The organism is Acidovorax soli, assembly GCF_014207955.1.
GTDB classification, from domain to species: Bacteria; Pseudomonadota; Gammaproteobacteria; order Burkholderiales; family Burkholderiaceae_C; genus Acidovorax; species Acidovorax soli_A.
In genome coordinates, this window is the sequence record NZ_JACHLK010000001.1 from 451,667 (window position 1) to 674,307 (window position 222,641).

The 222,641-nt window shown below is 68.5% G+C and carries 209 protein-coding genes and 2 riboswitches (2 of these 211 running past the window's edge); of the genes, 101 read left to right on the forward strand and 108 right to left on the reverse strand.

The features are described from left to right. Both HNP48_RS02130 and HNP48_RS02135 read right to left on the reverse strand, forming a co-directional pair. Positions 1-115, reverse strand: partial view of an amino acid ABC transporter permease gene (locus HNP48_RS02130; RefSeq protein WP_260420051.1) — the start only. The gene continues 554 nt to the left of window position 1, outside the view; only the first 115 of its 669 coding nucleotides appear in the window; its start codon is at positions 113-115; its stop codon lies off the left edge, out of view. Further along, complete coding sequence (locus tag HNP48_RS02135) at positions 112-888, reverse strand: amino acid ABC transporter ATP-binding protein (protein WP_311773793.1); 777 nt, start codon at positions 886-888, stop codon at positions 112-114. The genes HNP48_RS02130 and HNP48_RS02135 overlap by 4 nt, the downstream gene beginning before the upstream one ends. A 161-nt stretch (positions 889-1,049) precedes the next feature. Between HNP48_RS02135 and HNP48_RS02140 the strand changes: the two genes are divergently transcribed. Further along, on the forward strand, positions 1,050-2,198 hold the full coding sequence (locus tag HNP48_RS02140; RefSeq protein WP_184855192.1) for a GlxA family transcriptional regulator: 1,149 nt from the start codon (positions 1,050-1,052) through the stop codon (positions 2,196-2,198). Positions 2,199-2,270: 72 nt separating this feature from the next. Here the strand turns inward: HNP48_RS02140 and HNP48_RS02145 are convergent, their stop codons facing one another. Next, on the reverse strand, positions 2,271-3,152 hold the full coding sequence (locus HNP48_RS02145; protein WP_221480047.1) for an ABC transporter substrate-binding protein: 882 nt from the start codon (positions 3,150-3,152) through the stop codon (positions 2,271-2,273). A gap of 176 nt (positions 3,153-3,328) precedes the next feature. Between HNP48_RS02145 and HNP48_RS02150 the strand changes: the two genes are divergently transcribed. The 3 genes from HNP48_RS02150 (at position 3,329) to gstA (ending at position 5,344) form a co-directional block, all read left to right on the forward strand. Next, positions 3,329-3,772: a GNAT family N-acetyltransferase gene (locus HNP48_RS02150; RefSeq protein WP_184855193.1), complete on the forward strand. Its 444-nt coding sequence runs from the start codon at positions 3,329-3,331 to the stop codon at positions 3,770-3,772. 94 nt (positions 3,773-3,866) lie between these two features. Further along, a complete protein-coding gene (locus tag HNP48_RS02155; RefSeq protein WP_184855194.1) occupies positions 3,867-4,637 on the forward strand; it encodes a class II aldolase/adducin family protein in 771 nt (256 codons plus the stop codon). A 98-nt stretch (positions 4,638-4,735) separates the two neighbouring features. Continuing rightward, on the forward strand, positions 4,736-5,344 hold the full coding sequence (gstA, locus tag HNP48_RS02160) for a glutathione transferase GstA (protein ID WP_184855195.1): 609 nt from the start codon (positions 4,736-4,738) through the stop codon (positions 5,342-5,344). 24 nt (positions 5,345-5,368) lie between these two features. Here the strand turns inward: gstA and HNP48_RS02165 are convergent, their stop codons facing one another. The 4 genes from HNP48_RS02165 to HNP48_RS02180 all read right to left on the reverse strand — a co-directional run bounded on the left by HNP48_RS02165 (position 5,369) and on the right by HNP48_RS02180 (position 9,451). Further along, positions 5,369-6,241: an ABC transporter permease subunit gene (locus HNP48_RS02165; RefSeq protein ID WP_221480048.1), complete on the reverse strand. Its 873-nt coding sequence runs from the start codon at positions 6,239-6,241 to the stop codon at positions 5,369-5,371. Between the two features lie 4 nt (positions 6,242-6,245). Beyond that, positions 6,246-7,064 (reverse strand): taurine ABC transporter ATP-binding protein, encoded by an 819-nt coding sequence (locus tag HNP48_RS02170; protein WP_409362526.1) that lies wholly within the window; start codon positions 7,062-7,064, stop codon positions 6,246-6,248. Next, positions 7,054-8,070, reverse strand: a complete 1,017-nt coding sequence (tauA, locus tag HNP48_RS02175; RefSeq protein WP_184855197.1) for a taurine ABC transporter substrate-binding protein — start codon at positions 8,068-8,070, stop codon at positions 7,054-7,056. The genes HNP48_RS02170 and tauA overlap by 11 nt, the downstream gene beginning before the upstream one ends. 145 nt (positions 8,071-8,215) lie before the next feature. Next, positions 8,216-9,451 carry a YbfB/YjiJ family MFS transporter gene (locus HNP48_RS02180; RefSeq protein ID WP_409362527.1) on the reverse strand — a complete coding sequence of 412 codons (1,236 nt, stop codon included), beginning with the start codon at positions 9,449-9,451 and terminating at the stop codon, positions 8,216-8,218. A gap of 173 nt (positions 9,452-9,624) precedes the next feature. Between HNP48_RS02180 and HNP48_RS02185 the strand changes: the two genes are divergently transcribed. Continuing rightward, a complete protein-coding gene (locus HNP48_RS02185; RefSeq protein ID WP_184855199.1) occupies positions 9,625-10,749 on the forward strand; it encodes an alkene reductase in 1,125 nt (374 codons plus the stop codon). 7 nt (positions 10,750-10,756) lie between these two features. On the opposite strand, the gene HNP48_RS02190 is transcribed toward HNP48_RS02185, so the two are convergent. From HNP48_RS02190 to HNP48_RS02200, 3 genes are all read right to left on the reverse strand, one after another. Next, positions 10,757-11,335, reverse strand: a complete 579-nt coding sequence (locus tag HNP48_RS02190) for a hemerythrin domain-containing protein (protein WP_184855200.1) — start codon at positions 11,333-11,335, stop codon at positions 10,757-10,759. A 152-nt stretch (positions 11,336-11,487) separates the two neighbouring features. Continuing rightward, entirely contained in the window at positions 11,488-13,161 is a 1,674-nt protein-coding gene (locus HNP48_RS02195; protein WP_184855201.1) for a methyl-accepting chemotaxis protein, read from the reverse strand. Positions 13,162-13,307: 146 nt separating this feature from the next. Then, the gene (locus HNP48_RS02200) at positions 13,308-15,560 is read right to left on the reverse strand and encodes a heavy metal translocating P-type ATPase (protein WP_184855202.1); all 2,253 of its coding nucleotides are present in this window, start codon (positions 15,558-15,560) and stop codon (positions 13,308-13,310) included. Between the two features lie 169 nt (positions 15,561-15,729). On the opposite strand from HNP48_RS02200, the gene HNP48_RS02205 reads away from it, so the two are divergent. Further along, entirely contained in the window at positions 15,730-15,945 is a 216-nt protein-coding gene (locus HNP48_RS02205) for a heavy-metal-associated domain-containing protein (RefSeq protein WP_184855203.1), read from the forward strand. Further along, the gene (gene cueR, locus HNP48_RS02210) at positions 15,942-16,370 is read left to right on the forward strand and encodes a Cu(I)-responsive transcriptional regulator (protein WP_184855204.1); all 429 of its coding nucleotides are present in this window, start codon (positions 15,942-15,944) and stop codon (positions 16,368-16,370) included. The genes HNP48_RS02205 and cueR overlap by 4 nt, the downstream gene beginning before the upstream one ends. Here the strand turns inward: cueR and HNP48_RS02215 are convergent. After that, complete coding sequence (locus tag HNP48_RS02215; protein WP_184855205.1) at positions 16,367-17,092, reverse strand: TetR/AcrR family transcriptional regulator; 726 nt, start codon at positions 17,090-17,092, stop codon at positions 16,367-16,369. The two genes, cueR and HNP48_RS02215, sit on opposite strands and share 4 nt — an antisense overlap. A gap of 149 nt (positions 17,093-17,241) precedes the next feature. Here HNP48_RS02215 and HNP48_RS02220 point away from each other — a divergent pair, with 149 nt between their 5' ends. From HNP48_RS02220 to HNP48_RS02260, 9 genes are all read left to right on the forward strand, one after another. Next, positions 17,242-18,108 (forward strand): ABC transporter ATP-binding protein, encoded by an 867-nt coding sequence (locus tag HNP48_RS02220; RefSeq protein ID WP_184855206.1) that lies wholly within the window; start codon positions 17,242-17,244, stop codon positions 18,106-18,108. A 2-nt stretch (positions 18,109-18,110) separates the two neighbouring features. After that, a complete protein-coding gene (locus tag HNP48_RS02225) occupies positions 18,111-18,995 on the forward strand; it encodes a branched-chain amino acid ABC transporter permease (protein WP_184855657.1) in 885 nt (294 codons plus the stop codon). Between the two features lie 12 nt (positions 18,996-19,007). After that, entirely contained in the window at positions 19,008-20,045 is a 1,038-nt protein-coding gene (locus HNP48_RS02230; protein ID WP_184855207.1) for a branched-chain amino acid ABC transporter permease, read from the forward strand. A 43-nt stretch (positions 20,046-20,088) separates the two neighbouring features. After that, complete coding sequence (locus tag HNP48_RS02235) at positions 20,089-21,282, forward strand: ABC transporter substrate-binding protein (RefSeq protein ID WP_184855208.1); 1,194 nt, start codon at positions 20,089-20,091, stop codon at positions 21,280-21,282. A 7-nt stretch (positions 21,283-21,289) separates the two neighbouring features. Further along, positions 21,290-22,108, forward strand: coding sequence for an ABC transporter ATP-binding protein (locus HNP48_RS02240; protein ID WP_184855209.1), 819 nt, complete (start codon positions 21,290-21,292; stop codon positions 22,106-22,108). Then, positions 22,105-23,904, forward strand: coding sequence for a long-chain fatty acid--CoA ligase (locus HNP48_RS02245; protein WP_184855210.1), 1,800 nt, complete (start codon positions 22,105-22,107; stop codon positions 23,902-23,904). The genes HNP48_RS02240 and HNP48_RS02245 overlap by 4 nt, the downstream gene beginning before the upstream one ends. A gap of 16 nt (positions 23,905-23,920) precedes the next feature. Further along, positions 23,921-24,715, forward strand: a complete 795-nt coding sequence (locus HNP48_RS02250) for an enoyl-CoA hydratase/isomerase family protein (RefSeq protein WP_184855211.1) — start codon at positions 23,921-23,923, stop codon at positions 24,713-24,715. Between the two features lie 31 nt (positions 24,716-24,746). Next, entirely contained in the window at positions 24,747-25,937 is a 1,191-nt protein-coding gene (locus HNP48_RS02255; RefSeq protein ID WP_184855212.1) for an acetyl-CoA C-acyltransferase family protein, read from the forward strand. 201 nt (positions 25,938-26,138) lie between these two features. Beyond that, positions 26,139-27,038: a DMT family transporter gene (locus HNP48_RS02260; protein ID WP_184855213.1), complete on the forward strand. Its 900-nt coding sequence runs from the start codon at positions 26,139-26,141 to the stop codon at positions 27,036-27,038. Between the two features lie 12 nt (positions 27,039-27,050). Here HNP48_RS02260 and HNP48_RS02265 read toward each other — a convergent pair whose 3' ends face one another. Both HNP48_RS02265 and HNP48_RS02270 read right to left on the reverse strand, forming a co-directional pair. After that, positions 27,051-27,926, reverse strand: coding sequence for a LysR substrate-binding domain-containing protein (locus HNP48_RS02265; protein WP_184855214.1), 876 nt, complete (start codon positions 27,924-27,926; stop codon positions 27,051-27,053). 25 nt (positions 27,927-27,951) lie between these two features. After that, a complete protein-coding gene (locus tag HNP48_RS02270; RefSeq protein WP_184855215.1) occupies positions 27,952-28,977 on the reverse strand; it encodes a recombination-associated protein RdgC in 1,026 nt (341 codons plus the stop codon). 313 nt (positions 28,978-29,290) lie between these two features. Between HNP48_RS02270 and HNP48_RS02275 the strand changes: the two genes are divergently transcribed. Next, positions 29,291-29,830 (forward strand): Spy/CpxP family protein refolding chaperone, encoded by a 540-nt coding sequence (locus tag HNP48_RS02275; RefSeq protein WP_184855216.1) that lies wholly within the window; start codon positions 29,291-29,293, stop codon positions 29,828-29,830. 167 nt (positions 29,831-29,997) lie between these two features. Further along, positions 29,998-30,594: an acyloxyacyl hydrolase gene (locus HNP48_RS02280; protein WP_260420052.1), complete on the forward strand. Its 597-nt coding sequence runs from the start codon at positions 29,998-30,000 to the stop codon at positions 30,592-30,594. 976 nt (positions 30,595-31,570) lie between these two features. On the opposite strand, the gene HNP48_RS02285 is transcribed toward HNP48_RS02280, so the two are convergent. Continuing rightward, on the reverse strand, positions 31,571-36,445 hold the full coding sequence (locus HNP48_RS02285; RefSeq protein ID WP_184855217.1) for an EAL domain-containing protein: 4,875 nt from the start codon (positions 36,443-36,445) through the stop codon (positions 31,571-31,573). Between the two features lie 312 nt (positions 36,446-36,757). Between HNP48_RS02285 and HNP48_RS02290 the strand changes: the two genes are divergently transcribed. Together HNP48_RS02290 and HNP48_RS02295 are read left to right on the forward strand one after the other, a co-directional pair. Further along, positions 36,758-37,210, forward strand: a complete 453-nt coding sequence (locus tag HNP48_RS02290) for a MerR family DNA-binding transcriptional regulator (protein WP_184855218.1) — start codon at positions 36,758-36,760, stop codon at positions 37,208-37,210. Continuing rightward, positions 37,207-37,659 carry a PaaI family thioesterase gene (locus tag HNP48_RS02295; protein WP_184855219.1) on the forward strand — a complete coding sequence of 151 codons (453 nt, stop codon included), beginning with the start codon at positions 37,207-37,209 and terminating at the stop codon, positions 37,657-37,659. Before HNP48_RS02290 ends, HNP48_RS02295 begins: the two co-directional genes overlap by 4 nt. Before the next feature lies 1 nt (position 37,660). Here the strand turns inward: HNP48_RS02295 and HNP48_RS02300 are convergent, their stop codons facing one another. Continuing rightward, positions 37,661-38,770, reverse strand: a complete 1,110-nt coding sequence (locus HNP48_RS02300; protein ID WP_184855220.1) for a 3-deoxy-7-phosphoheptulonate synthase — start codon at positions 38,768-38,770, stop codon at positions 37,661-37,663. Positions 38,771-38,891: 121 nt separating this feature from the next. On the opposite strand from HNP48_RS02300, the gene HNP48_RS02305 reads away from it, so the two are divergent. Next, positions 38,892-39,251, forward strand: a complete 360-nt coding sequence (locus HNP48_RS02305) for a VOC family protein (protein WP_184855221.1) — start codon at positions 38,892-38,894, stop codon at positions 39,249-39,251. Positions 39,252-39,255: 4 nt separating this feature from the next. Here HNP48_RS02305 and HNP48_RS02310 read toward each other — a convergent pair whose 3' ends face one another. From HNP48_RS02310 to HNP48_RS02325, 4 genes are all read right to left on the reverse strand, one after another. Continuing rightward, positions 39,256-39,762 (reverse strand): C40 family peptidase, encoded by a 507-nt coding sequence (locus HNP48_RS02310; protein ID WP_184855222.1) that lies wholly within the window; start codon positions 39,760-39,762, stop codon positions 39,256-39,258. Between the two features lie 103 nt (positions 39,763-39,865). Beyond that, positions 39,866-41,554, reverse strand: coding sequence for a 2-isopropylmalate synthase (leuA, locus tag HNP48_RS02315; RefSeq protein ID WP_184855223.1), 1,689 nt, complete (start codon positions 41,552-41,554; stop codon positions 39,866-39,868). A 297-nt stretch (positions 41,555-41,851) separates the two neighbouring features. Next, positions 41,852-42,550 (reverse strand): MOSC domain-containing protein, encoded by a 699-nt coding sequence (locus tag HNP48_RS02320; RefSeq protein WP_184855224.1) that lies wholly within the window; start codon positions 42,548-42,550, stop codon positions 41,852-41,854. Continuing rightward, positions 42,547-43,251, reverse strand: a complete 705-nt coding sequence (locus HNP48_RS02325) for a glutamine amidotransferase (protein ID WP_184855225.1) — start codon at positions 43,249-43,251, stop codon at positions 42,547-42,549. Before HNP48_RS02325 ends, HNP48_RS02320 begins: the two co-directional genes overlap by 4 nt. Before the next feature lie 40 nt (positions 43,252-43,291). On the opposite strand from HNP48_RS02325, the gene HNP48_RS02330 reads away from it, so the two are divergent. Both HNP48_RS02330 and HNP48_RS02335 read left to right on the forward strand, forming a co-directional pair. Beyond that, positions 43,292-44,602, forward strand: a complete 1,311-nt coding sequence (locus HNP48_RS02330; RefSeq protein WP_184855226.1) for an aminotransferase class I/II-fold pyridoxal phosphate-dependent enzyme — start codon at positions 43,292-43,294, stop codon at positions 44,600-44,602. Positions 44,603-44,651: 49 nt separating this feature from the next. Next, positions 44,652-45,017 carry a YciI family protein gene (locus HNP48_RS02335; RefSeq protein WP_184855227.1) on the forward strand — a complete coding sequence of 122 codons (366 nt, stop codon included), beginning with the start codon at positions 44,652-44,654 and terminating at the stop codon, positions 45,015-45,017. Between the two features lie 167 nt (positions 45,018-45,184). Here HNP48_RS02335 and HNP48_RS02340 read toward each other — a convergent pair whose 3' ends face one another. Together HNP48_RS02340 and HNP48_RS02345 are read right to left on the reverse strand one after the other, a co-directional pair. Then, a complete protein-coding gene (locus HNP48_RS02340; RefSeq protein ID WP_184855228.1) occupies positions 45,185-49,102 on the reverse strand; it encodes a WG repeat-containing protein in 3,918 nt (1,305 codons plus the stop codon). 176 nt (positions 49,103-49,278) lie between these two features. Then, positions 49,279-50,163, reverse strand: a complete 885-nt coding sequence (locus HNP48_RS02345; protein ID WP_184855229.1) for a LysR family transcriptional regulator — start codon at positions 50,161-50,163, stop codon at positions 49,279-49,281. A gap of 125 nt (positions 50,164-50,288) precedes the next feature. On the opposite strand from HNP48_RS02345, the gene HNP48_RS02350 reads away from it, so the two are divergent. The 6 genes from HNP48_RS02350 (at position 50,289) to HNP48_RS02375 (ending at position 55,173) form a co-directional block, all read left to right on the forward strand. Continuing rightward, the gene (locus tag HNP48_RS02350; protein ID WP_184855230.1) at positions 50,289-51,620 is read left to right on the forward strand and encodes a M20 family metallopeptidase; all 1,332 of its coding nucleotides are present in this window, start codon (positions 50,289-50,291) and stop codon (positions 51,618-51,620) included. 200 nt (positions 51,621-51,820) lie between these two features. After that, the gene (locus tag HNP48_RS02355) at positions 51,821-52,237 is read left to right on the forward strand and encodes a YciI family protein (protein WP_184855231.1); all 417 of its coding nucleotides are present in this window, start codon (positions 51,821-51,823) and stop codon (positions 52,235-52,237) included. Between the two features lie 24 nt (positions 52,238-52,261). Next, positions 52,262-52,795 carry an SRPBCC family protein gene (locus HNP48_RS02360; protein WP_184855232.1) on the forward strand — a complete coding sequence of 178 codons (534 nt, stop codon included), beginning with the start codon at positions 52,262-52,264 and terminating at the stop codon, positions 52,793-52,795. Positions 52,796-52,884: 89 nt separating this feature from the next. Then, positions 52,885-53,295, forward strand: a complete 411-nt coding sequence (locus HNP48_RS02365; protein ID WP_184855233.1) for a VOC family protein — start codon at positions 52,885-52,887, stop codon at positions 53,293-53,295. Positions 53,296-53,300: 5 nt separating this feature from the next. Beyond that, complete coding sequence (locus HNP48_RS02370; protein ID WP_184855659.1) at positions 53,301-54,593, forward strand: RNA polymerase sigma factor; 1,293 nt, start codon at positions 53,301-53,303, stop codon at positions 54,591-54,593. A 49-nt stretch (positions 54,594-54,642) separates the two neighbouring features. After that, a complete protein-coding gene (locus tag HNP48_RS02375) occupies positions 54,643-55,173 on the forward strand; it encodes a GFA family protein (RefSeq protein WP_184855234.1) in 531 nt (176 codons plus the stop codon). Here the strand turns inward: HNP48_RS02375 and HNP48_RS02380 are convergent. From HNP48_RS02380 to HNP48_RS02390, 3 genes are all read right to left on the reverse strand, one after another. After that, the gene (locus HNP48_RS02380) at positions 55,140-55,646 is read right to left on the reverse strand and encodes a reverse transcriptase-like protein (protein WP_184855235.1); all 507 of its coding nucleotides are present in this window, start codon (positions 55,644-55,646) and stop codon (positions 55,140-55,142) included. The genes HNP48_RS02375 and HNP48_RS02380 overlap by 34 nt on opposite strands. A 19-nt stretch (positions 55,647-55,665) precedes the next feature. Further along, positions 55,666-55,923: a DUF3297 family protein gene (locus tag HNP48_RS02385; protein WP_184855236.1), complete on the reverse strand. Its 258-nt coding sequence runs from the start codon at positions 55,921-55,923 to the stop codon at positions 55,666-55,668. Positions 55,924-56,017: 94 nt separating this feature from the next. Further along, complete coding sequence (locus tag HNP48_RS02390) at positions 56,018-56,650, reverse strand: PolC-type DNA polymerase III (RefSeq protein ID WP_184855237.1); 633 nt, start codon at positions 56,648-56,650, stop codon at positions 56,018-56,020. A 103-nt stretch (positions 56,651-56,753) separates the two neighbouring features. Here HNP48_RS02390 and HNP48_RS02395 point away from each other — a divergent pair, with 103 nt between their 5' ends. After that, entirely contained in the window at positions 56,754-58,163 is a 1,410-nt protein-coding gene (locus tag HNP48_RS02395) for a serine hydrolase (protein WP_184855238.1), read from the forward strand. 171 nt (positions 58,164-58,334) lie between these two features. On the opposite strand, the gene HNP48_RS02400 is transcribed toward HNP48_RS02395, so the two are convergent. The 6 genes from HNP48_RS02400 to dinG form a co-directional block, all read right to left on the reverse strand. Continuing rightward, positions 58,335-59,105: a hypothetical protein gene (locus tag HNP48_RS02400; RefSeq protein ID WP_184855239.1), complete on the reverse strand. Its 771-nt coding sequence runs from the start codon at positions 59,103-59,105 to the stop codon at positions 58,335-58,337. A 109-nt stretch (positions 59,106-59,214) separates the two neighbouring features. Next, positions 59,215-60,399, reverse strand: coding sequence for a PHB depolymerase family esterase (locus tag HNP48_RS02405; RefSeq protein ID WP_184855240.1), 1,185 nt, complete (start codon positions 60,397-60,399; stop codon positions 59,215-59,217). 184 nt (positions 60,400-60,583) lie between these two features. Beyond that, complete coding sequence (locus tag HNP48_RS02410) at positions 60,584-61,012, reverse strand: CopG family transcriptional regulator (protein WP_184855241.1); 429 nt, start codon at positions 61,010-61,012, stop codon at positions 60,584-60,586. A gap of 133 nt (positions 61,013-61,145) precedes the next feature. Continuing rightward, the gene (locus HNP48_RS02415) at positions 61,146-61,385 is read right to left on the reverse strand and encodes a hypothetical protein (protein WP_184855242.1); all 240 of its coding nucleotides are present in this window, start codon (positions 61,383-61,385) and stop codon (positions 61,146-61,148) included. A 58-nt stretch (positions 61,386-61,443) separates the two neighbouring features. Then, the gene (locus tag HNP48_RS02420) at positions 61,444-61,947 is read right to left on the reverse strand and encodes a pyridoxamine 5'-phosphate oxidase family protein (RefSeq protein WP_184855243.1); all 504 of its coding nucleotides are present in this window, start codon (positions 61,945-61,947) and stop codon (positions 61,444-61,446) included. Between the two features lie 120 nt (positions 61,948-62,067). After that, positions 62,068-64,233, reverse strand: a complete 2,166-nt coding sequence (gene dinG, locus HNP48_RS02425; RefSeq protein WP_184855244.1) for an ATP-dependent DNA helicase DinG — start codon at positions 64,231-64,233, stop codon at positions 62,068-62,070. A 128-nt stretch (positions 64,234-64,361) separates the two neighbouring features. Between dinG and HNP48_RS02430 the strand changes: the two genes are divergently transcribed. The 5 genes from HNP48_RS02430 (at position 64,362) to HNP48_RS02450 (ending at position 67,492) form a co-directional block, all read left to right on the forward strand. Then, a complete protein-coding gene (locus tag HNP48_RS02430) occupies positions 64,362-64,634 on the forward strand; it encodes a hypothetical protein (RefSeq protein ID WP_184855245.1) in 273 nt (90 codons plus the stop codon). A gap of 135 nt (positions 64,635-64,769) precedes the next feature. Further along, positions 64,770-64,869: riboswitch (cyclic di-GMP riboswitch) on the forward strand. A 199-nt stretch (positions 64,870-65,068) separates the two neighbouring features. Continuing rightward, entirely contained in the window at positions 65,069-66,031 is a 963-nt protein-coding gene (locus HNP48_RS02435; protein ID WP_184855246.1) for a hypothetical protein, read from the forward strand. Continuing rightward, complete coding sequence (locus tag HNP48_RS02440; RefSeq protein WP_260420053.1) at positions 66,025-66,615, forward strand: ATP/GTP-binding protein; 591 nt, start codon at positions 66,025-66,027, stop codon at positions 66,613-66,615. The genes HNP48_RS02435 and HNP48_RS02440 overlap by 7 nt, the downstream gene beginning before the upstream one ends. After that, positions 66,605-67,075: a roadblock/LC7 domain-containing protein gene (locus tag HNP48_RS02445; RefSeq protein WP_184855247.1), complete on the forward strand. Its 471-nt coding sequence runs from the start codon at positions 66,605-66,607 to the stop codon at positions 67,073-67,075. Before HNP48_RS02440 ends, HNP48_RS02445 begins: the two co-directional genes overlap by 11 nt. 54 nt (positions 67,076-67,129) lie before the next feature. Further along, complete coding sequence (locus tag HNP48_RS02450; RefSeq protein ID WP_184855248.1) at positions 67,130-67,492, forward strand: hypothetical protein; 363 nt, start codon at positions 67,130-67,132, stop codon at positions 67,490-67,492. 278 nt (positions 67,493-67,770) lie between these two features. Here the strand turns inward: HNP48_RS02450 and HNP48_RS02455 are convergent, their stop codons facing one another. The 5 genes from HNP48_RS02455 to HNP48_RS02475 form a co-directional block, all read right to left on the reverse strand. Beyond that, the gene (locus HNP48_RS02455; protein ID WP_260420054.1) at positions 67,771-68,466 is read right to left on the reverse strand and encodes an HAD family phosphatase; all 696 of its coding nucleotides are present in this window, start codon (positions 68,464-68,466) and stop codon (positions 67,771-67,773) included. Further along, positions 68,466-70,337 (reverse strand): radical SAM protein, encoded by a 1,872-nt coding sequence (locus HNP48_RS02460; protein WP_184855250.1) that lies wholly within the window; start codon positions 70,335-70,337, stop codon positions 68,466-68,468. Before HNP48_RS02460 ends, HNP48_RS02455 begins: the two co-directional genes overlap by 1 nt. A 140-nt stretch (positions 70,338-70,477) precedes the next feature. Continuing rightward, positions 70,478-71,047 carry a gamma carbonic anhydrase family protein gene (locus tag HNP48_RS02465; protein WP_184855251.1) on the reverse strand — a complete coding sequence of 190 codons (570 nt, stop codon included), beginning with the start codon at positions 71,045-71,047 and terminating at the stop codon, positions 70,478-70,480. Positions 71,048-71,095: 48 nt separating this feature from the next. Continuing rightward, positions 71,096-71,725, reverse strand: coding sequence for an alpha/beta fold hydrolase (locus tag HNP48_RS02470; protein WP_184855252.1), 630 nt, complete (start codon positions 71,723-71,725; stop codon positions 71,096-71,098). Between the two features lie 25 nt (positions 71,726-71,750). Further along, on the reverse strand, positions 71,751-72,392 hold the full coding sequence (locus HNP48_RS02475) for a TetR/AcrR family transcriptional regulator (RefSeq protein ID WP_184855253.1): 642 nt from the start codon (positions 72,390-72,392) through the stop codon (positions 71,751-71,753). 134 nt (positions 72,393-72,526) lie between these two features. Here HNP48_RS02475 and HNP48_RS02480 point away from each other — a divergent pair, with 134 nt between their 5' ends. Next, positions 72,527-73,561, forward strand: coding sequence for an MBL fold metallo-hydrolase (locus HNP48_RS02480; protein ID WP_260420055.1), 1,035 nt, complete (start codon positions 72,527-72,529; stop codon positions 73,559-73,561). Positions 73,562-73,618: 57 nt separating this feature from the next. Here the strand turns inward: HNP48_RS02480 and HNP48_RS02485 are convergent, their stop codons facing one another. Next, positions 73,619-75,064, reverse strand: a complete 1,446-nt coding sequence (locus tag HNP48_RS02485; RefSeq protein WP_311773794.1) for a PLP-dependent aminotransferase family protein — start codon at positions 75,062-75,064, stop codon at positions 73,619-73,621. Positions 75,065-75,144: 80 nt separating this feature from the next. Here HNP48_RS02485 and HNP48_RS02490 point away from each other — a divergent pair, with 80 nt between their 5' ends. Beyond that, on the forward strand, positions 75,145-75,627 hold the full coding sequence (locus HNP48_RS02490) for an OsmC family protein (RefSeq protein ID WP_184855256.1): 483 nt from the start codon (positions 75,145-75,147) through the stop codon (positions 75,625-75,627). Between the two features lies 1 nt (position 75,628). Continuing rightward, complete coding sequence (locus HNP48_RS02495) at positions 75,629-76,267, forward strand: FMN-binding negative transcriptional regulator (protein ID WP_184855257.1); 639 nt, start codon at positions 75,629-75,631, stop codon at positions 76,265-76,267. Positions 76,268-76,443: 176 nt separating this feature from the next. On the opposite strand, the gene HNP48_RS02500 is transcribed toward HNP48_RS02495, so the two are convergent. The 4 genes from HNP48_RS02500 to HNP48_RS02510 form a co-directional block, all read right to left on the reverse strand. Next, complete coding sequence (locus HNP48_RS02500; RefSeq protein WP_184855258.1) at positions 76,444-77,835, reverse strand: homoserine dehydrogenase; 1,392 nt, start codon at positions 77,833-77,835, stop codon at positions 76,444-76,446. A 133-nt stretch (positions 77,836-77,968) separates the two neighbouring features. Next, positions 77,969-78,097 carry a hypothetical protein gene (locus HNP48_RS35245; protein ID WP_260420056.1) on the reverse strand — a complete coding sequence of 43 codons (129 nt, stop codon included), beginning with the start codon at positions 78,095-78,097 and terminating at the stop codon, positions 77,969-77,971. Between the two features lie 48 nt (positions 78,098-78,145). Continuing rightward, a complete protein-coding gene (locus HNP48_RS02505; protein ID WP_260420057.1) occupies positions 78,146-79,255 on the reverse strand; it encodes a Fic family protein in 1,110 nt (369 codons plus the stop codon). Between the two features lie 106 nt (positions 79,256-79,361). Beyond that, positions 79,362-79,628, reverse strand: a complete 267-nt coding sequence (locus HNP48_RS02510) for an ATP-binding protein (RefSeq protein ID WP_184855259.1) — start codon at positions 79,626-79,628, stop codon at positions 79,362-79,364. A 57-nt stretch (positions 79,629-79,685) separates the two neighbouring features. Between HNP48_RS02510 and HNP48_RS02515 the strand changes: the two genes are divergently transcribed. Beyond that, complete coding sequence (locus tag HNP48_RS02515; RefSeq protein WP_184855260.1) at positions 79,686-79,979, forward strand: acylphosphatase; 294 nt, start codon at positions 79,686-79,688, stop codon at positions 79,977-79,979. A gap of 3 nt (positions 79,980-79,982) precedes the next feature. Here HNP48_RS02515 and HNP48_RS02520 read toward each other — a convergent pair whose 3' ends face one another. The 3 genes from HNP48_RS02520 to HNP48_RS02530 form a co-directional block, all read right to left on the reverse strand. Beyond that, positions 79,983-80,762 (reverse strand): DUF72 domain-containing protein, encoded by a 780-nt coding sequence (locus tag HNP48_RS02520; protein WP_184855261.1) that lies wholly within the window; start codon positions 80,760-80,762, stop codon positions 79,983-79,985. A gap of 66 nt (positions 80,763-80,828) precedes the next feature. Beyond that, the gene (locus HNP48_RS02525; RefSeq protein ID WP_184855262.1) at positions 80,829-82,133 is read right to left on the reverse strand and encodes an ATP-binding protein; all 1,305 of its coding nucleotides are present in this window, start codon (positions 82,131-82,133) and stop codon (positions 80,829-80,831) included. Next, positions 82,130-82,906, reverse strand: a complete 777-nt coding sequence (locus HNP48_RS02530; protein WP_184855263.1) for a response regulator — start codon at positions 82,904-82,906, stop codon at positions 82,130-82,132. Before HNP48_RS02530 ends, HNP48_RS02525 begins: the two co-directional genes overlap by 4 nt. Before the next feature lie 179 nt (positions 82,907-83,085). On the opposite strand from HNP48_RS02530, the gene HNP48_RS02535 reads away from it, so the two are divergent. The 3 genes from HNP48_RS02535 (at position 83,086) to HNP48_RS02545 (ending at position 86,745) form a co-directional block, all read left to right on the forward strand. Next, positions 83,086-83,571: a DUF2147 domain-containing protein gene (locus tag HNP48_RS02535; RefSeq protein ID WP_184855264.1), complete on the forward strand. Its 486-nt coding sequence runs from the start codon at positions 83,086-83,088 to the stop codon at positions 83,569-83,571. Positions 83,572-83,658: 87 nt separating this feature from the next. Next, the gene (locus HNP48_RS02540) at positions 83,659-84,963 is read left to right on the forward strand and encodes a serine hydrolase (protein ID WP_184855265.1); all 1,305 of its coding nucleotides are present in this window, start codon (positions 83,659-83,661) and stop codon (positions 84,961-84,963) included. Positions 84,964-85,047: 84 nt separating this feature from the next. Next, on the forward strand, positions 85,048-86,745 hold the full coding sequence (locus HNP48_RS02545) for an AMP-binding protein (protein WP_184855266.1): 1,698 nt from the start codon (positions 85,048-85,050) through the stop codon (positions 86,743-86,745). A gap of 27 nt (positions 86,746-86,772) precedes the next feature. On the opposite strand, the gene HNP48_RS02550 is transcribed toward HNP48_RS02545, so the two are convergent. The 6 genes from HNP48_RS02550 to HNP48_RS02575 all read right to left on the reverse strand — a co-directional run bounded on the left by HNP48_RS02550 (position 86,773) and on the right by HNP48_RS02575 (position 92,339). Continuing rightward, complete coding sequence (locus HNP48_RS02550; RefSeq protein WP_184855267.1) at positions 86,773-87,834, reverse strand: hypothetical protein; 1,062 nt, start codon at positions 87,832-87,834, stop codon at positions 86,773-86,775. After that, positions 87,831-88,412 carry a hypothetical protein gene (locus HNP48_RS02555; protein ID WP_184855268.1) on the reverse strand — a complete coding sequence of 194 codons (582 nt, stop codon included), beginning with the start codon at positions 88,410-88,412 and terminating at the stop codon, positions 87,831-87,833. The genes HNP48_RS02550 and HNP48_RS02555 overlap by 4 nt, the downstream gene beginning before the upstream one ends. Positions 88,413-88,510: 98 nt before the next feature. Then, positions 88,511-88,948: an OsmC family protein gene (locus HNP48_RS02560; protein ID WP_184855269.1), complete on the reverse strand. Its 438-nt coding sequence runs from the start codon at positions 88,946-88,948 to the stop codon at positions 88,511-88,513. Positions 88,949-89,136: 188 nt separating this feature from the next. Further along, a complete protein-coding gene (locus HNP48_RS02565; protein ID WP_184855270.1) occupies positions 89,137-90,252 on the reverse strand; it encodes a hypothetical protein in 1,116 nt (371 codons plus the stop codon). A gap of 163 nt (positions 90,253-90,415) precedes the next feature. Continuing rightward, on the reverse strand, positions 90,416-91,255 hold the full coding sequence (locus HNP48_RS02570) for a DUF2846 domain-containing protein (RefSeq protein ID WP_184855271.1): 840 nt from the start codon (positions 91,253-91,255) through the stop codon (positions 90,416-90,418). Positions 91,256-91,436: 181 nt separating this feature from the next. Further along, a complete protein-coding gene (locus HNP48_RS02575; RefSeq protein WP_260420058.1) occupies positions 91,437-92,339 on the reverse strand; it encodes an AraC family transcriptional regulator in 903 nt (300 codons plus the stop codon). Positions 92,340-92,408: 69 nt separating this feature from the next. Here HNP48_RS02575 and HNP48_RS02580 point away from each other — a divergent pair, with 69 nt between their 5' ends. Together HNP48_RS02580 and HNP48_RS02585 are read left to right on the forward strand one after the other, a co-directional pair. Continuing rightward, positions 92,409-92,804 (forward strand): cupin domain-containing protein, encoded by a 396-nt coding sequence (locus tag HNP48_RS02580; protein WP_184855272.1) that lies wholly within the window; start codon positions 92,409-92,411, stop codon positions 92,802-92,804. Between the two features lie 243 nt (positions 92,805-93,047). Then, positions 93,048-93,542, forward strand: coding sequence for a hypothetical protein (locus HNP48_RS02585; protein WP_184855273.1), 495 nt, complete (start codon positions 93,048-93,050; stop codon positions 93,540-93,542). Between the two features lie 196 nt (positions 93,543-93,738). Here HNP48_RS02585 and HNP48_RS02590 read toward each other — a convergent pair whose 3' ends face one another. From HNP48_RS02590 to HNP48_RS02630, 9 genes are all read right to left on the reverse strand, one after another. Then, positions 93,739-94,854: a suppressor of fused domain protein gene (locus HNP48_RS02590; protein WP_184855274.1), complete on the reverse strand. Its 1,116-nt coding sequence runs from the start codon at positions 94,852-94,854 to the stop codon at positions 93,739-93,741. An 80-nt stretch (positions 94,855-94,934) separates the two neighbouring features. After that, complete coding sequence (locus tag HNP48_RS02595) at positions 94,935-95,684, reverse strand: M48 family metallopeptidase (protein WP_184855275.1); 750 nt, start codon at positions 95,682-95,684, stop codon at positions 94,935-94,937. A gap of 2 nt (positions 95,685-95,686) precedes the next feature. After that, positions 95,687-98,998, reverse strand: coding sequence for a type I restriction endonuclease subunit R (locus HNP48_RS02600; RefSeq protein WP_184855276.1), 3,312 nt, complete (start codon positions 98,996-98,998; stop codon positions 95,687-95,689). Further along, complete coding sequence (locus HNP48_RS02605; protein ID WP_260420079.1) at positions 98,995-100,272, reverse strand: restriction endonuclease subunit S; 1,278 nt, start codon at positions 100,270-100,272, stop codon at positions 98,995-98,997. Before HNP48_RS02605 ends, HNP48_RS02600 begins: the two co-directional genes overlap by 4 nt. Beyond that, on the reverse strand, positions 100,262-101,431 hold the full coding sequence (locus tag HNP48_RS02610; protein ID WP_221480050.1) for a virulence RhuM family protein: 1,170 nt from the start codon (positions 101,429-101,431) through the stop codon (positions 100,262-100,264). Before HNP48_RS02610 ends, HNP48_RS02605 begins: the two co-directional genes overlap by 11 nt. Next, positions 101,424-102,950, reverse strand: a complete 1,527-nt coding sequence (locus tag HNP48_RS02615; protein WP_184855278.1) for a type I restriction-modification system subunit M — start codon at positions 102,948-102,950, stop codon at positions 101,424-101,426. The genes HNP48_RS02610 and HNP48_RS02615 overlap by 8 nt, the downstream gene beginning before the upstream one ends. Beyond that, on the reverse strand, positions 102,947-103,567 hold the full coding sequence (locus HNP48_RS02620; protein ID WP_184855279.1) for a restriction endonuclease subunit S: 621 nt from the start codon (positions 103,565-103,567) through the stop codon (positions 102,947-102,949). Before HNP48_RS02620 ends, HNP48_RS02615 begins: the two co-directional genes overlap by 4 nt. 137 nt (positions 103,568-103,704) lie before the next feature. Beyond that, complete coding sequence (locus tag HNP48_RS02625; protein ID WP_311773795.1) at positions 103,705-104,070, reverse strand: nucleotide pyrophosphohydrolase; 366 nt, start codon at positions 104,068-104,070, stop codon at positions 103,705-103,707. Positions 104,071-104,233: 163 nt separating this feature from the next. After that, positions 104,234-104,524 (reverse strand): hypothetical protein, encoded by a 291-nt coding sequence (locus HNP48_RS02630; protein ID WP_184855281.1) that lies wholly within the window; start codon positions 104,522-104,524, stop codon positions 104,234-104,236. 108 nt (positions 104,525-104,632) lie between these two features. Here HNP48_RS02630 and HNP48_RS02635 point away from each other — a divergent pair, with 108 nt between their 5' ends. Beyond that, positions 104,633-105,598, forward strand: a complete 966-nt coding sequence (locus HNP48_RS02635; RefSeq protein WP_184855282.1) for a GlxA family transcriptional regulator — start codon at positions 104,633-104,635, stop codon at positions 105,596-105,598. Between the two features lie 231 nt (positions 105,599-105,829). Here the strand turns inward: HNP48_RS02635 and gyrB are convergent, their stop codons facing one another. The 3 genes from gyrB to dnaA all read right to left on the reverse strand — a co-directional run bounded on the left by gyrB (position 105,830) and on the right by dnaA (position 111,351). Then, positions 105,830-108,436, reverse strand: coding sequence for a DNA topoisomerase (ATP-hydrolyzing) subunit B (gyrB, locus tag HNP48_RS02640; protein WP_184855283.1), 2,607 nt, complete (start codon positions 108,434-108,436; stop codon positions 105,830-105,832). 158 nt (positions 108,437-108,594) lie between these two features. Further along, a complete protein-coding gene (gene dnaN / locus HNP48_RS02645) occupies positions 108,595-109,713 on the reverse strand; it encodes a DNA polymerase III subunit beta (protein WP_184855284.1) in 1,119 nt (372 codons plus the stop codon). A gap of 171 nt (positions 109,714-109,884) precedes the next feature. Next, entirely contained in the window at positions 109,885-111,351 is a 1,467-nt protein-coding gene (dnaA, locus tag HNP48_RS02650; protein WP_184855285.1) for a chromosomal replication initiator protein DnaA, read from the reverse strand. Positions 111,352-111,661: 310 nt separating this feature from the next. On the opposite strand from dnaA, the gene rpmH reads away from it, so the two are divergent. The 7 genes from rpmH to HNP48_RS02685 all read left to right on the forward strand — a co-directional run bounded on the left by rpmH (position 111,662) and on the right by HNP48_RS02685 (position 117,578). Then, positions 111,662-111,796 carry a 50S ribosomal protein L34 gene (gene rpmH / locus HNP48_RS02655; protein ID WP_005798102.1) on the forward strand — a complete coding sequence of 45 codons (135 nt, stop codon included), beginning with the start codon at positions 111,662-111,664 and terminating at the stop codon, positions 111,794-111,796. 69 nt (positions 111,797-111,865) lie between these two features. Next, positions 111,866-112,438, forward strand: a complete 573-nt coding sequence (locus HNP48_RS02660) for a ribonuclease P protein component (RefSeq protein WP_184855286.1) — start codon at positions 111,866-111,868, stop codon at positions 112,436-112,438. Beyond that, positions 112,435-112,713 (forward strand): membrane protein insertion efficiency factor YidD, encoded by a 279-nt coding sequence (gene yidD / locus HNP48_RS02665; RefSeq protein WP_184855287.1) that lies wholly within the window; start codon positions 112,435-112,437, stop codon positions 112,711-112,713. Before HNP48_RS02660 ends, yidD begins: the two co-directional genes overlap by 4 nt. Continuing rightward, entirely contained in the window at positions 112,710-114,434 is a 1,725-nt protein-coding gene (gene yidC, locus HNP48_RS02670) for a membrane protein insertase YidC (protein WP_184855288.1), read from the forward strand. Before yidD ends, yidC begins: the two co-directional genes overlap by 4 nt. A 75-nt stretch (positions 114,435-114,509) precedes the next feature. Then, complete coding sequence (gene mnmE, locus HNP48_RS02675; protein ID WP_184855289.1) at positions 114,510-115,934, forward strand: tRNA uridine-5-carboxymethylaminomethyl(34) synthesis GTPase MnmE; 1,425 nt, start codon at positions 114,510-114,512, stop codon at positions 115,932-115,934. 93 nt (positions 115,935-116,027) lie between these two features. After that, on the forward strand, positions 116,028-116,519 hold the full coding sequence (locus HNP48_RS02680; RefSeq protein WP_184855290.1) for a Crp/Fnr family transcriptional regulator: 492 nt from the start codon (positions 116,028-116,030) through the stop codon (positions 116,517-116,519). A gap of 114 nt (positions 116,520-116,633) precedes the next feature. After that, positions 116,634-117,578, forward strand: a complete 945-nt coding sequence (locus tag HNP48_RS02685; protein WP_184855291.1) for a hypothetical protein — start codon at positions 116,634-116,636, stop codon at positions 117,576-117,578. 68 nt (positions 117,579-117,646) lie between these two features. Here the strand turns inward: HNP48_RS02685 and HNP48_RS02690 are convergent, their stop codons facing one another. Beyond that, entirely contained in the window at positions 117,647-117,949 is a 303-nt protein-coding gene (locus HNP48_RS02690; RefSeq protein ID WP_184855292.1) for a flagellar basal body rod protein FlgC, read from the reverse strand. 85 nt (positions 117,950-118,034) lie between these two features. Continuing rightward, positions 118,035-118,424 (reverse strand): nuclear transport factor 2 family protein, encoded by a 390-nt coding sequence (locus tag HNP48_RS02695; RefSeq protein WP_184855293.1) that lies wholly within the window; start codon positions 118,422-118,424, stop codon positions 118,035-118,037. 124 nt (positions 118,425-118,548) lie between these two features. Between HNP48_RS02695 and HNP48_RS02700 the strand changes: the two genes are divergently transcribed. Beyond that, positions 118,549-119,472 (forward strand): helix-turn-helix transcriptional regulator, encoded by a 924-nt coding sequence (locus tag HNP48_RS02700; protein WP_184855294.1) that lies wholly within the window; start codon positions 118,549-118,551, stop codon positions 119,470-119,472. Here HNP48_RS02700 and HNP48_RS02705 read toward each other — a convergent pair whose 3' ends face one another. Next, entirely contained in the window at positions 119,473-120,162 is a 690-nt protein-coding gene (locus HNP48_RS02705; protein WP_184855295.1) for a GntR family transcriptional regulator, read from the reverse strand. It abuts the gene before it with no gap. 65 nt (positions 120,163-120,227) lie between these two features. Here HNP48_RS02705 and araD point away from each other — a divergent pair, with 65 nt between their 5' ends. Genes araD through HNP48_RS02720 form a run of 3 tightly spaced genes read left to right on the forward strand, consistent with a single transcriptional unit; the run spans position 120,228 to position 123,730 of the window. Beyond that, the gene (araD, locus tag HNP48_RS02710; protein ID WP_184855296.1) at positions 120,228-121,967 is read left to right on the forward strand and encodes an L-arabinonate dehydratase; all 1,740 of its coding nucleotides are present in this window, start codon (positions 120,228-120,230) and stop codon (positions 121,965-121,967) included. Positions 121,968-121,994: 27 nt separating this feature from the next. After that, a complete protein-coding gene (locus HNP48_RS02715) occupies positions 121,995-122,705 on the forward strand; it encodes a ribonuclease activity regulator RraA (RefSeq protein ID WP_184855664.1) in 711 nt (236 codons plus the stop codon). A 50-nt stretch (positions 122,706-122,755) separates the two neighbouring features. After that, entirely contained in the window at positions 122,756-123,730 is a 975-nt protein-coding gene (locus tag HNP48_RS02720) for a tripartite tricarboxylate transporter substrate binding protein (protein ID WP_184855297.1), read from the forward strand. Positions 123,731-123,742: 12 nt separating this feature from the next. Here HNP48_RS02720 and HNP48_RS02725 read toward each other — a convergent pair whose 3' ends face one another. Then, positions 123,743-124,672: a LysR family transcriptional regulator gene (locus HNP48_RS02725; protein ID WP_184855298.1), complete on the reverse strand. Its 930-nt coding sequence runs from the start codon at positions 124,670-124,672 to the stop codon at positions 123,743-123,745. 152 nt (positions 124,673-124,824) lie between these two features. Here HNP48_RS02725 and HNP48_RS02730 point away from each other — a divergent pair, with 152 nt between their 5' ends. Next, positions 124,825-126,186, forward strand: coding sequence for an aspartate aminotransferase family protein (locus HNP48_RS02730; RefSeq protein ID WP_184855299.1), 1,362 nt, complete (start codon positions 124,825-124,827; stop codon positions 126,184-126,186). A 40-nt stretch (positions 126,187-126,226) separates the two neighbouring features. Next, complete coding sequence (locus HNP48_RS02735; RefSeq protein ID WP_184855300.1) at positions 126,227-127,744, forward strand: CoA-acylating methylmalonate-semialdehyde dehydrogenase; 1,518 nt, start codon at positions 126,227-126,229, stop codon at positions 127,742-127,744. A 64-nt stretch (positions 127,745-127,808) separates the two neighbouring features. Here HNP48_RS02735 and HNP48_RS02740 read toward each other — a convergent pair whose 3' ends face one another. From HNP48_RS02740 to HNP48_RS02765, 6 genes are all read right to left on the reverse strand, one after another. Beyond that, on the reverse strand, positions 127,809-128,381 hold the full coding sequence (locus HNP48_RS02740) for a pentapeptide repeat-containing protein (protein WP_184855301.1): 573 nt from the start codon (positions 128,379-128,381) through the stop codon (positions 127,809-127,811). A gap of 62 nt (positions 128,382-128,443) precedes the next feature. After that, positions 128,444-129,580: a tetratricopeptide repeat protein gene (locus HNP48_RS02745; protein WP_184855302.1), complete on the reverse strand. Its 1,137-nt coding sequence runs from the start codon at positions 129,578-129,580 to the stop codon at positions 128,444-128,446. Then, entirely contained in the window at positions 129,577-131,247 is a 1,671-nt protein-coding gene (locus HNP48_RS02750; RefSeq protein WP_184855303.1) for a DUF4384 domain-containing protein, read from the reverse strand. The genes HNP48_RS02745 and HNP48_RS02750 overlap by 4 nt, the downstream gene beginning before the upstream one ends. A gap of 42 nt (positions 131,248-131,289) precedes the next feature. Further along, positions 131,290-131,646 (reverse strand): hypothetical protein, encoded by a 357-nt coding sequence (locus tag HNP48_RS02755; RefSeq protein ID WP_184855304.1) that lies wholly within the window; start codon positions 131,644-131,646, stop codon positions 131,290-131,292. Positions 131,647-131,812: 166 nt separating this feature from the next. Further along, positions 131,813-132,109, reverse strand: coding sequence for a hypothetical protein (locus HNP48_RS02760; RefSeq protein WP_221480051.1), 297 nt, complete (start codon positions 132,107-132,109; stop codon positions 131,813-131,815). Positions 132,110-132,216: 107 nt separating this feature from the next. Continuing rightward, positions 132,217-132,588: a hypothetical protein gene (locus tag HNP48_RS02765; protein ID WP_184855306.1), complete on the reverse strand. Its 372-nt coding sequence runs from the start codon at positions 132,586-132,588 to the stop codon at positions 132,217-132,219. Positions 132,589-133,251: 663 nt separating this feature from the next. On the opposite strand from HNP48_RS02765, the gene HNP48_RS02770 reads away from it, so the two are divergent. Next, a complete protein-coding gene (locus tag HNP48_RS02770; RefSeq protein WP_184855307.1) occupies positions 133,252-133,911 on the forward strand; it encodes a phage tail protein in 660 nt (219 codons plus the stop codon). A gap of 27 nt (positions 133,912-133,938) precedes the next feature. Here the strand turns inward: HNP48_RS02770 and HNP48_RS02775 are convergent, their stop codons facing one another. From HNP48_RS02775 to HNP48_RS02785, 3 genes are read right to left on the reverse strand one after another with little or no spacing between them, the layout of a single operon-like run. Continuing rightward, the gene (locus HNP48_RS02775) at positions 133,939-134,955 is read right to left on the reverse strand and encodes a hypothetical protein (RefSeq protein ID WP_184855308.1); all 1,017 of its coding nucleotides are present in this window, start codon (positions 134,953-134,955) and stop codon (positions 133,939-133,941) included. Then, positions 134,921-135,661 carry an aspartyl/asparaginyl beta-hydroxylase domain-containing protein gene (locus HNP48_RS02780; protein ID WP_184855309.1) on the reverse strand — a complete coding sequence of 247 codons (741 nt, stop codon included), beginning with the start codon at positions 135,659-135,661 and terminating at the stop codon, positions 134,921-134,923. The genes HNP48_RS02775 and HNP48_RS02780 overlap by 35 nt, the downstream gene beginning before the upstream one ends. Continuing rightward, positions 135,658-136,137 (reverse strand): GNAT family N-acetyltransferase, encoded by a 480-nt coding sequence (locus tag HNP48_RS02785; protein ID WP_184855310.1) that lies wholly within the window; start codon positions 136,135-136,137, stop codon positions 135,658-135,660. Before HNP48_RS02785 ends, HNP48_RS02780 begins: the two co-directional genes overlap by 4 nt. Positions 136,138-136,241: 104 nt before the next feature. Here HNP48_RS02785 and HNP48_RS02790 point away from each other — a divergent pair, with 104 nt between their 5' ends. The 4 genes from HNP48_RS02790 to HNP48_RS02805 all read left to right on the forward strand — a co-directional run bounded on the left by HNP48_RS02790 (position 136,242) and on the right by HNP48_RS02805 (position 140,225). Continuing rightward, the gene (locus HNP48_RS02790; RefSeq protein ID WP_184855311.1) at positions 136,242-136,541 is read left to right on the forward strand and encodes a DUF6916 family protein; all 300 of its coding nucleotides are present in this window, start codon (positions 136,242-136,244) and stop codon (positions 136,539-136,541) included. Between the two features lie 220 nt (positions 136,542-136,761). Then, positions 136,762-139,083 (forward strand): NADP-dependent malic enzyme, encoded by a 2,322-nt coding sequence (locus tag HNP48_RS02795; RefSeq protein WP_184855312.1) that lies wholly within the window; start codon positions 136,762-136,764, stop codon positions 139,081-139,083. 155 nt (positions 139,084-139,238) lie between these two features. After that, positions 139,239-139,655 carry a ribonuclease domain-containing protein gene (locus HNP48_RS02800; RefSeq protein ID WP_184855313.1) on the forward strand — a complete coding sequence of 139 codons (417 nt, stop codon included), beginning with the start codon at positions 139,239-139,241 and terminating at the stop codon, positions 139,653-139,655. Positions 139,656-139,799: 144 nt separating this feature from the next. After that, the gene (locus tag HNP48_RS02805) at positions 139,800-140,225 is read left to right on the forward strand and encodes a barstar family protein (protein ID WP_184855665.1); all 426 of its coding nucleotides are present in this window, start codon (positions 139,800-139,802) and stop codon (positions 140,223-140,225) included. 348 nt (positions 140,226-140,573) lie between these two features. Here the strand turns inward: HNP48_RS02805 and rsmA are convergent, their stop codons facing one another. The 3 genes from rsmA to HNP48_RS02820 all read right to left on the reverse strand — a co-directional run bounded on the left by rsmA (position 140,574) and on the right by HNP48_RS02820 (position 145,475). Beyond that, entirely contained in the window at positions 140,574-141,362 is a 789-nt protein-coding gene (rsmA, locus tag HNP48_RS02810; RefSeq protein ID WP_184855314.1) for a 16S rRNA (adenine(1518)-N(6)/adenine(1519)-N(6))-dimethyltransferase RsmA, read from the reverse strand. Between the two features lie 271 nt (positions 141,363-141,633). Continuing rightward, positions 141,634-143,046 (reverse strand): peptidylprolyl isomerase, encoded by a 1,413-nt coding sequence (locus HNP48_RS02815; RefSeq protein ID WP_184855315.1) that lies wholly within the window; start codon positions 143,044-143,046, stop codon positions 141,634-141,636. 11 nt (positions 143,047-143,057) lie between these two features. Further along, positions 143,058-145,475 (reverse strand): LPS-assembly protein LptD, encoded by a 2,418-nt coding sequence (locus tag HNP48_RS02820; RefSeq protein WP_409362528.1) that lies wholly within the window; start codon positions 145,473-145,475, stop codon positions 143,058-143,060. A 96-nt stretch (positions 145,476-145,571) separates the two neighbouring features. On the opposite strand from HNP48_RS02820, the gene HNP48_RS02825 reads away from it, so the two are divergent. The 5 genes from HNP48_RS02825 (at position 145,572) to HNP48_RS02845 (ending at position 150,832) form a co-directional block, all read left to right on the forward strand. Continuing rightward, positions 145,572-146,714: an aminoglycoside phosphotransferase family protein gene (locus tag HNP48_RS02825; protein WP_184855316.1), complete on the forward strand. Its 1,143-nt coding sequence runs from the start codon at positions 145,572-145,574 to the stop codon at positions 146,712-146,714. Positions 146,715-146,738: 24 nt separating this feature from the next. Continuing rightward, positions 146,739-147,476: a 16S rRNA (uracil(1498)-N(3))-methyltransferase gene (locus HNP48_RS02830; RefSeq protein ID WP_184855317.1), complete on the forward strand. Its 738-nt coding sequence runs from the start codon at positions 146,739-146,741 to the stop codon at positions 147,474-147,476. 127 nt (positions 147,477-147,603) lie between these two features. Then, positions 147,604-148,761, forward strand: coding sequence for a diguanylate cyclase (locus HNP48_RS02835; RefSeq protein ID WP_311773796.1), 1,158 nt, complete (start codon positions 147,604-147,606; stop codon positions 148,759-148,761). A 105-nt stretch (positions 148,762-148,866) separates the two neighbouring features. Beyond that, positions 148,867-149,595, forward strand: coding sequence for an SOS response-associated peptidase (locus tag HNP48_RS02840; RefSeq protein ID WP_184855318.1), 729 nt, complete (start codon positions 148,867-148,869; stop codon positions 149,593-149,595). Between the two features lie 64 nt (positions 149,596-149,659). Beyond that, the gene (locus HNP48_RS02845) at positions 149,660-150,832 is read left to right on the forward strand and encodes an MFS transporter (RefSeq protein ID WP_184855319.1); all 1,173 of its coding nucleotides are present in this window, start codon (positions 149,660-149,662) and stop codon (positions 150,830-150,832) included. On the opposite strand, the gene HNP48_RS02850 is transcribed toward HNP48_RS02845, so the two are convergent. Next, positions 150,800-151,726: a LysR substrate-binding domain-containing protein gene (locus tag HNP48_RS02850; RefSeq protein WP_184855320.1), complete on the reverse strand. Its 927-nt coding sequence runs from the start codon at positions 151,724-151,726 to the stop codon at positions 150,800-150,802. The genes HNP48_RS02845 and HNP48_RS02850 overlap by 33 nt on opposite strands. A gap of 139 nt (positions 151,727-151,865) precedes the next feature. Here HNP48_RS02850 and HNP48_RS02855 point away from each other — a divergent pair, with 139 nt between their 5' ends. Together HNP48_RS02855 and HNP48_RS02860 are read left to right on the forward strand one after the other, a co-directional pair. Further along, positions 151,866-153,230, forward strand: a complete 1,365-nt coding sequence (locus tag HNP48_RS02855; protein ID WP_184855321.1) for a M20/M25/M40 family metallo-hydrolase — start codon at positions 151,866-151,868, stop codon at positions 153,228-153,230. A gap of 135 nt (positions 153,231-153,365) precedes the next feature. Beyond that, positions 153,366-153,845 (forward strand): YidB family protein, encoded by a 480-nt coding sequence (locus HNP48_RS02860; RefSeq protein WP_184855322.1) that lies wholly within the window; start codon positions 153,366-153,368, stop codon positions 153,843-153,845. 18 nt (positions 153,846-153,863) lie between these two features. On the opposite strand, the gene HNP48_RS02865 is transcribed toward HNP48_RS02860, so the two are convergent. The 6 genes from HNP48_RS02865 to otnI form a co-directional block, all read right to left on the reverse strand. Next, complete coding sequence (locus HNP48_RS02865; protein ID WP_184855323.1) at positions 153,864-154,769, reverse strand: alpha/beta hydrolase; 906 nt, start codon at positions 154,767-154,769, stop codon at positions 153,864-153,866. 447 nt (positions 154,770-155,216) lie between these two features. Continuing rightward, positions 155,217-155,693, reverse strand: coding sequence for a TlpA disulfide reductase family protein (locus tag HNP48_RS02870; RefSeq protein WP_184855324.1), 477 nt, complete (start codon positions 155,691-155,693; stop codon positions 155,217-155,219). 111 nt (positions 155,694-155,804) lie between these two features. Beyond that, positions 155,805-157,295 (reverse strand): M20 family metallopeptidase, encoded by a 1,491-nt coding sequence (locus tag HNP48_RS02875; RefSeq protein ID WP_184855325.1) that lies wholly within the window; start codon positions 157,293-157,295, stop codon positions 155,805-155,807. Positions 157,296-157,402: 107 nt separating this feature from the next. Further along, positions 157,403-158,638, reverse strand: a complete 1,236-nt coding sequence (locus tag HNP48_RS02880) for a GGDEF domain-containing protein (protein WP_184855326.1) — start codon at positions 158,636-158,638, stop codon at positions 157,403-157,405. A 90-nt stretch (positions 158,639-158,728) separates the two neighbouring features. Beyond that, the gene (locus HNP48_RS02885; protein ID WP_260420082.1) at positions 158,729-160,651 is read right to left on the reverse strand and encodes a methyl-accepting chemotaxis protein; all 1,923 of its coding nucleotides are present in this window, start codon (positions 160,649-160,651) and stop codon (positions 158,729-158,731) included. Between the two features lie 184 nt (positions 160,652-160,835). Beyond that, positions 160,836-161,654, reverse strand: coding sequence for a 2-oxo-tetronate isomerase (otnI, locus tag HNP48_RS02890; RefSeq protein WP_184855328.1), 819 nt, complete (start codon positions 161,652-161,654; stop codon positions 160,836-160,838). A 70-nt stretch (positions 161,655-161,724) separates the two neighbouring features. Between otnI and HNP48_RS02895 the strand changes: the two genes are divergently transcribed. Further along, entirely contained in the window at positions 161,725-162,162 is a 438-nt protein-coding gene (locus tag HNP48_RS02895) for a MerR family transcriptional regulator (protein ID WP_184855329.1), read from the forward strand. An 88-nt stretch (positions 162,163-162,250) separates the two neighbouring features. After that, positions 162,251-162,865 carry an NAD(P)H-dependent oxidoreductase gene (locus HNP48_RS02900; protein ID WP_184855330.1) on the forward strand — a complete coding sequence of 205 codons (615 nt, stop codon included), beginning with the start codon at positions 162,251-162,253 and terminating at the stop codon, positions 162,863-162,865. Here HNP48_RS02900 and HNP48_RS02905 read toward each other — a convergent pair whose 3' ends face one another. The 4 genes from HNP48_RS02905 to HNP48_RS02920 all read right to left on the reverse strand — a co-directional run bounded on the left by HNP48_RS02905 (position 162,866) and on the right by HNP48_RS02920 (position 166,545). Beyond that, entirely contained in the window at positions 162,866-163,993 is a 1,128-nt protein-coding gene (locus HNP48_RS02905; RefSeq protein ID WP_184855331.1) for a glycerophosphodiester phosphodiesterase, read from the reverse strand. It lies immediately after the preceding gene. A gap of 81 nt (positions 163,994-164,074) precedes the next feature. Continuing rightward, positions 164,075-164,659 carry a methionine biosynthesis protein MetW gene (gene metW / locus HNP48_RS02910; protein WP_184855332.1) on the reverse strand — a complete coding sequence of 195 codons (585 nt, stop codon included), beginning with the start codon at positions 164,657-164,659 and terminating at the stop codon, positions 164,075-164,077. Beyond that, complete coding sequence (locus tag HNP48_RS02915) at positions 164,656-165,828, reverse strand: homoserine O-acetyltransferase (protein ID WP_184855333.1); 1,173 nt, start codon at positions 165,826-165,828, stop codon at positions 164,656-164,658. Before HNP48_RS02915 ends, metW begins: the two co-directional genes overlap by 4 nt. A gap of 144 nt (positions 165,829-165,972) precedes the next feature. Beyond that, positions 165,973-166,545 carry a TMEM165/GDT1 family protein gene (locus HNP48_RS02920; protein WP_184855334.1) on the reverse strand — a complete coding sequence of 191 codons (573 nt, stop codon included), beginning with the start codon at positions 166,543-166,545 and terminating at the stop codon, positions 165,973-165,975. Between the two features lie 16 nt (positions 166,546-166,561). Beyond that, positions 166,562-166,747, reverse strand: a riboswitch (yybP-ykoY riboswitch). 251 nt (positions 166,748-166,998) lie between these two features. Here HNP48_RS02920 and HNP48_RS02925 point away from each other — a divergent pair. Then, positions 166,999-167,379, forward strand: coding sequence for an RNA-binding protein (locus tag HNP48_RS02925; protein ID WP_184855335.1), 381 nt, complete (start codon positions 166,999-167,001; stop codon positions 167,377-167,379). Between the two features lie 272 nt (positions 167,380-167,651). Beyond that, a complete protein-coding gene (locus HNP48_RS02930) occupies positions 167,652-168,212 on the forward strand; it encodes an RNA-binding protein (protein WP_184855336.1) in 561 nt (186 codons plus the stop codon). Between the two features lie 198 nt (positions 168,213-168,410). On the opposite strand, the gene HNP48_RS02935 is transcribed toward HNP48_RS02930, so the two are convergent. From HNP48_RS02935 to HNP48_RS02950, 4 genes are read right to left on the reverse strand one after another with little or no spacing between them, the layout of a single operon-like run. After that, complete coding sequence (locus HNP48_RS02935; RefSeq protein ID WP_184855337.1) at positions 168,411-169,211, reverse strand: SDR family oxidoreductase; 801 nt, start codon at positions 169,209-169,211, stop codon at positions 168,411-168,413. Between the two features lie 44 nt (positions 169,212-169,255). After that, complete coding sequence (gene lptC, locus HNP48_RS02940) at positions 169,256-169,882, reverse strand: LPS export ABC transporter periplasmic protein LptC (protein WP_184855338.1); 627 nt, start codon at positions 169,880-169,882, stop codon at positions 169,256-169,258. Between the two features lie 58 nt (positions 169,883-169,940). Continuing rightward, positions 169,941-170,504: an HAD family hydrolase gene (locus tag HNP48_RS02945; RefSeq protein ID WP_184855339.1), complete on the reverse strand. Its 564-nt coding sequence runs from the start codon at positions 170,502-170,504 to the stop codon at positions 169,941-169,943. Positions 170,505-170,507: 3 nt separating this feature from the next. After that, positions 170,508-171,500, reverse strand: coding sequence for an SIS domain-containing protein (locus HNP48_RS02950; protein WP_184855340.1), 993 nt, complete (start codon positions 171,498-171,500; stop codon positions 170,508-170,510). A gap of 49 nt (positions 171,501-171,549) precedes the next feature. Between HNP48_RS02950 and HNP48_RS02955 the strand changes: the two genes are divergently transcribed. After that, on the forward strand, positions 171,550-173,535 hold the full coding sequence (locus HNP48_RS02955; RefSeq protein WP_184855341.1) for a monovalent cation:proton antiporter-2 (CPA2) family protein: 1,986 nt from the start codon (positions 171,550-171,552) through the stop codon (positions 173,533-173,535). Positions 173,536-173,541: 6 nt separating this feature from the next. Here HNP48_RS02955 and HNP48_RS02960 read toward each other — a convergent pair whose 3' ends face one another. After that, positions 173,542-176,604 carry an EAL domain-containing protein gene (locus HNP48_RS02960; protein ID WP_184855342.1) on the reverse strand — a complete coding sequence of 1,021 codons (3,063 nt, stop codon included), beginning with the start codon at positions 176,602-176,604 and terminating at the stop codon, positions 173,542-173,544. A gap of 147 nt (positions 176,605-176,751) precedes the next feature. Between HNP48_RS02960 and HNP48_RS02965 the strand changes: the two genes are divergently transcribed. After that, positions 176,752-177,306 (forward strand): adenine phosphoribosyltransferase, encoded by a 555-nt coding sequence (locus tag HNP48_RS02965; RefSeq protein ID WP_184855343.1) that lies wholly within the window; start codon positions 176,752-176,754, stop codon positions 177,304-177,306. Positions 177,307-177,387: 81 nt separating this feature from the next. On the opposite strand, the gene HNP48_RS02970 is transcribed toward HNP48_RS02965, so the two are convergent. Further along, positions 177,388-177,642: a DUF2061 domain-containing protein gene (locus HNP48_RS02970; protein WP_184855344.1), complete on the reverse strand. Its 255-nt coding sequence runs from the start codon at positions 177,640-177,642 to the stop codon at positions 177,388-177,390. 248 nt (positions 177,643-177,890) lie between these two features. Here HNP48_RS02970 and HNP48_RS02975 point away from each other — a divergent pair, with 248 nt between their 5' ends. From HNP48_RS02975 to HNP48_RS03015, 9 genes are all read left to right on the forward strand, one after another. Next, positions 177,891-178,937, forward strand: a complete 1,047-nt coding sequence (locus HNP48_RS02975; protein WP_184855345.1) for an SPFH domain-containing protein — start codon at positions 177,891-177,893, stop codon at positions 178,935-178,937. Between the two features lie 105 nt (positions 178,938-179,042). Beyond that, the gene (locus HNP48_RS02980) at positions 179,043-180,539 is read left to right on the forward strand and encodes a DUF4178 domain-containing protein (protein ID WP_184855346.1); all 1,497 of its coding nucleotides are present in this window, start codon (positions 179,043-179,045) and stop codon (positions 180,537-180,539) included. Between the two features lie 20 nt (positions 180,540-180,559). Further along, positions 180,560-180,781, forward strand: a complete 222-nt coding sequence (locus HNP48_RS02985) for a DUF350 domain-containing protein (RefSeq protein ID WP_409362529.1) — start codon at positions 180,560-180,562, stop codon at positions 180,779-180,781. 161 nt (positions 180,782-180,942) lie between these two features. Continuing rightward, the gene (locus HNP48_RS02990) at positions 180,943-183,087 is read left to right on the forward strand and encodes a TonB-dependent siderophore receptor (protein ID WP_184855347.1); all 2,145 of its coding nucleotides are present in this window, start codon (positions 180,943-180,945) and stop codon (positions 183,085-183,087) included. A 262-nt stretch (positions 183,088-183,349) separates the two neighbouring features. Next, positions 183,350-184,252: a hypothetical protein gene (locus HNP48_RS02995; protein WP_184855348.1), complete on the forward strand. Its 903-nt coding sequence runs from the start codon at positions 183,350-183,352 to the stop codon at positions 184,250-184,252. A 43-nt stretch (positions 184,253-184,295) separates the two neighbouring features. Next, positions 184,296-185,846 (forward strand): polyamine aminopropyltransferase, encoded by a 1,551-nt coding sequence (locus tag HNP48_RS03000; protein WP_409362530.1) that lies wholly within the window; start codon positions 184,296-184,298, stop codon positions 185,844-185,846. A 265-nt stretch (positions 185,847-186,111) separates the two neighbouring features. Continuing rightward, on the forward strand, positions 186,112-189,891 hold the full coding sequence (locus HNP48_RS03005; RefSeq protein ID WP_184855350.1) for a PAS domain S-box protein: 3,780 nt from the start codon (positions 186,112-186,114) through the stop codon (positions 189,889-189,891). 75 nt (positions 189,892-189,966) lie between these two features. After that, on the forward strand, positions 189,967-190,962 hold the full coding sequence (locus tag HNP48_RS03010) for a two-component system response regulator (RefSeq protein WP_184855351.1): 996 nt from the start codon (positions 189,967-189,969) through the stop codon (positions 190,960-190,962). Positions 190,963-191,008: 46 nt separating this feature from the next. Beyond that, a complete protein-coding gene (locus HNP48_RS03015; protein ID WP_184855352.1) occupies positions 191,009-192,727 on the forward strand; it encodes an FAD-dependent oxidoreductase in 1,719 nt (572 codons plus the stop codon). On the opposite strand, the gene HNP48_RS03020 is transcribed toward HNP48_RS03015, so the two are convergent. The 3 genes from HNP48_RS03020 to HNP48_RS03030 are packed head-to-tail and all read right to left on the reverse strand — an operon-like array spanning position 192,724 to position 195,681. Next, a complete protein-coding gene (locus HNP48_RS03020; protein ID WP_184855353.1) occupies positions 192,724-193,365 on the reverse strand; it encodes an aspartate/glutamate racemase family protein in 642 nt (213 codons plus the stop codon). The two genes, HNP48_RS03015 and HNP48_RS03020, sit on opposite strands and share 4 nt — an antisense overlap. Positions 193,366-193,382: 17 nt before the next feature. Beyond that, positions 193,383-194,282 (reverse strand): transporter substrate-binding domain-containing protein, encoded by a 900-nt coding sequence (locus HNP48_RS03025; RefSeq protein WP_184855354.1) that lies wholly within the window; start codon positions 194,280-194,282, stop codon positions 193,383-193,385. A 43-nt stretch (positions 194,283-194,325) separates the two neighbouring features. Further along, on the reverse strand, positions 194,326-195,681 hold the full coding sequence (locus HNP48_RS03030) for an aspartate aminotransferase family protein (RefSeq protein WP_184855355.1): 1,356 nt from the start codon (positions 195,679-195,681) through the stop codon (positions 194,326-194,328). 165 nt (positions 195,682-195,846) lie between these two features. On the opposite strand from HNP48_RS03030, the gene HNP48_RS03035 reads away from it, so the two are divergent. From HNP48_RS03035 to HNP48_RS03050, 4 genes are all read left to right on the forward strand, one after another. Further along, positions 195,847-196,707 carry a MurR/RpiR family transcriptional regulator gene (locus HNP48_RS03035; RefSeq protein ID WP_184855356.1) on the forward strand — a complete coding sequence of 287 codons (861 nt, stop codon included), beginning with the start codon at positions 195,847-195,849 and terminating at the stop codon, positions 196,705-196,707. Next, positions 196,704-197,204 (forward strand): L,D-transpeptidase, encoded by a 501-nt coding sequence (locus tag HNP48_RS03040; protein WP_184855357.1) that lies wholly within the window; start codon positions 196,704-196,706, stop codon positions 197,202-197,204. The genes HNP48_RS03035 and HNP48_RS03040 overlap by 4 nt, the downstream gene beginning before the upstream one ends. A 77-nt stretch (positions 197,205-197,281) precedes the next feature. Beyond that, positions 197,282-198,646, forward strand: coding sequence for an esterase-like activity of phytase family protein (locus HNP48_RS03045; protein ID WP_184855358.1), 1,365 nt, complete (start codon positions 197,282-197,284; stop codon positions 198,644-198,646). A gap of 115 nt (positions 198,647-198,761) precedes the next feature. Then, positions 198,762-199,466 carry a riboflavin synthase subunit alpha gene (locus HNP48_RS03050; RefSeq protein WP_184855359.1) on the forward strand — a complete coding sequence of 235 codons (705 nt, stop codon included), beginning with the start codon at positions 198,762-198,764 and terminating at the stop codon, positions 199,464-199,466. Positions 199,467-199,469: 3 nt separating this feature from the next. On the opposite strand, the gene HNP48_RS03055 is transcribed toward HNP48_RS03050, so the two are convergent. Next, positions 199,470-199,865 (reverse strand): nuclear transport factor 2 family protein, encoded by a 396-nt coding sequence (locus tag HNP48_RS03055; RefSeq protein WP_184855360.1) that lies wholly within the window; start codon positions 199,863-199,865, stop codon positions 199,470-199,472. 148 nt (positions 199,866-200,013) lie between these two features. On the opposite strand from HNP48_RS03055, the gene HNP48_RS03060 reads away from it, so the two are divergent. After that, positions 200,014-200,550 carry a GNAT family N-acetyltransferase gene (locus HNP48_RS03060; protein ID WP_184855361.1) on the forward strand — a complete coding sequence of 179 codons (537 nt, stop codon included), beginning with the start codon at positions 200,014-200,016 and terminating at the stop codon, positions 200,548-200,550. On the opposite strand, the gene gcvA is transcribed toward HNP48_RS03060, so the two are convergent. Next, the gene (gcvA, locus tag HNP48_RS03065) at positions 200,529-201,425 is read right to left on the reverse strand and encodes a transcriptional regulator GcvA (protein WP_184855362.1); all 897 of its coding nucleotides are present in this window, start codon (positions 201,423-201,425) and stop codon (positions 200,529-200,531) included. The two genes, HNP48_RS03060 and gcvA, sit on opposite strands and share 22 nt — an antisense overlap. An 81-nt stretch (positions 201,426-201,506) precedes the next feature. On the opposite strand from gcvA, the gene HNP48_RS03070 reads away from it, so the two are divergent. The 4 genes from HNP48_RS03070 (at position 201,507) to HNP48_RS35640 (ending at position 205,156) form a co-directional block, all read left to right on the forward strand. Next, on the forward strand, positions 201,507-202,433 hold the full coding sequence (locus tag HNP48_RS03070; protein WP_184855363.1) for a DMT family transporter: 927 nt from the start codon (positions 201,507-201,509) through the stop codon (positions 202,431-202,433). A gap of 76 nt (positions 202,434-202,509) precedes the next feature. Then, a complete protein-coding gene (locus HNP48_RS03075) occupies positions 202,510-202,995 on the forward strand; it encodes an NUDIX hydrolase (protein WP_184855364.1) in 486 nt (161 codons plus the stop codon). 154 nt (positions 202,996-203,149) lie between these two features. Then, on the forward strand, positions 203,150-203,446 hold the full coding sequence (locus HNP48_RS03080) for a hypothetical protein (protein WP_184855365.1): 297 nt from the start codon (positions 203,150-203,152) through the stop codon (positions 203,444-203,446). A gap of 42 nt (positions 203,447-203,488) precedes the next feature. Then, the gene (locus HNP48_RS35640; RefSeq protein WP_184855366.1) at positions 203,489-205,156 is read left to right on the forward strand and encodes a DUF692 family multinuclear iron-containing protein; all 1,668 of its coding nucleotides are present in this window, start codon (positions 203,489-203,491) and stop codon (positions 205,154-205,156) included. Here the strand turns inward: HNP48_RS35640 and HNP48_RS03090 are convergent. The 5 genes from HNP48_RS03090 to HNP48_RS03110 form a co-directional block, all read right to left on the reverse strand. Beyond that, positions 205,128-206,105 (reverse strand): tripartite tricarboxylate transporter substrate binding protein, encoded by a 978-nt coding sequence (locus HNP48_RS03090; protein WP_184855367.1) that lies wholly within the window; start codon positions 206,103-206,105, stop codon positions 205,128-205,130. The two genes, HNP48_RS35640 and HNP48_RS03090, sit on opposite strands and share 29 nt — an antisense overlap. A 33-nt stretch (positions 206,106-206,138) precedes the next feature. Beyond that, on the reverse strand, positions 206,139-207,329 hold the full coding sequence (tcuB, locus tag HNP48_RS03095; protein ID WP_184855368.1) for a tricarballylate utilization 4Fe-4S protein TcuB: 1,191 nt from the start codon (positions 207,327-207,329) through the stop codon (positions 206,139-206,141). Further along, complete coding sequence (tcuA, locus tag HNP48_RS03100) at positions 207,316-208,740, reverse strand: FAD-dependent tricarballylate dehydrogenase TcuA (protein ID WP_184855369.1); 1,425 nt, start codon at positions 208,738-208,740, stop codon at positions 207,316-207,318. The genes tcuB and tcuA overlap by 14 nt, the downstream gene beginning before the upstream one ends. Positions 208,741-208,892: 152 nt before the next feature. Continuing rightward, on the reverse strand, positions 208,893-209,876 hold the full coding sequence (locus tag HNP48_RS03105; RefSeq protein ID WP_184855370.1) for a LysR substrate-binding domain-containing protein: 984 nt from the start codon (positions 209,874-209,876) through the stop codon (positions 208,893-208,895). A 72-nt stretch (positions 209,877-209,948) separates the two neighbouring features. Beyond that, a complete protein-coding gene (locus HNP48_RS03110; protein ID WP_184855371.1) occupies positions 209,949-210,776 on the reverse strand; it encodes an IclR family transcriptional regulator in 828 nt (275 codons plus the stop codon). Between the two features lie 103 nt (positions 210,777-210,879). Between HNP48_RS03110 and HNP48_RS03115 the strand changes: the two genes are divergently transcribed. From HNP48_RS03115 to HNP48_RS03135, 5 genes are read left to right on the forward strand one after another with little or no spacing between them, the layout of a single operon-like run. Next, complete coding sequence (locus HNP48_RS03115) at positions 210,880-211,884, forward strand: tripartite tricarboxylate transporter substrate binding protein (protein WP_184855372.1); 1,005 nt, start codon at positions 210,880-210,882, stop codon at positions 211,882-211,884. A gap of 33 nt (positions 211,885-211,917) precedes the next feature. Continuing rightward, the gene (locus tag HNP48_RS03120; RefSeq protein ID WP_184855373.1) at positions 211,918-213,411 is read left to right on the forward strand and encodes a class I adenylate-forming enzyme family protein; all 1,494 of its coding nucleotides are present in this window, start codon (positions 211,918-211,920) and stop codon (positions 213,409-213,411) included. 13 nt (positions 213,412-213,424) lie between these two features. Beyond that, entirely contained in the window at positions 213,425-214,210 is a 786-nt protein-coding gene (locus HNP48_RS03125; protein WP_184855374.1) for a citryl-CoA lyase, read from the forward strand. Continuing rightward, positions 214,207-214,938, forward strand: a complete 732-nt coding sequence (locus HNP48_RS03130) for an SDR family oxidoreductase (protein ID WP_184855375.1) — start codon at positions 214,207-214,209, stop codon at positions 214,936-214,938. The genes HNP48_RS03125 and HNP48_RS03130 overlap by 4 nt, the downstream gene beginning before the upstream one ends. After that, the gene (locus HNP48_RS03135; RefSeq protein ID WP_184855376.1) at positions 214,935-215,768 is read left to right on the forward strand and encodes an SDR family NAD(P)-dependent oxidoreductase; all 834 of its coding nucleotides are present in this window, start codon (positions 214,935-214,937) and stop codon (positions 215,766-215,768) included. Before HNP48_RS03130 ends, HNP48_RS03135 begins: the two co-directional genes overlap by 4 nt. Positions 215,769-215,773: 5 nt before the next feature. Here the strand turns inward: HNP48_RS03135 and HNP48_RS03140 are convergent, their stop codons facing one another. From HNP48_RS03140 to HNP48_RS35265, 3 genes are read right to left on the reverse strand one after another with little or no spacing between them, the layout of a single operon-like run. After that, positions 215,774-216,853, reverse strand: a complete 1,080-nt coding sequence (locus HNP48_RS03140) for a porin (RefSeq protein WP_184855377.1) — start codon at positions 216,851-216,853, stop codon at positions 215,774-215,776. A 39-nt stretch (positions 216,854-216,892) separates the two neighbouring features. Next, positions 216,893-217,879, reverse strand: a complete 987-nt coding sequence (locus HNP48_RS35260) for a tripartite tricarboxylate transporter substrate binding protein (protein ID WP_260420059.1) — start codon at positions 217,877-217,879, stop codon at positions 216,893-216,895. A gap of 51 nt (positions 217,880-217,930) precedes the next feature. Beyond that, the gene (locus HNP48_RS35265) at positions 217,931-219,022 is read right to left on the reverse strand and encodes a 4-oxalomesaconate tautomerase (RefSeq protein ID WP_260420060.1); all 1,092 of its coding nucleotides are present in this window, start codon (positions 219,020-219,022) and stop codon (positions 217,931-217,933) included. Positions 219,023-219,218: 196 nt separating this feature from the next. Here HNP48_RS35265 and HNP48_RS03150 point away from each other — a divergent pair, with 196 nt between their 5' ends. Both HNP48_RS03150 and mnmA read left to right on the forward strand, forming a co-directional pair. Continuing rightward, positions 219,219-220,139 carry a LysR family transcriptional regulator gene (locus HNP48_RS03150; RefSeq protein WP_184855378.1) on the forward strand — a complete coding sequence of 307 codons (921 nt, stop codon included), beginning with the start codon at positions 219,219-219,221 and terminating at the stop codon, positions 220,137-220,139. A gap of 17 nt (positions 220,140-220,156) precedes the next feature. Then, the gene (mnmA, locus tag HNP48_RS03155) at positions 220,157-221,278 is read left to right on the forward strand and encodes a tRNA 2-thiouridine(34) synthase MnmA (protein WP_184855379.1); all 1,122 of its coding nucleotides are present in this window, start codon (positions 220,157-220,159) and stop codon (positions 221,276-221,278) included. A gap of 7 nt (positions 221,279-221,285) precedes the next feature. Here mnmA and HNP48_RS03160 read toward each other — a convergent pair whose 3' ends face one another. After that, positions 221,286-222,641, reverse strand: the 3' portion of a protein-coding gene (locus HNP48_RS03160) for a DUF5682 family protein (protein WP_311773797.1). It continues 1,239 nt past the right edge of the window; the window shows 1,356 of its 2,595 coding nt (coding positions 1,240-2,595); its start codon lies beyond the right edge, outside the window — the gene reads right to left on this strand; the stop codon is at positions 221,286-221,288.

Below are 222,641 nucleotides of genomic sequence, written 5' to 3' on the forward strand. Positions count from 1 at the left end.
CCAGGCTGGCCGCCAGCAGGCCCGCGCCCAGGGCCACCTGCGCGGCCGTGAGCGCGCCGCGCGCCAGCGTCGCCACGATCAGGGTCAGGGTGTCGATGCCCGGCATGCCCATCATGCCCCCACCTGGCCGAGGAAGCTGCGCGTGCGCTCCATGCGCGGCTGGTTGATCACCTGCGCGGCGGGGCCCTCCTCCACGATGTGACCGCCCTCCATGAAGATCACGCGGTCCGCCACGTCGCGCGCAAAGCGGATCTCGTGCGTCACCAGGATCATCGAGCGCCCCTCTTCCGCCAGCTCGCGGATCACGCCCAGCACCTCGCCCACCAGCTCGGGGTCGAGCGCCGAGGTGGGCTCGTCGAACAGGATGAGCTGGGGCTTTTGCGCCAGCGTGCGCGCGATCGCCACGCGCTGCTGCTGCCCGCCCGAGAGCTGCTCGGGGTAGGCATCGGCCTTGTGGCGCAGGTGCACCTTCTCCAGCATCTCCTCGGCCAGCGCATGGGCCTCATCGCGCCGCATGCCGGCCGCCTTGATGGAGGCCAGCGCCACGTTGTCGCGCACGGTGAGGTGCGGCCACAGGTAGAACAGCTGGAACACCATGCCGATCTCGCGCCGCTGCGGCGCCATCTCGGTGTCGCTCATCAGGCGCCAGCCGCCCTTGCGGTCGGGCCGCTGGCCGATGCGCTCGGTGCCGAGCAGCACCTCGCCGGCCTGGGGCTTTTCCAGGAAATTCAGGCAGCGCAGGCAGGTGGACTTGCCCGAGCCGCTGGGCCCGATCAGCGACAGGGTCTCGCCCTTCTTCAGGTCGAAGGAAATGCCCTTGAGCACCTCGGCCGGGCCGTAGCTCTTCTTGAGGCCGCTCACACGCAGCAGGGGGGGTTGGTCGTTCACAGCGGGGTTCTCCAGACGGTTGCTTGTGCGGGCTGTGCGGCACGGTCCTTGCAGCCGCATGCCCTCGTTGCCCAGTGCCTCCATGCTAGGAATTGCGCCCCCCTGTTCATTGCAGGCGGTCGCCGCTATATTGAACGTATGCGACATGCAGGGAAAACCCCATGCCACCACCCAAACACCGATCTGATCTCACTCCTGCCAAGATTGGTGCGCAGCCGCACCAGGCCAGTGCGCAGAACACAGGCGACATTGGTGCATTGATCGGCAAGCTCGATGCGGCCAAGGCGGTGGCCGCACCCAAGCGCAGGGCCCCGGGCACGGCCTCGTCGGCCACGGAGCTGCGCGTGGGCATCCTGCTGTGGCCGCAGTTCCCCCTGCTCTCGCTGGCCGGCCTGTGCGATGGCCTGCGCCACGCGGCCGACGTGGGCGACCAGAGCCGCCAGATCCGCTGCTCGTGGACCATCCTCGGGGTGCCCGGGCAATCGGTGCAGGCCAGCTGCGGCGTGCCCGTGGCGGTGCAGGACTCGCTCTCGTCCGAGAGCGACTACGACTACATCGCCGTCATCGGCGGGCTGTTGCCCGCCATCCCCACGGTGCACCCGCGCTACACCGCCTTCCTGCGCGAAGCGGCATCGCAGGGCAAGCCGCTGATCGGCATCTGCACGGGCACGTTCGCGCTCGCGCATGCGGGCCTCATGGCCGGGCGCCGCGCCTGCGTGCACCCCTACCACGTGGAGGACTGGAAGGCCGCCTTCCCCGCGCTCGACTACGCCACCGACTGCCACTACGTGTTCGACGGCGACCGCATCAGCTGCGCGGGCGGCATCTCCATCGTGGAGCTCACGGCCGAGCTGGTGCGCCTGCACTGCGGCCCCGACCGCGCGGCCAAGGTCATCCACCAGATGACGGTGAACCCCGCTGCGCGCAGCACCCACGTGGCGCGCCGCCATGCGCTGGGCTACGGCACGGCCGACCACGACAAGCTGCGCCAGGCCATCGTGCTGATGGAAAAGAACATCGGCACGCCGCTGGAGATCGCGGTCATCGCGCGCCTGGTGGACTCGAGCAGCCGCCAGCTCGAACGCGTCTTCCTCGCCGAGACGCGCACCACCCCGTCGGAGTACTACCGCAACGCGCGGCTCAAGTACGCGCGCTGGATGCTCACCAGCACCGAGCTGCCCATCATCACCATCGCCTACGAGTGCGGCTTCTCCGATGCCTCGCACTTCATCCGGCACTTCCAGCAGCTGTACGGCATGCCGCCGGGGCGCATGCGCAAGGCGCTTCAGGCCGGCACCGTGGAGGCCTGAGGCAAGCCAGCAAGAAAGCCGCATGCGTGCCCACGGGGCATGCATGCGGCTCGCCAGGAGGTCAGCAAAAATTCACTTGCAGGACGGCAGCTTCCAGTCCGCGGCGCGGTCCACGCCGGCCCGGGCGTTCTGGCCCACGGGGACGTACCAGACGTCCTGCACCAGGCCATAGGCCTTGCCGATCTTGCGCAGGTCGCAGCTCTGCCAGAGCTTGGCGATCTCGGTGTTCACGGCCTTGAGCAGCTCGGGGTTGTCCTTGTTCAGGCCGAACACCACCTGGCCCAGGCCCGTGAGCAGCGGGTAGTCGGGCGAGGCATCGCTGAAGGCATTGAACTTGATCTTCCACTGCGGGTTCTGCGAGATCGCGTACTGCATCACCGGCGGGTCGCCGATCACCGCATCGATGCGCCCGGCCAGCAGGTCGCGCACGGCCGCGTCCGAGGTGTCGTACAGCGCGAGCTGCAGGCCGTTGATCTTGCGCAGCTCGGGGATGAACGAGAAGCCCGTGATGGTGCCGACCTTCTTGCCCTCCAGGTCTTTGAGCTTGCTCCAGTCGGTCTTGTCCGACTGCGTGATGCCGTTCTTGAAATAGTGGATGGGGTCGCTCAGCGCCATGATTTTGGAGCGCTGCTCCGTCCAGCCCATGGTGCCGGCCATCACGTCCACGCGCTTGGATTGCACCGAGGCGATGGTGCCCGACCACTCCATCAGCGCGGGCTTGACCTTGAGTTTCAGCGATTCGGCGGCGCGCTGCAGGATCTCGCCGTCGTAGCCCACCATCCTGCCGTCCTGGTAGCCCGTGCCCGGCATGTCGCCCGAGAACGCGATGGTAAAAGAGCCCTTGTCCACGGTCTCCAGGGCATGGGCAGACAGGCCCAGGGACAAGAGGCCGGTGGCGGCCGCGAACGAGGCCAGCAGCCTCACGGAAGTTGATGCAGTAGCTGTGGTGCGCATGGGGTGATCTCCAAGAAATCCGGTTGTTCCCTCCCACCGGGCGATGGGGTGAATCCACTGTAGGGACGCCTGCCGCGCAGCGATTGGAGGCGCGCACGGCGAAATGGAATGCCTGCGACATTGCGGGAAAACACCGCTGCAGCCTCCTCGCCCGCCCATCCGTATACTTTTTTGCCATGGACACCACCCTGCGCATTTCCACCGACCCGGCCGCGCTCGACGTGGCACTCATCCACCGTTTTCTGTCCGAGCAGTCCACCTGGGCGCGGGGCATCCCGCTGGCCACGGTGCAGCGCGCGCTCGCGCACTCGCTGTGCTTTGGCGGCTTTGTGGACGGTGCCCAGGTGGCCTTCGCGCGCGTGATTTCCGACCGCGCCACCTTCGCCAACCTGGTGGACGTGTTCGTGCTGCCGGCGTTCCGCGGCCGCGGCTACAGCAAACAACTGGTGCAAACCGTCATGGACCACCCCGACCTCCAGGGCCTGCGCCGCTTCACCCTGGCCACCAGCAACGCCCATGGCCTGTACGCGGGCTTCGGCTTCACCGCGCCGCTGCGCCCCCAGTCGCTCATGGAGCGCTACTTCCCCGCACTCTACGACACCGGCGCTGCGGCACCCTGACTTTCTGCGGCTTGTGTAGCCTGGCTGACAGCGCCTGTTCGCGTGGCGCCCTACAGTGGCTTTCCCTACCAAGACATTCCAGGAGACACGCCCCATGATCGCCATCCCCTCCCTGCAAGAAAGCGTCAGCCCCGAAGAATGGCAGCTGCGCTGCGACCTGGCCGCCTGCTACCGCCTGGTGGCGCTGTACGGCTGGAGCGACCTGGTGTTCACCCACATCAGCGCCAAGCTGCCCGAATCGGTCTCGGGCCCCGAGCACCAGTTCCTCATCAACCCCTATGGCCTGATGTTCGACGAGATCACCGCGTCGAGCCTGATCAAGGTGGACATGCAGTGCAACAAGCTGCACGACTCGCCCTTCCCCGTGAACCCGGCCGGCTTCGTGATCCACAGCGCCGTGCACGAGGCCCGGCCCGACGCGCAGTGCGTGCTGCACACCCACACCCGTGCCGGCGTGGCCGTGAGCGCGCAGAAATGCGGCGTGCTGCCCATCAGCCAGCAAAGCACCTTCGTGCTCGCCTCGCTGGCCTACCATGGCTACGAGGGCGTGGCCTTCCGCGACGAGGAAAAGCCGCGCCTGCAGGCCGACCTGGGCGAGGCCAACTTCCTCATGCTGCGCAACCACGGCCTGCTCACCGTGGGCAAGTCGATCGCCGACGCCTTCCTGTCGATGTACACCTTCGAGAATACCTGCCGCATCCAGATCGACGCGCAGGCCGGCGGCGAAGTCACCTCGGTGGACCCGCAGATCGTGAGCGGTGTGGCCCAGGCCATGCGCGTGCAGACCGGCGGGCTGGGCGGTGCCTTCGTCTGGCCATCGCTGCTGCGCAAGGCGCAGCGCGATGCACCCGGTTACGACAGCTGACATGGGCGCGCGGGCCGTTGACCCGCCAGGTCATGCAAAAGGCGGGCGCAGCGCATAGGATAGTGGGTTCCTGCCGCATCAACCCAGAGGACCTCCCAATGAAGCTCTACTACTCTCCTGGCGCCTGCTCCCTGTCCCCGCACATCGTGCTGCACGAAGCGGGCCTGGCCTTCACGCCCGTGCTGGCCAGCACCAAGAGCCACAAGCTGCAGGACGGCACCGACTACTACGGCATCAACCCCCTGGGCTACGTGCCCATGCTGGAGCTGGACGACGGCACGCGCCTGCGCGAAGGCCCGGCCATCGTGCAGTACGTTGCCGACCAGGTGCCGCTCAAGATGCTGGCGCCGCAGAACGGCTCGCTGCAGCGCTACCGCCTGCAGGAGTGGCTGACCTTCATCGGCACCGAGCTGCACCAGACCTTCTCGCCGCTCTTCAACCCTGCCACGCCCGAGGAGTACAAGGCCACCCGGCGCGACAAGCTGCTGCAGCGCCTGGGCTGGGTCGATAGCCAGCTGGCCGACAAGCAGTACCTGATGGGCGAGCACTTCACCGTGGCCGACGCCTACCTGTTCACCGTGGCCAACTGGCACAAGCCCACCAATGTGGACATCTCTGGCCTGGCCAACCTGGCTGCCTACCGCGAGCGCGTGGCCGCCCGCCCCGCCGTGCAGGCCGCCATGAAGACCGAAGGCCTGCTCAAGTAAGCACAAGCCCTCTGGAAAGGACGGTCAGCGTCCTTTCCACGGCACCAGGTGCTGCTCCAGCCAGCGCATCCACCAGTCGAAGCCCCAGGCCACCAGGCCGATGGCCAGGATGCCCATGACCACCACATCGGTGCGCAGGAAGTTGGAGGCATTGAGCACCATCTGCCCCAGCCCCACGGTGGCCGCCACCATCTCGGCGGCCACCAGCGTGGTCCAGCCAAAGCCAATGGCAATGCGCAGGCCCACCAGGATCTCGGGCATCGCGGCCGGCACGATCACGTGCCGCACCAGCTGCCAGCGGCGGGCGCCCAGCGACAGGGCCGCATTGATCTGCTCCACGCTGGCGCTGCGCACACCGGCCTTGGCGGCCAGTGCGATGGGCGCAAAGCAGGCCAGGTAGATCAACAAAATCTTGGACGCCTCGTCGATGCCCAGCCAGATCACGATCAGCGGCAAATAGGCCAGCGGCGGCAGCGGGCGGTAGAACTCGATGGGCGGGTCGAACACACCGCGCGCCACGCGGCTCACGCCCATGGCAATGCCCACCGGCACCGCAGTCACCACCGCCAGCGCAAACGCCCCGAACACACGGATCGCGCTCCACTGCAGGTGTTTCCACAGCGGCTCACCGCCCTGGATGTTGCCGCGCCAGGCATCGCCCAGGGCGCGCAACACGGCCTCGGGCGCGGGCAGGAACAGCGGCGGCACCCAGCCGCGGTGCGTGGCCAGCCACCACAGCGCCAGCAGCGCGGCCACCGTGGCGGCACTGATGGCGCGGCTGGGCCCGCTGCCGGGCAGGCGGAAGGGCGCCACGGCGCGCGGCAAGGCCGGCTCCGCGGGCACGGCGGCCCCGGGCGCATCGCGGCCGATGCCGGGAATCACCAGGATCTGGCTCATCGCATCAGGCACCGGCGGGCTCCCCATGCACCGCAGCACCCGGTGCAATCCAGTCCAGCACGCGCTCGCGCCAGGCGATGAACTGCGCGTCCGACTTCACCGCGCGCGCCGCCCGGCCCGCCAGGTGCTCGCGGTTGAAGCCCAGCGCATGCTGCTGCGCGATGCGGCCCGGGCGCGGTGTCATCACGATCAGGCGCGAGGCCAGGAACAGCGCCTCCTCCACATCGTGGGTGATGAAGAAAATGGTCTTGCCCGTGCGCTGCCACAGCTGCAGCACCAGCTCCTGCAGCGATTCGCGCGTGAACGCGTCGAGCGCGCCCAGCGGCTCGTCCATGAGCAGCACCTCGGGGTCGCTCGCCAGCGCGCGCGCAATGCCCACGCGCTGCTGCATGCCGCCCGAGAGCTGCCACACGGGGGCCTGGGCAAAGGCTTCCAGCCCCACCAGGGCCAGTTGCTCGGTGGCCCGGCGGCGCCGCTCCTCGCGCGCCACGCCGCGCAGGCGCAGGCCCAGCGCCACGTTGTCGACCACGTTGAGCCAGGGCATGAGCGCATGCTTCTGGAACACCACGCCGCGCTCCGCACCCGGCCCGGCCACATCGCGCCCGTTCAGCGTGATGCGGCCCGACGAGGCCTCGGTAAAACCCGCGATGCAGTTGAGCAGCGTGGTCTTGCCGCAGCCCGAGGCACCGAGTGCCACCACGAGCTCGCCGCGCGCGATGTCGAGGTCCACGTCCTGCAGCGCCAGCACGGGCGATGCACCCGCGTAGCGCACGTTCAGGCCGCGTATGCGCAGGCCCTCGGCGTTGTCGTCGTCACTTGGCACGCCGGACCCAGGCCGGGTTCACGCCCACGGCGTAGTCGGGCAGCACGTTCTGGATGGTGCCCTGCTCCTTGAGGAAGGCCGCCGTGGCGGCCAGCGATTTCGCCACGCCCGAATCCTTGCCGCCGCCCAGCCATTGGTTCGATGCCTGCTCGGTGGGCGGCACAAAGGCATACAGCGCCAGGCTCGCGGGCACGGTGGGCGCCTCGGCCCCGCTCCACTTGGCCAGGGACTTGACCTCGGCCGAATCGGCATTCCACGCGGCCTTGTTGACCGTGTAGGCCTTGTCGGCATCGGCCAGCACCTGCACGAACTGCGCGAGGAAGGCGTCATGCTCCTTGGCGAAGGACTTGCTCACGGCCAGACCGTCGAAGGTCGCTTTGCCGGTCCTGGCCGCGATCTGGCCCGAGGTCACGATGACCTTGCCGCCGGCCTTGGCCTTGGCGAGCACCGGGTCCCAGACAAAGGTCGCATCGATGTCGCCGCGCTCCCAGGCCGCCAGGATCTCGGGCGGGCGCAGGTTCAGGATCTGCACGCTCTTGGGGTCCACACCCGCGTCCTGCAGCGCCACCAGCGCATGAAAGTGCGTGGTGGACACATAGGGCAGGCCGACCTTCTTGCCCTTGAGGTCGGCCAGGCTGTTCACGCCCGCGCCGTTGCGCGCCACCAGGGCCTCGGCATCGTTGATGTTGTCCAGCACCCAGAACACCTCGATGGGCACACCCTGCGAAATCGCCGACGCAATGGGCGAAGACCCCGCCTCGCCGATGTGGATGGCGCCCGAAGCCAGCGCGCGCACCACCTCGGCGCCGCTGCCCAGCTTGCGGTAGGTGACCTTGTAGCCCGTGCGCTTCTCGACCTCGCGCGTTTCCTGCGCATGGCGCCATGGCACGACCATGTCCTGGTAGCCAATCACCACTTCGCGCGTCTGCGCCAGGGCACTGAAGCCCAGTGCCATGCCCACGGCCAGGGCCGCGGTCTGGATGCTGGTTCTGCGTGTTGCTGCCATCGGGACGATTTCCTTTTTCTCTCTCGGGTCTGTCGACGCCAGCCCGAAACGGTCCGGCAGGAGAGAAAAATTCTAGGCAGCAGGGCCCTCGCGGCCTTGCACTGCTTTCGCGCTTGGATATGCGAAAAGCGTCTAAGAACCTGTTCTAAGCAGAGACCAGCGGCTTCTGCCGCGATGCCACCACTGCACCCACCCACAGCGCGCAGGCCGAGAACACCAGCCCGCGCGCCAGGCCGCCGGGGCCGTCGGCGATCCAGCCCACCACCGTGGGCCCGACGATCTGCCCCGCCGCGAAGACGATGGTGAAAGCGCTGATGCCGCTGGCCCACAGCGCCTGCGGCAGGTTGTGGCGCACCAGTGCCGTAGTCGATGCCACGACCGACAGGAACACTGCGCCGAACAGCAGGCCCGAGGCCAGCACCACGGGCCAGGCCGAGGTCAGCGCCGGCAGCACCGTGGCCACGCCCAGCAGGCCGTTGAGCAGGGCCAGCGCCTGCCCGCCGCGGCTGCGGTCCAACAGCCCCGCCCAGATGCGCGAAGACAACACCACGGCCAGCCCCAGCAGCGCATAGAACCAGGTCACGGCCGCGCCGCTGGCGCCCTGCTCGCGCAGCAGCGCCACCACAAAGGTCATGTAGCCGATATAGCCCACGCCGAACAGGCCATAGCCCAGCAGCGCTGGCGCAAATGCAGCCCAGCGCATGCTGCCGCTTGCCGGCTGTGCAGACACAGCAGCCGGTGCCGCCAGGGCCTGCAGCGCCCGCGCCGGCCACAGCAGCACCAGCGTGGCCGCCACGCAGGCCAGCGCCAGCGCCCACCAGGCCCAGGCCCAGGCCCAGGGGTGCGGGCCCGGCGCAGCGGCCAGCACCGCCGGCACCAGCACGGCCGACAGGCTGATGCCCCAGCCCGTGCCACCGTAGTACAGGCCCAGCAGCAACCCACTGCGCCCCGGCTGCTGCGCGCCCAGCCGTGCCGCGAGCAGCCCGCCGCAGACGAAGACCAGCGCGCTCGCCACGCCGGCCAGCAGGCGCTGCACGAGCAGCGGCACCGCATCCACGAAGAAGCCGCACAGCCCCATGAACACGGTGGCCAGCACCGAGCCCGCCACCAGCAGCGTGCCCGGCGCCAGGCGGCGCAGCAGCAGCGGCGTGGCCAGCGCGCCCAGCAGGTAGCCCAGCGCGTTCACCGTGTTCATGGCACCGGCCAGCGTGTACGACCAGGCCAGGTCCGCGCGCATGGGCGGCAGCAGCAGCGCATAGGCAAAGCGCGTGATGCCCAGCGACACCGCCGCCCCCATCGACAGGGCCACGGCCAGCCACAGGCCATGGCGCAGCAAAGGGGCGAAAGAAGGCGCAGGGGCGGCAGTGCTCATGGCGGCCATTGTGCCGCGCAGGGCATCGCCACGCTGTCGCCCCGGGGCGCCTGGAAATAGCACAAATCCCTTGCCCTTGGTTGCGCCAGCCCACTGCAGGCTTTGCCGATTGCGAATACGCTTGCCCGTCATTTCCGGTCCCTGCGACCTCCGCAGGAACGAACGATAGAAAGCACCACCGCATGTCCACACCTTCGCTTTTCGATTCCATCCAGGTCGGTGACCTGCACCTGGCCAACCGCGTCGCCATGGCGCCGCTCACGCGCAACCGCGCGCCCAACGCCGTGCCGGCCGACATCACGGCCACCTACTACGCCCAGCGCGCCAGCGCCGGCCTGCTGATCACCGAGGCCACGGCCATCAGCCACCAGGGCCAGGGCTATGCCGATGTGCCCGGCCTGTATGGCACCGAGCAGCTCGATGCCTGGAAGAAGGTCACCAACGCCGTGCACGCGGCCGGCGGCAAGATCGTGACCCAGCTGTGGCATGTGGGCCGCATCTCGCACAACGACCTGCAGCCCGATGGCGGCGCGCCCGTGGCGCCCTCGGCGATCATCGCCAAGTCCAAGACCTACCTGATCGACCGCGCCACCGGCAAGGGCAGCTTCGCGCCCACCTCGCAGCCGCGCGCGCTCGACGCTGCCGAGCTGCCCGGCATCGTGCACGCCTATGCTGCTGCCGCACGCAACGCGGTGGAGACCGCCGGCTTTGACGGCGTGGAGATCCATGGCGCCAACGGCTACCTGCTCGACCAGTTCCTCAAGACCGGCGCCAACCAGCGCACCGACGACTACGGCGGCAGCATCGAGAACCGTGCCCGCCTGCTGCTCGAAGCCACGCGCGCTGCGGTCGACGCCGTGGGCGGCGGCAAGGTCGGCATCCGCCTGTCGCCCGTGACCCCGGCCAACGACATCGTGGACGCCGACCCGCAACCCCTGTTCGACTACGTGGTGCGCCAGCTCGCCCCGCTGGGCCTGGCCTACATCCACATCATCGAAGGCGCCACCGGCGGCCCGCGCGAGCTGCCCGACCGCCCCTTCGACTACGCGGCCCTCAAGGCCGCCTACCGCGCAGCCGGCGGCAAGGGCGCGTGGATGACCAACAACGCCTACGACGCCAGCCTGGCCGAGAAGACCGTGGCCGACGGCTCGGCAGACATCGTGGCCTTCGGCAAGCTCTACATCGCCAACCCCGACCTGGTCGAGCGCCTGCGCCAGAAGGCCCCGCTCAACGCCTGGGACCAGAGCACCTTCTACGGCGGCGGCGAAAAGGGCTATACCGACTACCCGACCCTCCAGTCGGCGTGAATCCGGCCTACCCCAGCCCGATGGGATTAGGGGCCCGCATCACGATGCGGGTGAACAACCGGTCGTAGGCCCCGTCGCGGGCCGGGCCCTGTGCCAGAGGGTTGGCGTTGCTGGCAAAGGCCGCATCCACGGCCGCCCAGTCCCGCGCGTCCAGGTGCTCGTGGGCGGCAGGCAGCACCACGGTTTCCTCGATCCGCATGTGCTCCAGGTAGAAGGCCACATAGCAATGCAACGCCTCCTCGAAGGCGCCCCGCCGCACCTCCCCCAACAGCTCCCAGGCCAGCAGCAGGTGCTGTAGTTCGCGCACGGCGGCCTCGCCGCCCGCATGCTCGCGCTCCAGCCGCGCAATGGCCTCTGCCGCCTCGGGCGCACGCTCGGCCACGCGCGGGAACAGCCACTGCGCCTCCTTGGGGTGGTGCTGGCGCTCGGGAAACTCGTCGATGTAGAACAGCATCGCACGCATCACGTCGAAGAACGCGGCCGGCGCATCGGCCGGCCCCCGGTCCAGCATCAGCTGCAGCGAGCGCAGCACTGCCGCCAGCGACGCGTGCTCATCGCGGATGGTCCGCAAACTGGCATGGGGCATGGCCTTGCTCCGAAAAATTCAACAGCCCCAAGGGTGCCAGCCCCGTGCCCAAGCCGACCTGATGCAGGTCAATGAAGGGCTCGCCCGCCCATGAAAAAGGCCCCGCTCGCCGAAGCGCGCGGGGCCTTGTGCAGACCGCCTGGAGGCCGGTATCAGCGCGCCAGCAGCGGGCGCGAAGACGCCGGTGCGCGCAGCGATGCATGCTGCTGCGGCTGGGCCACCGGGCCACTGCTGTGCCCCCCGTGGCCGCCGTGGGACATCGACTCGGCGAGCTGGAACTGCTGCACCACCTCCGACAGGCGCGCGGCCTGCTCGCGCAGCGATTCGGCCGCCGCGGCGGACTCTTCCACCAGCGCCGCGTTCTGCTGCGTCATGCGGTCGATCTCGCCCACCGACTGGTTCACCTGGCCGATGCCGGCCGACTGCTCGGTGGCCGCCGCCGTGATCTCGCCGATGATGTCGCCCACGCGCTGCACGCTGGCCACGATTTCCTTCATGGCCGTGCCCGCATCCTCGACGTGGCGCACGCCGCCGTCCACGGCGGTCACGCTGTTGTGGATCAGGCCCTTGATGTCGCTGGCCGCCGCGGCCGAGCGCTGGGCCAGGCTGCGCACTTCCGAGGCCACCACGGCGAAGCCGCGGCCCTGCTCGCCTGCACGGGCGGCTTCCACGGCCGCGTTGAGCGCCAGGATGTTGGTCTGGAAGGCGATGGAGTCGATCAGGCCGATGATGTCGCCGATCTTGCGGCTCGAGGCCGAGATCTCCTGCATGCTGGCCACGGCCTGCTGCACCACCGTGCCGCCGCGCGTGGCGGTGTTCGAGGCCGATGCCGCGAGCTGGTTGGCCATCTGCGAAGACGAGGCCGTCTGCTGCACGGTGGAGGTCAGCTGCGACAGCGAGGCCACGGCCTCCTGCGCGTTGCTGGCCGTCTGCTCGGTGCGCTGCGACAGGTCCTGGTTGCCCGTGGCGATCTCCTGGCTGGCCGTGGCGATGTTGCCGCTGGCATCGCGCACCTGCGCCACCAGCGAACCCAGGCCCTGCTGCATGTCGCCCAGCGCGCGCTGCAGGTCGGCCACCTCGTCCTTGCCCTCGGCGCGGATGGGCTGCGACAGGTCGCCCCCGGCAATGGCCTGCGCCATGCGGCGCGCTTCGGCCAGGGGGTTGCAGATGGACTGCATGTTCAGCAGGGTCAGCGGCACCACCACCACCACGGTGATCAGCACGGCCAGCACGAACAGCCACTTGGTCTGGCTGGTCACCTTGCCCTGTTGCTCCACGGCAGCCTGCACATCGGCGCGCAGCACGGTATCGAGCTGCTGCATGAGCTTGTCGGCCTGGTCGAACTCGGCCACGGCCTTGCCGCTCATGCGGTTGGCGATGGTGGCCGTGTCGTAGCCACCGGCTTCGAGCTGGCGCGCCACGTGGGCGAACTGCTCGCGGTAGCTGTCCAGGCGCTTGATGATGTCGCGCACCACCGGGTTGTTCGCGTCTTCCGGCCCTTCGAGCAACTGGGCCGCGACCTTCTTGGCCTTGTCCTGGCTGGCCAGCCACTTGGCGTGTGCGGCCTTCACGACCTCGGGCTTCTCATAGCCGATGATCATGTCCTTCTCGAGCTGGCGGATGGTGCCCATCTCGCCGCGCAGCTCGGCCATGTGGCCCACTTCGGCGAACGAGTGGGACATGAAGTCCTCGCTGAGCGCGGCAATGCGGAACATGCCCAGCATGCCGGCCCCTCCGAGCAGGCCCAACAGGCCCAGCACCACGGCAATGGCTCCCAACATTCGAAATCGAATGGTGAACTGCCGCATGAGCGTGAAAAGATTCATGTCTGTCATCCTTCATTTGGTAGGGATGCCGGTGCCGGACTGCAAGGGATACTCTGCCATGCGAGCACCCTGCCCCCGTGTCCGCCCGACTGCAACAAAACGTTGCAGTTTGCCAGACATGTGTGACCGCACGCCATACGTGTTTATCACATGCGCCAGCGCTTGAGTAAGAGGGCATTCGCCATCACGCTGACCGAGCTGAGCGCCATGGCCGCCCCGGCCACCACCGGGCTCAGGTAACCGAGCGCCGCCAGCGGAATGCCGGCCACGTTGTAGGCAAAGGCCCAGAACAGGTTCTGGCGGATCTTCTGCACCGTGCGGTGCGAGATATCGAGCGCCGCCGCCACCAGCAGCGGGTCGCCGCGCATCAGGGTGATACCGGCCGCATGCATGGCCACATCCGTGCCATTGCCCATGGCCAGGCCCACGTCGGCCGCGGCCAGGGCCGGCGCATCGTTGACGCCATCGCCCACCATGGCCACCACGCGGCCGCCCTGCTGCTGCAGCGCGGCCACCTGCGTGGCCTTGTCGCCGGGCAGCACCTCGGCCCGCACCTCGCCGGCCGCCGGGTCCAGCCCCAGGCGGCGCGCCATGGCCTCGGCCGCGCCCCGGTTGTCGCCCGACACCATCACCGTGCGGATGCCCCGGGCCTTCAGGGCTGCCAAGGCCTCGCGCGCACCGGGCTTGGGCTCGTCGCCAAAGGCCAGCAGCGCGCGCAATGCCAGGCCCTGGGCCGTGCGCTCGGCCACGGCCGACACGGTGGCGCCTTCGGCCTGCAGATCGGCGGCGCGGCGCGCCAGGGCGCCCAGGTCCACGCCCAGCTCCTGCATCCAGCGCAGGCTGCCCACCAGGTAGCTGGCGCCCTGCACCTCGCCCTCCGTGCCCCGGCCGGGCACGGCGCGCACGGCATCGGGGGCCTGCAGGGCCAGTTGGCGTTCCTGCGCCGCACGCACCACGGCGCGCGCCAGCGGGTGTTCGCTGCCGCTCTGCACCGCCGCCACGGCAGCCACCACGGCGGCCTCGTCCACTCCGGGAACCACCTCGAAGGCGGTCAGGCGCGGCTGGCCCACGGTCAGCGTGCCGGTCTTGTCGAAGGCCACCGTGTCCACCTGGTGCGCACGCTCCAGCGCCTGCGCATCCTTGATCAGGATGCCGTGCTTCGCAGCCACCCCCGTGCCCGCCATGATGGCGGCCGGCGTGGCCAGGCCCAGCGCACAGGGACAGGCGATCACCAGCACCGCCACGGCATGGATCAAGGCCACCTCCAGCCCTGCGCCGGCCCACAGCCAGCCCAGCAGGGTGGCCAGGGCGATGGCCAGCACCACCGGCACGAACACGGCCGAGACCTTGTCCACCAGGCGCTGCAGCGGCGCCTTCGCGGCCTGCGCATCCTCCACCAGGCGGATGATGTGGGCCAGCACCGTCTCGGCGCCCACGGCCGTCACGGCCATCACGATGCGCCCGTCGCCGTTGATGGATCCGCCCGTGAGCGGCGCACCCACCTCGCGCGCCACGGGCAGGGGCTCGCCGGTCAGCATGGACTCGTCCACTTGCGTGTGGCCCTCATGCACCGTGCCGTCCACGGGAATGCGCTCGCCCGGACGCACCACCAGCCGGTCGCCCACCAGCACCTCGGCCACGGGCACATCCACCTCGCCGCCCTTGCCCAAGAGGTGCACGACATCGGGGCGCAGCGCATGCAGCGCGCGGATGGCCGCCGTGGTCTGGCGCTTGGCACGCGCCTCCAGCCACTTGCCCAGCAGCACCAGCGTGACCACCACGGCCGAGGCCTCGAAATACAGGTGCGGCGCATGGCCGGCATGCGCCGTGAGCCACAGCCACACCGACAGGCCCCAGCCCGCGCTGGTGCCCACGGCCACCAGCAGGTCCATGTTGCCCGTCAGCGCCCGGGCCGCGTGCCAGCCCGCCTTGTAAAAGCGCGCCCCCAGGATGAACTGCACCGGCGTGGCCAGCACGAACTGCAGCCAGGCAGGCAGCATCCAGTGCTGGCCGAACAGGTCGCCCAGCATGGGCAGCACCAGCGGCGCCGACAGCGCCAGCCCCAGGGCCACGGGCAGAAAACCGGCCCAGGGCGACAGGTCCTCGGCCGCCTCGCCCGCACCCTTGGCCAGCGGCTCATAGCCCGCATTGCGCACCGCGCGGCGCAGTTGCGCCTCCAGCGCCGCCGCGTCGCTGCCGGCGGGCGCGGCCAGGGCCACGCGGGCGGATTCGGTGGCCAGGTTGACCGAGGCCTCCTGCACGCCAGGCACCTTGCGCAACGCGCGCTCCACGCGGCCCACGCAGCTCGCGCAGGTCATGCCGCCCACGCCCAGGTCGAATTGCAGGGCCGGTGCTGCCAGCGCCGGATCGGGGAGTGGGGTGGAAGAAAGTGTGTTCATGGCAGCGAAGTTACAGCTTGCCATGGTGTCAAGGTCAAGCCCTTGCCCCAGATCAAGCCATGGTGTGCCTGGACGGGCCGCAAGGTCTTGTGGCGGGGCTTGACCTTGCCACCATGTGAAGGTTTACGCTCCATGCCATTCCCATCATTTCTTCAGCAAGGAGCCTTCCATGACAGCACCCACCACCAGCCATGACTTCCAGGTCCAGGGCATGACCTGCGGCCATTGCGAACGCGCCGTGACCCAGGCCGTGCAGGGCGTGGACCCGGCCGCCAGCGTGCGCATCGACCGCGCCAGCGGCAGCGTACGCGTGGAGCACAGCAGCGCCGACCGCGCAGCGCTGGCCGCGGCCATTGCCGAAGAAGGCTACGCCGTCGCGGCATGAGCACCACCGTCTGGCCCGTGCCCATCGGCGAGGCCGCGCGCCGCGCCGGTGTCTCGGCGCGCATGGTGCGCCACTATGAATCCCTGGGCCTGGTGGCCGGTGTGGCGCGCACCGACAGCGGCTACCGCCAGTACACCGAGGCCGACGTGCATGGCCTGCGCTTCATCCGCCGCGCGCGCGACCTGGGTTTCTCGATGGACGAGATCGCCGGCCTGCTCGCGCTGTGGCAGGACCGCAGCCGCGCCAGCAGCCAGGTCAAGCGCATCGCGCAGGAGCACATCGCCGACCTGGGTGAGCGCATCGCCGCCATGCAGGCCATGCAGCGCAGCCTGCAGACCCTGGTGTCGTGCTGCCATGGGGACGAGCGGCCGGACTGCCCCATCCTCGATGACCTGGCCGGGGAGCCAGCCCCTGCCCGGCACTAAGTGCGCTTGCGGGCGGCCGGCGCGGCCTTGCGCACCCGCTTGGCAGGCGCCTTGGCCACCGCCCCATCGACACGCCGCAGCACGCCCTGGCACAGCGTCGCGATGCACTGCTCGGCCACCTGCTCGGCCGTGTACTCGCCGCCAGGCTGGTACCAGCGGCCGATCCAGCTGAGCGCTCCGGCGATCACGAAGGCCGTCATCTTCGGGTCGCAGGGCTGCAGCGAGCCCTCCTCCACCCCCTCGGCCACCAGGCGGCGGAATTCCTTGTCGATGGCGGATTTCAGGCGCCGCAGCTCCACCCGGCTTTCGGGCGGCAATTGCTCGTCGCCCACGCGGATCAGGCACTTGCCGAAATCCTCGGTGACGATGCGCGCATAGACCTGCATGCAGGTCATGAGCTGGTCGATGGCCTTGCCCCCGGCGGCGCGCGAGGCATCAATGCCCTCCAGCATCATCTCCAGGCCCTTGCTCACGCACTGCAGCAGGATCTCGTCCTTGTTCTTCACGTAGTAGTACAGCGTGGGCTTGGTCACGTTCAGCCGCGCGGCGATGTCGTCGAGCGAGGTGGCGTGAAAACCCCGTTCATTGAACAGCTGCGCGGCCGCCTGCAGCACGGCATTGCGCTTGGCCTCGCGCTGCTGTTCGCGATGGGTCGCGGGCGCCCAGGGCGAGGCGGGCGGGCGCTCGGCACTGCGGGGGGGCGACACGGTGGGGCTGGGCATGGCGGGCAATTCCTCGGGAAAGTACGGATGCTGGTTTGGCGCGGCGCCTTCCAGAATCTACTCGCGAGTAAACAGTTTACGCACAAGTAGAAAATATCTGCAGGTCTGCAGGCATTTTCTGGTCAGCACAAACCCGCATTAGAAAGCCAATGGAGACACACCCACCCGGCATTCCCCCCGCCAGCGCGCCCCTGCTGCAGGTCGATGGCGTGACCCTGGCCTTCGGCGGGGTCAAGGCGCTCACCGGCGTGGGCTTTGGCGTGCAGGCCGGCTCCATCACCGCGGTGATAGGCCCCAACGGCGCGGGCAAGACCTCGCTGTTCAACACCATCTCGGGCTTCTACCGCCCGGCCAGCGGCGCCATCCGCTTCAAGGGCCAGGACATCACACGCGTGCCGGCGCCGCAGCGCGCCCGCCTGGGCCTGGGGCGCAGCTTCCAGAACATCGCGCTCTTTCGCGGCATGACGGTGCTCGACAACATCAAGCTCGGCCGCCATGCGCACCTCAAGACCAACGTGCTCGACGCGCTGCTCTACATCGGCCGCGCGCGCCGCGAAGAGGCGGCCCTGCGTGCCGAGATCGAGGAGCGCATCATCGACTTCCTGGAGATTGACCACATCCGCCACGCGCCCGTCTCGGCCCTGCCCTACGGCCTGCAAAAGCGCGTGGAAATGGCGCGTGCCCTGGCCATGCAGCCTGAGGTGCTGATGCTCGACGAACCCGTGGCCGGCATGAACCGCGAGGAAACCGAGGACATGGCGCGCTTCATTCTCGACGTGCGCGCCGAATGGGGCGTCACCGTGCTCATGGTGGAGCACGACATGGGCATGGTGATGGACCTGTCGGACCATGTGGTGGTGCTCAACTTCGGCCAGGTCATCGCCCAGGGTACGCCGGCCGAGGTGCAGGCCAACCCCGAGGTGGTGCGTGCCTACCTGGGCGCGGGCAATGTGGGCGACCTGCGCGCCCGCTTCCAGGCCGGCAGCGCCACAGCCGTGCAAGGGGCCGCCGCATGATGATGAACATCGATTGGGCCTACCTCTTCGAGATCAGCCTCACCGGCATCGCCGGCGGCGGCCTCTACGCGCTGGCCGCGCTGGCCTTCGTCATGGTCTACAAGGCCACGCGCGTGGTCAACATCGCCATCGGCGAGCTGCTGATGGTCGGCGCCTACCTGTTCTTCACCTTTGCCGCCACCTTCGCGCTGCCGCTGTGGCTGGCCATTCCGGCCGCGGTGCTGGGCTCGGGCCTGCTGGGCGCGGTGATCGAGCGCACCATGATCCGCCCGCTGCTGGGCGAGCCGCCGATCTCCGTCTTCATGGTCACCGTGGGCCTGGCCTCGGTGCTCGTGGGCCTGGTGGAGATGATCTGGACGGCCGACCAGCGCCGCCTGCCCGAATTCATGCCCACGAAACCCATCATGGTGGGCGACGCCTTCCTCGCACCCAAGGTGTTCTGGGGCGCGATGATCGCCGTGGCCTTCATCGCAGCCGTGCTGCTGGTGTTCCGCTTCTGGCGCGGCGGCGTGGCGCTGCGTGCCACGGCCAGCGACCAGGCCGCCGCCTACTCGGTCGGCATCAACGTGCCGCGCGTGTTCTCGCTGGCCTGGGTGGCCTCGGCCATGATCGCGGCGGTCTCGGGGATCATCGTCGGCTCCATCGGCGGCATCTCGTCGAGCATGGGCGTGTTCGGCCTCTCGGTGCTGGTCGTCGTCATCGTGGGCGGTCTCGACAGCGTGCTTGGCGCCCTGCTGGGCGGCCTGCTCATCGGCCTGGTCGAAGCGCTTGCGGGCGCCTACCTGGGCGGTGAGTACAAGTTGCTCGCCACCTTCATCGTGCTCGTGGCCGTGCTGCTGGTGCGGCCCTACGGCCTGTTCGGCACCCACGAAATCGAACGTCTCTAAGGCAGCACACCCATGCGCATAGGCACCCTCAAGGAATCCTACGTCGCCGATGCGGCGCTGTTCGACTCGCGCACGCAGAAGGTCTGGCTGGCCGTGGCCGCGGCGCTGCTGCTGCTCTTCCCGTTCACGGCCAGCGACTACTGGCTCTATTTGGCCTGCCTGGTCAGCATCAACGTGGCCAGCGCCACAGGGCTCAACATCCTCACGGGCTACACGGGCCTGGTGAGCCTGGGGCAAGCGGCCTTCATGGGCCTGGGGGCCTACACCGTGGCCGTGCTGGAGACGCGCGTGGGCACGCCCTTCGTGCTCAACCTGCTGGCGGGCGGCTTCGTCGCCATGCTCGGCGGCATCGTCGTGGGCATCCCCTCGCTGCGGGTCAAAGGCCTGTACCTGGCGATTGCCACCATCGCGGCCTCGTTCATCGCGCACTTCATCTTCGCCAACTGGAAGTTCACGGGCGGCACCGGCGGCCTGAGCGTGCCACCGGCCCAATTCTTCGGCCTGGCGCTCGACACCTCGTTCCGCCTGTACTGGGTGATCGTGCCGGTCACCGTGCTCATGCTGCTGGGCGCGGCCAACCTGTTCCGCACGCGCGTGGGCCGCGCCTTCATCGCCATCCGCGACCGCGACATCTCGGCCGAGGTGCTGGGCATCCCGCTGCTGCGCTACAAGCTGCTGTCCTTCGGCCTGTCTTCGTTCTATGCGGGCGTGGCCGGGGGCCTGTGGGCCTATTTCTTCCGCGTGGTCACGCCCGAAAGCTTTCCGCTGCTCATGTCCATCTTCTTCCTCGCGGCCATCATCGTCGGCGGCATGGGCTCCATCCTGGGCGGCATCCTGGGTGCGGTGTTCATGACCATGGTGCCCGAGCTGCTCAAGCTCGTGGTCGATCTGCTGCCCGGCGGCAACGAGCTCACGGTGTTTCTCTCGCCCGTGCGCACCGTGATCTTCGGCCTGCTGATCATCGGATTTCTGGTGTTCGAGCCACAGGGGCTCGCAGAAGTGTGGCGGCGCATTCGCCGCTTTTTCCATCTGTGGCCGTTCCGCAATTGACGGGCCCCGCCGCAGCCAAAAAACCATGAAGGAGACAAGCACCATGCCCCGAACCACCACCACCGCGTCCCCCACCTCGCAGCGCCGCCGCTCCCTGCTGCTCGCCGCAGGCGCCACGCTGGCCGCACCGCTCACCGCCACCGCGCAGGCCAGCGGCGAGGACATCGTGATCGGCGGCTCCATCCCGCTCACCGGTGTGTTCGCCTTCGCGGGCGTGGGCATCAACGCCGGCATCGGCGACTACGTGAAGATGGTCAACGACGCGGGCGGCATCAAGGGCCGCAAGCTCAAGTACGTGCCCGAGGACACGGGCTACAAGGTCGACGTCTCGGTCGCCGCCTACAAGAAGATCACCAGCCAGAACAAGGTGAACCTCTACTACGGCGACTCCACGGGCTTTTCCAAGACCATCAACCCCGAGCTCGACCGCGCGGGCACCACGCTGATGGCCGGCGCCTCGTTCGCCAGCGAACTCAACGACCCCAAGAAGTACCCGAACCAGTTCCTCGTGGGCCCGGACTACACCGAGATGTTCGGCATCCTGCTCAAGCACATCGCCAAGGAAAAGCCCGGCGCCAAGGTGGCCTTCGTGTACTCCGATTCGGAATTCGGCCGCGACCCCATCGACAAGAGCGAGGCCGCCGCCAAGGCGCTGGGCCTGTCGGTGCCCGTCAAGATCATGACACCCGCGGGCAGCGTGGACGTCTCGGGCGAGGTCATCAAGCTGCGCCGTGCCGCGCCCGACTACACCATCTTCCACGGCTACATCCTCGCGCCCATCCCCGAGTTCATCACCCAGGGCAAGCAGCAGGGCATGACCAGCAAGTGGATGGGCACCTTCTGGACCATGGACAGCTCCACCGTGATGAAGATGGGCGAGGCCGCCGACGGCTTCATGGGCGTGATGCCCTACCGCTACTACTACGACACCGAGAAGGCGCCCATGCTGGAGAAGATCCGCGCCATGCGCCCCGAGTACCAGAGCACGGCCTATGTGCAGGGCTTCCTCGCCGCCATGCTGTTCACCGAGTCGGCCAAGCGCTGCCTGGATGCGGGCAAGCCGCTCGACGGCAAGAACCTCAAGGCCGCACTCAACAGCATCAAGGACTTCGACACCGGCGGCCTGATCGGCGTGCCGATCACCATCAGCGGCAATTCCATCCCCGTGGGCCGTGTGTACCGCGCGGACATGAAGGCGCAAAAAATGGTGGCGGCCTCCGACTGGATCAAGCTGTGACCTTGCCATGACCCAGCAAGCCCCGGCCCCGGTCCTCGAAGTCAACAACATCGAGGTCATCTACAACCAGGTCGTGCAGGCCCTGCGCGGCCTGTCGCTGGCCGTGCCGCGCGGCCAGATCGTGGCGCTGCTGGGCAGCAATGGCGCGGGCAAGTCCACCACGCTCAAGGCGATTTCGGGCCTGCTCGCGCTCGAAGACGGCACGGTGGAGTCGGGCAGCATCCGCTTTGACGGCCAGCCCACGGCGGGCCTGGCGCCGCAGCAGCTGGTGCGCGCCGGGCTCTCGCATGTGATGGAGGGCCGCCGCGTGTTCGAGGACCTCACGGTCGAAGAAAACCTCGTGGCCGCCACCTATGCGCTCACGGGCCGGGGCGATGCCAAACCCGACTTCGACAGCGTCTACAGCTATTTCCCGCGCCTGCACGAGCGCCGCAAGGGCCTCGCCGGGTATCTCTCGGGCGGCGAGCAGCAGATGCTGGCCATCGGCCGCGCCCTCATCGCCCAGCCCCAGCTGATCCTGCTCGACGAGCCCTCGCTGGGCCTGTCGCCCAAGCTGGTGGAAGACATCTTCACCATCATCGCGCGCATCAACGCCGAGCGCGGCACCTCCATGCTGCTGGTGGAGCAGAACGCCACCGTGGCCCTGGCCGTGGCCCACCAGGGCTACATCATGGAGAACGGCAAGATCGTGATCGACGGCCCGGCCGAGCGCCTGGCCAATGACCCCGATGTGCGCGAGTTCTACCTCGGCATGGGGGGTGGCGGCGAAGCGAAAAGCTTCAAGGACATCAAGCACTACAAACGGCGCAAGCGTTGGCTGTCATGACCCTCCCCGACCTCACCCTGCCCCAGATGCTGCGCGAGCGCGCGCGCTCCGAGCCGGGCCGCGTGGCCATCCGGCAGAAGGACTACGGCATCTGGAAGCCCTTCACCTGGGCCCGCTACCACGAGCGCGCCTGCCACTTCGGCATGGGCCTGCGCGCGCTGGGCCTGCCGGCCGGCGGCCATGTGGGCGTGATCTCCGAGAACCGCATCGAATGGGTGCTCGCGCAGATGGGCGCGGGCCTGGTCGGCGCGGTCACCGTGGGCGTGTACCCCACCAGTCCCACCAACGAAGTCGCCTACGTGGTCGGCCATGCCGACATCGAGGTCATGGTCTGCGAGGACCAGGAGCAGACCGACAAGCTGCTCGCGGCCCTGCCCGATCTGCCACGCCTGAAAAAGATCATCGTCATCGAGACCAAGGGCCTGCGCAGCTTTGCGCCCGAGCAGCGCGCACTCATCGCCACCTTCGCCGAGGTCGAGGCACTGGGCGCAGCATCGGGCCAGCAGGCGCTGGTGGACGAGGCGCTGGCGCGCCAGACGCTCGACGACCTGGGCCTGATGATCTACACCTCGGGCTCCACCGGCAAGCCCAAGGGCGCGATGATCAGCTACCGCAACATCCGCGGTGTGGTGCCCGGCATCGTGGACCGGCTGCAGCTTGATGCATCCACCACGCACCTGTCCTACCTGCCGCTGTGCCATGTGGCCGAGCAGATGCTCACCAGCTTTGTGCCGGTGTACATCGGTTCAGAGGTGAACTTCGGCGAATCCATCCGCACCGTGCAGGAAGACCTGCGCGAAGTGGCACCCACCATGTTCCTCGGCGTGCCGCGCATCTGGGAGAAGCTGCACGCCGCCATCCACATCAAGCTGCAGGAAACCGGCGGCCTGCGCCGCCGCCTGTTCGAGCACGCCTTCGCGGCCTGCCAGCCCCTGGCCGAAAAGCCGCGCAGCACCTGGAGCCTGGGCGAACGCATGGCATCCGCCGCCAGCTACTGGCTGGTGTTCCGTGCGCTGCAGAACTTCATCGGCCTGCGCGAGGCGCGCGTGGCGCTCACGGGCGCCGCGCCCATCCCACCCGACGTGGTGCGCTTCTTCCGCACGCTGGGCCTGCCGCTGATCGAGGTCTATGGCCTCACCGAATCCACCGGCATGGTCACTGGCCACCGGCTGGACCAGGTGGTGGTGGGCACCGTGGGTGTGCCCACGCTGGGCGTGGAGCACCGCATTGCCGAGAACGGCGAGCTGCAGCTGCGCGGCGACATGGTCTTTGCGGGCTACTACCAGAACCCCGAGGCCACGGCGGGCAGCATCGTCGACGGCTGGCTGCACACGGGCGACGTGGTGCGCGAAGAGCAGGGCCAGCTCCAAATCGTGGACCGCCTCAAGGACATCATGATCACGGCCGGCGGCAAGAACCTCACGCCGTCCGAGATCGAGAACACCATGAAGGGCAGCCCCTTCATCAAGGAATGCATCATCGTCGCCGAGGGCCGCAAGTTCGTCGGCGCGCTGGTGATGATCGACTTCGAGACCGTGGGCAAGTGGGCCGAGGCGCGGCGCATCGCGTTCACGCATTTCCGCTCGCTGGTGGAGACGCCCGCGGTGCGCGAACTCATCGACACCGAGATCCGCCGCGGCAACGAGCGCCTGGCCCAGGTCTCGCAGATCCGCCAGTTCCACCTGCTCACCAAGGAGCTGGACCACGACGATGGCGAGGTCACCGCCACCATGAAGGTGCGCCGCGCCAGCATCTACAAGACCTACGCCGCCGAGATCGAAGCGCTGTACCGCTGAAGAAGGACTTCCCTCCATGACCGACTCCACCCAGGCCGCGCCTGCGCTGCTGCATGAGCGCAAGGGCGCCATCGCCACGCTGTGCTTCAACCGGCCCGCAGCGCTCAATGCCGTCGACGTGCCCATGGCCCAGGCCTTCCTGGCCGCCGTGCAGGCCATCGCGCAAGACCCCGGCGTGCGCGCGGTGGTGCTGCGCGGCGCCGGCAAGGGCTTCATGGCCGGTGGCGACCTGGCCACCCTGCGCGCCCAGCCGGTGCAGGGCGCCATGGACCTGCTCACGCCGTTGCACGCCGGTCTGGCCCTGCTCGCACAGATCGATGCGCCCGTCATCGCCCAGGTGCATGGCGTGGCCGCAGGGGCCGGCCTGTCCCTGCTGCTGCAGGCCGACTATGTGCTCATGGCCGAGGGCACGCGCCTGAACCTGGCCTACATCAACCTGGGCACGAGCTGCGACGTGGGCGCCTCGTGGGCCTTGCCACGCAAGGTGGGCCTGCGCCAGGCGCTGGAGATCGCACTGTTGGGCGAAGCCTTCAGCGCCGAGGACGCGCTGCGCATGGGCCTGGTGAACCGCGTCGTGCCTGCCGCCGAACTCGATGCCGCCACAGCGGCCATCGTCGAGCGCCTGGCCTCCGGCCCCACGCAGGCCTATGGCGCCATGAAGCGCCTCATGCGCCAGTCCATGGAGCGCAGCCTGCCCGAGCAGCTCGATGCCGAGCAACAGGCCTTTGCCCGCTGCGCCGCCACCGCGGACTTCCGCGAGGGCGTCGAGGCCTTCTACGCACGCCGCCCTGCGCAATTCAGCGGCCACTGATTTCTTTTATCTCCTTTTCCAACGCATTCCCATGAGCAGCAGCCTCCAAGACGTCTATGTGATCTCCACCGCGCGCACCGCCATCGGCAGCTTTGGCGGCAGCCTCAAGGACGTGCCCAACACCGAACTCGCCACCACTGCGGTGAAGGCCGCCATTGCGCGCAGCGGCCTGCCGGCCGATGCCATCGGCCATGTGGTCATGGGCAACGTGATCCCCACCGACACCAAGGACGCCTACCTGGCGCGCGTGGCCGCCATCGACGCGGGCTGCCCCATCGAGACGCCGGCCTTCAACGTCAACCGCCTGTGCGGCTCGGGCTTGCAGGCCATCATTTCGGCGGCCCAGGCCATCGGCTACGGGGATTGCGACATCGCCATCGGTGGCGGCAGCGAGTCCATGAGCCGCGGCCCCTACTTCGACACCGCGGCGCGCTACGGCGCGCGCATGGGCGACGCCAAGAGCATCGACTACATGCTCGGCATCCTGCACGACCCCTGGCAGAAGATGCACATGGGCATCACCGCCGAGAACGTGGCCGAGCGCTACCGCATCGGCCGCGAGGCGCAGGACCAGCTCGCCGTGCAAAGCCAGCAGCGCGCGGCCCGCGCCATCGCCGCGGGCCATTTCCGCGAACAGATCGTGCCCGTGGAGATCGCCACGCGCAAAGGCACCGTGGTCTTCGACACCGACGAGCATGTGCGCGGCAGCACCACGCCGGAGGTGCTGGCCGGCATGAAGCCCGCGTTCAAGAAGGACGGCCTGGTCACCGCGGGCAATGCCTCGGGCATCAACGACGGCGCGGCCGCCGTGGTGCTGGCCTCGGGCGCCCGCGCCTCGGCCCTGGGCCTAAAACCCCTGGCGCGCCTGGTGGGCTATGCCCATGCGGGCGTCGAGCCGGCCTACATGGGCATCGGTCCCGTGCCCGCCACGCAGAAGCTGCTGCAGCGCACCGGCCTCACCGTGCAGGACATGGACGTGATCGAGGCCAACGAGGCCTTTGCCGCCCAGGCCTGCGCGGTGATCCAGGAGCTCGGCCTGGACCCCGCCAAGGTCAATCCCAACGGCTCGGGCATCTCGCTGGGCCACCCCGTGGGCGCCACGGGCGCCATCATCACCACCAAGGCGATTGCCGAGCTGCACCGCACGGGTGGCCGCTATGCGCTGGTGACCATGTGCATCGGCGGCGGCCAGGGCATTGCGGCGGTGTTCGAGCGGGTCTGACACTCGCGCGCCGGGGCCCTGCAGGCCTGGCGCAGGGATGGATTGCTGAACGCGGCGCAGCAATGCATGGCGATTGCTCATCAATCGCCAGCGCCAGGTGCCTACGCTCGGTGGCTTGTTGTTCCACCTTGCCGAAGAGCCCGCCGTGCCGCGTTTCCCCCTGTTCTCCCTTCCCTCCCTCCCCGCCTTGCGAGGCATGGCATGACCTGGGTCGCCCTGGGTCTCCTCGCCGGCCTGGTGCTGGGCAGCTACGACTTCCTCACCAAGCTCGCACTGCGCGAGAAGACAGTGCTCGACGTGGTCGTTCTGAGCTCCGCGCTCGGCGCGCTGCTGTGGCTGCCCTTGCTGCTCGCACCAGCCACGGCCGCCCCGCTGCTGCAGCCCTGGGGGCTTTTTCCGGCGCCCCTCTCCTGGCGCGAACAGGCGCTGGTGCTGCCCAAGTCGCTCATGATGGTCGCCAACTGGGTGCTCTCGTACTACGCGGTCAAGGCCTTGCCGCTGTCGATCTCGGCCGGCGTGCGCGCCTCGGGCCCGCTGTGGACAGCGGCCGGCGCCATCGTGCTGCTGGGCGAGCAGCTGGGCGGGTGGCAGTGGCTGGGCCTGGCCGTGTCCATGCTGTCCTACTACCTGTTCTCGCGCATCGGCAGCCGCGAGGGCATCCGCTTTCACCGCGACGGCTGGGTGCTGTGCATGCTGGCCGCCACGCTGCTGTCCTCGGCCAATGCGCTGTACGACAAGCACATCCTGGCCGGGCTGCAGATGGACCTGGCGGGCGTGCAGGCCTGGTCGGCCGTGCAGCGCGGCCTGATCGCCCTGGCGCTGTTGCCCTGGGTGCGCCCCCTCCCCTCGCTGCGCGGCCTGTGCACACGCCACTGGACCGTCCCCGCGATCGCCCTGGCCTATGTGCTGGCGGAGTACCTCTACCTCATGGCCGTGCAGGCCGAAGGGGCGATGATCGCGGTGCTCTCGGTGCTGCGCCGTACCAACCTGGTCATGGTCTTCGGGCTCGGCGCGCTGTTCCTGCGCGAGCGCTTCATTGCCCAGAAGTCCGTGGCCATCGCCGGCGTGCTGGCCGGCATCGTGCTCACGCTCGCAGGCTGAGCAGCCCCGAGGCTACGCAGGCGCCAGGCTGCGGATCCATGCCATCACCTGCTGCCCCTGCGGCGTGATGGCCGTGCGCTCCGACGCGAGCAGGTAGTAGGACTGCTCGCTGGGCAGCGCCACCTCGCCCAGGCGCACCAGCGCGCCGCTGGCCAGCAGCTCCTGCACCAGCGAGCGCCGCCCCAGCGCAATGCCCTGCAGGCCCAGCGCCGCGTCGAGCACAAAGCCCGTGTCGGTGAAGGCCATGCCCTGCTGGCGCTGTGCCGGCACGCGGATGCCGGCCTTGTCCAGCCAGGGCTTCCAGGGCTGGCGCGTGTGCGCGAGCAGCACCGCCTTGCGGAACGCGGCCGTGCCGGCCGGCACCCCCAGGCGCTCCAGGTAGGCCGGCGCGGCCACGGGGAACCACTCGTCGTCCATGAGCTTTTCGCAATGGTGGGCGGCCGGCCGGGTGCGCGCAAAGCGCACGGCAATGTCGGCATCGCCGCGCTCCAGGTCCACCGTGTCGATGGAGGGCTGGATCTCCACGTTCCAGCCGGGCTGTGCACCCAGCCGCGACAGGGCCGGCACCAGGCGCCAGCGCGCAAACGATGGCAGGGCGCTGATGCGCACCACGCTGCCCCGGGCCCCGTCCTGCGCACCAAAGGCCTGCGCCAGCTGCAGCAGGGGCTGCTGGACCTGCTGGTGCAGGTGCAGCCCCTCGGCCGTGAGCGCGACGGCGCGCGTGCTGCGCACGAACAGCGGCTTCTCGACCAGGCGTTCCAGTTCGCGGATGCGGTGGCTCACCGCGCTGTGCGAGAGGTGCAGTTCCTCGGCCGCCTTGCTGAAGCTGCTGCGCCGCGCCACCGCATCGAAGGCCAGCAGCAGGTGGAGGGGCGGAATGGCCTTCATCACGCGCTGGGCGTCCCCGTGCCGGTCAGAACGGCGCCGAATCCGGGTCCGTGTCCACCGGGGCCGTGGCCGGCCCGGTGACCGCGCGCCCGCCCGCATCCTTGCCGCCGCGCGATGGCGCCGCCGTGGCCGCCGGGCCGGGCGCCGCAGCGCCGGAGCCGACGCCATCGGACTCGCCGCCCAGCGCCTCGATCAGGTCGGGGATCAGCTTGGACAGCTCGCCCGTGGCGATCGCCACGTCGGTGTCGAACCCCGCGTCATCGGATTTGCTGCCCTCGAACACCGTGTCCAGGAAAGCAATCTTCTTGATCTGCAGCCCCTCGGTCAGCATCAGCGAGACGCGGTCGTCCCAGGTCAGCGCCAGCTTGGTGGGCAGCTTGCCCGCGGCGATGTGGGCCTGCACCTCCTCGATGTCCAGCGGGTGGCGCGAGTAGCGCACCACGGCCTTGGCCTCGTCGGCGCTCTTGAGTTCGCACTCGCGGTCCACGGTGAATCCCACGGGCGGCTCCTGCGTGCTCAGCCAGTGGGACATGGCGGCCTGCGGGCTGGTCTCGGTGTACAGCAGCGAGACCGACAGGCCCGGCAGCGACTCGACCAGCAGCGACACCACCTCGTCGGCCCGGCCCTGGCTCGAGGTATCGAACACGATGGTGCGTGCCTCGGTGTCGATCCACACCCACATCGAGCCCTGCTTGGTGAAGGCCATGGGCAGCAGGTCGAGCTTGGCCTCTTCCTTGAGGTCGCGGCTTTCCTTCTTGCCGGGCTTGCGGCCGGTTTCCTTCTCGATGCGCTCGGCCTTTTCCTTCACGCGCCGGTTGAGCACCGAGCCGGGCAGCACCTTGGACTCGACCATGAAGCGCAGGATCCACTGCCCGCCCACCGATTCGACCAGCGCGCCGTGCTCCTCGCCGCGCGGCGGGATCCAGCCCAGCGACTTTTCCTGCGTGGCACCGCACTCCATGAAAGGCGACTTGGCCAGCGCCTCTTCCACCTGCGTCAATTCCACCTGCCATTGCGGCGCAATGCGGTACACGATCATGTTCTTGAACACGAAAAACCCTCTGGTTGCCGGACGAAGCTGTCCACCGGTGCCCCGGGCATGCAAAGGCCCGGGCACGGAACCCTCCATTGTCGGTGGTCGGCGCCCCCTGCGCACCGGGCTGCAGTGCGGCGCGGGGGCAATCCCTGCCTGCGCTCCGCTTTTGATAGCTGCAGCACCCCACGGGCTGTGGCGATCTTCTTGTCACAACTTTACACTGGGACAAACAACGTGCATGCGGGCGATACATGGCGGGCAGACACTGCAGTCAAGCGCTGGAACCGCCGTTCCGGGGCCCTTCAACCTCCCTGAAAGGACTTTCACCATGGCCCTCCTGTCCCGCCACACCGTGGCTGCCGCCGTCCTCGCTGCCCTGGCCCTGCCGGTGCTGGCCCAGCCTGCGACCCCTGCCAATCCGCCGGCCGTCGGCACGGTGGCCGCGCCCGACGCCCGCAAAGGCCCGGGCGACCACCGCGAGCGCCACCAGGCCCGCAAGGCCGAACGTGCTGCCGCGCTCAAGGAACAGCTCAAGCTGACTCCCGCCCAGGAACCGGCCTGGAACAGCTTCACGGCCTCCATGCAGCAGAACGAAGGCCATGCCCGCCTGGACCGCAAGGAACTGGACAAGCTCACCACGCCCGAGCGCATCGACCGCATGCGTGCCTTGCGCGCCCAGCACGCCGCCGAGGCCGACCGCCGTGGCGAAGCCACCAAGGCCTTCTATGCCGTGCTCACGCCCGAGCAGCAAAAGACCTTCGATGCCCGCACCCACCGCATGGGCCCACCGCACGATGGCCCCGGCAAGCACGGCCCCCATGGCCACCACGGCAAGCCCGCAGGGGCGCCCGCCGCACCCCAGTCGTGAACCCGGGCCGCCCGCGCGGCGCCACCGCCTGACACCAGGGGCCCGCACGGGCCCCTTTTCGCTTTTTCCGCCAGCGAGCCGGGGTGGCGGCCTACAAAAGCCCCGGGGGAGGCGTTCCTACACTCGTTTACATACAGTTGTGTATGTCAAACCACGGAACAAAAACCATGAACACCAATACCTTCCGCATGGCGCGTCCGGCCTCCCTCGTTTCCCTGCTGGCGGCCACCCTGGCCTGGGGCGCCCTGGCCGCGCTGCCCGGGGCCGCGCAGGCGCAAAGCGCCCAGGCATCCCCCTCCCTCTACATCCAGGGCTCCCAGGCCCGGCAGGGCACCGATGCCCTGGCCATCGGCGCCACCCTGCCCTGGAAAGGCTGGCAGCGGCCCCTGTGGGGCGGCCAGCTCACGGGCTACTGGGACCTCTATGCCAGCCGCTGGTCCTATGACGGCCTGTCGGGCCAGCGCGAGCACCTCAGCCTGGTCGGCCTCACGCCCACCCTGCGCCTGCGCATGGACGAAGGCCGCTCGGCCTGGTTCTGGGAAGGCGGCATCGGCCTCACCGTGGCCGACAAGCGCTACGAGATCCCGAACCGCACCTTCAGCACCCGCGCCAACTTCGCCTCCCACCTGGGCCTGGGCGTGGGCCTGGGCGAACAGCGCCAGCACGACCTCGTGCTGCGCGTGCAGCATGTGTCGAACGCCGGCATCAAGAAACCCAACCCGGGCGAGAACTTCGTGCAGCTGCGCTACGGCTACCACTTCTGAGCCGGCCACCGCCCACCACGACGGCCCGCCTTGGCGGGCTTTTTTTGCCCAGCCCTCCCGCCGCCTGTGGATAACCATGGGTATTCTTGCCGAACAACCCATGGCTTATCCACAGAACTTCGCCGCGGCCCAAAGTTGTTGTCATGAACGCGCAAAGTTCACCCCGCTTGCGCCACAGGGTTTGCAGCCACGCAAGTGCGCGCCAGCATTGGGAAAAACCGGCTTGTCCACACAACAGCCCCTGCTCTATTACTACTGCTATTGATTTATAGAGCTATCAAGGAATAACAAGACAACACCAAGGCAGGGTCCATGGAAGGTCTGGGTACCTCTTGAATGCTGCTCTGCAAGGCAGAACGGGGATCAACAAGCGCACGGGGCTCGCAAAGGCCCCTGGCAGCCAGGGTGACGCCCTCAGGCACTCCGGCGCAGGCAGAGGCATCTGCAAGAGGGTTCAGGGCCTCTTCCTGAGGCCATACCGGGGGAACGGGAGGCTTGTCGGGAGGTGCCATGCCACCGTCTGAGCCGCCGATGCATTGAAAGGGGCCAAAAACGCCCGTTCCCGGCCAGAGAAATCCACCGGAGCCACCATTTCTCCCGGATGGCTCGGGGTGCTGTGTATAACTTTGGGGGAATTGCTGGCACAACCGCCGGGTTGTCCACACCGAAGGGCGATGTTCCATTGTTGTCCCCGTTGGCGAGACAGCGGGACCCGCGTGCTGCGCACAGGGTTGGCAGCGACGCAAGTGCTTGTCAGGCCACAGGAAAACACCCTTGTCCACAGAAAAGCCGGTGCTTTACTACTACGACTATGTATTTATAAAGAAATTAAGAAGAAGACAGAGAACAACATCCGCATGCATCCGCACCCGGTTCGGGGCTGGAAAAGCACGGGTCACCGGGTGTTGGTTCCAGGGCCGGGAGACAAGCGCACTCGGTCAACACCGGCGCGGGCCAGGCAAGCGCCTCGGGGGCTTCATCCCGGATTGCGCAGAAAGGCCTCCAGCCGGTCCACGGGCAGGGGGCGGCTGAAGAGATAGCCCTGGTAGAGCTCGCAGCCTGCGCGGGCCAGCAGCTCGCGTTGTTCGGCCGTCTCCACGCCTTCGGCGATGACTTCCAGGCCCAGGCTGCGCGACAGGCCGATGATGGTGTCCACGATGGCCGCGTCGTTGGGGTCGGTGAGCAGGTCGCGCACAAAGCTCTGGTCGATCTTGAGCTGGTCCAGCGGCATGCGCTTCAAGTAGCTCAGGCTCGAATAGCCGGTGCCGAAGTCGTCCAGCGAGAAGCCCACCCCATAGGAGCGCAGCGCCGCCATGGTGGCGATGGTGGTTTCCATGTCCTCCACCAGCAGGCTTTCGGTCAGTTCCAGCTTGAGCAGGCCCGAGGGCGCCCCCGTGATGGCCAGCACCCGGGCCACATCGTCGACGAAGCTGGCATGGCGGAACTGGCGCGAACTCACGTTGACGGCCACCGTCAGGTGGCTCAGCGCCGGGTCGTCCTGCCAGCTGGCCAGCAGCTTGCACGCGGTGTGCAGCACCCAGCGGCCCAGCGGCAGGATCAGCCCGGTCTCTTCGGCCAGCGGAATGAACTGCGCCGGCGAGACCATGCCACGCTGCGGGTGGGCCCAGCGCAGCAGCGCCTCCACCCCCACCACCAGGCCCGACTGGCGCACCTGGGGCTGGAAGTGCAGCAAAAACTCTTCCTGCGCCAGGGCCGAGCGCAGATCGGTCTCCAGCGAGGCGCGTTCGCTCACCACGGCCTGCATCTGCGGGTTGAAGAAGCGCAGCGTGTTGCGGCCCGCCGTCTTGGCCTGGTACATGGCCAGGTCGGCCTGCTTGAGCAGCTCGCCCACACTGGTCTGCCCGCCCGTGAAGGGGGCGACGCCGATGCTCGGCGTGCTGCGGTACTGGTAGCCTGCCAGCGCATAGGGCAGGGCCAGCGTGGCCAGGATCTTCTCGCCCACCGAGCGCGCATGCAGCACCAGCTCCTCGGGCAGCGAGCTCAGCTCCTCGAGCATCACCACGAACTCGTCGCCGCCCAGGCGCGCCACCGTGTCCACGGCACGCACGCAGGTGTTCAGGCGCTGCGCCACCTGCTGCAGCAGCATGTCGCCCTGGTCATGGCCCAGGGTGTCGTTCAGGGTCTTGAAGTTATCGAGATCGATGAACAGCAGCGCACCGCCGCGCTGGTGCCGCCGCGCACTGGCCAGCGCCTGGTGCATGCGGTCCATGAGCAGCATGCGGTTGGGCAGCCCGGTCAGCGGATCGTAGAAGGCCAGGCGCTGGATCTCGCGCTCGGTGGCCTTGCGCTGGCGGATGTCGGTGTTGATGGCCAGGATGGAATGGGGCTGGCCGTTGTCGCCGCGCACCAGGGTCCAGCGGCCTTCGACATCGATGGCGCTGCCATCGCGGTGCTGCTGCACGATCTCGCCCGTCCACTCCCCATGCTCCAGCGTGGCCTCCGTGGCACGGCGGAAATGCGTGGGGTCCGCGTACAGCAGGGTCTCGATCGACTGGCCCAGCACCTGCAGCTTCGACCAGCCATACAGGCGCTCGGCGCTCTGGTTCCAGAAGATGATGCGGTGCTCCAGGTCGCGCACGATGATCGCGTCCTGCGCCTTGTCCAGCAGCGAGGCCTGGTGGCGGATGCGCGCATCGGCCACCTGGCGCTCGATCTCGGCCGAGGCGCGCGCCGCGAAGATCTGCAGCGTGGAGATGATGAAGTTCGGATCGGCGATGGCCTGGCGGAACAGCACGAACACCAGGCCCACCACCTCACCGTCGGCATTGCACAGCTGCTGCCCCGCATAGCCGCGCGCCTGCACCATGCGCAGCACGGGCGCCTCGGGGTAGAGCTGCTGCACCCCGTCGGCCACCACGAACTGGCGCTGGTTCAGCAGCTGCAGGCTGGGCGTGCCTTCCAGGGTGTAGTCGGTGGGGGCCAGCAACTGGCCATCGAGCGCGGCCGCCAGCGTGCTCACCCGCGGGGGCTGGTCGTGGTAGTGCGGCAGCAGGCGCACCACGCAGCCGCCCTGGGCGTCGAGCGCGTCGGCCATGTTGCGCACCAGCTGCTCGAAGAACTCCGTGCCGGTGCTGGCCGACACGGCGGCCGCCACCTTGAGCACCGAGGCCTGCAGCCGCTGCTGCGCCTTCTGGGTGCGCAGGCTGGTGATGCCGAAGGCCAGGTCGTTGGCCAGCTCCTGCAGCAGCGCGGCTTCTTCGGCGCTGATCTGCAGCACTTCCGGTGCATACAGGTAGAGCAGGCCGAAGGTGCTGTCGCGGTCGCGCAGCGGCAGGCAGATCACGGCGTAGAAGCCGTGATCCAGCATGCGCTCGGTCCAGTCCATGAAGTAGCGTTCGTTGCGGATGTCGCGCACGATCTCGGGCTTGCCCGAGCGCACGGCACGGCCGGCGGGCCCGCGCCCGTAGGGCTCATCCTCCGACCAGCTGAGCTTCAGGGTCTCCAGGTAGTTGTGGTTGTGGCCTGCATGGGCCACGGGTTCGATGGACTTGCGCTCGTCGTCGCGCGCAAAACCCACCCAGCCCATGCGGTAGCCGCCGATGTCCACTGCGATCTTGCAGATGGCCTGCAGCAGCGTGGCCTCGGAGGTGGCGCGCACCAGGGTTTCGTTGCAGGCGCTGAGCAGGCGCTGGGCGCGGCCCATGCGCGCGAGCTCCGCCTCGTTGCGCACGCGCTCGGTCACGTCGGAGGCCAGCACCTGGCGCGCCGCCACGCCGTTGAAGTCGATGTTGCCCGCCGTGAGCTCCATGTCGATCAGGCTGCCGTCCTTGCGCACATGCCGGCGCACCTTGGGCAGGCTGCGCCGCTCCGGGTCGATGGCGCGCAGCCTGCGCTCGGCGATCTCGCGGTACTGTGCCGGCCACAGGTCCTGCATGCGCATGCGCAGCAGTTCCTTCTCGCTGTAGCCGTAGTGGTGCACCATGGCATGGTTCACGGCCAGGAGGCGCAGGCTCTCGCGCTCGTAGACCCACATGGGCTGCGGATGCTCGTCGAACAGCATGCGGTACTGCAGCTCCGAGGCGTGCAGCTGGCCGGCCACGCGGCGCAGCTGCACCATGGCACCGAGCGACTCGGCCAGGATCTCCAGGTGGGCCACGTCGCGCCGCGAAAAGGCATTCGCCTGGTGCGAGGTGACCTTGAGCGAGCCCACGACCGCATCGTCCGCGCGCAGCGGCGCCGCCATCACCGAGCGCACACCCAGGCGGTGCGGCAGCGCGGTCATGTCCCAGCCCGCGGCCTCGGTGTCGTTGCACAGCACCGTGCGCCCCTGGTACAGCGAAGGCCACAGAATGCTGTCGCCCACCGCCATCAGGTCGCCCTCGGGGCGCACCATGTCGCCGGCCGAGGCCTTGGCCACCAGGTGCCGGCCTTCGAGCAGCTCCACCATGGCACCGCGCGCGCCGGTCTGGCGCAGCACGGTCTCGGCCACCAGGTGCAGCACATCGGGCAGGGGCATGTCCAGCGAGGAGATGCGCTGCTGCAGGTGCAGCAGTTCGGCATGGTTGCGCGTGTCGCGCTGGGCCTCCAGCTCGACGGCCTTCTGCGCGCTGTGGTCGGCCATGCCGCCCACCATGCGCACGGCGCGCCCGTTGCTGTCGCGGATCAGGAAGCCGCGGTCCAGCACCCAGGCATAGCTGCCGTCCTGGCGGCGAAAGCGGTACTCGGCCGACCAGTGGCTGTCGCTTCCGTCGATGGCCGCGTGGATGCCGCGCAGCACGGCCTCGCTGTCCTCGGGGTGCAGCCGCAGCGTCCAGGAGGTGCTGTCTGGCGGCAATTGGTCCAGTGGCACGCCGAACAGGCTTTGCATGCCCTCGTTCCACCACATGGCGTCGGTGGTGAGGTTCCAGTCCCAGATGGCATCGGCCGTGGCGCGCGAGACGAGCTGGAAACGCTCCTCGCTGCGCTGCAGCGCCAGATCGGCCTGGTGGCGCGCCGAAACGTCCTGGAAGGCCCCCTGGATGCGCACGATGCGGCCCTGCGCATCCCGCACCGCCTGGCCCGCTGTGCGCACCCAGAAGTGCCGCTCGCCGGGCATGACGACCTCGGCTTCCAGGTCGAAGGGGGTGCCGTGCCGCAGGCAGGCCCGGAAGGCATTGCGCAAGGCGCTGCGGTAGGGGGCGGTGTACAGGTCCAGGATCTGGCCCACGGCACCCACCCGCCGCGTCAGCCCGTAGGCGGCGGCGATCTCCTGCGACCAGTGCAGCCGCATGCTGGGCAACTCCACGAACCAGCCGCCCACCTGGGCGATGCGGCCGGCCACGCGCAGCGTCTCGCCCTGTTCCACCAGCTCGTCGTGCATGCGATCGCGCTGCTCCACCAGCTGGGCCAGCAGGCGCTGCTGGCGGCGCAGCTCCAGCTGCACCATGGCCTGCTCGGCCAGCACCGTGAGACCGTCGAGCTGCTCGGCCTCCAGGCCGCGCACCCGGGTGTCCAGCACCGCCAGCGTGCCCAGGGCAAAGCCTTCGCCATTGACCAGCGGCACGCAGGCGTAGAAGCGGATGTGCGGGCTGCCGGTGACCAGCGGGTTGTGCGAGAACTCGGGGTGCACACTGGCGTCGTTCACCACCACCGGTTCCCGGCTGCCATGCAGCGCATGGGCGCAGAACGCAACGGCGCGGTCGGTCTCCTGGAACGGGATGCCCACGGCCGCCTTGAACCACTGGCGCTCGCTGTCCACGAAATTGACCACTGCCATCGGTGTGCGGCAGATGCGTGTGGCCAACAGGGCGAGCTTGTCGAAGGCATCCTCGGACGGGGTGTCCAGGATGGCGTAGGACTGCAGTGCCTGGAGCCGCGCAGCCTCAGCGGTGGCGTGCTCTGGATGGTGCATGGCTCAGGTGCGCGAAGCGCTTGCCGCGGGCGCTTGCCGGCGCCGTGGAGGTGTTCTGGGAGGGGTCGGAATGGCCAGCATGGAAGAGAAAGTAGCCCGGACCGTGGTCGATGGTGGGAAAAGTAGCAAAAAAGGCACGGCGCGGCACGCCCTGCCACCGTTTCTAGACGCAAATGGTGACCATTGCAACTTCAAAAGAACAATCCTACACCGGTGCGTGCCGCGGGGTGCCTGCTGACAACCCTCTGAAGCAGCCCGGTCGCGTCGCGCAGGCAACCTTCGTGCAGCGCGAGGCTTGCTAGCCTTGGCGGCATGCAGATTTCCGAACTCGCCCGCCGCACCTCGGTCTCGGTGCACGCCTTGCGGCACTATGAAAGCCAGGGGCTGCTGCAGCCCGAACGCCGGGCCAATGGCTACCGCGACTACGCCGAGGGCACCGAGCGCGAGGTGGTCTTCATCGCCATGTCGCGCCAACTGGGTTTTGCGCTGCCCCGCATCGCCGAACACCTGGCCGACTTTCGCAGCGGCCGGCTCACCATCGATGCCATGGTGCAGGCCCTGCAGCAGCGTGCGCAGGAGCTCGCAGACCAGGTGGCGCAGTTGCAGGCGCAGCGCCAGCAGGTGCTGGAGCATGTGGCCTGGCTGCAGGCCCGGGCGCCCGCCCCCCGGGTGCCCTCCCATCCCCCGGTGGCTGCACCCTGGCCGCGCGTGCGTGGCCGTGCCGCCGCTGCTTCCACCCGTTCCACCTCCAGGAGTCGACCATGACCGCAGCCCCCCTCCCCTCCGATCTGTTGCAGGCCCATGTGCTGGCCATGCCCATCGCCCAGACCCTGGGCCTGCGCTTCACCCGCGTGGCAGCGGGCGAGGTGGACCTGGAGATGCCGGTGCAGGACGCACTGTGCTTTCGGCCCGGGCAATTGCAGGCCACGGCCGTGTTTGCGCTGGCCGACTTCGCGGCCGTGGCGGCGGCGGGCAGCACCCTGCCCAGCGGCTGGGTCAATTCCACCGTGGACGCCCATGTCAAGCTGCTGGCGCCGGCGCGCGGCCACAGCCTGCGCGCGCGGGGCCGGGTGGTGAATGCGGGGCGCACGCTCACGGTCTGCGCGGCCGACGTGTTTGCCGTGGCGGATTCGGGCGACGAGACCCTGTGCGCCACCTTGCTCGCCACCGCCCACAATGTGGATGGCAACGCAGCCCGGCAACCCCGGCCCTGAATCAGCCCTTCAACGTCCGGCGCGCGCGCACGGCCTCGGCCAGGCCCTGCAGCACGGGCACGGTCTGCGCCATGCTGATGCAGGCGTCCGTGACCGACACGCCATGGGCCAGCGCCTGGCCGGGCACGATGTCCTGGCGGCCTTCCTGCAGGTGGCTCTCGACCATCAGGCCGGTGATGCGCGCATCGCCTGCGGCGATCTGGCGGGCCACGTCCTCGGCCACGGTGATCTGGCGCTGGTGCTGCTTGCTGCTGTTGGCGTGCGAGACGTCGATCATCACCTGCGGGCGCAGCCCGGCCGACTGCAGCATGGCGCAGGCGGCATCCACATCGGCCGCGCTGTAGTTGGGCTGCTTGCCGCCGCGCAGGATCACGTGGCAGTCCTGGTTGCCGCGCGTCTCGAAGATCGCGGCCTGGCCCATCTTGGTCATGCCCATGAAGGCGTGCGCGGCCTGGGCCGCCTGGATGGCGTCGCTCGCCACCTTGACGCCGCCATCGGTGCCGTTCTTGAAGCCCACGGGGCAGGACAGGCCGCTGGCCAGCTGGCGGTGGCTCTGGCTCTCTGTCGTGCGGGCCCCGATGGCGCCCCAGCTCACCAGGTCGCTGATGAACTGCGGGCTCAGCAGGTCCAGGAACTCCGTGCCCACGGGCAGGCCCAGGGCCAGCACATCGAGCAGCAGGGCGCGTGCCATCTCCAGCCCCTCGTTGATGGCAAAGCTGCCATCGAGGTGCGGGTCGTTGATGTAGCCCTTCCAGCCCACGGTGGTGCGCGGCTTCTCGAAGTACACGCGCATCACCACCAGCAGGTCGGCGGCCAGCGCATCGGCCTGCTGCTTGAGGGCGCGCGCGTATTCCATGGCCTGGCCATGGTCGTGGATAGAGCACGGCCCCACCACCACGATGAGGCGGTCGTCCTGGCCATGCAGCACGCGCGAGATCGCGGCGCGGCTGCTTTCCACCAGGGTCTGTGCGGCTTCGGGTGCGGGCTGCCACTCCTGCAGCAGGGCCGGGGTGATCAGCGGGCGCACGGCCTTGATGCGGGTGTCGTCGATGCGCGTCGTGTCGTGGGTGGACAGCGCTGCCGTGGGGGTGGTGTGTACGTGGAGGGTCATGGTGGCCGCCATTTTCGCCTTGGTTGCAGAACGTGTTTGCGCTACGGTGCTGTCCTACAGCCCTCCACCCCTGTCCCCGGTATACCTGTAGCCAGTCCAACACCCGTCTCCAGGAGTTTCCATGGCCATCCAGAACGCCCTTGCCAGTGTGGCCGTCAGCAGCCTGCCCGACGCCGTGCAATGGTATGGGGCGCTGTTCGAGCGCGGGCCCGATTCGCAGCCCATGCCCGAACTGGCCGAATGGACCCTGCCGCAGGGCGGCTGGCTGCAGGTCTACGAACTGCCCCGGCGCGCGGGCCGCTGCTCGGTCACGCTGGCGGTGGACGACATCGACGAACAGGGCGAGCAGCTGGAACGCATGGGCGTGGACACCGCCCAGCGCTCCAACAGCAAGCGGGTGCGCGTGATTTTGGTGACCGACCCGGACGGCAACCACCTGGCCTTTGCCCAAGCCCTGGGGCGGCCCCGCCTCTCGAACTGAGGGCTCAAGGCCGACGGAAGGCGGGGCGCTGGCCGGCCCAGTGTTTGGCGCTCAGGTAGTCGAGGCGCACCGTGCCGCCTGTGGATGGCGCATGCACGAAGCGCCCCTCCCCTACATAGATGCCCGCATGGTTGGGCTGGCGCCCGGTGCCGAAGACCACCAGGTCACCGGCGCGCAGTTCGCCCCCTTCGACCGGGTAGCCCCAGGTATTGAGCGCGGCCACGGTGCGCGGTGGCGGTGTGCCCACCTGGTTGCGGTAGACATAGCCGATGAGGCCGCTGCAGTCGAAACCCGAATCTGGCGTGTTGCCGCCGTAGCGGTAGGGGGTGCCCACCAGGCCCAGGGCATGGATGGCGATGCCGTGCGCCTGGTCCGGGCTCAGCGGCGGCGTGGTGCGGACCGGGGCGGAGGGAAAGGACGAGGACGGCGATGACGAGGAGGGCCGGGAGCTGCCGCAGCCTGCGATCAGCAGCGCAGTGGACACCAGGGCCAGGCAGGAAAGGGCACGCATGGATCGCAAGCGTACCGCACCCTGCACGCGGGGGTGAATGCCCCGCCGGGGCCACTGCCTTTTGTGCCGGCAGCGCCCTTTCGGATCCCTGTTCCTCCGCCGTCTATGCCGCAGCGGTGGTGGCAGCGCGCGTGCCTTCGCCGCGGCGCTGCGCGAGCCGGTTGGCCACGCTCACGATGGCCTGCACCGAGGCGGTCACGATGTTGTGGCTGGCGCCCGCGCCGAAGGTGGAGCCTGCCACGCCTTCGAGCGCGGCTTCCACGATGGCCAGGGCCTGGGCATTGGCGCCCGTGCCCGTGGCGCGCTCCTCGTAGTGGTCCACGCGCAGCGGCAGGCCCAGCGCGTCCACGGTCGCGGCAATCGGGCCGTTGCCCTGCCCCTGCAGGGTCTGGCGCGTGCCGTCGATGCTCACGTCGAGCTCGATGCCCTGGCCGTCATCGGCCAGTTTGTGGCCGTGGCAGACGATGGCCGCACCCGGGCCCGTGGCCAGGTAGGTGGCCTGGAACAGGCTCCACAGCGCATCGCCGGTCATCTCGCCCTCGCTGGCATCGGTCTGGCGTTGCACCACGGCGCTGAACTCCACCTGCATGCGCCGTGGCATCACCACGCCGTGCTCGCGTTCGAGCAAGAAGGCGATGCCGCCCTTGCCCGACTGGCTGTTCACGCGGATCACGCTGTCGTAGGTGCGGCCCAGGTCGGCGGGGTCGATGGGCAGGTAGGGCACTTCCCAGAGCGCATTCGGGTCCTGCGCGGCAAAGCCCTTCTTGATCGCGTCCTGGTGCGAGCCCGAGAACGCGGTGAACACCAGGTCGCCCGCATAGGGGTGGCGCGGGTGCACGGGCAGGGCCGTGCATTCCTCGGCCACGCGCGCCACGGCGGTGATGTCCGAGAAGTCCAGGCCCGGGTGCACGCCCTGGGTGTACATGTTGAGCGCCAGGGTCACGATGTCCACGTTGCCGCAGCGCTCGCCGTTGCCGAAGAGGCAGCCCTCCACGCGGTCGGCACCGGCCATCATGGCCAGCTCGGCCGCGGCCACGCCGGTGCCGCGGTCGTTGTGCGGGTGCACCGAGAGCACCACATGCTCGCGCGGTGCCAGGCGCCGGTGCATCCACTCGATCTGGTCGGCGAACACGTTGGGCGTGGCGTTCTCCACCGTGGTCGGCAGGTTGATGATGATGCGCCGGCCCGGGCCCACGCCCCAGGCCTGGATCGCAGTCTGGCAGGCGCGCAGCGAGACCTCGAGCTCGGTGGCGCTGAAGGTCTCGGGCGAGTACTGCAGCGTCCACTCGGTGCCGGGCTCGGCATCGGTCAGGCGCTTGAGGTGCGAGACGTTCTGGTCGATGAACTCCATGACCTGGGTCACGTTCATGCCGAAGACGATGCGCCGCCAGGCCGGGGCCGTGGCGTTGTACAGGTGCACGATGGCGCGCGGCGCGCCGCGCACGGCCTCCACGGTGCGCTCGATCAGGTCGGGGCGCGACTGCGTCATGACCATGATGGTCACGTCGGCGGGCACCTGGTCCTCGTCGATGAGGCGGCGCACAAAGTCGAAATCGGTCTGCGAGGCGGCCGGAAAGCCCACCTCGATCTCCTTGAAGCCGATGCGCACGAGCTCCTGGAACAGGCGCATCTTGCGCTCGCCGTTCATCGGCTCGAACAGGGCCTGGTTGCCGTCGCGCAGGTCGGTGGACAACCAGATCGGTGCCTGGGTGATGGAACGCGAGGGCCAGGTGCGGTCGGTGAGTGCAACCGGGGCGATGGGCTGGTACTTGGTGGCGGGCTTGGCAATCATGAGAGGCTCCACGAACAGGTGCGTGCAGTGCGCCATGTGGTGGGCGCCGCCTGCATGCAGGTCAAACGAAATGAATACGGATGACGTCCCCTGCAGCCCTTTGCACGTGTGCAAAGGCTGGTTCGCGGGCCGGGGTCAGGGGGAAATCAGGTGTTGCGCGGAATGGCAACGACAGTGGCGAACGCAGGCAGACCCCGGCCAGGCACTAGGCCTAGAGCTAGGGTGGATAGGGACATGCTGCGTTGCATAGCGGCAAATCCTAGCACAGGCCTTGCCGCGCTGCCAAGCCCCGGCTTTTCAACGGCCTTGTGTGCGCCGGTCCCAGTCCTCGACCTCGCCCTGCTCCAGCCGCCGCGCCACCAGCTTCTGCCACGAGGGTGGCAATTGCGGCAGCGCCGCCAATGCGCGCAGCAGGCCTGCATCGAGCGTGCGGTGGTAGAGCACCTCGATCACGCGCGACAGCGGCCAGTCCGCGTGTGGCCGCGCCACCAGCGTGATGGCATCGCCCGCCTGCAGCGTGCCCGGTTCCAGCACGCGGTAGTACCAGCCGGTGCGGCCCGTGCGCTGCAGGCGCAGCGCCATGTCGCGCTGGCCGAAGCGGGTGTTGAGTTTCCAGCAGGGCTGGCGCGTCTGCGCCACCTCGAACAGCACGCTGCCCATGCGCACCTGGTCGCCCCAGCACAGGTCGGCCTCGGCCATGCCGGTGCTGGCGATGTTCTCGCCAAAGGCGCCGGGGCGCTCCAGCACGGGCAGATCGCCGAGCTCGCTGCGCCATGCCGCATAGTGGTCCAGCGGGTACTGGTGCACGGCCTTGTCGGGGCCGCCATGGATGCGCGTGTCGCCCTGTTCGTCACCCTGCAGTCCGGCCGCATCCACCCGCACCGGGCCGGTGACGGCGTGCTTGGCGATGGCGCTGCGCACGTCTGGCCGGTCGCCGAAGGGTACGGCAGCCCCGCGCAGCACGGCCGCCACCTGGCCCAGCAGCACCGGGGTCATGGGGCGCCGATGCCGTCGAGCCAGGCGCCGAACACGGCGTCGGCCGCGCGGGCCAGTGCCGCACCGTGCTCGCGTGCACCGGCGCGCAGGGCATGCAGGTCCACGCCCGCCGCGGCCAGTTCGCAGGCATGGCCCACCAGCCACTGCTCGATGCGCGAGAGATCTGCTTCCAGGTGGAACTGCAGGCCCAGCGCATGCGTGCCCACGGCAAAGGCCTGGTGCGGGCACCGCGGCGTGGTGGCCAGGCCCCGGGCACCGGCCGGGATGTCGAACTGGTCGCCATGCCAGTGCAGCACCGGTGTGCCATCGGCCAAAGGGGCCAGTACCGAACGCCCGCCATCGGCCGTGAGCACCAGCGGCGCAAAGCCGATCTCCTTGTGCCCCATGGGGGCCACGCCGGCACCCAGGGCCCGCGCCATCAGTTGCGCGCCCAGGCAGACACCCAGCACCGGCAGCCGGCGCGCCAGCCGCTCGCGCAGCAGCGCCAGCGTATCGGTGAGGAAGGGATAGGCCGCCTCGTCGAAGGCACCGATGGGCCCGCCCAGCACCACCAGCAGATCGGGCGCTGGGTGCAGGTGGTCCTCCAGTGGCCCCACCCCGGCGTCGTGCATGCGCACGGCGTAGCCGCGCTGCTGCAGCAAGGGCGCGAGCAGGCCCAGGTCCTCGAAGGGCACATGGCGCAGCACGAGCGCGGTTTTCATGGCGGTTTCCTTTTTTGTACTAGTACATTAAAATGAATGTATGAGTACATTGTACATTTCGGGAAAAACCGCTGCCGAGATTGCCGACAGCCTGCTGCAAGCGCTGCGCAGCGGCGCGCTGCAGCCCGGCGATGCCCTGCCCGCCGTGCGCGCGCTGGCGCAGCAACTGGCCGTCAACCCCAACACCGTGGCGGTGGCCTATGCGCGCCTGCGCGATGCCGGCCATGTGGTGACCGACGGGCGCCGCGGCACGCGCGTGGTCGCCCCGCCCGCAAGCCTGCCCCAGGCCTATGCCGTGCCCGCAGGCCTGCGCGACCTGGCCAGCGGCAATGTCGATGCGTCTTTGCTGCCCCAATTGCAGGGCGGTGCGGCGGCCTGGGCGGCGCTGGCTGCCTCGGCCGGCTACGAGGCCCCGGCCGACCTGCCCGCGCTGCAGGCCGAGGCACGGCAATGGCTTACGGCCCAGGGCCTGCCCTGTGAGCAGGTCGGGGTGTTCTCGGGCACCCTGGATGCCGTGGAACGCGCCCTGCGCGCGCACACGCACCCCGGCGAGCGCGTCGCGGTCGAAGACCCCTGCTGGCCGCCCATGGTGGCGCTGCTGCACAGCCTGCGCCTGAAGCCCGTGCCCCTGCCGGTGGATGGCGAGGGCCTGTGTGTGCCCGATGCTGCCGTGCTCCAGGGCTGTGCGGCCCTGGTGCTCACGCCGCGCGCCCACAACCCCACGGGGGCTGCTGTCAGCCCCGCGCGCTGGAAGGCGCTGCGCCGCCAGCTGCAGGCCTTGCCCCAGCTGCTCGTGGTGCTCGACGACCACTGGGGCCCGCTGTCCGGCGCACCGCTGGCCATGGCGGCCTCGCTGCCCGCGCTGTGGCTGCATGTGGTATCGGTCAGCAAATTCCTCGGGCCCGACCTGCGCGTGGCCCTGGCCACGGGCAGCCCTGCCCTGCTGCAGTCCATGCGGGCGCAGCAGGCCCTGGGGCCGCGCTGGGTCAGCCGCATCCTGCAGGGCCTGGCGGCCGGCCTGTGGCGCCAGATGCGCGAGGGCAGCGCGCTGGCCCAGGCGGGTGGTTCGTACGCGGCGCGGCGCCAGACCCTGGTCCAGGCACTGGCCCTGCACCAGGTCGCCGTGCCACCGGGCGAGGGCCTGCACCTGTGGCTGCCCGTGGCCGACGAGGCGGCCGTCGTGCAGTCCCTGGCCTCGCGCGGCTGGGCCGTGCAGGCCGGCACCCCGCTGCGCCTGGCCAGCGCACCGGCCGTGCGCGTGAGCCTGGGCGAATGCAAACCCCTGGACATGCCCCGCCTGGCGGCCGACCTGGCGCAGGCGCTGCGCACCCCCGGCCGTGCCGTTTTCTGAGCTCTAGAATCGCGCCATCTTCACCACCCCCCGCACCGGAGACGATCCCATGCCCTACATGCTGCTCATCATGGAACCCCCAGGCCAGCGCGCCGAGCGTGGCCTGGCCGCCGGGCAGGAGGTCTATGCGCGCATGCAGCGCTTTGGTGCCGGCCTGCAGGCGCGCGGCCTGCTGCTCGGCGGTGAATCGCTGGCCAACGACACCAAAGGCGTGCGCCTGCAGGTGCGCGAAGGCCAGCCGCGCCTGGTGGACGGCCCCTTCGCCGAGACCAAGGAGATGGTCGGCGGCTTCTTCCTCGTGGACTGCGCCACGCGCGAAGAGGCCCTGGCCATCGCGCGCGAATGCCCGGCGGCCGAGTGGGCCACGATCGAGGTGCGCGCGATAGCCCCCTGCTACGACGGCGCCACGGCCTAAGAAGGTGTGAACGAATCCGACATGCCCGCTCATCCCGCCAAAACACGCGCGCTCGTCGAAAGCAAATGCTCGCCATAGCCCGAGCTATGGCTGTGCTTTGCGCCTAGATCGCACGCGTTGTGGCGGCCTGCTCGGACACGCCGGATCCATTCACACCTTCTGAGCTCTCAGTCCTCGCCCTTCTCCTTGGCCTGGGCTGCATAAACGAGGCCGATGCGCCGGTACATCCAGCGCCAGGCGAAGACATAGAGCATCACCACCAGGCAGGCCACGCCCAGGCCGGGCCGGAACGGGGTGGAGAAGAAGAAACGCCAGGCCCAGTACAGCTCCGAGAAGCCCATCAGCGCGAAGGTGCCCAGGCCCACCCAGGGGCCTTCGGCGCGCCAGGCGCCCACGGACACGAAGGCATGGGCGATCAGGGCGGCCAGACCCAGCACCAGGTTGTTCACCATGGCCAGGAAGGGCCGCACCTCGAACCAGCCCGCCAGGCCCTTGAGCGTGGGCGTGTCGTCGGACTTGGCGCCCAGCATGGTCTTGACGATGAAGGCCGTGAAGAGGCCCTTCTGCTGCAGCCGGCTGGAGGCCGTCTGCTGGCTGCCCATCACCGAGTCGACGAGCTTGCGGGTCAGCCAGTCGCTGGATGACGAGGAGCCGCCGGACGAATCGTCGTCGTCCTCGGGCGGCAGCTTCTTGATCGCACCGGGCACCTGGTCACGCAGGGCCTCGGGCACATGTTCGATGGCGCTGCTGCTGCGCCGCACGGCGTAGGCGCAGACGGTGAGCGTGCGCCAGGCCTCGGGCAGGTACTCCAGGCGCCAGCCACCGTCCTTGACGTACTCGATGCAGGCCTCCTCGCTCAGCAGGGCCGGTGGGATCTGCTTGAACTCCTTGACGCCCTGGCGCAGCGCGGCCGCGTAGCGTGCCGGCGTCATCAGCCGGCGCGGCACGAAGCGCACCGTGTCCTCGTCGGCGGCCAGGGCCGCGTCCACCATGGCATCGGTGATGCGCTCGCGCGGAATGTCGGCCAGCGTGCGCGGGTGCGACTGCAGCTGCGCCACCAGCGCCGCATCGTCGGCCGCGCCGGCCTGGCCCTGCGCCAACGCCTGCAGCCAGCGCGTGTCCTCGGCATCGTCCCATTGCGCGCTGTAGGGCGAGTGGATGGAGAGCACGGTCGATGCCTCCAGCGCCGCCTCCTGCTCGCGCCCCAGGGCCCGGTAGGCACTGGCCAGCACATAGTGCGCGTGCTGCTCGTAGCGCATCTGCGGGCGGCCGAGCTGTGCATCGGCAATCGCGCCCTCGTGGTCGCCGGCCCAGAGCTTCACCCAGGCACGGTAGCCATGCCAGTGGCTGCCCTCGCGCGGCTCGCCGTCCTTGCGTGCCTCGGCCAGATCGTCTTCGATCAGCTGTGTGGTCACTGCCAGGCGCAGGGCCTCGGGCACATGCAGGAACACATCCGAGCGGTCCTTGAGCGCGGCCACGCAGACCGGCACGCTGCGCAGCGGCTCGGCGATCTTTTCGAGCGACAGGCCGTTGACGCGCGCCGACACCAGGCACAGCTCGGGCGTGATGAGTTCGGCGGGAATCTCTTCGATCAGGTTGCCATAGTCGTGCCGCACCGCGAGGGCGGCCAGTTCCGGCGTGATCTTCGCCTTGTCGATGTAGCTGATGTTGTAGATATCGGCCTTGAGCGCGGCCTGCTCCACCGCATCGGTGCGCAGCCAGTGCGCCAGATCGCGCAGCGGGGCCTTGGCGCGCACCGCCTTGAGCGCGAGTTCCGGCGTGAGCAGGCAGCCCCAGATGTCGCACAGGCTGTTGTGGTCCCAGGTCTTGGGCAGGCGGCTGTTGCGCTCGTCGCGCCAGTCCCACTCGTGCTGGCCGGCATAGAGCTCGCGCGCCAGGGCCAGGCCTTCGGCGGTCATGCATTCGGGCGGGATGTTCGAGGCCTCGTCCACGCCGCGGCGGATCAGCGCCTCCAGCCGCGCCGGGGTCTGGAACGGGCCGGGCACCCAGGCCAGGGCTTCCACATCGTTGGCCAGGGCCGCGTCCACCATGGCATCGTCGAGCCAGGGGGCGGGCACATGGGCGATCGCATAGCGGTCGCTGGCCACGGCCTGCAGCCATTCCTCGCGCGTCTGGGGTAGGGGGCGCTGCGCATCCGCCGCACCATCGCTGTCCTCTGCGGCCTCCCCCTCCTGGCCGCCGCCGGACTCCTGGGGCGCCACGCCGCGGCGCGCACGGCGCGCCGTCTCCAGTGCGTCCAGGCTGGGCGCCACCATCAGGTACAGCTCCGACCAGGTATCGCCGTCGCCCGAGTCCGAATGCTTGTACAGCGTGAGCCATTGCTCGCGCGATTCGCGCAGCACGCCGCTGTCGCCCGGCAGGGCCTGTGCCAGCGGCACGGCCCAGGCCTGGGTGAGATCGCCCGAACGGTTCCAGGGGGCGGCGTGCTCGGGGTCGGGGTCGGGCGTGCCGTAGCGCGCGGACAAGGCCTGGACCATGGCCTCGCGGATACCGTTCACGGCCTGGTCGAGTTCGCTGGCCAGGTAGTCGTAGTGGCCGTTGTGTTCCTCGCTGGTGTAGGTGCGCGCGACGCGCCGCACCACCACCGCGCGGTTCGCCTGCACGGTGTCTTCGTCTTCACCGTCGTCGTCCTCATCCTCCTCCTCATCATCGTCGTCATCCGATGGGGATTCGCGCTCCAGCGTTGCGCCAGCGGCCAGCTGGTGCAGCCGGGCCTCGGCTTCGTCCAGCAGGGTCTGGGCCAGCGGGGCGATGCCTTCCACGCTGTCGACGGCTTCGAGGTGTTCGGTGGGCGCAGGCGCGAAGAAGGGCCGGGGCGGCCAGCAGTTCTCCTGCGCGCCGCTGCGCCACAGCGCCTGGCCCTCGGCATCGAACAGCGTGGCGTGCTGGCCGTCGTACACGGCGCGCCAGACCACGGCGGCTTGCTTGTCGACAAAGGCCACCTGGCCATCGCGCGTGAGAAAGGGCACCACGGGGGTGTCGGGCTGCTCGCCCACCAGCCAGCCTTCGCCATCGGTCAGGGGCTCGAGCAGCGCATCGTCCACGGTGAACACCCGGCCATCGGTGTGCAGCAGGCCCCAGGTGGCCGGGCGGTCTTCCTTGCGGCGCTGGTAGGTGCGCACCACGGCACAGTCCGCTTCCGTGCGGAAGTGGCTGCCCCAGGCCAGCGGCGGGGTGGGCAGCGGCGTGCCGTCAGCGCGCAGGAAGGCGGTGCCGTTGTAGGTGCTGGCGGCCAGGCCGCAGGCCATGTGCCGCGAAAGGTGGCGCTCGCCCTTCACCACCACATGGCCCTTGGCATCCAGGTAGCCATGGCCGTTGTCCCAGGAGTTGGGCTCGTCGAAATAGGCCAGCCCTTTGCTGTTGAACGCGTCGATGCTGGGGTAGCGCGGCTCCAGCACCCATTGGCCGCGGGTATCGATCAGGCCATAACTGTCGCCATCCAGCGAGGCCGGGGTCACGGGCAGTTCACCGAAGGCCTTGGCCGATTGGAAGCGCGGCTCGATCACCCAGCGGCCTTCACGGTCGACGAAGCCCTGAACGCGTTGGTTGGGGCCTTTCTTCCAGACCGTGGCGCGGGCCAGTCCGCCAGCGCCGAACAGGCCCAGCTCGTGGAAGCTTTCTGCACAGGTGAAGCGCCCGTCCCGATCGATGATGCGCCAGGCCTTGTCCCCCACCTTCACCGCGCACAGCCCGTCGCGGAAGGGTTGCGTTTCCTCGAAGCTCGGCGGTACCACCACCTCGCCTGCGAGGTTCACGAAGCCCCAGCGCCCGTCCTGCTGGAAGCGCGCCATGCCGTCCTCGGAATAGTTGCGCGCGTTCTCCAGCGTGGGCGGCACGCGCCAGCGGCCTTCGGCGTCGATGTAGCCCCAGCGGCCATCGCCCGCCTGGGCGGCAGAGATCCAGCCCCCCTGTCCGTCGGCGTTGAAGCGCAGCAGGGCCTGCAGCCCCTCGGGCGGGCTGATGGCCCGGCCCGGGTGCACGATGACACGGGCGTGGCGCGAGCTGTCGGGGGACAGCGGGATGTGGGCGATCCACGGGGGGGTGGCAGCGGTGTTCTTGTCCATGGTCCTTTTCCTCCGCGCGGGATCGTAAGGGCGGGCCTGGAAACTCCGGGCCCCGAATCCCCTGCCTGCGCGAAAAGCCGGGCATTTGTCACGCTTTGCGCCACCCGGCACCACGCCCTGTCGGGTGGCGCCGGGCCGGGCGGCGTGGATGTATCAGTTGGTGAAAATTGTTGCCTTCAGTGCCGAAGGGAATTGGCGGCTGTGCGCACCGCGGCCAGGAACTTCGCTGCGGCCGGGGTGGGCAGTGCGCCGCGCCGGGTGATGGCACTGATGGTCAGCTCGGGCAGCTGCTCGCGCACCGGGATCGTGCGGATGCCGTGGCGCGCCAGCTCCCGGTCCACCACCGGGCGCACAAACACGCTGACCAGGTCGCCCCGGCCCACCAGGGCGCGCGTGATCTCCATCGAGCGGCTCACCACGATGCGCGGGGGCGGCTCCGTGCCACTGCCGGCGAACAGGTCTTCCACCATGGCCCGGTCCCAGCCCACCCACTCCTCGCCCTGCAGGGCCGCCAGGCTGCGCGCCCGTGCACGGGCATGGCCCACGCGCGCGCAGATGGCCAGCGGTGTGGTGAGCAGTTCCTCGCAATCGAACTCGGGGCCCGTGCGCTCCATGCGGTGCTGCACCAGGGCCAGGTCCAGCAGGCCTTCGCGCAGCGCCGGCAGCACCATGGGCGCCAAGCCCTCGCTGAACTCCAGTGCCGTGGCCGGCAGCGCGGCACGGAACAGCGCCAGCGCCTGGGGCAGCAGTGCCATCGCAGGCACGGACGACACGGCCACACGCACGCAGCCCAGCCGGCCATCGCGCATCTGGCGCAGCTCGTCGCGGGCGCGCTCGGCCTCCTGCTCCAGCAAGCGCGCGCGCCGCTCGAAAGCCAGGCCATATTCCGTGGGTGTGACGCCCTGGGCACCGCGCACGAACAGCGGCACCGCAAGGTGGTCCTCCAGTTCGCGGATCGCGCGCGAAATAGCGGGCTGGGTGATGTGCAGCGCAGTCGCCGCCTGGCGGATGCTGCGCAGCTCCATCACGCAGAGAAAGGCCTTGAGCTGGTGCGGTTTCATCGGCAAGTGGAGTGCGAAAGGTGATGCAATTTGGTTTTCGCCATAACGAAATTGTGACTGTTCGCGGCATGGGTGTGCCGATAGAGTGGGGGCCGTCGTTCCCACCCTTCCCCAAGGCCTTTTCCATGACCCACCGGCTTCTGCCCCTTGCTGCCCTGCTCGCCAGCCTGGCGTTCACCTCCTCTGCCCAGAGCCAGACGGCATCGCCCCTGGCCCAGCGCGTGCTGGCCCTGTCCGATGCGGCCGAGCCCCAGGTGATCGCCTGGCGCCGCCATATCCACCAGCACCCGGAGCTGTCGTACGAAGAGGTGCAGACTGCCGCCTACATCGCGGCGGCGCTGGCCAAGATGCCCGGCATCGAGGTGCAGACCGGCATTGCCAAGACCGGCATCAAGGCCGTGCTGCGCGGCGGCAAGCCCGGCCCTGTGGTGGCCCTGCGTGCCGACATGGATGCCCTGCCCGTGCAGGAGCGCAACGACCTGCCCTTCAAGTCCACCGCGCGCGCCCAGTGGCGCGGCAATGAGACCCCCGTCTCCCACGCCTGCGGGCATGACACCCATGTCGCCATGCTGCTGGGCGCGGCCCAGGCCCTGTCCAGCGTGCGCAGCGAGCTCACGGGCACGGTGGTCTTCCTGTTCCAGCCGGCCGAGGAACTGGGCCCCGGCCCCGTGCCCAGCGGTGCCAAGGCCATGATGGAGGCCAAGGTGCTCGAGAACCCCAAGGTCGACGTCGTCATGGGCCAGCACATCAGCGCCCGCGCCCCGGGCAACACCCTGGCCTACCGTGCGGGCAGCTTCATGGCCAGCGGCGATGCCTTCAACATCAAGCTCAAGGGCAAGGGCGGCCATGGCTCCTCGCCCTGGACGGCCAAGGACCCCACGCTGGCCGCGGCCGAGATCGTGCTCGCCCTGCAAGGCATCATCAGCCAGCAGATCGACCCGCTCGACGGCCCCACCGTGGTCACCGTGGGCCTGCTGCAAAGCGGCAACCGCGTGAACATCCTGCCCGACACGGCCGAGATCGGCGGCACCGTGCGCTCGCTGTCGGCGCGCAACCAGAAGATCGCGCACGAGGGCATCCGCCTCAAGGCCGAGAAGATCGCCGAGAGCGCGGGGCTCACGGCCGAAGTGACCATCGACACCGGCTACGAGGTCGTGGTCAGCGACCCGAAGATCACCGCCGCCCTGGCCCCTGCCTTTGCGGCCGCCGCCGGCGGTGCCGACAAGGCCCGCGAGGTGCCGCCCTCCATGGGCTCGGAAGACTTCGGCTCCTTCGGTGGCAGCGGCGTGCCCGTGGTGTTCTGGAACCTCTATGCCTCGCCGTTCGGCGACAAATCCGGCGCGCCCAACCACTCGTCCGAATTCGTGATCGACGAGAAAGCGCTGCGCATCGGCGTGCGCGCCCTCACCAGCGCCACCCTGGCGTACATGGCGCAGAGCCCTGCCGCCAAGCGCTGAGCGCCGCAGTCCCCGTTCGCCAAACAGCCCATGCCGCACCCGGCATGGGCTGTTTTCCTTCGGAAGGCGGGAATTTTCTAGGTGAAAACCCTGGTTTTCCAGAATCCGTGTCGATTCCGCGGTTGCCCATCCGTCGTGGAGGTATGAGCGCAGAGAAATCTTGGTCTCCGCGCCGCCACTTCCACCACAGGAGATCTGCCATGCGATTCATGATTCTGGTCAAGGCCAGCCCCGAGAGCGAGGCCGGCGTGCTGCCCGGCGAGGACCTGCTGGCCGCCATGGGCGCCTACCACGAGGAGCTGTCGCGCGCCGGCGTGCTGCTCGACGGCATGGGCCTCAAGGCCAGCAGCCACGGCTGGCGCGTGCGCTACGGCAGCGGCGGCCAGCGCACGGTGGTCGACGGCCCGTTTGCCGAGACCAAGGAACTGCTGGCCGGCTACACGCTGATCCAGGTGCGTTCGCGCGAAGAGGCCATGGAATGGGCCCGGCGCTTTCCCAACCCGCGCGGCGAAGGGCTGGAAGCCGAGATCGAGGTGCGCCCGGTCTTCGAGCTCGACGACTTCGTGCAGGGCGAGGCCGTGCAGCGCTTTCGCGACATCGAAGCCGCTCGCCACTGAAGCCCCCATCTGCGGAGAACCACCATGCTCAAGACCCTTGCCCTCGTGGCCCTGGCGGCCGTCGCGCTGCTGCTGGCCTTTGCCGCCACGCGCCCCGGTAGCTTCCGTGTGGAGCGCAGCCGCGTGATCGAGGCCCCGCCCGAGCGCGTGTTCGGCCTGGTCCAGGACCTGCGCCGCTTCAACACCTGGAACCCCTACGAGCGCAAGGACCCGGGTGCCAAGGGCCAGTACAGCGCCGCCACGGCCGGCCCCGGCGCGCGCTATGCCTGGCAGGGCGACAAGGTGGGCACGGGCAGCATGGAGATCACCGAGGCCACGGCGCCCTCGCATGTGGGCATGAAGCTCGACTTCGTCGCCCCCTTCGAGGCCCACAACCGCGTGGACTTCACACTGCAGCCCCAGGGCGAGGCGGGCCAATCCACCCGCGTCACCTGGGCCATGCACGGCCCTGTGCCCTACCTGGCCAAGATCATGCACCTGTTCTTCGACATGGACCGCATGGTCGGCCAGGACTTCGAGGAGGGCCTGGCCTTCCTCGCGGCCGAGGCCGCCAAGTGATGCTGCCCGGCTTTCGCATCACCCCCTGTTTTCCCCGCCCCAAGAACCGTTTCTTTTCCCTTATCGTTCCACCACTTTTGGAGACCGCCATGCAACACCAGATGATCTTCGTCAACCTGCCCATCAAGGACATGGGCCGCTCGCAAGCCTTCTTCCGCGCCCTGGGCTACGACTTCAACCCCCAGTTCACCAACGAGCAGGGCGCCTGCCTGGTGCTGGGCGAGAACCTGTTCGTGATGCTGCTGGTCGAGGAGTTCTACAAGACCTTCACCGACAAGGCCATCGCCGACGCGAAGAAGACCTCCGAAGTGCTGGTCTGCCTCTCGGCCCAGAGCCGCGAGGAGATCGACACCCTGGTGGCCAAGGCCGTCGCTGCCGGCGCCACGGCACCGCGCCCGCCGCAGGACCATGGCTTCATGTACGGCCACGGCTTTGACGACCTCGACGGCCACACCTGGGAGTTCGCCTACATGGTGGACGCCAGCAAGGCCCTGGGCTGATGGCCATGGGCGTGCCCGACGCTGATGCGCTGCACCGCACCATCGAATCGGTATGGCGCATCGAGGCGGCCCGCATCATCGCCCGGGTGGCGCGCATGACGCGTGACGTGGGCCGGGCCGAGGAGCTGGCGCAGGATGCGCTGGTCTCCGCCCTGGAGCACTGGCCCGCCACCGGCCTGCCTGACAACCCCGCCGCCTGGCTCATGACCACCGCCCGCAACCGCGCCCTGGACCACCTGCGCCAGCAGGCCATGCAGGCGCGCGAGCACGAGGCCCTGGGCCACGACATGGAGGCGCTGGAGGCCCAGTACGCGCCCGACTTCGTCGATGCCCTGGACGCCGCGCGCCAGGACGACATCGGCGACGACCTGCTGCGCCTGATTTTCACCGCCTGCCACCCCGTGCTGTCCACCGAGGCGCGTGTGGCCCTCACGCTGCGGCTGCTGGGCGGGCTGTCCACGGTGGAGATCGCGCGCGCCTTCCTGGTGCCCGAGGCCACCGTGGCCCAGCGCATCGTGCGCGCCAAGCGCAGCCTCACGGCCGCGCATGTGCCCTTCGAGGTACCCAGCGCGGCCGAGCGTGCACCGCGCCTGGCCTCGGTGCTCGAAGTCATCTACCTCATCTTCAACGAAGGCTATGCCGCCACCGCGGGCGACGACTGGATGCGCCCGGCCCTGTGCGGCGAGGCCCAGCGCCTGGTGCGCGTGCTCGCGGGCCTGGCGCCCGACGAGCCTGAGGTGCAGGGCCTGGTGGCGCTGCTGGAGATCCAGGCCTCGCGCCTGGCTGCGCGCACCGATGCCGAAGGCCGCCCCGTGCTGCTCATGGACCAGGACCGCTCGCGCTGGGATGCCCTGCTGGTGCGTCGCGGCCTGGCCGCGCTCGACAAGGCCGAGCAGCTGGCCCGCGCCGGCCACCCCTGGGGGCCGTACGCGCTGCAGGGCGCCATCGCGGCCTGCCATGCCCGCGCGCGCCGCGCCGAGGACACCGACTGGCAGCACATCGTGGCACTCTACGACGCCTTGCTGCAGGTCTCGCCCTCGCCCGTGGTGGCGCTCAACCGCGCCGTGGCCGTGGGCATGGCCGACGGGCCCGCTGCGGCGCTGGCGCTGGTCGAGCAGCTGGGTGCCGACCCCGCCCTGCGCGACTACCACTGGCTGCCCAGCGTGCGCGGCGACCTGCTGGCCAAGCTGGGCCGCCATGGCGAGGCCCGCACCCAGTTCGCGCATGCCGCCACGCTCACGCGCAACGCGCAGGAGCAGGCGCTGCTGCTGCAGCGCGCGGCGCAATGCGGCGCGTGACAGGGGGCGGTCTTTGCCGTAACGTGCAGCCCTCCAAGGAGCGACCGCCATGCACCCTGCGCCCACGCCCCCGTTCCCGCTCGAAGGCGGCTGCGACTGCCACCATGTGCGCTACCGCATGGAGACGGCGCCGCTGTTCGTGCACTGCTGCCACTGCCGCTGGTGCCAGCGCGAGAGCGGGGCCTCGTTTGCGCTCAACGCCATGATCGAGGCCGACCGCGTGCACCTGCTGGGCGGCAAGCCCGTGCTGGTCGAAACGCCCTCGGAAAGCGGCCTGGGCCAGAAGATCGCGCGCTGCCCGCACTGCCATGTGGCCCTGTGGAGCCACTACGCGGGTGCGGGGCCGCTGGTGTCCTTTGTGCGCGTGGGCACGCTCGATGCGCCCGACCACCTGCCGCCCGACATCCACATCTTCACGCAGTCCAAACAGCCCTGGGTGGTGCTGCCCGAGGGCGCCAGGGTGGTGCCCGAATACTACGAACGCGAGGTGCATTGGCCGTCCGAGAGCCTGGCGCGCCGCCAGGTGCTGCTGCCGCGGATCGCGGCCTACCGGGCGTCGATGGGGTTCGATCCGCTGTGAGGGGCGGCCAGGGCCTTGCGCTTCTTGCGCGGCAGGTGCTTCAGGGACGGGTGCACGGCCGGCTTGGGCGCCGCCCCCAGTGCCGCACGCGCCAGCGCGTCGGCTTCGCCATTGCGGTGGCGCGGTATCCACTGCATCTGCACGGCATCAAAGCCCGCCAGCAGCGCGCGTGCCGCCGCGTACAGCGGCGCGAGCCGCGCGTGGGCGGCCGCAGGTGCGCCCATCTGCTCCACGAGCAGGCTGCTGTCGCTGTAGATCTGCAGTGAAGTGGCGCCCCGTGCGCGCGCTTCGTTCAATGCCAGCACCAGCGCGGCGAGCTCGGCCTCGTTGTTGCAGCCCGTGGTGTGCGTGGCCTGCGACAAGGTGTGCTGCGTGCCATCGGGCGCCACCAGCACGGCGCCCAGGCCCATGCGGCCCGGGTTGGGAATGGCGCTGCCATCGCAGTGGATGATCCAGGGCGCGGGCAGGTCCATGGCTGCGGCGGAGGGTGCCTTACTCGGGCTGGCGGTAGTAGGCTTCGACCTTGCCCTTGAGCTTGATGATCAGCGGCTGGCCCTTGCGGTCCAGCGTCTTGCCGGCAGGCACCTTCACCCAGCCCTCGCTGATGCAGTATTCCTGCACGTCGGTGCGGTCCTTGCCATTGAAGCGGATGCCGATGTCGTGCTCGAACACGGCCGCCACATGGTGCGGGCTGCGCGGGTCGGCAGACAGGTGGTCGGGCAGCGGTGGGGCTTGGGTGGTATCGGTCATGGAAACAAGGGGGTTCGGTTCAAGTCGGCAACCGCGTATTTTCGGCGATTTGGCGGCATGCCCGCGCCGGCAAAGCAAGGTTGCGGGCAGGGGATCAGCAGGCCGCCGGTACCGCAGGCCTGTTGCCATGCTGGGCCAGCAGCTTGCCCACCTGGGGCTTGGCGCAGCGCTGCAGCGCCATCAGCAGCGCATGGCCGGGCTCGGCCACGCCCCAGCGCTGGCGCAGGTCGTGCTGCATGCGCGCCAGCAGCTCGGCCGCCATCTCGGCGTCGGCCAGGGCCCGGTGGGCCTGGCCGGTGCGTGGCAGGCCGTGGTAGTCCACCAGCGAGCCGAGCTTGTGGCTCGGCGCCTCGGGGTACAGGCGGCGCGACAGCAGCACCGTGCAGGCGAAGGCGTGTGGCGCGGCCACGCCGGCCAGGGCCAGCTCGGCCTGCCAGAATTTGCTGTCGAACGCGGCGTTGTGCGCCACCATGGGCGCATCGCCCACAAAGCGCGCGGCGTCCTGCATCACGCCGGCGGCATCGGGCGCGGCATTCACCATGGCATTGGTGATGCCCGTGAGCTGGGTGATGAAGGCGGGGATCCAGGCGCCCGTCTTCATCAGGCTCTGGTAGTGGTCCACCCGGCGGCCGTTTTCCAGCAGCACGATGGCCACCTCGGTCGCACGCGCGCCCTGGCCGGGCGAGACGCCTGTGGTTTCAAAGTCGATGACGGCGATGCGGGACATGGAATGCTGAAAAAGGCCTGAAGCATAAACACAAGTCCATGGCCGTGTCGGCGCCTGGGCACCCTACACTGCCAGGCCGCACCACTCTGACGACGCACACCCCATGAGCAACCGTGCCGAAACGCGCTGGATCCAGGCCGCACTCGACTACCTTCCGCAGTGGCTGGGCTTCCAGCTCGAATACCAGCGCCAGCCCGGTTGTTCCGTGGCGATTGCGCGCGGTGGCAAGACCGTGGCCGAATTCGCCCTGGGCGCGGCCGATCTGCGCACCGGCAAGCCCCTGACCCCGCGGCACCGGCTGCGCATCGCCTCGCACTCCAAGACCTTCACCGCGGCCGGGGTGATGCTGCTGCGCGAGCAGGGCAAGCTCGGCCTGGACGACCCCATCGGCCGCTACGTCTCGGGCCTGCACAAAGACCTGGCGGGGGTGCGTATCGGCGAGCTGCTTTCGCACGGCGGGGGCGTGACGCGCGACGGCCCGGACGACGGCCAGTTCCAGGACCGCAGGCCCTACCTGTCGCGCGAGGAGCTGCGCGCCGACCTGCGCGAGAAGCCCCCGATGGAAGCGGGCCTGCAGCTCAAGTATTCGAACCACGGCTACGGCCTGCTCGGGCTGATGGTGGAAGAAGTCACGGGCATGGACTACGCCCGCTGGATGGCGCGCCATGTGGTCGAGGCCGCCGGCCTCACCGAAACCGCGCCCGACATGCCGAGCCTGCCCAAGAAGGCGCCCCTGGCCTCGGGCCATACCAGCGAGTTCCCGTTCGGCCAGCGCCTGGTCGTGCCGGGCGACAACGCCTGCAACGCCATCGCTCCGGCCGCAGGCTTCGTGGCCACGGCATCGGACGTGGCGCGCTTCTTCTCGCAACTGGCACCCGAGAGCGAAAAGAGCATCCTCTCGCGCGCCAGCCGGCGCGAGATGGCGCAGCGCCGCTGGCGCGATCCGCACAGCCTGCTGGAGTCGCACTACGGCCTGGGCACCATGGTCAGCGCGCCCGGTCCGCGCGAATGGGCGGGCCACACCGGCGGCCTGCAGGGCTTCATCTCGCGCACGGCGCGCTTCCCGGCGCTGGACCTCACCATCAGCGTGCTCACCAACGCGCAGGACGGCCTGGCCTACCCCTGGGTGGACGGCATCGCCGGCACCCTCTTCGCGTTCCAGCAGCATGGCGCCCCCGGCCGCAAGGAGGTGTCCTGGGCCGGCCGCTGGTGGAGCATCTGGGGCGCCAACGACTTCGTGCCCATGGGCCAGGTGGTGTGCCAGGTGGCGCCGGCCATGGCCGTGCCCTTCCATGCGGCGACCACGGAGCTCACGGTGACCGGCAAGGACACGGCGCTGCTGAAAAAGACCTCGGGCTACTACAGCACCGGCCAGGCCGTGCGCCGGGTGCGCGACGCCGAGGGCACGCCCGTGGAGCTGTGGACTGGCGGTGCCAAGCTGGTGCCCCGCGATGTCCTGGTGGCCGAGGCCACGCAGCGCTACCGCAAGACCCGGCCCGGCCGCAAGGCCTGACTCATACGGATTTGCGCGCGCCACCTGAGACACATACGCATGAAACTGGCGCGGCCAAGGCCAGTGCCCCCGCGCAAGGGCCGCCCCGCCGCGCTGGGGGCGTCCCCCTCCCGACTCGCGCAGCGAGTCGAGAGAGGGGTGAAGGCGCGAAGCGACTCAGGGGGTGTTCCTTCATGCGGTGTAGGTGTAGTCCACGGGTACGCGCAGCTCGTAGACCGTCTGGCTGGCGGCGTTCTTCATCACCAGCCGGACGCTGCTGAGCTTGCCGGGGTCGATCACGGTGAAATGCTTGGACACGACCCCCGTGCCCGCCTGCCGGCCCGTGGTGCCTTCGTAGGTCATGTTGGCCTCGGTCTCGGGGATGACCCAGATATCGAGGCCCTCTTCGGTGTTGATTGCGTAGGAAAGGTCCACGTCGATGCGCGTGCCGGCCTGGACCACGGCCGGCGAGGGAATGGACACCTTGACGCCGGTGATCTCCGAGCCCCGGCCGTCGTTCAGCCATTCCTCGTCGGCCTCGTCGTCGGCTTCGTAGGTGAAGTCCACGGCCAGCGGCTGGTTGAACACCTCCACGAACTCCTGGTTCTTGGCGACGATGAAGAGCTCGCGCACGGTGCCGGCCTGCGTCAGGTGCACGCGGCGGCTGACCTGGCCCTTGCCGGGTTCCAGGCTGTCGCGCGAGCCCTCGTAGATCGAGTCGTAGGTGGTATCGAGGATCTTCACCCAGATATGCAGTGGCTCGCGGGGCGCCGTGTAGCGGTAGTCCAGGGTCACGGTGATGGGGGTGTTGGCGGGCAGTACGCTGCCCGAGGGCGGGTTGATGCGCACGCCGGTGATCTTCAGGTCGGTGCGCGTGTTGTCCTGGCGCCGGGCGCGCCGCCAAAAATAGACCACCAGGCCGATGGCCACCAGCCCCGCGATGGTGATGTAGACGTTCTCCATGATTTCCCCTCTCCCTTGGTTGGTACCGCGCCTTGTGTGTACTGGCTGTCGCTGCAATGGGCGGCGCGGGTGGTCCCGGGGCCGGATTATGGTGGCGCGCGCTGCGGTATCAACTGCGGGAATGCGCGAGGAAGAAGCGCAGCATGGCCTCGGTGGCCGAGATTCCCTGCGGATCGGTGTGGCTGCCGCGCGCATCGCCGCCGGCCCAGGCGTGGCCGGCGCCATGCAGCACCCAGTGCTCGGCCAGTGTGGCGCCGCCGCCCTGGTACACGGTGCGCGTATAGGCCTGGCCCTGGGCCGACCGCCCGGTGCTGACGGACGGCACCGCGCCTTCGGGCGCCCCGGCCAGCGCCGCTTCGATGAGCTGCTCGCCATTGCGCGGGTGCACGGTGGCATCGGCATCGCCGTGGAAGACGATCAGCGGCGGCGCCTGCTCCAGCCGCACGATGGGGGGCACCGGCGCAAAAGGGCTGGTGCTGGCGGGCTTGGCGCCGGTCTTCATGGCCGAGAGCGCGGCCATCACGTTCTGGGCGGCACCGGCCGCCAGGCCCGAGTGCACGCCCACGGCGGCAAACACATCGGGGTATTCGCGCGCCAGCAGGGCCGCCATGGCACCGCCGGCCGACAGGCCCGCCACATACACCCGGCGTGCGTCCACCGGGTGGCGCGCCATCACCTCGCGCACCATGGCCACCAGCGTGGCGGGCTCGCCGCTGCCGCGCCGCTGGTCCTGGGGCTGGAACCAGTTCCAGCAGGCCTTGGGGTTGGCCTGGCCGGACTGGGCGGGGTAAAGCACCAGGGCACGCTCGCGCGCTGCTGCGTGGTTCATGCCCGTGCCGGTGGCGAAGTCCTCGGGGTTCTGGGTGCAGCCGTGCAGCATCAGCACCAGGGGCAAGGGACCGGCGGCGGTGCTGGCACCCGGCGGCACATACAGGTGGTAGTGGTCCTGGGGCGCGCCGGCCCGTGCAAAGGCCACGCGGCGGAAGCTGCCCGGTGCCTCGGCATTGTGCGCCGGAGCGGGCTGGGGTGGCTGCGCGCCCAGGGGCCCCTCCTCCACCCGGTCGAGGATCACGGTGGCGTCTTCGATATCGGCCTGCGCATAGCCGTTGCGCCAGCTCGGGCCCGATGGTGCTGCGGCCGGGGTGGGTGCCGGCGCGGCAGGTGCCCGGGCTTCGCGCAGCGGGACACCACCCAGGGCCTGCTGGATGGCGCGCGTGGCATCGGCCAGCTGGCCCTTGCGCACCAGGTCGGTGGCGTTGCCGAGGAATTGCTTGAGGTTGGCGTTCCAGTCCATGGGAAGGTCCTTGGGTCTGCGGGCAGGGCATGCGCCGGTCATGGCGCCGGCGCCCTGGGGCGGCCGGTGCCGTCGGTTTTTGTCTCGGGATGCCGCCGCTCGAAGGGGCCGGTCTGGAATGGAAGGAGCAAAAGGTCGCCGTTGTGGTGCGCTGGGCACCGCGCCACGGTGGGAGGCGCTTGTCTCAGCCGATGCGGCCCGCCAGTGCCGCCTTGACCGCCGCGCTGGCATGGAAGGCGCCCAGCACCGTGACCGAGGCGATCGTGGCCTGCGCCAGCTCGGGCGTCACGTCGTCCTCGATGCTGGCCAGTCCCAGCACGCGGATCTCCAGCTGCTGGCCTGCCGCCTGCACGGTCTCCAGGTCGGTGCGGCCAAAGCGCTGCAGGCCCAGCACCAGCATCTTGCGTGCCACCACCTGGCGCACGGCCTCGTTCTGGGTGCTCAGCTGGTTGCGGATGGCCGTGCGGATGAAGTCCGTGCGGTTGGCATAAAAGCCCTCCGATACGAGCAGATCGATGTGCCCCAGGTCCACATAGCCGAGGTTGATGGTGATCTTCTCCGAATCGGGGACCTTGCTGCGCAAGGCCGGAGGGGTGCTGGAAATGGGGGTCATGGTATCCCTTTGGGCTGCATTGTGCCATCCATATGGATGGTATTTGGATGGTGAAATGCCGTTTTCAAGGCCTGGGCGCGAAAAAAGAAAGAGCCCAAGGGGCCCTTTCTGGTGCATGGCCCGTGCGGCCTGGTCAGCCCGCTCCACGGCTGCCGCCGCCGCTGCTGCTGCCGGCGCCGCCCTGGCGCGATTGGCCCTGGTTGCCGCTGCCCAGGTGGGTGTCGCGGTCGCCGCGGCTCTCGGGCGTGCGGCGGCCCTGGTTGGTCTGGGTGGCGGCCTTGTCGCCCGTGCTGTTGTGGGCATGGGCCACCTTGCCGGTGTCCGGGTCGGCGCTGTTGTCGGGTTCTTCGTTCCTGCGTTCCTTGCTGCTCATGGGGATCTCCTGGGGTTCGGGGGATTTCGGGGGATGGGCGGCGGAAAGCCGCTGGCGCTCAGGACAGCGTGAGTTCCTTGTGCTCGCCCAGTTCTCGCGGCTGCTCGCCCGTGAGGGCGGCCTTGGCCATCTTGAACAGCTGCACCATCTTGCTTTCCTTGACGTCCCAGTACTCGGCATGGCCGATGCGCACGGCCAGCAGCGCCAGGTTGGGGTCGGTGGGGCCTTCGGGAAACCAGGCCTTGGCCATGGGCGACCACAGCGCCTCCTTTTGCGCCAGGTCTTCCACGAAACTGGCCTGGCCCGACAGCGAGACATAGCTGTCAGCGCCCGGGTCGGCATAGGAGACGTTCACCTGGCCATCGGTCAGCAGGCGGCCATAGAGTTCCCCGTTGCGCGGAATGAAGAAGTACAGCAGCGACTGCTGGTCGATGCTGCGGTTCTGCGTGGTCAGCGGGTGCGCGTGCAGCATGCCGTTGGCGTGGCGGTGCGTGAGCATGCCGAATCGGATGTCCTTGATCAGCTTCCACAGCGTCTCGCGGGCGGGGGTGTCGTGTTGCATGGGGGTGCCTCCAGCGGATGGGTGAATCGGTAAAAATTCACTGTAGGCCGTGGGGCAGCCCCGAGGCGTCGGTGTCCGGCCCGGCTTGCGGAGGGCGTTTGTCCGACAGGGTGCGCGGGGTCAGCGTGGCTTGCGTTGCTCCAGCGCAAACGGCGGCAGGCCCTTGAGCAGGCGTTGGCCGTACGAGGTGTTCATGAGCCGCTTGTCGTAGCAGTACACATGGGCCTGGTCTTCCTCGGTGCGGATGGCGCGGCCCACCCACTGGGCCAGGCGGATCGCGGTGGCCGGCACCACCAGCTCGCTGAACGGGTCGCGCCCCACGGCGCGCAGCCATTCGGCGCGGGCCTCGCCCACGGGGTCGTCGGGCGGGGCAAACGGCAGCTTGGTGATGAACACCGACTCGCACAGCCGCCCCGGCAGGTCCAGCCCCTCGCCGAAGGACTGCATGCCGAAGATCACCGAGGGCAGGCCGTCGGCCACGCGCTCGCGGTGGCGCTTGAGCAGCTGCGTGCGCGGCAGCGCGTTCTGCACCAGCACCACATTGCGCATGGCGGTGGGCAGGGCATCGACGGCCTGGCGCATCTGCTCGCGCGAGGTGAACAGCACCAGCGCACCGTATTCCACGTTGGCGATGTCGTAGAGCAGCGCTTCGACCATCTCGGCCGTGAACTGCGCGGCATTCTTGGGGTCGGCGCGCGTCTCGGCCGCGATCAGCGTGCCCTGTGCGGCATAGTCGAAGGGGCTCGGCACCTCCAGCGTGGTGGCCGCTGCATCGCCGTGCAGGCCCGACTCGCGCAGAAAGAACTCGAAATGCCCGCAGCTCGTGAGCGTGGCCGAGGTCAGCACCGCGCCGCGCACCGCGCTCCACAGGTGGTTGCGCAAGGTGGTGCCCGGCAATATGGGGCTGGCATGCGCCTTGACGACGATGAAGTCGCCCTCCACCTCCAGCGTGAACCACTTGGCCGCCGGCACTGCGCCCTCGGGCGCGTCCTGCAGCAGCAGCTGGGCGGTGGTGTGCAGTTCTTCCAGGCGCGGCGCCAGCATGCCGATCTGCGCATACAGCGTGGACAGGCGGCGCGCCTCGTCGGGCTTGTCGCGCATCTCGGCGCGCAGTGCCTTGGAGATGGCGCGCAGCGCTTCGAGAAAGCCCTCGGCGCTGGCCGAAAGCAGGCCGAGTGGCGCGAGCAGCGGCTCGGGCAACTCACCGCGCGGCACGCGCACGCGCGCCGGGCCCCAGGTGTCCCTCTGGCTCTTGAGGGCGGGGCCGTACACGTCCATCACGATGCGCGCCAGGTCCTGCAGGGTCTGGCGCAACTGGCCCGAATGCTTGGGGATGTCGGCGATCTCCTCGACCTCCAGCAGCGCACCGATGCGCAGGCCCCGGCTGGCCAGGCGCTCGATCCAGGTCAGGCGGCTCAGGTCCATGCTGCACGAGAACTGGTCCAGCGCGGTCGCAGGCAGGTGGTGGGCCTCGTCGAGCACCAAGAGGCAGTTGTCCAGCTCGGGCAGCACGCGCGCGCCCAGCGAGGACAGCAGCAGGTCGTGGTTGGCCACGATCACCTGCGCACCCACCAGCTCCTTGCGCTTGTCGTAGTAGGTGCACTGGCTGAAGGCCGGGCAGTGCTTGCCCGTGCACGAGGCGCCCTCGGCCGCCACGGCGCTCCAGACCTCGGGCTCGGGCGGCGTGTCCAGGCTGTCGCGGTCGCCGTCCCAGGCGCCCTGGGCCAGGGTCTGCGACATGGCCGAGTAGAACTGGATGCGCGCCTCGGTCTCCTGGCGCGGGCGCTTGGCGCGCGCGGCCGCCTCCTCCTCGGCGAACAGATCGTCCTCCATCGGGTCTTCGCTGGCCTCCCCGGTGCCGGCCAGCCGGTCGAGCTTGAGTTTGCAGACATAGCGCCCGCGCCCCTTGGCCAGGGAGAACTTGAAGGGCTGGGGCAGCAGCTTGGCCAGGGCCGGCAGGTCCTTGTGCACCAATTGCTCTTGTAGCGCCACCGTGGCGGTGGAGATCAGCACGCGCGTGCCGCGCGACAGCGCCATGGCGATCGCCGGTGCGCAGTAGGCCAGGGACTTGCCCACGCCCGTGCCGGCCTGGATCACGGCAATCGAGCGCGTGGGCGCGGCCTCGCCCGCCTCCTCGTCCACCTTGCCCAGCGTGGCGTGGCTGAAGGTGTGGGCCACCTGCTCGGCCATGCGCCGCTGCCCCCCGCGGCTGCGGAACCCCGGGGTGGCCTGCACCACCGCATCGAACGACTGCAGGGCCGCCTGGGCCCACTCTGCTGAAGACATAAGAACGAGAGTGTGGCATATGGTTGGGCATACAGTATTTTTGAGGGCATGGGCCTACACGGCGGCCCCTGGCGCCTGCCTACCATGGGGCTGTACACGCGCCCCATGGCGCGGCCCAGGAGATTCCCATGACCACGAGCGCCGAACCCCGCACGACCCCCGCCTCGGTGGACACCACCCGGCGCCAGACCGCCAGCACCTCCCCAAGCGGCGCAGCGGCGGCCACGAACACCTCTGAGGAGCAACATCCCAAGCTCCCCCATGAACGCGACCAGTCGGTGGACATGACCCATGGCCAGCCCGACGCGCAGGTGCAGCAGGCCTACCGCGACGTGCAGCGCGGCCTGCAGGACACCGACCGCGGGCCCCCGGCCGGCAGGGCCTACCAGAAGCAGAAGTAGCCGGGGCCCACCCGGGGCCGCCTGCCCTGCCGGTGTGCGCCAGAACAACACCCCTGGCTTGCGCCGGATGCAGGCGCGTTGCTGGGGGCGCCAATCTAATGGTTGCCAGCGCAACCCATTCCCCTATACTGAAAAGCACTGAAACGGCACCCCCGTGCGAAAGCCGGGTCCGCAAAGTCACCGGTCTACCGGCCCTGGAAGCAGTTCCCGGGCCCAGGACGGCGGGACTGCCACGTTGATCCAGGGTTGCTCAGGGGAGCCGCCGTCTCAGTTGTTGTCGCCTACCTACAACCACGAGGCTGCCTCCAGCGATGCAACACCGCCACGGTCCCGCACTCGCCGCCGTTCCTGTTCCTGTTCTTCCTGCTTCGAGCGCGGGCCGGGCCTTCCATGGCCGCCTTCCAGGGCGCCATCCTGCACAGGGGGCTTGAACTATGGGCGACGGCTTGGTCATCGGTACGCAGGACATCGCGCAGAAGGACCAGATGGTGCTGCGCGCGTTGGTGCGCCTGCTGGACGGCGGCGTCAATGTCCGCGCACGCTTCAGCGAGCAGCTGGCCGAGTGCAACGTGGTCTTCGTGCCCGGCAGCTGGCCCTACCGCTTCCATGCCCCCTGCATCACCGTGCGCGTGCTGCACCCCGAAGATGCCGGCGCCCTGCCCGAGGCCACGGCCGACCTCACCGTCTCCACCCCGCTGCGCATGACCAATGTCATCGCCGTGCTGCAGTCGGCGACCCAGCGGGTGCACGGGGCCTCGCAGTTCGACCCGGTCCAGGGCCTGCGGGCCATGTTCGATCTGCTTGCCGAGCGCACCCGTGTCGCCGAACGCCGCCGGGCCGTGGTGCCCATCAGCGGGGGCCAGCAGATCGTGTTCGACTTCGTGCAGCAGCTCGTGCACACCTCCATGTCCATGGATGCGCTGCTCTCGGGCGCCTACACCCTGGGCGAGCCGCACCGTGTGAGCCCGGTCGAAGAGGCGCTCATCGGGTCCATGCCCTCGCACAGCCTGCGCCACCTGCTGTGGAGCCTGGCCATGCGCCTGGCCGAGACCCGCGCGGGCGCCCCTGCCCGCCCCGGCTGGTACCGGCTGCTGCGCTGGCCCGATGCCATCGGCCTGTCGGCGGCCGGCCACCCCCGCCTGGCGGCGTTGCTCACCAGCCGGGCCCTGAGTTGCGAGCAGCTGTGCGCCAAGAGCGGCGTGCCCGAGGCCACGGTGCGCTGGTTCCTCGAAGCCAGCCTGGCCCTGGGCCTGGCGGTGGAGGAGAGCGCGCCTGCGGCGCCCGCCGCTACCGCCGTGGCAACGCCCGCACCCGTGGCCGCGGCCAAAACCCCCGTCCCGGCCGCTGCGCCCGCAGGCTGGCTCGGCAACCTGCGAGAACGGCTCAAGCTATGGTGATGCCTTCCACCGGGCCTGCGGTGTTCGCAGGCACTTCCCGCGATCTCAAGATCGTCTTCACCGGCCCCATGGGCGCCGGCAAGACCACCGCGATCCAGGCCATCAGCGATGGCCAGGCCCTGTCCACCGACGTGCCCATCACCGGCTGGGCCGAGCTGCCCATGCCCGGCAAGACCATGACCACCGTGGGCCTGGACTACGGCGAATGCCAGATGGACGGCGGCCAGTGGAAGCTCAAGCTCTTCGGCACGCCGGGGCAGGAGCGCTTTCGCTTCATGTGGGACATCCTGGGCGCGGGGGCCTTCGGCCTCATCGTGCTGGCCGACAACTCGCAGAGCGACCCCGTGGGCGAGGTGGCGCGCTACCTCAAGGCCTTTGCGCCCCACGTGCCCACGCGGCGCACCGTGGTCGGCGTGGGCCGGCTCGACACACATCCGGCGCCCGGCATCGCCGACTACTGCGAGCAGCTCGGCGCCCTGGGCTACAACCCCCCGGTGCTGGAGGTGGACGTGCGGCGCGATGCCGACGTGCGCCTTCTGCTGTCGGTCCTGGTGAGCATGGCGGAGATCGAACATGAGCAGTAGCAGCAGCAGCGACAGTTCCACCGGCGTTCCTTCTGCCGCCCCGGCGGTTCAGGCGTCCTTGCGCCTGGTGACCATTGCGCGCCTGGCCGAACTGCTGGGCGAACTGCAGCGCGGCACCCCGGGCATCCTGAGCGCCACGCTGGCCAGCGCCGATGGCTTCACCGTGGCCTCCACGCTCTCGGACAGCCAGGACGCCGACAAGCTCTCGGCCATGTCCGGCTCGCTGAGCGCGCTGGCCGGGGCCATGACGCGCGAGGCCGGCCACAGCGCGCCCGAGCGCCTGATCCTCGAATCGGGCAGCGGCCACATCGTCTCGATGAACGTGCCGGTGGCCTCGGGCGACCTGGTGCTCACCGTGGTCACCAACGAATCCTCGCTGCTGGGCAAGCTGCTCTGGAGTTGCCGCAACACCGCCGACCAGGTGGTTGCCGCCTGCGCCGCGGCGCCGCAGCCGGGCTGATCCCTTGTTTTGCCGTTCCCGTTCCCTTGTTCCACCACCACCGGAGACCACGCCATGGCAATGACCCCCAAAGAACTCCTGAACCAGCTCATGCAGACCGAGGGCGCCATGTGCGCCGCGCTGGTGGACTACAACAGCGGCATGCTGCTCGAATCCGTGGGCAGTGGCATGGACCTGGAACTGGCGGCCGCCGGCAACACCGAGGTCGTGCGTGCCAAGATGAAGACCATGAAGTCGCTGGGCATGCAGGGCACCATCGAGGACATCCTGATCACCCTGACCCACCAGTACCACATCATCCGCCCTGTGGAGAAGCACGACGGCCTGTTCATCTACTACGTGCTCGACCGCAGCCGCGCCAACCTGGCCATGGCCCGCCGCAAGGTGCTCGAAGCCGAGTCGCAGACCGCTATCTGAAGTGAACACCCCCTGAGTCGCTTCGCGCCTTCCCCCTCTCTCGTCTCGCTTCGCGAGCCGGGAGGGGGACGCCCCCAGCGCGGCGGGGCGGCCCTTGCGCGGGGGCACTGGCCTCGGCCGCGCCAGTTTCATGCGTCGTGGGGTGGCGCGCAGCTCCATCAACAACGGATACGGATCTGCATTTGATCGTATAGCGAGGCGGGAAGCCGCAGACAGTGCTGTAGCACGGCAATGCGAACCAGCAATCGCTTTCGGTTAAAGGCAAATCCGCATGAGCGTTAGCGGCTGTCCCTGGGTACCGTGGACGCAAACCACTGCGGCACGCGAGGCAGGGCCTCTTGCAGCGAGCCCAGCACCGCCAAGCAGGACTGCGCCACTTCGGGCGCGGGCTGCAGCAGGTCGGGTACGACCACCAGGCCCATGCCCGCGGCCAGCGCCGCGCAGGCGCCGTTGTGGCTGTCCTCGAAGGCCAGGCAGCGGTCCGGGTCCACGCCCAGCCGCGCAGCCGCCAGCGCATAGAGCGCCGGGTCGGGTTTGCCGCGCAGCACCTCGTTGCCACCGGCCACCGCCGCAAAGTGCGGCAGCACGCCCACGCGCGCCAGGCGGTGGGCGATTTCGTCGGTGCGCGACGATGACGCCACCGCACACGGAATGCCTGCGGCCTGCAATTGCGCCAGCAGCGCCGCCGCGCCGGGCTTGAGCGGGAACCGCAGCTCCCGGCCCTCCCCTTCCTCCAGCGCCGCCCGCACGGCCGCCATGGCCTGCTCGAACGGCGCCGCGCCGCCCAGGTGCCTTTGCAAAATGGCATGCGAATCCTGCGCCGCCTTGCCCACCACCTGCAGGTAGTCGCTCTCGTGCAGCACCACGCCGAGTGCGAGGGCCGCCTCGGTCCAGGCGCGCAAGGTGGCGCGTTCGGAATCGATGAGCAGGCCGTCCATGTCGAAGATGGCGGCGGCGAAGGGGGGCAAGGGCATCATCCCCGTTGCTGCAACGCCCGCTCGATGCGGTCGCGCCGCACGGTGGTCTTGGGCACCTTGAAGGGGAACCAGCTGCGCACGTCCTCTTCGAGGCCGATACCGTGCATGTAGTTGTAGATGGCCTTCTTCAGGCCGGCGCCCAGCGCGTCATGGTCCACGCCCGTGGGGTCGATGAAGGCCACATCGTTCTTGGCGAAGTCCCCGGGCGGCAGCGGTGCCAGCGTCACGCCGTATTCCTCGGGGCTCTGGCCCACGGGCGAGTGCACGGTGCAGGCAAAGCGGTGGAAGAAGCCGCTCTGGATGCAGCCGTTGGCGAACAGCTGGCGCACGTACTCGAGTGCGTCCACCGTGTCCTGCACGGTCTGCGTGGGAAAGCCGTACATCAGGTAGGCATGCACGAGGATGCCCGCGTCGGTGAAGGCCCGCGTCACGCGCGCCACCTGGTCCACCGAGACACCCTTTTTCATCAGATTCAGCAGCCGGTCGGAGGCCACCTCCAGCCCGCCCGAGATGGCGATGCAGCCACTGTCGGCCATCAGTTCTGCCAGTTCGGGCGTGAAGGTCTTCTCGAAGCGGATGTTGCCCCACCACGAGATGCCGGTGTTGCGCGCGATCAGCTCGGTGGCCAGGGCCTTGAGCGCCTTGGGCGGGGCCGCCTCGTCCACGAAGTGGAAGCCCGTCTGCCCGGTCTCGCGCACGATGGTGTCGATGCGGTCGGCCAGGGTGCTGGCCGAAGCGCCCTCGTAGCGGCTGATGTAATCGAGGCTCACGTCGCAGAAGCTGCACTTCTTCCAGTAGCAGCCGTGCGCCACGGTGAGCTTGTTCCAGCGCCCGTCGCTCCACAGCCGGTGCATGGGGTTGAGCATGTCCAGGAGCGACAGGTATTTGTCGAGCGGCAGCCCGTCCCAGGTGGGCGTGCCCACCTCGGCAAAGGCGATGTCCGCCTCCTGCATGTTGATGTAACGCACCGCACCCGTGTCGGCCTCGCGCACAAAGGTGCGCACCAGGCGCTGGCGCCCGCGCTGGCCTTGCACATGTTCCAGCAGCGCCAGCAGCGGGCGTTCGCCCGCGTCCAGCGCCACGTAGTCGAAGTGGTCGAACACGCGCGGCTCGGCCAGCTCGCGCAGCTCGGTGTTCACGAAGCCGCCGCCCAGCACGGTGACGATGTGCGGGTGCACGGCCTTGATCGCCTGGGCGATGCGAAAGGCCGCGTACACCGCGCCGGGGAAGGGCACGGACAGCAGCACCACCGTGGGCGCATGGCGCTCCACCGCGGCCAGCGCCAGCGTGCGCAGGGTCTCGTCCACCAGGTTCAGGGGCGCGGCCAAGGCCTCGGCCAGCGGGTCGAAGGTGGGCTGGCTGCCCGCGAGCGACTCGGCATAGCGCACGAACTCGAAGCGGGGGTCCACCGCGTCGCGCAGCACATCGGCCAGGTCGTTGAGGTACAGCGTGGCCAGGTGCTTGGCCCGGTCGTGCAGGCCCAGGGCGCCGAAGGCCCAGCCCAGCGGGTCGCCGCCCTCGTCGTCCACGTACACGTCGAGCGACTCGAAGCGCGGCCCCTCGGGCAGAAAGCTGCGGCCCACGATGCGGTGCGCGAGCGTGGTGTCGCGCCCCTGCAGAAAGGCGATGGTGGGCGCGATGGTGGCGAAGTACCGCTCGCGCTGCGCCACGAAGGCTTGCACCGCCGGGCTGTGCTTCTTTGCGGGCAGCGCATCCACCTTGGCCGCCACGGCGCGCAGGCCCTCGGGCGAGAGCAGCTGCAGCACCAGGGCCAGCGCCAGGTCCTCCTGCACCGCCGTGATGCCGCGCGAGCGCAGAAAGCCCGTGAGGTAGGCGGTCGATGGATAGGGCGTGTTCAGCTGCGTCATCGGCGGGATGACGGACAGGACGCGAAGCGGCGGTGCGGCGGACATGGTGGGGGCGGACGGGCGATGCAGTGCCGCCTCAAGGGGAATCGTGGAAGTGCCCGATTATCCCGCCTGGCCCTTATCCGGTGGGCGCGCCGGCCTTACATCGGCGGGGCCGGCGGCTCCACCACCGCCTCGGGCGTGCCCGCCAGGTAGTTGTTCTTCACGCGCACATAGTGCTCGGCCGAATAGCGCAGGTAGGCGATCTCCTGGTCGGTCAGCGCGCGCTGGCGCACCGCGGGCCGGCCGATGTAGAGGTAGCCGCTTTCCAGCACCTTGCCGGGCGAGACCAGGCTGCCGGCGCCCAGCATCACGCGGTCGCCGATGACGGCGTCGTCCATCACGATGGAGCCCATGCCGATCAAACATTCGTTGCCGATGCGGCAGCCATGCAGGATCACCGAATGGCCGATGGTCACGTGGCTGCCGATGATGAGCGGCGAGCCCTCGGGCTTGCTGGCATTGCGGTGCGAGACATGGCCCATGGTCAGGTCCTGCACATTGCTGGCCTCGCCCACCACGATGCGGTTCACATCGCCGCGCAGCACGGCGTTGCACCAGACCGAGGCGTCCTTGCCCAGGGTGACGTCGCCAATCACCTGGGCGGAAGCGTGGAGGAAGACGCCCGTGCCGAGCACGGGTGCGGTATCGAGGTAGGGGGCGGTGGGCATGGGGTTCGTGGGGCTCGGGGATTGCAAAGCGCCGAGCGTAGTGCAAAGTCAGGCGCTGCCCCCCAGGTGGGCTGCGATCAGCGGAGCCACCTGCGCCGCATGCCGGTTCGCGAGGTCATGCGCCCCGCCGGGCACCACGTGCAGCCGGCTCTGGGGCAGCAGCGCCTGCAGGTGCTCGCCCACGGCCACGGGGCTGATCGGGTCGGCATCGCCCCACAGCAGCAGCGTGGGCACGGCCAGCGTCGCAAGGGCACCGCTCAGGTCCTCGCGGTAGTCCGCGAACCAGGGCGGCACCGTGGGGTGGGCCTGGGCAAAGGCCGGGCGCCAGTCCTGCGCGCCATGGGCGGCCATGTCCACGCCGCCGGAGGTGGCGGTGAGCACCAGGTGGGTGACCCGATCAGCGCAGCGCAGCGCGGCCTGGACGGCCACGATGCCGCCCATGGACTGGGCGACCAGTGCGGTGGGCTGGTCGATGGCATCCACCACCCGCGCCACCAGGTCTGCCATCCCGCGCACCGCAGGGTCGGCCGGCACCGGGCCGAAGCCGGGCCAGCCCATCAGCCGGCGCGTGGCCGGGTGCTCCAGCAGGCCGGACACGGGCTGCCAGAACTGCGGGTCGCCACCGACGCCCGGGAGAAAGAGGATCTGGGAGGGTGGTTGTGCGTGCTGCTGTGCCATGGGCCGGCAGCATACGCCGCGTGCTTCAGGCCGGCGCGGCGACGGCGTAGAAGCCCAGGAACATGTCCACCGCATCCTCCAGCACCTGCTGGCGCAGCGCGGGCGCCAGCGGCGGCTGGCCCATGGCCAGTTGCGGCCAGAAGGCGAAGGATTTGACCAGGCCATGCAGCTGGTGGGCCGCGTACTGCGCGTCCACCCCGGCGCGCAGGCGGCCGTCCTGCTGGGCGGCGCGCAGCCACTGCGGCAAGCCCTCTTCCTTTTCGGACAGGCGGTCCACCAGGGCGCGGGCGCGCTCGGGCGTGTGCATCAGCTCGGCCATGGCCACGCGCGAGAGGTCGATGAAGCTCGCGTCGTCCAGCATCTGCATCTTCTGCTCCAGCACCGCCAGCAGTTGCGGGCGCAGCGGGCTGCCGGCGTCGTAGGGGATCTCGGCCTGGGCATGGCTGCGCTCCCACATCTGGGCCAGGATGGCCTCGAACAGCTCGTCCTTGCTCGGGAAGTGGTTGTACACCGTGCGCTTGGAGACATCGGCCGCGGCGGCCACGCGGTCCATGCTGGTGCCGGCAAAGCCGTTCTCGCGGAACTCCGCAATCGCGGCCTGCACGATGGCCTCGCGCTTGCGGTCGGTCAGGCGTGTCGGGGCGGCGGTGGGGGCTATCGGGTGCATAGGAGAAATTTTACACCGGGTAGTTTACTTTTTCAGAAACAACACTACACTGTGCAGTGCACTTTTCAGAAAAGGCAGTCCCCATGTTCCGCCGCGTGCCCCGAATCCTCCTCATCCTCACCGCAATCACCGCCATGGCCTACAGCATCATTTCCTGTGCCACCCTGCCCTCGGGCGCGTACGAGGCCTCGCCCCAGTACCAGGACGGCAAGTTCCGCAACGCCACGCCGCGCCAGGCCCCGGGCTTCCTCAAGACCGTGGCCATCTTCTGGCGCTTTGCCACCGAGAAGCCGGCCAACACCGTGCCGACCAAGCCCATCGAGGTCGAGCCGCTCACCCAGGCCGATGTGCTGGCCGCGCCCGACCAGAGCCTGTGGCGCCTGGGCCATTCGACCATGCTGCTCAAGCTCGACGGCAAATACTGGCTCACCGACCCGGTGTTCTCCGATCGCGCCTCGCCCTTCCAGTTCGCCGGGCCCAAGCGCTTCCACGCGCCGCCGCTCACCATCGACGAGCTGCCCCCCATCACCGGCGTGGTGCTCTCGCACGACCACTACGACCACCTGGACTTCGACGCCATCCAGAAGCTCGCACCCAAGGTCGAGCATTTCCTCACCCCGCTGGGCGTGGGTGACCGCCTCATCGCCTGGGGCGTGCCGGCCGCCAAGGTGCAGCAGTTCGACTGGTGGCAGGGCACCAGCGTGGGCGGCGTGAAATTCGTCGCCACCCCGGCCCAGCATTTCTCGGGCCGCAGCCTGTCGGACGGCAACCGCACGCTGTGGGCCTCGTGGGTCATCATGGCCGGCGACACGCGCATCTTCTTCAGCGGCGACACCGGCTACTTCGACGGCTTCAAGGCCATCGGCGAGCGCTACGGCCCGTTCGACCTGACCATGGTCGAGACCGGCGCCTACGATGCCCAATGGCCCGACGTGCACATGCAGCCCGAGGAAAGCCTGCAGGCCCACCGCGACGTGCGCGGCCACCACATGATGCCCATCCACAACGGCACCTTCGACCTGGCCATGCACCCCTGGCACGAGCCCTTCGACCGCATCACCCAACTGGCTGCGGCCGCCAATGTGCCCCTGGTGGCGCCGGTGATGGGCGAGCGCCTGGACATCCGCAACCCCGCCCTGTCGCAAAGCTGGTGGAAAAGCGCGGAGTGAACCAGGGCCTGTTAACCCCAATTTCGCGACCCCGAAATTAGGGTTAACAGGCCCTAGTCAGGCGCGCGGCAAGCGCCGGGCCAATTCCCCCACGGTGCGCGCCGCCGCCGTGATCTCGGCGATGTCGAAGCCCGCATAGCCGAACAGCCAGCCGCGCCGCTCGGACGCGATCACATAGCGCGACAGCGGCGCCAGCATCACCCCCGCCGCCTGGGCCTGGCGGCACAGTGCCTCGTCGTCGCTGCCCGGGGCGCGCTCGCACAGCAGGTGCATGCCGCGGTCGCTTGCGGCCAGCTGCAGGGCGCCGTCGCTGGCCTCGGCCAGCGCATCGCGCAGGGCTTGCTGGCGCGCCTGGTAGAGCTCGCGCATCTGGCGCAGGTGGCGCAGCAGGTGGCCTTCGGCAATGAACTGCGCGAGCACGGCCTGGGTGTCGCCGGGCGCATGCCGGTCGGTGATGGCGCGGGCCATGGCAAAGGGCTGCACCAGCGCCGGCGGCGCCACGATGAAGCCCAGGCGCAGCCCGGGGTGCAGCGTCTTCGAGAAGGTGCCCACGTACAGCACCCGCTCCGACCCCGGCAGGCTGCACAGCGCCGGCACGCGCTGCGCGCCGTACTGGAACTCGCCGTCGTAGTCGTCCTCCACCACCCAGGCATCGTGCGTGCGCGCCCACTGCAGCAGCGACTGGCGCCGTGCCAGGCCCATGCGCACACCCGTGGGGTACTGGTGCGTGGGCGTCACCACGGCCATGTGGGCGCCGGGCCAGCGCTCGGTGGCCTCGGCAATGCAGGCGCCCTCGCCGTCCATGGCCATGGGGCGGGCCAGCACACCGTGGGCCAGCAGCGCGGCGCGGATGCCGGGGTAGCCCGGGTCCTCCACCAGCACCTCGTCATCCACGTCCAAGAGCAGCCGCGCGATCAGGTCGATGGCCTGCTGCGAGCCCGAGCACACCACCACCTGCGCCGCATCGCAGCGGATGCCGCGCGAGGCCCACAGCCACTGCGCCACGGCCTCGCGCAGCTGCGGGTCGCCGGCCGGGTCCAGGTACTGGGCGCGCGCCGCGCGCTGGCCGGGGCCGGCCTGGCGGGCCAGGCGGTCCCACACGGCGTACGGAAACGTGTCCACCTCGGGCGCACCCATGCGGAAGGCCCGGGCCACCGCCACGGGCGGGTTCCAGCGCGCGGCCGTGTCGGCAATCAGCTGGCCCCGGCGCGACAGACCGCGCGGCGGCGCCACCAACTGCTGGCTGCGGGTGGCAGCACCCGCGGCCGCCTGCGAGACATAGGTGCCGTCGCCCACGCGCGCCTCCACATAGCCTTCGGCCTGCAGGCGCTGCACGGCCCACAGCACCGTGTTGCGCGACACGCCCAGTGCCGCGGCATGCTCGCGCGAGGGCGGCAGCCGCGTGCCCGCACGCAGGCTGCCCTGCTCGATGGCGCTGCGCAGTTGCTCGTACACCTGCTGGCGCAGCGTGGCGGTGGTGGAATTGGCTCTGGCGGCAGGCACGAATTGGCTCCTTGCGGTGTTTGAAATCGCCATAGACTGAAGAACCATTGTAGGCACCACCCACGAGAAAGCACCCTCACATGGCAGAGCATTTCGCCACCATCACCTGGCAACGCGGCAGCGACGATTTCCTCGACAAGCGCTACCACCGCGCCCACACCTGGCAGTTCGACGGCGGCGCCAGCGTGGCCGCATCGTCCTCGCCCCATGTCGTGCCCTTGCCCTACTCCGACGCGGCCGCGGTCGACCCCGAGGAGGCCTACATCGCCGCGCTCTCCAGCTGCCACATGCTGTGGTTCATGGACTATGCGAGCCGCGCGGGCTACCGGCTCGACAGCTACAGCGACGCCGCCGTGGGCACCATGGCCAAGAACGCGGCGGGCCAGCTCGTCGTGACCCATGTGCAGCTCAAGCCCATCACGCGCTTCGACCCCGCGCACGCACCCAGCGCCGAGCAGCTCGATGACCTGCACCACAAGGCCCATGCCTCGTGCTTTCTGGCCAACTCGGTGAAGACGCAGATCGACTGCGCGCCCGTGCTGCAACTGAGCGAAGGGGGCTGACATGGCCAATGCCAACCGCCAATTCCGCGTGGCCGATGCCGCCGTGCTGCAGGCCCTGGTGCGTGCCCAGCCCCTGGCCACGCTGGTCATCACGCACGAAGGTGCGCTGCACGCCAACCACGTGCCTCTGTACCTGGACCCCACGCGCGGCGAGCACGGCACCCTGGTCGGCCATGTGGCGCGCGCCAACAGCGTGTGGCCGCTGCTGCCGCAGGCGGCCGTGGCCATCTTCCACGGGCCGCAGGCGTACATCTCGCCCACCTGGTACCCCTCCAAGGCCCTCGATGGCAAGCAGGTGCCCACCTGGAACTACGCCACCGTGCATGCGCATGGCCAGCTCACCGCACTGAAGGACGACCCCGACACCCTGCGTTCCATATTGCACACGCTGAGCGAGGCACATGAGTCGCACCGCGCCGAGCCCTGGCGCCTGGAGGACGCACCGCCCGCCTACATCGAGCAGATGATGCGCGCCATCGTCGGCATCGAGCTCGCGGTGGAGCGCTGGGAAGGCGTGTGGAAGGTCAGCCAGAACCGCACCGAGACGGACCGCGCCGGCGTGGTGGCCGGCCTCACGGCCGAGGGCACACCCGCCGCGCTGGCGATGGCGGCGCTGGTGCGGCAGGGCGCACCAGCCTGAAGTTAAACACCCCTGAGTCGCTTCGCGCCTTCACCCCTCTCTCGACTCGCTGCGCGAGTCGGGAGGGGGACGCCCCCAGTGCGGCGGGGCGGCCCTTGCACGGGGGCACTGGCTTGGGGCGTGCCAGTTTTATGCCCCGCGGGCGGTGCGCAGCGGCATGGCCAACGGATCCCTCTTTAACTGTCCAGCATTTCCACCCGCAGCGAGGTCACCGGCCCAGCCACGGCCTTGTGCGCGGCCAGCGCATGCACGGCCAGGTCCACCGTGGCCTGGGCGACCGCATCGGTCAGCACCAGCACCTGGGGGCCGCTGCCGGGCGGCAGGGCCTTGTCGGTGGCCAGCGCCACCTGCGCCACCGGCACCTGCTGCGCGGCCAGCCAGGCGCCCACGGCCTCGATGTCCTGCGCTGCATGCACGGGCACGCGCAGGTAGTGGCGGGTGTGCACGGCGGCGCGCGGCAGCACGGCGATCGTGTCGTCCACCGCATGGGCATGGAAGCCCAGGTGCGGCACGCGCTGCGCGGCGTTCGTGCCGTCGAGCCGTGCCACGTCCACCAGGTCGGCGATCACGGCCGAGGCGGTCTGCTCCGAGCCGGCGCCCGCACCGTAGTACATGGTCACGCCGGCGGCATCGCCCTTGACCAGGATGCCGTTCATCGAGCCGTTCACATGCGCCAGCAGGTGCGTGGCCGGCACCAGCGCGGGCTGCACGCGCAGTTCCACGCCACCGTTGTCCCGTTTTCGCGCCACGCCCAGCAGCTTGATGCGGTAGCCCAGTTGCTCGGCGCAGGCCACGTCCAGCCCCTGCAGCGCGGTGATGCCCTCCACCTGCGCGTCGGCAAAGCGCACCGGCATGCCGAAGGCATTGGCTGCCAGCAGCGTCACCTTGTGCGCCGCATCCACGCCCTCGATGTCAAAGGCCGGGTCGGCCTCGGCATAGCCCAGGGCCTGTGCCTGGGCCAGGGCCTCGGCAAAGCCCAGGCCCTCGTCGCGCATCTTGGTCAGGATGAAATTGGTGGTGCCGTTGATGATGCCCGCCACCCACTCGATGCGGTTGGCCGTGAGGCCTTCGCGCAGCGCCTTGATGATGGGGATGCTCACGGCCACCGCGCCTTCGTAGGCCAGCGCCACGCCGTGCGCCCGTGCCGCAGCAAACAGCTCGTTGCCATGCACGGCCAGCAGCGCCTTGTTGGCTGTCACCACATGCTTGCCGGCCGCCATGGCCGCCAGCAGCCATTCGCGCGCCGGGCCGGTGCCGCCTGCGGCCTCCACCACCACATCCACCTCGGGGTGGGTGGCGACCTGCATGGGGTCGTTGGTCAGCGCCACGCCCGTGCCCACCACACCGGCCGCGCGCGCCAGGTTGCGGGCTGCCACCACCACCACCTCGATGCCGCGCCCCGCGCGGCCCGCAATGGTGGCCTGGTTGCGCGCCAGCACGCGGAAGGTGCCCGCACCCACGGTGCCAATGCCGATCATGCCCACGCGCAGGGGGCGGGTGGCAGCAGGCATGGTCATGGCAATGCTGTGCTGTGCGGGCTGAAGGGACTGGACGGGATCGCGGTACATAGGGCTTCCTTGACGAACGAACGAAAAAACAAACAAAAAACCCAGCTGCCAGAGCTGGGTTTCATTCGTTCATTCCGAGGGGGAGGAAGAGAGCGATCACCAGGTGGCTGCCGGAACGGCCACCTGCGCGTGCTCAGGTGGCCGCGGTGGTAATGGTGGTAATCATTCGTGCACCCATTGCCCGCGAGAATGCAGGCAGCATCATGCAGGCGCCCATGGGGGCGGCAGCAGCACGTGCGGTGTGGATCTGGGTGAACGACATGGCCACCAGTGTAGCGGATTCGCTGCGGGGGCCGTCAAGGGGCACTGTCTATGCCTCGCGTTCCGCCTCGGGCCACAGCCTTGGAAAATAGAAGCGCAGCGCGTGCTGCGGCACGCCAAAGCGCAGCTTGCCGTGCGGTGAATCGCTCTCCAGCAGGCCGCGCTGCAGCAGTGCCGTGATCTGCGCCGTGGCCATGCGCTCGCCCAGCCCCAGCATGGCCTTGAAGTCCCGCCGGTCCAGCATGCCCTGTGTGGCGAACAGGTAGTGCAGCGCGCGCAAGGATTCGGTGCGCACCCCCTGGCGGACCACATGCGCCTCGAAGCCCAGGCAGGCCGCAATGCGGTCCTGCATGTCCTGCGGTGCGAGCAGCCCGGTCATCAACTGCACCTGCTCCAGGCACTGGGCCAGCACATAGTGCATCCACTCCTCCAGGCCCCGCACATCCTGCGCTGCGGCCAGGTGGGCGCGGTAGGCCTCCTGGCTGCGGGCGAAGCCGCGCAGCGGCGACCACAGGCCATGGGTCAGGCCCAGGTGCCCCAGCACCAGGTGGGTGTGCAAGCAGGCCACGCGGCCACTGCCTTCGCGGAACGGCTGGATGCCCCGCAGCCGCTGGTGCGACGCGGCCATCGCCAGCACCGGCATGCCGCCCTCTTGAACGGCTTGGACGCCGCCGTAGCCATTTCCCCACTGTTCCAGCAACGCTCGTACTTTTGCAGGCCCGTTTTGCAGCGCCCCGGGCCGCAGCGAGGCCCCCCCTTTCACGGCCCGGTCGGCTTCGGGCAGGCGGGCGAACACATCCTGGTGGATGTCGCACACCATTTGGGGCGCCCACACCGTTTTGGCATCCCAACCGGCCCAGCGCATTTCCAGCTGGGCCTCGGTGGCCATGTGCGCCAGCGCCAACCTTTGGCGCCCTGCTTTTTCCGGATCGGCAGCCCACTCGCCGCGCAGGGCCTGCTCGATCTCCAGCGGCTGCACTTTTTCCAGACCCTCGAACTTTTGCGCGTAGTACGCATTCATCGCCCGCAGCAGCGTGCGCAGCCCCCCCAGGGCCCCGGGCTGGCACAGGCCCGACAGCCGGTCGGCCTTGCGGACCAGGCCCTGCGCCTGCTCCAGCAAAGGCCCCAATCGGCGTGCGGGAGGCAGCAGCGGCTGCATCTGTGAAGGGTGGGTGTACTGCGAAAAAGATTGCGACTTAAAAAACATTCCCAAGTCTATGACTTGAAAAGGCTTTTTTCAGACAGTGCGACCTGTTTTGCGTGTTTTATTGCGTTTCTTTTTTCGCGATGCCGTGCGTGGTCTGTGCTAGGCCAATGCGCACCATGCGTATCGCATCGAACGGGCAGCGCACTGCACACAGTGCGCACCCTGTGCAGCCCGCCTCGTCGTGCAAGGTAGAGCGCTTGGGCCCCCAGCTCTGCGGCCCCTGCACCTGCAGCGACAGCACATGCGGCGGGCACACGCCAATGCACCAGCCGCAGCCGGTGCAGCGTTCGGTGTCGATGGCGGGCAGGGCCTTGCGTGCGGTCATGTGGGGCAGTGTGCGCCCGGCGTTCCTACCCTGCAAGGCTCACGGTACAGTGCCCCCATGACTGAAGAAACCACCACCCGCCACCTGCTCATCACCGGCCATGTACAAGGTGTCAGCTACCGCTGGTCCATGGTCCAGGCCGCCGAACGCCTGGGCGTGCAGGGCTGGGTGCGCAACCGCCGCGATGGCCAGGTGGAGGCCTGCGCCTGGGGCACGCCGCAGGCCGTGCAGGCCCTCATCGACTGGGCGCACCAGGGGCCGGCACAGGCGCGGGTGGACCGCGTGGTGGTGGGCAATGTGCCCGATGGGGGTGAGGCCCCGCAGGGCTTCACGCAGCGCGAAACCGTCTAGGTTTCAGGCGCGCAGGCCGAGCTGTTTGAGCAGCTCCATCGCACCGGCCGGCGCCCGTTCCTTCGCGCCGTTGATGAAGTACACGAACACATCGCGCGGGCGCGCGCCGCCGGTCCAGCTGCGCACGCCCTGGGCCCACTGGGCAATCGCCTCGGGCGTATAGCCTGTGGGCACCTCGGCCTGGCTGCGCATCAGGCGCAGGTAGGCAAAGTCGGCCGCGCCATCGGCAATGGCCGGGAATTTCTCGGAATCGGTGTGCACCGGCACGCAGCCGTATTGGCGGGCCAGGGCCAGAAACTCCGGCGTCGCAAAGCTCGGGTGCCGCACGTCCAGCGCATGGCGCAGCGCGCGCCCGTCCACCGCCTGGGGCAGCAGCGCGAGAAAGGCCTCGAAATCCCCGGGCTCGAACACCTTGGTCGGCATGAACTGCCAGACGATGGGGCCCAGCTTGTCCTTGAGTTCGGTGATACCGCTCTCGACAAAGCGCGCGATCGAATCGCCCGCATCCGCCAGCACCCGGCGGTTGGTGGCAAAGCGGTTGGCCTTGAGCGAGAACATGAAGCCCTCGGGCGTCTCGCCATGCCATTTGGCAAAGGTCGGTGGCTTGAAGGTGCTGTAGTAGGTGCCGTTGACCTCGATGGCTGTGAGCTGGCGGCTCGCGTAGTGCAGCTCTTTGGCGTGCGACAGGCCCGCGGGGTAGAAGTTGTCGCGCCAGGGCTCGAAGGTCCAGCCGCCGATGCCGATGCGGATGTGCTGGGTGCTGCTACTGCCGGTGTCTGTCATGGTGTTCCCTGTCACGAGCCAAGCCACGGAAAGGGCACTGTACCAGCGCTGCCCTGCAACGCAACGCTACCCCGGCAGCTCCACCCGTGCCTGCAACCCTTCGCCGCCATCCTCGCGCGGCCCCAGCACCAGGCGCCCGCCCAGGGCCTGGGCCAGCTCGTTCGCAATGGCCAGGCCCAGGCCTGTGCCGCCCGTGCCGCGGTTGCGCGAGTCCTCCAGCCGCACATAGGGCTGCAGCACGGCGGCCAACTCGTTGGAGGGGATGCCCGGGCCATGGTCGAGCACGCGCACGCTCCAGGTACCCTGCGCGTTCGTCTCCACGGCCAGCTCGGCGCTGCCCGCGAACTTGAGCGCGTTGTCCACCAGGTTGCACAACAGCCGGCGCAGTGCCTGCGGGCGCGTGTCGCAGATGCCATCGGCCGCGTGCAGCACGCGCACCGGCATGCCCGCGTCGGCGTAGTCCATGGCGAGGCTTTCCACCAGCGCGCGCAGGTCCACGCGCTGCAGCGGCTCGCGCACGGCCTGGGGCGAGCGCGCATAGGCAATGCCCTCCTCCACCAGCGACTGCATCTCGGCCAGGTCGGCATGCAGGCGCTCGCGCAGGGCCGCGTCGTCCAGCAGGTCGGCGCGCAGGCGCAGGCGCGTGATGGGGGTCTGCAGGTCGTGCGACACCGCCGCCAGGATCTGCATGCGCTCCTGCAGGTGCGCCTGGATGCGCTGCTGCATGCGGTTGAAGGCGGCAGCGGCACGCACCACCTCGCGCGGGCCATCCTCGGCCATGGGGTTGGCGGGCTGCGCGGGGCCCAGGGCGTCGGCCGCGTCGGCCAGGGTGTTCAGCGGGCGCGTGGCGGCGCGCACGGCCCAGGCGCACAGGCCCACCAGCACCACCAGCTGCAGCGCCAGGGCGGCCAGCACCCAGTGCGACACCTGCAGCCGGGGCTCGTCCATGTCCACCGCCAGCGGCGTGCCATCGGCCAGGCGCAGCTGCAGGCGCAGCTCGGTGCCGGGCACCCCGGGGTCCACCACCTGCACCGCGCGCTCGGGCGGCAGCGCGGCGGCCACGGCGCCCGTCACCAGCACGGCCAGGGCCGATGGGCTGGCGGGTAGCTGCAGCGGCTCGGCCAGCACGAAACGGTAGTTGCGCCGCGCCAGGCGCGTGAGCCACTGGGCGCGTTCTTCGGCGGGAAGGCGCTCCAGCACCGCCACCGAGCTGGCCACATCGCTCGCGAAGTAGCCCACCATGGCGCTGCGCATGCTCATGCTGCGCTCGGTCACCGCCAGCATGAAGGTCAGCGCATGCGCCAGCGCCAGGCCCAGCGCCAGCACCAGCAGAATGCGCCCGAACAGCGAGCCCGGCCACCAGCGCCTCATGCCAGCCCCGCTCCCGCTGCGCCAGCGCCCGCGGGCCCGGGCTGCACCGCGGCGCAGAACACATAGCCCTCGTTGCGCACCGTCTTGATGTAGCGCGAGCCGCGAGCCCCATCGCCCAGGCGCTGGCGCACACGGCTCACCAGCAGGTCGATGGAGCGGTCGAACACATCGGCATCGCGCCCCTGCGTCAGCTGCAGCAGCTGGTCGCGCGTGAGCACGCGTTGCGGGTGGTCCAGCAGCACGCGCAGCAGCCGGTACTCCGCGCCCGACAGCGCCACCACCGCGCCGCTCGCATCGAGCAGGTGGCGCGCCGTGGTGTCCAGCCGCCAGTCGCCAAAGGCCAGCTCGCGCACCGGCTCGGTGGCCGCCAGATTGGGTGGCAGCATGCGCGTGCGCCGCAGCACGGCGTGGATGCGCGCCAGCAGCTCGCGTGCGGCAAAGGGCTTGGTCACGTAGTCGTCGGCCCCCAGCTCCAGGCCCAGGATGCGGTCGGCCTCGTCGCTGCGCGCGGTCAGCATGATGATGGGCAGCACCGGCGCCCCCGGGCCGCGCAGCTCGCGGCACAAGGTGATGCCATCGGTGCCGGGCAGCATCAGGTCCAGCACCAAGAGGTCGATGCGCGTGCCCGCCAGCACCGCGCGCATCTGCCGCCCGTCGGCCGCCACGCTCACCTGCAGGCCCTGCTTGCGCAGGTACTGCGCCGCCAGCTCGCGGATGCCGGCGTCGTCATCGACGATGAGTACATGGTCTACAGGCGGCGGTTGTTGCTGCATGGGCTCGATTCTCCAGGCAATGCCGGGGCCTGTGCGGTGCCCCTGCGGCGCATTTGTATCCCAACTTGTCTGCGCGCGGCGCCGACATCCGTGCTCACCAAAAGCCCCCGGCAGGACAAATGCCCGATACCTGGGCTGGCTCCAATGCAGTCTTCCTGAACCTGAACGAGGGCTTCCCGATGACACCGCAGTCTGCCAATGCCTGCTGCCTGCTGGCCGCAGCCACCCTGTACGCCGCCTTGTTGCTGACGCCGCCCGCCCAGGCGCAACCGCAGGCCGGCACCGAACCCCGGGCCCCGCTGGGCCGCTGGATCACCGAAAGCGGCAACCTCGAAGTGGAGATCGCCCCCTGCAACCCCGGCAGCGCCACCCTGTGCGGCAAGGTCGTGCGGGTCATGGCCAACCGCTCCATGGCCGGCCCCGGCCAGGGCGGCGAGTTCGCCGACAAGCGCCCCGCGCTGGGCATGACCCTGCTCTCGGGCTTCAAGGAAAGCGGCCCCAACGAGCACCAGGGCGAAATCTACAACCGCGAGAACGCCAAGACCTACAGCGCCACCCTCACCCCCGCCGGCACCGACCAGCTGCGCGTGCATGCCTACGTGGGCATTGCGCTGTTCGGCAAGACCCAGGTCTGGCGCCGGCCCGCGCCCGCTGCCGCGCCATGAGCGCCACGCGCCTCCCTTTTTCCCTCCCCTGTCCAACCCCGCCTTTTTCTTTTCTTTCGTTCTTTCTTTTCAAGGAGACCTGTCACCATGCGCCTTCCCCGCCGCGCCCTTTCATTTGCCGTTGCCACGGCCCTGTTGACCCTGGCCCAGGCCAGCAGCCATGCGCAGCCCACGCAGCTGCCCCCGCCCGACGCCACCGACCCCGTGGCGCTCAAGCTCATGCAGGGCTTTCCACCGCCGCCCGACAAGCAGGTGCGGCTGGGCACCATCCTCAAGTACCCCAATGCACGCTGGGCCCTGCACCACCTGCGCGAGCTGGGGCCCACGGCCAACATCGCACGCGGCCCCGGGCCTGCGAGTGAGCTGCAGGCCGCGCCGCGCGAGCTCGATGGCCTGGCCTTCCTCGACGACAAGGGCGCCCGCACCACGCTGGCCCAGTGGCAGAAGGCCACCTACACCGACGGCCTGCTCGTCATCCACCAGGGCCGCGTGGTCTACGAACGCCACTACGTCGGCAACCAGCCGCACGTGCCCCATGTGCTGTGGTCCATGAGCAAGTCGCTCACCGGCCTGCTGGCCACCGAGCTGATCCACGAAGGCCTGATCGACCCCGCCGCCCCCGTCACCCGCTACCTGCCCGAGCTGGCGGGCAGCGCCTGGGCCGATGCCACCGTGCAGCAGACGCTGGACATGACCACCGGCGTCAAGTACGCCGAGGACTTTGCCGACCCGCAATCGGGCGTGTTCCAGTACCTCATCTCCGCCGGGCTGGTGCCCGCGCCGGCCAACTACCCCGGCGCCCGGGCCATGCTCGACTACCTGCCCACGGTGCAGAAGGAGGGCGAGCACGGCAAGGGCTTCTACTACAAGTCGGTGGACACCGAGGTCATCGGCTGGATCCTGCAGCGCGTGACCGGCAAGGGCTTTTCCACCCTGCTGTCCGAGCGCATCTGGGCCCCGCTGGGCGCCGAGCAGGACGGCTATGTGTGGGCCGACCCCACGGGCGCCCAGTCCACCAGTGTGGGCATCAACGCCACCTTGCGCGACCTGGGCCGCCTGGGCGAGATGCTGCGCCAGAACGGCTACTACAACCACAAGCAGGTCGTCTCCCCCGCCACCGTGACCGAGCTGCGCAAGGGCGCCGACCCTGAGAAGTTCAAGGCCTCGGGCCAGACCATGCGCGCGGGCTACTCGTACCACAACCACTGGTGGCTGCCGCACGATGTGGACGGCAGCTTCGAGGCCAAGGGCCTCATGGGCCAGCACATCCACATCAACCCGGCGGCGCAGCTGGTGGTGGTCAAGCTCTCGTCGCACCCCATCCCCAACACGGCGTTCACGCACAACTACGACCGCCTGGCTTTCGCGGCTTTGGCGGGCGCTCTGCGCTGAGCGCAGGTCTGGCGATGCACAGCTCCGCTTGGTCGGGGTGGTGCATCGCCTCCAAGAAGACACCGCACAAGGAGACCCCAACCCATGCACCCCCAACCCTGGCTGGCCAGCTATGGCGCCATCCCGGCCCACATCGACCCCGACGCCCATCCCTCCATCGTGCACCTGCTCGACGCGGCGATCCGGGTCCATGCGCACCGCCCGGCCTTCACCTGCCTGGGCCAGACGCTCACCTATGCCGAGGTCGACCGGCAGGCCCGCGCCTTTGCCGCCTACCTGCAGTGCGTGCTGGGCGCGCGCAAGGGTGACCGCGTGGCTGTGATGTGCCCCAACCTGCCGGCCTTTCCCATCGCCCTGCTGGGCATTGCGCGTGCCGGCTGCGTGCAGGTCAATGTCAACCCGCTGTACACCCCGCGCGAGCTGGAGCACCAGCTCAACGATGCGGGCGCGCGCATCCTCGTCATCTACGCTGGCGCCACCCCCACGCTGGCCGCCATCCAGGGCCGGGTAGGGCTGCACAGCATCCTCACCGTGGCGCCGGGCGATGGCTGCACACAGGCCACGCTGCCCAGCCCGCCCGTCGATGCGGGCCTGCAGCGCAGCACCCCCTTCGCCCAGGCCCTGGCCGAAGGCGCGGCCCTGCCCTTCGTGCCGCCGCTGCTGGCCGGCGGCGACCTGCTGTTTCTGCAGTACACGGGCGGCACCACGGGCCTGTCCAAGGGCGCCATGCTCACGCACCGCAACCTGGTGGCCAACGTGCAGCAGTTCAAGGCCTTCGTGCCCGATGCGCTGCGCCCCGGGCAGGAGACCATCGTCACCGCCATCCCGCTGTACCACATCTTCGCGCTCATGGTGAACCTGGTGAGCTACTTCGCGGTGGGGGCGCACAACTGGCTGGTGCCCAATGCGCGCGACCTGGATTCGCTGGTTGGCGTGCTGCAGGCCGCGCGGCCCAGCGTGTTCATGGGGGTCAACACCTTGTACGCCGGCCTGGCCGCGCACCCGGGCACGCAGCAGGTGGACTGGTCGCGGCTGAGGCTCGCGGGCGGTGGCGGCGCGGCCATCGTGCCCGCCGTATCGGCGCGCTGGCAGGCCATCACCGGCCAGTTCATCCGCGAGGGCTACGGCCTGAGCGAGACCAGCCCGGTGGTCGCCTTCAACCCCGCCTCGGTCGACGCCTTCAGCGGCACCACCGGCCTGCCCCTGCCCTCCACCGATGTGCAGCTGCTCGACGAGCAGGGCCAGCCCGTGGCCCCGGGCCAGGCCGGCGAGGTGTGCGTGCGCGGCCCGCAGGTCATGGCCGGCTACTGGCAGCAGCCCGAGGCCAATGCCGCGGCCCTCACGCCCGGCGGCTACTTCCGCACCGGCGACATCGGCCAGCTCGACGAGCGCGGCTTTCTCAAGATCGTGGACCGCAAGAAGGACATGGTCATCGTCTCGGGCTTCAACGTCTACCCCAACGAGGTCGAGGCCGTCGCCACCGCCTACCCCGGCGTGCTCGAATGCGCCTGCATCGGCGTGCCCGACGACAAGACCGGCGAGGCCCTGCGCCTGTACGTGGTGCGCATGGCCGAGGTGCGCATCAGCGCACAGGACATCGCCGACCACTGCCGCCGCGAACTCACCCCCTACAAGGTGCCGCGGCAGATCGTGTTTGTCGATGCCTTGCCCAAGTCCAGCGTGGGCAAGATCCTGCGGCGTGAACTGCGCGATGGCGTGGTGCAGCCCGCCCGCGCACGGCCCCACCGCATCACGGCGCCGGCCGCATCGCCGTCCGCGTGACGACCTGCGGCACCGCAGCCGGCGGCTTCAAGCCGCCCGCTGCAGCCGGATGGCCCGGGGCGCCACCTCCAGCAGCAGCCCGCGCTGCCGGTGGTGGTGCGTTGCGGCAAAGCCCTCGACCACCTGCACGCGCTCGCCCGTGTCCAGGCGCCATGCGCTGGTGCAGCCCGCATGCGCGGCAAACAGCAGGTACCCGTCGGAGAACAGCTCCTGCGGCGCCAGGTCCATGCGCAGCGTGCGGGCAGAGGCCTGCGCCTGCGCTCCGGCGCGCACGTCGACGATGCGCACCCCGGGCGGTGCCGCGGCGGTCTCGAACTCCTCATCGTCCCAGTCGCCCATGCCACCCAGGGCGATGTGCCCGCCATCGGTCCAGCACGCAGGAAAATTCCAGTCCTCGCGCAGGTTCAACCATTGCACGCTCGGCCCGTCCTCGGCCTCCCACACGTTGCCGGCCAGCCAGGCCTGCACATCCAGGACCCGCGGCACACCCACGGGCTGCCACACCCACCCGGCGTCAAACAGCAGCGTGCTGCCACCCGGGCCGGGCCGCAGCTCGCCATGAAAATAGTCGAGGTAATGCTCCGGCCGCTCGCCCTGCGCTGCGTACTGCGTGGGCCCGCGCTCCGTCAACAGCCGGCCTGTGCGCGGGTCCGAGGCATCCAGCCGGTTCCACGCCGTGCGGTGCAGCAGCACCGTCTGGCCGCCCACCTCCATGAAGCAGGCCGAGAACGGCACCGTCTCCGGGTGGTAGTCGCCGCCATCGAGCGGCATGGTGGCCGAGCAGCCCTCCGTGAGCTGCACCACCACGCCATGCCGCCCCCCGTCGAACACGGCGGCCGCAAAGGCGCCATCCGCACTGGCGTACAGCCGCCAGCGTGGGGTGATCCAGAACCGGCCGCCCTCTTCTTCTTCCATGGGTTGCTCCGGCAGCGCCACCGTGCCCAGCCAGGTGATGGCCTGGGTACGCAGGTCCAGGCAGCAGATGCCGCCCTGCGCGTCCAGCACCAGCAGGTCGCCTTCGGCGCGCTGCACGGGCGCTGCGTCCAGGATGTCGGGGCCGGCCCAGGCGATGGCCTCCGGTGCGCTCAAGGCGCAAACACCTCGGCGTAGGTGTAGCGCCAGGCGCCCATGCAGCCCACCAGGCACACCGTGTGGTTGAGCATGGCGCAGCCGCCACCCTTGTAGTCGAAGGTGATGGCGGTGTTGAGCCCGCCCTTGCGCCAACCCAGCACGCGGCCTGAGAAGCCGGGGCGCTCGTGCTCATCGTCCAGGTCCGCCGGGCCATAGGCGGCAATGCAGTCCTGCGGGGTCGAATCCATGGTCAAGCCCGCGGGCAGCGGCCCGGCAAACGGCGTTTTGATCCGGTCGTCCGCGCCCGCGGCCAAGAACTGGACCGAGCCCACGAGCCAGACATCGCCGTCCGCAAAAGGCGTCGCGGTCAGCTGGCTCAGCTCCTTGGGGCGGTACACGTCGATGCGCACCGCTGCCTTGGCAATCCAGATGATGCTCGAGCTCAAGGCGCCCGGGCCATTGTCGGCCGCACCCACGCGCTTCACGCCCAGGCCGGCGACCACATCGCGCACCTTCTTGTTGTCAAAAGGCTGCCCGATCATGGCGATCAGCTGCGCCGATACCGGTGCGCTGGCCGCTGCTTCAGATTCGCTCACTCCATACCCCCTGTGGTTGATGGCGCCGCATCATAGGGGGACTCGCGCGAGCGGGTTGCTACCAAATGCACACACCCGCCCAGGGGTGGGTACATCTGCTACGGCACCAGCGTTGCCGCCAGGGTGATCTCGGGCACCGCGGCCAGCGCCTTCGACAGCGGGCAGTTGGCCTTGGCCTCGGCCGCCAGCTTCTGGAAGGCCGCCTCCTCCATGCCCGGCACCTTGGCCTGGAGCGTGAGCGCAATGCGGTCGATGACAAAGCCATCGCCCTCCTTGGTCAGCCGCACCGCGGCCGTGGTGTCGATCACCTCGGTGGCAAAGCCAGCCTTCTCGGCCGCAAAGGCAAACGCCATGGTGAAGCACGAGGCATGCGCCGCCCCCACGATCTCCTCGGGGTTGGTGCCCTTGCGGTCATCGCCAAAGCGGCTGCCAAAACCATAGGGGTGCTTGTCGAGCGCGCCGGTCTCCGTGCTCACCTGGCCCTGGCCGGTCTTGCCGGCCCCTTCCCAGTGCACGCTGGCTTTCTTTTCGGACATGCTGGGGCTCCTTCGCTGTGGATAGGTCAAAAGGTCCATGGGACCATGCCCGGGCCGCTGGGCGGGTCGGATGCCGTGGGCAAAGCAGGTGCGCAATGTCCTACAGCGGGTGCGGGTCGGCCACGAAAAAGGGCCCTTGCAGGGCCCTTGGGGAATGGTGGATGGGCGGGCGGATCTGCCCAGCCCGCTCAAGGCGCGCTCAGCACCTGCTGGCGCTTGGTGTCGTACTCGCCCGAGGTGATCAGGTTCGCATCGCGCATCTGCTTGAGCCATTGCAGGCGCGCTTCCTTTTTGCTGGCGGGCGTGGCTGCGGTTGCGGTCGCCGGTGTTGCAGGCGTGGGTTGCGCGGGGCTCACCACGGCCACAGTGGCGGCGGTAGGCACGCTTTGCGCGGCGGGGGCTGCTGCTGCTGGTGCTGGCCCGGCGGCGCGGCCCACTGGCTTGGAGTCGGGCACGAACGGCATCGACACCGTGGCGCCTGCCGGGGCCGCGGGCGCCGCTGGGCTGGCCGTCACGGGCGCCGGGGTTGCCGCAGCAGGCGCTGCCACGGCAACAGGCGCCGGTACGGTTGCTGGCGCTGCCGCAGGGGCTGCAGACAGGGCCGTCGACGGGGTTTGTGCCGTGGGGGACACGGGCGTTGCGACAGCGGGCGCCATGGCCTGCGACGGTATGGGTGCGCCGGGGAACATCTGTGTTGCGAGCATCTGCACGCATTCCTGCGCGATCAGTTCAAGCTCCTTCTTCGCGACTGTTGCCTGATCAGCCCACAGCTCATCGTAGGTCGGCGACTTGTCGGTCTGCTCGGGGGTGCGGCGGCAGCCCCCCTGCGCAATGACAGATTGGGTGTTTACGTTGATCAGCCGGGCCGTTGCCCAGTAGTTGATTCGATAGCGCCCCCAACCCGTCGGAAAGTAGGAGGCATGCCAACCGGTCGTCTTGACATCAAGTACGAACTTGGCCTTGCCCTTGCCAGCAGCTGCGATTTGCTGGGCATCGACGACGTCGGTTGCTATTGCGGGAGCTACCAGGCGTGTGCCCTGGTGGTTCTCCAGCACCCTCGCCAGACCAAGGGAGATGGGTACGGCCGGGTCTTGCAGGTTGTGATCTGCAACCAGCTTGTTGCCCGCACTGATCATGATCAGCCCACCGATCAGTCCGCCCACCATGGCCGAGCCAGGTGTGAGCATGGCAAAGTCAGATTTCTCCCGGGCGGTCGAGGCCAGGGTTTGGTTCTTCAGGCTCTCCAGCTGCTTGCCTTCAATGGCCTGCGGGGTGATGGTGCCGCAGCCCACCAGGGCCAGCACAGTGGTGCCCAGGGCGAGGGCACGCAAGAATCTTGTCAAACGCATGGGTATTGATCTCAGTATCGGGGTTGCTGAAGTTCCGCGCGCAGGCAGCCGAACCCCTTGGGGGGCCTCCTGCCCGGAGGAAACACTGACTTGAAAGATCGGTTGGTCGGTAGACCGATCAGGGCGCGCTCAGCACCTGCTGGCGCTTGGTCTCGTACTCACCCGACGTGATCAGGTTGGCATCGCGCATCTGCTTGAGCCATTGCAGGCGCGACTCCTTGGTGCCGGTGGGCGTGGGCGCTGCGGCGGCCGTTGCTACGGGTGCGGGCTGGGCAGGGCTCACCGCAGGCACGGCGGCGGCGGTGGGGGCTGCTGCGGGCCTGGCGGCGCGGCCCACTGGCTTGGCGTCGGGCACGTAGTGCGGCATCGACATCGCGGCGGTTGCCGTGGCGGACGCAGGCCTTGGCCCTTGCGCTGCAGGGCGTGCCACCGGTGTGGGTGCCGGCACCTCCGGGATGCTGCCCGCTGCCTGGGCGACACCAAACGCGCTGGGGCGCACCTTGGTGGTCAGCAGCTTGCTGGCGAGCACGCCCTTTTGGCCCTGGGCCTCGTTCACCAGCGACACCTGGGCGCGCGCCGTGCCCGAGCCCAGGCTCATCGTGACCTTCTGCCACACGTAGTAGCTCTTGCCGGCCTCGGCGTCAAAGCTCACCGTGGAGGTGTTGTCGGCCGACGAAACCACGGTATAGCTGCCCGGTGCCACCTCCAGCTGGTAGTAGGTGCGGGCGTTGGTCTTGCCCAGCGACTGGTTGTTGACGCTCACCGTCATCGGGGCCGATGCGCCGGTCATTTCGCTGCGGTAGATGTAGAGCGAAGCCGTCTGGGCCTGCGCCGTGAACTGCTTGGCCTTCTGGTCGGCGTCCGCTGTAGCCCGGGGGGCGGTGCAGCCCACCAGGGCCACAGCGGCGGCGCTCAGCACCAGCGCGCGAAGGGTGTTCGTCGTCGTCAAGAAACGCATGATGGTTGTTGGATTCTTTGTTGGGTGGTACTGCGCTCCCCACGCAGGCGGGCATACCCGCCCGCGCACTCTAGCACCGGGTTGCAACTGCTTACAGCGGCATTCAGCAACTTAGGCATGCGTGCCTATAGGGCTGTGCGATGGCCGCAACACCCACCTCTTGGCGATTGACGAAAACCCGTCAACCAGACTGCATCTGTGCCAGCCACCGCGCCGGCGCCACGCCCACTTGGCCCTTGAAGCGGCGGGTCAAATGGCTCTGGTCTGCAAAGCCGCAGGCCGCCGCCACATCGGCCAGCGCCCCGCCCCGCCGCAGGGCCGCCTGCGCCTGGCGAATGCGCACCATGTTCAGGTAGGCATGCGGCGCCATGCCATAGGTGGCGGTAAAGGCGCGCGTCAGGTGCGCGCGCGACAGGCCCGCCTGCGTGGCCAGGGCCTGCACCGTCACATCGTCGGCAAAGTGTGCATCCAGGTACTCGCGCACCAGGGACATGCGCTGGCGGCCTGCATCCAGGCCAGTGGCCGCCCAGGGCCGGCGCAGCTCGCCATGCCGGCCCAGCAGCGCCACCATGGCTGCGGCCGTGCGCTCCTCGCCGTGCAGCGACTCCTGCCGCTCGGCCACCGCCGCCACGGCCTGCTGCAGCAGCAGCGCGCCTTCGGGGTCGTGCACCAGCGGCGCCTTGAAGTAGCGGGTGGCCATGCGGTTGCCATCACCGCCCCCACCCGCCGCATCGCGGTCGCCCATCCAGGCGTGCACCAGTGCTGCGTCCACATAGAGTATGGAATAGCCAAACCCCGCATCCGTGCCCCGGCTGCCGTCGTGCGGCTCATCGGGGTTGAACAAGATCACATCGCCCGCCAGGCTGGCATGGCGCGCGCCCCGGCAGGCAAAGGTCTGCACGCCCGAGCGCGTGACGCCGATGGAATACGCCTCGTGGCTGTGCCGCTCGAACCGGTGCTGCGTGAAATGCGCGTTGAGCAGCGTCACCCCGCCCGAGGCCAGCGGCCGCATCTCGGCCCAGTCGCGCTGGCTGGGTTGTGAAGAGGACGAAGAGGAGGAGGCGCTTGGGTCCCCGGCATGCATGCAACAAATGTACAAGACCGCCCCGCGACCGGTGGAGACACTGCAGGCAACCCCGCTTTTCAACCACCCATGCCTGACACCAACACCCCCGCCCCCACCCCCACCGCTGTCCCCGCCATTGACCTGGCCCACAAGCTCGCCCAGTTCACTGAGCACTGGGCCCCGCGCACCGTGGCCGAATTCAACGGCCACGACATCATGGTCGCCAAGATCGCGGGCGAATACCAGTGGCACAGCCACCCTGATACGGACGACTTCTTTTTCGTGCTGCAAGGCGTGGTCGAGATCGACCTGCCCCACGGCGCCGTGGTCACCCTGCACCCCGGCCAGCTCTATGTGGTGCCCAAGGGGGTGGAGCACCGCCCGCGCGCCCAGGGCGCAGAGGCGCACATCCTGCTGATCGAGTCCACCGGCACGCCCAACAGCGGCGACGTGGCCACGGCCGCGCCGCGCAGGTTGCTGTAGCAGGCCCCTTCTTCCGGCACTGCATTGGGTGCTTGGCCTACGCCAAGGCACCCTTCCCGCTTGGATCATGAAGCTCTGGAAATGGACATGGCGTGCATGTCCAAATCACCCAGAGCGGTTAACAAAGCTCAGCGCAGCGGTTCTGGCTAGGCGCTGCGTCGCAGACAGTACTTTTTAGTACGGCAAGACGCAGCAACGACGCCAGAAGAGCTTTGTTAGCCGCTCTCAACCAAGGAGCACACCATGGCCCGAGACAATACCCCCGACTTCAACCCCGACCCCATCACCAAGGAGCCCGGCGCCCACCCCATCGGCACAGGCATCGGCGCGGCGGGTGGTGCCGTCACCGGCGCGGCGGCCGGCTCTGTGGGCGGCCCCATCGGGTCTGCCGTGGGGGCCGTGGTCGGCGCCGTCGTGGGCGGCCTGGCCGGCAAGGGTGCGGCAGAAGCCGTCAACCCCACGGCCGAAGACGCCTACTGGCGCGACGCCCACGCCAAGCAGCCCTACTACTCCGACGCGTACACCTACGACGAAGACTATGCGCCCGCCTACCGCCACGGCTACCAGGGCGTGATCGATGGGCGCCACCGCGACTGGGACGAGGCCCGCGGCCACCTGCAAACTCGCTGGGAGGCCGACCGCAAGACCAGCCGCCTGAGCTGGCTGGAAGCTGAGCCCGCAGCCAAGGCGGCGTGGGAGAGGGCGGATCGCATCTGGAAGCAGACCAAGCAAGAATAAGGAGAAGAGCGGCTAACAAAACTCTTCTGGCGTCGTTGCTGCGTCTTGTCGTACTACCCGTACTGCCTGCGACGCAGCGCCTAGCCAGAACCGCTTCGCTGAGCTTTGTTACCCGCCCTGAACCCATAGCCGGCCTCGAAGAAGACCGGCCCGCACGCTTGCCTTCGCCAATATGCGGTGGGGCCGGGCTGGTCGATCAGCCGATCACCTCAACGACCTTGCCGGTCGAATCCTTGATCGTCGTCTTCTCCACCACCCACTCCACCTGCGGCAACAGCGGCAGCACATAGCTGCCTTGGCGCGGCTGCAGCGTTTGCGCCAGTTGCTGCACCGTGGCATCGGTCAGGCGCAGCACCACGGCGTTGTCTTCGCCCTCGCCCTGCCACTCCACCGTGTTGCTGCCATCGGTGCCAGCAGGCTCCAGCAGCAACTGCCACTCATGCCCCGCCACCCGCAGCGTGCGGCCAAACGGCAGGCGCAGCGGCAGCAAGGTCACCAGCTCGTCCACCTGGCGGGCACCCACGGTGACCTGGGTGATCGGCTTGCGCAACAGCCGCTTTACCTGCTTGAGGCCCAGCACATCGGTGAAGAGAAAGCCGCTGGCAGAACCATCGCGCCGCAAGCCCTCTTCCACCTGCTGCTTTACCGCCGGGTGGGCCAGCAGCGACGCGCGGCCCAGGTCCGTCACCCACAGCGGCATGTGCGGCAGCAGCACCTCCAGCAGATTGCGCGTGCGCCACTGCTTGGCCGCGCGCTCCTCCTCCACCGTCAGGCCCACCACCTGCAAGAACTCCACGGAGCCATTGGGCGTGGCCAGCGGCTCGGCCAGCTCCGGGTCGGTCACAAAGCCCATGGAGCAGATCTGCGTGTTTCGCTCCAGCGCAATGGGGCCATTGGCCGTCATCCAGTGCCCATCGCGGAAGACGTTACCGCTTTGGAACACATAGCGCGCCAAGTTCTGCAAAAAATTCAGCGCCCAGGCCGGCGGCTCGGCACTGGCATCCGCCACCTCGCCCGGCTCCATGGCCAGCCGAAACGTCAGCTCGAGCCCATAGCCGCTCACCTCCGGGTCATCGGACTCCTTGGCATACAGCTCGCTCAGCCCATAGGTCACAAAGTGCCAGTGCGGCACCGGGTCCGTGCGGCGCCACACACTGATGCCATCCAGCGGGTCCGGCCCGCCCAGCATGTGCGAGATCAGCGTGCCAAAGTGCTTGGGCTCCTGGCCGGGGTAGAGCTGGTCCAGGCGGGCGGAGATGGCGTCCCAGCCGGGGGAGGGGGCGTCATCAGCATCGGTGGTCGTCGAAGTCATGTCTTTGAACAGGGAGCGCTGCGCTCTGGATAGATTTGAAAATGCAGTATGCAGGTGCCCATAGCGGTGCTTTGGCCTTCTCAAGCCCGAAACACCTCTTCCGCCATGTTGTCCAGCTTCTCTTTCAACGATTTCCAGTTGGGCATATGCTGATCAAGGGTTCGGTAGAACTTGGGGCTGTGGTTGTGGTGCAGCAAGTGGCACAGCTCATGCAGCAACACATAGTCGATGCACTCTCGCGGTGCTTTGATCAGAAGCGGATTCAGCGTAATGCGGCCAGCGGGCGAGCAACTGCCCCATTGCACGGTCATGAACTGAAGGCGCATAGGGGGCGTATGCCGGACCCACTGCAGTGAAGCAGCAATAGCAGCAAGACGATCAGCTAGCAGTTCTCTTGCTCGCATGCGATACCAGGCATCCAAGGCAGATCTGATCGCGACAGGGTCGCGCGTGGGAACGTTTACAGCGATAAACGGCCCTCGCATGCGTGTTTCAATCGCAGCCTCCGAATTGATGATGACCTTCAATCGGTAGCGTCGGCCCAAATAGTGCAGAGATTCTCCACTGACATATTCACGCGGCAATACGTGAGCCAAGCGTGCCTTGGCGGCGTTGACATGTTGACTGACCCAACGTGCTCGCTTCTTCACGGCCGCCAGCACATCCTTCACGGCAGCAGAATCCGGCGCATCGACCAACACGCGTCCGTCGGGCTCCACGTGAATCGAGACACGCGGTACTGTCCTGGAGGGCTGACGGCGCAAGCTGAAATCGATGATCTCATCGCCATAGGCGAACCGATGCCGAGTGGCAGCTTCTTTTGTGGCCATGCTCAGGACTTGTTCAAACCCACGCGGGTGATCTGAATTACCTGCTCCACCACCTGCTTCGCGCTGTCCAGGCCCAAGGTTTCAAAAAGCAGTGGCAAAAGGCCCTTGCGGATTGCTGCCTCGATGTTCTGCGGGTTGAGCGAATTTTCAGCTACGGCGTTGCGCACCACGGTGTCCATAGCCAAGGCTTGTTGCACCAAGCGGTCTGCTGCCTCAATGCTCAAAGCGGTGAACGTCTCCTCGCCCAACACGAGGCGGATCGCGCCGAAGTAAGCCTTGGCGTGTGGCTTGTCTACCAAGACATCCGGTACCCCTGGCGTGGCGCGGGACTCCAATTGCTGCTCAAAGGTTTTAAACAGAGCGTACTGTTTCAGTGGGTGGTCGAACATGGCTTCAGCCTCGGCAATGGCCTGCTTCAGCAATTCTCCAAACACCTTCTGTGCGTATGGGTCTTCGGCCAACTCCTGTTCGATGGTCTTGCGCAGACGCGTGCGAATCATGTCCGTCTCGTTGCGCGTCTTTTCTTCGGACCAGTCCTTGGGGTCCTCCGCCTTGCCCAGTTGGTGCACCAAGTACACCCCCCCGGGATCCCGCACTTCGGTACCAATAACTTGCTTGTCCACCAGCTTGCGGATCTGCTCCTCGTACGCGCTGTAGTCCACCGTCTCCATTGCGTCGCGCCGAGCAGTCTGGCGCAGTTCAGTGAAAAATCGCAGATCGACCTTGTACTTGGTAATCAGTGCTTCGGAAAAGCTCTTGTCCTCGAAGAAGCTGCGTGATGACAATGCAGTTTGCAAGCACAGGCCAAATGCTGTGAGCGCCTCATAGAAATCATCACGTAGCTTCTGCCGCTCGTCGTAGTCCTCACCATCTTCACCCTTGACGAACTTTGGGGTCAACAATTGGCGATACTGCTCGCGATCCAACTTGTTCACCACGGACTTGAAGAACGACCACAGCTTCTCGTGCAATGCAGGCAATTGCTTGTACTCTGTGCTGAATTGCCGGTAGAGACCTTCGAGGTCGCTCATGTCAAAGCCGCCTTGGGTGCGTGTCTCCAGGTCTTGGTAGGCTCGGATGGCTGTGTCCAACTCCTTCAAGATCCCTCGGTAGTCCACCAGCACACCATACCGCTTCGCATCGTGCAGGCGGTTGACGCGCGCCACCGCCTGAATCAGGTTATGGCCTTTCAAGGGCTTGTCGATATACAGCACGGTGTTGCGCGGCTCGTCGAACCCCGTCAACAACTTGTCCACGACGATCAGCAAGTCAGGGGCGCCGTCCGTGCCGAAGTCACTGACGATTTGCTTTTCATAGGTCTCTGGGTCATGACCGTAGGTGGCCATGGTTTGCTTCCACCACTTCTGCACCTCGGGCAGGGTGTCTTCGTCCACATCGGAATTGCCTTCGCGCGTGTCGGGTGCTGAGATCACCACAGCACTGGTGACCAAGCCCGTTTCGTCCAATGCTTTCTTGTACCGGATGGCTTCGAGCTTACTGTCCGTGGCGACCTGGCCTTTCAGGCCCAATTCGAGCTTCTTGATGTTTTCGCTGAAGTGGGTGGCAATGTCCCAGGCAATCAACTCAATCCGATTGACCGCGCCGTAGATAGCCCCTTTTTTGGCAAACTTTCTTTTCAGGTCGGTGCGTTGCGCCTCGCTCAAGTTGATCGTGATTTTGTCAAACCAGCGGTTGACTGCCTCCTCATTGATGTCGAGTTCCGGTACGCGCTCTTCGTAGAGAAGTGGGGCTACGGTCTCGTCCTCGACCGCGCGCTGCATGGTGTAGGCGTGCACGATAGGACCGAACTTGTTGGCGGTCTTTTCGTTCTTCAGCAGCGGCGTGCCTGTGAAAGCGATGTAGGCTGCCTTGGGTAACGCATTCTTCATGCGCTCATGTGTCTCGCCGCCATGGCTGCGGTGGCCTTCGTCCACCAGCACGATCATGTCGGCCGAGTCGTTGCGGCACTCCGGCAGCTTGGACGCCGTGTTGAACTTGTGCACCAGCGTGAAGGTGATGCGCTCAGTGCCCTTACCGATGCGCTGGGCCAGGTCTCGCCCCGACAGGCTGCGGCTCTTCTCTCCATCCTTCTTCATTGCGATGCTGGAGCCAAAGGCGCCACCGGTCATGAAGTTGCGGGCGAGCTGGGTCTCCAGGTCAATGCGATCAGTCACCACCACCACGCGGCATTCCTTCAAGGCATCCACCAACAGCAGCGCCTTGGTCAAGAACACCATCGTGAAGCTCTTGCCCGACCCCGTGGTGTGCCACACCACGCCACCTTCGCGGCCACCGCCTTGCGAGTCGGACTTCTTCTGGCTGATGCGCGCCAGCAGCGCACGGATGCCGAAGAACTGCTGGTAGCGGGCCACGATCTTGCCCACCTTGCGGTCGAATAGCACATAGCCGCGCAGGAGTTCAAGCAACCGTGCCGGGGTCAACAGACTCAACAGCAAGCGGTCCTGCTCGGTGGCCTGCATGGGGGCGCTCCACAGCATGTTGAAGTGCGCCGCTAGTGCGGCAGGCTTGCCGTCGAACAGCGCAGTGCGCACATCCGGCTTGAGTGCCTTGTTCTTGAGCACCTGCATATGGGCCTCGTCGAACTCCTCTTCCCGCCACTTGGCCCAGAACTTGGCTGCCGTGTGCGTGGTGCCATAGCGCCCCTCGGTCTGGCTGATGGACATCAGCAACTGGGCGTAGGCAAACAGGTTGGGAATCTCGTCCGGCCGCTGGTTGCGTAGGTGCTGGCTGATGCCCTCCGTCACCATTGCCTTGGCGGGGTGGCTGCCGCCGCCCGACTCGGGCCGCTTGGCCTCGATCACCACCAGCGGGATGCCGTTCACATAGGCCACCACATCGGGCGTACGGTGGTGCGTGCCCTGCGCCGCCAGCACCTCCAGCTCTTCGGTCACATCCCAGCGGTTGGCCGTTGCGTCGGCCCAGTCGATCACAGGGATGGTGGGCTGGTGCTTCTTGCCATCGGGCATGAACTCCGTCACCGTGATGCCCAACGCCAGCTTGCCGTACAGCCGCTCATTGGCGGGCATCAGCCCTTCGGCCAGGCTGAGCGCCGACAACTCCCGCACGATCTGGTCGATGCCGCTGGGGGACAGCGGATACCACTGGCCCTTGTATTTGTAGCGCCGGGTTTGCAGCACCTCGATCAGCCGGGGCTTGAGCAGCACCTCGCGTGTGCTGCCACGCAGGGTCAGTGCCTGCGCCGTAGTGATGAAGTTCCAGCCCAGGTTACACAGCAGGTGCAGCGCGGGCAGGTGGGCGCTGTACTGCTCGCGAGAATTGGGCGTGCTGTTCATGCCTGCACCTCGGTTTGTGCGTCTGGCAGCTTGACGCGACGTTTGCCGATCAGGAGTTGGGACATCAGGGCGACCTTTTCCTGCTTGAGCGCGTCTACATGTTTGCCCAATGCAACCAGCTCCAAACCCGCCGTGTCCAAGATTTCAATGATTCGGCGCTGCTGCTCAACAGGCGGAATATTGAAAGGCCAGCTGAGCCAGTGATCGGTCTTGAAAATCATCTTCTCAACATGAACGCCGATGCTGGAGTGAAAGCACGTCTGCTGGAAGTACCGCGTCTCTGACAGGTAGCGCAGAAATTTCAGGTCAATCTCCCCATCGGTGTTGAGAACGGCGTATTCATTGGATACCACCGAGCCATCCAACTCTGGTGGAACGATGCCACATGCGCCGTGCACGATCTGACGTTTTGAAATCAAGAAGTCGTCCGTATGAACGTGGAACTGCGTTGGGGTCTTGACTTCGCTGCCGCGCAAGACTTCTCGAAGCGCCACACCGCCGCGCGACCGTTTGACGGTGACCAGGGTGTATGACTCATCATCCCTCAAAGCCACAGGACGACGTACTTCCTTGAGATGGTCACTCAATTGAATGCGTCGCCAGCCCGCGGGCGCAGGCGGCAATGTAGGTATGCCGGGTTGCACCGAAGCGGGAAATCCGCCATTTCCCGTCGCTGTCAATGAATCTGGGTTGGCGGCAGGTAAGTGCAAGGTGATGCCTAGCAAAGCGTTCCACTGGGCTCGGCTGTTCACCAGCAGTCGCTCCGCAGTGGCGATGGCTTGATCCCAGGTGGAAAGGATTTGGGCGATGCGGCGCTGCTCGCTGAGCGGGGGAAAAACTATTGGAATTCCGTCCAAGTCCTCTCGATTTATCTTCGGCATCCCTGTTCGCATCGAGCAGGCGACGGCACGCTTCTCGAAGGTTCGACCAAGCATGTAGTGCTTCAAGTACTCCGGCAGCAACTTGGTCTTGTCGGGCCAGATGGGATAAGCGTCTGCACTACAAACGCCCTTGAAGCTTGGAAAGCACACCTTATTCAGGTGCGGCCGGATTTTTGAATAGATCACGGCGTGTTCGTCGAACTCATACTTCCCTGAGATGAGGCCAAGCTCAGAGCACTTTCTGGGGGACAAGATACGACCTGTTCCCGACTCGATGTTCTCTGGACCAATGTGAATCATCGAGGCGTATGGTTCCACTTTCGGGTCCACCTGTCCGGAACCCACCTCTGCAACTTCACCGAACTGGCACAGGTTCCATCCTTTAGGCAGCATCACGGCCTCCCTTCCTTTTTGTCAGCCGCTTAGCGACCTGTCCCAATTCGCTCAAGGTATCTGCGTCGGCCGATGCCGCACCGAGCATGCGAACGGCATATGCCTCGCCTGCCGCCTCCAACGCAGCCCGCCGCTGCGCCGCAAACTGCTCGTACTCGTTCTGCGCATGGGCCACCGCCTGTTTGTGTGACACCTTGCCAGCACCGACAAGCACTTGCCGGTCATTGAAGCTGAGGAATGCATCGAGCTTTTCGGCCCAGTCTTTCAGGAACACCTCTTTGCGTCGCGTGGCCTGGTCTTCGGCAAAGTCCAGCCACATGGTGACGATGCGGTTCAACTCGGTGATTTCTTGCTCGTTCAGGTAGTTCTTGGCTACGCCCACGTCGGCTTTTTGCACCTGCCCCTTGCGGTTGGTGGTCAGGCCCATGTTGGGCTGAGTGTGGTCGGCACGGCGGCGGATGATTTCGGCGGCTGTCTGGCCCGACACGGCGTAGTGCAGCTTGTTCTGGATGGTCCGGAAGAAGGCTGTGGTCTCGGGCAGCGTGGGGGCGTAGTCAGCCGCCAGGGCGAAGATTTCGCGCGCGCGCAGGTACATGCGGCGCTCGCTGGCGCGGATGTCGCGAATGCGTTCCAGCAACTCGCCGAAGCGGTCTGGCAGCACCGAGTCGCCCACGGGCGGGTTCTTCAACCGCTCGTCGTCCATCACGAAGCCTTTGAGCAGGTACTCGCTCAGGTTGGCCGTGGCCCATTGGCGGAACTGGGTGCCTCGCGCCGAGCGCGCCCGGTAGCCCACGGCCAGGATGACGTTGAGGTTGTAAAAGCGCACATTGCGGCGGACGAGCCGACCACCCTCTTGGCGAACTTGTAAGCCGGACTTACAAGTTGCCTCGGGGTCGGCTTCACCCTCGGCATAAATGGCTTTCACATGCTGGGTGACGTTCTGCGGCGTGGTCTGGAACAGCGTGGCGATTTCAGCCTGGCTGAGCCACAGCGAGCCGCCTTCGGCCCGCATTTCCACGCGGGTGAGGCCGTCGTCGGTCGTGTAGAGAACGAATTCGCCCTGGCTTTCGGCGCTGGGTGATGCCTTCAACTCCACCGGCGCTGTCATCGCCTTGGTGTGCGTGCTGGCACGCTTGGTAGGCCTTGGCGCTTTACTCATAGCCCAGCTCCTTCAGGTAGACAGCCATCTGGGTTTCCAGGCTGGCCAGCTCGGCCTTGAGTTGCCCACGCTCCTTGCGCACGGCCATCAGGTCGATTTCGGCTTCTTCCTCGAACGTGTCCACATAGCGCGGGATGTTGAGGTTGAAGTCGTTCTCGGTAATCTCGGCAGGTGTGGCGAGGTAGGCGTACTTGTCCACGCTCTGCCGTGTGGCGGCGGTGACCAGGATGCGCTGCAGGTCGGCTTCGCGCAGCAGGTTCTGGTTCTTGCCAGCCTCGAAGTCGCGGCTGGCGTCGATGAACAGCACCTTGTCATCCATCTTGTTCTTGCGGAACACCAGCACTGCGGCGGGGATGCCGGTGCCGTAGAACAGCTTTTCGGGCAGGCCAATCACCACATCGAGCAGATTCTCTTCGATCAGCTTCTGGCGAATGCGGCCCTCGGCGGCACCACGGAACAGCACGCCATGCGGCACCACCACCGCCATACGGCCGGTGCCGGGCTTCATGGTCTCGATCATGTGCAGGATGAAGGCATAGTCACCCTTGGTGCGCGGCGGCACGCCCCGGCGGAAGCGGCTGAACTTGTCGGCGTCGGCCCCCTCGAAACCCCACTTTTCCAGGCTGAACGGCGGGTTGGCCACCACGATGTCGAAGTGCTTGAGGCTGGCGGTGCCGTCCAACAACTTCGGGTTGCGGATGGTGTCGCCCCATTCGATGCGGTGGTTGTCCTCACTATGCAGGAACATGTTCATCTTGGCCAGGGCCCAGGTGCTGCCGATGGCTTCTTGCCCATAGAGCGCGTACTTACGCGCGCCGGTGCTCTCGCGGATCAGCCGCCCGCATTTCATCAGCAGCGACCCGGAGCCACAGGTGGGGTCGCAGATTTCGTCGCCCTCCTGTGGCGCCATCAGGCGTGCCATCAGTGCGGAGACTTCGGGCGGGGTATAGAACTCGCCAGCCTTCTTGCCGCTTGTGGATGCAAAGTTCTTGATGAGGAATTCGTAGGCGTTGCCGATCACGTCGAGCTGGCCGACGCGGCTGGGGCGCAAATCCAGCTCGGGCTTGGCGAAGTCTTCCAACAGGTGGCGCAGGATGTCGTTCTTCTGCTGCTCGTCGCCCAGCTTGTTGGAGTTGAAGCTGATGTCCTGGAAAACATCGCGCAGCTTCGTGATGTTGGTCTCTTCGATTGCGTGCAGGGCCTTGTCAATACGCTCTCCGTTGCCAGGGCTGTGTCGCAGGGTGTGCAGGGCATAGAAGCTGGCACTGGCGGGCAGCACGAAACGCTCGTTCTTGAGCATTTCGTCGATCAGCTTGGGATGGTCGCCGTATTGCTTCTTGTAGGCGTCATAGTGGTCTTGCCAGACATCCGACACGTACTTGAGAAACAGCATGGTCAGGACGAAATCCTTGTAGATGCTTGGATCGACCGTACCGCGGAAGGTGTCACAGGCCGCCCATACAGCGGCGTTGATGTTCTCTTGATTAACGGGAGCGGTTGGAGTTGCGATGTCGTTCATGTCTTGCTATGTGGGTCGTTCACGGGGGTGGCCTGCGCGAGGTCTTCTGCGAGTGCATGGAGCTGCTGCACTCGGTTTTGTATGAGCTGTTGGAGCGCGTGACGCTCCTGGTTTGCAAGGGCGGCCAGATTGACGATGCGTTGCTGGTCCACCAACGATGGCATGCTCAGGATGAGTGACTCCAGCACTGGGCGCCGAATGCTGAGTTGGCTGCTGCCCTCTGCCGATTGTTGCAATTGGCGCTGAAATGGTGGCTGGTTGATCTGCCACGCCAGAAAGGCTGGCAGTAGTGGCACCTGTGTTCCCACCTCTATGTGCAGAAAGTGGGGGCTGCACACGGCTGGGGCGGGGGGCTCGTCTATGCACACGGCGTAGAAGCGCGCTCCTTTGAAGATGAAGAGCACGTCACCAGCCTTGAGCCAATCTGGATGCTTTCGACCTGCGAGATTCGTACGGGTGACATTGGCCCAGTTGACACCGAACTCAGGGTCAACGTCCTTCATCTGGACGGCTAGCGTCGCGCCATCTATTGATTCCTCAATGGAGCCTCGGAAGGGGTATCCCCCCTTTATCCGAGCTACATCGCCAACGCTAAAATTGATTGCATCAAATGCCATGCAGCAAATCTTACTGCAACCAATGAATTTGCATCAATTGAGTTGAAATAAAATTTGACGTGCTCGTTGAGAGGTCTAGGTTCTTTCGTGTCGCGGCTGACGGTTGATTCCTGTGCCGTCAATCTTGCATTCGATAACTACCGCTCGTCGTACTTGCGGCTGCTCCCCCGCACGTTTTCCACCGGATACTTCCCCCCATTGATCCCTATCTTGGCATTCGCCGCCTCAATCAGATCCACATCCAGCGCCGTAGCCATCTGCACCAGGTACAGCAGCACATCCGCCATCTCATACGCAACGGCCTGCTTCTTGTCCGCAGGCAGATTCCGGCTCTGCTCCTCGGTCAGCCACTGAAAGTGCTCCAGCAGCTCGCCGGCCTCCACGATCAGGGCCGAAGCCAGGTTCTTGGGCGAATGGAACTGGCCCCAGTCGCGCTGCTGCGCGAAGTCCTGCAGGCGCAGGGCCAGTTGCTCCAGGGCGGGGTCGTTTTGCTGGTTTGACACGTCGTCGAAGGGCGGGTGGATTGAGGCTGGCAAAGTGGTGCACCGCGCCGGCCTGGCCAGGCAAAGAACTACCTTGGCTCGGCTCCGCCACGCGGCGCACCCACCCACTATACAAGTCCGCAGGTCGGGCATGGCCGCAGGCGCCCTGCCCGCTTGGTGATGTTCACTTCCCTTGCAGCAAGAACCCCAGCGGCATCAGCGGCCCCACGGGCATCACGTCGTAGGTGGCAATACCGCCCGCCACGATGGGCATGGCGGCCAGCACGGCCTTGGCTTCGTCGACGGATTCGACGTTCATCAAGAAGATGGGGCCGCCCGCTTCGCGGAACCAGAACTGTTCGATCTTGCCTTCGAGGTACAGCTTGAGGGTGTGCGGCACTTCGCTGGGCAGGTACTGCTGGCGCTGTTCGGGCGTGAGGGGCTGGGGGATGGTTGCGATAGCGAAGACTTTCATGGTGGCAGTTCCTACAAGGGCATTGCGACGTTGCAATGGAGGTGACTGTAGGTTTGCACCGGTCAAACCGGTATAGTCGCAAATGACAACTTTGGGGTCGATTGCGACATGCGCATTTCCATACTGGTGCTGGAGGACGTCTTCGACACGGGGCTGACCGTGGCGCTCGATGCGTTCAAGCTGGCCAACAAGTTCTCGGCGCAGATGATGGGCGGCAACCCGCTGTTCGAGGTGTCGTTGGTGGGGGTGCGCAGGCGGGTGCGTTCGGGCCAGGGTTTGCTGGTGCCAGTGCAGCCGATTGCGCCCGGGCCGGCGCCCGACTGGGTGATCATTCCCGCGCTCAACACGGGCTCGCCGGAGCAATTGGTGCCGGCGCTGGCGCGGGCCGACATGCAGCAGGCGCGCAAGCAGATACTGCGCTGGCATGCCGAGGGGGCGCAGATTGCGGCGTCGTGCATCGGCACCTTCTTCGTGGCCGAGACCGGGCTGCTCGATGGGCGGGAGGCCACCACGACCTGGTGGCTGGCGCCGCTGTTTCGCCAGCGTTATCCCCAGGTGCAGCTGGACGAGTCGCGCATGCTGGTGCCCACCGACATCGGGGTAACGGCGGGCGCGGCCATGGGGCACCTGGACTTGTCGCTGTGGCTGATCCGCAGGGCCAGCCCGGAGCTGGCGGGCGTGGTGTCGCGCTACCTGCTGGCCGACATCCGCACACTGCAGGCGCCCTACATCATCCCCAACCACCTGGCGCAGGCCGACCCGCTGGTGCAGCGCTTCGAGCGCTGGGCGCGCGAGCATTTGAAAGAGGGGTTCTCACTGCAGGACGCGGCCAGCGCGCTGGCCACCAGCCCGCGGTCGTTGCAGCGGCGCTGCCAGGCGGTGCTGGGCAAGTCGCCGCTCGATTATTTTCAGGACCTGCGCGTAGAGCGCGCACAGTCACTGCTGCATGGCAGCGGCATGGACATCGAGGCCATTGCGGCCGAGGTGGGTTACCTGGACGGCGCCACCCTGCGCACGCTGCTGCGGCAGCGGCTGGGCAAGGGCGTGCGGGATTTGCGGGCGGAGCTGCGCTGATACGGATTCGCCTTCAACCGCCTGACGTCGTTGGTTCGCCTTGCCGTGCCACAGCACTGTCTGCGGCTTCCCGCCTGGTCATACGGTCGAACGCGAATCCGTATGAGGGGGTCGCCACTGCCCGTTCATTCATCCGCTCGCGCTCGGGCATGAAAAAGGCGATGGTGGGCACCTTGGAAAAGGGCTTCACCACCGCCTGTCGATGGAACCGGCGATCAGCCGATCAGCTCATCACACGTCGATATTCCCCGCGCGCAGCGCGTTCGTCTCGATGAAGTCACGCCGCGGCTCCACCTCGTCGCCCATGAGCATGGTGAACACGCGGTCGGCCTCGATGGCGTCGTCGATCTGCACGCGCAGCAGGCGGCGCACGTTGGGGTCCATCGTGGTTTCCCACAGCTGCTCGGGGTTCATCTCGCCCAGGCCCTTGTAGCGCTGGCGGCTGGTGCTGCGCTCTGCTTCGCTGATGAGCCACTTCATGGCCTGGCGGAAGTCGCCCACTTTTTCTTCCTTCTGCTTCTCGCCTTCGCCACGCAGGGCCTTGGCGCCCTCGCCCAGCAGGCCGCGGAAGGTTTCGGCGGCCTCGGCCAAGGCCTGGTAGTCGGCGCCGTGCACAAAGTCTTGCGTGATCACGCTGCTCTTGATGTTGCCGTGGTGGCGGCGGCTGATGCGCAGCAGGGGCTTGTCGGTGCGGGCGTCGAATTCGCCGGCCACTTCGGCGGGGGCGCCGGTGGTGTTCAGCTCGCGCAGCTTGGCCTGCAGGGCCACGGCGCTGGCTTCGGCTTCGGCCACGGAGTCGAGCTTGAGCGTCACGCCATCGGCCACGGCGCGCAGGGCTTCGGCGTCCATGAAGTTGGAGAGGCGCTCGATCACGCTCTCGGCCACCTGGTGCTTGCGCGCCAGTTCGCCCAGGGTCTCGCCGGTCAGCACCTGCGGGTTGGCGCCGCCGGTGCTCACGCTGGCGTGGTTCAGCGCAATGCGCAGCAAGAAGCCGTCGAGCGCGGGGCCGTCTTTCAGGTACAGCTCTTCCTTGCCGGCCTTCACCTTGTACAGCGGTGGCTGGGCAATGTAGATGTGGCCGCGTTCCACCAGCTCGGGCATCTGGCGGTAGAAGAAGGTGAGCAGCAGGGTGCGGATGTGGGCGCCGTCGACGTCGGCGTCGGTCATGATGATGATGCGGTGGTAGCGCAGCTTGGCGGCGTCGAAGTCGTCGCCCCCGGTGCTGCCGCCGGCCTTGCCGATGCCGGTGCCCAGGGCGGTGATCAGCGTCAAAATTTCGTTGCTGGTCAGCAGCTTTTCATACCGGGCCTTTTCCACGTTCAGGATCTTGCCGCGCAGCGGCAGAATGGCCTGGAACTTGCGGTCACGCCCCTGCTTGGCAGAGCCACCGGCGGAGTCACCCTCCACGATGTAGATTTCGCAGAGCGAGGGGTCTTTTTCCTGGCAGTCGGCCAGCTTGCCGGGCAGGCCCATGCCGTCGAGCACGCCCTTGCGGCGCGTCATTTCGCGGGCCTTGCGGGCGGCTTCGCGGGCGCGGGCGGCCTCCACGATCTTGCCGCAGATGATCTTGGCGTCGGCCGGGCGCTCCTGCAGGTAGTCGGTGAGCAGCTTGCTCACGATGTCTTCCACGGGCGCGCGCACTTCGCTCGATACCAGCTTGTCCTTGGTCTGGCTGCTGAACTTGGGCTCGGGCACCTTCACGCTCAGCACGCAGCACAGGCCTTCGCGCATGTCGTCGCCGGTGACTTCGACCTTGGCCTTCTTGGCCAGCTCGTTCTCTTCGATGTACTTGTTGATGACGCGGGTCATCGCGGCGCGCAGGCCGGTGAGGTGGGTGCCGCCGTCCCGCTGGGGGATGTTGTTGGTGAAGCACAGCACCTGCTCGGTGTAGGCGCTGTTCCACTGCATGGCCACTTCCACGCCGATGTGCGTGCCAGGGATGCCGCCGTACGTCTCTGCCGGGCGCTCGCCCGCGGCGTAGAACGAGGTGGGGTGCAGCACCGTCTTGCCCTTGTTGATGAACTCCACGAAGCCGCGCACGCCGCCGGCGCCCGAGAAGTCGTCTTCCTTGCCGCTGCGCTCGTCCTTGAGGCGAATGCGCACGCCGTTGTTCAAGAAGGAGAGTTCACGCAGGCGCTTGGCCAGGATCTCGTAGTGGAAGTCGTTGTTTTCCTTGAAGATCTCGGTGTCGGGCAGAAAGTGCACCTCGGTGCCGCGCTTTTCGGTCTCGCCGGTCACCTTCATGGGGCTCACTTCAAAGCCTTCCACGGTGTCGAGCAGGCGGTCTTGCACAAAGCCGCGCGCAAATTCGATCTGGTGCACCTTGCCTTCGCGGCGCACGGTCAGGCGCAGCCATTTGGAGAGTGCGTTCACGCAGCTCACACCCACGCCGTGCAGGCCGCCCGACACCTTGTAGCTGTTCTGGTTGAACTTGCCGCCAGCGTGCAGTTCGGTCAGCGCGATTTCGGCGGCGCTGCGCTTGGGCTCGTGCTTGTCGTCCATCTTCACCCCGGTGGGGATGCCGCGGCCGTTGTCGGTCACGCTGATGGAGTTGTCGGTGTGGATGGTGACGACGATGTCGTCGCAGTGGCCGGCCAGGGCTTCGTCGATGGAGTTGTCCACCACCTCGAACACCAGGTGGTGCAGGCCGGTGCCGTCGCTGGTGTCGCCGATGTACATGCCCGGGCGCTTGCGCACGGCCTCCAGGCCTTCCAGGATGGTGATGGAGCCTTCGCCGTAGCTTTCGCTGGCGCCGGCCTGGTTGGTGTCGATCTTTTGCGGAACGGGCTCACCAGTGCCGGTAGGTTCTTGCTCGGGCAGGTTGTTGTCAGCGGTCATGGTGGCCTTGGGGTCCGGGGGAAGCCACTGGTGGCTTCCGATGTGTGTCTGTCGAGGGTTCAAATCGTGCTCTGATTCCCATCAGATGGGGTCAGATAGCTATCATTTCAATAGCTTGCAAGGGGTGCCCGCCGGGGTGTGGCGGGCACGGCGCAGGGCTAGATGCGCATGGGCATCACGACGTACTTGAAGCTGTCGTTGTCGGGGATGGTGAGCAGCGCGGAGCTGTTGCCGTCGGAGAGCTCCACCTTCACCATGTCCTGGCCCATGTTGGCCAGGGCGTCGATCAGGTAGGTCACGTTGAAGCCGATCTCGATGGTGTCGCCACCGTAGTCGATGTCGAGCTCGTCCACGGCCTCTTCCTGCTCGGCGTTGTTGGACGCCACGCGCAGGGTGCCGGGTTCCAGGTTCAGGCGCACGCCCTTGAACTTGTCGCTGGTCATGATGGCGGTGCGCTGCAGGCTCGCCAGCAGCGGGGCGCGGCCCAGCGTGAGGTTGTTCTTGTGGTTCTTGGGGATGACGCGGTTGTAGTCGGGGAACTTGCCTTCCACCAGCTTGGTCACGAACTCCATGCCGCCAAAGGTGAACTTGGCCTGGTTGTTGGCGAACTGCATCTCGATGTGGGGCTGGTTCTCGCCGCCGGCATCGGACAGCAGGCGCTGCAGTTCGATCACGGTCTTGCGCGGCAGGATGACTTCCTGCTTGGGCACTTCCACGTCCAGCGTGGCGCTGGCAAAGGCCAGGCGGTGGCCGTCGGTGGCCACGAGGCTCAGGGTCTTGCCCTCGGCCACGAAGAGGATGCCGTTGAGGTAGTAGCGGATGTCCTGCACCGCCATGGCAAACGACACCTGGCCCAGCAGGTCCTTCAGGGTCTTTTGCGGCACGGCGAACACGGGGCCGAAGGCGGCCGATTCCTGCACCAGCGGGAAGTCTTCGGCCGGCAGGCTTTGCAGGGTGAAGCGGCTCTTGCCGCCCTTGAGGATCAGCTTGGACTGGGCGGATTCGAGGCTCACCGTCTGGTCGCTGGGCATGGTGCGCAGGATGTCGATGAGCTTGCGCGCGCCCACGGTGGTGGTGAAGTCGCCCGTGTCGCCGCCCAGCTCGGCCGTGGTGCGGATCTGGATTTCGAGGTCGCTGGTCGTCAGCTGCAGCGCATTGCCGGTCTTGCGGATCAGTACGTTGGCCAGAATGGGCAAGGTGTGGCGGCGCTCCACGATGCCAGCCACGGATTGCAGAACCGCGAGTACCTTGTCTTGTGTTGCCTTCAGGACGATCATGTCATCAACCCCTTGCTTGTGGATCTTTTTGGAACGGTGCGGGCAGCGGCACGGGTCGTGCCCCCCTGCTGCCCGATAACCCCCCATTTTGCCTTGTAAGGACCTGTTTTCTGCGGCAGCGTGGTGCCGAACAGGTTCTTACACAAATGGGCTTGGTGGTATGCACGGCGCTCAACCCTTGAGTGTCTGTTCCAGTACGTGCAGCTGCTGGTTCAGCTCGGTCAGCTGCTGGCGCTCGCCCGAAATCTTGCGCACCGCGTGCAGCACAGTCGTGTGGTCGCGCCCGCCGAACAGCTCGCCGATCTCGGGCAGGCTCTTTTGCGTCAGCTCCTTGGCCAGGTACATGGCAATCTGGCGCGGGCGGGCAATGCTGGCCGGGCGCTTCTTGCTGTACATGTCGGCGACCTTGATCTTGTAGTAGTCGGCCACCGTCTTCTGGATGTTTTCCACCGAGATCTGCCGGTTCTGGATGGACAGCAGGTCGCGCAGCGCCTCGCGGGCCAGCTGGATGGAGATTTCCTTCTGGTTGAAGCGCGAGTACGCGAGGATCTTGCGCAGCGCGCCTTCGAGCTCGCGCACGTTGGAGCGCACGTTCTTGGCCACGAAGAAGGCGACTTCCTCGGGCATCTCGGTGCCTTCCACGCGCGCCTTGTTGATCAGAATGGCCACGCGCATCTCGAGTTCGGGGGGCTCGATGGCCACGGTGAGGCCCGAGTCGAAGCGCGAAACCAGGCGCTCGTGGATATTGGCCAGCCCCTTGGGGTAGGTGTCGCTGGTCATCACGATGTGGCTCTTCTTGGCCAGGAGGGCCTCGAAGGCGTTGAAGAACTCCTCCTGCGTGCGGTCCTTGTTGGCGAAGAACTGCACGTCGTCGATGAGCAGCAGGTCCAGCGAGTGGTAGCGCTCCTTGAACTCGTCGAAGGTGCGGCGCTGGTAGGCCTTAACCACATCCGAGACGAACTGCTCGGCGTGGATGTAGAGAACTTTGGCGTCGGTCTTGTCGGCCAGCAGGCGGTTGCCCACAGCGTGCACCAGGTGGGTCTTGCCCAGGCCCACGCCGCCGTAGATGAACAGCGGGTTGTACAGGTGGCCGGGCATGCCCGCCACGTGCATGGCGGCCGAGCGCGCCATGCGGTTGGCCGTGCCCTCGACCAGGGTTTCGAAGGTCAGGCCGGCGTTCAGGCGGTTGCGGAAGGCGCTGGCCGATTCGTCGGGGCCGCTGCTGCTGCCGCTACCCTGGCCGGAGCCATTGCCGCCCTGCCCCTGGCTGGGCTGCTCGGGGGGCTGCTGCTGGGCGGGCGCGCTGCTCGTGCTGGGGCGCACGTAAGTGCGCGTCACGGCTTCTCGCTGAGCGAGTGCTAACTCCAGCGTGACGGGCTGGCCGTACAGGTCTTCGAGCAGCAGCGAGATGCGCTTGGCGTACTGCGCACGGATCCAGTCGAGCTTGAAGCGGTTGGCGACGAACAATGTCACCTTGGAGAAGTCTTCGGTCACCTGGGCCACGAGGGGCTTGATCCAGGTGTTGAACTGTTGCTCTGGCAGGTCTTGCGCCAGTTGTTCTAGGCAGGCCTGCCACAGGCTCTGGCCGGCGTCGGCCCCGGGGTTGGATGCGGAGCTGCTGGAGGGTTCCTCGGTCATTTATCGGTGGTTCTTTTTGTGGATAGGAGGAACGGTGCTGGGCCGCGCATTGTAGCTTGTCAAGGAGTTATCCACAATTTGAAAGGCCGGTGGTTCCAACAGGCCCGGACCCGGGTGTCCGGGGTCGGTACAAGGCATTCTGAACCCCTGATTCCAGCGCGCCACAGGGTCTTCCCGGGCGTGGGCATTGCCAGCGGGGCACAAGCCTGCGATAATTTTGGGTTTCCCTGAATGTGTTCAGGGCGATTTGACCGGGCGGTGCCGTTTTGTGTGCAGCAGTCCGGAACTGAACCTCAAGGAATAGAGCACCATGAAACGTACTTACCAGCCCTCCAAGACCCGCCGCGCCCGCACCCACGGTTTCCTCGTGCGCATGAAGACCCGTGGCGGCCGTGCCGTCATCAACGCACGCCGCGCCAAGGGCCGCAAGCGCCTGGCCGTCTAAGGCCGGCAAGGTCCTGGGCCTGCACCCCGGTTTGCACCGCCAGGTCACAAACGGGGGCGCTTGCGCAGCATGCAACGGCTGAAAACCCGTCCGCAGTTCCAGGCCGCCATGGCGGGGGGCACCGTTTCCCGTACCGCCCATTTTGCGCTGCACCGCCTGGTGCTGGGCGCCGACGGCACTGCCACGACTGGCGGTGCCGTTGTCACGTCTGGCGAACCCGCCATGGCTGACCCCGCGCAGCCAGCCGCCGCACCGGCATCTTCCACAGGGCCCGGCACCTCGCCGCAGGCCCTGTTTGCCGTTTCCGACGTCTGGCTGGGGGCCATGGTGCCCAAGCGCTGGGCGCGCCGTGCCGTCACGCGCAACACCATCAAGCGGCAGATCTACACCGTGGGCGCGACCTTCGAGGCGCGCCTGCCCCAGGCCGCCCACGTGGTGCGTCTGCGCAGCACCTTCGACCGCAAGCAGTTCATCAGCGCCACGTCCGACCAGCTCAAGCAGGCGGTGCGGGCCGAGCTGCTGCAGCTGTTTGGCCATGCGGCCAAACGGCAGGGCGGTGGCCAAGGCAATGGCCAGGGCGGCAGCGCTAGCAGAAGCGACAAAAGCCCCAGTGCGCCACGGGCGTCGGCGGTTGCGCCATGATGCGGGCGCTGCTCATCGGGGTGGTCAAGGGCTACCGCCTGTTCCTGAGCCCCTGGCTGGGTTCGGCCTGCCGCTTCGAGCCGACCTGCTCCGTCTATTCGCTGCAGGCGCTGGAGCAGCATGGCGCGGCGGCCGGCAGCTACCTCACGCTGCGCCGGCTGGTACGCTGCCACCCCTGGTGTGACGGGGGCCATGACCCCGTCCCGCAACAATTGCCGCGCAGCATGCGGCTGTTCTCGCGGTTTCAACAACCTTCACCAAAAAAGTCTCCATGAACGACATTCGCCGCACCATACTGTGGGTGATTTTTGGCTTCTCCATGGTTCTGCTGTGGGACAAGTGGCAGTTGCACAACGGCAACAAAGCCACCTTCTTCCCCACGCCAGCCACCACGGCGGCGTCGGCACCTGCGGGCACTGCCTCGGCTACGGCGGGCGCTGCGAGCGTGCCCTCCTCCACCAATTCGGCCACGCCGCCCGGCACCCCAGCCGCGAGCCAGGGCGCAGCGGCCGTTCCCGGCCAGCCCGCCACCACGGCAGCCCCCGTCACGCGCGAGCGCGTGCAGGTGGCCACCGACGTCTACCGCCTGACCTTCGACAGCGAAGGCGGTTCGCTGACGCATGCCGAACTGCTCAAGCACGCCGACATCGGTGACAAGAGCGGCAAGAACTTTCTGCTGCTGGACGAAAGCGCCAACCGCGTCTACGTGGCGCAGACCGGCCTGATCGGCGGCGCCTTCCCCACGCACAAGACGCTGATGACGGCCGTGCCCGGCCCGCGCGAGCTCAAGGACGGGCAGGACGAGCTGTCCATCCGCTTCGAGTCGCCCGACCAGGGCGGCGTGAAGCTGGTCAAGACCTGGACGGTGAAGCGCGGCCAGTACGACATCGCCGTCAAGCACGAGGTGGTGAACACCGGCACGGCCCCCGTGTCGCCCGAGCTGTACCTGCAGCTGGTGCGCGACGGCAACAAGCCGCCAGGCGAGTCCTCGTTCTACTCCACCTTCACCGGCCCCGCGGTCTACACCGAGGCCAAGAAGTACCAGAAGGTCGAGTTCAAGGACATCGAGGCCGGCAAGGTCGACATCCAGAAGGATTCCACCAACGGCTACGTGGCCATGGTGCAGCACTATTTCGCCACGGCCTGGCTGCTGGGCAATGACATTCCGCGCAACCTGTTCATGCGCAAGGTGGACACCAACCTGTACTCGGTGGGCATGATCACGCAGCTCGGTGCCATTGCCCCCGGCGCCAGCAAGACCGTGGACGCGCGCCTGTTCGCCGGCCCCCAGGTCGAGAAGACGCTGGAAGCCCTGAGCCCCGGCCTGGAGCTGGTGAAGGACTATGGCTGGCTGACCATCCTGTCCAAGCCGCTGTACTGGCTGCTGGACCAGCTGCACAAGATCCTGGGCAACTGGGGCTGGGCCATCGTGGCGCTGGTGCTGTTGCTCAAGATCGCCTTCTACTGGCTCAATGCCAAGGCCTACGCGAGCATGGCCAAGATGAAGGCCATCAACCCCAAGATCATGGAGATGCGCGAGCGCCTGAAGGACAAGCCGCAGCAGATGCAGCAGGAGATGATGCGCATCTACCGCGAGGAGAAGGTCAACCCCATGGGGGGCTGCTTCCCCATCATGATCCAGATCCCGGTGTTCATCGCCCTGTACTGGGTGCTGCTGTCCAGCGTGGAAATGCGCAACGCGCCCTGGATCGGCTGGATCCACGACCTCTCGGCACCGGACCCGTTCTTCATCCTGCCCCTGCTGATGACGCTGTCGTCGCTGCTGCAGACGGCCCTGAACCCTGCGCCGCCGGACCCACTGCAGGCCAAGATGATGTGGTTCATGCCGCTGATCTTCAGCGTGATGTTCTTCTTCTTCCCGGCCGGCCTGGTGCTGTACTGGCTGACGAACAACATTCTGTCGATCGCGCAGCAGTGGATCATCAACACCCGCATGGGTGTGCCACCGCAGTTCAACCTGCCCAAGTTCAGCTGATTGCTCTTGCGGTCGCTGACCCCCGAAAGGCCGCGCAAGCGGCCTTTTTTCATCGACACCATTACAGTCACGCCCATGCTTGCCCGCCACGCCGACCCCATCGTTGCCATTGCCACTGCCCCGGGACGCGGCGCCGTGGGCATCGTGCGTGTGTCGGGCAAGGGCATTGCGCCGCTGGTGCAGGCGCTGTGCGGGCGCGACCTGCGCCCGCGCGAGGCGCACTACCTGCCCTTCCGTGACGCGGACGGCCAGGCCATCGACCAGGGGCTGGCGCTGTACTTTCCGGCGCCGCACTCCTACACCGGCGAGGACGTGCTGGAGCTGCAGGCCCACGGCGGCCCGGTGGTGCTGCAGCTCTTGCTGGCGCGCTGCCTGGAGGCGGCGGCCGCGGCGCGTGCCGATGGTGGTGGCGCCGTGCTCACCGGCCTGCGCGTGGCCGAACCGGGCGAGTTCACCGAGCGCGCCTTTCTCAACGACAAGATCGACCTGGCCCAGGCCGAGGCGATTGCCGATCTGATCGATGCCTCCACCGCGGCGGCGGCGCGCAGCGCGAGCCGTTCGCTCACGGGCGCGTTCTCCCATGAGATCCATGCGCTGCGCGATGCGCTGATCCACCTGCGCATGCTGGTGGAGGCGACGCTGGACTTTCCCGAGGAGGACATCGACTTCTTGCAGCAGGCCGATGCCCAGGGCCAGCTCGACCGCCTGCAGCAGACCCTGGCGCGCGTGCGCCAGCGCGCCCAGCAGGGGGCGCTGCTGCGCGAGGGCATCAAGGTGGTGATCGCCGGGCAGCCCAATGCGGGCAAGAGCTCGCTGCTCAACGCGCTGGCAGGGGCGGAGCTGGCCATCGTGACCCCGATTGCCGGCACCACGCGCGACAAGGTGCAGCAGACCATCCAGATCGAGGGCGTGCCGCTGCACGTGATCGACACGGCCGGCCTGCGCGAGAGCGAAGACGAGGTGGAGCGCATCGGCATCGCGCGCGCCTGGGACGAGATCGCCGGGGCCGATGCCGTGCTGTTCCTGCACGACCTGTCGCGCGCCGACACCGCGGACTACGCGGCCAGCGATGCGGCGATTGCGGCCGACATGGCCGGGCGCCTGCCCGCCGCCGTGCCCGTGATCGATGTCTGGAACAAGATCGACTGTGTGGACGAGGCCACGGCCGCCCGGCTGCAGGGTGTGGGCCGCGCGGTGCGGCTGTCGGCGCGCACGGGCGCGGGCCTCGAAGACCTGCGCCGCATGCTGCTCGAGGTGGCGGGCTGGCAGGCGGCCCCCGAGGGCGTGTACATCGCCCGCGCGCGCCATGTGCAGGCGCTGCAGGCGGTGGCGGCGCACCTGGACGAGGCGCACATGCAGTTACAGGCGCGCGCCCCGGCCCTTGACATCCTGGCCGAAGAACTGCGCCTGGCGCAGAATGCATTGGGTGCGATTACGGGCGAGTTCACCTCCGATGACCTGCTGGGCGTGATTTTTTCGAGCTTTTGCATCGGAAAATAGCGCGAGGCCGCTGCCGGCGCGTGCGCTTTTGTTGTAAACGGACGTAAACAGCGCTTGTGCCCAACCTGTAACAGGGTTACTTTAAGAACAACCATGAACGTCCTATCTCCCGCTGCCACCAAAGCCGATCTGCAGGGCCTGATCGATGCCATCGCCCAGGCCAGTGCCGACGACAGCATCACCAATCCCCTGACCGCCGCGCAGTGGGATGTGGTTGCGCCTTACCTGCTGCCCTGCATCCTGCCCACTGGGCACGTGCTGTTCCAGCAGGGCACCAGCGACCGCACCCTGTACTTCGTGGAAAGCGGCAGCCTGAGCGTGCACTTCCAGGACGAGAAGGAGCGCCTGCGCCTGGCCATCGTGGGCCCGGGCTCCGTGCTCGGCGAAGGCGCCTTCTTTTCGCACCGCTCGCGCAGCGCCACGGTGCAGGCCACGGGGCCCTGCAAGCTGTGGAGCCTGACGGCCATCCGCTTCACCGAGTTGACCAACCGGCAACCTGCCATTGCGCTGGGCCTGGCCATGGCGGCCGGGTCGGTGCTGGCCAAGCGCCTGGGCAATCGCCGACGGCGCGTTGCGGCGACCTGACACCGCTGTCGGCCGGCACCGCTTTCGGTACCGGCGGCGTCGTTGGGGGTGCAGGGCTCGCGGTACACTCGAATCGGACAACCCACTGCAGGTGAACTCCGAGGAAAGCACGCCATGTCACTGTTCAGCTGGTTCAGCCGCAAACCGGTACCACCCAAGCCCCGGCCCAGTGCGGCGTCGGAACCTTCGGGCCTGCTCAACGCCGACGCCACGGTGCCGCTGTCTGCGGGCCGCCAGGGCAAGCCCCTGGTCGACCCCGTGCCCCCCGAGCACGCCGCCAACCGCAAGAACGAGCGCATGGAGCGCCGCGAGCTGCTCTACACCGTGGTGCGCGATGCCATGGTGCGTGCAGGCGTGCTGTCGGCCAGCTACAAATTCAAGGTGCTGTCGCTGGACCAGCGTGGCCGCCAGTTCCTGGTGATGATGGACCTGGCGCGCGAATACGGTGGCGAGACCGTGCGCCTGTCCGAGATCGAGGCGCTGATCGCCCAGACCGCCAAGACGCGCTACGACATCCTGGTGACCGCCGTGTACTGGCGCATCAACGACCATGTGGCGGTGGGCATTCCGCAAAAGGGCATTGCCCCGCTGGGCGCCGCCCTGCCCGTGGGCGCCCAGGCGCCTGCCGCGGCAGCCGCCGTGCGCCGCCCGCTGCCCCCGGTATCGGCCCCGGCCCCGCTGACGGCCACGCCCTCGGCCCCGATTTCGCGCCCGGCCCCGTTGCGCGCGGCCGCCCCCGTGGCCACCGCCCCGGCGCCGCTCACAGGCACGGTGGCACCGCGCTCCCCCGCGCCGGTGGACTACGAGGCCACCCGCCCGGTGCAGCGCTTCGAGCCCATCGAGGCCGACGAAGTGGCCGCCTTCAAGCGCGCCCTGGCCGATGCCGCAGGCAGCAACCCCAACCCCGTCGCTCCGGCCCGCCCTGGCGGCGCACCCGTGCGCTCGGGCCCCCTGCGCCCCCGCCCACCCAATGCGACCGGCTTCGAGGACACGGAGATGCCCGGCTCGGAAGAGCGCGGCCCGGACCTGAGCAGCACCCAATACGGCGAACTGCGCTGAGCGCGCACGGCGCCAAAAAAACAAAGGCGGCCCGAGGGCCGCCTTTTTCATTCCGGAACAGGGATCACTCAGGCTTTGACATCCAGCAGCGAGCCCATCATCTGGTCCTGGGTCTTGACCACCTGCAGGCTGGCCTTGAAGGCGTAGGTGGCCGACATCTGTTCCACGGCCTCCTGCTCCAGCGCCACGCCCTCTTCCTGGCTGCGGCGCACGGAGCCGGTGACGCCGGCGCCGCCGGGCGTGGCTTCCTGCTCGACCACCTGGCGCTGGTAGCGCGGCGTGTTCATGTTGGCCACGTTGTTGGCCGAGGCGTCCAGGCGCAACTGGGCCGTCTGCATGCCGGAGGTGCCGATCGAGGAAATGGAGGCCATGGGGACGTGCTCGCGGTGGCGGGGGATGCCCGGATTATCCGGCGCTGCCGGATTTTGGGCGAGACCGCCCATCCTGCTGGCAGGGTCACTGGCCCCAGAAACGGTCTTCTTGCACCGGGTCGCTGGAGAAGAGAAAGACCTCGGCGACCTGGCCGTCCTGGATGCGCAGCAGGTCCACGCCCGCCTGGTCCAGGCGGGCGCCCTCGCGCTCGCCCGCAAAGCGGATGCTGATGGCCACCCAGTCCCCGTTCTCCATGTAGTGCTGCGCCTCGGTGATGGCGAACGTTCCCCGGGAGACCTCCATCATCCCGCCGATCATGGCCCCCACGGCGGCCAGGCCCCGGTGCGTGCCGGAAAAGCGGTTGGCCCCCGGCTGGTGCCAGACCACGGTGGGTGACACGGTGCGGGCCAGCAGGGCCTGGTCGCCGGTCTGGGCGGCGCGGATGTAGTTCCTGGCGATATCGATGGCGGACATGGGTTCTCTCAAGGTGTTGAAGATGGGGTAATTGTTGGACTTCTGAATCAGAATGGCACGGTAGCTCCAGGCATTGAAAAGATACTTTTCGGACACAATGCGCCCACACCCAGTAAGGAAGGCGATGGCCCCGAAGAACCCTGGCAGCACCGACATCGAACGCTTCGACTACCGGCCGCCCGGCAGCTACGGGCTGGACCTGGAGGTCTTCGCCATGTCCGAGCTGCGCCAGCGCGGCCCTGCGGGCGAGGTGCAACGCACCCACCGCTATGCCTTCCACATGCTGGTGCTGGTCACGCGCGGCAGCTGCACCCAGGTGATCGATTTCGCGCCCGTGCCCTGCGAAGCCGGCTCGCTGCTGGCCATCCGGCCCGGCCAGGCCCACTACTTCGGGCCGGCCGAGGACTGGGAAGGCTGGGTGCTGCTGCTGCGCCCCGAATTCCTGCTGGCAGGCGCTGGGTCGCCCGCCAGCGACCTACGGCTGGTGGCCGGGCTGGAGCGCTTTCCCGTGCACCTGGCGCTGGGCGATGGCGAGGCCCGCACGGTGGCCAATGCCCTGCTGCAGATGCGTGCGGATGCCGCCGCCGACGCCCCGGCGCAGGACCTGCATGCCCTGCTGCGCTACCAGCTCTACGCCCTGCTCACCCGGCTGGCCATGGCCCATGGCCAGCGCACGCCACCCGCGCCGGCGAAGCTGCGCGCCCTGCAGCGCTTCGAGCGCTTTCGGCAGCTGCTGGAGCAGCGCTTTGCCGACTGGCACCAGGTGGCGGACTACACCGGCCCATTGGGCTGCACGGAAAAAAGCCTGGCCCGCGCCACCCACGCCGCGGTCGGCACGAGCGCCAAGGCCTTCATCGCCGCGCGCATTGCCCTCGAAGCCAAGCGCCTGCTGCTGCACACGGGCGTGCCCGTGGCGCGCATTGCCGAGCGCCTGGGGTTTGACGAGGCGACCAACTTCAGCAAGTTCTTCCGCCGGGAGGCGGGCTGCACCCCGGCCGAGTTCCGCCGCCAGCAGGCGGCGGTGCTCCCGGTGCGCAACGCAGGCTGATCAGGCCTGCACGTAGTCGGGGTGGCGCGCGCAGATCTCGTCGACCTGGCTCAGCGTGCCCGACAGGTGGGCGCGCAGCGCGTCCTGGGCGGCCGGGGCGTCACCGGCCGCGATGGCGTCCACGATGCGCTGGTGGTCGGCCAGCACGGCTGCAGTCTTGCCCTCGGTGGGCAGGTGCAGGCGGCGCAGGCGGTCCACATGGCCTGAGCGGCGGCGCACCAGGTCCCACAGGCCGGCCACGCCCGCGGCCTCGTACATGCACTGGTGGAAGCCCTGGTCGGCCTCGACGAAGGCGCGGTAGCTGGCGGGCCCCATGACGGCGGTCATGGCGGCGACCTGGCCGCGCAGGCGGGCCAATACCACCTCGTCGGGTGCCAGGGCCAGGGTGCGCACCACTTCCAGTTCGATGGAGCGGCGCAGGTAGTGCGCCTGGCGCGCGGCCTCGATGTCGATGCGGCTGACCACGGTGGCGTGTTGCGGAAAGATGTCCACCAGCCCCTCTTCGCCCAGGCGCAGCAGGGCGTCGCGCACAGGCGTCTGGCTGATGCCGAACTGCTCGGCCAGTTCGGCGCGCGCCAGCACGGTGCCGGGCGCCAGGTCGAGCGAGACGATGGCCTCGCGCAGGCGGTCGAAGACCTGGGGCGCCGCATGGCGCGACCGGTCGAGGCGGACTTTTTCTCTCACGTTCATAGGCCTGCCGATTGTCGCACCGGCTGGTGTTGACGCACTAATATACTAGTGCTTTAATGCGCCACATGACACGACGCACCCCCGATTCCCTGCGCAGCGCGCGCTGGTTCGCGCCCGACGACCTGCGCTCCTTCGGCCACCGCTCGCGCATCCTGCAGATGGGCTACGCGCCCGAGGACTGGGTGGGCAAGCCCATCATCGCCATCGTCAACACCTGGTCGGACATCAACCCCTGCCACGGCCACTTCCGCCAGCGCGTGGAGGACGTCAAGCGCGGCGTGTTGCAGGCGGGGGGCTTTCCCATCGAGCTGCCCGCCATCTCGCTGGCCGAGGCCTTTGTGAAACCCACCACCATGCTCTACCGCAACATGCTGGCCATGGAGACCGAGGAGCTGCTGCGCAGCCACCCGGTGGACGGCGCGGTGCTCATGGGCGGTTGCGACAAGACCGGCCCCGGCCTGCTGATGGGCGCCATGAGCGCCGGCCTGCCGGCCATCTTCGTGCCCGCCGGCCCCATGCTGCGCGGCAATTACAACGGCCAGGTGCTGGGTTCGGGCTCGGACGCCTGGAAACTCTGGGACGAGCGCCGCGCCGGCCACCTGAGCCAGGAACAGTGGCAGGGCGTGGAGGCCGGTATTGCGCGCAGCCACGGCACCTGCATGACCATGGGCACGGCCAGCACCATGACGGCGATTGCCGAGGCCATCGGCATGAGCCTGCCCGGCGCCTCGTCCATCCCCGCGCCCGACGCCAACCACGTGCGCATGAGCGCCGAGAGCGGCCGCCGCATCGTGGACATGGTGTGGAACGACCTCACGCCCGCGAAGCTGCTCAGCCGCGAGTCCTTTCTCAACGGCATCCGCATTGCCATGGCCGTGGGCTGCTCCACCAACGCCATCGTGCACCTGGTGGCCATGTCGCGCCGTGCGGGTGCGCACTGCGCCGTGACGCTGGACGACTTCGACGCCGCCAGCCGCGTGGTGCCGGTGCTGGCCAATGTGCGGCCCAGCGGCGACACCTACCTCATGGAAGACTTCTACTACGCGGGCGGCCTGCCGGGCCTGATGTCGCGCATGCCGGAGCTGTTGCACCTGGGCGCGCAGACCGTTACCGGGCGCACGCTGGGCGAGAACATCGCGGGCGCGGCGGTGTTCAACGACGATGTGATCCGGCCGCTGTCCAACCCCATCTACGCCGAAGGCGCATTGGCCGTGCTGCGCGGCAACCTCGCGCCCGATGGCGCGGTGATCAAGCCCAGCGCCTGTGCCCCGCACCTGCAGCAGCACACCGGCCCGGCCCTGGTGTTCGACGACTACCCGAGCATGAAGGCCGCCGTGGACGACCCCGACCTGGACGTCACGCCCGGCCACATCCTGGTGCTGCGCAACGCCGGCCCCCAGGGCGGGCCCGGCATGCCCGAGTGGGGCATGCTGCCCATACCGGCCAAGCTCGTGAAGCAGGGCGTGCGCGACATGCTGCGCCTGTCGGACGCGCGCATGAGCGGCACGAGCTACGGCGCCTGCATCCTGCACGCCGCGCCCGAGGCCTACATCGGCGGCCCCCTGGCCTTGGTGCGCACGGGCGACCGGATCACCGTGGACGTGCCCGCGCGCCGCATCCACCTGGAGGTGGACGAGGCCGAGCTGGCGCGCCGCCGCGCCGCGTGGACGCCGCCGCCCCCGCGCTTCGAACGTGGCTACGGCTGGATGTTCAGCCGCCACATCCTGCAGGCCGACCAGGGCTGCGACTTCGACTTCCTCGAAACCGGCTTCGGTGCGCCCGTGCCCGAGCCCGACATCTTCTGACCCACCCTCCCCTCCTTTGCCATGCCATTGAACCCCCGCACCCGCGAACTGCTCGCCCATGTCAGCACCGCCACCCTGTGCACCGCCCTGTTCAAGCGCGGCCTGCGCAACCAGTTCCTGCAGGATGTGCACCCCCTGCGCGGCGGCCGCGCCAACATGGTGGGCGAGGCCTTCACGCTGCGCTACATCCCGGCGCGCGAGGACCTGAACCCGATCAGCGTGTTCCAGGACCGCGGCCACCCCCAGCGCAAGGCCGTGGAGGAATGCCCGCCGGGCGCGGTGCTGGTGATCGACAGCCGCAAGGACGCGCGCGCCGCCTCGGCCGGCTCCATCCTGGCCACGCGCCTGATGCAGCGCGGCGTGGCCGGCCTGGTGACGGACGGCGGCTTTCGCGACACGCCCGAGATCGCGGCGCTGGCCATGCCGGCCTACCACCAGCGGCCCTCGGCCCCCACCAACCTCACGCTGCACCAGGCGCTGGACATCAACGTGCCCATAGCCTGTGCCGACGTGGCCGTGTTCCCGGGCGATGTGGTGGTGGGCGATGGCGAAGGCGTGGTGGTCATCCCCGCCCACCTGGCCGACGAGATCGCGGCCGAGGCCACGGAGATGACGGCCTTCGAGGACTTCGTGACCGCCCAGGTGCTGCAGGGCCGTTCCATCCTGGGCCTGTACCCGCCCACCGACCCGGCCACGCCCGGCGAGTTCGCCGCCTGGCGGCAGGCCCAGGGGCGCTGAGCCCCCCGTTCTATCGCTTCCCCCATAACGACCACCGGAGACAAACCACCATGCGATTCATCCTCCCCTGCGCTGCCCTGCTGGCGCTGGCTGCCCTGCCCCCGATGGCCGCCGCCCAGGAGTGGCCGGCCGCCAAGCCCATCACCTACGTCGTGCCCTTCACGCCCGGGGGCTCCACCGACACCATCGGCCGCGTGCTGGCCAACAAGCTGCAGGAGGCGCTCAAGCAGTCGGTGGTGGTGGAGAACAAGCCGGGCCAGGCCGGCGGCATCGGTGCCAGCTATGTGGCCAAGGCTGCGCCCGATGGCTACACCCTGTTCGGCGGCACCATCAGCACGCATGCCATCAACGCCAGCCTGTACAAGAACCTGGCCTACCAGCCGGTGCGCGACTTCGAGCCCGTGGCGCTGGTGGCCACCCTGCCCAACGTGCTCATCATCAACCCCGCGCTGGGCGTGAACTCGGTGGCCGAGCTGGTCGAGCTGCTCAAGAAAGACCCGGCCAAGCGCATGTTCGCCTCCTCGGGCTCGGGCACCTCCACCCACCTGGCGGGCGAGCTCTTCGGCGACCTGATCGGCGTGAAGCTCACGCACATCCCCTACAAGGGCACGCCGCCGGCCCTGACCGACGTGGCGGCCGGCCAGGTCGCCTTCATGTTCGACCAGATGACGGCGGCCCTGCCCCTGGCCAAGGCCGGGCGCGTGAAGCTGCTGGCCGTGACCACGGGCAAGCGCATCACGCTGGCGCCCGAGCTGCCCACCATGGCCGAGGCCGGCGTGCCCGGCTTCGAGATGTCGTCCTGGCAGGCGGTCTATGCGCCCAAGGGCACGCCGCGGGCCGTGGTGCAGCGCCTGAACGCCGAGATCACCAAGGCCCTCAGGCAGCCCGACGTGCAGGCCAAGCTGCACGACCAACTGGGCATGGACATCGTGGCCAGCACGCCCGAGGAGCTGGCCGCCCACATGGCGCGCGAGATCCCGCGCTGGGCGGAGCTGGTCAAAAAGTCGGGCGCGCAGCCGGACTGAAGGCGGGGCCGGTCACGGCCGTGCGTGGGCCTGTACCAGGCATTGCTGGAACGCCTGTGCCGCACGCGAGGGCTCGGGCGAGCGCCGCAGCAGGCCCACGAAGCGGCAGCTGTAGCGCAGCAGCGCGGGCTGCACGGCCTGCATCAGGCCGCGGCGCTCGAAGGCCTCGGCGTAGTGGTCGGGCAGAAAGCCCAGGTAGCGGCCCGAGAGGATGAGCGTGGCAATCGACTCCTGGTCGAAGCCCGTGGCCGTGCGCGACAGGCGTGCCTGGTGGCTCAGTTCCATGTTGGGCGAGTGGTAGCCCAGGCCGGCGAAGGGCTGGTGGCGCAGTGCCTCCCAGTCCAGCGCGGTGTCGTCGATGCCGAACAGCGGGTGGCCCGCGCCGCAGTAGAGCAGCATGGTCTCGGTGAACAGGTCGGTGTAGACCAGGCTTTGCGAGGCGCGGTGCGCGGGAATGATGCCGACCTGGAAGGTGCCATCGATCACCCCGCGCTCGATGGCGTTGATGGTGCCCACATGCATCTGCAGGTGCACGTCGGGCGCCTGCTGTGCAAACGCTGCGATGGCGTCGCCGATGCGCGCTGCCGGGTTGGTGGCGGTTTTGTCGAATACCGCCACGGAGAGCTGCCCGCCCATGCGCGCATGGATGTCGTCCACCGCATTGCGAAAGCCATCCACCGAGGAAAGCAGGCGCAGCGTCTCGTCGTAGACGCGCTGGCCCTCGGGCGTGAGCGCGAAACCCGCGCGCCCGCGCCGGCACAGGGTCAGGCCCAGGCGGGTCTCCAGGTCCTTGACGTGGCGGCTCACGGTGCTGGTGCCGATGTTGAGCTCCAGCTCCGCGGCCGACATGCCGCCGCATTCGGCCACGGCCTTGAACACCTGCAAGAGGCGCAGGTCCATGTCGCTCAGCTGGCCGAGCACGGCGCGGTTCTTGGTGTTCATGGGGGTCTGGTTGTTACTTGTATAAATCCGCAAGTAAACATTGATATTGCACTATTTGAGAGATTAACACCGGGGGCAACAATCCGCCCGAGACCCGCTTTTGCCTGGGCCCGGCCCGCCTTGCGGCCGCTGTATCGCACTGGAGATTTCCCATGAGCTTCGTCAACATCGAAAAACCCGCTTCCGACGCTGGCGGTGACCGCCTGGACGCCGCCTGGCTCGACGCGCACTGGATGCCCTACACCGCCAACCGCCAGTTCAAGGCGGCCCCGCGCATGATCGTGGAGGGCAGCGGCGCTTACTACACCGACTCCGAAGGCCGCAAGATCTTCGACGGCCTGTCGGGCCTGTGGTGCACGGGCCTGGGCCATGGCCGCCGCGAGATCGCCGAGGCTGTTGGCCAGCAGGCGATGAAGCTCGACTACGCGCCGGCCTTCCAGTTCGGCCACCCGCTCTCGTTCGAGCTGGCCAACCGCATCAAGGCCATCACGCCCGATGGCCTGGACTATGTGTTCTTTACCGGCTCGGGCTCGGAAGCGGCCGACACCTCGCTCAAGATGGCACGCGCCTACTGGCGCGCCAAGGGCCAGGCCAGCAAGACGCGCCTGATCGGCCGCGAAAAGGGCTACCACGGCGTGAACTTCGGCGGCATCTCGGTGGGCGGCATCGCGGCCAACCGCAAGCTTTTCGGCCAGGGCGTCGAAGCCGACCACCTGCCCCACACCCAGCCGGCCGCCGGCTCTTTCCACAAGGGCATGCCTGCCACCGGCAAGGAGCTGGCCGACCGCCTGCTGGACGTGATCGCGCTGCACGATGCCTCGAACATCGCGGCCGTGATCGTGGAGCCCTTCTCCGGCTCGGCCGGCGTGGTGATCCCGCCCGTGGGCTACCTGCAGCGCCTGCGCGAGATCTGCACGCAGAACAACATCCTCCTGATCTTCGACGAGGTCATCACCGCCTTTGGCCGCTGCGGCGCCTGGACCGGTGCCGAGGCCTTCGGCGTGACGCCCGACATCCTGAACTTCGCCAAGCAGGTGACCAACGGCGCGCAGCCCCTGGGCGGCGTGGTCGCGACCAAGGAGATCTACGACACCTTCATGAACGCCGGCGGCCCCGAGTACATGCTCGAGTTCCCCCATGGCTACACCTACTCGGCCCACCCCGTGGCCTGCGCTGCCGGCATCGCCGCGCTGGACCTGCTGCAGAGCGAAGACGCCATCGGCCGCGTGAAGGCGCTGAGCCCGCACTTCGAGCAGGCCGTGCACAGCCTCAAGGGCAGCAAGCACGTGCTCGACATCCGCAACTACGGCCTGGCCGCGGGCATCACCATTGCGCCGCTGCCCGGCGAGCCGGCCCGCCGCCCCTACGAAATTGCGATGAACTGCTGGAAGAAGGGCTTTTACGTGCGCTACGGCGGCGACACCATCCAGCTGGCCCCACCCTTCATCAGCGAGAAGGCCGAGATCGACCGCCTCGTCAACGCCCTGGGCGACGCACTCGCGGAAACCGCCTAAGCCCGCTGCCTGCACTCCTTTCATTTCCTTTCCTTCTGCCATGAACCACGACAAGAGCGTCACCACCACCGTCGGCCACCTGATCGACGGCCAGATCGTTGCCGACACCGAGCGCACGCAGCCGGTCTTCAACCCCGCCACGGGCCAGTCCACCACCAACGTCGCCCTGGCCAGCAAGGCCACGGTGGAGCGCGCCATCGCCTCGGCCGAGGCGGCCTTCCCGGCCTGGCGCAACACGCCGCCGCTCAAGCGCGCCCGCGTGATGAGCAAGCTCAAGGTGCTGCTCGAAGAAAACGCCGACAAGATCGCCGCCATGATCACGGCCGAGCACGGCAAGGTGCTCAGCGATGCGCACGGCGAGCTGCAGCGCGGCATCGAGAACGTGGAGTACGCGAGCTACGCGCCCGAGCTGCTCAAGGGCGAGCACAGCCGCAACGTCGGCCCGGGCATCGACTCGTGGAGCGAGTTCCAGGCGCTGGGTGTCACCGCGGGCATCACGCCCTTCAACTTCCCGGCCATGGTGCCGCTGTGGATGTGGCCCATGGCGGTGGCCTGCGGCAACACCTTCGTGCTCAAGCCCTCCGAGCGCGACCCCACCAGCGCGCTGTTCATCGCCCAGCTGGCGCAGGAAGCGGGCCTGCCGCCCGGTGTGCTCAATGTGGTCAACGGTGACAAGCTGGCCGTGGACACGCTGCTGCGCGATGCGCGCGTCAAGGCCGTGAGCTTCGTCGGTTCCACGCCCATCGCCGAGTACATCTACTCCGAAGGCTGCAAGCACGGCAAGCGCGTGCAGGCGCTGGGCGGCGCCAAGAACCACGCCATCGTGATGCCCGACGCCGATATCGGCAATGCCGTGAGCGCGCTCATGGGCGCGGCCTATGGCAGCTGCGGCGAGCGCTGCATGGCCATCCCCCTGGTGGTGGCCGTGGGCGACGAGGCCGGTGACGCTGTGGTGGCGGGCCTCAAGACCGAGATCGCCAAGATGAAGGTCGGCCCGGGCACGGACAACAGCAACGACATGGGCCCGCTGGTGACCAAGCCGCACTTCGAGAAGGTCAAGTCCTATGTGGACAGCGGCGTGGCCGAAGGCGCCACGCTGGTGGTGGACGGCCGCGGCGTGAAGGTGGCCGGCCATGAGGACGGCTACTTCCTGGGCGCCTGCCTGTTCGACAACGTCAAGCCCGGCATGAAGATCTACCAGGAAGAGATCTTCGGCCCCGTGCTGGGCGTGGTGCGCGTCAAGACGCTGCAGGACGCGATGAAGCTCATCGACGACCACGAGTACGGCAACGGCACCTGCATCTTCACGCGCGACGGCGAGGCCGCGCGTTACTTCACCGACCACATCCAGGTCGGCATGGTGGGCGTGAACGTGCCCCTGCCCGTGCCGGTGGCCTACCACTCCTTCGGTGGCTGGAAGCGCAGCCTGTTCGGCGACCTGCACGCCTACGGCCCCGATGCCGTGCGCTTCTACACCAAGCGCAAGACCATCACGCAGCGCTGGCCCTCGGCTGGCGTGCGCGAAGGCGCGGTGTTCAGCTTCCCGAGCAGCCGCTGATCCAACGGCGCTGTGCAAGACAAACGGCCCCTCGGGGCCGTTTTTTTCTTGGCGGGTTCGGGGCTCAGCAGGCGGCGCGGCAGCGCTTTCCGTCCGTCCAGGTCGCGCCTTCCAGCAAGGCGGCATCCAGGTCCACGTTGACCATCTTGGCGCCCGTGAGGTTGGCGCCGCGCAGGTCGGCCTGCTCCAGGCTCACGTTGACCAGCTCGGCACCGCGCAGGTCGGCGCCCGAGAGGTTGGCGCGCGACAGGTCCACGTTGGTGAACTTGCGGCCGGCCAGCTGGGCGCCCGCGAAGTTGCGGCCCGAGAGATCGCTGTTCACATAGTCACCGCCCTTGCCGCTGCCCTTGGCGCCTGCGGCGGGCTTGGCACTGCCGGAGTGGGTCACGGTGGTGGAGCCGCCCTGCACCACCACGCGGCCGCTGCCGCCGCCGATGGTGGTTTCCACGCGCGCATTGCCATCGGTGGCGGTGATGACCTGCTGGCCGTTGACCACCACCGAGGCGCTGTTGTCGCCCGCGATCACCGTGCCGGAGCCGTTGGAGGCCAGGTTGCGCTGGGCATGGGCCAGGGGTATGCAGGCCGCCACGGCCGTGCAGGCGAGCAGGGTGCGGGCAAGCGTGTGGTTCTTCGTCATCTCTCGGTTTCCTTCGTCATTACGTCAATCGGTGGATCCGCAGGCGGGCTGCGGGCAGGACTTTAAGGGGGGGTTGCGGGCTGGTCGGTAACAGGCGGTGTCCAACGTAAGCTGGTGAGATTCCACAGGGCGTCTTCGCTGCGGCGCGGGCGGTCGGAGAGCATGTCCCGGCCCTCCTTGCCGGCATCGGTGCGGGCATTGATGCGCGTGGCCAGCTCCTCCATCCAGGCGGCGTCGACGCCGCGCGCCGAGTTGTCGCGCGAGGAGCGGCTGAAGATCAGGGCCAGGAATTCGCGTGCGCTGCGCGAGCCGCTGTCGGCCGCGCGCCGGTACAGCCCGATGGCCTGGGCGAAGTCGCGCTGCACGCCACCCTTGCCCTGGTGGTACAGCTGGGCCAGTTGCAGGGTGGCATCGGCGTTGCCATCGTCCGACAGGGTGCGCAGGCGGGCCAGCGTGGCCGATTCGCTGGAGCGGTTCTGGCGCTCCAGGCGCAGGTAGTTGGCACGGGCCACGCCATAGCCCTGGGCGGCGGACAGCACGTACATCTCGCGTGCCCGCTCCAGGCTGCCGTCGAGCTCCCAGGCCACGGCCAGGTCGTTCATGGCCAGGGCGTCGCCGTCCTGCGCGGCCTGCTCCAGCAGGCGGCGCGCATCGCGCAGCTTGCGCGGGCCGGTGATCTGGCCTTCGAGCAGCGACTCGATGTAGGTGGCGCGCACCAGGCCGGCAGCGCGGGCCTTCTGCAGCCATTCGCGGGCGGCGGCCAGGTCGCGCATGCCGCCGGCGTTGTCCACGCCCAGCAGGTAGCCATAGCCGGCCATGCCGCGCACGTCGCCGGCCTGGGCCGCGCGGCCCCACCAGCGGCGCGCGGTGGCGGCTGCCTGGGGCAGGCCGGGGTTGCTGTGGTAGTACATGCCCACCTGCACCATGGCGTCGGCATCGCCGTCGTTGGCGGCCTCGATCAGGCTGTTGAGCACCTGTTCGGTGTTGGCCGAGGGCAGGCGCAGCGAGCTGCCAGGCGTCTGCGGCGTGCGCACCGCGCTGCCCTGGGGGGCCGAGGCCGGCTGCGCGGAGGGCAGCTGGATCACGGCCCGGGCGGCGCCGGTGGCGGCTGCGCAGCTGGCGGCCAGGGCCCAGCGCAGGGCCGTCCTGCGTGCCCGGTCGGCGGGCGCGCCCTGGGGTGGCAGGTGGGCGGTGCTCATTTGGCAGGCCGGTTGGGGTTGCTGCGGGTGCGGCCGGCGGCTGGTGCGGGCTCGGGGGCCTGCACGTTCCAGTCGAGCGAGGTGCTCATCATGCCGACGCCGGCCTGCTCGAAGGCGCTCTGCACCTGGGCCAGGCTGGTCACGCTCTTGATCGGCTCCAGGTTGGCGCTGGTCAGCGTGGCGGGAACCTGGCCCTTGAGCGGCTGGGCCGTCATGGCGCAGAACATGTTCTCGGTGCCGCCACGTGCCGTCTCGATCAGGAAGGAGTTGGGCTTGCTGATGTCGGGGATGAGCACGCTGGTGCGGCCCTGCACCGTGGCCGAGGGCTGCATGGGGTTGGGGTAGACCTGGCTGATGGAGCCGCCCGCGTCCTGGTAGTAGCAGTAGAGGTAGCCGGTGCGGGGCGGCACGACGCGCACCACGATGGATTCGCCGACCTTGAGGTCGCGGTCCTTGCGGCCCACCATGCTCAGCGCGATGCTGCGTGGATCGGGCTCGTTGGCGGGCAGGCCGCTGGGGCGGGCCACCAGCTTGTCGTCGGCGTACTCGGGCTTGCGCAGCTTGCCTTCGGCCGACATGCCCACGAAGCTGCGCATCAGCCGGGTGTAGGTCTCGAAGTTGACCACGCCCACGGGGGTGAGGTCCTGCGAAGCCTGGTACTGGGTCACGGCCTTGCGGAAGGCGGGCGAATCCGTGCCGTCCGTCGTGCCGTTCCACATGCCATGGGTCTGCAGCACGCGCTGCGCCAGGCTCCAGCGCTCGGCCACGCTGGCCTCGTCGTACCAGGCGCGCATCTGGCGCATGAACTCGGGGTGGTTCTGCTCGTAGTCGATGCAGTCCCAGTACGGCACTTTGGCCCACTTGCCCACGAGCTCGATGGCGGCCAGGTCGACCAGCAGGCGCACGGCGGCCCCCGCACCCTGGTTGTTGTCGGCCGCCACCTCGTACTGCACGCCCACGCGGTAGATGTGCCGGGGCAGGCCGGTGGCCTTGGCGCCGATCTCCACCGCCTTGCCGCCGGTGGCCACGATGAGCTCGTTGGCCGACTCGATGCCCGAGTACAGCGTGCGCGTGTTCATGTCGCCCAGGTGCAGGTCCAGCCCCACGGCGCTGCCCAGCACGTCCCAGCTGTAGCCGGTGTCGGTGGCGGCGGTGGAGATGCCCAGGCTCTGGCGCTTGGAGACCACGGTCTTGTCGCCGAAGCTGATGGCGCCCGAGATGTAGATCTGCGGCTTGCGCAGCTCCATCTGGTTGTTGTTGAGCAGCAGGCTGGTGAGGGTCTGCACCGTGTCCTGGCGCAGGGCGTCCACCTCGTAGTCCACCACGCGGAAGGCCTGGCTGGTACGCGACATGCGCGACAGGGCCGTGATCAGCATCTCCTTGGTGCCGGTGCTGAACAGGCCCGAGGGGTCGGGGATGTTCTTCACGGCGATCAGGGTGGTGGGCGTGTGCTCGGCGGCCAGCATGCGGTCCATGCAGGCCAGGCCTTCGCGCAGCACGGAGCCGGACTTGCTCGGCGTGACCAGGGGCGCCTGCTCCACGGTGCCTTGTTCGATGATGTTCACGCGGTCGCTCACGCTGGGCTGGATCGCGCACCCGGACAGGAGCAGGGTCAGGGCCGAGAGGGCCAGCAGGCGGCGCGCTGGGGGGCTGTTCTTGTTCTTCATGCTGGAAACCGTTGGGTTGGATGGGTTGCTGGGGGAGCGTGCTTATTTGCAGAGGTTGATGACCGGGCCTTGCACCACGATGACCTGGTCGTTGTTGGCGGTACCGAAGCGGTTGCCGATGCCGGCCTCGCCCTCGGGCACCTTGGGCGCGCCGATGTTGGTGGCGCAGCTGCTGCCGCTGGGGCCGGTGACGAGCTTGCGGTCCACCGTGGCCAGGGTGTCCTCGGCATCGATGCGGGTGCGCGAGAGCACGTTGGTGACCTTGGTGCGCGAGGCGGGGTCGAGCCCGCTGCGGCCGGCGGGCGGTTTCTGGACGGGGGTCTGGGCGAAAGCGGCCGAAGACGATGCGGCGGCGCATGCGCCGGCCAGGCACAGCGCGGCGAGACGATGGGTTCTCATGGGTGCTTCTCCTCTTTAAAACCTGTCCAAAGCCCTTTGCAATCCATCCACAAGGCTTTGGACAGGTTTCCCAAGGGCGCGCAGCAGCGCTACTGCGCGCCTTGTTCTTCTGTCGTGGCGGATCGGTCGGGCGATCCGCGGGCGCTCGGAGCGCCGGAGGGCTTGCTTACTTGCCGTCGTTGGAGGCCAGGTTCTGCTCGGCCTTGGAGGCGCCGAAGGCCATGTTGGCGACGGCGCCGTTCTTCACGGAAACTTCCTGCGTGTTGTTGCCGCCGATCTTGACGTTGCCCTTGTTGGAAGCCAGGTTCTGCTTGGCGGTGGAGGCACCGAAGGCCATGTTGGCCACGGCGCCGTTTTGCACGGTCACCTTCTGGTTGTTATTGCCGCCGATCTTCACTTCTGCGTGGGCAGCGCCAGCGACGAGAACCAGAGCGGAAATGGCCAGTGCGAAAGTCTTTTGCATAATGAACTCCATTGATAACGATGAAAGAAAGGCATGCCAGATCAATAATGGCTGCCACTAGAGAATCCGGCTGGCTTTTAATATCCGGCCGGAGGTTTTGGAGGGAATTATTTCCCGCCAATATTCACGACACTTCTGACCCCTTTGCCAGATGCCTGGTTGACGATGGGTCCCTGGACCGATATCACCTGGGTGCCCGAGCCGGCACCGGCCCCGGTGCGCGATGCAATATTCAATTCACTGTGGGCACCAAAGGTGGCGGCATTCAATACGGTGCCGCGCACCGTCACCTGCTGCGAATTGCCGCTGACCACCTGGGCGCCCTGGGTGGACGCGATATTCATGACGGCGGTGCCGCCCGTGGCCGCCACGTTGGCGGCGCCACCGCTCAGCTCGACGCTCTGCTGGTTGCCGCCGGCGTGGGCGAATGCGGGAGCCAATGCCGCGGCCGCGATCCAGGGAGAAAGAGAATGCTTCATTTTCCGGGTTCCTGCCAGTTAATCCTTGTGTTGCCCGTATATCGGTCTGTTTTATATCTGCTCTTGTTAATCGATTTTTCGAGAAGACTGTCTTGTCTGTTTGCCATCCCGTGTTTGCGATGCGTTGGACGAAGATTAGCAAGGAACTTTTGGATTGGTACGGGTTCAGCGGCAGTTTCGGCCCCGTTCGTGACAAATTCATTAAATTGGCGCCGTTCGGGCCGAAGTCTGGCCATCTGAGGAAAAATGCCCAGAACTCCCAAAAAGCCCCGCAGAAGACATGCAATATATGCAACAAAAAGCAATGAAAATCTGTTGCCATATGGGAGCAAAAAACAGGCAGATACATTCCAATTAAATGAATACAGATGTGACAGCGTCCACCGTGGGGAAAAATCCGGCCGCCGCAGGCAGAAACAAATGTCCGCTGAAGGGCGTTGGGCCCCGTATCCACTTCGCACGCCGAAGAGGGGCGGGCTGAGAGCGGCAGTCGGCCCAGGTCCACACACGGGCGGGGGAGCGTGGGGCGCTGCCGTGGCCCTCGAATCGCCGGCCTGCAGGAGCACCGGGCCACGGCGGGCTGCATGGCAATTTCCGCGTTGACCAGTTGCGGCGTGCCGACCTAGCATCGCGACGCTTTATCCACCTCTTGAAGGAGCATTCATGGAAGCATTCATCGGCACGGTCATGGCCGTCGGGTTCAACTATGCGCCGCGCGGCTGGGCGTTCTGCAACGGCCAATTGATCGCCATCTCACAGAATTCCGCTCTGTTTGCACTGCTGGGGACGATGTATGGCGGCGATGGCATCAGCACCTTCGCATTGCCGGATCTGCGCGGCAGGGTGCCGGTGGGCTCCCAGGGGGCCGGCCCCGGCATCTCCAACGTGGTCCAGGGCGAGAAGGCCGGAACCAACAACGTGACCGTGATCGCCAACACCACGGCCACAGCGACCCTGTCGGTTGCCAACCTGCCGGCCCACACGCACGGCGTCACGGTGAACCCTACCGCCGTCACCACCAGTGTGCAGGTGTCCACGGTCGCTGGCACCACCGGCACCCCTGCGGCCGGTTCCTACCTGTGTGCGGCGCCTGCGGGCGGGCCCGGCAGCGCGACCATCTACGCGCCCACCGCGTCGTCTCCAGTCAACCTGGGCGGGGTCGGGACCACCCTGGGCACGGGCGCGGTGACTGTGGACTCCACGGGCAACGGCCAGCCGCTGGCCATCCCTGTGAGCACGAGTGCCACGGTGTCCATCATGCAGCCCTACCTGGGTTTGAACTACATCATCTGTCTGGAAGGCATCTTCCCGTCGCGCAACTGAAGCAGTCCCCTGGTTCCGGGTGCGGCTTCAGTCCGGGCTGCGCGCAAGCCGCCGTTGCTCGAGCTGGCGGTAGCAGCGGATCGCTTCGTCCAGGCGCTCGCTGGTCGGCAGGAAGGGCTGTCCGCCGGGCGGTGGCGCCGGGTCGCCCTGGAACGGGCTGCCGGTATGCTTGGAGTGAAAGCCCGAGCGTGCCTGCAGCGCTTCCCGCTCGGCGGGGCTGCATGGCATCCCCAGCAGCTGCGGCAGCTCCTGCCAGATCGCCCCGGGCAGTTGCCGGTAGTCCATCAGCACCAGGTCCTGCGTGCTCGCCATCTCCAGGCCGCAGCGGTACAGGCTTTGGAGCACACGGATGGCATGGCCGTCCAGGTCGCCGGGGGCGAGTTCCGGGTCTCCGGGCCGGTGCACCAGGCTTTCCAGCCGCGACAGGTCGATCAGCCCTGGCACCATCTGCAGGCCGCGCTGGCGGCGGTGGGAGGCGAGCACTTCCCCGGGTTCGCGGTACAGGAACACGGTGGGAGTGCCAGGGAACGCCGCCTGCACCAAGGGCATCCAGGGCAGGTGCCAGCAGTCGAACTTGATGACCAGGTGCCGCTCTGCGGGGCTGCGCCGCTGCCCCAGCGCGGCCACCAGCCGTTGCAGCGTGCGGGTGCCTCCGCTGTGCTCGGGGTGGTGGTGGTGCAGCCGGAAGAAGGCGTTGAGTACCGGGGGCTCCGACATCACGATGCACTGCGGCAAGGTGGCCAGCGCCTGTGTGATCAGCGTGGAGCCGCATCGCGAGACGTGGAAGATGAAGGCCGCCGGCGGTACGCTGTCGGGCAGGTCGTCCAGTGCGGACCAGGGGGTGCTGCAGACCAGGCGGTCCTGCGCTGTCTGCCGGGCCAGGCTGTCTTCGAAAAAGGGAGCAGTGAAGCGCTGCTCGCCCATGAAACGCCACCAGACCCTGGCGGGGTCGTGCTGCAGGGTCACTGGAAACCAGCCGTGCAGCGATGGCCGCTCGGCCGGGCCCACTTCACGGCCGCGCAGCAGCGCCTGTTCTGCTTGCATGGGTTTCCTGCAATCGGTCGGCCAGCTGCGCGGCGCTTGCATGGCTGCTGGCGCGCAGCGCTGCAATGACCTGCAACACATTGCCATCGTGGATGGAGGGATCGCCGTAGGGCGAACTTTCGCGCAACACCCCGCCGGCGGCCAGGAACAGCTGGGTGAGCCAGGGGTTGGTCACGCAGTCGATCATGAGGTGGATGCGGGCCCGGGCACTGCGGTTGTGGGCACCGTGCAGGCAGCTGGCATTGAGGTACCAGGCGTTACCCGCCGAGAAATGGACTTCTTCGCCCTCGATGCGGTAGGTGGCCAGTGGCGAGGTCTGCACGGGAATGTGCAGGCGGGTCAGGCCGTCTTCCAGGGCCCCGCCCGCATCCCGGTGCTCGTGGATCACGGCCCCGGCCTCCAGCCCCATGAGGCGGATCGAGGTTTTCTCGCACTGGAACTGGTCGATGGCATGGCGCAGGTGCGGGCAGCGCGCCAGGATGGCGGTGTCCTCGAAACGGCCGCTCTCCACCGGCATGATGTGGTCGGTGCGGCCCTCGACGGAACGCAGCGGGACACAGCTCCAGCCGGTTTCATAGGCGGAGGTATTGAAATGGCTGATCCATTCCGAGGGGGCCACGCGCTGCAGGTCGCCCTGCAGCCGGGCCAGATCGAAAGCGAGCGGCAGTTTCAGGTAGGGGGTGGGGGCGGTGCCAGGGGAATTCATGCAGGGGCGCTGTGCCAGACCATCTGCGTGAGCATATCGTCTTGCGAGGTGGCGGTGAATCCGAGCTGGTCGTAGAGGCGCCTTGCTGGCGGATTGGTGCGGCTGACATTCAGGCTGAGGGCCTGCCGGTGCCCTTGCGCATGGGCCTGCAGCGCGCGCAGCACGGCGGTCGCAGCGCCGCAGCGGCGGGCTTCAGGCAGCACCACGATGTCGACCAGGTGGAGCGCCCCGGGGGCATCGTCGACCACCGCGCGGCCGATGGGATCGCCCGAGCGCAGCAGCAACCACTGGCGGGCCTGGGGAAACTGGTGGCGAAAGCCCATCTCCTGCGCGTTCTGCTGCATGGCCATGAGCTGTTGCAGCAGCGCCGCGTCGGGGATGGCCTGCTGCAGGTCTTCGCGGCTGGAGGCATACAGGGTCTGCAGGAATTGCTGGTCGGACTCCAACCTCTCCCGCAGGGCAAATGGTTCTGGCAAGGGGTACACGGTGGATTCCCGGTTGTACGATGCGTTCGTTCCCTCCATTCTGGCAAGGGAATGGGCCCCTTCCAAACCCACAATCACCTGACTTGACGCAGCCGATGAGCATTTCCTTTGAACCCATCCACGCCGTGGTGGGCAGCCACTTCACTGCCCACACCCAGCTTGGCACCGTGGAGCTGGTGCTGGTGGACGCCAGCGAGCGCGCGCGGGGCCATCTGCCACAGGCATTCCGCACCCCCTTCTCCCTGCTGTTCCATGGGCCGGAGTCACCCCGGCTGGGACAGGACGTCTATGCGCTGGACCACCCGGCACTGGGGCGCGTGGAATGGATGCTGGTGCCCGTGATGCCGGACCCCCAGGCGCCACAGATTCCCCGCTACGAGGCCGTGTTTGCCTGAGGAGCGGGCCCCGCTTGTCCCAACCAGGCGCAAGGTCTTTGCGGGCCGGCCAGGGCCCGCGCCGTTCCAACCCAAATTGCAAAGCTGTCGCACCCGACTAAGCAGATCTGCTTACTAGGGTTTTTACCGAAGGCGTCCTACAATCGCCATCCCCTGAAGCGTGTAAGCCCGTTCCTACAGGCGCTGACACCTTGCGCCACCCCAAGCTGGAGACAACTGAATGCCCGAGAACACCACGGCCGAGAACAACAACAACCAATCCGACAAACGCGCCCAGTTGCGCCGCGCGGCCCTCGAGTACCACGAGTTTCCCAAGCCCGGCAAGATCGCCATCGCGGCGACCAAGCAGATGGTCAACCAGCACGATCTGGCGCTGGCCTACTCGCCCGGCGTGGCTGCACCCTGCGAAGAGATCGTCAAGGACCCCAATGCCGCCTTCAAGTACACCAGCCGGGGCAACCTGGTCGGTGTGGTGACCAACGGCACGGCGGTGCTGGGCCTGGGGGACATCGGCCCGCTGGCAGGCAAGCCCGTCATGGAAGGCAAGGGTGTGCTGTTCAAGAAGTTTTCGGGCATCGACGTGTTCGACATCGAGATCAACGAGAAGGATCCCGAGAAGCTGGTCGAGATCATCGCCAGCCTGGAGCCGACCTTCGGTGGCATCAACCTGGAGGACATCAAGGCACCCGACTGCTTCTACATCGAGCGCAAGCTGCGCGAGCGCATGAAGATCCCGGTCTTCCACGACGACCAGCATGGCACGGCCATCGTGGTCGGCGCGGCCATCCTCAACGGCCTGAAGATCGCCGGCAAGGACCCCAAGGACGTCAAGCTCGTGACCTCGGGCGCCGGTGCGGCCGCCCTGGCCTGCCTGGGCCTCCTGGTCAAGCTGGGCATCCCGCGCGAGAACATCTGGGTCACCGACCTGGCAGGCGTGGTCTACGAAGGCCGTACCGAACTCATGGACGAGGACAAGATCCAGTTCGCGCAGAAGACCTCGGCACGCACGCTGTCCGAGGTGATCGAGGGTGCCGACGTGTTCCTGGGCCTGTCGGCCGGGGGTGTGCTCAAGCAGGACATGGTGCGCAAGATGGCGCCGCGCCCGCTGATCTTCGCGCTGGCCAACCCCAACCCCGAGATCCAGCCCGAGGACGTGAAGGCCGTGCGCGACGACGCCATCATGGCCACCGGCCGTACGGACTACCCCAACCAGGTCAACAACGTCCTGTGCTTCCCCTACATTTTCCGCGGCGCGCTGGACTGCGGTGCCACCACCATCACGCTGGAGATGGAGATCGCCGCAGTGCATGCCATCGCCCAGCTGGCCCAGGCCGAGCAGAGCGAGGTGGTGGCGGCTGCCTATGTGGGTGAGCAGCTGGCTTTCGGCCCCGAGTACCTGATCCCCAAGCCTTTCGATCCGCGGCTGATGATGATGATCGCCCCGGCCGTGGCCCAGGCAGCGGCCGACAGCGGCGTGGCGTTGCGCCCGATCGCCGACATGGACGCCTACCGCGACAAGCTGCAAAGCTTCGTCTATGCCTCGGGCTCGATGATGAAGCCCATCTTCGCGGCCGCCAAGTCGGCCGCCAAGAAGCGCGTGGCCTATGCCGAGGGCGAGGAAGAGCGCGTGCTGCGCGCCGCCCAGATCGTGGTGGACGAGCGCATCGCCCGCCCCACCCTGATCGGCCGCCCGGCCGTCATTGCCGAGCGCATCCAGAAGTTCGGCCTGCGCCTGCGCGAAGGCGTGGACTACGACATCGTCAACGTCGAGCAGGACCACCGCTACCGCGACTTCTGGCAGACCTACCACCGCATGACCGAGCGCAAGGGCGTGACGGTGCCGATCGCCAAGATCGAGATGCGCCGCCGCCTGGCGCTGATCGGCTCCATGCTGTTGCACAAGGGCGAGGTCGATGGCCTGATCGTCGGCACCTGGGGCCACACGGCCCTGCACCTGAACTACATCGACCAGGTGATCGGCAAGCGCGCCGGCGTGTGCACCTATGCCTGCATGAACGGCCTGCTGCTGCCCGACCGCCAGGTGTTCCTGGTGGACACGCACATCAACTACGACCCCACGGCCGAGCAACTGGCCGAAATCACCGTGATGGCAGCCGAGGAGATGATGCGCTTCGGCATCAAGCCGCGCGCCGCCCTGCTCTCGCACTCCAACTTCGGCAGCAGCAACCAGCCCAGCGCCGTGAAGATGCGCCAGACCCTGGAGCTGCTGCGCGTGCAGGCGCCCTGGCTGGAGGTGGACGGCGAGATGCACGGCGACGTGGCACTGGACGGCAAGGCCCGCGCGGCCATCATGCCGCACAGTGATCTCATTGGCGACGCCAATCTGCTCGTGCTGCCCAATATTGATGCGGCCAATATTTCCTACAACCTGCTCAAGACCGCGGCGGGCGGCAACATCGCCATCGGCCCCGTGCTGCTGGGCGCGGCGCAGCCGGTGCACATCCTGACGGCAAGCACCACGGTGCGCCGCATCGTGAACATGACAGCACTCACTGTGGCCGATGCCAACGCATCCCGGTAAGTGATTGAACAATAGCGAGCACTAACTTATATTGCTTGCATTCCCCCGAAGCGCCTGCCCAATCTTTGTGCAGGCGCTTGCTTTTTGGGGACCGTTGAGTCACACTACGGGCTCGAAATTTCGGGTTAACCCGTAGTTTCTGAAAGGTGTTGTTGATGCTGAAGGCTGTAGCCGCCCGGGCGCGCAAAGCAGGGTTTTTGTGTGCGGTGGGTGTTGCGTTCGTTCTGTCCCCCCTGGTGGGGCAAGCCCGCCAATCCTCCCCGACCCCCGACGGTTCCACCACCTCCCCCATCGCTCTGGCCGAGTTGCCGCCCCAGGGGCGTGCGACGTATGCGCTGATCCGTGAGGGAGGCCCGTTTCCGTACGACAAGGATGGAACGGTGTTCGGCAATCGCGAACGGCTGTTGCCCGCCCACAAGCGCGGCTACTACCGGGAATACACCGTCAGAACACCAGGCTCGCGCAACCGCGGGGCCCGGCGCATTGTGTGTGGCGGCCAGCCCCGGACGCCGGACGCCTGCTACTACACCAGCGACCACTACGCCAGTTTTCGCGAAATCCTCGAGAAATGATGCCTGGCATGCTGTCTCTGGCCGATTTTTGCGGCCATGGGCAATGTGCGCTCTTGAATCCCCCACCCGTAAGCCGTACGCTGTGCAGTCTTGCGGACAGCCGAAGTTTTTGGACTTTATCAAGAAAGAGTAGCGGAGAAGATGCTGCAGACGCCACTTCGTAAAGACCTGGAAACGCCACTGCGTGGCGTGCGCACCAACATCGTGCAGTCCATCCGCGCCTTCCGCGTGCAGGACCTGCAGGATGCGGCCACGTCCCTGGGGCACCACTTCCTGTACGCCAACCTGGCCCACGCCCAGTCCAAGCAGGACGTGCTGGACCTGATCGCGGGGCAGTTCACCTTCCCGTCGCACTTCGGCAAGAACTTCGACGCGTTGTACGACTGCATGACGGATCCCTTGCACAAATCGGGCCCGCAGCCCGGTTTCATCGTGGTGCTGGAACAGATCCCCGCCACGGGCAAGTTCGACAAGGAAGCACGCGAGCAACTGCTCGACATCTTCCGCGACGCAGCGGACTACTGGAGCGATCGCAAGATCCCCTTCCGCTGTTTCTATTCTTTTCTGTAGCCCGTTCTGCATCCACCAGCCAAGCAGAACGGGCGAACGAGGCTAACGAAGCACAGACGACCAAGGTCCAAGGCATCGAGATCCCCGCCGACCCTGCCGCCGAAAGGATGCCCACTGACAAGTTGGTGGACGTGTCCCCCCTGGCGCTGCGCATGAGCAGCCCTTTCAACGCCGGTTACTGGCTCAGCGCGGCGTAGCAGGTACATCCCCCTGAGGCGCTTCGCGCCTTCCCCCTTCTCTCGAATTACTGCGTAATTCGGGAAGGGGGACGCAGCCAGTGCGGCGGGGCGGCCCTTGCACGGCTGCCCTGGCTTGGGCAGCGCGCTTTCTACCTTCGCGCCCTGATCTTCAGGTCTTGGGGCCCATGGCGGCGGCCAGGGCCACGTATTCGTCCACGGGGACTTCTTCGGCGCGGCGTTGGGTGTCGAAGGTGCCGGGGTAGGCCTTGGCTTCGAGCCAGCGGCCCAGGGTGTGGCGCAGCAGCTTGCGGCGCTGGCTGAAGGCGACCTGGACCAGTTCTTCCAGCAGGGGTTCGCTCAGGGGCACGGGTGCCTCGCGGGGCACCATGCGCACCACGGCACTGTCCACGCGCGGGGGCGGATCGAAGCTCTCGGGCGGCACGAAGAGCACGTTCTCCATCGCGTAGCGCCACTGCAGCATCACCGACAGGCGCCCGTAGTCGCCCGTGGCAGGCGATGCCACCATGCGGTCGATCACTTCCTTTTGCAGCATGAAATGCTGGTCCTCGATCACTGCGACATGCGCCAGCAGGTGGAACAGGATGGGTGTGGAGATGTTGTAGGGCAGGTTGCCCACCACGCGCAGCTTGAGGGCCGGCTGGCCCACGCGCGCGCGCCAGTCGAGCGCCAGCTGCGTGAAATCGACCCTGAGCACATCCGACTCGATCACCTCGAGCTGCCCATGCAGCCGCAGCCTGAGCGCCAGGTCGCGGTCCAGCTCAATCACCGTGAGCCGCCCCAGGCGCTCCACCAGCGGCTGCGTCAGCGCCGCCAGCCCCGGCCCGATCTCCACCATGGGCTGGCCCGCCTGCGGCGCAATGGCATCCACGATGCCATCGATGATGCCGTGGTCGGACAGAAAGTGCTGGCCAAAGCGCTTGCGGGGAATGTGTTTCATCTCAACTGGATCGTGCACGCAGCCCTGTGAGGCCGCGTGAAAAAAGCGAAAGCGCCCAGAATCTGAGCGCGTATGCGGTGAATGATGCACCATCCGCCGAGGCAGGGCTACTGGGCACTCGCCGTTCGACCCCACCCTCGGCGGAGTTCACCTGATCGATCACCCGCAGTACACGGCGCGAGGGCGGACCGGCCGCAGCGCCGGGCCGCCCCAAGCAAGGCCAGCCCCCTCGGGGGGCAGCGAACCACACGCAGTGGGGAGCGTGGGGGCTTTATTGGGGGGGGTCGCGGTACTCGACATAGGCGCGGCCGCGCAGTTCCTGCGCCCAGGTGGCGTAGGCGTCCTCGATCTTCTTTTCGCGCACGGCGTCGCGCACCATGTCGCGCTGCTCGCGCTGCGTGAGCTTGGCCTCGCGGCGTTCCATGAGCTGGATCAGGTGCACGCCAAAGCGCGAGACCAGGGGCTCGCTGATGTCGCCGGGCTTGAGCGTGCTGATCGCCTGCTCGAACTCGGGCACATAGCGGCCGGGGCTGGCCCAGCCCAAGTCGCCGCCCTGCTTGGCGCTGCCATCCACCGAGTACTCGCGCGCCAGCGCGGCGAAATCGGCCTGGCCGGCCAGGATGCGGCGCCGGTAGTCGGACAGCCGCGCAGCAGCGGCCGCCTCGGTCAGCTGCGCGCTGGGGCGCAGCAGGATATGCCGCGTGTGGTTCTGCACCACGGTCGATGGCAGGCCAGCGACGTTGCGCTCCACCACCTTGAGGATGTGGAAGCCTGCGGGCGAGCGCACGGGGCCCACGATGCCGCCCACGGGCTGGCCCTGCACGGAATTGACGAACAGGTCCGGGTAGCGGTCGGCCGGGCGCAGGCCCAGCAGGCCGCCGGCGCGCTTGCCTTCGGGGGCATCGGAGAACTCGGCGGCCACGGCGGCAAAGTCGCTGCCCGGGGCGCGTGCCTTGTCGGCGGCGCTCTGGGCGCGGGCCTGCAGCTGCGCCACCTGGGTGGGCGTGGCGTTTTCGGGCACCAGCACCAGCACGTGGCCGAGGTTGATTTCCATGGCGGAGGCATCGGCACCCGATTGCTGCTCGCGCAGGAACTGGTCGATGTCCTGGTCGCTGACGCGGACCTTGCCGTCCACGTCGCGCTCGCGCAGGCGCTGCACCAGCAGCTGGCTGCGCAGCTCCTCACGGAAGCGCTCCTTGGACATGCCATCGCGTGCCAGGCGGCGGTGCATGTCTTCAACCGTCATGCCGTTTTGCTGGGCAATGCCCTGCTCGGCCTGGTTGAGGGCGAACTCCTCGACCTTCACACCGCTTTCCTTGGCCAGCTGCATCTGGGCCTTTTCCAGGATCAGGCGTTCGAGCACCTCGCGCGCCAGCAGGTCGCGCGGGGGGCGGTTGCCGCCCTGCTGCTGGGCCAGCTGTTGCTCGGCCCGGGCCAGGCGCGCACGCACCTCGTTGTTGGTGACGGGCTCGGAGTTGACCACGGCCACGATGAAGTCGGCCGACTGCGGGCCCTGGCTCGCTGCCGCGGCTGCAGGCAAGGGCAGGCTCAGGGCCGGGGCGGTGGCGGCCGGGCGGCCAGTGCCGGTGTTGCCCTGGATGCGCAGGCCTTGCGCAGTTGCGCCCCCGGAGGCGAGGGTGGCCAGGCAGGCAGCAAATGCCAGTGCGGAAACACGGTGGTTCATGGCGGTGTCAGTCAGTCGTAGTTGCTGAAGCGGCTGGGCGAGCCAACCTGGTCGCGCAGGTTCTGGTAGCGCGGCACATTCTGCTTGAAGGTGTCGAGGGGGCTGGAGCCCAGGCTGAGGCGGGAGAACCCGACGAACTCGATCTGGAACAGGAGCCGGGTGTTGGAGGTGGAAACGCTGTTCTGCAGGCGCTCCAGCACCACGCGGCCGATCCAGCAGCAACCGTCGTATTCGAGGCCGACCACGCTGTCCACGAGCTTGCGGTCCTGCATGCTGAAGTTCAGGCGGCCGATGGTATACCAGCGGCCCGGGCCCTGGCCACGGCCGGGACCCAGGTCCTGGCCCTTGTCGCCCCACAGGTCGTTGAGCGGCCATTGCCAGCCGATGTCGATCTGCTCGCTGGTACCGCGCTGGAAGCGGTAGGCCGCGCTCACCGTGCGGTAGTTGCCCGGGCTGTAGCGCGCGCCGATGGTGGAGCGGATGGAGCGCCGGGTCTTGGGGTTGTACTGCACCGTCGAGTCGTAGGCCCAGCTCTTGGTCCAGTTGATGCCGGCACCCAGCAGAACGTCCGACAGGCGCTCGCTCACCGGCGCGGCGCCCGGCAGGGTCACCTGCTGGTCCGAGAAGCGCACGCGCTGCGCCACGCCGAAGCGTGCCGCTTCGGCACCCGAGTCGGGGTCGATCAGGCGCGTGGTCACGCCCATGGTCAGCAGGTTGTTGTCCGCCAGCCGGTCGTTGCCGCCGAACGAGTTCTCCGTGTAGATGGTGGCGAAGTTGAAATCGTTGAGCGCCGTGTCGTACAGCGGCAGCTTGCTCTGGTCGCGGTAGGGCGTGTAGGTGTAGAACGCGCGCGGCTCCAGGGTCTGCAGGAAGGAGCGGCCGAAGAACGTGGCATCGCGCTCGAACACCAGGCCGCTGTCCAGGCTGAAGGTGGGCAGTGTGCGGCTGGCCGAGCGCGAGCCATCGCTGAGCGGGCCATCGAACTGGTACTGCGTGGTGTGCAGCTGCAGCCGCGGCGTGATGAAGCCGGCCGGCGCGAGGAAGGGCCGGCTGATCTGCGCCACCGCGAACGAGCGGTTGGCATCGGGTTGCTTGGTCAGGAAGCGGTCGGCCTGGAAGCGCGTGGTGTCCAGCTCGATGCTGGCATCGAAGCCGCCCGCCAGCATGGTCGGCTCATAGCGCCACACCAGTTGCGGCATGCGGTCGTAGGGCGGCACGATGGGGGCCGACACGTCCTGCAGCGTCTGCCACTTCAGGGCGCGTGCGCGCACCGACATATCGCCGGCGCCCCAGGTCAGGGTGGCATCGCCCGGCAGCAGGCGCTGGCGCAGCGGCTCCGAGACGCGGCCGAAGTCGCGCCAGTAGTTGTCGTCGCTCACCCGGTTGAGGTTCAGGCTCAGGTTCAGGCCGCCCACGGGGGAGGCGATCAGGGCGTCGTGCTTGCCCGTGAAGCCCCAGCGCGAGCGGTCGCGCAGGCGGTCCGAGGGCATGTAGTCGCCGCTGAGCTCGCCTTTGTAGAGCGGCTCCAGGTAGCGGAACTCGCCGCCCAGGTTGGCGCCGCGCTTGGACAGCAGGGCCGCGCGCAGCGTGGCATCGCGGTTCGGGGCGATGTTCCAGTAGTAGGGCTGCACGTAGGCCACGCCGTCGCGGCTGTCCAGCCCGAAGGACGGGGGCAGCAGGCCCGACTTGCGCTTGTCCGACAACGGGAAGGTGATGCGCGGGATGGGCAGCAGCGGGATGCCCTTGAATTCGAGCACCGCGTCTTCGGCCGTGCCCACTTCCTCCTCGCGGTCGATGCGGATGGTCTTGGCGCGCAGCACCCAGTCGGGCTGCCAGGAGGCCTCGTCGTTCTTCTGGCAGGTGGTGTAGGTGGCGTCGTGGACGACAGAGCGCTGGCGGTCGATGAAATCCACGCGCGTGGCGTCGCCGTGGGCCTGGGTGGCCAGGAAACGGTAGCGCGCGTCGTTGAAGAAACCTTCAAAAGCGTCCACCCGCAGGTCGAGCGCCGTGCCTTCGTAGACATTGCCGGCGCGGTTGATGCGCACCGCACCGCGTGCCTTGGCCAGGTCCTCGGGCACGTCGTAGTCCAGGCGGTCGGCGCGGATCACCGTGTCACCGCGGCGCAGCTCGGCATTGCCCTCGATGGTGGCGTTCAGGTCGGTCTGGCCGCTGATGTGGTCGCCGCTGACGAAGATCGGCAGCTTGGGCCGCACCGCCTCGGGAATCGCCTCCTGCAGCTGCGGCGAGGTGCGCAGGGCCGGGGGGGCGTCCCAGGCACTGGGGGCCGCCCCGTCCTGCGCCAGCGCTGCCAGGGGCAGGCCGCACCAGGCCAGGGCCACGCCATAGGCCAGCGCGCGCGGCACCGGCGGGCGCAGCCGCGCGCCAGGTGCCGTGGCGGGCCGGGTCCGGGAGGAAGGGGTCTGCGGCACGGTGGGGGGCTTGCGGCGTGGCACGTGGAGCGGTAAGGGCTGGATCGGACAAAGGGAACCCGCGCCAGGGAGCGGGTTTGTAAAATCGGATTATCCATGAGCCACCCTTTCCCCCCACCTTCCTTCCCCCCAGCCGCCGGTGCGGCGGTGGCAACCCCCTCTTCCCTGGCCGTCGCCTGGCCCGATGCGGCACGCCAGGGCGCCTTCGACGCCTGGCTGGCACCGCTGGTGGGTGGCCACCAGCTGAGGCCCGAAACCCTGCGCCCGGCCTCGGCCGATGCGAGCTTCCGGCGCTACCTGCGCATCGACACCACGCTGGGAACGAGCTGCATCGTGATGGATGCACCGCCCGACAAGGAGAACTGCCGTCCCTTTGTGCAGGTGCAGCGCCTCTTGGCCGATGCCGGCCTGAACGTGCCGCAGATCCTGGCCTGGGACGAGGCCGGTGGCTTCATGCTGTTGTCCGACCTGGGGCACCAGACGCTGATCGAGCTGTTCGACCCCGATAAGCCCCAGGACGCCTATGCCTGGTACCAGCAGGCCACCGATGTGCTGCTGCAGTGGCAACTGGCCTCCCAGCCCGATGTGCTGCCGGCCTACGACGAGGCGCTGCTGCGCCGCGAGCTCGCGCTGTTCCCCGACTGGTACCTCGCCAAGCACCGCGGTGTCACGCTCGATGCCGGGCAGCAGGCCACCCTGCAGGGCGCGTTCGATGCCATCGTGGCGCACAACCTCGCGGCGCCGCAGGTCTATGTGCACCGCGATTTCATGACCCGCAATCTCATGGTGCCGGTGCAGGAGGGCGCGCCGCTCGGCGTGCTCGACTTCCAGGATGCGGTCTACGGCCCCATCACCTACGACATCGCCAGCCTGATGCGCGATGCCTTCATTAGCTGGGAAGAGGAATTTGTCATCGACATTACCGTGCGTTACTGGGAAAAGGCGCGCAAGGCCGGCCTGCTGGGCGCGAACAGCGCCAGCGGCTGGGGCGACGACTTCGGCGAGTTCTACCGCAGCGTGGAATGGATGGGCCTGCAGCGCCACTTCAAGGTGGCCGGCATCTTTGCGCGCCTGACCCTGCGCGATGGCAAGCCCAAATACCTGGCCGATGCGCCGCGCTTCCTGAACTACATCCGCGCCACCACCAACCGCTACCGCCAGCTGGGGCCACTGCTCAAGATGCTGGACGCCATCGAGGGCACCGAAGTCCCCATGGGCTACGCCTTTGGCCGCGTTTGAAGCGCTACTGAAAAGATAGCGCATATGCCCCGCTTCCACTGCCCTGCCGATCTCTCGCCCGGCGCCGAAATCGATCTGCCCGCGGGCGCCGCCCGCCATGTGCAGGTGCTGCGCCTGCAGCCTGGCGACGCCATCACCCTCTTCCATGGCGGCCAGGACGGCCCGGGCGGCGAATTCGACGCCACCGTGCTGCGCATGGGCCGCAGCGACGTGCGCGTGCAGGTCGGCGCCCACCACGCCGTCGAGCGCGAGGCGCCGCGCGCTGTGCACCTGCTGGCCGGCATCACGGCCAACGAGCGCATGGACTGGCTCGTGGAGAAGGCCGCCGAGCTGGGCGTGGCCAGCATCACCCCCCTGGTGGCCGAGCGCAGTGTGCTCAAGCTCAAGGGTGAGCGCGCCGACAAGAAGATCGCCCACTGGCAGGCCGTGGCCGTGGCCGCCTGCGAGCAATGCGGGCGCAACCGCGTGCCGGTGGTGCATGCCGCAGTGGATTTGTCCGCGTGGGTGCGCGCACAGACGCAGGGCACCGGGGCTGAAGCGCAGCGCCTGCTGCTGTCGCTGCGGGCGGGCACGCAGCCCTTGCATGCGGCCACCGCCGGGGCGGGCCCGGTGCTGTTCCTCTCGGGGCCGGAGGGGGGCCTGAGCGCGGGGGAAGAGGATCTTGCACTGCAGCATGGCTTTGCGCCCGTCACGCTGGGCACGCGCGTGCTGCGCGCCGAAACGGCGCCGCTGGCGGCCCTGGCCGCACTGACCCTGGCCTGAGCCCGAGGCGCGCGGGCGACACAAAAACCCCCACGCGCGCGGGCCGGCCCGTAAAATCCAGCCCAGCGCCGTTGGTCCAGCGCGCCCAATCCGGGCGCCGTGCCCATGGCAGGAGAGGCAGGCCACCGTGCACACCCCCACCCACTGGCAGCGGCTGGTGGGCTCTGTTCTACCGACTGACCGCCGCCGGCGCACCATAGGCAGCATGGCGTTGCTCGCGCTGGTGCTGATGGCAGGCAGTGCGGGCGTGATGCTCATGCTGGCGGATGCCGGCATGACGGCCCACAAGGAGGCGGTGCAGTGGTGGGCCGCCATCTCGGTGGGCGGCCTGGTGGTGATGACCGTGATGATCTTTTCGGGATGGTCCGAGCGCCTGCCCGATCCCTCGCTCACCATCGTGCAGATGAGCTGGACCATCACCAGCGGTGCCGTGGCCTATGTACTCGCAGGCGATGCGCGCGGCGTGGTGCCCAGCGTGCTGGCCATGATCCTGTTCTTCGGCACCTTCGGCCTGTCGCTGGCGCAGGTCATCGGCATCGGCAGCTATGCGCTGTTCGCCTTCGTGGTGGCCGTGGCGGCGGCGGCCCGCTTCAATGCGGCCAGCTACACCGTGGTGGACACGGCCTATGCGCTCATGGTGCTGCTGGTGCTGGCGGGATCCATCGCCCTGAACCTGCGCATCCAGAGCATCCGCCAGCGCCTGGGCCTGCAGCGCGAGGCCCTGGCCCAGGCTCTGGCCGAGAACCGCGAGCTGGCCATGCGCGACGAACTCACGGGCCTGCTCAACCGCCGTGCCATGCTCGATCTGATGCTGCTGGAGCAGCGGCGCAGCCTGCGCAGCGGCCGCCCGCTGCTGCTGGCGCTGCTGGACATCGACCATTTCAAGCCCATCAACGACCAGCATGGCCATTCCACCGGAGACCGGGCGCTGCAGGCCTTCACCGCGGCCGTGCGTGGCAGCGTGCGCGACACCGATGTACTGGCCCGCTGGGGCGGCGAGGAGTTCGTGCTGATGCTCTGCGATACGCGGGTGGACGACGGGCTGGAGCTGCTCGACCGGGTGCGCGGCGCGGTGGCCCAGTTGCAGGTGCTGCATGTGTCCGAGACCGTGCGCTTCACGGTCTCGGCGGGCCTGGCCCAGCACATGCCCGGCGAGACCATCGAGCACACGCTGGACCGGGCCGACCAGGCGCTGTACACGGCCAAGGCGCTGGGGCGCAACCGGGTGGCGGTGGCGCCCTCGCCCCGGCCCATGGGCGCAGCCACGGCGCACCTGCGGCCCTGAGAGGCCTGATTTGCTATCTGATTGGTAGCAAAAGGCGATGGCGGAGTGGGCGCAATGGCCTGTTCCACGGCCCTCGCCCTGCGCGGTGCAGGGTACCATCCGCGCATGAGCACGCACTACGAGACCTTGCACCAGCCCGCTGCCTACGCCGAGGCCTTTGGCGTGGAGCCGCCTGCTGCGGTGGGTGAGCGGCATCTGTGGCCGCGCAAGCAGGGTTTTTTCATCCGCCGGTGGGCCGAGCCGCAGCCGCCGGCCGCTGGGCCCCAGGATACTCCAGAGCAGGCACCCGCAGCGCGCCTGCGGGTGCTGGTGCCCGCGCAGTGGGGGCTGGTGCCCCACTGGGTGAAGTCGGCGTCCGACGGCAAGCTGCGCGCGCCCAAGCTGGCCAGCGCCAAGTCGGACCTCGTCGCCACGGCCACGGCATTCCGCGACGCATGGCTGCAGGGCCAGCGCTGCATCGTGCCCATGCTGGCCTTCCATGAGGACGACTACCGCCAGGGCAAGGCCCGGCCCACCCGGATATCGCGCGTGGACGGCAAGCCCATGGGCGTGGCCGGCGTCTGGGCACGCTGGCAGGGGCCGGACGGCGACGTGCTGCTCAGCTATGCGCTGATCACGGTGAACGCCAACAACCATGCACTCATGCACCGCTACCAGCAGCCGGGCAGCGAGAAGAGCATGCCCGCCATCCTCAACGAAGGCGCCTACGATGCCTGGCTGAATGCGCGCGTGGACAAGGCCAAGGAGTTCCTGCGCCAGTACCCGGCGCAGTCGCTCACGGCCAATCCGGTGGAGACCAAGGCGGACAAGGTTCCGAAAGGCTGGCTGGACTAGCAGTGCACCACGGCGGTGCAGAATGGGAGCCTTCTCCCCTGCCTTGCATCGCGTGCTCCGCCGAATGAACAAAAACCTCTGGCTGCTGGCCCTGTGCCAGGGCCTTTTCCTGACCAACAACGTCGTCTTCATCGCCATCAACGGGCTCGTGGGCCTGCAGCTGGCGCCCTATGGCTGGATGGCCACGCTGCCGGTGATGGGCTATGTGGTGGGCGGCGCCCTGTCCACCGCGCTGGTGGCGGCCACGCAGGCGCGCTGGGGGCGCAAGGTGTCGTTCCAGATCGGGCTGGCCGTGGCCGTGCTCTCGGCGGCGCTGTGCGCCTGGGCCGCGTTCAGCGCGCAGTTCTGGCTGCTGTGCGCGGCCACGGTGGTCGCGGGCTACTACAGCGCCAATGGCCAGCTCTACCGCTTTGCGGCGGCCGAGCTCACCACGCCGGAGTTCCGGGAAAAGGCGGTGTCGCTGGTGCTGGCCGGCGGCCTGCTGGGCGCGGTGGCCGGCCCCAACCTGGCCAGTGCCACGCGCACGCTGTTCCCCGTGCCGTTTGCCGGGGCCTACATCGCGCTGATGGGCGTGGCGTTGCTGGCCATGGCCTGCATGGCGGCCATCCGCTTCGAGGCGCCACCCGCCGTGCTCAACGCGGCGGGCCAGCCCCAGCAGGGGCGGCCGCTGTCGGTGCTGATGCGCCAGCCGGCCTTCGTGGTCGCCATCCTGGGGGCGGCGCTGGGCTACGGCGTGATGAACCTGCTCATGGCCGCGACCCCGCTGGCCATGCAGGTCTGCGGCTTTGCGTTCGACCAGTCGGCCCTGGTGCTGGAGTGGCATGTGATCGGCATGTTCGCGCCGGGATTCTTCACCGGCCACCTGATCAAGCGCCTGGGCGTTCTGCCCGTGATGGGCACGGGGGTGCTGCTCAACCTCGCCTGTGTGGCGATTGCGCTGTCGGGGGTGGAGCTGCACCACTTCGGCATGGCGCTGTTCCTGCTGGGCGTGGGCTGGAATTTCCTGTTCACCGGCGCCACCACGCTGGCCATGACGGCCTACCGCCCCGAGGAGAAGGACCGCGCCCAGGCGGCCATCAACTTCTGCGTGTTCGCCACGCTGGCGGTGAGTGCGTTCTCTTCGGGGGTGCTGGTCACCACCCAGGGCTGGACCTTGCTGAACGCCGGCTCGCTGGTGCCCATCGTGGTGACGGGCGCGGGCTTGCTATGGCTGGCCTTGCAGCGCCGGCGCGGCTAGCAGGTCGGTCGCCACGGCCTGCGTGAGCCACTGCACGAAGCGGGCAATGGCGCGCTCCTCGCTGCGTTCGCGCGCGATGAACAGGCTGTAGCCGCGCAAGCCGCTGTCCACAAAGGGGTGGGCCAGCGCCAGCTCGCCCGATCGCAGTTCGCGCTCCACGAAGTAGCGCGGCACCAGGCCCACGCCCAGGTCGGCGCGCACGGCCTCTACCAGCATCGAGAACAGATCGAAGCGGTGGCCGCCCAGGCTGTGCGCGGGCGTGCGCGCGATGCCGGCGTGGGTGAACCAGTCGTCCCAGGCGCCCAGGCGCGAACTGAGCTGCAGCAGCGGCACGGTGCTGAAGTCGCCGCGTTCCATGGCACGGCGGTGGCGGGACTGCGGCGCGCAGACCGCGACGCAGGTTTCGCGCAGCAAGGGCTGCTGCAGGGCGCCGGGCCAGGCCGCGTCGTCGTACTGGACGGCCACGTCGAAGGGGATCTCGGCCATGTAGGTCTGCGTGGGGTAGACCTGCAGGTGCACGCTGCAGGCCGGCTCTGCGGCCAGGAAGGCGGGCAGGCGCGGCAGCAGCCAGCGCTCGGCGAACACGGGCACGCAGCCCACCTGCAGGCTGGCGCCGTCGGCACGCTGGGCCATGGCCTCGCGCGTGTGGTTCTGCAGGCGCAGCAGGTCGCCCGTGATCTGCGCGTGGTAGCGCCGGCCCACCTCGGTCAGCTCGGTGCCGCGCGCGCTGCGCCGCACCAGCTGCAGGCCGAGCTGGCCTTCGAGCTGGCGCAGCTGCTGGCTCACGGCGCTGTGGGTGAGGAACAGCTCCTGCGCGGCCTTGCCCACACCATGGTGGCGCGCCACGGCGTCGAAGATGAGCAAGGCGCGGGTGCTGGGGATGTGGCGGTGCATGTAAGAAAAACTGACGAGCAGACAGATTAAAGCAGAACCCAAACCCGCGCAGCGGCCCAACAATTGCTCGGTCATCCAGGTGCCACTGCCTTGGTGCCGCGCATTGCCATCTCCTCCCGTCGTCAATTTCATTTACAACATGAACCCGTCCTGCTCCTCCCGCCGCTTTACCTTCGCGGCCAGTGCCATTGCCCTTTCCGTTGCCGCCCTGGTGGGCGGTGGGGCCCATGCCCAGGGCGTGGCCCCCACGCCGACCCAGCTGCGCCCCGCGGTGGACCAGGCCTACACCCAGCTCATGGCCGCGCCGCAGATCCAGAAGCTGCTCGAGGCCGTCAAGGCCGACCACGAGCGTGCCACCGGCGACCTCAAGATGCTCACCGAGATCGAGGCGCCGCCGTTCAAGGAGCAAAAGCGCGCCGAGGCCTTCCTGGCCCGCATGAAGGCGCTGGGGCTCACGAGCGCGGCCATCGACGCCGAGGGCAATGTGGTCGGCGTGCGCAAGGGCACGGGCCAGGGGCCCAAGCTGGTGGTCTCGGCCCACATGGACACGGTGTTCCCGGCCGGCACCGACGTGAAGGTCAAGGAGCGCGACGGCCGCCTGTACGCGCCCGGCATCTCCGACAACACACGCGGTCTGGCGGTGCTGCTGTCCTGGCTCAAGGTGCTCAACGACCACCGCATCGCCACCGTGGGTGACCTGGTCTTCGTGGGCAATGTGGGTGAAGAAGAACTTGGCAACCTGCGCGGCATGAAGCACCTGTTTGCCGAGCACCTGGACATCGACGGCCTGGTGGCGCTGGAGCCCGCACCCGACGGCACCGTGCTCATGCAGGGCACGGGCAGCCACCGCCACGAGGTCACGTTCAAGGGACCGGGCGGCCACAGCTTCGCGGCTTTCGGCCAGGTGCCCAGCGCCATCCACGGCATGGGCCGGGCCATCGCCAAGATCTCGGAGATCCGCACACCCACCAACCCCAAGACCACCTTCACCGTGGGCACGGTGGGTGGCGGAACCTCGGTGAACACCATCGCGCCCGATGCGCGCATGGCGGTGGACATCCGCTCCGACGCCATGGAGCCGCTGCTGGCCACCGAAAAGCAGGTGCTGGCTGCGGTGGACGAGGCCGTGGCCGAGGAGAACAAGCGCTGGGGCGTGAACACGCTGAGCGCGTCGACCAAGCTCATCGGCGACCGCCCGGGCGGCCGCACGCCGGTGGACGCCATCATGGTCGAAGCCGCCGTGCGCGCCAACACCGCCTTCGGCCACAAGACGGTGCTCAGCGGCGCCAGCACCGATGCCAACGTGCCCATGTCCCTGGGCATCCCGGCCATCGTGATCGGTGGCGGCGGCAAGACCGGGGGCTTCCACGCCCTGTCGGAGTGGATCGACCTGACCGATGCCTGGAAGGGCGCACAGAACTCTCTGGTCACTGTGCTCGGCCTGGTGGGCGTGCAGGGCGTGAGCGCCCCGCTGCTGGAAAAACGTGCGCCGCGCAGCAAGTGAGCAATCGGTGCTATCGACCGGCGACGGGCGGTAGAACAATTCACCATTGTTGACAGGAGGGCAGGCCCTGGCCTGCGTACCATCGCCGGGTGGCGGGCCGCTTCGGCCCTGCCCTGACTTTTTCAGGAGATCACCATGGGTTTGCTCGATTCAGTGCTGGGCGCTGTCATTCAGAACGCGTCGCAGGGCCAGGGCGGTGCATCGGCCGCGCAAGCCGGCGGCGGATTGGGCGGGCTGGTGGCACTGGCGGCCCAGAATCCCCAGCTCATCCAGGCGGTGCTGTCCCTGGTGAGCAATGACGGTCCGGTGGGCGGCCTGCCGGGCCTGATGGCCAAATTCCAGCAAGCCGGGCTGGGCGACATCATCGCCTCGTGGCTGGGCCACGGTGCCAACCAGGCGATCTCGGGCGATCAGCTCTCGCGCGTGCTCGGTGCCGGTCCGCTGTCGCAGGTGGCATCGCAGCTGGGCGTGGGCCAGTCCGACGCCGCCCACCAGCTCGCGCAGGTGCTGCCGGGCCTGCTCGACCAGCTCACGCCGCAGGGCCACGCACCCCAGGGTGGCCTGGGCCAGAGCAGCGACCTGTTCGGCATGCTGGGCGGCCTGCTCAGCAAGTAAGAAGGCGCAGCCCCGGCCCTATGCGGCCTGGGCGGCAGGCGTGCGTGCGGCAGCGCTTGCTGTGCGCGCCGGGCAGCGCATGTCCAGCCATTGGCGCAGGGTGTCGAACACCGGCGCCGCCATGTCCGCGCGCTCGTTGAACAGCTCGTGGTACAGCGGCTCGAAGCAGCGTGACTGCACCTGGGCGCTGGGTGCCGCGGCCGCGAACGCATGGCTGCCGGCAGGGTTCACCAGCCGGTCGCTGCCGGCCCACATCAGCAAGGTCGGTACCTTCCATTGAGCGGCTGCCGCCACGGTGGCGGGACCGCCATCGGCAATGAAGCGTGCCAGGCGTGCGCTGATGCGGTCGTGGCACAGCGGGTCGGCCAGGTAGGCCGTGGGCACGGCGCTGTCGTGCGAGAGGTATTGCGCATTGAGGCCATTGCCCACGCGCAGATTGGGTGCAATGCGCGGCAAGGTGGCCAGCAAGAGCTTCTGCACCGCGCCCAGGCCGGGGTCCAGCGCGGGGGACGACAGCACCAGCGCATCCACGGGCCGGATGCCCAGGGCGACAAAGCGCGCGGCCACCAGCCCGCCCATGCTGTGGCCCAGCAGCACCAATGGCAGCCCCGCAGGGGTGCGCGCGCGCAGGGCGTCCATCATGTCGGCCAGGTCGTCGAGCAGCCGGCTGTCCGAGGTGAGGCCGCCGCGCGGGCCGCTCGACTCGCCGTGGCCGTACTGGTCATAGCCGCGCACGGCAAAGCCCCAGGCACCAAGCTGCCGCGCCAGCGCGTCGTAACGGCCCACATGCTCGCCCAGGCCATGCACCAGCAGCACGGCGCCGCGCTGGGCCTGGCCTGGCGCCAGCGGCCAGTCCTGGACGGCCAGGTTCTCCCCGTCGCTGGCGGTGAAGGTGGTCAGGGTGGAGGCAACGGGTTCGGTCATCGGGCAGGCGGTGGCAGAAGTGGGCGTTGTGGCCCAGGTACGGGCAGGAAAGGTTCGCGCAGGCAACAATCTGCCGCATGCAGGCATCGTGACGGCGCCCTGGGGCGCCGTCAATGGATTTCATGCGTGGGCAGGCCTTTGCGGCCTCAGGCCATGGCGAGTACCCAACGGTTCATACGGATTTGCCTTCCACCGTCTGACGCCGTTGGTTCGCCTTGCCGTGCTACAGCACTGTCTGCGGCTTCCCGCCCAGCTATACGGGTGAATGCAAATCCGCATCAGCTATTCATTGCGCAGCGCGCCACCCGCGACGCATGAAACTGGCACGGCCCAAGCCAGTGCTCCCGTGCAAGGGCCGCCCCGCCGCACTGGGAGCGTCCCCCTCCCGCATTGCGCAGCAATGCGAGAGAGGGGGAAGGCGCGAAGCGACTCAGGGGGTGTTTCATTTCAGGCCAGCGAGATCCAGAGGTCGTCCCAGTCGGTGGGCTGGAAGCTGCCTTCCCGCCGCAGCACCTGCTGGTGCTGGCGGTTGAGCACATAGTGGGTGGGCCGCCGCGTGATCGGGCCGAAGCTGTCCTGGTGGCCGGCGGCGTTGCGCCAGGCGATGGGAAAACGCTGCTCCGCAGGCACGGAGACCTTGAGCAGGTCGATGTACTGCATGAAATCGGCGTTTTTCTCGTCCAGGTTCACGCCCAGCAGCACGAAATCGCGCTGGCGGTTGCTGGTGTAGAACTCGCGCATCAGGCGCAGCTCGTTCACGCACAGCGCGCAGCCCGCGGTGAAGAAGCTCACCAGGCAGACCTTGCCCTTGAAGTCGGAGAGCATGACGGGCTTGCCGTCGCTGCCCGTGCCGGACAGCTGGTGCGGCGTGCCCTTTGCTGGTGCAGCTGCCTGCGCCCAGGCGCCTGCCTGGGTGCCTGCCATGGCCGTTGCCGCGCATGCGTGCAGGAAAGTTCTTTTGTCCATCGCCAGGACCCGCAAACAGGAAGTTGGGAGCCCGGCACCGTGGCGGAGCCCACGGCGCCGGGGGTGGGATCAGGCCGCTGCCGGTACCGCCGCCTGCTCGGCCGCCATGGCCGCGATCACATGCGCCACCGAGGCCGTGAGGCGCTTGGCGTAGGGCACATGCAGGAACTCATTGGGCCCGTGGGCATTGCTCTTGGGGCCGAGCACGCCGCAGACCATCATCTGCGCCTGCGGGAAGCCTTCGCTGAGCATGTTCATGAGCGGAATGGTGCCGCCCTGGCCGATGTAGCCGCAGGGCGCGCCGAAGTGCGCCTGCGATGCCTCGTTGAGCGCGCGCTCGAACCAGGGCGTGGTGCTCGGGGCGTTCCAGCCCGTGGCGCCGCCGCCATGCTCGAAGGTGACCTTGGCCTGGTAGGGGGCGTTGTCTTCCAGCAGCGCCTTGAGCTCCTGCACGGCCTGGCCGGCATCCACCAGGGGCGGCAGGCGCAGGCTGAGCTTGAAGGCCGTGTAGGGGCGCAGCACGTTGCCGGCGTCCTTCAGGGCCGGGAAGCCCTCGGCCCCGGTCACGCTCAGCGTGGGCGTCCAGGTGCGGTTGAGCAGGGCCTGCACCGGGTCGGTGGTGGTGGGCAACGCAAAGGTGGTGGAGCCGCCGCAGTCGTAGTGTGCCCAGGGGAAGCGCTTGTACACCTCTTCGCCCAGGATGGCAGCCGTGGCGCGGGCCTGGGCCAGGCGGTCGGCCGGCACCTCGCAGTGGAAGCTGGCGGGCAGCAGGCGGCCGGTGGCGCTGTCTTCCAGGCGGTCGAGCACCTGGCGCATGATGCGGAACGACGAGGGCACCAGGCCCGAGGCGTCGCCCGAGTGGATGCCTTCGGTCAGCACCTCGACCTTGAGCGTGCCGCTGGCCATGCCGCGCAGGCTGGTGGTCAGCCACAACTGGTCGTAGTTGCCCGCGCCCGAGTCCATGCAGACCACCAGGGCCACGTCCCCCATGCGGGGCTTCAAGGCGTTGATGTAGGGCAGCAGGTCGCCCGAGCCGCTTTCCTCGCAGGTCTCGATCAGGCCCACGATGCGCGGGTGCGGCACGTTCTGGCGCTTGAGTTCCTGCACGGCGGCCACGCTGGCGTAGACCGCGTAGCCGTCGTCGGCACCGCCGCGGCCATAGAGCTTGCCGTCTTCGTACTTGGGCGTCCAGGGGCCCAGGTCGTTGCGCCAGCCCGAGAACTCGGGCTGCTTGTCCAGGTGGCCGTACATCAGCACGGTCTGGGTGCTGGCGGGCGCGGTGGCGTCGATCTCGAAGAACAGCACGGGGGTGCGGCCTTCGAGGCGCACGACCTCCAGGCGCAGGCCGGGCACTTTCTGGGCCTCGACCCAGGCGGCGGCGTTGCGCACCACGGTATCGAGCAGGCCGAGTTCGGCCCAGTCGGGCGAAAAGCCGGGCGATTTGGCCGGGATGGCGATGTAGTCGGTGAGCTGGCGCAGGATGTCGGTGTCCCACGCCTGGCTCACCCGCTCGAGCGCCAATGCGGGTTGCAGGGCGTGGGAGGGGACGCGGGCGTTCATGGTGGTGTTCCTCTGGCGGGATGAAACCAGCATTCCAACACAACGCGCGCGGGTGCGCCACCGCTCGGAAACTCCCCTGTCCCGGCGTGGGATGGGGCCTGTGCTGCTCAATACCCAGAATACCCCGAGGCAGGCAAAGTCTCGGGATTGCTGTCGAGTGAGGACGGCGACGATGGCGGGTGCAGCGCGACGGCGGCCTCCACCCGGTTGCGCCCGAGCTCCTTGGCCCGGTACAGGGCCCGGTCGGCGGCCGAGATCAGCATGTCCCAGCTGTCGCCCGGCTCCAGCCGGCCGCCGAAGACACCGATGCTCACCGTGACGCTGATGTCCTTGCCCTCGTGCCGGTGGCGCGCGCCGGACACCGATTCGCACAGCTGGCGCGCCAGCTGGTGGGCGCCGATCAGGTCGGTGTCGGGCAGCACGACGAGGAACTCTTCGCCGCCGTAGCGGCTCACCAGGTCCTGGGAGCGCAGGCGCTCGCGCAGCAGGTTCACCACGCTGCACAGCACCTGGTCACCCACGGGGTGGCCGTAGTGGTCGTTGACGCGCTTGAAATGGTCGATGTCCACCATCATCACCGCGATGGATTCGCGCGTGCGCACAGCGCGCGCCACGTCGCGGTCCAGGGCGGCGATGGCTGCGCGCCGGTTGGCCACGCCGGTCAGCGGGTCCAGCGCCGCCAGGCGGCGGTTGTTCTCGTCCGCCCGGTCCCGGGCCATGAAGATGAAGCCCATGGTGGCCACCATGAGCTCGATGAAGGTGGTGCTGAAGGTCAGCGTCTGCACGCCGCTGGGCTGCATGATGCCGGTGGCCGGCTGGTCGCTGCCGCCCACCGCGACCACGCGCACCAGGAACACCAGCGCCTGCAGGGCGAGCATGGCCATGACCAGCCAGGCGCCCCGGCCGGGCGTGGAATCGCGGCGCGAGAACAGGATCCACAGCGCCCACAGGCTCAGTGCGCCCAGCAGCAGCCCGGCGATGACCACGCGCGCCGCGTAGTCGTCGATGAACCAGGCCATGCCGGCGGCCATGAGCACCGGCGTGACCGCCATGGCGGGCCAGGGAATGGGCCGGCCCTGGAATTGCAGCAGCGCCGCCGCCAGGCTGGTGAACACGCCGCACAGCAGCACATTGCCCAGCACGATGGACAACAGGGCGTGGATGTGGCCGCGCGAGGCGAACAGGGCATAGGCCATGGCGTTCAGCAGCAGGCCCAGGGCCCACAGCTCCACCCCTTCGCGGCGCTTGCCCCAGGTCACGACCGCCATGGCCAAGGCAGCTGCCAGTGATGACAGGATGATCATCACCAGCATGGTGGGCACGTCGGCAGTGAAGGCAGGCATGGCGCTCAGTCGGGCGGGCGGCTCGGGCCCAGGGAGTTCAGGATAAACGATGGCGCCGTGCACTCCCGCCAGAAAAAGTGCCAGCCGGGGCTACTGCAGGGCGGGCACCTCCGGTGCCGACAGGCCCAGCGCGGGTGTGCCCGAGAGCTTGAACACCTGCACCGCACCCGCCAGGCGCGTGGCCTGCTCGCGCAGGCTGTGGGCGGCGGCGGCCGATTGCTCGACCAGGGCGGCGTTCTGCTGCGTCATCTGGTCGAGCTGGTTCACGGCGGTGTTGACCTGGCCGATGCCATCCGACTGCTCGCCCGAGGCGGCCGTGATCTCGCCGATGATGTGGCCCACGCGCTGCACCGAGCCGACGATCTCGTCCATGGTCGTGCCCGCGTTGTGCACCAGGCGGGCGCCCGACTCGACACGCTCCACCGAGGCATGGATCAGGCCCTTGATTTCCTTGGCCGCTTCGGCGCTGCGCTGGGCCAGGCTGCGCACCTCGCTGGCCACGACGGCAAAGCCCCGGCCCTGCTCGCCCGCCCGGGCGGCTTCGACGGCGGCATTCAGCGCCAGGATGTTGGTCTGGAAGGCAATCGAGTCGATCACGCCGATGATGTCGGCGATCTTGCGCGAGCTCTGGTTGATCTCGCCCATGGTGGTCACCACCTCGCCCACCACCTGGCCGCCGCGCGCGGCCACCTCGGCGGCGCTGCTGGCCAGCTGGTTGGCCTGGCGCGCCGCGTCGGCCGACTGGCGCACCGTGGCTGTGAGCTGGTCCATGCTCTGGGCGGTCTGTGCCAGGCTGCTGGCCGTGGCCTCGGTGCGGGCCGACAGGTCCTGGTTGCCGCTGGCGATCTCGGCGCTGGCCGTGCCGATGCTGTCCACCGCGATGCGCACCTGCTGCAGCATCTGCGTGTAGCGCTGGCGCATGCCCTCGACCTCCTGCACCAGGGCGCCGATCTCGTCGCGCCGCTCGGTGCGGAAGGCCTGGGTCAGGTCGCCCTGGGCCACCAGGGTGATGGCCTGGGTCAGGTCGCGCAGCGGACGGCTCACGCCGCGGCGCAGCACCACGAACAGGCCCACGGCCAGCAGCGCCACGGCCACCGCCATCAGCGCCCACACGGCCAGGGTCACGCGGCGCTGGCCGGCCATGGCTTCGCCATAGGGCACCTCGGCCACCACCCACCAGCCGCCGGCGGTCTTGCGCACCAGGGCGAAGGGGTCCTCTGCGCCCTGCCCCAGCAGCGGCACGGCTTCGCGCACGAAGCCGTCCTGGGACGCGGCCAGCGCCTCCAGGAACGGGCCCGCCTGGGGAGACGCTTCGAGCACGCGCTTGCCGCCCGCGCTCGGGTGGTAGACGAAATTCGCCTTGTCCAGCCCGGCACCGGGGTTCACCACATAGGTGCCGCCATGCTCGAAGAAGCGCGTCTGCGCCACCTGCTTGTGCAGCATGGCGTGGAACACGCTGATGTCGTTGCCGATGAACAGCACGGCGGTGACCTTGCCGGCGCCGTCCTTGGTGGGCAGGTAGTGGCCCATGTAGGGCTTGCCGTTCACCACGGTGACACCGGTGTAGGGCTCCCCTTTGCTGACCGCCGCATAGGCCGGGTCGGTGCGCGCCAGCGGCGTGCCCTGCTGGCGCTCGCCCTGGGCGTTCTTGACCGAGGTGGTGATGCGCAGAAAGTCCTCGCCCTTGCGCGCGAACACGGTGGCGATGCCACCGGTCTCGTTGGCGAACTTGTCCACCGAGCCATAGTCCTCGTTGACCAGGGCACCGTAGCTGCGCAGCTCGCCCGTGGCCTCGTCCAGGTGCATGGTGGCGTCGAAATAGCGCTGGAAGCCCTTCATCGTGAGCTGCACCAGCTCGCGGTTGGTGTTGTCGGCCGCGTCGAGCGACTGGGCCACGCTCTGCACCGTGTCGCCGACGCTGGCGATCAGCTGCGTGCGGGTGTTGCGCTCGGTGAGCACGGCAATGGCCAGGCCCACGAGCACCATGACCAGCGCCACCAGGGCAATGGCCATGAGCGTGACCTGGCGCGCCACGGAACGGTTGTTGGCAAGGGAAGCTGGGGGCACGGGCTTGTCTCCTGAGGAAATGCGGCTGCCGGCTGGGCCGGTCTGCATTCACTCTAAGCCCGAGTGCTTGTTACATTTATTCACGCATTCCCTTACGCAGAGCTGCGTACCGCCCTGCCGCCGCCGGGTGTCAGTGGCCCGACTGCGTGCGCTCCAGCCAACCGAGTCCTTCGGAAGTGCCTGCGGCGGGCCGGTACTCGCAGCCCACCCAGCCAGCGTAGCCCAGGCTGTCGATCAGGTCGAACAGGTAGGGGTAGTGCAATTCGCCCCGGTCGGGCTCCTGGCGCTCGGGCACACCCGCCACCTGCAGGTGCGACACGCGGCCCGTGGGCAGGTAGCGGCGCAGCTTGCTGGCCACGTCGCCTTCGACGATCTGGCAGTGGTACAGGTCCATCTGCACCTTGAGGTTGTCCATCTGGGCCGCGTCGAGCAGCTCGTGGGCATGGTCCTGGCGGTTCAGGAAGTAGCGCGGCATGTCGCGCAGGTTGATGGGCTCGATCAGGACCTCGCGCCCGCTTTGCGCCGCCAGGGCCGCCGCCCAGCGCAGGTTGTCCACACACAAGCCCTTGAGCGACTCGCGCTCCACCCCGGCCGGCACCATGCCCGAGAGCACATGGATGCGGGGGCACTGCAGGGCCTCGGCGTATTCCAGCGCCTCCTGCACGCCGCGGCGGAACTCCGCCTCGCGCCCCGGCAGTGCTGCCGTGCCCCGCGCCTGCTGCTCCCAGGCCGTGGCCATGCTGGCGCGGTCGCTGCCGCTGGGCGGGGCGTTGAGCAGCACCATCGCCAAGCCGTTGTCGGCGAGCCGTGCCGCCAGCTCGGCCGGGGCGAAGGCGTAGGGGAACTGGCATTCCACGGCCGCAAAGCCATCGCGCGCCGCGGCGGCAAAGCGCTCCAGGAAGGGCAGCTCGGTGTACATCAGGCTCAGGTTGGCGGCGAACTGGGGCATGGGACTTGGCGGCAGTGGGTGGAGGATGTTATTTTCGGCGCTCCATCCCCATTTTCTGGAAGTCCTGTCCATGCGCATCGGAGAACTCGCCCAACGCACCGGCACCACGCCCAAGGCCATCCGCCTGTACGAGGCGCGCGGCCTGCTGGGCACCGTGGCGCGCGATGGCAGCTACCGCCAGTACGGCGAAGGCGACGTGGCGCGCGTGCAACTGATCCGCCAGGCCCAGGGGCTGGGCTTCAGCCTCGCGCAGCTCGAAGGCCTGCCGCAGCTGCACCAGAGCGCTGGCTGGGCGCGCATGGCAGGGCTGCTGGCCGACCGGCGGGCAGCGCTGGCCCAGGAGATGGCACGCCTTGCCGCGCTCGACGGGCAACTGGCCGCACTGCAGGCCGAGCTGCATGCCTGCGATGCGCTGGCCCTGCCCGCCGCGCCGCAGGCCTGTGCCGCACCACAGGGCCCCGTAGGCCCTTTGCGCCACCTCACCCCCCTCGCAAGCGCGGCTGCCTGAGCACTTTGGAAAGTCTTGATCTGAGCGCTTGACTCTGTCCCGTGGGACAGGGCGACCATGGAAATTCCAACCACTTCCGGGAGTTTTCGTGGCGCAACGCATTCTGGTCATCCTCGGGCATCCCGCCCTGAACAGCCTGTGCGCAGGCATGGCGACCGCCTACGCCGAGGGCGCGCAGGCCGCTGGCGCCGAGGTGCGGCGCCTGGACCTGGGCAGCCTGCACTTTGATCCGGTGCTGCACGCGGGCCATTACGGCGAACAGCCGCTGGAGCCCGACCTGCAGCAGGCCCAGGCCGACATCCGCTGGGCCGAGCACCTGGTCTGGGTCTACCCCATCTGGTGGGGGGCCATGCCGGCGCTGCTGAAGGGCTTCATCGACCGGGTCCTGCTGCCCGGCTATGCCTTCAAGTACCGCCAGGGGTCCTCGCTCTGGGACAAACTGCTCGCCGGCCGCTCGGCCGAGCTGCTGGTGACCATGGACTCGCCGCCCTGGTACTTCCGCTTCATGACGCGCATGCCCGGCCACCACCAGATGAAGAAGGCCATCCTGGAGTTCTGCGGCATCCGCCCGGTGACGGTGCACAGCTTTGGCCCGGTGCGCACGGCCGACGCGCAGCGGCTTCAGGCCTGGGTGGAGCGGGCACGCGCCCTGGGCGCGCGGCACGGCGGCCGTGTTCCGGCCGAAGTGAGCACCGCCAGCTGACTACTTCTTGCCGAAGGCCTGTACGGCTGCACGGCCCACGGCCGAGTCGTCGGTGAAGAAGCCGTCCACGCCCGCACGCAGGTAGGCCGTGATCTCGGCGATGCTGTCGCCGCGCGCCGTGGCATCGCTGGCCGGCGCCTTGCGCAGGCTGGTGGGCAGAAAGCTGTTCTCGGGCCGCAGCGTCCAGATGTGCACGGCCAGGCCCGCAGCGCGGGCGTTGGCCACGAGCGGCGTGGGCTCGCCGAGGACCCCGTCCTTCACCGGGACCACCAGGGTCTTGAAGGGGCCAATCGCGTTGGCATAGCCGGCCACCTGCTGGAGGCCCTCCGCGGTGACCAGGTCGGCATAGCTGCGCGTGTTGGCCGCCCCCTGGGCCACGAAGTCGTAGGGCCGGCCCGAGGGCGCGACCAGCTGCACCAGGCGCACCGTGCTCAGCTTGCGCAAGGCCTGCAGGTTGGCCACCTCGAAGGACTGCACGAACACCGGCGCGTCCTTGTGGTTCCAGCCGTTCTTCTCCAGCACCGCGAGCAGCGGTGCCTCCAGCGGCAAGCCGATGGACTGGAAGTAGGTCGGGTGCTTGGTCTCGGGGTAGATGCCGATGGTGCGGCCGGTTTTCGCGCTTTGTGCCTTGGCCAGGTCGATCACCTCCTGCAGCGTGGGGATCTCGAACTGGCCGTTGAAGGCCACGTTGGCCGGGCGCTGCGCGGGAATGCGCTCGCGGGCGCGCAGGGTCTTGAGCTCGGCCAGGGTGAAGTCCTCGGTGAACCAGCCGGTGATGCTCTGGCCGTCGATGCTGCGCGTGGCCTTGCGCGCCGCGAACTCGGGGCGGTCCACCACGTCGGTGGTGGCTTCCTTGACCGAGCCGTCGGCGTTGAGGATGGCGATGGCGTTCTCGTGCCGGGCCACGAGCACCCCGTCCTTGGTGATCACCAGGTCGGGCTCGATGATGTCCGCGCCGTCGTCGATGGCCTTCTGGTAGGCGGCCAGTGTGTGCTCGGGGCGCAGCGCCGAGGCACCGCGGTGCGCGATCACGGTCGGCGTGGGCGGCCACGCGGCCTGGGCCGCGGCGCCCAGGGCCAGGGTGGCCAGGGCGGCGGCGAGGGTGGATTTCAGGGGGGCGAGGCGCATGCTGTTCTCCGGGGCGGTGGTCTCCAAGCCTTCACCATACCCCGGTTGCGTGACGCATGCGTGGCGCCCGCCTGCGGCGGGTCAGGCGTGCTCGAAGTGAAACACCGCGGTGCCGGCCATCGCATTGGGCAGCAAGCGCACCTCGCGCCCGTCCTGCAGGCCGAAGGATTCGAGCACGCGTAGCTCGTTCTTGTGTGCCAGCACCTCGAAGTCCTTGTAGGTGCCCACGCGGATGTTGGGCGTGTCGTACCACTGGTAGGGCAGGCGCCGCGTCACGGGCATGCGCCCGCGCAGGATGGACAGGCGGTTCGGCCAGTGCGCGAAGTTGGGGAAGGCGACGATGCCGGTGCGGCCCACGCGGGCTGTCTCGCGCAGCATCACCTCGGCATTGCGCAGGTGCTGCAGCGTGTCGATCTGCAGCACCACGTCGAAGCTGTTGTCGCCGAACATCGCCAGGCCCTCGTCCAGGTTGAGCTGGATCACGTCCACGCCGCGGCGCACGCAGGCCAGCACGTTGGCGTCGGCGATCTCGATGCCGTAGCCGCTGCATCCGCGTTCGCGCTGCAGGTAGGACAGCATGGCGCCATCGCCGCAGCCCAGGTCGAGCACGCGCGAGCCCGTGGAAACCAGGCGCGCCAGCGCCTCCATGGTGGCTTTCTCGGTCATGCGAGCTCCTTGGCGATGCTGTCGAAATACGAGCGCATGGTGTCCATGTAGCGCGGGTCGTCGAGCAAAAAGGCATCGTGCCCGTGCGGCGCGTCGATCTCGGCGTAGCTCACGCGCCGGCGGTTGTCGAGCAGGGCCTTGACGATCTCGCGGCTGCGCTGGGGCGAGAAGCGCCAGTCGGTGGTGAAGCTGATCAAGAGGAACTTGGCCGTGGCACGCGCCAGCGCCAGCGTGAGGTTGCCGCCGTAGTGCGAGGCGGGGTCGAAGTAGTCGAGTGCGCGCGTGATCAGCAGGTAGGTGTTGGCGTCGAAGTACTCGCTGAACTTGTCGCCCTGGTAGCGCAGGTAGCTTTCGATCTGGAACTCGATGTCCTGCGTGCTGTAGAGGTAAGAGGCGCCGCCGCTCGGTACGGTTGCGTCCTGGCTGCCCTGTTCAAGCACCTGGTGCCGCAGCTGGCGCCCGAACTTCTCGTTCATCACGTCATCGCTCAGGTAGGTGATGTGGCCGATCATGCGCGCGATGCGCAGGCCGCGCTTGGGGACCACGCCATGGCGGTAGAAGTGCCCGCCATGGAAGTCGGGGTCGGTCACGATGGCGCGGCGCGCGACCTCGTTGAAGGCGATGTTCTCGGCCGTGAGGTTGGGGGCGCTGGCCACCACCACGGCATGGCGCATGCGGTCGGGGTGCTGCAGCGTCCAGGCCAGGGCCTGCATGCCGCCCAGGCTGCCGCCCAGCACGGCCGCCAGCTGGGTGATGCCCAGGCGGTCGAGCAGGCGGGCCTGGGCGTTGACCCAGTCCTCCACCGTCACCACCGGGAAGTCGGCGCCATAGACCTCGCCCGTGTCGGGGTGGGTGTGCATGGGCCCCGTGGAGCCGAAGCACGAGCCCAGGTTGTTCACGCCGACCACGAAGAAGCGGTTGGTGTCCACCGGCTTGCCCGGGCCGATCATGTTGTCCCACCAGCCCTCGCTGCGCGGCTGGCCTTCGTAGACGCCGGCCACATGGTGCGAGGCGTTGAGGGCGTGGCAGACGAGCACGGCGTTGGAGCGCTCGGCATTGAGCGTCCCGTAGGTCTCGTAGGCCAGCACGTAGTCACGGATGGAGGCACCGCTTTGCAGCGGCAGCAGCTCCTCGAAATGCATGGACTGGGGTGTGGCAATGAACGACATAAACAAAAAACCCGGCATCGCTAAAAACGAGGCCGGGCTTTGGGTGTCGGTCGGGTCTTTAGCAGGATTTATAAAGCGCCCGCAAGCTGTGGCAAATCGGCGCAGGAACAACTATACCAAAGCCCGACCCGGGCCGCAGCCCCCTCAGGGCGTGGCCACCGGTGCGAACAGTGCAATGCCGCCCAGCACCAGGAAGATGCCCGCCGAGACCATGTGCACCGCCTTGATGGGCACACGCCGCGTGATGCGCTCGCCCAGCCAGACCACGGGGGCGTTGGCCAGCATCATGCCCAGCGTGGTGCCGGCCACCACCGCGAGGTAGGCGTGGTATTGGGCGGCCAGCATCACCGTGGCGATCTGGGTCTTGTCGCCCATCTCGGCCAGGAAGAAGGCGATCAGCGTGGTGCCGAAGACCCCCCAGCGCGGGGCGCCGCTGGTCTCTTCCTCGTCGAGCTTGTCGGGGATCAGCATCCAGATGGCCATGGCAATGAACGAGGCGCCCAGGATCCAGCGCAGCACCTGCGGGCCGAGCAGGGTGGTCACCCAGGCGCCCACGGCGCCGGCCAGGCCATGGTTGGCCAGGGTGGCGACGAAGATGCCCAGGACAATGGGCCAGGGTTTGCGAAAGCGTGCGGCCAGCACGAGGGCCAGCAATTGGGTCTTGTCCCCCATCTCGGCCAGCGCGACGAGGGAGGTGGATACGAAGAAGGCTTCCATTTCGTGGGGTCAATCCGGCCGGATTGTTCTGAAATCGCATTGACTGCACCCCGACTCCGGCCATTGGATCGGCATGCAGTCAATGGTCTTGCCCAGCTCATTCACGAGCCGCATGCGCCATAGATTGCAAGCAACCCAAGTGTGTTGACGCATGCCCCCGGCGCATTGCGCGACGGACGGGCTACTCCCCAAAGACCGCGCGATTGTATACGAATGTGGGGGAAATCAAGGGAAAACCCGCGGTTACAGCCTGATGACAGCCCCCGGCACGGGTTTGCCCTTGCTGAAATAAAACCCACAAGCGCCATAAAGTGATTAATAATGAGTTCGCCTTACTGCTCTGGCAGCAAGGCGGTTAGCGGTGATTGGTCAGTTTCGCGTCTTTGAAGTCGTCACAGGTTTGTTGATTGCGTCGGGCTCCATCGCGTTTTCATGTTTTTTCAGGAGTCCCTCATGGGCAACAAACTGTACGTGGGCAATCTGCCCTATTCCTTCCGCGACAACGATCTGGAGCAGACCTTCAGCCAGTACGGCACCGTGGGCAGCGCCAAGGTCATGATGGAGCGCGACACCGGCCGCTCCAAGGGTTTCGGCTTTGTCGAAATGGGCAGCGATGCCGAAGCACAAGCCGCCATCCAGGGCGTGCATGGCCAGAACTACGGCGGCCGTGACCTCGTGGTCAACGAAGCCCGTCCCATGGAGCCCCGTGCTCCCCGCAGCGGTGGCTTCGGTGGTGGCGGCGGCGGCTACGGTGGTGGCAACGGCGGCGGTTACGGCGGTGGCCGTAACGGCGGCGGTGGTGGTGGCTACGGCGGTGGCCGCGGCAGCTACTGAGCAAGCACGCCTGCCCTGCGCAGACCCACAAAAGGAGCCTTCAGGCTCCTTTTTTCGTTGGGGCCGTGGCATTTGTCACCATGCCACCACAACCTGTCTTCCGAGGCCACGAGGCTTGCTTTTTTGGGAAATTTGTGGCGCATAATGGCTTGGCGGGTTATACCTGTCGTTTGCGGTGTCCGTCAGTTTCGCGCTGAGAGCGTCATTGAGATTAGCTGGCTGCGTTTTCGGGACTCCATCGCTTTATCCATGTGTTTTTGAGGAGTCCCTCGATGGGCAACAAACTGTACGTTGGCAACCTGCCGTACTCGGTGCGTGACAACGATCTGGAGCAGGCCTTCGGCCAATTTGGTGCCGTGACCAGCGCCAAGGTGATGATGGAGCGCGATACCGGCCGCTCCAAGGGTTTCGGCTTCGTCGAGATGGGCAGCGATGCAGAAGCCCAGGCCGCCATCAACGGCATGAACGGCCAGCCTCTGGGCGGCCGCAGCATCGTGGTGAATGAAGCACGTCCCATGGAACCACGCCCACCCCGCAGCGGCGGTTTCGGTGGCGGCGGTGGTGGCTATGGTGGTGGCGGCGGCCGCAGTGGCGGTGGCGGCTACGGCGGTGGCCGTGAAGGCGGCGGTGGCGGCGGCTACGGTGGTGGCCGCGGTGACGGCGGCGGCGGTGGTTATGGCGGCGGCCGCGGTGATGGCGGTGGCGGCTACGGCGGCGGTGGCCGCAGCGAAGGCGGCTTCCGCAGCCCCTATGGCTCCGGTTCGCGCAACGGCGGCGGTGGCCGCAGCGGCGGTGGCGGCGGCTACGGCAACGGTGGCAACAGCGGCTACTGAGCCCTGACCCCCAAAAGACAAAGCCCCTTCGGGGGCTTTTTTCATGCCTGGACTCTCGGCACAGCTCTGCTGTGGGTTTTCAATGGCGTGCGGCGCTGCCTCGCTTGGGTGGAACGCGCACGGCCCAGGCCAGGACCGCCGCGCAAGGGCCACCGCCTCCGGCGGCGGAGCCGAGGCGCGAAGCGATTCAGGGGGTTGTCACTCGTGTTCTCGGCGCTTGCGCGGCCGGCCGGCCAGGGCCTTGTCGAACACCCAGTTGGGCAGCAGGCGCATGAGCTTGGCCACCACGCCCATCTGCCAGGGGATCACGCGGTAGCTGGTGCCTGCGGTGATGGCCCGGAAGGCCTGCTCTGCGAAATCCTCGGCCTGCATGAGGAAGGGCATGCCATAGCGGTTGCCCTGGGTCAGTGGTGTGTCGATGTAGCCGGGCGAGATGGTCACCACACGCACCCCGTGGGGCCGCATCTCGCCACGCAGGCTTTCGCAATAGCTGATGACCGCCGCCTTGCTGCCGCAGTAGGCTCCATGGCCGGGCAGGCCGCGTATGCCGGCCACGCTGCCGATGCCCACGAAGGTGCCGCTTCGGCGCTGCACCATGGCGTCGACGAAGGGGTGGAAAGTGGCGGCCATGCCGATGTTGTTGGTGGCGAAGGTGCGCGCCATGACGTCGATGTCGCCGCGCACCGCGGTGTCCATGCCCACGCTGATGCCGGCATTGGCGATCACCACGTCGGGCGTGCCCTGGCGCGCGAGGCAGTCATTTCCGGCAGCGACGATGCTGTCCACCACCGAGACGTCGGCGCCGTAGACCTCGTAGTCGGCCGGGTCGATGCCTTGGGCAATGGCCCAGGCCTTGACCTCCTCGGTGCGGCGCGCCACCAGGGCCAGGCGGTAGCCGGCCTGGTGAAAGCGCAGGGCCAGCGCCTGGCCGATGCCGCTGGAGGCGCCGGTGATGAAGGCCAGAAGGGGGCGTGGCTGCGGCGGCTGCTGCAAGGTCATGAAGGGCCTTGGTGGTGGGTAAAAGGGTGGCGGCGCGGTGCTGCCTACTTGGCGGAGCCCGGCACGAGCACGCCCTTGACCCGGCCGCGCAGCTGCAGCACCTGGTCGAGGTGGTCGTAGTCCATGCCGTCGGCCGTGAAGCGGTCATTGCCCCGGGTCAGGACCACCGGCTTGTCCGAGCGCACGCGTTCGGTCTGGGTGTAGGCATGCAGGAACTCGCTGCGGAACTCCATGCGCGGCTGGGCGGCCACGCCAGGGCGGGCGGGCAACGGCTCGCGCGTGACGATGGCGTTGCCGAAGAGCTGCACCTCGCTGCCATCGGCATTGCTCAGGGCCCGGTTGGCCGTGGCCAGGGTCAGGCGCCCGTCCAGTGCCACCGAGCGCATGCGCGCGTGGTCGATTTCCAGCGTGTCGGTATCGGGAAAATGCCGCGCCAGATCGCCCTGCACCTCGCTTTGCAGGCGGCCCTTGGCATCGAAGCTCTTGACCGAAAACGCCTTCATCGAATAGTCGGGCTGGTTGCTGCGGGCCTTTTCGGTGGGCGGTGCCAGGGGCGCGGGCGCGTTGCGCACCAGCCACCAGGTGCCCAGGGCCAGCAGCCCCATGATCATCACCGGCAGGTACAGGGTGATGCGCTCCCAGCTCTGGCGCAGCATCTGGCGCCGGCTCATGGGCGGCCTCCGGAACGGGGGCCGGATGGGGGCGCGCGGTGGGGCATGGCGGGGCGCATCATGCGGTGTAGTCTGCCAGCAAGCGGGCATAGTGGCCGGTAGCCACCAGCAGCAGGTCGCACAGTTCGCGTGCCGCGCCATCGCCGCCGCGGGCGGTGGTCACGTAGTGGGCGTTGTGGCGCACCTCGACCTGGGCATTGGCTGGCGCGCAGGCGAATGCGCTGCGGCGCATCACCGGCAGGTCGGGCCAGTCGTCGCCCATGGCAGCGGCCTGCTCCCAGGTCAGGCCCAGCCGGGCCAGGATGTCTTCGGCGGCCGGGCGCTTGTCCTCGGTACCGAAGACCGCATGTTCCACACCCAGCGCCTTCAGGCGCACGCGCAGGGGCGCCGAGTCGCGGCCGGTGATCACGGCGGGCGTGATGCCGGCCTTCTGCAGCAGCTTGAGGCCGTGGCCGTCCAGGGTGTTGAAGCGCTTGATGGTTTCACCGGCATCGGTGAACAGCAGGCTGCCATCGGTGAGCACACCGTCCACGTCGAAGAAAGCCACGCGCACGCCCTGGGCGCGCAGCAGCAGTTCGGGGGCGAAGTTCAGGGCGGGAGGCACGGAAAAGGGGCTCGCCATGGCTCAGATCACCTTGGCGCGCATCAGGTCGCCGATGTGCACCACGCCGGTGAGCGCGCCGGCGGCGTCCACCACCAGCACGCTGGTGATGCTGTGGGCCTCCATGAGCTCGGCGGCATCCACGGCCAGGGCGTCCGGGGCGATGCGCCGGGGCGAGGGGTGCATCACCTCGGCCGCGGTGGCGGCGCGCAGGTCGGCGCCGGCCTCGATGCGCCGGCGCAGGTCGCCGTCGGTGAAGATGCCCAGGATCTGCCCCGCGGCATCGACGATGGCCGAGGCGCCCAGGCCCTTGGCGCTCATTTCGCGCATCAGCTCGCTGAAGGAGGCGTCTGGCGCCACGCGCGGCACGTCGCCACCCGAACGCATGACGTCGCTCACATGGGTCAGCAGCTTGCGGCCGAGCGCACCACCAGGGTGCGAACGCGCGAAGTCCTCGGGCCGGAAGCCCCGTGCATCGAGCAGGGCCACGGCCAGGGCGTCGCCCATGGCCAGTTGGGCCGTGGTGCTGGCGGTGGGCGCCAGGTTCAGCGGGCAGGCCTCGCGGTCCACGCTGCAGTCCAGCACCAGGTCGGCATGGCGTGCCAGGGTGGAGTCGAGCCCGCCGGTCAGGGCCAGGAGGGGCACGCCGAGCCGCTTGAGCACCGGCAGGATGGCGGTGAGCTCGCCGCTCTCGCCGCTGTTGGAGATGGCCAGCACCATGTCGTGCTCGGTCACCATGCCCAGGTCGCCATGGCTGGCCTCGCCCGGGTGCACAAAAAACGCCGGGGTGCCCGTGGAGGCCAGGGTGGCGGCAATCTTGCGGCCCACATGGCCGCTCTTGCCCATGCCCATCACGACCACGCGGCCACGGATGGTCAGCGCCATCTGCACCGCCTGGGCAAAGCGCGCGTCCACGCGCGCGGCCAGCCCGTTCAGGGCGGCGGCTTCGATGTCGAAGGTTTCTCGGGCCAGGCGCAGCGCCTGATCGGCATCGAAAGGGGGAAGAACGGCGGTCATGCGCGAGATTCTATCGACCGGCCTGCCTGCGCTCGGATAGCATCAGCCTATGTCCTCACTCGCCCTCACCCTGCTCTACCTGCTGGCCGCGGTGCTGGGCGTGGTGGCTTGCCGCAGCCTGAAATTGCCGCCCATGCTGGGCTACCTGGCTGCGGGCGTGCTCATCGGCCCCCATGCGCTGGCCCTGGCGCAGAACTCCGAGGGCGTGCGCCACCTGGGTGAATTCGGCGTGGTGTTCCTGATGTTCGCCATCGGGCTGGAGTTCAGCCTGCCCAAGCTGCGCGCCATGCGCCGCCAGGTGTTCGGCCTGGGGCTCATGCAGGTGGTCGTGACCATGACCCTGGCCACCGTCGGCTCGCTGCTCCTGGCCAAACTGCTGGGCGGTGTGTGGGACATGGGCTGGCAGACGGCGCTGGCCCTGTCCGGCGTCATGGCCATGAGCAGCACGGCCATCGTGGTCAAGCTCATGGCCGAGCGTGCCGAGCTGGAGAGCGAGCACGGCCGCAACGTCATGGGCATCCTGCTGTTCCAGGACCTGGCCGTGGTGCCGCTGCTGGTGCTGATCCCGGCGCTCGGCTCGTCGCCCGACAAGCTGCTGGTGGCACTCGCCTGGGCCCTGCTCAAGGCCACGGTGCTGGTGGGCCTGCTGCTCACGGGCGGCCAGCGCGTGATGCGCTGGTGGCTGACCCTGGTGGCACGCCGCAAGAGCGAAGAGCTGTTCATGCTCAACCTGCTGCTCATCACCCTGGGCCTGGCCTGGCTGACCGAGGTGGCCGGCCTGAGCCTCGCGCTCGGGGCCTTCATCGCAGGCGTGCTGGTGTCCGAGACCGAGTACAGCCACCAGGTGGGCACCGACATCCGTCCCTTCCACGACGTGCTGCTCGGGCTGTTCTTCATCACCATCGGCATGATGCTGGATTGGCACATCCTGGTGGACCGCTGGGGCCTGGTGCTGGCGCTGCTGGTGGTGCCGATCACGCTCAAGCTGGTGGTCATCCTGGTGCTGGCGCGCGGCATGGGTGCGACCACCGGGGTCTCGCTGCGCACCGGGCTGTACCTGGCGCAGGCAGGCGAGTTCGGCTTCGTGCTGCTGTCGCTGGCACAGACCAACAACCTGGTGCAGCCCGCGCTCATGAACCCCATCCTCGCGGCCATGGTGCTGTCCATGCTGGCCACGCCCTTCCTCATCATGTACAGCAACCGCATCGTGATGAAGCTGGTGGCCAGCGACTGGCTGCAGCAATCGCTGCAGATGACGACCATCGCGCGCAAGTCCATCAACACGAGCAAGCACGTGATCATCTGCGGCTACGGCCGTTCGGGCCAGAACCTGGCGCGCATGCTCGAGCATGAGGGCATCCCCTACATGGCACTCGACCTGGACCCGGACCGCGTGCGCCAGGCCGCCGCCGCCGGCGACTCCGTGGTCTACGGCGATGCCACGCGCCTGCAGGCGCTCATGGCGGCCGGCCTGGTGCGTGCCAGTGCCGTGGCCGTGACCTACATCGATGTGCCCGCGGCGCTCAAGGTGCTGGCCAATACCCGGTCCCACGCGCCCCAGGTGCCGGTGGTGGTGCGCACGCAGGACGACCTGCACCTGGACAAGCTGCAGGAAGCCGGCGCCACCGAGGTCGTGCCCGAGGCCATCGAGGGCTCGCTCATGCTCGCCAGCCACGCCCTGGCCCTGGTCGGCGTGCCCATGCGCCGCGTGTTGCGCCTGGTGCAAGACCAGCGCGACGCGCGCTACAACCTGCTGCGGGGCTACTTCCATGGCGCCGACGACGACACCGTCAACGAGCGCGACCAGGAGCGCCTGGCCACCGTGAGCCTGCCCTCGGGTGCCAAGGCCCTGGGCCAGCTGCTGGGCGACCTGGCCCTGCCGGCCATGGGCGTGCGCGTGGTCAACCTGCGCCGCGCCAATGGCCATGTCAGCGCCGCCGTGGACGATGCAGCCCTGGCCGAGGGCGACACCCTGGTGCTCTCGGGCCACCCTGCAGCGCTGAGCCTGGCCGAGGCCAAACTCCTGAAAGGCTGACAGCCCTCAGCCGGGCTGCAGGGCTTCCGCAGGCCCCGGCCGGCCGAACAGGTAGCCCTGGAACTGCTGGCAGCCGTTGCGCAGCAGGAAGTCGTGCTGGCCCTCGGTCTCCACGCCCTCGGCCACCACGTCCAGGCCCAGGCTGTGGGCCAGGGCCACGATGGTGCAGGCGATGGCCGCATCGTTGGGGTCGGTGAGCACGTCGCGCACGAAGCTCTGGTCGATCTTGAGCTGGTCCAGTGGCAGGCGCTTGAGGTAGGCCAGCGAGGAGTAGCCGGTGCCGAAATCATCGAGTGAGAAGCCCACGCCCAGGTTGCGCAGCACCTGCATCTTCACGATGCTCTCCTCCACGTCGGTGAGCAGCAGGCTTTCGGTCAGCTCCAGCTTGAGCCGCGCCGGGTCGGCGCCCGTGGTGTAGAGCGCCTGCAGCACCTGGGGCACGAATTCGGTGTGGCGGAACTCCTGGGCGCTCACGTTCACGGCCACGGTCCACCCCTTGGTGGCGCTCTCGCGGTTCCAGCGCGCCAACTGCTCGCAGGCCAGGTGCAGCACGCGCTGGCCCAGCGGCAGGATCAGGCCGGTCTGCTCGGCCAGCGGGATGAACTGGCCCGGCGGCACCATGCCGCGCTGCGGGTGCTGCCAGCGCACCAGGGCTTCGGCGCCCATGGTCTGGCCCGCGGCATTGACGACCGGCTGGTAGTGCAGCAGGAACTCGTTGCGCTGGATGCCCTGGCGGATGTCGCCTTCGAGCGCCGAGCGCGCCGTGGCCGCCGCCTGCATGGCCGGGTCGAAGAAGCACAGCGTGTTGCGCCCCTGGGCCTTGGCCTGGTACATCGCCAGGTCGGCGCGCTTGAGCAGCTCGTTGACGGGCTGCTCGCGGTCGTGGAACAGCGCGATGCCGATGCTGGGCGTGCTGTGCAGCTCGCTGCCGTCCATGTCGTAGGGCTCGTTGAGGGCCTGCAGCACCTTCTGCGCCACGGCCTCCGACTCGACGGCGGCCCCGGTCTCCTCGCTGCTCAGCCCCTGCAGCACCACCACGAACTCATCGCCCCCCAGGCGCGCCACGGTGTCGGTGGCGCGCACGCTGGCGCGCAGGCGCTCGCCCACCTGCACCAGCAGGCGGTCGCCCCACTCGTGGCCCATGGTGTCGTTGATGCCCTTGAAGTTGTCCAGGTCCAGGAACAGCAGGGCGCCATGCTGGCCCTCGCGCTCGCAGGCCGTGGCCGCGCGCTCCAGCCGGTCCAGCAGCAGGCGCCGGTTGGGCAGCTTGGTGAGTTCGTCGTAGAAGGCCAGGCGCTGGATCTCGGCCTCGGCACGCTTGCGCTCGGTGATGTCGCGCGCCAGCCCGCGGTAGCCGGTGAACTCGCCCTCGGCATTGAAGATCGGCTCGCCGCTGATGGACACCCAGATCGGCTCGCCGGCCGCGGTCGTGCGCTGGATCTCGAAATTGCGGAACACCTGGCGCTGCGCGAGCTGCTCGCGGTGGGCGCGCCACTGGCCTTCGTCGGCAAAGGTGTTGGGCAGTTCCCAGCGCGCAAGGCCGAAGAGCTGCTCGTCGGTCATGTCCATCTTGGCCTGCGGGCTGCCTTCGGTGCGCACGAAGCGGAACTCGGCATCCTGCTCCCAGTACCAGTCGGAGGACAGCTGGGTGAGGCTGCGCCAGCGCGCCTCGCTCTCGCGCAGGGCTTCCAGTGCGCCCAGGTAGTCGGTCACGTCGGTGAAGGTGCGCACGCGCCCGCCGTCCTCCAGCGGGCGTGTGCGTACCTCGATGAAGCGGCCGGCCACGGTGCGGCGGATGTAGCTGTCCGGCATGGTCAGCTTGCCCCCGTGCGCGGCGTATTCGGCGCCCACGTAGTCGCGGGCCTTGGACTCGATCAGCTGGAAGCCCGTGCCGAAGTCCCCGCGCTCGGTCTGGAAGCGCACCACCTCTTCCACCCGGGGCTCGCCCGCGAGCAGCGCTTCGGGCAGGTTCAAGAGCTCCAGGTAGCGCTGGTTGTAGACGCGGATGCGGCCCTCGCCATCGACCTTGGTGATGCCCTGTGAGACGCTGGCCAGCGTGCTCTGCAGCGCCCGGGTCTTTTCGGCCAGCAGCTCGCTGGTGCGCGCCAGCTCCTCCTCCACCTGGCGGCGCGCGAGCTCGGCGCGGCGTGCCAGCTCCAGCTGGCCCACGGTGTTCAGCAGCGGCTGCAGGAACTGCACGTCGGCCGCGGTGTAGCCCTCGGGCCGGTTGGCCAGCCCGACCACGGCGACCAGCTCGCCCGAGGCCAGGATGGGCAGGCCCAGGTAAGAGACCACGGGCGCATGCCCGGGCGGCATGCCGGCGCTGCGCTGCTCCCCCTGGGCGTTGTGGACGATCACCGGCGCCTCGGTCTGCATCGCCTGGCCCGGCAGGGAGTCGAGGTCATCGAAGACCCGGCCCTCCTCCGCATCCCGGGTGTAGCGTGCGCGCGTGGCCTCGTCCCAGGCCACGTCGGTCATGGAGTGCATGCGCAGAAAGGGCCGGCCCTCGGCCGTGCGCTGCACCTGCCCGACCAGCCCGAGCTGGCTGCCGGTCAGCTCCATGAGCTCGTGCAACAGGGCATCGAACGCCGCGCGCGGGGCCGAGCTGGCGATGAACACGGCCTGCGCACGCGAGATCGCCTGCAGCAGGCGGTGCTGGCGCGCCAGCATGGCCTCGGCGGCGCGCCGCGCACGCACGCTGCTGCTGCGCTCGAGCACGGCCTCGATCTGCGCGGGCAGGGCCAGCAGGTAGTTGCAGCCGGGGTCGCGGATGGTGAAGTCGGCAAAGCCATGGCGCATGGCGTGGGCCGCCTGCGCATCGGCCCCGGCGTCCACGATGATCAGGGCCGGGACGCGGCCCATGTGCTCCAGCACGTCGTAGGCCGAGCCGTCGGTGAAGTGCTGGCAGACCAGCACGATGTCCGGCACATGGTCCTTGAGCCACAGCTGCGCCTGTGTCAGCGATGGGGCCACGTGGGCCCGCCAGCCCAGCCAGGGATCGACCAGTGCATCCACAAGCGCCCGTGCGTGCTCTCGGTCGTCTTCGATCAACAGGACGGAGATGGGCATGGCCGATCTGGCTTATTTCTCAAGTCAAATGGAGTCAGCCTGCAGGCTGCAGGTGTAACGAAGACCCATTATGGGCCCGCATTTGCGGCCACAGGCCGGGTGCTGGTGTTTACACTCGCCCCCTTTGTGCCATCCGCCCCACACCCCATGCAGCCCCTCAGCGTCAACCAGTACCTGCGCCAGCACATCCGCACCGTGCCCGACTGGCCGGCCCCCGGCGTGCAGTTCCGCGACATCACGCCGCTGCTGCAGGACCCCAAGGTCTTTCGCGTCTTGATCGATGCCTTCGTGCACCGCTACATGGACAAGGCCCTGCGCCCGGATGTGGTGGCCGGGCTTGATGCGCGCGGCTTCATCCTCGGGGCCGTGGTGGCCTACGAACTCAATGTGGGCTTCGTGCCGATCCGCAAGAAGGGCAAGCTGCCCTTCACCACGGTGGAGGAAACCTACGAACTCGAATACGGCAGTGCCACGGTGGAGCTGCACACCGATGCTGTCAAGCCCGGCGACCGCGTGCTGCTGATCGACGACCTCATCGCCACGGGCGGCACCATGATGGCCGGCCGGCGCCTGCTGGAGAAGCTGGGCGCCACCGTGACCGAGGGCGCGGCCATCGTCGACCTGCCCGAGCTGGGTGGTTCGCAGCGCCTCAAGGAATCGGGCCTGCCGCTCTACACCCTGGTCGACTTCGCAGGGCACTGACCGGCCCCCGCGCTCACTGCGTCTGCGCGTAGGCCGCCAGCGCCTGCTGCAGCCATTGGGTGAAGTGCCTGCGCATGGCTGTCACGCTGCGGCAGGCAAGGCATCGACAGCGCTGGCAGCGCGGCGGCGTGCCGCGCGGTCCCAGGCCTTTTCATGGAAGAAGAAGGCCACGGCCTGTACCGTGGGTTCGAGCAGGCTCAGCGTGAGCGAAGCCCAGAGGTTGCCCGTGACGGCATAGGCCACCATGGCGGCCACGCTGATGTGGATCAGGTAGTAGCTGCCGGTCTTCAGGAGCATGGTCTTGTTCTGCTGGGCGATCTGGCGGATGCGGGCCATGGGGGTGTCCTTTCATTCATGCGTGCGGCAGTGCCGCCGGTCATGAAATGGTAGGCATTCGCAATAGCCAAGGCCAATTGAGTTCGGCTAGTTTCAGCATTGAAACTATTGATTGCGGGGTGACGGGCACGGTGGGGCCATAGCGTTAATTCCGTCACGCAGTGGGGAATCAAAATGCCCTTGGCGGCGCCAACCCCGTTGCTATGATGGTCATCTTTTCAACTGCGGCAACGCATTAGGGAGCAGACATGGCCCTCATGGATTTCATCAAGAAACAGTTCATCGACGTCCTGCAGTGGACCGAGGACGGTGACGGCACGCTCGCCTGGCGCTTCCCGATGAGCGGCATGGAAATCCAGAACGGCGGCACGCTGGTGGTGCGTGAGTCGCAGATGGCCGTCTTCGTCAACGAAGGCAAGGTGGCCGACGTCTTCGGGCCTGGCACCTACAAGCTCACCACGCAGACCCTGCCGGTGCTGACCTACCTGAAGAACTGGGACAAGCTCTTCGAGTCACCCTTCAAGAGCGATGTCTACTTCTTCAGCACGCGCCAGCAGATCGACCAGAAGTGGGGCACGCCCCAGCCCATCACCATCCGCGACAAGGACTTCGGTGCGGTGCGCCTGCGTGCCTTCGGCAACTATGCCTTCCGCATCGCCGACCCCAAGCTGTTCCACACCGAGATCTCGGGCACGCGCGACGTCTACCCCGTGGGCGACCTCGAAGGCCAGTTGCGCGGCCTGGTGCTGCAGAACATCAGCAACGCCATTGCCGGCAGCGGCCTGCCCTTCCTGGACCTGGCGGCCAACCAGGTCATGTTCGCCGATGCGCTGACCAAGGAACTGGCGCCCATCTTCGCCAAGCTGGGCCTGTTGATCGAGAACCTCACGGTGCAGAACGTCTCGCTGCCCGAAGAGCTGCAGAAGATCCTCGACCAGAAGATCGGCATGGGCATGGTCGGCAACGACATGGCCAAGTTCATGCAGTACCAGACGGCCCAGGCCATCCCCAAGTTCGCCGAGAACAGCGGTGGCGGCAGCGGCATCGCGGGCGACGCCATGGGCCTGGGTGCCGGCGTGGCGCTGGGCCAGGTGATGGCGCAGAACCTGCAGCAGGGCCTGCAGGGCGGCGGCAATGCCGCGCCCGCAGCGGCGGCCGTGGCGGCCGCCGCTGGCGTCAAGCCCGAGGACGTGATGGCCACGCTCGAGAAGCTGGGCGATCTCAAGGCCAAGGGCATCCTCACGCAGGAGGAGTTCGACGCCAAGAAGTCCGAACTGCTCAAGAAGCTGATCTGAGGCCCGGCGCAACCCCTACCTTCGCCACCGGCGCCTCGGGTGCGGGCGGCAGCGGGCTGACGGCCCCCTGCAGCCCAGCACCTGGACGCCCGTGGCAACGCCCGAATGGCCACTGACCCCACACAGCGTTCCTACCGCGCGCCCTGCCCGGGCTGCGGCGCGCCGGTTGAATTCCGCAGCGCGCAGTCCACCCACGCCGTCTGCGGCTACTGCCAGAGCACCGTGGTGCGCAGCGGCGACGTGCTGCAGCGCCTGGGCAAGATGGCCGAGCTGTTCGATGACCACAGCCCGCTGCAGCTCATGGCCAGCGGGCGCATCACGCTCGACGGCAAGGAGGTGCCGTTCACGCTGATCGGCCGCCTGCAGTACAAGACCGAGGCCGGTGTCTGGACCGAGTGGTCGGCCTTCCTGCAGGACGGCACCCTGGCCAGCCTGGGCGAGGACAACGGCGCCTACGTCTTCACCCGGCCCATGGAGGCCGGGCGCGAGCTGCCCGAGGCCAGCCGTTTCCGTATCGGCGCCACCACGGCCATCAGCGGCAAGTCGTACTCCGTCGCCTTCAGCGGCAGTGCCACGCTGATCTCGGCCCAGGGCGAACTGCCCAAGCTGCCGCCCATCGGCCAGCCCTTCGACATGGTCGAGTTGCGCAGCGCCGATGGCGAGGTGCTCAGCATCGACTACGGCCACCAGCCGCCGCACCTGGAGCGCGGCCGCGCCGTGCTGCTGGAGGACCTCAAGCTCACCGGCCTCAAGGACGAATCGGCCAAGGACGAGAAGGGCCGCCAGTTCAACTGCCCGCACTGCGGTGCGCCGGTGCAGGTGCAGCTGTCCACCACCAAGAGCATCACCTGCGGATCGTGCGCGAGCATCATCTCGCTGGACAGCGGCGTGGGGGGCGAGCTGCGCTCGGCCGAGCAGGACGAGCCGGTGCGCCCCATCATCCCGCTGGGCAGCAAGGGCCAGCTGCAGGGCGTGCACTGGCAGGTGGTGGGTTTCCAGCACCGCATGGGCGTGGAGCCCGGCGACGACGAGCACTTCGGCTGGAGCGAGTACCTGCTGTTCAACCAGAAGCGCGGCTTCGCCTTCCTGGTCGATGCCGAGGACGGCTGGAGCATGGTGCGCCCGACCACGGGTGCCCCGCAGATGGCGGCCAGCGGCCGCAGCGCCACCTACCTGGGCACCACCTACCAGCTCAAGTACAGCTACGAGGCCGAGACCACCTATGTGCTCGGCGAGTTCTACTGGCAGGTCACGCGTGGGCAGAAGACCTCGAACCGCGACTTCGCGAGCGCCAAGGGCCTGTTGTCCATGGAGCAGACGTCCAATGAGGTGACCTGGTCCTCGGGCGACAAACTGGCCAGCGACACCGTGGCCAAGGCCTTCAAGCTCGAAGACAAGAAGGATGTGCTGCAGCGCGACGACCCGGGGCCCTTCGTGGCCAAATCGGGCCTGGGCTGCGGCACCATCATCATCATTGCGATCGTCATCATCATCCTGCTGATCCTGCTGAGCAACTGTTCCGGGTCGTCCGGCAGCAGCGGCTACCGCAGCTCGGGCGGCTCGTTCGGCGGCTATTCCAGCGGCGGCGGCGGGCACAAGTAATTTATCAAGGAGCTTCCACCATGATGGGAATCGAATGGCTCAAGCCCGCGGCGTTCCTCGGGTCCATCCTGTACGCGCTGATCGGCGTCGTGATCTTCTGGCTGTGCTTCATCATCGTCGACAAGATCACGCCCTATGACCTGTGGGGCGAGATCGTCGAGAAGCAGAACATCGCGCTCGGCGTGGTGGTGGCGGCCATGTGCCTGGGCATCAGCATCATTGTCGCCGCCGCCATCCACTGAAGGCCATTGCGGTGCGACGGCAGGGCTCCCCCGGGGCCTGCGGGTGCTTGTCCTTTGGAGTGCAAAGGAATGAATAAGAATAATTATCGTTTGTATTAAAATGTGTACTTTCTGTTAACGGGTGCGGCCGGAGGGGCCGTGTTCGACCCACTGGAGTACACATGGCGAACAAGAACCATGCGGGCAGCACCAAGGCTGCCCGTTTTCATTTGACAGCCACCGCCGCAGCCAGCCTGCTGGCCGTGCTGGGTGCCTCCCAGGCCTGGGCCCAGGCCGATGCCGCCCTGCCCGCTGTGCAGGTGACCGGCTCGCAGTACGACGCCGACGATGTGCGCCCCGAAGGCGTGACTACGGCCACCAAGACCTACATGGCGCCCAAGGACATTCCGCAGACCATCGACACGCTGGAAGTCAACAAGTACAAGAGCTACGGCATCAACGACCTGGCCGTCATGCTCGATGGTGTGCCCGGTGTGAACACCAAGTACGACATGCGCGGCGAGGGCGTGATGATCCGCGGCTTCAACGCCGACTCGGGCGACATCTACCGCGACGGCGTGCGCGAATCGGGCCAGGTGCGCCGCAGTACGGCCAACGTCGAGCGCATCGAGATCCTCAAGGGCCCGGCCTCGGTGCTCTACGGCCGCAGCAGCGGCGGCGGCATCGTGAACCTGGTGAGCAAGCAGGCACGCTTCGATGCCAAGAGCAGCGTCACCCTGCGCGGCGGTTCGTGGGACAACTACGGCGGCACGCTCGACATCAACAAGGTCATCAACGAACACGTGGCCGTGCGCCTGACGGCCGACCGCGAGCAGGCCGACAGCTTCCGCAGCGGCATCCGCAACAAGAACGAGATGGTCTCGCCCAGCATCCTGGTGGACACCCGCACCGGCCTGCGCTGGACGGGGCAGTACACCTACGACAACATCTGGCGCGTGCCCGACCGCGGTCCGGTCTACGACCAACTGCCCGCGGGCGTCTCCATCCGCAAGGGCTTTGCCCACCCCAGCGACTATGTGGAGGACCGCCTGCGCGTGCTGCGTTCGGACCTGTCGTACGACTTCAACAAGGCCTGGAGCGTGCGCTGGGTGGCCAGCAAGCGCGAGGCCAGCCAGGACTTCGACCATTACTTCGCCGGCACCTACTGCAATGCGGCCGGTCAGACCACCGCAGGCGCGGCCTGCACCTGGCGCGGCCAGGTGCGGCCCAACTACGCCTGGCAGCAGACGGCCAACGAGACCCTGTCCAACACCGTGGACCTCACGGGCAAGTTCAGCACCGGCAGCCTCCAGCACGAGGTGCTGGTCGGGGTGGAGGTCAGCGAGGAAAAGCGCCATCCGCGCATCGGCCAGCCCGCGTCCACCTTCAGCTACGACCCGTTGCAGCCCATTGCCTGGGGCGCCAAGCCGGCCCAGGGCAACCCGACCCAGCACAACCTGCACAAGGCGGAGAGCCAGGCCCTGTACGTGCAGGACCTCATCAGCCTCACGCCCGAGTGGAAGCTGCTGGCCGGCCTGCGCTACGACCGCTTCGATTTCCACAGCACCAACCTGCTGACCAACATGGGGCGCGGCTATGACGGCGACGCGGTGAGCCCGCGCCTGGGCGTGGTCTGGCAGCCGGTGCGCGAGCACAGCCTGTACGCCTCGTGGAACAAGAGCTACTCGCCCTATGGCGGGCGCGGCATGATCACGGTGGACGTCTCGCCCACCGCCGTGTACGACGACGAGCCCCAGCACTCGCGCCAGATCGAAGTGGGCGTCAAGAGCGACTGGCTCAACGGTGCGCTGTCCACCCAGCTGTCGGTCTACCAGCTGCAGCACGCCAACATCCGCTACCGTCCCGATGCGGTCAATGATCCTTTCACCTGGGCCATCCGTGGCAAGGAGCGCTCGCGCGGTATCGAGTTCAGCGCGGCCGGCCGCGTGGCCTCGTCGTGGTACGTGCGCGGCGGCGTGGGCGTGACCAGCGCCAAGGTCATGGAGGACAAGCAGCAGCCCGCGCTCGTGGGCAAGTACCTGGTGGACACGGCCTTGCGCAATGGCAACCTCTTCGTGCGCTACGCGCCCCAGGGGCCCTGGTATGCGGAAATCGGCGTCACCCACACCAGCGCGCGCTGGCTCAATGCGGCCAACACCTCGCGCGTGCCGGGCTATACCCGCTGGGATGCGCTGGTCGGCTGGCGCCAGGGCGCATGGACGGCAACCGCTGCGCTGTCGAACCTGCTGGACAAGGAATACTGGCGTTCAGATGCCATGCCGGGCGCGCCGCGCAGCCTGCTCGTCAGCGTCAACTACCAGTTTTAAGCCCGGCCATTTCTCTGGCATGGACGAGGGGCTATGCCCCCTCGTGCAGACTGGCTGCGTGATGGCCCATGCACCTCGCTCCAAACCTCGACGCCTCGGCAGGCGTGGCGGGATGGTGGGCGGCACTGTCTTGGTGGCGCTGATGGCGGGGGCTGTGTGGCTGTGGTGGCCTGCGGCAGACCTTCCATCCGCGGTGCGTGTTGCCGGGGGCGCTCCACCGCAGGGCCGGGATTTTCCCTGGAACCCGCACCTGGGCGCTGGCATGGCAGCAACCGATACCGCCGCCGTGCCCCCCGCGGTACCCCCGCCTTCCCCTGAAGAGATCCAGCGCAGCAAGCGCCGGTTCGGCTCTGCGGTGTCCAATGCGATCGACGCTCCGCCGCGGCCGGTCTGGGAAATGCTGCGCAGCTACACCGGGCCGTCGGTCGAGGGCATCGACTCCGATGTGGCTCTGCTGGCCGGCCTGAGCTTCTGTGCTTCCAGCCGATGGTTGCCGGACGTGCTGTGGCAGATGCGTTCGCAGGGCACGGCCTCGGGAGATGCGCTGCAGCAACTCGACGCGCGCCATACCCAGGCGTCGGTGCTCTGTGTACGCCTGTCGGACCAGGACTATGCGCTGCGCACCGACATCCTGCGGCTGCACGCGCGGGCCGGCGATGCGGATGCGCAGCTCAATTTTCAGTTTGTCGGACCCAGGGGCCTCATCGGCAGCGAGGGCTATGCGGGTACACCCCAGAGCGAGGCCCAATTGGCTGCCTGGGGCCAGGAGGTGCTCGACTACGCCAGGCAGGCATTGCTGAATGACACACACCGAGCGGTGAGCACTCTGGCATGGTTGCATGATGAAGGGCCCCCGATCCCTCCGAACCCTGCATTCTCGGCATTCCGCGATCCGGTCGAAGGCCATGCCTACCGCATCCTGATGGCGCGCATGTTCCGCAACCCGCAAAACCTGGCCGACTTCATGCAGCGCGAAGTGGCCCGCCTGCCACCCGTGCAGGTAGCGCAGGGACGAGTCCGGGCCGAAGCCATCGCTCAGGGGCTGGCGGCGCAGCTTGCAGCCCAGGGCAAGGCGCTGCCCCATGGCCTGTTGGGCCTGGCCGCTGCCCCGGCCACCGCCACGCCCCGCCAGCAGCCTGTGCCTTCGCCGTTCGCAGCACAATAGCGGCTTGTCCTCGAACCCTACCTCCCCCTCCTCCCTCCCCCCCGTGCCCGCACCGGGCGTGCGCCCCATCGATGTCGCACTGCTGGCCAGCGTGTTCGTCGTGGCCGCTTGCGGCCTGCTCTACGAGCTCGCGGCCGGCGCCCTCGCCTCCTATGTGCTGGGCGATTCGGTGCTGCAGTTCTCCACCATCATCGGCACCTACCTGTTCGCCATGGGCGTGGGCTCCTGGCTGTCGCGCTATTTCGAGCGCCAGCTGCCCGCGCACTTCCTGCGCATCGAACTGCTGGTGGCGCTGATCGGCGGCGTGTTGCCGGCCACGCTGTTCCTGGCCAATGCCTATGCGCCCGGGGCCTTCCGCCTGCTGCTGTACGGCATGGTGTTCATGGTGGGCACGCTGGCCGGGCTGGAGATTCCGCTGGTCATGCGCATCTTGAAGCGCAATGTGGCGCTCAAGGACCTGGTCTCGCAGGTGCTGACCTTCGACTACCTGGGCGCGCTGGCCGTGTCCATGGCCTTCCCGTTGCTGCTGGTGCCGCAGCTGGGGCTCATCCGCACGGGCCTGCTGTTCGGGCTCATGAATGCCTTTGTTGCGCTGTGGGCCGTGTGGCTGTTCCGCCAGGAGCTGCGCCGCCTGCGCGCGCATGCCTTCGCCTGCCTGGCTGTGATCGGGTTGCTGCTGGCCGGGCTGGTCGGCGCCGACCACATCACGAGCTTTGCCGAAGACAAGTTCTACCAGGACCGCATCGTCATCAGCACCGCCTCGCCCTACCAGCGCATCGTGGTCACCAACGGCAAGCTGGGCCATCGTCTGTACCTCAATGGCAACCTTCAGTTCGCCGAGCGCGACGAGTACCGCTACCACGAGGCCCTGGTCCACCCCGCCATGGCGGCCCATGGCGCGCCCCGGCGCGTGGCCGTGCTCGGGGGCGGCGACGGCATGGCCGTGCGCGAGATCCTCAAGTACCCCTCGGTCGAGTCGGTCACCCTGGTCGAGCTCGATCCGGCCATGACGCGCCTGTTCACTGAAGACCCGACGCTCGCCCGGCTCAACGGCAATGCCCTGCGCTCGCCCAAGGTGCAGGTGGTCAACACCGACGCCTTCCAGTGGCTGCAGCAGTGCAAGGCGCCCGGCTGCGATGCGGCAGAGGATGTGTTCGACGTGATCGTGGTGGACTTCCCCGACCCGACCAACTTCTCCATCGGCAAGCTCTACACCAACAGCTTCTATGCGCTGCTCGACAAGCGCCTGTCGGCCAGCGGCTATGCCGTGGTGCAGACCACCTCGCCGCTGGTGGCGCGCAAGAGCTACTGGACGGTGGTGCAGACCATGGAATCGGTGGGCCTGCAGACGGCGCCTTACCACGCCCATGTGCCGAGCTTCGGCGAGTGGGGCTTCGTGGTGGCCAGCCGCCGGCCCTGGCGCCTGCCCGAGGCGCTGCCTGCGGACCTGCGCTTCCTGAGCGCGGGCACGCTGCCCCTGCTGTTCGACTTTCCGGTTGACATGGCGCGTTTGCCGGCGGACGTGAACCGCCTGTCCAACCAGGCCCTGGTGCACACCTATGAGCGGGAGTGGGGCAAGGTGGTGGCACATTAGCGTTCACCCCCTGAGGCGCTTCGCGCCTTCCCCCTCTCTCATATTGCTTCGCAATCTGGGAGGGGGACGCCCCCAGTGCGGCGGGGCGGCCCTTGCACGGGGGCGCTGGTCTGGGCCGCGCCAGTCCCAAAGGTCGGGCGCTGTTGCATCCATGCCGCGTGGATGTAACAAAACGGGGTGTGGGCGGGTTTCAAGGCCCTGTGGGTAAATCGCTCACCGGCTTGCCGGCAGAATGGAAACCAACGCTTACATTTTGTTTGCCCCGATGCTCGAGAGATTCTTCGTTGTCGGCGCGGCGCGGGAGCCCCAGAACCTCTGGGGGCACGACCCCTGGCTCGTGGCCCTGTCGGTTGTCCTGGCGATCGCCTCGTCCCTGATGGCGCTGCACCTGGCCGCGCTGGCGCAGCGTGCGCCGGATCGGCTGCGCCGCAACCTCATCGTCGCATCGGGCTCGCTGGCCCTGGGCGGCGGGGTCTGGTCCATGCACTTCGTGGGCATGCTGGCCTTCGATCTGTGCGCCAACGGGCACTTCGACCCCTGGACCACGGCGCTGTCCTTTCTGCCCAGCCTGGTGGCCTCGTGGGTCGCCCTGCACGTGCTCACGCAAAAGCAGCCCACGGCCGGCACCATCGCCTGGGGCGGGGCGCTGGTGGGGGCGGGGATCGGGGTCATGCACTACTCCGGCATGGCGGCATCCGACATGGCGCCGCTGATCCGTTACGACGTGGGCGGTTTCCTGGCTTCGCTGGTGTTCGCCGTGGGCATGGCCATGCTGTCGCTGTGGCTGCGCTTCGGCATGCTGCGCTTCTGGTCGCGCCGGCCCTGGGTGAGCACCCTGCTCGGGGGCCTGGTCATGGGCCTGGCAATCGCCGGCATGCACTACATCAGCATTGCTGCCGTGCGGGTCACGGGCAACTTCGAGCCGCTGGGCCCGGTGTCCGAGCAGGCCAAGTACATGGCGCTGGCCATTGCGCTCATGGCCGTACTGGTGGGCCTGGTGGTCACCACCGTGAACATCGGCCTTCGGGTGCGCTGGCTGCTGCGCACCACCGAGCAGAGTGAGTCGCGCCTGCGCGCCGTGGTGGAGACGGCGATGGATGCCATCGTCATGGCCGATGCCGATGGCACCATCCGGTCCTTCAATGGCGCCGCCGAGCGCATGCTGGGCTGGACCTCGGCCGAGGCCATGGGGCGCAACGTGGCCATGCTGGTGGACCCGGCCTTCGCCGGGCAGCCGGAGCGCTACCTGCCGCGCGACCTGGCCCGCGGCGAGGCGCGCCAGGTGGGCAAGGACCGGGACATCCATGTGGTGCGCAAGGATGGCAGCCTGGTGCCTGTGCGCCTGGTGGTGGGCCGCGTGGATCTTCCGGGTCCGCCGGTGCTGGTGGGCTTTCTGACCGACCTGACCGAGCGCAAGGCCATGGAGCAGGAGCGCCGCCGGGGCGAGGAGCAACTGCGCTCCCTGGTGCGCAACATTCCCGGCGTGGCCTTCCGCTGCCGCTGCGATGCCGACTGGTCCATGCTGTTCATCAGCGATGCCGTCGAGGCGCTGACGGGCTGGCCGGCCGAGGATTTCCTGGCCGGCCACACCTCCTTTGGCCGCATCATCCATGGGGATGACAGCGGGCGCGTGGCCCACGAGGTGGAGCGTGCCCTGCAGGCGGGCGAGTCCTATGTGCTGGAGTACCGGCTGCGCACGCGCCAGGGCGGCATCCGCTGGGTGTCGGAAACCGGCCGCGGCGTCCTGGGGCCGAAGGGCGAAGTCCGGTGGATCGATGGTGTGATCACCGACATGACGGCCTCCAAGGCCCAGAACGCCGAATTCGTGGGCACGGTCACGGCCATTGGCCGCTCGCAGTCGGTGATCGAGTTCGACCTCTCGGGCCATGTGCTCGCGGCCAACCAGAACTTCCTGGACCTCATGGGCTACACCCTGGCCGAGATCGAGGGGCGGCACCACCGCATGTTCTGCAAGCCGGAATATGCCGACAGCGAGGCCTACCAGGCCTTCTGGACGCGCCTGGGCCAGGGCGAATTCGATGCGGGCGAGTACATGCGCGTTGGCAAGAATGGGCGCGAGGTCTGGATCCAGGCCACCTACAACCCCATCCTCGATGCGCAGGGCCGGCCTTTCAAGATCGTGAAGTTCGCCACCGACCTGACCGAGCGGCGCCGCATGGAGACCGATCTGCGCTCCGCCAAGGAGCAGGCCGAGCAGGCGGCGGCAGCGCGCAGCAGCTTCCTGGCGAACATGAGCCACGAGATCCGCACGCCCATGAACGCCATCATCGGTTTCACCGAGGCACTGCTGGACACGCCGCTGGAAAGCACCCAGCGCCGCCACCTGGGTACGGTGCACCACTCGGCGCGCTCCATGCTGCGCCTGCTCAACGACATCCTGGACACGGCCAAGCTCGAAAAGGGGGCTGTCGAGCTGGAAGTGGTCGACTTCAGCCTGCGCGAACTGTGCGACCAGATCCTCGCCTCGCTGCGCATCAACGCCGCCAAGAAGGGGCTGGACGTCATCCTTGACTACCCGTACGAGCTGTCCGACCACTGGCAGGGTGATGCCTTCCGCATCCAGCAGATCCTGCTCAACCTGATGGGCAACGCCCTCAAGTTCACCCACCAGGGCCATGTCACGTTGCGCGTGTCGGGGGCGGACGGCCAGCTCCTGCTCTCCGTGGTCGATACCGGCATCGGCATCGACGCGGCGGGCGTGGAGCGCATCTTCGATCCCTTCGCACAGGCCGATGCCTCGACCACGCGCCGCTACGGGGGCACGGGCCTGGGCACGACCATCGCCCGCCAGCTGGCCGAACTCATGGGGGGCAGCATCGGCGTCGTGAGCCAGGTCGGCCAGGGCAGCACCTTCACCGTGCAGCTGCCGCTGCACACCGGCCGCCCGCCGGCTGATGGCGGTGTCTCCATGCGCGACTGGCTGCGCGCTCCCCTGCCCACCCTGCGCGTGCTGGCCGTGGACGATGTGCCCGCCAACCTGGAACTGCTGCAGCTCATGCTGGAGCGCGGGGGCCACAAGATCAGCACCGCGGACAGCGGTGCCCAGGCCTTCGAGGCCTTTGCGCAGGAGCGTTTCGACGTGGTGCTCATGGACCTGCAGATGCCCGACATGGACGGGCTGGAGACCACGCGCCACCTGCGCAGCTTCGAGCGCGCGCGCCAGCGCAAGCCCACGCCCATCATCGCCCTGTCGGCCAGCGTGCTGGAGCAGGACCGGCGCAATGCGCGCGCGGCCGGCATGGATGGCTTTGCGAGCAAGCCGGTCGAGCCGGTGCGGCTGATGGCCGAGATCGCGCGCGTGATCGGCGTGCGCGAGGCCGGGGCCGACCCGGTGTTCGCCGTGACCAGCGCCTTCGGCACGCTGCACCCCCAGGAAGGGCTCAAGTTACAGCCCGCCCGGGAGCAGGCAGCGCCGCCCGCGGCACCGGCCATCGAGTGGGAGCGTGGCGTGCGCCTGTGGACACAGGCGCGCTACCTGCGCGAGGCCATCGAGCGCTTCATGCAGGAAAGCGGCGTGGCGCTGGCCGGCCTGCTGTCGGCGCACCAGGCGGACGACTGGGACACCCTGGCCGCGCGCGCCCACCGGCTGCGCGGGGCCGCAGGCAATCTGGCGCTGCCCGCAGTGGACAAGCTGGCGGCGCAGATCGAGAACGCCGCCCGCAGCCGCGACACCTTGCGCGTGCAGTCCGCCCTGCTGGCCCTGGCCACGGCCCTGGACGCCGTGCGCGGCGCCCTGCTCAACCCGCAGGCCCCCGATGCCCAGCCCCAGGGCTCGGCCCCGGCGCCTGCGCCGCTGCAGCAGGACCAGCGCGAGCGCGCGCTGGCCGCCATCGAAGCGCTGGCCGCCGCCCTGGCCCAGGGGGAACTGGCCGATGCGCCCCTGGCCGTGCTGGAGGCCGAGCTGCCCGCCGTCACCCTGAACAGCCTGCACGAGGCGCTGGACCGTTTCGACTTCGACGAGGCGCGGGCCTGCCTGCAGGCCTTGCAGAGCCATCTGCGCGCGCCAGGGGAGATGCCGGCATGAACCAGGCCAGCGCCGGGTGCGGGACAATAGGCACATGAACCTGCCCCGCCAGACCCACCGCAGGGAGCCTGCCGCATGAGTGCCGTGCAGGAAGACCACCGCCCGCGACTGCTGCTGGTGGACGATGAGCCCACCAACCTGCAGGTGCTGCGCCACATCCTGCAGGAGCACTACCGCCTGCTGTTCGCCACCGATGGCGCCCGCGCGCTGCAGGTCGCTCAGCAGCAGCGGCCCGACCTGGTGCTGCTCGATGTGATGATGCCGCAGATGGACGGCTATGCCGTGTGCCAGGCCCTGAAGGCCGACCGCACGACCGCAGGCATCCCGGTGATCTTCGTGACCGCGCTCACCGAGGTACAGGACGAGGCGCGCGGTTTCGACGTGGGTGGGGTGGACTACATCACCAAGCCCGTGAGCGCCCCCGTGGTGCGCGCGCGCGTGCGCACCCACCTGTCCCTGGTGCGCACCGAGGAGCTGCGCGAGACGCGGCTGCAGATCGTGCAGCGCCTGGGGCGTGCGGCCGAGTACAAGGACAACGAGACGGGCATGCACGTGATCCGCATGAGCCACTTCGCGCAGGTGCTGGCGTTGGCGCTGGGCTACTCGCCGGCCTGGGCCGAGGACCTGCTCAACGCCGCGCCCATGCACGATGTGGGCAAGATCGGCATCCCCGACGCCGTGCTGCGCAAGCCCGGCCCGCTCGATGCCGATGAATGGGCCACCATGCAGCGCCACCCCGAGATCGGGGCCGAGATCATCGGCGAGCATCCGGCGGGCGTGCTGCGTCTGGCCCATGCCATCGCGCTCACGCACCACGAGAAATGGGACGGCAGCGGCTACCCGCGTGGCCTGGTGGGCGAGGCCATCCCCGTGGAGTCGCGCATCGTCGCCCTGGCCGACGTGTTCGACGCGCTCACGGCGCGCCGCCCCTACAAGGAGCCCTGGAGCATCGAGGACACCGTGGACCACCTGCGCGCGCAGGCAGGCAAGCACTTCGATCCGTCCATGGTCGAGGTGTTCATCGCCCAGCTGCCGCAATTGCTGGACATCAAGGCACGCTGGGTGGATTGATCCCCCGGCTTCTGCGGGACACGCGGGTGACGTAGAGTACGGCCCCATGTCTTTTGCGCCGACCCCTTTTTCACCGCCCTTGCGCCGCAGGCAGGTCCTGCAGGCGGGTGCCGTGCTGGCCGCAGCGGCTGCGCTGCCCGGCTGCGACAAGGCGCCGCGCACGCTGGAGGGCGGCTTTGCCGGCATCGACATGGAGCGTGGCCATGCGCTGCGCGAAATGCTGCACAAGGGCACGCTGCCCGAGCCCACGGTGGTGCGGCGTGCGCAGGCCATCATCGCCGGGGGCGGGGTGGCGGGCCTCGCGGCAGCGCGCGCACTGCGCCTGGCCGGGGTGGAGGATTTCGCGCTGCTGGAACTCGAAGACCAGGCCGGCGGCAACAGCCGCGGCGGCAGGGTCGGCGGCATCGCCTGCCCCATGGGGGCGCACTACCTGCCCGTGCCTGGCGACGATGCCAGCGAGGTGCAGGACCTGCTGGAAGAACTGGGCCTGCGCCAGCGCGTGGCGGGCCGCTGGCGCTACGACGAGCGCCACCTGTGCCACAGCCCGCAGGAGCGGCTGTATTTCGAGGGCGAATGGCAGGAGGGCCTGCTGCCCGTGCAGGGCGTGGGCGAGGCGACGCTGGCCCAGTACCGCCGCTTCTCGGAGCGTGTCGACGCCTTGTCCAAGGCGGCGCGCTTCACCATGCCCATGCCCAAGGCGTTTGCCGATGGCAAGCGGCCGCTCTCGCCGACGCACCAGGCGCTCGATGCGCTTTCCTTCGCTGCCTGGCTCGCGCAGGAGGGGCTCGACGACGCGCACCTGCGCTGGTACCTCGACTACTGCTGCCGCGACGACTATGGTGCGGGCCTTGCACGCGTGTCGGCCTGGGCGGGCATCCATTACTTTGCCAGCCGCCATGGCTTCCACGCGCCGGGCGACGCGGGCCCCGACGACCGCGAAGGCGTGCTCACCTGGCCCGAGGGCAATGGCTGGCTCACCCAGCGCCTGGCGGTGCCGCTGCGCGAAGGCGGGCAACTGGCCACGGGCAGCAGCGTGCTGCGCATCACCGAGGGGCGCCACGGCGTGGAGGTGGATGCGCTCAACCATGCCTCGGGCAATGTCGAGCGCTGGCAGGCGCCGCGCTGCGTGGTGGCGCTGCCGGTGTTCCTGGCTGCGCGCGTGGTGCGCAACCCCCCGGCCTTCCTCACCGAGACGGCCAGGCGCCTGTCGTGGGCGCCCTGGCTGGTGGCCAACATCCACATCGATGCACCGCTGACCGACCGGGCCGGTGCCGCACCCGCCTGGGACAATGTGCTCTATGCCGATGCCAACCCCGGTGGCCTGGGCTATGTCGACGCTGGCCACCAGCGCCTGGACCCGCGCCCCGGGCCCACGGTGCTCACCTACTACCAGGCCCTGGGCGATGTGCCCGATGGCCGCCAGCAACTGGCCACGCAGCCCTGGAACTATTGGGCCCAGGCGGCCCTGCAGGCCCTGGCCGGCCCGCACCCCGACCTGGCCCAGCGCGCCACGCGCGTCGACATCACACGCTATGGCCACGCCATGTCCATCCCCACGCCGGGCCTGCTCGGCTGGCTGCACCAGCCGGGGCGCTACCGGGCGCCCGACAAGCGGGTGCGCCTCGCGGGTGGCGAGCGGGTCGCCGTGCTGCCCACGCCGGCCACGGCGCGCCTGGCCTTCGCGCACAGCGACTGGTCGGGGTACTCGGTGTTCGAAGAGGCCTTCACGCGCGGCCACATGGCCGGGCTGTTGGCGGCTGGTTAGGCCAGCCGGCGCTTCAAGGCAGCGACCGCGCTGTCCACCGTCGTCAGCACCGGCAGGCCCGTGGCCGCCTCGCACAGGCTGCGTGCGCGGGCCATGCTGAACTGCGCCAGCGCGATCACCTCACAGCCCTCGCGCTGCAGGCGCTGGGCCTGGGCGGCGACCAGGCTGTCGTGCAGGTCGCCGTTGCCCGCGTTCAGCGCGGCCATGGCCCCCTCGGCCAGGGCCAGCTGCAGCGGTGTGCCGGCCGGGAATTCCGGCGGCATGGACTGCAGCGTGGGTGCAAAGCTCGCGATCAGGCCGATGCGCTGGCCGGTGGCCACGGCCTCTTCCACCATGGCCTCGTTGGGCTTGAGCACTGGGATCTGCGGGTGCCGCGCGGCCACCCGCTCGATGCAGGGCCCGAAGGCCGAACAGGTGAACAGAATGCCGTGGGCCCCCGTGCCCACGGCATAGGCGGCGAGCGCCTCGAAGCGCGCATGCATCGCCGCGTCCAGCCCCTGGCCTGCGCGCGCCAGATCGGCCGAGAGGCTGTCGTCCAGCAGGTTCATGCGCGTGGCCTCGGGCCAGTCCTGCGCGAAGGCGGCGTTGATCGGCGCCACCGAGTGGGCCAGGGCGTGGATGAGGGCGATGCGGGTCATGGCGGGGCGCGCGGGGCTCAGATGCCCTTGGAGCTGGGGTTGGCGAAGGCGTCGCGCGTCTCGGCGTTCAGCGGGTAGTTGATGCTCACGTTCTTGGGCGGAATGGGCTGCATGAACCAGCGGTTGTACAGCTTTTCCATCTCGCCTGACTTCATCATGCCCGTGACCACGCGGTCCACGATCGTCTTGAACTCGGGGTCGTCCTTGCGGAACATCAGCGACTGGTTCTCGGTGCGCAGGCCCTCGCCCACGATGGCGAAGTCCTTGGGGCTGCGGTGGTTGGCGATCAGGCCGGCCAGCAGGATGTCGTCGAGCACGAAGGCTGCGGCGCGGCCCGTCTCGACCATGAGGAAGGAGTCGGTGTGGTCCTTGCCCGCCAGCTGCGTGATCTCCAGGTTCTTGCCCTTGTCGGCTTCGCGCAGCAGGCGCAGCGAGGTCGTCCCGCTGGTGGCCACCACCGACTTGCCCTGCAGATCGGCCACGCCCTTGATGCCCGAGTCGGCGCGCACGGCCATGCGCACGTTGTAGCGGAAGATGTCGGGCGAGAAGGCCACCATCTGCTGGCGCTCGACCAGGTTGGTGGTGGAGCCGCATTCGATGTCCACCGTGCCGTTGGCCACCAGCGGAATGCGGTTCTGCGAGGTCACGTTCTGGTACTTCACCTCGATCTGCGGCATCTTGAGCTCGGCCTTGATGGCCTCCAGGATGCGGTTGCAGATGTCGATGCTGTAGCCCACGGGCTTGCCGCCGCCGTCCAGGTACGAAAAGCCGAACGAGGCCTCGCGGTGCCCGTAGGTGATGGAACCGCTGTCGCGGATCTTCTTGAGCGTTGCGCCCACGGGGCCCTGGGCCTGGGCAATGCCGCAGGCCAGCAGGGAAGCCAGCATCAGGGTGGTGGTCAGTGTCTTCATCGGCATGGGAGCACCTTTCAGGTTGGGAGTGGAAGTGGTGGGAAACGGCTCAGCAGGGGCTGGGCTGGCGGGGCAGCGTGGCGGTCGAGGTCACGGCGTCGACGGCCTGGGCCAGCAGGGCGGCGATGGACACGAGCTGCTCGCGCGAGGCGATGTAGGGCGGGGCCAGCAGCACGTGGTCGCCCTGGTTGCCGTCCACCGTGCCGCCGAAGGGGTAGCACAGCAGGCCCAGGTCCATGGCCTTCTTCTTGAGGCGCGCATGCACCTTCTGCGCGGGGTCGAACGGCGCCTTGCTCGCGCGGTCGGCCACCAGCTCCACGCCCCAGAAGAAGCCGCGCCCGCGGATGTCGCCCACGTGCGGGTGCGCACCCAGTGCATCGCGCAGCGCCTGGCCCAGGAAGTCGCCATCCGTGCGCACCTTGGCCAGCAGGCCGTCGCGCTCGATCACCTGCTGCACGGCCAGCGCGGCCGCGCAGGCCACCGGGTGGCCCAGGTAGGTGTGGCCATGCTGGAAGAAGCCGCTGCCTTGCGACATGGCGTCCACGATGTGCCGCTGCGCCAGCACCGCGCCGATGGGCTGGTAGCCCCCGCCCAGGCCCTTGGCCACGGTGATCAGGTCGGGCACCACGCCCTCCTGCTCGCAGGCGTGCAGGGTGCCGGTGCGGCCCATGCCGCACATCACCTCGTCCAGGATCAGCAGCACGCCGTGGCGGTCGCAGACCTCGCGCACGGCCTTGAAGTAGCCGGGCACGGGCGTGAGCACGCCGGCCGTGGCGCCGCCGATGGTCTCGGCGACAAAGGCCAGCACCGTGCGCGGGTCGAGGGCGACGATGGCTTCCTCCAGTTCGCGTGCCAGGCGCAGGCCATAGGCCTCGGGCGTCTCGCCGGCCTGCTGCTCGCGGTAGGGGTAGCAGGGCGCGACATGCGTGGCCTCCACCAGGATGGGCGCGAACGGCGCACGCCGCCAGGCATTGCCGCCCACGGCCAGCGCACCCAGGGTGTTGCCGTGGTAGCTCTGGCGCCGCGCGATGAAGTGGGTGCGCTCGGGCTGGCCGATCTCCACGAAGTACTGGCGGGCCATCTTGAGCGCGGCCTCCACGGCCTCGGAGCCGCCGCTCACGAAGTAGGCGTGGCTGGTGCCCGCCGGTGCCGTGCGCACCAGCTGCTCCGCCAACTGCTCGGCCACTTCGGTGGTGAAGAAGCTGGTGTGGGCATAGGCCAGGCGGTCGATCTGCGCGTGCATGGCGGTCAGCACGTCGGGGTGGCCATGGCCCAGCGACGACACGGCGGCACCGCCCGAGGCGTCGAGGTATTCGCGCCCTGCGGCATCGCGCAGGAACAGGCCTTGCCCGCCCACCGCCACGGGCGGGGTGTGCTGCAGATGGCGGTGAAAAACGTGGGTCATGCCAGGGTCTCCGGAACAGGTGCAAACGTCGATGGAACGAATGTACCGTAAAAACAAAATAAATGGAACATATGTTTTGATGCGAGTGAGCGGTGAAACAGCTGCACCGCGGGGTGATCCGCTACAGTGCTGCGACCCCCCACTCCCGCGCACGCACCGCACCCCATGGGCTTGAAAGACACCCTCCGCGCCCGTTTCGACGGCATGACCGCCATGCAGCAAAAGGCCGCGCGCTTCGTGCTGGAACACCCGAACGACGTGGTGACCGCCTCCATGCGCACCGTGAGCGCGCGCGTGGAGATCCCGCCCGCCACGCTGGTGCGCTTTGCCCAGCTGCTGGGCTTCGATGGCTGGCCCGAGCTCAAGGCCGCGCTGGTGCAGGACATGGGCCTGGGTTCCGAGCCCTACGCGCACAAGGCGCGCACGCTGGCCGACCGCGCGCGCGATGGCGGTGCGGGCCTGGCGGGCGAGATCTTCACCACGCACCGTGACAACCTCGATGCCACCGAACGCGCCAGCGGCGACGCCCTGCCGCGCGCCGCCGCGCTGCTGGAGAAGGCGCGCGCCGTGCACGTGGCGGGCTTTCGCGCCTGCCACCCGGTGGCCTATTCGCTGATGTACGTGTACCGCCTGTTCCGCGACAGCGTGCACCTGCTCGACGGCCTGGGCGGCTCGCTGGAGATGCAGCTGCGCGCCATGCACAAGGGCGATGCGGTGGTGGTCATCAGCTTCAGCCCGTATTCGCGCGAGGCCATCGCCGTGGCGCGCCAGGCGCGTGGTGCCGGCTGCCAGGTGCTGGCGCTGACCGACACGCCCTCCTCCCCACTGGCCCTGCTGGCGCACGAGGTGCTGCTGTTCTCCACGCAAAGCCCCTCGTTCTTTCCCTCCATCGCAGGCGCGCAGGCCCTGTCGGAGGCGCTGCTCGGCCTCTTGGTCAGCCGCGCCGGCAAGGCCGGCATCGCCCGCATCGAAGGCGCCGAGGCCCAGCTCTTCGAGACAGGCGCCTACTTGCCGCCGGCACCATGAATGCGCCGCAGGCGGCTGGGGTGCGGGTGCATGTCAGCGTTGCGCAGCAGCAGCTCGGCCTGTGGGACGGCAGCACGCTGCTGCGCAGCTACCCGGTCTCCACTGCGCTCAACGGGGTGGGAGAACTGAACGGCAGTGGCTGCACACCGCGCGGCCTGCACCGCGTGCGCGCCAAGGTGGGCGCGGGCTGCGATGCGGGCACCGTCTTCGTGGGGCGCCGGCCCACGGGCGAGCGGTATACGCCCGAACTCGCGGCGCGGCACCCGGGGCGCGACTGGATTCTGTGCCGCATCCTCTGGCTCACGGGCTGCGAGCCGGGTATCAACCGCGGCGGTGCGGTGGACACGCTGCGCCGCTACATCTACCTGCATGGCTGCCCCGATGGCACGCCGCTGGGTGCGCCTGCCTCGCACGGCTGTGTGCGCATGGCCAATGCCGATGTGATGGACCTGTTCGAGCGCGTGGCGGTGGGCACGCCGGTGCACATCGTGCCTTGAGGCGATCCATTTCTGTCACGCGCCCGTCACGCACACCGGGCATCGTCGCGGGTTTCCATTTTCTGCCGTCCGTGACCATGTTCCGACCTTCCTCCCTCGCCGCGTGCGCGCTGTTTGCGTGCGCAGCCGCCGCTTCCCTCACCGCCCAGGCCCAGCAGGCCTACCCCGCCACGCTGGCCGGCCACGCGGTGATGCCTGCCATGAGTCTGGTGCCCGCCCCCAAGGATGCGCCCCAGGACCTGCAGGTCAGCGGCAAGTTCACCACGGGCAAGCGCGTGGAGGCACTGGGCTCGGTCGAGGGCCTGTCGGGCGGCCGCCCCACGGGCATCTCACTGCCTTTTGCGGGCCAGCCGCTGCAGGGCCACTCGGGCATCAAGCGCATGGCCGATGGCACGTTCTGGATCCTCACCGACAACGGTGCCGGCGCCAAGGCCAATTCGCCCGATTTCATGCTGCACCTGAGCCACTACAACGTGGACTTCAAGAGCGGCCAGTTCAACCGCCTGGCCACCGTGTTCCTGCACGACCCGGACAAGAAGGTGCCGTTCCGCATCGTCCACGAGGGCACGGACAAGCGCTACCTCACGGGCTCGGATTTCGACCCCGAGAGCTTCCAGTTCGCCGGTGGCGCGCTGTGGATCGGCGAGGAGTTCGGCCCCTACCTGATCAAGGCCGACCTCACGGGCCGCGTGCTCGCCGTGTTCGAGACCCAGGTGGACGGCAAGGTCGTGCGCTCGCCCGACCACCCCGCCATCACCACGGCCGGCGCGCCCGACGCCAAGGCCCCGGCCTTCGAGGTCAAGCGCTCCAAGGGCTACGAAGGCATGGCCTCGTCCAAGGACGGCAGCAAGCTCTACGCCCTGCTCGAAGGCCCGCTGTGGAACGAAGCCGCCAAGGCCTACGAGGCCGTGGACGGCAACAAGCAGTACCTGCGCGTGCTGGAGTTCGACGTGAAGTCCGAGCAATGGACCGGCCGCCACTGGAAGTACGTGCTGGAGGCCAACCACCACGCCATCGGCGACTTCAACATGATCGACGGCAGCACCGGCCTGATCATCGAGCGCGACAACGGCGAAGGCACGGCCGACAAGGCCTGCCCCGAAGGCGCCAAGCGCACCGATTGCTTCCACGATCTGGCCAAGTTCAAGCGCGTCTACAAGATCGAGCTGAGCGATGCCAACGTGGGCGGCCCGCTGCGCAAGATCGGCTACATCGACCTGCTGTCCATCCAGGACCCCAAGCGCCTGGCGAAGAAGCCGCTGAACAACGGCGTGCTGACCTTCCCCTTCTTCACCATCGAGAACGTGGACGTGGTGGACGGCACGCACATCGTGGTGGGCAACGACAACAACCTGCCCTTCAGCTCCAGTCGCGAGCCGAACAAGGCCGACGACAACGAGCTGGTGCTGCTCGAAGTGGGTGAGCTGCTGCGCGCGAAGTAAGCGCCGCACCCCCTGCGCAAAGGGCTGCCTCCGGGGCAGCCCTTTTGCATGGCGGGCAGCGCGCTGCGGGGCCGGGTGGCAAAATCGCAGGCCACACCCTGAAAGCCGCGCCACCATGTTCACAGGCATCGTTCAAGCCACGGCAGGCATTGCCGCCATCCACGACCGCGCAGGCCTGCGCACCTTCACGCTCGATTTCCCCGCAGGCTTCTGCCAGGATCTGGCCATTGGTGCCAGTGTCTCCACCGATGGCGTGTGCCTCACGGTGACCGAGATTCTCTCGCCCACCCAGGCCAATTTCGACGTGATGCAGCAGAGCCTGAACATCACCACCTTGGGCAGCTATGCCCAGGGCGACCGCGTGAACGTGGAGCGCGCGGCCAAGGACGGCGCCGAGATCGGGGGCCACCCGCTGTCGGGCCATATCGACTTCTCGGGCACGCTGGCCAGCGTGCGCGAGTTCGACAACAACTTGGTGTGGCGCGTGGCCGTGCCACCCGAGTTCCGCCGCTACGTGTTCGCCAAGGGCTATATCGCCATCCACGGCGCCAGCCTCACGGTGGCCGAAGTCAACCGCGCCGAGGGCTGGTTCGAGGTCTGGCTGATCCCCGAGACACGCCGCGCCACGGTGTTCGAGGGCAAGAAGGCCGGTGACCGCCTCAACATCGAGATCGAGCGCAGCACCCAGGTGGTGGTCGACACGGTGCGCGAGGCCGTGCAGGAAAGCCTGGGCCGGCTGCAGCCCGTGCTCGAAGCCCTGCTCAAGGAGAAAGGCCTCTCGCTGGAAGACTTCGTGCAGCCGCCGGTGCTTCCCCACTGAGGCTCATTCGGCGACGTAGTCGAGGAAGCCGATGACCCGGCGCAGGCGCCCCTCGGCGTCGAGTTCGGCCACGTCGGTGCCGCGCGCCACGGGCTCGGCGCCCGCGGCTGCCAGCGCCCAGGAGAAGCGCACCACGCCGTGGTGGCCCTCGGGCGTGCCCAGCGGCAGGAAGCGGTAGCCCGCAAAGCGCTGCTGCGCGCCCGCGATCAGCGCGGCCAGGCCCTCGTGGCCGCGGCCTTCCATCATCGGGTCGAGGTAGTGCACGTCGGCACTGAAGGTGCCACGCACCAGGCGCTCGCGCTCGCTCGCGTCGGTGGCGTTCCACGCGGCGAGGTAGCGCGCGGCGATCTCGGGGGCCGCACTGGCGGCATTCTGGGCAGAGGATTCAACGGTGTTCATGGCAACTCCTGAGGGCAAGGGGTGGAGGAAGAAGGGGCGTTGGATGCGCGGGCATCCCACGCAGGCCATTCTTCGTGCCGGGCCCACGGGCGTCGATGACCTCCCGGGTCATGCGGCAGGCGCTGGACCGGGATAATCCGGGCCCTGCATGCCGAATTCCTTGCCTTCCCCTTCTTCCTCCGTACCCGGCGCGCCGCGCGCGCTGCAGCCGCACGACCTGCCGGGCCTGCTGCAGGTGCAGCTGGCCTGCTATGGCGAAGGCTTTGTCGAAAGCGGCGAGGTCTTCGCGCGCCGCCTCGCGAGCCCGGTGAACTGCTCGCTGGTGCTGGAACGCGCGGGGCAGGTCTGCGCCTACCTGGCAGCCTACCGCTCGGCGCGGGGCAAGGTCACACCGCTGCATGGCGATTTCGACAGTCCGGCGGGCGATCCCGACACGCTGTACTTGCACGACATGGCCGTGCTGCCCGCCTGCGCGGGCCAGGGCCTGGCGCAGGCGCTGCTGGCGCCCCTGTGGGCCCAGGGTGCGGCCTGGGGCCTGCGCCACACGGCCCTGGTCTCGGTGCAGGGCTCGCAGGGCTACTGGGAGCGCCATGGCTATGCCGTGCAGCCGCTCGCCGATGCGCTGCAGCGCGAGCGGCTGGCCAGCTACGGCGAAGGCGCCGTCTATATGCTGAGAGAACTCTGACCGGCGCTGCCCTGCGCCACGATCCATGCGTGAAAGCGCCGCAACGCGGGGTCGATCAGGGCTTCGGGCCGGTAGACCAAGTGGTAGGCCAGTGGCGTGGCCAGGGGCTTGCAGTGCACGCTGACCAGTTCGCGCGCCTCCAGCTCCTGCTGCACCAGGGCGCGGCGCACCAGGGCAAAGCCCCGGCCGGCCACGGCCGCCTCGATGGCCGCGTTGGAATGCGCAAAGACCACACCGCCCTCGCAGTCCACACCGGCCACGCCATGGGCCTCGCACCACAGGCGCCAGTCGCCGCGGTGCTCGTCGTGCAGCAGCCGGGCGCTGGTGATGTCGGCCACGCGCGCGGTGCGGCGCGGGGCCAGCAGGCGCGGGCTGCACACGGGCACCAGGTCGTCGGCCACCAGCACCTCAGACTGCAGGCCTGCATAGCGGCCCTGGCCGTGGCGCACCGCGAAGTGCACGCCCTCGGCCGCCAGGTCCACCGCGCGGTTGGTGCTGCCCACATGCACGTCCATGTCCGGGTGCTGCTGCAGAAAGCCGTGCAGGCGCGGCACCAGCCACTGCACGGCAAAGCCGGGCGTGCAGCTCACCACCACCACCTGGCGGCGGCGTGTCGATACCAGGCGCGTGGTCGCGTGGCCGATCACGGCCAGCCCCTCGGCGCAGGCGGTCTGGTACTCGCGCCCGGCGGCCGTGAGCGCCAGGCCGCGCGGCTGGCGTTCGAACAGCGCGCAGCCCAGGAAGTCTTCGAGCTTGCGCACCTGCTGCGATACGGCCCCAGGCGTGACATGCAGCTCCTCGGCCGCGCGCCGCACGCTGGCGTGGCGGGCCGTGGCCTCGAAGAAGCGGACGGCGATCAGGGGTGGCAGGCGCATGGTGGTATGTATAGCGTGGCTAAACAGCTGTAGAGGATAAATGGTTTGCCCGGGCTGCGCGGGGCCGCGAAGATGCCTGCCATGAACCTCGCCAGCCTGTGCCGCCTTCTTGCCCTCGCCGCCCTGTGGGGTGGCAGCTTTCTCTTCATGCGCATTGCCGCCCCGGCCTGGGGCGCTGTGCCCACGGCCTTTGTGCGCGTGGTGCTCGGGGCGGCGGGGCTGCTGGCCCTGCTCGCGCTGGTGCGGCTGCGGCCGGCCTTTGGCGGCAAGCTGGGGGCCGCGCTGGTGCTGGGGGCCATCAACTCCGGCGTGCCCTTCCTGATGTTCGCGCTGGCTGCGCAGGTGCTGCCCGCAGGCTACAGCGCCATCCTCAATGCCACCACGCCGCTGATGGGCGTGGTGATCGGGGCCCTGGCGTTTGGTGAGCGCATCACGCCGGCGCGTGTGGGCGGCGTGCTGCTGGGCATGGCCGGGGTGGCGGTGCTGGCACAGGCCGGGCCGGTGGCACTCACCGCGCCGGTCGTGGGCGGTATTGCGGCCTGCCTGTTGGCCACGGCCTGCTACGGGTTGGCGGGCTTTCTCACGCGCCGCTGGATCACGCAGCGCGGCGGGTTGGACAGCCGCCTGGTGGCGCTGGGCAGCCAGTGGGGGGCCGTGCTGGCCCTCGCGCCCTTTGCCCTGTGGGAGGCGGCGCGCCAGCCCGTGGCCACCTGGCTCCAGGCCGGCCCCACGGTCTGGGGCGCCATGCTGGCGCTGGGCCTGCTGTGCACCTCGTTCGCCTATGTGCTGTACTTTCGCCTGATCGCCGATGTGGGGCCGGTCAAGGCGCTCACCGTGACCTTCCTGATCCCGCTGTTCGGCGTGGCCTGGGGCTGGCTGGTGCTGGGCGAGGTGGCCACGCTGGCCCATGCGGCGGGCGGGGTGCTGATTGCGCTGGCGCTGTGGCTGGTGCTGTGGCCCGCAGCCTCCCCCGCACCGGCGCCTACCCCATCTGCCGCCGGGCGCTGAAGCCTTTTGCACCGAGCGTCTGTACGGCGCCACGCCAGGGCCATCTGTCGCAGGCCCTGGTCATAATGGCCGCATCATGCCCAACCGCTGGAAACCCAATGTCACCGTGGCCGCTGTCGTCGAACGCGATGGCCGCTTCCTGCTGGTGGAGGAAGAGACCACCGATGGCCTCAAGCTCAACAACCCCGCTGGCCACCTGGACCCGGGCGAATCGCCCACCACGGCCTGCGCGCGCGAGGTGCTCGAAGAGACGGCATTCGACTTCGAGCCCACCCACCTGATCGGCGTGTACCTCAACCGCTTCACCAAGACGCGCACGGGCGACGACATCACCTACCTGCGCTTTGCCTTTGCTGGCAGCCTGGGCACGCACCATGCCTGGCGCACGCTCGACGAAGGCATCGTGCGCACCGTGTGGATGACGGCCGAGGAGATCCGCGCCTGCCCCGAGCGCCACCGCAGCCCCCTGCTGCTGCAGTGCCTGGCCGACTACCTGGCCGGCCAGCGCTACCCGGTGTCGCTGGTGCACACCGACATCTCGGTCACGCAGACCTCGGGCTGAGTCGGCGCAGGATGCGCCGGCAGAAATATTTCTGCGCGGGCATGTAACCCGCAGCGTGGGCGGGGCGAACTAACAGGCAGAGAGCGTGGCGCCGCGCGATCTGAACCACCCCCTGTTTCGACCCCTTTCTTCCTTCCTTATGGAGCGACCCACCATGCTGCACACCACCCAACCCGCCACGTCCGCATCCTTCGCCCTGGCCGCCGCCTTGCTGGCCTTGTCGTCGGGCGCCTTTGCCGCCGATGCCCCCAAGGGCTCCAAGGGCGCGGCCATTGCCGCCAACGACAAGGTGCACTGCTACAACGTGCACGAGTGCAAGGGCAACAGCGACTGCTCCACCGCCGAGCACAGCTGCAAGGGCCAGAACGCCTGCAAGGGCCATGGCTTCAAGGCCAAGACCGCGGCCCAGTGCCTGAGCGAAAAAGGCACCATCGGCGACATCAAGGGGTGATGGCCCCTGGCGGGTGCGCCATGGCGCACCCGCCTGCTCACCATGGCACACGACCCCATCGCCGTGCGCGGTACCGGCTTCGGCCTGGGCCTGCGCACCCCGCACTACGCGGATTTTCTCGCCGGCCCCCAGCCGCTCGACTGGCTGGAGGTCATCACCGACAACTACCTCGTCGAGGGCGGCAAGCCGCTGGCGGTGCTCGACACGCTGCGGCGCGATTACCCCATGGCGATGCATGGCGTGGCCATGTCCATCGGCTCGGCGCAGGGCGTGGACCTCGCCTACCTGCGCCAGGTCAAGGCCCTGGCTGACCGCATCGAGCCGCTGTGGGTGTCGGACCACCTGTGCTGGGTGGGCCCGGGCTCCGGGCCCTGGCTGCACGACCTGTACCCGCTGCCCTACACCGATGCCTCGGCACGCCATGTGGTCGCGCAGATCCGCCGCGCACAGGATGTGCTGGGCCGTCGGCTGGTGCTGGAGAACGTGTCCAGCTACATCCGCTACTGGGACGACAGCGCCAGTGAATGGCAGTTCCTGGCCCACATCGCGCAGGAGGCCGACTGCCTGCTGCTGGTCGACGTGAACAACATCCACGTGAGCAGCGTGAACCATGGCTTCGATCCGCTGGCCTACCTCGACGCCCTGCCCGCGCACCGCGTGCAGCAGATCCACCTGGCCGGGCATTCGGACCTGGGCGACCACATCATCGACACGCACGACCACCCGGTGGCCCCGGCCGTGTGGGACCTGTATGCCCAGGCCTGCGCGCGCTTTGGCGCGGTGGCCACCATGGTCGAGCGCGACGACCGCATTCCCCCGCTGGCCGAACTGCTGGACGAGATGGCCGTGGCGCGGCGCATTGCCGCCGAACAGCTGCCGCGGGCCGGCACGGCAGGCCCTGCCCCCTGGTCCTGGGGCACCACGCCAGCGCCCGCGCGGCCGCTGCAGGTACAGCAACAGGACCTGGCGGACCGCATCCTGGCCGAGCCGTTGCAGGCCCTGGGCGACGATGCCCCGGTCACGGGCCGCCTGGGCATCTACCACCATGCCTACCGCGCGCGCCTGGCCGAAGTGCTGGCCGATACGCATGCCAAGACCTGGCTGTACATGGGCTCGGACAGTTTCGAGGCCCATGCCAGGGACCATGCCGTGGCGCACCCGCCCACGGTGCGCAGCCTCAACCGCTATGGCGAAGGTTTTGCCGAGGCGCTGCGCGGCCTCTACCCCGACAACCCGGAGCTGTTTGAACTGGCCCGGCTCGACTGGGACCTGCGCACGCGCTTCGATGGCCCCGACGTTCCGGCGCTGGGGGGCGATGCGGCATCCGCCCTGGACTGGATCCATCGCAGCGCCGTGCTGCACCCGAGCGCGCTGCTGCGCCCGCTGACCACCAATGCCGTGGCCCTGTGGAACGCCATCCATGCCGACGACGCGGTGCCCGAGGCAGCGGCACTTTCGGAACCGGCCACCCTGCTGGTCTGGCGCAAGGGCCACCAGCCGCACTTCCGCACGCTGGACCGGCACGAAGCCGCATGGCTTGCCCATCTGCAGGCCGGTGCCTCGGTGGAGCAGGCCTGTGCGCTGCTGCAGGCCGAGGGGCTGCTGCCGGCACCGCAGGAACTGGCGCAGTGGCTGGCAGCGCTGCTGCGCGATGGCCTGGTGCGTGCGGATGCGCCGGCCGCTACTCCGCCATCAGCTTGCGCTCCTTGATGATGGCGGCCCATTGCGCCGACTCCTTCTTCATGAAGGCGGTGAGCTCCGCGCGGGTGGTGGGCTGCGGCGTGAGGCCATGCTTGTCCAGCGCCTCCTTCACCGCCGGGTCGCCCAGCACGGCCACGATCTCCTTGTTCCAGCGGTCCAGGATCGCGGCGGGCGTCTTGCCCGGCGCCACGAAGGCGTACCAGTTGAGCGCCTCGAAGCCCGGGAATCCCGACTCGGCCACCGTGGGGATGCCCGGCAGATAGGCCGGCCGCGTGAGCCCCGTGGTCGCCAGCGGAACCAGCCGGCCCGCCTCCACATGGGGCATGGCCGTGGGCGGGGCCGAGAAGTACGAGGCCACGCGCTCGCCCAGCAGGTCCTGCAGGGCCGGCGCCCCGCCCTTGTAGGGCACGTGCACCATGTCAATGCCCGCGCGCTGGTTGAACAGCTCGCCCGCCAGGTGCGAGGCCGAGCCCGCGCCGGTGGAGGCGAAGTCCACGCTGCCGGGCTTCTTCTTCGACAGCTGCACGAACTCGGCCAGCGTCTTCACGCCCGTGGCCTTGTGCACCACCAGCACGTTGGGGAAGTTCACGCCGCCCGAGACGGGGGCCAGGTCCTTGAACGGGTCGTAGGGCAGCTTCATGAGGTGCGGGGCGATGGTCAGCGGGCCGATGGAGCCCAGCAGCAGCACCGAGCCATCGGGCACGGCGTTGGCGACGAACTGGTGCGCGATGTTGCCGCCCGCACCGCCCTTGTTGTCCACCACCACCTGCTGGCCGATGTTCTCGCCCAGCTTCTTGGCGATCAGCCGCGCTGCCGCGTCGGCGGCGCCGCCGGCGGCAAATCCCACGACCAGGGTGACGGGCTTCTTGGGCGGAAAGTCCTGGGCCTGTGCCGGCGCCGCCAGCGCCAGGGTGGATGCGGCCAGCGCCAGTGCGTGCAGCAGAGGGTTCATGTTCATCGGAGTCTCCTTGGTGGTCTTGTCGGGAACGGATCAGTCATCGCCCAGGCCGATGGGGCTGGGCTGGCGCTTTTCGACCGCATGGCGCAGCAGCGCCGCGGTGCGGAAGACGCCATGCGCGAACTTGCCGTAGGGCAAGGTGGCAAAGAGCGCCATCACTGCGCCCAGGTGCAGGCACAGCAGCAGCGCCAGGGCCGGGGTGCCGCGCGCCAGCCACAGCGCCAGGCCGCTGGTGCTGGTGAGGAACAGCAGGGCGATGAAGGCCCGGTCCATGGGCTTCTGCGCGGCATCGCCGTGCTGCGGGTGGCGCCGGTGGTTCAGGTGCCAGAGGCCGGCCGTGCCCAGCGCCAGGGCCGTGCCGCCCACGGCGCCCAGCAGCTTGGGCAGGCTGGGCAGGTCGTAGGGCGCGGCCCATCCGAAGGCATAGTGGTACAGCGTGGCCACGCTGGTGGCGGCAAAACACAGCGCAAAGCCGTAGAAGGTCAGGTGGTGAAAGCGCCTGCGCCACAGCGTGTAGGCATCGTCCGCGTCGTGGCAGCCTTCGCCATGGCCGCCATCGAGGTACTTGAGGCGCAGCACGGCATCGGTTGCCTCGGCCGCCGCCGGGCCGCTCAGGGGTGCCCCGCTGGTCGCGGGCGAGATGTCGCGCCAGAAGCGGCGCACGCCCAGGGCCAGGGCCAGCGTGGCGAACAGGAACACCGGCGCGAACAGGCCTACCAGCAGGTTGTGCGGGAACAGGCGGTAGAAATTGCCGCCCAGGTTCTGGCCCCACAGCGCTGCCAGGCCCTGGCCCTGCTGCACCACGGCCAGCAGCAAAAACAGCGTGAGCCCTGCCACCAGCGCCAGCGCCAAGGTGAGCCCGTTGCGCTGGTAGAGCGCGCCCAGCGCGGGTGGCCAGGCATAGTCGGCATAGGTCTGGCCGCGCACCTGGGCCATGGCCTGCGGCACGTTGACCGCGAATGCATGCGGCGGCGCGTACTGGCAGGCGTGCAGGCAGGCCCCGCAGTTGTGGCACAGGTTGGCCAGGAAATGGATGTCGGCCTTGCCGAATTCGAGGCGCCGCGTCATGGCCGGGAACACCGCGCAAAAGCCCTCGCAGTAGCGGCAGGCATTGCAGATCTGCATCTGGCGCGCGACCTCGGTCTCGGGCGCCGACAGGGGGATGGCGAGGGCGCCATCGGCCAGCGCCCGTGCATCCTGCACCAGGGCATCAAGCGACTGCATGGGCCACCTCCTGACCTTGCGCTGCGCGCGCGGCGTTCGTGCCGGCGATGCGCCCGAAGGCCGTGCCGATGGACATGCCCACCCCGGCCGTGTAGCCCTTGCCCAGCACGTTGCCGGCCATCATCTCGCCGGCCACGAAGAGGTTGGGGCTGGCCTGCCCATCGAAGTGCACGGCGGCACTCTCGTCGGTGCGCAGGCCCAGGTAGGTGAAGGTCACGCCAGGTCGCAGCGCGTAGCCGTAGAACGGCGGTGTGGCGATGGGGCGTGCCCAGTGCGTCTTGGAGGGTGCGATGCCCTCGGTGTGGCAGTCGTCCAGTGCGGTGTGGTCGAAGCGGCCGACGCGGCAGGCCGCGTTGTAGGCGTCGAGCGTGTGCATGAAGCGGGCCACGTCCAACCCCAGTTGCTGGGCCAGCCCGGGCAGGCTGTCCGCCTGCACGCCCGGAAACACCGGCGGCATGAAACGGCCCACGGCCTGGCTGTCGATGATGGAGTAGCCGATCTGCCCGGGCTGCTGGGCCACCAGGCGGCCCCAGATGGCATAGCGCTTGGGCCAGAAATCCTCGCCCTCGTCGTAGAAGCGCTCGGCCTGCTGGTTCACCACCACGCCGAGCGAGACGCAGTCGATGCGCGTGCAGATGCCGCCGTCGTACAGCGGCGCGCGCGCGTCGATGGCCACCATGTGGGCCTGCGTGGGGTCGCCGATGCGGTCGGCGCCGTGCCCATCGAGCAGGTGGCGCAGCAGCACGCCGCGGTTGTAGGCCGTACCGCGGATCAGGAAGTTGTCCGACGGCCATTCGCCGCGCGCGTTCTGGCCCCAGGCCTCGCGCAGCCATTCGCGGTTGGACTCGAAGCCGCCGGCGGCCAGCACGCAGGCACGCGCGCGGATGCGCTGGCCTTTGCAGTGCGCGGCGACAAAGCGCCCGCCCTCGGTCTCGATGCGGTCCACGGGCGCTTCGTAGCGCACCTGCACCCCCAGGCGCTCGGCGCTGCGGTAGTAGGCATTGACCAGGGCCTTGCCGCCGCCCATGAAGAAGGCATTCGTGCGCGCCGTGTGCAGCGCACCTGCCAGCGAGGGCTGGAAGTGCACGCCATGGCGGCGCATCCAGTCGCGGCAGGTACCCGAGGCGCGGATCACCAGGCGCGCCAGGGGCTCGTTGGTCTGGCCGCCGGTCACCTTGAGCAGGTCTTGCCAGAACTCTTCTTCGGGGTAGGCATCGACCAGCACGTCCTGCGGTGCGTCGTGCATGCAGCGCAGGTTGCGCGTGTGGGCCGAGTTGCCGCCGCGCCAGGCGCGTGGCGCGGCCTCCAGCAGCAGCACGCTGGCGCCGGCCTCGCGCGCCATGAGCGCGGCGCACAGGGCGGCATTGCCGCCGCCGATCACCAGCACGTCGGGGAGGGTGGAGGATTGCATGGCTCAGCGCTCCCGCAGGCGGGGAGCGCGGGCGGTAAGCGCGCGCGGCATCGTGGGGTCTCCTGGGCGGTGCGGCCGCCCTGTGGTTCGGGGTGACCGCCACTGTAGAAATCCCCGGGCCCGCCGTGCAGCGGGTGCCGGTCATGCAGGTATCACGAAACCAGATGGCTGGGTGTGCCTTTTTCGATCAACGTGGTGCCGAACCACTGGCCGGCCTCCACCAGGCCGCGCACGCAGTCGGCCACCACCACGCGCGCGGCCAGGGCGGCGGGCGAGAGTTCGTCCTCCGACAGGCTGCACAGCAGGTTCACGCGGCGCGCGGGTGCATCGGTCAGGCGCGCGCACTGGAAGCGCCGGGCGGCATCGGGGTAGCGGCCCATGGCCGCCCAGGGCTGCAGGGTGGAGCCCAGGCCGGCGTCCACCGCGGCCATGACCATGGCCAGGGAGTCGACCTCCAGCACGATGTGCGGGGCCACGCGGTCGCGCGCGAAGGCCGTGTCCAGCGTGCTGCGCAGGCCGTGCGGGCCGGTGGGCAGGATCAGCGGCTCGTCGCCGAGCTCGGCCACGGTGATGGTCTCGGGCAGGCGGCGTGCGCCCGGGCCGCCGCGCGCGCAGATCAGGAACAGGTCCTCCTCCAGCAGCGGCTGCACCTGCCAGCGCCGCCCGGTGCCCGCTGGCTGCGCCTGGTGCAGCCGGGTGTCGAACAGCACGGCCAGGTCGAGCTGGCGCGCATGCAGCATGTCCGTGAGGTGGCCCGACATGCCCTCGACCATGTGCAGCCGCACATCGGGGTAGCGGCTGCGCATGGCCTGCATCAGCGGCAGGCCGAGCACGCCCGATGTGGTGGGCGCCAGGCCCACGGTGACCGTGCCCGACAGCCGCGCCTGCTGCGCTGCGCGCACGGCCTGCTCGGCGTGGCGCAGGGTCAGCTGGGCCTCGCGGAAGAAGGCCAGCCCGGCCTCGGTGGGCGCCACGCCGCGCGGCGTGCGGTGCAGCAGCCGGGTCGCCAGCTCCCCTTCGAGCCGGGTGATCTGCTGGCTCAGCGCGGACTGCACCACGTCCAGGTCCAGCGCGGCGCGGCTCATGGAGCCGCGCTCCACCACGCGCACGAAATAGCGCAGTTGTCTCAGTTCCATCGGGGTTCTGCCTGGCGTGCAGCCATCATGGTGTGTGATGGGGGCGATGGTCGCACACCGCGGGCCAAACCGTCACACCCCGTTCGGCAGCAGTGCAGCCAGGGCCTCGCGCATCCAGCGCGCAAGGAGCTGCTGGCGCTCGCGCGGCATGCGGTCCAGGGTCGATGCGACGCTGATCGCGGCCACGGGCGCGCCCTCGGCATTGCGCACGGCCATGCCCGCGGCCAGCACGCCCTGGGTGGCATGGTTGCCCACCACCGACCAGCCGCGCTCGCGCGTGGCGCGCACCAGGATGGCCAGGCGCTCGGGCGTCATGCCGCCATAGTGCGGCAGGGCCTGTGCGTTGGCCGCAATGCAGGCGTCCACCTCGTCGTCGGGCAGGGCCGCCAGCAGCGCCAGCCCGGCCGCACCCACGCCCAGGGGCTGGCGCGTGCCCACCTGGATCACCAGGATCTGCACCGGGTGCGTGCCCACATGGCGCGCAATGCAGTGCGAGGCCGGCCCCTCGCGCACGATGGCAAAGGCCGCATCGCCGCAGGCGCGGCTCACGCGTTCGAGCACGGGCGCCAGGCGCATGGCCATGTTGGGCAGGGCGGTGGGTGCGGCCACGGCCGCCAGGCGCGGCCCGGCCACGTAGTGGAAGCGCCCGCGCCGGGCCACGTGGCCGCCTTCGAGCAGGGTGGCCAGCAGGCGGTAGACGGTGGCCCGCTCCAGGCCCGCGGCGCGGCACAGCTCGATCACGCGCAGGCCGTCGCGCCCGCTGGCCAGGATGGCGTCGAGCACCTGCAGCCCCCGGCGCAGCGTGCGGCTACCGGGGTCGTCCAGCGGTGCTTCGGCCACAGGGGCGGGGCTTGGAACGTCCGGCAGTCGGACGTTTCGATTCGCAGGTCGGGAGGGCATGGGAAAGAATTTGTCCGTCGATGCAACCAGTGCGCAGTGTGCCGCAGAGCCACGCACCGGGGGCGCCAAGACGGATTTTCCCGACACACCCAGGAGACAAGACATGACCTCGCACACCACCACCGCGCCGCGCCGCCGCCTGCTGGCCCTGGCCGCCGCCATCGCCTGCACCGCCGCCCTGCCCCTGCAGGCCCAGACCGCCAGCACCCCGGGCTGGCCGAACAAGCCCGTCAAGCTCGTCGTGGGCTATGCGGCCGGCGGCGCCACCGACGTGATCGCGCGCCTGGTGGCCGTCAAGCTCGGCGACCAGCTCGGCCAGCCCGTGGTGGTGGACAACCGCGCGGGCGCCAACAGCAACGTGGGCGCCGAGGCCGTGGCGCGCGCGCCCGCCGACGGCTACACGCTGTACGTCTACACCATCGCCAACACCATCAACGCCTCGCTGTACGGCAAGCTGGGCTACGACCCGGTCAAGGACTTCGAGCCCATCGGCATGATCGCCAAGATCCCCAACATCCTGGTGGTCAACCCCAAGCTGCCGGTGAAGAACCTGGCCGACTACGTGCGCTACGCCAAAGAGTCCAAGGACGGCATCACCTTTGCGTCCTCGGGCAGCGGCTCGTCCATCCACCTGTCGGGCGAGATGTTCAAGATGCAGAGCCAGCTCAAGATGCTGCACGTGCCCTACCGCGGCAGCGCGCCGGCCGTGACCGACCTGCTCGGCGGCCAGGTGGATTCGATGTTCGACAACACGCCCTCGGCCCTGCCGCAGGTGCAGGCCGGCAAGCTGCGCGCCATTGCCATCACCAGCGTCCAGCGCTCGCCCCTGCTGCCCGACGTGCCCACGCTGGCCGAGTCGGGCTACGCGGGCTTCGACGTGCAGTCCTGGTTCGGCCTGGCTGCTCCTGCGGGCACGCCACGCCCCGTGGTCGAGCAGCTCAACACTGCCCTGAACAAGGTGCTGGCCCTGCCCGAGGTGCGCAACCGCCTGCAGGAGCTGGCCGCCACGCCCGATTCGGGCACGCCCGACAAGATGCGCAGCTTTGCCGCCGCCGAGATCAAGCGCTGGCGCGAGGTGGTCAAAGCGTCTGGCGCCACGGCCGAGTAAGCGATCCATTCCCCCACCACGACCCTGTTCCCCATGTTCCCCATCGACTTCTTCTGGCGCGCCGCCCTGCGCTGGCCCGACCGCATCGCCATCGACGCGCCCGAGGGCGCCATCCGCTACGACGCGCTGGCCGCGCGCGTGGCGGCGCTGGCGGCCGGCTTCACCGCCATCGACCCGGCGCCGCAAAGCCGCGTGGGCATCTGCGCGGGCAACAGCGCCGACCACATCGCCGCGCTGCTGGCCGTGCTGGCCTGCGGCAAGGTGTGGGTGCCGCTCAACCCCAAGAGCACCCGGCCCGAGATCCGCCGCATCATTGATGCGACCGAGCCCTCCATCCTGGTGCTGGACGCGGCCTGCGCCGACCTGCTCGATGGGGCTCCCGGCACCCTGCTGACGACCGCAGGATTGGCGGACCTGGCCGCCGTGCATGCCGGTGCTCCGCGGCCGGTGATCGACCTGCCGGGCGATGCGACCCAGGCCATCAAGTTCACGGGCGGCACCACGGGTGCGCCCAAGGGCGTGATGCAGCCCTACCGCGCGTGGATGGCCAACATCACCAACCAGATCCACGCCTGGGGCTTCGACGAGCACGAGCGCTACATCGTGGCCGCGCCCATCACGCACGGCACCTCCACCTACCTGCTGCCCATCCTGGCGCAGGGCGGCTGCCACGTGGTGCTGGCCGGCGCCGGGGCCGAGGCGGTGTGCACGGCCTTCCGCGAGCGCGGCGGCACGGTGTGCTTCATGCCGCCCACGCTGGTCTACATGCTGATGGCGCTGCCCGGCGCGTCGCGCGCGGACTTTCCGCGCCTGCGCCGGCTCATCTACGGCGGTGCGCCCATGCCGCCCGAGAAGATCCGCCAGGTGCGCGATTTCTTCGGCCCGGTGCTGGGCACGACCTATGGCCAGACCGAGGCGCCGCAGATCCTCACCGTGATGCAGCCCGCGGATTTCGAGGACCCGGCCAACTGGGCCGCCGTGGGCCGCACCACCTGGTTCAGCGACGTGGCCATCATGGCGCCCGATGGCCGCCTGCTGCCCACGGGCGAGGTGGGCGAGGTGGTGGCGCGTGGCGACCTGCTCATGACCGGCTACTGGCGCCTGCCCGAGAAGACTGCCGAGACCCTGGTCGACGGCTGGCTGCACACGGGTGACCGCGGGCTCATCGACGAGCGCGGTTATCTCTACCTCAAGGACCGGCTCAAGGACATGGTGATCACCGGCGGCTTCAACGTCTACCCGGTGGACGTGGAGAACGCGCTGGGCCAGCACCCCGCCGTGCACGAATGCGCCGTGTTCGGACTGCCCGATGACAAGTGGGGCGAAACCGTGCAGGCCGCCGTGCAGCTGCGCCCTGGCGAGCAGGCGACCGAAGCCGAGCTGATCGCTTTTGTGCGCGAACGCCTGGGCCCGGTGCAGACGCCCAAGCACATCCATTTCCACGAGAGCCTGCCCCGTTCGCCCGTGGGCAAGGTGCTCAAGTCCGCCGTGCGCGATGCGGCACTGGCCGGCGCCGCCACGGCCTGAAGGAACCATCCCCATGACCAACACCGCTTCCAAGACCCCCGTCACCCGCCTGTGCACCCACACCCTCACCAGCCTGCATTACCGCGATGCGAACCTGGTCGAGGACCTGATGGGCAAGAAGACCTTCACCGAGGTGATGCTCATGCAGATCCTGGGCCGCGCGCCGCGCGGCGTGGACCTGCGCATCACCGACGTGGTGCTCATCGTGCTTATGGAGCACGGCCTCACGCCCAGCGCCATCGCCACGCGGCTGATCTACATGAGCGCGCCCGAGAACCTGCAGGGCGCCGTATCGGCCGGCCTGCTGGCCGTGGGCAGCTCCTTCGTGGGCACCATGGAGAACTGCGCCGGCCTGCTCGACCGCATCGCGGCCGCGGCCGACCCGAAGGCCGAGGCGCTGGCCATTGCGCGCCACTACAAGGGGCTCAAGTTCCCCGTGCCCGGCTTCGGCCACCACCTGCACAAACCGGTGGACCCGCGCGCCTACAAGCTGCTGGAGATGGGCCGTGCCGAACCTGAACTGCAGGGCGACAAGATCCGCGCGCTGGAGACGCTGTCGCAGGCCGTGGACGAGGTGGCGGGCCGGCCCATCACCATCAACGCCACGGGTGCGGTGGCCGCGCTGCTGGGCGAGATCGGCGTGCCCACCGCAGTGATGCGTGGCTTTGCCGTGATCTCGCGTGCGGCCGGCCTGGTGGCGCACATCGTGGAAGAACAGAAGAGCCCCTCGGGCCGCTTCATCTGGGACACCATCGAGCACGCGATTCCCTTCGTGGGCGGAAAGGATGGCCAGGCATGAGCGGTAGCCAGGAGGGCACGGTGCTCGTCACGGGCGCCAGCCGCGGCATCGGCCGCGCCGTGGCCACGCGGCTCATGGCCGATGGCCTGCAGGTCGTGAACTTCGACATCGCGGCGCCTGAGGCTGTGGCCGCGCAGGAGACCTTCGTGCAGGTGGACCTGGCCGACGAGGCCGCGCTGCGCGAGGCGCTGGCGCGCACCGTGGCAGCGCGGCCCATCACCCGCCTGGTGAACAACGCGGGCATCGTGCGGCCCGCCGGCATCGACACCGCCACCCGCGCCGACCTGCAGGCCGTGATGGACGTGAACCTGGCGGCCTCCATGGCCTGCGTGCAGGCGTTGCTGCCGGCCATGCGCGCGGCGCGTTTTGGGCGCATCGTCAACATCTCCAGCCGCGCGGCGCTGGGCAAGGGCGAGCGCATCGCCTATGCCGCCAGCAAGGCGGCGCTGCACGGCTTCACACGCACGCTGGCGCTGGAGCTGGGTGCCAACGGCATCACCGCCAATGCCATCGGCCCCGGGCCGATTGCCACCGAGCTGTTCGAGCGCGTGAACCCGCCCGGGGCACCGGCCACGCAGCGCATCCTGGACACCATTCCGCTGCGGCGCATGGGCCAGCCCGAGGAGGTGGCGCACCTGGTGGCCTCGCTGCTGGATGCGCGCGCGGGCTTCACCACGGGCCAGGTGGTCTATGTGTGCGGCGGCATGACCGTGGGGCTGGCACCATGAGCGCGCAGAACAGCATTCCACCCGCCCTGCCGCTGGACCTGTCGGGCCGCGTGGTCTTCGTGGCGGGCGGCGGATCGGCCGGCCCGGGCTGGAGCATCGGCCGCGCCGCCTGCGTCACCTATGCGCGCCTGGGCGCCCGCGTCTGCGTGGCCGACCGCGATGCCGCGTCGGCCGCAGAGACCACCGCGCTGATCGAGGCCGAGGGCGGCACGGCCACCACCCTGGTGGGCGACGTGGCCGAGGCCGCCGACGTGAAGCGCCTGTTCGCCGAGGCGCGCGAACGCTTTGGCGGCGCCATCGACGTGCTGCACCACAACGTGGGCATCGGCAAGACCGGCGGCCCGCTGGAGACCAGCGCCGAAGACCTGGAACGCATCCACGGCGTGAACGTGGGCAGCCTGCTGCTGGCTTGCCAGGAGGTGCTGCCCGGCATGGTGGAGCGCGGGCGGGGCTCCATCATCACCATCTCGTCCATCGCGGGCATGCGCTACCTGGGCTACCCGCACCTGGCCTACGGGGTGACCAAGGCCGCAGTCACGCATTTCACGCGCATGGTGGCGCAGCAGTACGCGGGCCAGGGCGTGCGCGCCAACACCGTGGTGCCAGGGCTGATCGACACACCGCGCATCGCGACCACGGTGGCCAAGATGTTCTCGGACACCAGCCTCGATGAAGCGCGCGCCGCCCGCGCCCGTCAGGTGCCCATGGGCCGCATGGGCACGGCCTGGGACGTGGCCCACGCCTGCGCCTTCCTGGCCAGCGATGCCTCGGCCTATGTGACCGGCACCGAGCTGATGGTGGACGGTGGCATCACGGGAAAGTTCGTGTAGCGGCGTCAGAAGCTGTGCATGACACCGGCGGAAACGCCGGTGGCCGTGCGCTTGTTCGCTGCGCCCTGGTAGCCATCGCGCCAGCGCGTGTGGTCCAGCTCGGCATAGACGCGCGTGCGGCGCGAGAGCTTGTACTCGGCAAAGGCCACCATGCGGCCGTAGCCATCGTCGGCTGCAGCGGTGCGGGCGCGGTCGATCTTGTAGTAGGTGGCGGTCAGGTCCAGCAGCGGCAGTGCCGCCCAGGTGGCGCCGGCCGACAGCACGCGCTGTTCGGTGTGCGTGGCCGCGCCCGTCTGCGCCTTGCTGCGCCCGGCGTTGGCGGCCAGGCGCACGCTGCCCCATTGGTACGCCGCACCCAGCGTGGCGGCGTCGAGCGGGCGCAGGTTGGCGTCCTTGAAGGTCTGCCAGGCGCCGGACACGGTGAGGCCGCCATCCGCATAGGCCAGGCCCAGGCCGTGCGAGGACAAAGCGGACGACTGGGATGCGACTTCGCCCACCCCCAGCATGGCCCGCGCCGTGAGCCCGCCCCAGCGGCCGCTGAGCTTGACGGCATTGTCCAGCCGGTAGGAGCCCGTGTTGGCGCCCGCGCTGCCGTACTCGATGCCCAGGCCGTGCTGGCTCAGCGCGGTGACGCCGATGTTGGGGTTGAAGCTGGCAAAGCGCATGGCCAGCGGGTCCACGGGCGCAATGGCGTCGGCCAGCAGCGTGGTCTGGCGGCCCAGGGCGATGCTGCCCCAGGCGTTCTGCAGCCCCACCCAGGAGGCGCGGTCGAAAACCTTGGTGCTGTTGGCGGGCGCCCCCGTATCGGCGTTGAGGCCGCTTTCCAGGTTGAACAGCGCGCGGGCGCCGCCGCCCAAGTCTTCGCTGCCGCGCACGCCCCAGCGGCTGGTGGTGTGGATGCCGCTGCCCAGGCTGTGGTGCGAGCCGGGTGCAGGCGCATTGGCGGCCGTGAGCCCGCTGGCGTGGCGCAGGCCCAGGTCGACCACGCCGTAGAGCGTGAGTTGGGTGGCCGTGGTCTGGGCGAAAGCCGGCGCGCAGGCCAGCAGGGCGGACAAGGCGCACAGGGCGCCGGTCGTGTTCTTCATGCGGTCTCCTCGGTGGGTGTTCGTGCTTGTTCGGCAGGGTCAATCGGCGGTCAGCTGCGCCTTCTGCACCACGCCACGCCACTTGGCCAGTTCCTGGCGCACGGTCTGGGCCAGGGCCTCGGGTGTGCTGCTGTCCACGACGGCGCCCTGTTCTTCGATGCGGCGCGCCACATCCTTGTCGGCCAGGGCAGTGTTGAGCGCCTTGTTGAGTTGGTCCACCACGGCCTTGGGCGTCTTGCCCGGGGCGAACAGGGCATACCACTGGGTGATCTCCACGCCCTTGATGCCGGCCTCCTCCAGCGTGGGCACATCGGGCATCAGCGAGGAGCGCTTGGGCCCAGCCAGCGCCAGCGCGCGCAGCTTGCCGTTCTTCACGTGGGACGAGGCCGAGAACAGGCTGGGGAACATCACCTGCGTCTGGTTGGCCATGGTGTCGTTCATCGCCGGGGCCGAGCCGCGGTAGGGCACATGCGCCATCTGCGCGCCGCTTTCCAGCTTGAACATCTCGGCCGAGAAATGCGGCGCCGTTCCGTTGCCGGCCGAGGCGTAGTTGTAGGCGCTGGGGTTCGCCTTGGTGAGGGCCACGAACTCGGCTACGGTCTTGGCCGGCACCTTGGGGTTGATGACCATCAGCGTGGGCGAGTAGCAGACCATGCCGATGGGCTCGAACTGGGTGATGGGGTCGTAGCGCAGCTTCTGCAGCGCCGGGCTCATGCCGTGCGTGCCGATGTAGCCGAACAGGATGGTGTGGCCGTCGGGCGCGGCGCGCGCCACATACTCGGCGGCAATGGCGCCGTTGGCGCCGGCCTTGTTCTCCACGATCACCGACTGGCCCAGCAGCTGCGACATCTTCTGCGCCACCACGCGCGCCATGCCATCGTTGCCGCCCCCGGCGGCCGTGGGAACGACCAGGGTGATGGAACGCTCGGGAAAGGCGGCGTGCGCCGCCAGCGGTGCGCCGGCCAGTGTGGCGAGCGCCAGTGCGGCAGCCAGCGTGCGGCGGCGCGATGGGAAGGGATGGGCCATGGTCTTGTCTCCGGTCAGGTCGTTGTGGATGGATGGGGGATGCGAAGGGAATCAGGGGTGTGCAGCGGCCTCTGCGACGAACAAGGTGCCTTCCAGGATCTTTCGGGCCGTGCGCACCAGCGCGGCCTGCACCAGCGTGCACTGGCCGTCCAGCAGGGCGAGTTCGACATCCACGTGGATGCGGCCGGCCGGGTGCAGCACCTCCACGCGGCGCGTGCCGGCGCTGGGCGCAGTGCGCGCATCGCTGGCCACGGTGCCCGGCAGCACCGTGGCGGCGGCCACGCCGATGGCGCCGGTCACGGCGTGAGAGCGGTGGCAGCGCCGCGGCGTGAAGTAGCGCGAGACGGTGCTGCCGGGTGCCGCGCCGGGCGAGACGATCACCGGCTTGGGCAGCACGCTGCCCGAGACATCGCCCATGCCCATGCGCAGACCGGCCTCGCAGCGCAGGGCCTCCAGACGGGCGAGCAGGGCGGTGTCGGCATCGAGTTCGGCGGGCGTTTCGTCGCCGCGCAGGCCCAGGTCGGCGGCGCGTACCAGCACCATCACCTGGGCGGCGTCGATGCAGGTCACAGGCAGCCCGTGGAGGGTGTCGATGCGCTGCCCCGTGGGGAAGATCTGCCCCGTGACGGCGCCCCAGGCATCGAGGAAATTCATCAGCACCGGTGCGGCCGTGCCCTGCACGCCGTCGATGCGCACATCGCCCTCGTAGTGCACGCGGCCGCCGCGGGTCTGCACCTGCACATCAATGCGCGAGCGGGTGTTGACGTTGTAGACCCGCACCCGCGTCACGTCGCCCGTGCCGCTGGGGGGCACCAGGCCCTGCTCGATGGCGAAGGGCCCCACACCGGCCAGCATGTTGCCGCAGTTGGGCCGGGTGTCCACGCGGGCTTCGTCCACGCTGACCTGGGCGAAGAGGTAGTCCACGTCGCAGCCGGCATGGCCCGAGCGCGAGACGATGGCCACCTTGCTGGTCAGCGAGTTGCCGCCGCCCAGGCCGTCGATCTGCAGCTCGTGCGGCGAACCCAGGGCCGCGATCAGCGTGCGGTCACGCTCGGCGGGATCCGTGGGCAGCCAGTCGGCCAGGAAGAACGGACCCCGGGAGGTGCCGCCGCGCATCAGGACGCAAGGAAGGTGGTAGCTCATGGGGCCGCATGGTGCGGCGCCGCCGATTGTTTGTGAATTGCATTGTTGACAACGATTGATGCATGCAGCGCAATAGATGTGGGGCGCTTGTACGTGATGGAATGGCGCCTGTGAATTGCAATGTTGCGAAGCATTGATGCACCGCGCGCAATGCACACCACGCCCCTTCCGGGGGCATTCCACACGGGCCTTCGCCATGCACACCAAATTCGATCTGGCCGATATCCAGGCCTTTGCCGCCGTGGCCGAGCTGCAGAGCTTTCGCGCCGCGGCCGAATCCATCCACCTGTCGCAGCCGGCCTTCAGCCGCCGCATCGACAAGCTCGAAGAGGCCCTGGGCGTGCGCCTGCTCGACCGCACCACGCGCCGTGTGACGCTCACGGCCGTGGGCCGCGACTTTGCGCGCAAGACGCGGCTGTGGCTCGACGACCTCGATGGCATGCTGATGGGCCTGGGCGACGTGGCGGCGCGGCGCATGGGCGAGGTGACGATCGCCTGCGTGCCCTCGGCCGTGTATTACTTTTTGCCGCAGGTGGTCAAGCGCTACCACGAGCGCTTTCCGAAGATCCGCGTCAAGGTGCACGACGCCAGCGCCAACGAGGTGCTGGTGGCCGTGGCCCAGGGCGATGCGGACTTCGGCCTCAACTTCATCGGCAGTCAGGAGGCCGAAATCGAGTTCAAGCCCGTGCTGGCCGAGCGCTTCGTGGCCGCCTGCCGGCGCGACCATGTGCTGGCGCGGCGCAAGCAGGTGAGCTGGGCGGAGCTGGGCCAGCACGACTTCATGTCGGTGGGCAAGACCTCGGGCAACCGCCTGCTGATGGACCTGGCGCTGGCCAATGTGCCCGACCGCCCGCAGTGCCTGTACGAGGCCAAGCATGTGACCACCCTGCTCGGGCTGGTCGAAGCCGGCCTGGGTGTGGCCGCCGTGCCCCGCCTGGCCATGCCGGGCAAGGACCACCCCACGCTGGTCAGCATTCCCCTGGTGGAGCCCGTGGTCACCCGGCAGATGGGACTCATCAAGCGCCGTGGGCGCTCCCTGTCGCCCGCAGCCCAGCAGCTCTATGACCTGCTGGTGGCTACGCGTACTGCGCGCCCGCGCAGCGTGCGCATTCCATAAAAAATACAATTGGGGCCATGACAGCACCCACCAAGCACCGCGTCGTCGTCGGCCTCTCCGGCGGCGTGGACTCGGCCGTCACCGCCCACCTGCTCAAGCAGCAGGGCCACGAGGTGGTCGGCATCTTCATGAAGAACTGGGAAGACGACGACGACAGCGAGTACTGCTCGTCCAACATCGACTTCGTGGACGCGGCCGCCGTGGCCGACGTGATCGGCATCGAGATCGAGCACGTGAACTTCGCGGCCGACTACAAGGACCGGGTGTTCGCCGAGTTCCTGCGCGAGTACCAGGCCGGCCGCACGCCCAACCCCGACGTGCTGTGCAACGCCGAGATCAAGTTCAAGGCCTTCCTGGACCATGCCATGCGCCTGGGCGCGGAGAAGATCGCCACGGGCCACTACGCGCGCGTGCGCCAGAACCCGGATTCGGGCCTGTTCGAGCTGCTCAAGGGGCTCGATCCAGCCAAGGACCAGAGCTACTTCCTGCACCGCCTGAACCAGGCGCAGCTGGCCAAGACCCTGTTCCCCGTGGGCGAGCTGCACAAGACCGAGGTGCGGCGCATTGCGGAAGAAATCGGTCTGCCCAATGCCAAGAAGAAGGATTCCACCGGCATCTGCTTCATCGGCGAGCGGCCGTTCCGCGAGTTTTTGAACCGCTACATCAGCCATGCGCCCGGCCCCATCCAGGACGACCGGGGCCGCACCCTGGGCAAGCATGTGGGCCTGAGCTTCTACACCCTGGGCCAGCGCCAGGGCCTGGGCATCGGCGGCGTCAAGGAAAAAGGCGCGCAGCGCGGCGGTGGCGAGCACGAGCCCTGGTTCGTGGCGCGCAAGGACCTCGCCAAGAACACCTTGCGCGTGGTGCAGGGGCACGACCACCCTTGGCTGCTGTCCCGCGCGCTCACCGCGCAGGACGTGAGCTGGACGGCCGGCCATGCACCCGCGCCGGGCGTCTACGGTTCCAAGACACGCTACCGCCAGCCCGATGCGCCCTGCACCGTGGTGGCGGCCGATGGCGCGGGCCTCTCGCTGCAATTTCCCGAGGCCCAGTGGGCCGTGACGCCCGGCCAGTCGGCCGTGCTGTACGACGGCGATGTCTGCCTGGGTGGCGGCGTGATCTCCAGCGCAACCGAATAGCAGGCGGTCAACGGATCCAGTGCTGCAGCCCGTCGCGCTGCAGGCTGGCCTCCAGCAGGGCCTGCAGGCGCAGGCCGGCGTGCAGGTCTTCCTCGGTGGTCTCGTAGTGCATGCCGGCCAGCGAGGCTGCGGTGGCCTCGTCCGTGCCATGCAGTTGCGCCACCTTGGTCGCCAGGTCGGCCGTTTCCTGGGGCCGCAGGCCGGTGAAGGCCTGGCGCAGGTCCGGCAGGTGGGCCACGAAGGCCGCGTCGTCCCACCCGCGCACCAGCGCATCCAGCCCCTGCAGCAGGGCCGGCAGGCGCAGCAGCAGCTCGGGTGCGGCGGTCATCATGCCGTTCAGGAACTGCACGGCCTCGTGCGGCAGGGCACCGGGGCCAAAGCGCTGGCGCACCACGGCATCGAGCGCTGCGTCGTCCCAGTGGCCGTCGAGGTAGAGCAGCGCGGTGGCGGCACCGGCCACGCCGGGCGCGCAGCCAGCGCCGGTGGCAAAGCGCTCCAGGTGTTCCGCCAGCAGGCTGGCATCGACGGCGCCCGTGCCCTCGCGCTCCAGGCTGCTGAGCAGGCGCCCCAGCTCGCGCAGCGAGAGCAGCAGGCGCACGGCCTGCTCCTGCCCGTCGGCCGGCGTCTGCGCCAGCGGCGGCAGCAGGTACAGGGCGGCGGGCCACACGCGCTGCAGCAGGCCGGCAAGCTGCGGGTTCTGCTGCACCCCCAGCGGCTCGCGCGCGCGCCACAGCGTGACCAGGCGGTGCCCGCATTCGACCACGGAGGACAGCGAGGCATCTTCGCCCAGGTGCTCCGACAGCAAGGCCAGCAGCTGCGGCAGCCGTGCATGCAGCCCCACCAGGCAGGCGCGCTGCAGCAGGGCCACGGCCGCGCTGGCGCTGCGCCCGCGCCCCTGGTCGGACAGGGCGGCTTCTTCGCGCAGCAGCCGTGCCAGGCACACGGCCTCCACACTCGCGCCGTCGCTGGCCAGCGCGATCAGCCGGGCCTCGACCAGGGGCGACCAGGCGGCGCGCCATTCTTCGAACAGCATGTTCAGCCGGCTACCGGCCATGAAGTCGGGCCCCGCCACCCACTGAGCCAGGCCCGCATCGAGGTAGGCCATGGCATGCAGGAAGCGGCTGCGCACGCGGTGCGAGGGCTTGCGGTACAGGTCCAGCCGCACCGTGCGCGCGCTGCTGTCGTCCAGGCGCACGCCGGCTGCGCGGGCCAGGCGGCGCGCATCCTCGATCAGCGGAGGCGAGCCGGCCGAGGGCGGCACGTCGCCGATGCGCGTGCCACCGAGAAAGGCGCGCAGGTCGGCCGTGAAGCCGCGCGTGCCCTCGTCGATGGCGCCTTTGACGAAGCACGAACGGATCGCGTC

What these genes read in the sequence shown, in the direction of transcription:
- HNP48_RS02140 (WP_184855192.1), top strand. Translation starts at nt 1,050, where the DNA reads ATGCCACCACCCAAACACCGATCTGATCTCACTCCTGCCAAGATTGGT.
- HNP48_RS02145 (WP_221480047.1), bottom strand. Translation starts at nt 3,152, where the DNA reads ATGCGCACCACAGCTACTGCATCAACTTCCGTGAGGCTGCTGGCCTCG.
- HNP48_RS02150 (WP_184855193.1), top strand. Translation starts at nt 3,329, where the DNA reads ATGGACACCACCCTGCGCATTTCCACCGACCCGGCCGCGCTCGACGTG.
- HNP48_RS02155 (WP_184855194.1), top strand. Translation starts at nt 3,867, where the DNA reads ATGATCGCCATCCCCTCCCTGCAAGAAAGCGTCAGCCCCGAAGAATGG.
- gstA (WP_184855195.1), top strand. Translation starts at nt 4,736, where the DNA reads ATGAAGCTCTACTACTCTCCTGGCGCCTGCTCCCTGTCCCCGCACATC.
- HNP48_RS02165 (WP_221480048.1), bottom strand. Translation starts at nt 6,241, where the DNA reads ATGAGCCAGATCCTGGTGATTCCCGGCATCGGCCGCGATGCGCCCGGG.
- tauA (WP_184855197.1), bottom strand. Translation starts at nt 8,070, where the DNA reads ATGGCAGCAACACGCAGAACCAGCATCCAGACCGCGGCCCTGGCCGTG.
- HNP48_RS02180 (WP_409362527.1), bottom strand. Translation starts at nt 9,451, where the DNA reads ATGGCCGCCATGAGCACTGCCGCCCCTGCGCCTTCTTTCGCCCCTTTG.
- HNP48_RS02185 (WP_184855199.1), top strand. Translation starts at nt 9,625, where the DNA reads ATGTCCACACCTTCGCTTTTCGATTCCATCCAGGTCGGTGACCTGCAC.
- HNP48_RS02190 (WP_184855200.1), bottom strand. Translation starts at nt 11,335, where the DNA reads ATGCCCCATGCCAGTTTGCGGACCATCCGCGATGAGCACGCGTCGCTG.
- HNP48_RS02195 (WP_184855201.1), bottom strand. Translation starts at nt 13,161, where the DNA reads ATGAATCTTTTCACGCTCATGCGGCAGTTCACCATTCGATTTCGAATG.
- HNP48_RS02200 (WP_184855202.1), bottom strand. Translation starts at nt 15,560, where the DNA reads ATGAACACACTTTCTTCCACCCCACTCCCCGATCCGGCGCTGGCAGCA.
- HNP48_RS02205 (WP_184855203.1), top strand. Translation starts at nt 15,730, where the DNA reads ATGACAGCACCCACCACCAGCCATGACTTCCAGGTCCAGGGCATGACC.
- cueR (WP_184855204.1), top strand. Translation starts at nt 15,942, where the DNA reads ATGAGCACCACCGTCTGGCCCGTGCCCATCGGCGAGGCCGCGCGCCGC.
- HNP48_RS02215 (WP_184855205.1), bottom strand. Translation starts at nt 17,092, where the DNA reads ATGCCCAGCCCCACCGTGTCGCCCCCCCGCAGTGCCGAGCGCCCGCCC.
- HNP48_RS02220 (WP_184855206.1), top strand. Translation starts at nt 17,242, where the DNA reads ATGGAGACACACCCACCCGGCATTCCCCCCGCCAGCGCGCCCCTGCTG.
- HNP48_RS02225 (WP_184855657.1), top strand. Translation starts at nt 18,111, where the DNA reads ATGAACATCGATTGGGCCTACCTCTTCGAGATCAGCCTCACCGGCATC.
- HNP48_RS02230 (WP_184855207.1), top strand. Translation starts at nt 19,008, where the DNA reads ATGCGCATAGGCACCCTCAAGGAATCCTACGTCGCCGATGCGGCGCTG.
- HNP48_RS02235 (WP_184855208.1), top strand. Translation starts at nt 20,089, where the DNA reads ATGCCCCGAACCACCACCACCGCGTCCCCCACCTCGCAGCGCCGCCGC.
- HNP48_RS02240 (WP_184855209.1), top strand. Translation starts at nt 21,290, where the DNA reads ATGACCCAGCAAGCCCCGGCCCCGGTCCTCGAAGTCAACAACATCGAG.
- HNP48_RS02245 (WP_184855210.1), top strand. Translation starts at nt 22,105, where the DNA reads ATGACCCTCCCCGACCTCACCCTGCCCCAGATGCTGCGCGAGCGCGCG.
- HNP48_RS02250 (WP_184855211.1), top strand. Translation starts at nt 23,921, where the DNA reads ATGACCGACTCCACCCAGGCCGCGCCTGCGCTGCTGCATGAGCGCAAG.
- HNP48_RS02255 (WP_184855212.1), top strand. Translation starts at nt 24,747, where the DNA reads ATGAGCAGCAGCCTCCAAGACGTCTATGTGATCTCCACCGCGCGCACC.
- HNP48_RS02260 (WP_184855213.1), top strand. Translation starts at nt 26,139, where the DNA reads ATGACCTGGGTCGCCCTGGGTCTCCTCGCCGGCCTGGTGCTGGGCAGC.
- HNP48_RS02265 (WP_184855214.1), bottom strand. Translation starts at nt 27,926, where the DNA reads ATGAAGGCCATTCCGCCCCTCCACCTGCTGCTGGCCTTCGATGCGGTG.
- HNP48_RS02275 (WP_184855216.1), top strand. Translation starts at nt 29,291, where the DNA reads ATGGCCCTCCTGTCCCGCCACACCGTGGCTGCCGCCGTCCTCGCTGCC.
- HNP48_RS02280 (WP_260420052.1), top strand. Translation starts at nt 29,998, where the DNA reads ATGAACACCAATACCTTCCGCATGGCGCGTCCGGCCTCCCTCGTTTCC.
- HNP48_RS02285 (WP_184855217.1), bottom strand. Translation starts at nt 36,445, where the DNA reads ATGCACCATCCAGAGCACGCCACCGCTGAGGCTGCGCGGCTCCAGGCA.
- HNP48_RS02290 (WP_184855218.1), top strand. Translation starts at nt 36,758, where the DNA reads ATGCAGATTTCCGAACTCGCCCGCCGCACCTCGGTCTCGGTGCACGCC.
- HNP48_RS02295 (WP_184855219.1), top strand. Translation starts at nt 37,207, where the DNA reads ATGACCGCAGCCCCCCTCCCCTCCGATCTGTTGCAGGCCCATGTGCTG.
- HNP48_RS02300 (WP_184855220.1), bottom strand. Translation starts at nt 38,770, where the DNA reads ATGACCCTCCACGTACACACCACCCCCACGGCAGCGCTGTCCACCCAC.
- HNP48_RS02305 (WP_184855221.1), top strand. Translation starts at nt 38,892, where the DNA reads ATGGCCATCCAGAACGCCCTTGCCAGTGTGGCCGTCAGCAGCCTGCCC.
- HNP48_RS02310 (WP_184855222.1), bottom strand. Translation starts at nt 39,762, where the DNA reads ATGCGTGCCCTTTCCTGCCTGGCCCTGGTGTCCACTGCGCTGCTGATC.
- leuA (WP_184855223.1), bottom strand. Translation starts at nt 41,554, where the DNA reads ATGATTGCCAAGCCCGCCACCAAGTACCAGCCCATCGCCCCGGTTGCA.
- HNP48_RS02320 (WP_184855224.1), bottom strand. Translation starts at nt 42,550, where the DNA reads ATGACCCCGGTGCTGCTGGGCCAGGTGGCGGCCGTGCTGCGCGGGGCT.
- HNP48_RS02325 (WP_184855225.1), bottom strand. Translation starts at nt 43,251, where the DNA reads ATGAAAACCGCGCTCGTGCTGCGCCATGTGCCCTTCGAGGACCTGGGC.
- HNP48_RS02330 (WP_184855226.1), top strand. Translation starts at nt 43,292, where the DNA reads ATGAGTACATTGTACATTTCGGGAAAAACCGCTGCCGAGATTGCCGAC.
- HNP48_RS02335 (WP_184855227.1), top strand. Translation starts at nt 44,652, where the DNA reads ATGCCCTACATGCTGCTCATCATGGAACCCCCAGGCCAGCGCGCCGAG.
- HNP48_RS02340 (WP_184855228.1), bottom strand. Translation starts at nt 49,102, where the DNA reads ATGGACAAGAACACCGCTGCCACCCCCCCGTGGATCGCCCACATCCCG.
- HNP48_RS02345 (WP_184855229.1), bottom strand. Translation starts at nt 50,163, where the DNA reads ATGAAACCGCACCAGCTCAAGGCCTTTCTCTGCGTGATGGAGCTGCGC.
- HNP48_RS02350 (WP_184855230.1), top strand. Translation starts at nt 50,289, where the DNA reads ATGACCCACCGGCTTCTGCCCCTTGCTGCCCTGCTCGCCAGCCTGGCG.
- HNP48_RS02355 (WP_184855231.1), top strand. Translation starts at nt 51,821, where the DNA reads ATGCGATTCATGATTCTGGTCAAGGCCAGCCCCGAGAGCGAGGCCGGC.
- HNP48_RS02360 (WP_184855232.1), top strand. Translation starts at nt 52,262, where the DNA reads ATGCTCAAGACCCTTGCCCTCGTGGCCCTGGCGGCCGTCGCGCTGCTG.
- HNP48_RS02365 (WP_184855233.1), top strand. Translation starts at nt 52,885, where the DNA reads ATGCAACACCAGATGATCTTCGTCAACCTGCCCATCAAGGACATGGGC.
- HNP48_RS02370 (WP_184855659.1), top strand. Translation starts at nt 53,301, where the DNA reads ATGGGCGTGCCCGACGCTGATGCGCTGCACCGCACCATCGAATCGGTA.
- HNP48_RS02375 (WP_184855234.1), top strand. Translation starts at nt 54,643, where the DNA reads ATGCACCCTGCGCCCACGCCCCCGTTCCCGCTCGAAGGCGGCTGCGAC.
- HNP48_RS02380 (WP_184855235.1), bottom strand. Translation starts at nt 55,646, where the DNA reads ATGGACCTGCCCGCGCCCTGGATCATCCACTGCGATGGCAGCGCCATT.
- HNP48_RS02385 (WP_184855236.1), bottom strand. Translation starts at nt 55,923, where the DNA reads ATGACCGATACCACCCAAGCCCCACCGCTGCCCGACCACCTGTCTGCC.
- HNP48_RS02390 (WP_184855237.1), bottom strand. Translation starts at nt 56,650, where the DNA reads ATGTCCCGCATCGCCGTCATCGACTTTGAAACCACAGGCGTCTCGCCC.
- HNP48_RS02395 (WP_184855238.1), top strand. Translation starts at nt 56,754, where the DNA reads ATGAGCAACCGTGCCGAAACGCGCTGGATCCAGGCCGCACTCGACTAC.
- HNP48_RS02400 (WP_184855239.1), bottom strand. Translation starts at nt 59,105, where the DNA reads ATGGAGAACGTCTACATCACCATCGCGGGGCTGGTGGCCATCGGCCTG.
- HNP48_RS02405 (WP_184855240.1), bottom strand. Translation starts at nt 60,399, where the DNA reads ATGGACTGGAACGCCAACCTCAAGCAATTCCTCGGCAACGCCACCGAC.
- HNP48_RS02410 (WP_184855241.1), bottom strand. Translation starts at nt 61,012, where the DNA reads ATGACCCCCATTTCCAGCACCCCTCCGGCCTTGCGCAGCAAGGTCCCC.
- HNP48_RS02415 (WP_184855242.1), bottom strand. Translation starts at nt 61,385, where the DNA reads ATGAGCAGCAAGGAACGCAGGAACGAAGAACCCGACAACAGCGCCGAC.
- HNP48_RS02420 (WP_184855243.1), bottom strand. Translation starts at nt 61,947, where the DNA reads ATGCAACACGACACCCCCGCCCGCGAGACGCTGTGGAAGCTGATCAAG.
- dinG (WP_184855244.1), bottom strand. Translation starts at nt 64,233, where the DNA reads ATGTCTTCAGCAGAGTGGGCCCAGGCGGCCCTGCAGTCGTTCGATGCG.
- HNP48_RS02430 (WP_184855245.1), top strand. Translation starts at nt 64,362, where the DNA reads ATGACCACGAGCGCCGAACCCCGCACGACCCCCGCCTCGGTGGACACC.
- HNP48_RS02435 (WP_184855246.1), top strand. Translation starts at nt 65,069, where the DNA reads ATGGGCGACGGCTTGGTCATCGGTACGCAGGACATCGCGCAGAAGGAC.
- HNP48_RS02440 (WP_260420053.1), top strand. Translation starts at nt 66,025, where the DNA reads ATGGTGATGCCTTCCACCGGGCCTGCGGTGTTCGCAGGCACTTCCCGC.
- HNP48_RS02445 (WP_184855247.1), top strand. Translation starts at nt 66,605, where the DNA reads ATGAGCAGTAGCAGCAGCAGCGACAGTTCCACCGGCGTTCCTTCTGCC.
- HNP48_RS02450 (WP_184855248.1), top strand. Translation starts at nt 67,130, where the DNA reads ATGGCAATGACCCCCAAAGAACTCCTGAACCAGCTCATGCAGACCGAG.
- HNP48_RS02455 (WP_260420054.1), bottom strand. Translation starts at nt 68,466, where the DNA reads ATGCCCTTGCCCCCCTTCGCCGCCGCCATCTTCGACATGGACGGCCTG.
- HNP48_RS02460 (WP_184855250.1), bottom strand. Translation starts at nt 70,337, where the DNA reads ATGACGCAGCTGAACACGCCCTATCCATCGACCGCCTACCTCACGGGC.
- HNP48_RS02465 (WP_184855251.1), bottom strand. Translation starts at nt 71,047, where the DNA reads ATGCCCACCGCCCCCTACCTCGATACCGCACCCGTGCTCGGCACGGGC.
- HNP48_RS02470 (WP_184855252.1), bottom strand. Translation starts at nt 71,725, where the DNA reads ATGGCACAGCAGCACGCACAACCACCCTCCCAGATCCTCTTTCTCCCG.
- HNP48_RS02475 (WP_184855253.1), bottom strand. Translation starts at nt 72,392, where the DNA reads ATGCACCCGATAGCCCCCACCGCCGCCCCGACACGCCTGACCGACCGC.
- HNP48_RS02480 (WP_260420055.1), top strand. Translation starts at nt 72,527, where the DNA reads ATGGCCTACAGCATCATTTCCTGTGCCACCCTGCCCTCGGGCGCGTAC.
- HNP48_RS02490 (WP_184855256.1), top strand. Translation starts at nt 75,145, where the DNA reads ATGGCAGAGCATTTCGCCACCATCACCTGGCAACGCGGCAGCGACGAT.
- HNP48_RS02495 (WP_184855257.1), top strand. Translation starts at nt 75,629, where the DNA reads ATGGCCAATGCCAACCGCCAATTCCGCGTGGCCGATGCCGCCGTGCTG.
- HNP48_RS02500 (WP_184855258.1), bottom strand. Translation starts at nt 77,835, where the DNA reads ATGTACCGCGATCCCGTCCAGTCCCTTCAGCCCGCACAGCACAGCATT.
- HNP48_RS35245 (WP_260420056.1), bottom strand. Translation starts at nt 78,097, where the DNA reads ATGTCGTTCACCCAGATCCACACCGCACGTGCTGCTGCCGCCCCCATG.
- HNP48_RS02505 (WP_260420057.1), bottom strand. Translation starts at nt 79,255, where the DNA reads ATGCAGCCGCTGCTGCCTCCCGCACGCCGATTGGGGCCTTTGCTGGAG.
- HNP48_RS02510 (WP_184855259.1), bottom strand. Translation starts at nt 79,628, where the DNA reads ATGACCGCACGCAAGGCCCTGCCCGCCATCGACACCGAACGCTGCACC.
- HNP48_RS02515 (WP_184855260.1), top strand. Translation starts at nt 79,686, where the DNA reads ATGACTGAAGAAACCACCACCCGCCACCTGCTCATCACCGGCCATGTA.
- HNP48_RS02520 (WP_184855261.1), bottom strand. Translation starts at nt 80,762, where the DNA reads ATGACAGACACCGGCAGTAGCAGCACCCAGCACATCCGCATCGGCATC.
- HNP48_RS02525 (WP_184855262.1), bottom strand. Translation starts at nt 82,133, where the DNA reads ATGAGGCGCTGGTGGCCGGGCTCGCTGTTCGGGCGCATTCTGCTGGTG.
- HNP48_RS02530 (WP_184855263.1), bottom strand. Translation starts at nt 82,906, where the DNA reads ATGCAGCAACAACCGCCGCCTGTAGACCATGTACTCATCGTCGATGAC.
- HNP48_RS02535 (WP_184855264.1), top strand. Translation starts at nt 83,086, where the DNA reads ATGACACCGCAGTCTGCCAATGCCTGCTGCCTGCTGGCCGCAGCCACC.
- HNP48_RS02540 (WP_184855265.1), top strand. Translation starts at nt 83,659, where the DNA reads ATGCGCCTTCCCCGCCGCGCCCTTTCATTTGCCGTTGCCACGGCCCTG.
- HNP48_RS02545 (WP_184855266.1), top strand. Translation starts at nt 85,048, where the DNA reads ATGCACCCCCAACCCTGGCTGGCCAGCTATGGCGCCATCCCGGCCCAC.
- HNP48_RS02560 (WP_184855269.1), bottom strand. Translation starts at nt 88,948, where the DNA reads ATGTCCGAAAAGAAAGCCAGCGTGCACTGGGAAGGGGCCGGCAAGACC.
- HNP48_RS02570 (WP_184855271.1), bottom strand. Translation starts at nt 91,255, where the DNA reads ATGCGTTTCTTGACGACGACGAACACCCTTCGCGCGCTGGTGCTGAGC.
- HNP48_RS02575 (WP_260420058.1), bottom strand. Translation starts at nt 92,339, where the DNA reads ATGCATGCCGGGGACCCAAGCGCCTCCTCCTCTTCGTCCTCTTCACAA.
- HNP48_RS02580 (WP_184855272.1), top strand. Translation starts at nt 92,409, where the DNA reads ATGCCTGACACCAACACCCCCGCCCCCACCCCCACCGCTGTCCCCGCC.
- HNP48_RS02585 (WP_184855273.1), top strand. Translation starts at nt 93,048, where the DNA reads ATGGCCCGAGACAATACCCCCGACTTCAACCCCGACCCCATCACCAAG.
- HNP48_RS02590 (WP_184855274.1), bottom strand. Translation starts at nt 94,854, where the DNA reads ATGACTTCGACGACCACCGATGCTGATGACGCCCCCTCCCCCGGCTGG.
- HNP48_RS02595 (WP_184855275.1), bottom strand. Translation starts at nt 95,684, where the DNA reads ATGGCCACAAAAGAAGCTGCCACTCGGCATCGGTTCGCCTATGGCGAT.
- HNP48_RS02600 (WP_184855276.1), bottom strand. Translation starts at nt 98,998, where the DNA reads ATGAACAGCACGCCCAATTCTCGCGAGCAGTACAGCGCCCACCTGCCC.
- HNP48_RS02605 (WP_260420079.1), bottom strand. Translation starts at nt 100,272, where the DNA reads ATGCTGCCTAAAGGATGGAACCTGTGCCAGTTCGGTGAAGTTGCAGAG.
- HNP48_RS02610 (WP_221480050.1), bottom strand. Translation starts at nt 101,431, where the DNA reads ATGAGTAAAGCGCCAAGGCCTACCAAGCGTGCCAGCACGCACACCAAG.
- HNP48_RS02615 (WP_184855278.1), bottom strand. Translation starts at nt 102,950, where the DNA reads ATGAACGACATCGCAACTCCAACCGCTCCCGTTAATCAAGAGAACATC.
- HNP48_RS02620 (WP_184855279.1), bottom strand. Translation starts at nt 103,567, where the DNA reads ATGGCATTTGATGCAATCAATTTTAGCGTTGGCGATGTAGCTCGGATA.
- HNP48_RS02630 (WP_184855281.1), bottom strand. Translation starts at nt 104,524, where the DNA reads ATGAAAGTCTTCGCTATCGCAACCATCCCCCAGCCCCTCACGCCCGAA.
- HNP48_RS02635 (WP_184855282.1), top strand. Translation starts at nt 104,633, where the DNA reads ATGCGCATTTCCATACTGGTGCTGGAGGACGTCTTCGACACGGGGCTG.
- gyrB (WP_184855283.1), bottom strand. Translation starts at nt 108,436, where the DNA reads ATGACCGCTGACAACAACCTGCCCGAGCAAGAACCTACCGGCACTGGT.
- dnaN (WP_184855284.1), bottom strand. Translation starts at nt 109,713, where the DNA reads ATGATCGTCCTGAAGGCAACACAAGACAAGGTACTCGCGGTTCTGCAA.
- dnaA (WP_184855285.1), bottom strand. Translation starts at nt 111,351, where the DNA reads ATGACCGAGGAACCCTCCAGCAGCTCCGCATCCAACCCCGGGGCCGAC.
- rpmH (WP_005798102.1), top strand. Translation starts at nt 111,662, where the DNA reads ATGAAACGTACTTACCAGCCCTCCAAGACCCGCCGCGCCCGCACCCAC.
- HNP48_RS02660 (WP_184855286.1), top strand. Translation starts at nt 111,866, where the DNA reads ATGCAACGGCTGAAAACCCGTCCGCAGTTCCAGGCCGCCATGGCGGGG.
- yidD (WP_184855287.1), top strand. Translation starts at nt 112,435, where the DNA reads ATGATGCGGGCGCTGCTCATCGGGGTGGTCAAGGGCTACCGCCTGTTC.
- yidC (WP_184855288.1), top strand. Translation starts at nt 112,710, where the DNA reads ATGAACGACATTCGCCGCACCATACTGTGGGTGATTTTTGGCTTCTCC.
- mnmE (WP_184855289.1), top strand. Translation starts at nt 114,510, where the DNA reads ATGCTTGCCCGCCACGCCGACCCCATCGTTGCCATTGCCACTGCCCCG.
- HNP48_RS02680 (WP_184855290.1), top strand. Translation starts at nt 116,028, where the DNA reads ATGAACGTCCTATCTCCCGCTGCCACCAAAGCCGATCTGCAGGGCCTG.
- HNP48_RS02685 (WP_184855291.1), top strand. Translation starts at nt 116,634, where the DNA reads ATGTCACTGTTCAGCTGGTTCAGCCGCAAACCGGTACCACCCAAGCCC.
- HNP48_RS02690 (WP_184855292.1), bottom strand. Translation starts at nt 117,949, where the DNA reads ATGGCCTCCATTTCCTCGATCGGCACCTCCGGCATGCAGACGGCCCAG.
- HNP48_RS02695 (WP_184855293.1), bottom strand. Translation starts at nt 118,424, where the DNA reads ATGTCCGCCATCGATATCGCCAGGAACTACATCCGCGCCGCCCAGACC.
- HNP48_RS02700 (WP_184855294.1), top strand. Translation starts at nt 118,549, where the DNA reads ATGGCCCCGAAGAACCCTGGCAGCACCGACATCGAACGCTTCGACTAC.
- HNP48_RS02705 (WP_184855295.1), bottom strand. Translation starts at nt 120,162, where the DNA reads ATGAACGTGAGAGAAAAAGTCCGCCTCGACCGGTCGCGCCATGCGGCG.
- araD (WP_184855296.1), top strand. Translation starts at nt 120,228, where the DNA reads ATGACACGACGCACCCCCGATTCCCTGCGCAGCGCGCGCTGGTTCGCG.
- HNP48_RS02720 (WP_184855297.1), top strand. Translation starts at nt 122,756, where the DNA reads ATGCGATTCATCCTCCCCTGCGCTGCCCTGCTGGCGCTGGCTGCCCTG.
- HNP48_RS02725 (WP_184855298.1), bottom strand. Translation starts at nt 124,672, where the DNA reads ATGAACACCAAGAACCGCGCCGTGCTCGGCCAGCTGAGCGACATGGAC.
- HNP48_RS02730 (WP_184855299.1), top strand. Translation starts at nt 124,825, where the DNA reads ATGAGCTTCGTCAACATCGAAAAACCCGCTTCCGACGCTGGCGGTGAC.
- HNP48_RS02735 (WP_184855300.1), top strand. Translation starts at nt 126,227, where the DNA reads ATGAACCACGACAAGAGCGTCACCACCACCGTCGGCCACCTGATCGAC.
- HNP48_RS02740 (WP_184855301.1), bottom strand. Translation starts at nt 128,381, where the DNA reads ATGACGAAGAACCACACGCTTGCCCGCACCCTGCTCGCCTGCACGGCC.
- HNP48_RS02745 (WP_184855302.1), bottom strand. Translation starts at nt 129,580, where the DNA reads ATGAGCACCGCCCACCTGCCACCCCAGGGCGCGCCCGCCGACCGGGCA.
- HNP48_RS02750 (WP_184855303.1), bottom strand. Translation starts at nt 131,247, where the DNA reads ATGAAGAACAAGAACAGCCCCCCAGCGCGCCGCCTGCTGGCCCTCTCG.
- HNP48_RS02755 (WP_184855304.1), bottom strand. Translation starts at nt 131,646, where the DNA reads ATGAGAACCCATCGTCTCGCCGCGCTGTGCCTGGCCGGCGCATGCGCC.
- HNP48_RS02760 (WP_221480051.1), bottom strand. Translation starts at nt 132,109, where the DNA reads ATGCAAAAGACTTTCGCACTGGCCATTTCCGCTCTGGTTCTCGTCGCT.
- HNP48_RS02765 (WP_184855306.1), bottom strand. Translation starts at nt 132,588, where the DNA reads ATGAAGCATTCTCTTTCTCCCTGGATCGCGGCCGCGGCATTGGCTCCC.
- HNP48_RS02770 (WP_184855307.1), top strand. Translation starts at nt 133,252, where the DNA reads ATGGAAGCATTCATCGGCACGGTCATGGCCGTCGGGTTCAACTATGCG.
- HNP48_RS02775 (WP_184855308.1), bottom strand. Translation starts at nt 134,955, where the DNA reads ATGCAAGCAGAACAGGCGCTGCTGCGCGGCCGTGAAGTGGGCCCGGCC.
- HNP48_RS02780 (WP_184855309.1), bottom strand. Translation starts at nt 135,661, where the DNA reads ATGAATTCCCCTGGCACCGCCCCCACCCCCTACCTGAAACTGCCGCTC.
- HNP48_RS02790 (WP_184855311.1), top strand. Translation starts at nt 136,242, where the DNA reads ATGAGCATTTCCTTTGAACCCATCCACGCCGTGGTGGGCAGCCACTTC.
- HNP48_RS02795 (WP_184855312.1), top strand. Translation starts at nt 136,762, where the DNA reads ATGCCCGAGAACACCACGGCCGAGAACAACAACAACCAATCCGACAAA.
- HNP48_RS02800 (WP_184855313.1), top strand. Translation starts at nt 139,239, where the DNA reads ATGCTGAAGGCTGTAGCCGCCCGGGCGCGCAAAGCAGGGTTTTTGTGT.
- rsmA (WP_184855314.1), bottom strand. Translation starts at nt 141,362, where the DNA reads ATGAAACACATTCCCCGCAAGCGCTTTGGCCAGCACTTTCTGTCCGAC.
- HNP48_RS02815 (WP_184855315.1), bottom strand. Translation starts at nt 143,046, where the DNA reads ATGAACCACCGTGTTTCCGCACTGGCATTTGCTGCCTGCCTGGCCACC.
- HNP48_RS02825 (WP_184855316.1), top strand. Translation starts at nt 145,572, where the DNA reads ATGAGCCACCCTTTCCCCCCACCTTCCTTCCCCCCAGCCGCCGGTGCG.
- HNP48_RS02830 (WP_184855317.1), top strand. Translation starts at nt 146,739, where the DNA reads ATGCCCCGCTTCCACTGCCCTGCCGATCTCTCGCCCGGCGCCGAAATC.
- HNP48_RS02840 (WP_184855318.1), top strand. Translation starts at nt 148,867, where the DNA reads ATGAGCACGCACTACGAGACCTTGCACCAGCCCGCTGCCTACGCCGAG.
- HNP48_RS02845 (WP_184855319.1), top strand. Translation starts at nt 149,660, where the DNA reads ATGAACAAAAACCTCTGGCTGCTGGCCCTGTGCCAGGGCCTTTTCCTG.
- HNP48_RS02850 (WP_184855320.1), bottom strand. Translation starts at nt 151,726, where the DNA reads ATGCACCGCCACATCCCCAGCACCCGCGCCTTGCTCATCTTCGACGCC.
- HNP48_RS02855 (WP_184855321.1), top strand. Translation starts at nt 151,866, where the DNA reads ATGAACCCGTCCTGCTCCTCCCGCCGCTTTACCTTCGCGGCCAGTGCC.
- HNP48_RS02860 (WP_184855322.1), top strand. Translation starts at nt 153,366, where the DNA reads ATGGGTTTGCTCGATTCAGTGCTGGGCGCTGTCATTCAGAACGCGTCG.
- HNP48_RS02865 (WP_184855323.1), bottom strand. Translation starts at nt 154,769, where the DNA reads ATGACCGAACCCGTTGCCTCCACCCTGACCACCTTCACCGCCAGCGAC.
- HNP48_RS02870 (WP_184855324.1), bottom strand. Translation starts at nt 155,693, where the DNA reads ATGGCAGGCACCCAGGCAGGCGCCTGGGCGCAGGCAGCTGCACCAGCA.
- HNP48_RS02875 (WP_184855325.1), bottom strand. Translation starts at nt 157,295, where the DNA reads ATGAACGCCCGCGTCCCCTCCCACGCCCTGCAACCCGCATTGGCGCTC.
- HNP48_RS02880 (WP_184855326.1), bottom strand. Translation starts at nt 158,638, where the DNA reads ATGCCTGCCTTCACTGCCGACGTGCCCACCATGCTGGTGATGATCATC.
- HNP48_RS02885 (WP_260420082.1), bottom strand. Translation starts at nt 160,651, where the DNA reads ATGGCCATTGCCCTGGTGGCGCTGGTCATGGTGCTCGTGGGCCTGGCC.
- otnI (WP_184855328.1), bottom strand. Translation starts at nt 161,654, where the DNA reads ATGCCCCAGTTCGCCGCCAACCTGAGCCTGATGTACACCGAGCTGCCC.
- HNP48_RS02895 (WP_184855329.1), top strand. Translation starts at nt 161,725, where the DNA reads ATGCGCATCGGAGAACTCGCCCAACGCACCGGCACCACGCCCAAGGCC.
- HNP48_RS02905 (WP_184855331.1), bottom strand. Translation starts at nt 163,993, where the DNA reads ATGCGCCTCGCCCCCCTGAAATCCACCCTCGCCGCCGCCCTGGCCACC.
- metW (WP_184855332.1), bottom strand. Translation starts at nt 164,659, where the DNA reads ATGACCGAGAAAGCCACCATGGAGGCGCTGGCGCGCCTGGTTTCCACG.
- HNP48_RS02915 (WP_184855333.1), bottom strand. Translation starts at nt 165,828, where the DNA reads ATGTCGTTCATTGCCACACCCCAGTCCATGCATTTCGAGGAGCTGCTG.
- HNP48_RS02920 (WP_184855334.1), bottom strand. Translation starts at nt 166,545, where the DNA reads ATGGAAGCCTTCTTCGTATCCACCTCCCTCGTCGCGCTGGCCGAGATG.
- HNP48_RS02925 (WP_184855335.1), top strand. Translation starts at nt 166,999, where the DNA reads ATGGGCAACAAACTGTACGTGGGCAATCTGCCCTATTCCTTCCGCGAC.
- HNP48_RS02930 (WP_184855336.1), top strand. Translation starts at nt 167,652, where the DNA reads ATGGGCAACAAACTGTACGTTGGCAACCTGCCGTACTCGGTGCGTGAC.
- HNP48_RS02935 (WP_184855337.1), bottom strand. Translation starts at nt 169,211, where the DNA reads ATGACCTTGCAGCAGCCGCCGCAGCCACGCCCCCTTCTGGCCTTCATC.
- lptC (WP_184855338.1), bottom strand. Translation starts at nt 169,882, where the DNA reads ATGAGCCGGCGCCAGATGCTGCGCCAGAGCTGGGAGCGCATCACCCTG.
- HNP48_RS02945 (WP_184855339.1), bottom strand. Translation starts at nt 170,504, where the DNA reads ATGGCGAGCCCCTTTTCCGTGCCTCCCGCCCTGAACTTCGCCCCCGAA.
- HNP48_RS02950 (WP_184855340.1), bottom strand. Translation starts at nt 171,500, where the DNA reads ATGACCGCCGTTCTTCCCCCTTTCGATGCCGATCAGGCGCTGCGCCTG.
- HNP48_RS02955 (WP_184855341.1), top strand. Translation starts at nt 171,550, where the DNA reads ATGTCCTCACTCGCCCTCACCCTGCTCTACCTGCTGGCCGCGGTGCTG.
- HNP48_RS02960 (WP_184855342.1), bottom strand. Translation starts at nt 176,604, where the DNA reads ATGCCCATCTCCGTCCTGTTGATCGAAGACGACCGAGAGCACGCACGG.
- HNP48_RS02965 (WP_184855343.1), top strand. Translation starts at nt 176,752, where the DNA reads ATGCAGCCCCTCAGCGTCAACCAGTACCTGCGCCAGCACATCCGCACC.
- HNP48_RS02970 (WP_184855344.1), bottom strand. Translation starts at nt 177,642, where the DNA reads ATGGCCCGCATCCGCCAGATCGCCCAGCAGAACAAGACCATGCTCCTG.
- HNP48_RS02975 (WP_184855345.1), top strand. Translation starts at nt 177,891, where the DNA reads ATGGCCCTCATGGATTTCATCAAGAAACAGTTCATCGACGTCCTGCAG.
- HNP48_RS02980 (WP_184855346.1), top strand. Translation starts at nt 179,043, where the DNA reads ATGGCCACTGACCCCACACAGCGTTCCTACCGCGCGCCCTGCCCGGGC.
- HNP48_RS02985 (WP_409362529.1), top strand. Translation starts at nt 180,560, where the DNA reads ATGATGGGAATCGAATGGCTCAAGCCCGCGGCGTTCCTCGGGTCCATC.
- HNP48_RS02990 (WP_184855347.1), top strand. Translation starts at nt 180,943, where the DNA reads ATGGCGAACAAGAACCATGCGGGCAGCACCAAGGCTGCCCGTTTTCAT.
- HNP48_RS02995 (WP_184855348.1), top strand. Translation starts at nt 183,350, where the DNA reads ATGGCAGCAACCGATACCGCCGCCGTGCCCCCCGCGGTACCCCCGCCT.
- HNP48_RS03005 (WP_184855350.1), top strand. Translation starts at nt 186,112, where the DNA reads ATGCTCGAGAGATTCTTCGTTGTCGGCGCGGCGCGGGAGCCCCAGAAC.
- HNP48_RS03010 (WP_184855351.1), top strand. Translation starts at nt 189,967, where the DNA reads ATGAGTGCCGTGCAGGAAGACCACCGCCCGCGACTGCTGCTGGTGGAC.
- HNP48_RS03015 (WP_184855352.1), top strand. Translation starts at nt 191,009, where the DNA reads ATGTCTTTTGCGCCGACCCCTTTTTCACCGCCCTTGCGCCGCAGGCAG.
- HNP48_RS03020 (WP_184855353.1), bottom strand. Translation starts at nt 193,365, where the DNA reads ATGACCCGCATCGCCCTCATCCACGCCCTGGCCCACTCGGTGGCGCCG.
- HNP48_RS03025 (WP_184855354.1), bottom strand. Translation starts at nt 194,282, where the DNA reads ATGCCGATGAAGACACTGACCACCACCCTGATGCTGGCTTCCCTGCTG.
- HNP48_RS03030 (WP_184855355.1), bottom strand. Translation starts at nt 195,681, where the DNA reads ATGACCCACGTTTTTCACCGCCATCTGCAGCACACCCCGCCCGTGGCG.
- HNP48_RS03035 (WP_184855356.1), top strand. Translation starts at nt 195,847, where the DNA reads ATGGGCTTGAAAGACACCCTCCGCGCCCGTTTCGACGGCATGACCGCC.
- HNP48_RS03040 (WP_184855357.1), top strand. Translation starts at nt 196,704, where the DNA reads ATGAATGCGCCGCAGGCGGCTGGGGTGCGGGTGCATGTCAGCGTTGCG.
- HNP48_RS03045 (WP_184855358.1), top strand. Translation starts at nt 197,282, where the DNA reads ATGTTCCGACCTTCCTCCCTCGCCGCGTGCGCGCTGTTTGCGTGCGCA.
- HNP48_RS03050 (WP_184855359.1), top strand. Translation starts at nt 198,762, where the DNA reads ATGTTCACAGGCATCGTTCAAGCCACGGCAGGCATTGCCGCCATCCAC.
- HNP48_RS03055 (WP_184855360.1), bottom strand. Translation starts at nt 199,865, where the DNA reads ATGAACACCGTTGAATCCTCTGCCCAGAATGCCGCCAGTGCGGCCCCC.
- HNP48_RS03060 (WP_184855361.1), top strand. Translation starts at nt 200,014, where the DNA reads ATGCCGAATTCCTTGCCTTCCCCTTCTTCCTCCGTACCCGGCGCGCCG.
- gcvA (WP_184855362.1), bottom strand. Translation starts at nt 201,425, where the DNA reads ATGCGCCTGCCACCCCTGATCGCCGTCCGCTTCTTCGAGGCCACGGCC.
- HNP48_RS03070 (WP_184855363.1), top strand. Translation starts at nt 201,507, where the DNA reads ATGAACCTCGCCAGCCTGTGCCGCCTTCTTGCCCTCGCCGCCCTGTGG.
- HNP48_RS03075 (WP_184855364.1), top strand. Translation starts at nt 202,510, where the DNA reads ATGCCCAACCGCTGGAAACCCAATGTCACCGTGGCCGCTGTCGTCGAA.
- HNP48_RS03080 (WP_184855365.1), top strand. Translation starts at nt 203,150, where the DNA reads ATGCTGCACACCACCCAACCCGCCACGTCCGCATCCTTCGCCCTGGCC.
- HNP48_RS35640 (WP_184855366.1), top strand. Translation starts at nt 203,489, where the DNA reads ATGGCACACGACCCCATCGCCGTGCGCGGTACCGGCTTCGGCCTGGGC.
- HNP48_RS03090 (WP_184855367.1), bottom strand. Translation starts at nt 206,105, where the DNA reads ATGAACATGAACCCTCTGCTGCACGCACTGGCGCTGGCCGCATCCACC.
- tcuB (WP_184855368.1), bottom strand. Translation starts at nt 207,329, where the DNA reads ATGCAGTCGCTTGATGCCCTGGTGCAGGATGCACGGGCGCTGGCCGAT.
- tcuA (WP_184855369.1), bottom strand. Translation starts at nt 208,740, where the DNA reads ATGCAATCCTCCACCCTCCCCGACGTGCTGGTGATCGGCGGCGGCAAT.
- HNP48_RS03105 (WP_184855370.1), bottom strand. Translation starts at nt 209,876, where the DNA reads ATGGAACTGAGACAACTGCGCTATTTCGTGCGCGTGGTGGAGCGCGGC.
- HNP48_RS03110 (WP_184855371.1), bottom strand. Translation starts at nt 210,776, where the DNA reads ATGCCCTCCCGACCTGCGAATCGAAACGTCCGACTGCCGGACGTTCCA.
- HNP48_RS03115 (WP_184855372.1), top strand. Translation starts at nt 210,880, where the DNA reads ATGACCTCGCACACCACCACCGCGCCGCGCCGCCGCCTGCTGGCCCTG.
- HNP48_RS03120 (WP_184855373.1), top strand. Translation starts at nt 211,918, where the DNA reads ATGTTCCCCATCGACTTCTTCTGGCGCGCCGCCCTGCGCTGGCCCGAC.
- HNP48_RS03125 (WP_184855374.1), top strand. Translation starts at nt 213,425, where the DNA reads ATGACCAACACCGCTTCCAAGACCCCCGTCACCCGCCTGTGCACCCAC.
- HNP48_RS03130 (WP_184855375.1), top strand. Translation starts at nt 214,207, where the DNA reads ATGAGCGGTAGCCAGGAGGGCACGGTGCTCGTCACGGGCGCCAGCCGC.
- HNP48_RS03135 (WP_184855376.1), top strand. Translation starts at nt 214,935, where the DNA reads ATGAGCGCGCAGAACAGCATTCCACCCGCCCTGCCGCTGGACCTGTCG.
- HNP48_RS03140 (WP_184855377.1), bottom strand. Translation starts at nt 216,853, where the DNA reads ATGAAGAACACGACCGGCGCCCTGTGCGCCTTGTCCGCCCTGCTGGCC.
- HNP48_RS35260 (WP_260420059.1), bottom strand. Translation starts at nt 217,879, where the DNA reads ATGGCCCATCCCTTCCCATCGCGCCGCCGCACGCTGGCTGCCGCACTG.
- HNP48_RS35265 (WP_260420060.1), bottom strand. Translation starts at nt 219,022, where the DNA reads ATGAGCTACCACCTTCCTTGCGTCCTGATGCGCGGCGGCACCTCCCGG.
- HNP48_RS03150 (WP_184855378.1), top strand. Translation starts at nt 219,219, where the DNA reads ATGCACACCAAATTCGATCTGGCCGATATCCAGGCCTTTGCCGCCGTG.
- mnmA (WP_184855379.1), top strand. Translation starts at nt 220,157, where the DNA reads ATGACAGCACCCACCAAGCACCGCGTCGTCGTCGGCCTCTCCGGCGGC.